The 230,686-nt window shown below is 66.1% G+C and carries 204 protein-coding genes, 5 tRNA genes and 1 riboswitch (2 of these 210 only partly in view); of the genes, 82 read left to right on the forward strand and 127 right to left on the reverse strand.

Translation table 11 applies throughout. The annotated features are described in order from the left end of the window. Nucleotides 1-640, reverse strand: partial view of an NAD(+) synthase gene (locus tag QQ25_RS20765; protein WP_039380743.1) — the beginning only. 1,403 nt of this gene lie to the left of the window's left edge; only the first 640 of its 2,043 coding nucleotides appear in the window; it begins with the start codon at nt 638-640; its stop codon lies off the left edge, out of view. Between the two features lie 57 nt (nt 641-697). On the opposite strand from QQ25_RS20765, the gene QQ25_RS20770 reads away from it, so the two are divergent. Next, entirely contained in the window at nt 698-1,246 is a 549-nt protein-coding gene (locus QQ25_RS20770; protein ID WP_039323111.1) for a cysteine hydrolase family protein, read from the forward strand. Here the strand turns inward: QQ25_RS20770 and QQ25_RS20775 are convergent. Then, on the reverse strand, nt 1,235-2,155 hold the full coding sequence (locus tag QQ25_RS20775; protein WP_039380744.1) for a phosphotransferase: 921 nt from the start codon (nt 2,153-2,155) through the stop codon (nt 1,235-1,237). The two genes, QQ25_RS20770 and QQ25_RS20775, sit on opposite strands and share 12 nt — an antisense overlap. An 81-nt stretch (nt 2,156-2,236) precedes the next feature. Here QQ25_RS20775 and QQ25_RS20780 point away from each other — a divergent pair, with 81 nt between their 5' ends. Continuing rightward, nucleotides 2,237-3,088, forward strand: coding sequence for an NAD-dependent protein deacetylase (locus QQ25_RS20780; protein WP_039380746.1), 852 nt, complete (start codon nt 2,237-2,239; stop codon nt 3,086-3,088). Between the two features lie 525 nt (nt 3,089-3,613). Further along, entirely contained in the window at nt 3,614-4,159 is a 546-nt protein-coding gene (locus QQ25_RS20785) for a DUF5994 family protein (RefSeq protein WP_039322200.1), read from the forward strand. Nucleotides 4,160-4,185: 26 nt separating this feature from the next. Here QQ25_RS20785 and QQ25_RS20790 read toward each other — a convergent pair whose 3' ends face one another. Then, the gene (locus QQ25_RS20790; protein WP_039380748.1) at nt 4,186-5,466 is read right to left on the reverse strand and encodes a cytochrome P450; all 1,281 of its coding nucleotides are present in this window, start codon (nt 5,464-5,466) and stop codon (nt 4,186-4,188) included. A gap of 66 nt (nt 5,467-5,532) precedes the next feature. Between QQ25_RS20790 and QQ25_RS20795 the strand changes: the two genes are divergently transcribed. Beyond that, the gene (locus tag QQ25_RS20795; RefSeq protein ID WP_039380750.1) at nt 5,533-6,168 is read left to right on the forward strand and encodes a TetR/AcrR family transcriptional regulator; all 636 of its coding nucleotides are present in this window, start codon (nt 5,533-5,535) and stop codon (nt 6,166-6,168) included. A gap of 48 nt (nt 6,169-6,216) precedes the next feature. Here the strand turns inward: QQ25_RS20795 and proB are convergent, their stop codons facing one another. From proB to QQ25_RS20860, 13 genes are all read right to left on the reverse strand, one after another. Then, the gene (proB, locus tag QQ25_RS20800) at nt 6,217-7,350 is read right to left on the reverse strand and encodes a glutamate 5-kinase (protein WP_039322208.1); all 1,134 of its coding nucleotides are present in this window, start codon (nt 7,348-7,350) and stop codon (nt 6,217-6,219) included. Next, entirely contained in the window at nt 7,347-8,795 is a 1,449-nt protein-coding gene (gene obgE / locus QQ25_RS20805; protein WP_039380754.1) for a GTPase ObgE, read from the reverse strand. The genes proB and obgE overlap by 4 nt, the downstream gene beginning before the upstream one ends. Before the next feature lie 171 nt (nt 8,796-8,966). After that, complete coding sequence (rpmA, locus tag QQ25_RS20810; protein WP_003879727.1) at nt 8,967-9,233, reverse strand: 50S ribosomal protein L27; 267 nt, start codon at nt 9,231-9,233, stop codon at nt 8,967-8,969. 15 nt (nt 9,234-9,248) lie between these two features. Next, nucleotides 9,249-9,560, reverse strand: a complete 312-nt coding sequence (rplU, locus tag QQ25_RS20815) for a 50S ribosomal protein L21 (RefSeq protein WP_039322231.1) — start codon at nt 9,558-9,560, stop codon at nt 9,249-9,251. Nucleotides 9,561-9,736: 176 nt separating this feature from the next. Continuing rightward, on the reverse strand, nt 9,737-12,805 hold the full coding sequence (rne, locus tag QQ25_RS20820) for a ribonuclease E (RefSeq protein ID WP_039380756.1): 3,069 nt from the start codon (nt 12,803-12,805) through the stop codon (nt 9,737-9,739). 288 nt (nt 12,806-13,093) lie between these two features. Continuing rightward, nucleotides 13,094-13,516: a nucleoside-diphosphate kinase gene (gene ndk / locus QQ25_RS20825; RefSeq protein ID WP_029109726.1), complete on the reverse strand. Its 423-nt coding sequence runs from the start codon at nt 13,514-13,516 to the stop codon at nt 13,094-13,096. Between the two features lie 84 nt (nt 13,517-13,600). Further along, entirely contained in the window at nt 13,601-13,939 is a 339-nt protein-coding gene (locus QQ25_RS20830) for a DUF4233 domain-containing protein (RefSeq protein ID WP_198530845.1), read from the reverse strand. A gap of 77 nt (nt 13,940-14,016) precedes the next feature. Continuing rightward, entirely contained in the window at nt 14,017-15,435 is a 1,419-nt protein-coding gene (gene folC, locus QQ25_RS20835) for a bifunctional tetrahydrofolate synthase/dihydrofolate synthase (protein WP_039322240.1), read from the reverse strand. A 7-nt stretch (nt 15,436-15,442) separates the two neighbouring features. Beyond that, nucleotides 15,443-18,097 carry a valine--tRNA ligase gene (locus QQ25_RS20840; RefSeq protein WP_039380760.1) on the reverse strand — a complete coding sequence of 885 codons (2,655 nt, stop codon included), beginning with the start codon at nt 18,095-18,097 and terminating at the stop codon, nt 15,443-15,445. Nucleotides 18,098-18,207: 110 nt separating this feature from the next. Next, the gene (locus QQ25_RS20845) at nt 18,208-18,828 is read right to left on the reverse strand and encodes a DUF937 domain-containing protein (protein ID WP_039322244.1); all 621 of its coding nucleotides are present in this window, start codon (nt 18,826-18,828) and stop codon (nt 18,208-18,210) included. Between the two features lie 115 nt (nt 18,829-18,943). Further along, nucleotides 18,944-20,194 (reverse strand): saccharopine dehydrogenase family protein, encoded by a 1,251-nt coding sequence (locus QQ25_RS20850; RefSeq protein ID WP_039322246.1) that lies wholly within the window; start codon nt 20,192-20,194, stop codon nt 18,944-18,946. A gap of 10 nt (nt 20,195-20,204) precedes the next feature. Next, the gene (locus tag QQ25_RS20855; RefSeq protein ID WP_039322248.1) at nt 20,205-22,172 is read right to left on the reverse strand and encodes a S9 family peptidase; all 1,968 of its coding nucleotides are present in this window, start codon (nt 22,170-22,172) and stop codon (nt 20,205-20,207) included. Between the two features lie 76 nt (nt 22,173-22,248). Further along, nucleotides 22,249-22,860 carry a hypothetical protein gene (locus QQ25_RS20860; RefSeq protein WP_039322251.1) on the reverse strand — a complete coding sequence of 204 codons (612 nt, stop codon included), beginning with the start codon at nt 22,858-22,860 and terminating at the stop codon, nt 22,249-22,251. Nucleotides 22,861-22,995: 135 nt separating this feature from the next. Between QQ25_RS20860 and QQ25_RS20865 the strand changes: the two genes are divergently transcribed. Further along, nucleotides 22,996-24,144: an FAD-dependent oxidoreductase gene (locus QQ25_RS20865; protein WP_039380761.1), complete on the forward strand. Its 1,149-nt coding sequence runs from the start codon at nt 22,996-22,998 to the stop codon at nt 24,142-24,144. 2 nt (nt 24,145-24,146) lie between these two features. Here the strand turns inward: QQ25_RS20865 and QQ25_RS20870 are convergent, their stop codons facing one another. The 6 genes from QQ25_RS20870 to QQ25_RS20895 all read right to left on the reverse strand — a co-directional run bounded on the left by QQ25_RS20870 (nt 24,147) and on the right by QQ25_RS20895 (nt 30,989). Then, the gene (locus tag QQ25_RS20870) at nt 24,147-24,620 is read right to left on the reverse strand and encodes a transglycosylase family protein (protein ID WP_101906115.1); all 474 of its coding nucleotides are present in this window, start codon (nt 24,618-24,620) and stop codon (nt 24,147-24,149) included. A gap of 228 nt (nt 24,621-24,848) precedes the next feature. Beyond that, nucleotides 24,849-25,172 (reverse strand): transglycosylase family protein, encoded by a 324-nt coding sequence (locus QQ25_RS20875; RefSeq protein ID WP_039322259.1) that lies wholly within the window; start codon nt 25,170-25,172, stop codon nt 24,849-24,851. Nucleotides 25,173-26,217: 1,045 nt separating this feature from the next. Next, nucleotides 26,218-26,781: a molybdenum cofactor guanylyltransferase gene (mobA, locus tag QQ25_RS20880; RefSeq protein WP_101906116.1), complete on the reverse strand. Its 564-nt coding sequence runs from the start codon at nt 26,779-26,781 to the stop codon at nt 26,218-26,220. A gap of 28 nt (nt 26,782-26,809) precedes the next feature. Further along, nucleotides 26,810-27,895: a 2-oxoacid:ferredoxin oxidoreductase subunit beta gene (locus QQ25_RS20885; RefSeq protein WP_039380763.1), complete on the reverse strand. Its 1,086-nt coding sequence runs from the start codon at nt 27,893-27,895 to the stop codon at nt 26,810-26,812. Then, the gene (locus QQ25_RS20890; protein WP_039322264.1) at nt 27,892-29,838 is read right to left on the reverse strand and encodes a 2-oxoacid:acceptor oxidoreductase subunit alpha; all 1,947 of its coding nucleotides are present in this window, start codon (nt 29,836-29,838) and stop codon (nt 27,892-27,894) included. Before QQ25_RS20890 ends, QQ25_RS20885 begins: the two co-directional genes overlap by 4 nt. A 341-nt stretch (nt 29,839-30,179) precedes the next feature. Further along, nucleotides 30,180-30,989 (reverse strand): PfkB family carbohydrate kinase, encoded by an 810-nt coding sequence (locus tag QQ25_RS20895; protein WP_039380764.1) that lies wholly within the window; start codon nt 30,987-30,989, stop codon nt 30,180-30,182. Nucleotides 30,990-31,487: 498 nt separating this feature from the next. Between QQ25_RS20895 and QQ25_RS20905 the strand changes: the two genes are divergently transcribed. Both QQ25_RS20905 and fdhD read left to right on the forward strand, forming a co-directional pair. Continuing rightward, nucleotides 31,488-33,779, forward strand: a complete 2,292-nt coding sequence (locus QQ25_RS20905; protein ID WP_039380767.1) for an FdhF/YdeP family oxidoreductase — start codon at nt 31,488-31,490, stop codon at nt 33,777-33,779. Further along, nucleotides 33,779-34,603 (forward strand): formate dehydrogenase accessory sulfurtransferase FdhD, encoded by an 825-nt coding sequence (gene fdhD / locus QQ25_RS20910; protein ID WP_039322270.1) that lies wholly within the window; start codon nt 33,779-33,781, stop codon nt 34,601-34,603. The genes QQ25_RS20905 and fdhD overlap by 1 nt, the downstream gene beginning before the upstream one ends. A gap of 102 nt (nt 34,604-34,705) precedes the next feature. Here fdhD and clpX read toward each other — a convergent pair whose 3' ends face one another. The 5 genes from clpX to QQ25_RS20935 form a co-directional block, all read right to left on the reverse strand. Then, a complete protein-coding gene (gene clpX, locus QQ25_RS20915; RefSeq protein WP_039322273.1) occupies nt 34,706-35,986 on the reverse strand; it encodes an ATP-dependent Clp protease ATP-binding subunit ClpX in 1,281 nt (426 codons plus the stop codon). 417 nt (nt 35,987-36,403) lie between these two features. Then, nucleotides 36,404-37,063 carry an ATP-dependent CLP protease proteolytic subunit ClpP2 gene (clpP2, locus tag QQ25_RS20920; protein WP_039322274.1) on the reverse strand — a complete coding sequence of 220 codons (660 nt, stop codon included), beginning with the start codon at nt 37,061-37,063 and terminating at the stop codon, nt 36,404-36,406. Continuing rightward, entirely contained in the window at nt 37,060-37,662 is a 603-nt protein-coding gene (locus QQ25_RS20925) for an ATP-dependent Clp protease proteolytic subunit (RefSeq protein ID WP_039322277.1), read from the reverse strand. Before QQ25_RS20925 ends, clpP2 begins: the two co-directional genes overlap by 4 nt. Nucleotides 37,663-37,783: 121 nt before the next feature. Next, a complete protein-coding gene (gene tig, locus QQ25_RS20930; protein ID WP_039380769.1) occupies nt 37,784-39,160 on the reverse strand; it encodes a trigger factor in 1,377 nt (458 codons plus the stop codon). A gap of 40 nt (nt 39,161-39,200) precedes the next feature. Continuing rightward, nucleotides 39,201-39,274 (reverse strand) — tRNA-Pro (locus tag QQ25_RS20935). 126 nt (nt 39,275-39,400) lie between these two features. On the opposite strand from QQ25_RS20935, the gene QQ25_RS20940 reads away from it, so the two are divergent. Next, a tRNA-Gly gene (locus tag QQ25_RS20940) sits at nt 39,401-39,474 on the forward strand. A gap of 81 nt (nt 39,475-39,555) precedes the next feature. On the opposite strand, the gene QQ25_RS20945 is transcribed toward QQ25_RS20940, so the two are convergent. Beyond that, complete coding sequence (locus QQ25_RS20945) at nt 39,556-40,089, reverse strand: MBOE_33420 family protein (protein ID WP_409370997.1); 534 nt, start codon at nt 40,087-40,089, stop codon at nt 39,556-39,558. After that, entirely contained in the window at nt 40,082-40,228 is a 147-nt protein-coding gene (locus QQ25_RS31125) for a hypothetical protein (protein ID WP_169748645.1), read from the reverse strand. Before QQ25_RS31125 ends, QQ25_RS20945 begins: the two co-directional genes overlap by 8 nt. 239 nt (nt 40,229-40,467) lie before the next feature. Here QQ25_RS31125 and QQ25_RS20955 point away from each other — a divergent pair, with 239 nt between their 5' ends. From QQ25_RS20955 to QQ25_RS20970, 4 genes are all read left to right on the forward strand, one after another. Further along, complete coding sequence (locus QQ25_RS20955) at nt 40,468-40,749, forward strand: GlsB/YeaQ/YmgE family stress response membrane protein (protein WP_039380771.1); 282 nt, start codon at nt 40,468-40,470, stop codon at nt 40,747-40,749. A 143-nt stretch (nt 40,750-40,892) separates the two neighbouring features. Continuing rightward, complete coding sequence (locus tag QQ25_RS20960) at nt 40,893-41,510, forward strand: maleylpyruvate isomerase family mycothiol-dependent enzyme (protein WP_039380773.1); 618 nt, start codon at nt 40,893-40,895, stop codon at nt 41,508-41,510. A 344-nt stretch (nt 41,511-41,854) separates the two neighbouring features. Continuing rightward, nucleotides 41,855-43,036 (forward strand): serine hydrolase domain-containing protein, encoded by a 1,182-nt coding sequence (locus QQ25_RS20965; RefSeq protein WP_039380775.1) that lies wholly within the window; start codon nt 41,855-41,857, stop codon nt 43,034-43,036. A 51-nt stretch (nt 43,037-43,087) separates the two neighbouring features. Continuing rightward, nucleotides 43,088-43,903: a DUF1542 domain-containing protein gene (locus QQ25_RS20970; protein WP_039380776.1), complete on the forward strand. Its 816-nt coding sequence runs from the start codon at nt 43,088-43,090 to the stop codon at nt 43,901-43,903. Nucleotides 43,904-43,934: 31 nt separating this feature from the next. Here the strand turns inward: QQ25_RS20970 and QQ25_RS20975 are convergent, their stop codons facing one another. Genes QQ25_RS20975 through QQ25_RS21000 form a run of 6 tightly spaced genes read right to left on the reverse strand, consistent with a single transcriptional unit; the run spans nt 43,935 to nt 48,772 of the window. After that, entirely contained in the window at nt 43,935-44,729 is a 795-nt protein-coding gene (locus QQ25_RS20975; protein WP_039322303.1) for an Fpg/Nei family DNA glycosylase, read from the reverse strand. Between the two features lie 3 nt (nt 44,730-44,732). Then, nucleotides 44,733-45,212: a ribose-5-phosphate isomerase gene (locus tag QQ25_RS20980; protein ID WP_039323127.1), complete on the reverse strand. Its 480-nt coding sequence runs from the start codon at nt 45,210-45,212 to the stop codon at nt 44,733-44,735. Between the two features lie 37 nt (nt 45,213-45,249). Next, nucleotides 45,250-46,209 carry an isopenicillin N synthase family dioxygenase gene (locus tag QQ25_RS20985; protein ID WP_039380778.1) on the reverse strand — a complete coding sequence of 320 codons (960 nt, stop codon included), beginning with the start codon at nt 46,207-46,209 and terminating at the stop codon, nt 45,250-45,252. Next, nucleotides 46,206-46,646: a nucleoside deaminase gene (locus tag QQ25_RS20990; RefSeq protein WP_101906079.1), complete on the reverse strand. Its 441-nt coding sequence runs from the start codon at nt 46,644-46,646 to the stop codon at nt 46,206-46,208. Before QQ25_RS20990 ends, QQ25_RS20985 begins: the two co-directional genes overlap by 4 nt. Further along, entirely contained in the window at nt 46,643-48,037 is a 1,395-nt protein-coding gene (locus QQ25_RS20995; RefSeq protein ID WP_039380779.1) for a purine-cytosine permease family protein, read from the reverse strand. The genes QQ25_RS20990 and QQ25_RS20995 overlap by 4 nt, the downstream gene beginning before the upstream one ends. Nucleotides 48,038-48,097: 60 nt before the next feature. Continuing rightward, a complete protein-coding gene (locus QQ25_RS21000; RefSeq protein WP_052235941.1) occupies nt 48,098-48,772 on the reverse strand; it encodes a GntR family transcriptional regulator in 675 nt (224 codons plus the stop codon). A gap of 202 nt (nt 48,773-48,974) precedes the next feature. Here QQ25_RS21000 and QQ25_RS21005 point away from each other — a divergent pair, with 202 nt between their 5' ends. Genes QQ25_RS21005 through QQ25_RS21040 form a run of 8 tightly spaced genes read left to right on the forward strand, consistent with a single transcriptional unit; the run spans nt 48,975 to nt 56,253 of the window. Further along, nucleotides 48,975-49,790 carry a transporter substrate-binding domain-containing protein gene (locus tag QQ25_RS21005; RefSeq protein ID WP_039322311.1) on the forward strand — a complete coding sequence of 272 codons (816 nt, stop codon included), beginning with the start codon at nt 48,975-48,977 and terminating at the stop codon, nt 49,788-49,790. Between the two features lie 33 nt (nt 49,791-49,823). After that, nucleotides 49,824-50,486 carry an amino acid ABC transporter permease gene (locus tag QQ25_RS21010; RefSeq protein WP_039380780.1) on the forward strand — a complete coding sequence of 221 codons (663 nt, stop codon included), beginning with the start codon at nt 49,824-49,826 and terminating at the stop codon, nt 50,484-50,486. After that, nucleotides 50,486-51,196, forward strand: a complete 711-nt coding sequence (locus QQ25_RS21015; protein WP_039381147.1) for an amino acid ABC transporter permease — start codon at nt 50,486-50,488, stop codon at nt 51,194-51,196. The genes QQ25_RS21010 and QQ25_RS21015 overlap by 1 nt, the downstream gene beginning before the upstream one ends. After that, nucleotides 51,193-51,921: an amino acid ABC transporter ATP-binding protein gene (locus QQ25_RS21020; RefSeq protein ID WP_039380781.1), complete on the forward strand. Its 729-nt coding sequence runs from the start codon at nt 51,193-51,195 to the stop codon at nt 51,919-51,921. The genes QQ25_RS21015 and QQ25_RS21020 overlap by 4 nt, the downstream gene beginning before the upstream one ends. A gap of 1 nt (nt 51,922) precedes the next feature. Next, a complete protein-coding gene (locus QQ25_RS21025) occupies nt 51,923-53,512 on the forward strand; it encodes an N-acyl-D-amino-acid deacylase family protein (protein ID WP_039380783.1) in 1,590 nt (529 codons plus the stop codon). Between the two features lie 37 nt (nt 53,513-53,549). After that, complete coding sequence (locus tag QQ25_RS21030; RefSeq protein WP_039380786.1) at nt 53,550-54,686, forward strand: mandelate racemase/muconate lactonizing enzyme family protein; 1,137 nt, start codon at nt 53,550-53,552, stop codon at nt 54,684-54,686. After that, nucleotides 54,683-55,297, forward strand: a complete 615-nt coding sequence (locus tag QQ25_RS21035; RefSeq protein WP_039380788.1) for a bifunctional 4-hydroxy-2-oxoglutarate aldolase/2-dehydro-3-deoxy-phosphogluconate aldolase — start codon at nt 54,683-54,685, stop codon at nt 55,295-55,297. The genes QQ25_RS21030 and QQ25_RS21035 overlap by 4 nt, the downstream gene beginning before the upstream one ends. After that, a complete protein-coding gene (locus tag QQ25_RS21040; RefSeq protein ID WP_039380789.1) occupies nt 55,294-56,253 on the forward strand; it encodes a sugar kinase in 960 nt (319 codons plus the stop codon). The genes QQ25_RS21035 and QQ25_RS21040 overlap by 4 nt, the downstream gene beginning before the upstream one ends. Here the strand turns inward: QQ25_RS21040 and QQ25_RS21045 are convergent. Further along, nucleotides 56,250-56,882 carry a mycothiol-dependent nitroreductase Rv2466c family protein gene (locus QQ25_RS21045; protein ID WP_039380791.1) on the reverse strand — a complete coding sequence of 211 codons (633 nt, stop codon included), beginning with the start codon at nt 56,880-56,882 and terminating at the stop codon, nt 56,250-56,252. The genes QQ25_RS21040 and QQ25_RS21045 overlap by 4 nt on opposite strands. Before the next feature lie 284 nt (nt 56,883-57,166). On the opposite strand from QQ25_RS21045, the gene QQ25_RS21050 reads away from it, so the two are divergent. From QQ25_RS21050 to QQ25_RS21060, 3 genes are all read left to right on the forward strand, one after another. Then, nucleotides 57,167-57,571: a DUF732 domain-containing protein gene (locus QQ25_RS21050; RefSeq protein ID WP_039322339.1), complete on the forward strand. Its 405-nt coding sequence runs from the start codon at nt 57,167-57,169 to the stop codon at nt 57,569-57,571. Nucleotides 57,572-57,609: 38 nt separating this feature from the next. After that, nucleotides 57,610-60,201: an aminopeptidase N gene (pepN, locus tag QQ25_RS21055; RefSeq protein WP_039380793.1), complete on the forward strand. Its 2,592-nt coding sequence runs from the start codon at nt 57,610-57,612 to the stop codon at nt 60,199-60,201. Nucleotides 60,202-60,290: 89 nt separating this feature from the next. Continuing rightward, nucleotides 60,291-60,632: an HNH endonuclease gene (locus QQ25_RS21060; RefSeq protein ID WP_039323136.1), complete on the forward strand. Its 342-nt coding sequence runs from the start codon at nt 60,291-60,293 to the stop codon at nt 60,630-60,632. A gap of 77 nt (nt 60,633-60,709) precedes the next feature. Here the strand turns inward: QQ25_RS21060 and QQ25_RS21065 are convergent, their stop codons facing one another. The 3 genes from QQ25_RS21065 to QQ25_RS21075 are packed head-to-tail and all read right to left on the reverse strand — an operon-like array spanning nt 60,710 to nt 62,112. Further along, on the reverse strand, nt 60,710-61,192 hold the full coding sequence (locus QQ25_RS21065) for a DUF5130 domain-containing protein (protein ID WP_039380795.1): 483 nt from the start codon (nt 61,190-61,192) through the stop codon (nt 60,710-60,712). Next, nucleotides 61,179-61,409, reverse strand: coding sequence for an aa3-type cytochrome oxidase subunit CtaJ (ctaJ, locus tag QQ25_RS21070; protein ID WP_039322348.1), 231 nt, complete (start codon nt 61,407-61,409; stop codon nt 61,179-61,181). The genes QQ25_RS21065 and ctaJ overlap by 14 nt, the downstream gene beginning before the upstream one ends. A gap of 58 nt (nt 61,410-61,467) precedes the next feature. Continuing rightward, nucleotides 61,468-62,112, reverse strand: a complete 645-nt coding sequence (locus QQ25_RS21075; protein ID WP_039322351.1) for an HNH endonuclease — start codon at nt 62,110-62,112, stop codon at nt 61,468-61,470. Nucleotides 62,113-62,256: 144 nt separating this feature from the next. On the opposite strand from QQ25_RS21075, the gene QQ25_RS21080 reads away from it, so the two are divergent. Both QQ25_RS21080 and QQ25_RS21085 read left to right on the forward strand, forming a co-directional pair. Beyond that, a complete protein-coding gene (locus QQ25_RS21080) occupies nt 62,257-62,661 on the forward strand; it encodes a globin (protein WP_039380796.1) in 405 nt (134 codons plus the stop codon). 1 nt (nt 62,662) lies between these two features. Beyond that, nucleotides 62,663-64,210, forward strand: a complete 1,548-nt coding sequence (locus tag QQ25_RS21085; RefSeq protein WP_039380798.1) for a glycoside hydrolase family 13 protein — start codon at nt 62,663-62,665, stop codon at nt 64,208-64,210. Here the strand turns inward: QQ25_RS21085 and QQ25_RS21090 are convergent. From QQ25_RS21090 to QQ25_RS21140, 11 genes are all read right to left on the reverse strand, one after another. Continuing rightward, the gene (locus QQ25_RS21090) at nt 64,207-64,749 is read right to left on the reverse strand and encodes a putative immunity protein (protein ID WP_039380799.1); all 543 of its coding nucleotides are present in this window, start codon (nt 64,747-64,749) and stop codon (nt 64,207-64,209) included. The two genes, QQ25_RS21085 and QQ25_RS21090, sit on opposite strands and share 4 nt — an antisense overlap. Nucleotides 64,750-64,765: 16 nt before the next feature. Then, a complete protein-coding gene (locus tag QQ25_RS21095) occupies nt 64,766-65,449 on the reverse strand; it encodes a DUF8185 domain-containing protein (protein WP_039322360.1) in 684 nt (227 codons plus the stop codon). Continuing rightward, nucleotides 65,446-65,853, reverse strand: a complete 408-nt coding sequence (locus tag QQ25_RS21100) for an acyl-CoA thioesterase (protein ID WP_039322363.1) — start codon at nt 65,851-65,853, stop codon at nt 65,446-65,448. The genes QQ25_RS21095 and QQ25_RS21100 overlap by 4 nt, the downstream gene beginning before the upstream one ends. Next, nucleotides 65,850-70,703, reverse strand: coding sequence for an NAD-glutamate dehydrogenase (locus QQ25_RS21105; RefSeq protein WP_052235943.1), 4,854 nt, complete (start codon nt 70,701-70,703; stop codon nt 65,850-65,852). Before QQ25_RS21105 ends, QQ25_RS21100 begins: the two co-directional genes overlap by 4 nt. Nucleotides 70,704-70,801: 98 nt before the next feature. Continuing rightward, complete coding sequence (gene ettA / locus QQ25_RS21110; RefSeq protein ID WP_039322368.1) at nt 70,802-72,475, reverse strand: energy-dependent translational throttle protein EttA; 1,674 nt, start codon at nt 72,473-72,475, stop codon at nt 70,802-70,804. 110 nt (nt 72,476-72,585) lie between these two features. Then, the gene (gene ssb / locus QQ25_RS21115; RefSeq protein WP_039380802.1) at nt 72,586-73,050 is read right to left on the reverse strand and encodes a single-stranded DNA-binding protein; all 465 of its coding nucleotides are present in this window, start codon (nt 73,048-73,050) and stop codon (nt 72,586-72,588) included. 155 nt (nt 73,051-73,205) lie between these two features. Beyond that, complete coding sequence (locus QQ25_RS21120; protein ID WP_039322374.1) at nt 73,206-75,242, reverse strand: bifunctional copper resistance protein CopD/cytochrome c oxidase assembly protein; 2,037 nt, start codon at nt 75,240-75,242, stop codon at nt 73,206-73,208. 62 nt (nt 75,243-75,304) lie between these two features. After that, on the reverse strand, nt 75,305-77,680 hold the full coding sequence (locus tag QQ25_RS21125) for a glycerol-3-phosphate 1-O-acyltransferase (protein WP_039380804.1): 2,376 nt from the start codon (nt 77,678-77,680) through the stop codon (nt 75,305-75,307). Then, complete coding sequence (locus QQ25_RS21130) at nt 77,677-79,314, reverse strand: HAD-IB family hydrolase/lysophospholipid acyltransferase family protein (RefSeq protein ID WP_052235988.1); 1,638 nt, start codon at nt 79,312-79,314, stop codon at nt 77,677-77,679. The genes QQ25_RS21125 and QQ25_RS21130 overlap by 4 nt, the downstream gene beginning before the upstream one ends. A 35-nt stretch (nt 79,315-79,349) precedes the next feature. Then, a complete protein-coding gene (locus QQ25_RS21135) occupies nt 79,350-80,822 on the reverse strand; it encodes a wax ester/triacylglycerol synthase family O-acyltransferase (RefSeq protein ID WP_039380807.1) in 1,473 nt (490 codons plus the stop codon). Between the two features lie 110 nt (nt 80,823-80,932). After that, a complete protein-coding gene (locus tag QQ25_RS21140; protein ID WP_039322386.1) occupies nt 80,933-81,388 on the reverse strand; it encodes a group I intron-associated PD-(D/E)XK endonuclease in 456 nt (151 codons plus the stop codon). Nucleotides 81,389-81,485: 97 nt separating this feature from the next. Between QQ25_RS21140 and QQ25_RS21145 the strand changes: the two genes are divergently transcribed. Both QQ25_RS21145 and QQ25_RS21150 read left to right on the forward strand, forming a co-directional pair. Continuing rightward, nucleotides 81,486-81,561 (forward strand) — tRNA-Arg (locus QQ25_RS21145). Between the two features lie 433 nt (nt 81,562-81,994). Next, entirely contained in the window at nt 81,995-82,483 is a 489-nt protein-coding gene (locus tag QQ25_RS21150) for a universal stress protein (protein WP_039380808.1), read from the forward strand. A 13-nt stretch (nt 82,484-82,496) separates the two neighbouring features. Here the strand turns inward: QQ25_RS21150 and QQ25_RS21155 are convergent, their stop codons facing one another. Next, complete coding sequence (locus QQ25_RS21155) at nt 82,497-83,330, reverse strand: MBL fold metallo-hydrolase (RefSeq protein WP_039380810.1); 834 nt, start codon at nt 83,328-83,330, stop codon at nt 82,497-82,499. 82 nt (nt 83,331-83,412) lie between these two features. Between QQ25_RS21155 and QQ25_RS21160 the strand changes: the two genes are divergently transcribed. The 8 genes from QQ25_RS21160 (at nt 83,413) to QQ25_RS21195 (ending at nt 93,128) form a co-directional block, all read left to right on the forward strand. After that, entirely contained in the window at nt 83,413-84,195 is a 783-nt protein-coding gene (locus QQ25_RS21160; protein ID WP_052235944.1) for a FadR/GntR family transcriptional regulator, read from the forward strand. Nucleotides 84,196-84,262: 67 nt separating this feature from the next. Next, nucleotides 84,263-85,888: a class I adenylate-forming enzyme family protein gene (locus QQ25_RS21165; RefSeq protein ID WP_039380812.1), complete on the forward strand. Its 1,626-nt coding sequence runs from the start codon at nt 84,263-84,265 to the stop codon at nt 85,886-85,888. After that, nucleotides 85,875-86,648 carry a class II aldolase/adducin family protein gene (locus QQ25_RS21170; protein ID WP_039322398.1) on the forward strand — a complete coding sequence of 258 codons (774 nt, stop codon included), beginning with the start codon at nt 85,875-85,877 and terminating at the stop codon, nt 86,646-86,648. Before QQ25_RS21165 ends, QQ25_RS21170 begins: the two co-directional genes overlap by 14 nt. A gap of 29 nt (nt 86,649-86,677) precedes the next feature. After that, a complete protein-coding gene (locus QQ25_RS21175) occupies nt 86,678-87,946 on the forward strand; it encodes an amidohydrolase family protein (protein WP_039380815.1) in 1,269 nt (422 codons plus the stop codon). A 3-nt stretch (nt 87,947-87,949) separates the two neighbouring features. Further along, complete coding sequence (locus QQ25_RS21180) at nt 87,950-88,909, forward strand: D-2-hydroxyacid dehydrogenase family protein (RefSeq protein WP_201774253.1); 960 nt, start codon at nt 87,950-87,952, stop codon at nt 88,907-88,909. Between the two features lie 301 nt (nt 88,910-89,210). Continuing rightward, entirely contained in the window at nt 89,211-89,651 is a 441-nt protein-coding gene (locus tag QQ25_RS21185; RefSeq protein ID WP_039380818.1) for an MmpS family transport accessory protein, read from the forward strand. Continuing rightward, nucleotides 89,651-92,539 (forward strand): MMPL/RND family transporter, encoded by a 2,889-nt coding sequence (locus tag QQ25_RS21190; RefSeq protein WP_052235945.1) that lies wholly within the window; start codon nt 89,651-89,653, stop codon nt 92,537-92,539. The genes QQ25_RS21185 and QQ25_RS21190 overlap by 1 nt, the downstream gene beginning before the upstream one ends. A 22-nt stretch (nt 92,540-92,561) precedes the next feature. Then, entirely contained in the window at nt 92,562-93,128 is a 567-nt protein-coding gene (locus QQ25_RS21195) for a TetR/AcrR family transcriptional regulator (protein WP_082017621.1), read from the forward strand. A 28-nt stretch (nt 93,129-93,156) separates the two neighbouring features. Here the strand turns inward: QQ25_RS21195 and QQ25_RS21200 are convergent, their stop codons facing one another. From QQ25_RS21200 to prpD, 7 genes are all read right to left on the reverse strand, one after another. Next, complete coding sequence (locus tag QQ25_RS21200) at nt 93,157-93,804, reverse strand: dihydrofolate reductase family protein (RefSeq protein WP_039380820.1); 648 nt, start codon at nt 93,802-93,804, stop codon at nt 93,157-93,159. Nucleotides 93,805-93,881: 77 nt separating this feature from the next. Then, nucleotides 93,882-95,447, reverse strand: a complete 1,566-nt coding sequence (gene mbtM, locus QQ25_RS21205) for a long-chain-fatty acid--ACP ligase MbtM (protein WP_039380823.1) — start codon at nt 95,445-95,447, stop codon at nt 93,882-93,884. Further along, the gene (locus tag QQ25_RS21210) at nt 95,444-95,779 is read right to left on the reverse strand and encodes an acyl carrier protein (RefSeq protein WP_264020143.1); all 336 of its coding nucleotides are present in this window, start codon (nt 95,777-95,779) and stop codon (nt 95,444-95,446) included. The genes mbtM and QQ25_RS21210 overlap by 4 nt, the downstream gene beginning before the upstream one ends. 39 nt (nt 95,780-95,818) lie before the next feature. Then, the gene (locus tag QQ25_RS21215) at nt 95,819-96,415 is read right to left on the reverse strand and encodes a GNAT family N-acetyltransferase (RefSeq protein WP_308205467.1); all 597 of its coding nucleotides are present in this window, start codon (nt 96,413-96,415) and stop codon (nt 95,819-95,821) included. A gap of 614 nt (nt 96,416-97,029) precedes the next feature. Continuing rightward, complete coding sequence (locus QQ25_RS21220) at nt 97,030-98,166, reverse strand: bifunctional 2-methylcitrate synthase/citrate synthase (protein WP_052235946.1); 1,137 nt, start codon at nt 98,164-98,166, stop codon at nt 97,030-97,032. Beyond that, on the reverse strand, nt 98,163-99,080 hold the full coding sequence (gene prpB / locus QQ25_RS21225; protein WP_039380827.1) for a methylisocitrate lyase: 918 nt from the start codon (nt 99,078-99,080) through the stop codon (nt 98,163-98,165). The genes QQ25_RS21220 and prpB overlap by 4 nt, the downstream gene beginning before the upstream one ends. Further along, nucleotides 99,077-100,582, reverse strand: coding sequence for a 2-methylcitrate dehydratase PrpD (gene prpD / locus QQ25_RS21230; protein ID WP_039380829.1), 1,506 nt, complete (start codon nt 100,580-100,582; stop codon nt 99,077-99,079). Before prpD ends, prpB begins: the two co-directional genes overlap by 4 nt. A gap of 120 nt (nt 100,583-100,702) precedes the next feature. On the opposite strand from prpD, the gene QQ25_RS21235 reads away from it, so the two are divergent. Both QQ25_RS21235 and QQ25_RS21240 read left to right on the forward strand, forming a co-directional pair. Then, entirely contained in the window at nt 100,703-102,109 is a 1,407-nt protein-coding gene (locus QQ25_RS21235; RefSeq protein ID WP_039380830.1) for a short-chain fatty acyl-CoA regulator family protein, read from the forward strand. 75 nt (nt 102,110-102,184) lie between these two features. Beyond that, nucleotides 102,185-102,889, forward strand: a complete 705-nt coding sequence (locus tag QQ25_RS21240; RefSeq protein ID WP_039380833.1) for a DUF2275 domain-containing protein — start codon at nt 102,185-102,187, stop codon at nt 102,887-102,889. 4 nt (nt 102,890-102,893) lie between these two features. Here the strand turns inward: QQ25_RS21240 and QQ25_RS21245 are convergent, their stop codons facing one another. Continuing rightward, a complete protein-coding gene (locus QQ25_RS21245; protein ID WP_039380835.1) occupies nt 102,894-103,535 on the reverse strand; it encodes a DUF5134 domain-containing protein in 642 nt (213 codons plus the stop codon). Nucleotides 103,536-103,702: 167 nt separating this feature from the next. Between QQ25_RS21245 and QQ25_RS21250 the strand changes: the two genes are divergently transcribed. Next, nucleotides 103,703-105,643 carry a cytochrome c oxidase assembly protein gene (locus QQ25_RS21250; RefSeq protein WP_101906082.1) on the forward strand — a complete coding sequence of 647 codons (1,941 nt, stop codon included), beginning with the start codon at nt 103,703-103,705 and terminating at the stop codon, nt 105,641-105,643. A 240-nt stretch (nt 105,644-105,883) separates the two neighbouring features. After that, entirely contained in the window at nt 105,884-106,222 is a 339-nt protein-coding gene (locus tag QQ25_RS21255) for an MmcQ/YjbR family DNA-binding protein (protein ID WP_039322438.1), read from the forward strand. 30 nt (nt 106,223-106,252) lie between these two features. Here QQ25_RS21255 and QQ25_RS21260 read toward each other — a convergent pair whose 3' ends face one another. Continuing rightward, nucleotides 106,253-108,544, reverse strand: a complete 2,292-nt coding sequence (locus QQ25_RS21260; protein ID WP_409370998.1) for a heavy metal translocating P-type ATPase — start codon at nt 108,542-108,544, stop codon at nt 106,253-106,255. Nucleotides 108,545-108,654: 110 nt separating this feature from the next. On the opposite strand from QQ25_RS21260, the gene sigC reads away from it, so the two are divergent. Beyond that, nucleotides 108,655-109,221 (forward strand): RNA polymerase sigma factor SigC, encoded by a 567-nt coding sequence (gene sigC / locus QQ25_RS21265; protein WP_039380842.1) that lies wholly within the window; start codon nt 108,655-108,657, stop codon nt 109,219-109,221. Here the strand turns inward: sigC and QQ25_RS21270 are convergent. From QQ25_RS21270 to QQ25_RS21305, 8 genes are all read right to left on the reverse strand, one after another. Further along, entirely contained in the window at nt 109,218-110,669 is a 1,452-nt protein-coding gene (locus QQ25_RS21270; RefSeq protein ID WP_039380844.1) for a PepSY-associated TM helix domain-containing protein, read from the reverse strand. The genes sigC and QQ25_RS21270 overlap by 4 nt on opposite strands. Before the next feature lie 72 nt (nt 110,670-110,741). Continuing rightward, nucleotides 110,742-111,032, reverse strand: a complete 291-nt coding sequence (locus tag QQ25_RS21275; RefSeq protein WP_264020154.1) for a heavy-metal-associated domain-containing protein — start codon at nt 111,030-111,032, stop codon at nt 110,742-110,744. Between the two features lie 56 nt (nt 111,033-111,088). After that, nucleotides 111,089-115,324 (reverse strand): AMP-binding protein, encoded by a 4,236-nt coding sequence (locus tag QQ25_RS21280; RefSeq protein ID WP_082017623.1) that lies wholly within the window; start codon nt 115,322-115,324, stop codon nt 111,089-111,091. Continuing rightward, entirely contained in the window at nt 115,311-115,544 is a 234-nt protein-coding gene (locus tag QQ25_RS21285; RefSeq protein ID WP_082017644.1) for an acyl carrier protein, read from the reverse strand. Before QQ25_RS21285 ends, QQ25_RS21280 begins: the two co-directional genes overlap by 14 nt. 4 nt (nt 115,545-115,548) lie before the next feature. Then, the gene (gene fadD10, locus QQ25_RS21290; RefSeq protein ID WP_039380848.1) at nt 115,549-117,135 is read right to left on the reverse strand and encodes a fatty acid--CoA ligase FadD10; all 1,587 of its coding nucleotides are present in this window, start codon (nt 117,133-117,135) and stop codon (nt 115,549-115,551) included. A gap of 29 nt (nt 117,136-117,164) precedes the next feature. Further along, nucleotides 117,165-117,719 carry an FcoT family thioesterase gene (locus tag QQ25_RS21295; protein ID WP_039380850.1) on the reverse strand — a complete coding sequence of 185 codons (555 nt, stop codon included), beginning with the start codon at nt 117,717-117,719 and terminating at the stop codon, nt 117,165-117,167. 2 nt (nt 117,720-117,721) lie between these two features. After that, on the reverse strand, nt 117,722-118,591 hold the full coding sequence (gene scoE / locus QQ25_RS21300) for a (3R)-3-[(carboxymethyl)amino]fatty acid oxygenase/decarboxylase (RefSeq protein WP_039380852.1): 870 nt from the start codon (nt 118,589-118,591) through the stop codon (nt 117,722-117,724). Nucleotides 118,592-118,671: 80 nt separating this feature from the next. Further along, a complete protein-coding gene (locus QQ25_RS21305) occupies nt 118,672-120,147 on the reverse strand; it encodes a PPE family protein (RefSeq protein WP_039380855.1) in 1,476 nt (491 codons plus the stop codon). A 190-nt stretch (nt 120,148-120,337) separates the two neighbouring features. Between QQ25_RS21305 and QQ25_RS21310 the strand changes: the two genes are divergently transcribed. Then, nucleotides 120,338-121,147 carry a class I SAM-dependent methyltransferase gene (locus tag QQ25_RS21310; protein ID WP_039380856.1) on the forward strand — a complete coding sequence of 270 codons (810 nt, stop codon included), beginning with the start codon at nt 120,338-120,340 and terminating at the stop codon, nt 121,145-121,147. A 72-nt stretch (nt 121,148-121,219) separates the two neighbouring features. Here the strand turns inward: QQ25_RS21310 and metE are convergent, their stop codons facing one another. From metE to QQ25_RS21325, 3 genes are all read right to left on the reverse strand, one after another. Then, entirely contained in the window at nt 121,220-123,505 is a 2,286-nt protein-coding gene (metE, locus tag QQ25_RS21315; RefSeq protein WP_162627791.1) for a 5-methyltetrahydropteroyltriglutamate--homocysteine S-methyltransferase, read from the reverse strand. Nucleotides 123,506-123,649: 144 nt separating this feature from the next. Continuing rightward, a riboswitch (cobalamin riboswitch) is annotated at nt 123,650-123,830 on the reverse strand. A gap of 83 nt (nt 123,831-123,913) precedes the next feature. Then, entirely contained in the window at nt 123,914-124,588 is a 675-nt protein-coding gene (locus QQ25_RS21320) for a sensor domain-containing protein (protein ID WP_039381165.1), read from the reverse strand. Nucleotides 124,589-124,703: 115 nt separating this feature from the next. After that, a complete protein-coding gene (locus QQ25_RS21325; RefSeq protein WP_052235991.1) occupies nt 124,704-125,225 on the reverse strand; it encodes an Rv2240c family protein in 522 nt (173 codons plus the stop codon). 491 nt (nt 125,226-125,716) lie between these two features. Between QQ25_RS21325 and QQ25_RS21335 the strand changes: the two genes are divergently transcribed. The 7 genes from QQ25_RS21335 to QQ25_RS21360 all read left to right on the forward strand — a co-directional run bounded on the left by QQ25_RS21335 (nt 125,717) and on the right by QQ25_RS21360 (nt 129,824). Beyond that, nucleotides 125,717-126,418: an MspA family porin gene (locus QQ25_RS21335; RefSeq protein WP_039322472.1), complete on the forward strand. Its 702-nt coding sequence runs from the start codon at nt 125,717-125,719 to the stop codon at nt 126,416-126,418. Between the two features lie 91 nt (nt 126,419-126,509). Then, nucleotides 126,510-127,202 (forward strand): MspA family porin, encoded by a 693-nt coding sequence (locus QQ25_RS21340; RefSeq protein WP_039322475.1) that lies wholly within the window; start codon nt 126,510-126,512, stop codon nt 127,200-127,202. Nucleotides 127,203-127,233: 31 nt separating this feature from the next. Beyond that, nucleotides 127,234-127,980: a hypothetical protein gene (locus tag QQ25_RS21345; RefSeq protein WP_052235948.1), complete on the forward strand. Its 747-nt coding sequence runs from the start codon at nt 127,234-127,236 to the stop codon at nt 127,978-127,980. A gap of 227 nt (nt 127,981-128,207) precedes the next feature. Further along, complete coding sequence (locus tag QQ25_RS21350) at nt 128,208-128,486, forward strand: hypothetical protein (RefSeq protein WP_052235949.1); 279 nt, start codon at nt 128,208-128,210, stop codon at nt 128,484-128,486. Between the two features lie 73 nt (nt 128,487-128,559). After that, nucleotides 128,560-128,748: a hypothetical protein gene (locus QQ25_RS21355; protein ID WP_039322477.1), complete on the forward strand. Its 189-nt coding sequence runs from the start codon at nt 128,560-128,562 to the stop codon at nt 128,746-128,748. Between the two features lie 54 nt (nt 128,749-128,802). Beyond that, on the forward strand, nt 128,803-129,033 hold the full coding sequence (locus tag QQ25_RS30855) for a hypothetical protein (RefSeq protein ID WP_131546198.1): 231 nt from the start codon (nt 128,803-128,805) through the stop codon (nt 129,031-129,033). 38 nt (nt 129,034-129,071) lie between these two features. Further along, nucleotides 129,072-129,824 (forward strand): enoyl-CoA hydratase, encoded by a 753-nt coding sequence (locus QQ25_RS21360; protein WP_039322480.1) that lies wholly within the window; start codon nt 129,072-129,074, stop codon nt 129,822-129,824. A 12-nt stretch (nt 129,825-129,836) separates the two neighbouring features. On the opposite strand, the gene QQ25_RS21365 is transcribed toward QQ25_RS21360, so the two are convergent. The 8 genes from QQ25_RS21365 to QQ25_RS21400 form a co-directional block, all read right to left on the reverse strand. Next, nucleotides 129,837-131,024 carry a dihydrolipoamide acetyltransferase family protein gene (locus QQ25_RS21365; RefSeq protein ID WP_039380862.1) on the reverse strand — a complete coding sequence of 396 codons (1,188 nt, stop codon included), beginning with the start codon at nt 131,022-131,024 and terminating at the stop codon, nt 129,837-129,839. Continuing rightward, entirely contained in the window at nt 131,021-132,121 is a 1,101-nt protein-coding gene (locus QQ25_RS21370; protein WP_039322484.1) for an alpha-ketoacid dehydrogenase subunit beta, read from the reverse strand. Before QQ25_RS21370 ends, QQ25_RS21365 begins: the two co-directional genes overlap by 4 nt. Then, nucleotides 132,121-133,224, reverse strand: coding sequence for a pyruvate dehydrogenase (acetyl-transferring) E1 component subunit alpha (pdhA, locus tag QQ25_RS21375; protein WP_039380864.1), 1,104 nt, complete (start codon nt 133,222-133,224; stop codon nt 132,121-132,123). Before pdhA ends, QQ25_RS21370 begins: the two co-directional genes overlap by 1 nt. A 251-nt stretch (nt 133,225-133,475) precedes the next feature. Beyond that, the gene (locus QQ25_RS21380) at nt 133,476-134,288 is read right to left on the reverse strand and encodes an HpcH/HpaI aldolase/citrate lyase family protein (protein ID WP_039380865.1); all 813 of its coding nucleotides are present in this window, start codon (nt 134,286-134,288) and stop codon (nt 133,476-133,478) included. Further along, complete coding sequence (locus QQ25_RS21385; RefSeq protein ID WP_039380867.1) at nt 134,288-134,779, reverse strand: MaoC family dehydratase; 492 nt, start codon at nt 134,777-134,779, stop codon at nt 134,288-134,290. Before QQ25_RS21385 ends, QQ25_RS21380 begins: the two co-directional genes overlap by 1 nt. Next, nucleotides 134,776-135,936, reverse strand: a complete 1,161-nt coding sequence (locus tag QQ25_RS21390; RefSeq protein ID WP_039380868.1) for an acyl-CoA dehydrogenase family protein — start codon at nt 135,934-135,936, stop codon at nt 134,776-134,778. The genes QQ25_RS21385 and QQ25_RS21390 overlap by 4 nt, the downstream gene beginning before the upstream one ends. Then, a complete protein-coding gene (locus tag QQ25_RS21395; RefSeq protein WP_082017645.1) occupies nt 135,933-137,930 on the reverse strand; it encodes an acetyl/propionyl/methylcrotonyl-CoA carboxylase subunit alpha in 1,998 nt (665 codons plus the stop codon). The genes QQ25_RS21390 and QQ25_RS21395 overlap by 4 nt, the downstream gene beginning before the upstream one ends. 14 nt (nt 137,931-137,944) lie before the next feature. Next, nucleotides 137,945-139,498, reverse strand: a complete 1,554-nt coding sequence (locus tag QQ25_RS21400; RefSeq protein ID WP_039380870.1) for a carboxyl transferase domain-containing protein — start codon at nt 139,496-139,498, stop codon at nt 137,945-137,947. A gap of 71 nt (nt 139,499-139,569) precedes the next feature. Here QQ25_RS21400 and QQ25_RS21405 point away from each other — a divergent pair, with 71 nt between their 5' ends. Then, nucleotides 139,570-140,163, forward strand: coding sequence for an SACE_7040 family transcriptional regulator (locus QQ25_RS21405; protein ID WP_039380871.1), 594 nt, complete (start codon nt 139,570-139,572; stop codon nt 140,161-140,163). On the opposite strand, the gene QQ25_RS21410 is transcribed toward QQ25_RS21405, so the two are convergent. Then, the gene (locus tag QQ25_RS21410; protein WP_234711949.1) at nt 140,160-142,022 is read right to left on the reverse strand and encodes an alpha/beta hydrolase family protein; all 1,863 of its coding nucleotides are present in this window, start codon (nt 142,020-142,022) and stop codon (nt 140,160-140,162) included. The genes QQ25_RS21405 and QQ25_RS21410 overlap by 4 nt on opposite strands. Before the next feature lie 119 nt (nt 142,023-142,141). Here QQ25_RS21410 and QQ25_RS21415 point away from each other — a divergent pair, with 119 nt between their 5' ends. Further along, nucleotides 142,142-142,912 (forward strand): MmpS family transport accessory protein, encoded by a 771-nt coding sequence (locus QQ25_RS21415; RefSeq protein ID WP_039380873.1) that lies wholly within the window; start codon nt 142,142-142,144, stop codon nt 142,910-142,912. 15 nt (nt 142,913-142,927) lie between these two features. Here the strand turns inward: QQ25_RS21415 and QQ25_RS21420 are convergent, their stop codons facing one another. Beyond that, nucleotides 142,928-144,235 carry an MFS transporter gene (locus QQ25_RS21420; RefSeq protein ID WP_039322506.1) on the reverse strand — a complete coding sequence of 436 codons (1,308 nt, stop codon included), beginning with the start codon at nt 144,233-144,235 and terminating at the stop codon, nt 142,928-142,930. Nucleotides 144,236-144,278: 43 nt separating this feature from the next. On the opposite strand from QQ25_RS21420, the gene cmrA reads away from it, so the two are divergent. Continuing rightward, nucleotides 144,279-145,085 carry a mycolate reductase gene (cmrA, locus tag QQ25_RS21425; protein ID WP_039380874.1) on the forward strand — a complete coding sequence of 269 codons (807 nt, stop codon included), beginning with the start codon at nt 144,279-144,281 and terminating at the stop codon, nt 145,083-145,085. A gap of 80 nt (nt 145,086-145,165) precedes the next feature. Here cmrA and QQ25_RS21430 read toward each other — a convergent pair whose 3' ends face one another. Then, nucleotides 145,166-146,755, reverse strand: coding sequence for a helicase HerA-like domain-containing protein (locus QQ25_RS21430; protein ID WP_039322511.1), 1,590 nt, complete (start codon nt 146,753-146,755; stop codon nt 145,166-145,168). Nucleotides 146,756-146,872: 117 nt separating this feature from the next. On the opposite strand from QQ25_RS21430, the gene orn reads away from it, so the two are divergent. Together orn and QQ25_RS21440 are read left to right on the forward strand one after the other, a co-directional pair. After that, entirely contained in the window at nt 146,873-147,520 is a 648-nt protein-coding gene (gene orn / locus QQ25_RS21435; RefSeq protein ID WP_039323177.1) for an oligoribonuclease, read from the forward strand. Nucleotides 147,521-147,559: 39 nt separating this feature from the next. Beyond that, nucleotides 147,560-147,632, forward strand: a tRNA-His gene (locus tag QQ25_RS21440). Between the two features lie 108 nt (nt 147,633-147,740). On the opposite strand, the gene QQ25_RS21445 is transcribed toward QQ25_RS21440, so the two are convergent. From QQ25_RS21445 to QQ25_RS21455, 3 genes are all read right to left on the reverse strand, one after another. Next, a complete protein-coding gene (locus tag QQ25_RS21445) occupies nt 147,741-148,367 on the reverse strand; it encodes an NADPH-dependent F420 reductase (protein WP_039380876.1) in 627 nt (208 codons plus the stop codon). Between the two features lie 69 nt (nt 148,368-148,436). Then, on the reverse strand, nt 148,437-148,922 hold the full coding sequence (locus QQ25_RS21450) for a nuclear transport factor 2 family protein (RefSeq protein WP_110812354.1): 486 nt from the start codon (nt 148,920-148,922) through the stop codon (nt 148,437-148,439). Between the two features lie 14 nt (nt 148,923-148,936). Beyond that, on the reverse strand, nt 148,937-149,671 hold the full coding sequence (locus tag QQ25_RS21455) for an SDR family NAD(P)-dependent oxidoreductase (RefSeq protein WP_039380877.1): 735 nt from the start codon (nt 149,669-149,671) through the stop codon (nt 148,937-148,939). 122 nt (nt 149,672-149,793) lie between these two features. On the opposite strand from QQ25_RS21455, the gene QQ25_RS21460 reads away from it, so the two are divergent. Beyond that, nucleotides 149,794-150,369: a TetR/AcrR family transcriptional regulator gene (locus tag QQ25_RS21460; protein ID WP_039380879.1), complete on the forward strand. Its 576-nt coding sequence runs from the start codon at nt 149,794-149,796 to the stop codon at nt 150,367-150,369. A gap of 44 nt (nt 150,370-150,413) precedes the next feature. Here QQ25_RS21460 and QQ25_RS21465 read toward each other — a convergent pair whose 3' ends face one another. Beyond that, the gene (locus QQ25_RS21465) at nt 150,414-151,916 is read right to left on the reverse strand and encodes a PPE family protein (RefSeq protein ID WP_039380880.1); all 1,503 of its coding nucleotides are present in this window, start codon (nt 151,914-151,916) and stop codon (nt 150,414-150,416) included. A 254-nt stretch (nt 151,917-152,170) separates the two neighbouring features. Next, nucleotides 152,171-152,941, reverse strand: coding sequence for an SDR family oxidoreductase (locus tag QQ25_RS21470; RefSeq protein ID WP_039380882.1), 771 nt, complete (start codon nt 152,939-152,941; stop codon nt 152,171-152,173). 141 nt (nt 152,942-153,082) lie between these two features. Here QQ25_RS21470 and QQ25_RS21475 point away from each other — a divergent pair, with 141 nt between their 5' ends. Further along, the gene (locus QQ25_RS21475) at nt 153,083-153,769 is read left to right on the forward strand and encodes a DUF899 domain-containing protein (protein WP_039322518.1); all 687 of its coding nucleotides are present in this window, start codon (nt 153,083-153,085) and stop codon (nt 153,767-153,769) included. Beyond that, complete coding sequence (locus QQ25_RS21480) at nt 153,766-154,245, forward strand: SRPBCC family protein (protein WP_039380884.1); 480 nt, start codon at nt 153,766-153,768, stop codon at nt 154,243-154,245. Before QQ25_RS21475 ends, QQ25_RS21480 begins: the two co-directional genes overlap by 4 nt. Nucleotides 154,246-154,251: 6 nt before the next feature. Here QQ25_RS21480 and QQ25_RS21485 read toward each other — a convergent pair whose 3' ends face one another. Beyond that, the gene (locus QQ25_RS21485) at nt 154,252-155,472 is read right to left on the reverse strand and encodes a L,D-transpeptidase (protein ID WP_039380885.1); all 1,221 of its coding nucleotides are present in this window, start codon (nt 155,470-155,472) and stop codon (nt 154,252-154,254) included. A 146-nt stretch (nt 155,473-155,618) separates the two neighbouring features. Between QQ25_RS21485 and QQ25_RS21490 the strand changes: the two genes are divergently transcribed. Next, nucleotides 155,619-155,694 (forward strand) — tRNA-Lys (locus QQ25_RS21490). A gap of 65 nt (nt 155,695-155,759) precedes the next feature. On the opposite strand, the gene QQ25_RS21495 is transcribed toward QQ25_RS21490, so the two are convergent. After that, complete coding sequence (locus QQ25_RS21495) at nt 155,760-155,942, reverse strand: hypothetical protein (protein WP_039322526.1); 183 nt, start codon at nt 155,940-155,942, stop codon at nt 155,760-155,762. A gap of 1,042 nt (nt 155,943-156,984) precedes the next feature. Continuing rightward, nucleotides 156,985-157,212 (reverse strand): DUF3618 domain-containing protein, encoded by a 228-nt coding sequence (locus QQ25_RS21500; RefSeq protein WP_039323179.1) that lies wholly within the window; start codon nt 157,210-157,212, stop codon nt 156,985-156,987. 105 nt (nt 157,213-157,317) lie between these two features. On the opposite strand from QQ25_RS21500, the gene bcp reads away from it, so the two are divergent. Further along, nucleotides 157,318-157,791: a thioredoxin-dependent thiol peroxidase gene (gene bcp / locus QQ25_RS21505; RefSeq protein WP_039380887.1), complete on the forward strand. Its 474-nt coding sequence runs from the start codon at nt 157,318-157,320 to the stop codon at nt 157,789-157,791. Here the strand turns inward: bcp and QQ25_RS21510 are convergent, their stop codons facing one another. Continuing rightward, nucleotides 157,792-159,129, reverse strand: a complete 1,338-nt coding sequence (locus tag QQ25_RS21510) for a dipeptidase (protein ID WP_039380888.1) — start codon at nt 159,127-159,129, stop codon at nt 157,792-157,794. Between the two features lie 146 nt (nt 159,130-159,275). Between QQ25_RS21510 and QQ25_RS21515 the strand changes: the two genes are divergently transcribed. Beyond that, nucleotides 159,276-160,727: an amidase gene (locus tag QQ25_RS21515; RefSeq protein ID WP_039380890.1), complete on the forward strand. Its 1,452-nt coding sequence runs from the start codon at nt 159,276-159,278 to the stop codon at nt 160,725-160,727. Between the two features lie 24 nt (nt 160,728-160,751). Here the strand turns inward: QQ25_RS21515 and acpS are convergent, their stop codons facing one another. From acpS to QQ25_RS21530, 3 genes are all read right to left on the reverse strand, one after another. After that, nucleotides 160,752-161,144: a holo-ACP synthase AcpS gene (gene acpS / locus QQ25_RS21520; protein WP_029110067.1), complete on the reverse strand. Its 393-nt coding sequence runs from the start codon at nt 161,142-161,144 to the stop codon at nt 160,752-160,754. A gap of 35 nt (nt 161,145-161,179) precedes the next feature. Next, nucleotides 161,180-170,434, reverse strand: a complete 9,255-nt coding sequence (locus QQ25_RS21525; RefSeq protein ID WP_039380891.1) for a type I polyketide synthase — start codon at nt 170,432-170,434, stop codon at nt 161,180-161,182. A gap of 608 nt (nt 170,435-171,042) precedes the next feature. After that, nucleotides 171,043-171,657, reverse strand: coding sequence for a MerR family transcriptional regulator (locus QQ25_RS21530; RefSeq protein ID WP_101906088.1), 615 nt, complete (start codon nt 171,655-171,657; stop codon nt 171,043-171,045). A 319-nt stretch (nt 171,658-171,976) separates the two neighbouring features. Between QQ25_RS21530 and QQ25_RS21535 the strand changes: the two genes are divergently transcribed. Then, complete coding sequence (locus QQ25_RS21535) at nt 171,977-173,257, forward strand: MFS transporter (protein ID WP_039380894.1); 1,281 nt, start codon at nt 171,977-171,979, stop codon at nt 173,255-173,257. Here the strand turns inward: QQ25_RS21535 and QQ25_RS21540 are convergent. After that, nucleotides 173,230-174,462 carry a low temperature requirement protein A gene (locus QQ25_RS21540; protein WP_082017626.1) on the reverse strand — a complete coding sequence of 411 codons (1,233 nt, stop codon included), beginning with the start codon at nt 174,460-174,462 and terminating at the stop codon, nt 173,230-173,232. The genes QQ25_RS21535 and QQ25_RS21540 overlap by 28 nt on opposite strands. A 203-nt stretch (nt 174,463-174,665) precedes the next feature. Between QQ25_RS21540 and QQ25_RS21545 the strand changes: the two genes are divergently transcribed. Then, complete coding sequence (locus QQ25_RS21545) at nt 174,666-175,253, forward strand: AfsR/SARP family transcriptional regulator (RefSeq protein WP_039380896.1); 588 nt, start codon at nt 174,666-174,668, stop codon at nt 175,251-175,253. Between the two features lie 138 nt (nt 175,254-175,391). Here QQ25_RS21545 and QQ25_RS21550 read toward each other — a convergent pair whose 3' ends face one another. The 5 genes from QQ25_RS21550 to QQ25_RS21570 all read right to left on the reverse strand — a co-directional run bounded on the left by QQ25_RS21550 (nt 175,392) and on the right by QQ25_RS21570 (nt 181,457). Then, on the reverse strand, nt 175,392-176,054 hold the full coding sequence (locus QQ25_RS21550; RefSeq protein WP_039380898.1) for a twin-arginine translocation pathway signal: 663 nt from the start codon (nt 176,052-176,054) through the stop codon (nt 175,392-175,394). Continuing rightward, complete coding sequence (locus QQ25_RS21555) at nt 176,051-176,983, reverse strand: Rv1363c family protein (RefSeq protein WP_039380900.1); 933 nt, start codon at nt 176,981-176,983, stop codon at nt 176,051-176,053. The genes QQ25_RS21550 and QQ25_RS21555 overlap by 4 nt, the downstream gene beginning before the upstream one ends. A 143-nt stretch (nt 176,984-177,126) precedes the next feature. Next, nucleotides 177,127-178,632: a FadD3 family acyl-CoA ligase gene (locus QQ25_RS21560; RefSeq protein WP_082017627.1), complete on the reverse strand. Its 1,506-nt coding sequence runs from the start codon at nt 178,630-178,632 to the stop codon at nt 177,127-177,129. A 13-nt stretch (nt 178,633-178,645) separates the two neighbouring features. Continuing rightward, nucleotides 178,646-179,836, reverse strand: coding sequence for an amidohydrolase family protein (locus QQ25_RS21565; RefSeq protein WP_039322567.1), 1,191 nt, complete (start codon nt 179,834-179,836; stop codon nt 178,646-178,648). Nucleotides 179,837-179,915: 79 nt separating this feature from the next. Beyond that, a complete protein-coding gene (locus QQ25_RS21570; protein ID WP_039381175.1) occupies nt 179,916-181,457 on the reverse strand; it encodes an AMP-binding protein in 1,542 nt (513 codons plus the stop codon). Between the two features lie 58 nt (nt 181,458-181,515). Here QQ25_RS21570 and QQ25_RS21575 point away from each other — a divergent pair, with 58 nt between their 5' ends. Further along, nucleotides 181,516-182,232, forward strand: coding sequence for an enoyl-CoA hydratase/isomerase family protein (locus tag QQ25_RS21575; RefSeq protein ID WP_039322569.1), 717 nt, complete (start codon nt 181,516-181,518; stop codon nt 182,230-182,232). A gap of 108 nt (nt 182,233-182,340) precedes the next feature. Here the strand turns inward: QQ25_RS21575 and QQ25_RS21580 are convergent, their stop codons facing one another. Next, nucleotides 182,341-182,871 carry a VOC family protein gene (locus tag QQ25_RS21580; protein ID WP_039381177.1) on the reverse strand — a complete coding sequence of 177 codons (531 nt, stop codon included), beginning with the start codon at nt 182,869-182,871 and terminating at the stop codon, nt 182,341-182,343. 87 nt (nt 182,872-182,958) lie between these two features. Here QQ25_RS21580 and QQ25_RS21585 point away from each other — a divergent pair, with 87 nt between their 5' ends. Beyond that, complete coding sequence (locus tag QQ25_RS21585) at nt 182,959-183,402, forward strand: Zn-ribbon domain-containing OB-fold protein (RefSeq protein WP_039380903.1); 444 nt, start codon at nt 182,959-182,961, stop codon at nt 183,400-183,402. A 14-nt stretch (nt 183,403-183,416) separates the two neighbouring features. Further along, nucleotides 183,417-184,571: a thiolase family protein gene (locus tag QQ25_RS21590; protein WP_039380905.1), complete on the forward strand. Its 1,155-nt coding sequence runs from the start codon at nt 183,417-183,419 to the stop codon at nt 184,569-184,571. A 176-nt stretch (nt 184,572-184,747) separates the two neighbouring features. Here QQ25_RS21590 and QQ25_RS21595 read toward each other — a convergent pair whose 3' ends face one another. Next, nucleotides 184,748-185,353: a TetR/AcrR family transcriptional regulator gene (locus tag QQ25_RS21595; RefSeq protein ID WP_039322577.1), complete on the reverse strand. Its 606-nt coding sequence runs from the start codon at nt 185,351-185,353 to the stop codon at nt 184,748-184,750. A gap of 191 nt (nt 185,354-185,544) precedes the next feature. Here QQ25_RS21595 and QQ25_RS21600 point away from each other — a divergent pair, with 191 nt between their 5' ends. The 3 genes from QQ25_RS21600 (at nt 185,545) to QQ25_RS21610 (ending at nt 187,932) form a co-directional block, all read left to right on the forward strand. Beyond that, nucleotides 185,545-186,837 (forward strand): cytochrome P450, encoded by a 1,293-nt coding sequence (locus QQ25_RS21600; protein ID WP_039380906.1) that lies wholly within the window; start codon nt 185,545-185,547, stop codon nt 186,835-186,837. Between the two features lie 171 nt (nt 186,838-187,008). Continuing rightward, nucleotides 187,009-187,482 carry a hypothetical protein gene (locus tag QQ25_RS21605; RefSeq protein WP_039380908.1) on the forward strand — a complete coding sequence of 158 codons (474 nt, stop codon included), beginning with the start codon at nt 187,009-187,011 and terminating at the stop codon, nt 187,480-187,482. A gap of 3 nt (nt 187,483-187,485) precedes the next feature. Then, nucleotides 187,486-187,932 (forward strand): Rv2576c family protein, encoded by a 447-nt coding sequence (locus tag QQ25_RS21610; protein WP_039380909.1) that lies wholly within the window; start codon nt 187,486-187,488, stop codon nt 187,930-187,932. A gap of 83 nt (nt 187,933-188,015) precedes the next feature. On the opposite strand, the gene QQ25_RS21615 is transcribed toward QQ25_RS21610, so the two are convergent. Beyond that, a complete protein-coding gene (locus tag QQ25_RS21615; protein WP_234706158.1) occupies nt 188,016-188,387 on the reverse strand; it encodes a hypothetical protein in 372 nt (123 codons plus the stop codon). A 212-nt stretch (nt 188,388-188,599) separates the two neighbouring features. Here QQ25_RS21615 and QQ25_RS21620 point away from each other — a divergent pair, with 212 nt between their 5' ends. Further along, the gene (locus QQ25_RS21620; protein WP_039380911.1) at nt 188,600-189,109 is read left to right on the forward strand and encodes an Rv2253/PknI dimerization domain-containing protein; all 510 of its coding nucleotides are present in this window, start codon (nt 188,600-188,602) and stop codon (nt 189,107-189,109) included. Nucleotides 189,110-189,199: 90 nt separating this feature from the next. Here QQ25_RS21620 and QQ25_RS21625 read toward each other — a convergent pair whose 3' ends face one another. The 10 genes from QQ25_RS21625 to QQ25_RS21670 form a co-directional block, all read right to left on the reverse strand. Continuing rightward, nucleotides 189,200-190,939 carry an MCE family protein gene (locus tag QQ25_RS21625; RefSeq protein WP_039380912.1) on the reverse strand — a complete coding sequence of 580 codons (1,740 nt, stop codon included), beginning with the start codon at nt 190,937-190,939 and terminating at the stop codon, nt 189,200-189,202. Continuing rightward, the gene (locus QQ25_RS21630; RefSeq protein WP_039380914.1) at nt 190,939-192,312 is read right to left on the reverse strand and encodes an MCE family protein; all 1,374 of its coding nucleotides are present in this window, start codon (nt 192,310-192,312) and stop codon (nt 190,939-190,941) included. The genes QQ25_RS21625 and QQ25_RS21630 overlap by 1 nt, the downstream gene beginning before the upstream one ends. After that, a complete protein-coding gene (locus QQ25_RS21635) occupies nt 192,309-193,772 on the reverse strand; it encodes an MCE family protein (protein WP_039380915.1) in 1,464 nt (487 codons plus the stop codon). Before QQ25_RS21635 ends, QQ25_RS21630 begins: the two co-directional genes overlap by 4 nt. Beyond that, a complete protein-coding gene (locus QQ25_RS21640; protein WP_039380917.1) occupies nt 193,772-194,854 on the reverse strand; it encodes an MCE family protein in 1,083 nt (360 codons plus the stop codon). Before QQ25_RS21640 ends, QQ25_RS21635 begins: the two co-directional genes overlap by 1 nt. Then, nucleotides 194,854-195,879, reverse strand: coding sequence for an MCE family protein (locus QQ25_RS21645; RefSeq protein WP_039380918.1), 1,026 nt, complete (start codon nt 195,877-195,879; stop codon nt 194,854-194,856). Before QQ25_RS21645 ends, QQ25_RS21640 begins: the two co-directional genes overlap by 1 nt. After that, nucleotides 195,876-197,153, reverse strand: a complete 1,278-nt coding sequence (locus tag QQ25_RS21650) for an MCE family protein (protein WP_039380920.1) — start codon at nt 197,151-197,153, stop codon at nt 195,876-195,878. The genes QQ25_RS21645 and QQ25_RS21650 overlap by 4 nt, the downstream gene beginning before the upstream one ends. Before the next feature lie 9 nt (nt 197,154-197,162). After that, a complete protein-coding gene (locus QQ25_RS21655) occupies nt 197,163-198,020 on the reverse strand; it encodes an MlaE family ABC transporter permease (RefSeq protein WP_039322597.1) in 858 nt (285 codons plus the stop codon). A gap of 13 nt (nt 198,021-198,033) precedes the next feature. Beyond that, nucleotides 198,034-198,828, reverse strand: coding sequence for an MlaE family ABC transporter permease (locus QQ25_RS21660; protein ID WP_039322601.1), 795 nt, complete (start codon nt 198,826-198,828; stop codon nt 198,034-198,036). Between the two features lie 563 nt (nt 198,829-199,391). Beyond that, entirely contained in the window at nt 199,392-200,606 is a 1,215-nt protein-coding gene (locus tag QQ25_RS21665; RefSeq protein ID WP_039380922.1) for a CaiB/BaiF CoA transferase family protein, read from the reverse strand. Next, entirely contained in the window at nt 200,603-202,075 is a 1,473-nt protein-coding gene (locus QQ25_RS21670; RefSeq protein WP_039381179.1) for an aldehyde dehydrogenase family protein, read from the reverse strand. Before QQ25_RS21670 ends, QQ25_RS21665 begins: the two co-directional genes overlap by 4 nt. A gap of 266 nt (nt 202,076-202,341) precedes the next feature. Here QQ25_RS21670 and QQ25_RS21675 point away from each other — a divergent pair, with 266 nt between their 5' ends. From QQ25_RS21675 to QQ25_RS21695, 5 genes are all read left to right on the forward strand, one after another. Next, entirely contained in the window at nt 202,342-203,043 is a 702-nt protein-coding gene (locus QQ25_RS21675) for an SDR family NAD(P)-dependent oxidoreductase (protein WP_039322606.1), read from the forward strand. A gap of 43 nt (nt 203,044-203,086) precedes the next feature. Next, nucleotides 203,087-203,959: a mycofactocin-coupled SDR family oxidoreductase gene (locus tag QQ25_RS21680; RefSeq protein WP_039322609.1), complete on the forward strand. Its 873-nt coding sequence runs from the start codon at nt 203,087-203,089 to the stop codon at nt 203,957-203,959. 34 nt (nt 203,960-203,993) lie between these two features. Beyond that, nucleotides 203,994-204,188, forward strand: a complete 195-nt coding sequence (locus QQ25_RS21685) for a ferredoxin (RefSeq protein WP_039322612.1) — start codon at nt 203,994-203,996, stop codon at nt 204,186-204,188. 108 nt (nt 204,189-204,296) lie between these two features. Beyond that, the gene (locus QQ25_RS21690) at nt 204,297-205,652 is read left to right on the forward strand and encodes a cytochrome P450 (RefSeq protein WP_039380923.1); all 1,356 of its coding nucleotides are present in this window, start codon (nt 204,297-204,299) and stop codon (nt 205,650-205,652) included. Between the two features lie 124 nt (nt 205,653-205,776). After that, nucleotides 205,777-206,115, forward strand: coding sequence for a hemophore-related protein (locus QQ25_RS21695; protein ID WP_039322618.1), 339 nt, complete (start codon nt 205,777-205,779; stop codon nt 206,113-206,115). A gap of 84 nt (nt 206,116-206,199) precedes the next feature. Here the strand turns inward: QQ25_RS21695 and QQ25_RS21700 are convergent, their stop codons facing one another. From QQ25_RS21700 to QQ25_RS21750, 11 genes are all read right to left on the reverse strand, one after another. Continuing rightward, nucleotides 206,200-207,396, reverse strand: a complete 1,197-nt coding sequence (locus QQ25_RS21700) for a cytochrome P450 (RefSeq protein WP_039380925.1) — start codon at nt 207,394-207,396, stop codon at nt 206,200-206,202. A 51-nt stretch (nt 207,397-207,447) separates the two neighbouring features. Then, the gene (locus QQ25_RS21705; RefSeq protein WP_039380927.1) at nt 207,448-208,227 is read right to left on the reverse strand and encodes a spirocyclase AveC family protein; all 780 of its coding nucleotides are present in this window, start codon (nt 208,225-208,227) and stop codon (nt 207,448-207,450) included. A gap of 143 nt (nt 208,228-208,370) precedes the next feature. Next, nucleotides 208,371-209,249 (reverse strand): mycofactocin-coupled SDR family oxidoreductase, encoded by an 879-nt coding sequence (locus tag QQ25_RS21710; protein ID WP_039380928.1) that lies wholly within the window; start codon nt 209,247-209,249, stop codon nt 208,371-208,373. 26 nt (nt 209,250-209,275) lie between these two features. Further along, nucleotides 209,276-210,544 (reverse strand): cytochrome P450, encoded by a 1,269-nt coding sequence (locus QQ25_RS21715; protein WP_039380930.1) that lies wholly within the window; start codon nt 210,542-210,544, stop codon nt 209,276-209,278. A gap of 88 nt (nt 210,545-210,632) precedes the next feature. After that, on the reverse strand, nt 210,633-211,841 hold the full coding sequence (locus tag QQ25_RS21720) for a cytochrome P450 (protein WP_039322628.1): 1,209 nt from the start codon (nt 211,839-211,841) through the stop codon (nt 210,633-210,635). Between the two features lie 25 nt (nt 211,842-211,866). Then, nucleotides 211,867-213,345, reverse strand: coding sequence for an aldehyde dehydrogenase family protein (locus QQ25_RS21725; RefSeq protein WP_039380931.1), 1,479 nt, complete (start codon nt 213,343-213,345; stop codon nt 211,867-211,869). Beyond that, a complete protein-coding gene (locus QQ25_RS21730; protein ID WP_039380933.1) occupies nt 213,338-214,243 on the reverse strand; it encodes an SDR family oxidoreductase in 906 nt (301 codons plus the stop codon). The genes QQ25_RS21725 and QQ25_RS21730 overlap by 8 nt, the downstream gene beginning before the upstream one ends. Continuing rightward, complete coding sequence (locus tag QQ25_RS21735; protein ID WP_039380934.1) at nt 214,236-215,363, reverse strand: spirocyclase AveC family protein; 1,128 nt, start codon at nt 215,361-215,363, stop codon at nt 214,236-214,238. The genes QQ25_RS21730 and QQ25_RS21735 overlap by 8 nt, the downstream gene beginning before the upstream one ends. A 1-nt stretch (nt 215,364) precedes the next feature. Next, the gene (locus tag QQ25_RS21740) at nt 215,365-216,480 is read right to left on the reverse strand and encodes an ABC transporter substrate-binding protein (RefSeq protein ID WP_039380936.1); all 1,116 of its coding nucleotides are present in this window, start codon (nt 216,478-216,480) and stop codon (nt 215,365-215,367) included. Between the two features lie 86 nt (nt 216,481-216,566). Continuing rightward, nucleotides 216,567-217,427, reverse strand: a complete 861-nt coding sequence (locus tag QQ25_RS21745; protein ID WP_039380937.1) for a CbbQ/NirQ/NorQ/GpvN family protein — start codon at nt 217,425-217,427, stop codon at nt 216,567-216,569. A gap of 107 nt (nt 217,428-217,534) precedes the next feature. Then, nucleotides 217,535-219,232 carry a nitric oxide reductase activation protein NorD gene (locus tag QQ25_RS21750; RefSeq protein WP_039380939.1) on the reverse strand — a complete coding sequence of 566 codons (1,698 nt, stop codon included), beginning with the start codon at nt 219,230-219,232 and terminating at the stop codon, nt 217,535-217,537. Nucleotides 219,233-219,343: 111 nt separating this feature from the next. Between QQ25_RS21750 and QQ25_RS21755 the strand changes: the two genes are divergently transcribed. Together QQ25_RS21755 and QQ25_RS21760 are read left to right on the forward strand one after the other, a co-directional pair. Next, nucleotides 219,344-220,330 (forward strand): SDR family NAD(P)-dependent oxidoreductase, encoded by a 987-nt coding sequence (locus QQ25_RS21755; RefSeq protein ID WP_039380940.1) that lies wholly within the window; start codon nt 219,344-219,346, stop codon nt 220,328-220,330. 110 nt (nt 220,331-220,440) lie between these two features. Continuing rightward, nucleotides 220,441-221,781 carry a TetR/AcrR family transcriptional regulator gene (locus tag QQ25_RS21760; protein WP_039381181.1) on the forward strand — a complete coding sequence of 447 codons (1,341 nt, stop codon included), beginning with the start codon at nt 220,441-220,443 and terminating at the stop codon, nt 221,779-221,781. Nucleotides 221,782-221,802: 21 nt separating this feature from the next. On the opposite strand, the gene QQ25_RS21765 is transcribed toward QQ25_RS21760, so the two are convergent. Together QQ25_RS21765 and QQ25_RS21770 are read right to left on the reverse strand one after the other, a co-directional pair. Continuing rightward, nucleotides 221,803-222,990: an acyl-CoA dehydrogenase family protein gene (locus QQ25_RS21765; protein WP_039380942.1), complete on the reverse strand. Its 1,188-nt coding sequence runs from the start codon at nt 222,988-222,990 to the stop codon at nt 221,803-221,805. A gap of 1 nt (nt 222,991) precedes the next feature. Next, complete coding sequence (locus QQ25_RS21770; RefSeq protein ID WP_039380944.1) at nt 222,992-223,996, reverse strand: acyl-CoA dehydrogenase family protein; 1,005 nt, start codon at nt 223,994-223,996, stop codon at nt 222,992-222,994. A 278-nt stretch (nt 223,997-224,274) separates the two neighbouring features. Between QQ25_RS21770 and QQ25_RS21775 the strand changes: the two genes are divergently transcribed. The 4 genes from QQ25_RS21775 to QQ25_RS21790 are packed head-to-tail and all read left to right on the forward strand — an operon-like array spanning nt 224,275 to nt 227,882. Continuing rightward, complete coding sequence (locus QQ25_RS21775) at nt 224,275-225,399, forward strand: amidohydrolase family protein (RefSeq protein WP_052235950.1); 1,125 nt, start codon at nt 224,275-224,277, stop codon at nt 225,397-225,399. 19 nt (nt 225,400-225,418) lie between these two features. After that, entirely contained in the window at nt 225,419-226,561 is a 1,143-nt protein-coding gene (locus tag QQ25_RS21780) for an amidohydrolase family protein (protein WP_039380946.1), read from the forward strand. Then, nucleotides 226,561-226,953 carry a Rieske (2Fe-2S) protein gene (locus QQ25_RS21785; RefSeq protein ID WP_039322657.1) on the forward strand — a complete coding sequence of 131 codons (393 nt, stop codon included), beginning with the start codon at nt 226,561-226,563 and terminating at the stop codon, nt 226,951-226,953. Before QQ25_RS21780 ends, QQ25_RS21785 begins: the two co-directional genes overlap by 1 nt. Beyond that, entirely contained in the window at nt 226,953-227,882 is a 930-nt protein-coding gene (locus QQ25_RS21790; RefSeq protein WP_039380947.1) for an alpha/beta fold hydrolase, read from the forward strand. The genes QQ25_RS21785 and QQ25_RS21790 overlap by 1 nt, the downstream gene beginning before the upstream one ends. Before the next feature lie 23 nt (nt 227,883-227,905). Here QQ25_RS21790 and QQ25_RS21795 read toward each other — a convergent pair whose 3' ends face one another. Beyond that, on the reverse strand, nt 227,906-228,391 hold the full coding sequence (locus QQ25_RS21795; protein WP_039322662.1) for a hypothetical protein: 486 nt from the start codon (nt 228,389-228,391) through the stop codon (nt 227,906-227,908). Between the two features lie 27 nt (nt 228,392-228,418). Here QQ25_RS21795 and QQ25_RS21800 point away from each other — a divergent pair, with 27 nt between their 5' ends. From QQ25_RS21800 to QQ25_RS21810, 3 genes are all read left to right on the forward strand, one after another. Continuing rightward, on the forward strand, nt 228,419-229,726 hold the full coding sequence (locus tag QQ25_RS21800; protein WP_082017628.1) for an NADH-ubiquinone oxidoreductase-F iron-sulfur binding region domain-containing protein: 1,308 nt from the start codon (nt 228,419-228,421) through the stop codon (nt 229,724-229,726). Continuing rightward, nucleotides 229,723-229,944 carry a ferredoxin gene (locus QQ25_RS21805; RefSeq protein ID WP_039322665.1) on the forward strand — a complete coding sequence of 74 codons (222 nt, stop codon included), beginning with the start codon at nt 229,723-229,725 and terminating at the stop codon, nt 229,942-229,944. Before QQ25_RS21800 ends, QQ25_RS21805 begins: the two co-directional genes overlap by 4 nt. 93 nt (nt 229,945-230,037) lie before the next feature. Further along, nucleotides 230,038-230,686 carry the 5' end (the start) of a thiolase C-terminal domain-containing protein gene (locus QQ25_RS21810; protein WP_039322667.1) on the forward strand. It continues 1,007 nt past the right edge of the window, so 649 of the gene's 1,656 nt are visible here — the first part of the coding sequence; it begins with the start codon at nt 230,038-230,040; its stop codon lies beyond the right edge, outside the window.

Here is a 230,686-nt window from a genome sequence, read left to right on the forward strand (position 1 = left end):
ACCGGTCCTCGGCACGGCCGACGGTGATCGGACTGCCCGACAGGTTGGCCAGCACCGTCGCACCGGCAAGCGCGGCCTGTGCGCTCGGCGGCACGGGCACGAACATGTCCTCGCAGATCTCGACATGTAGCACCAGCCCGGGCAGATCGGACGCAACGAACAGCAGGTCCGGACCGAACGGCACCTCGGCACCGGCGACCCGGATCGTGTCATGCATGTCGTCGCCGGGCGCCATCTGCCTGCGCTCGTAGAACTCCCGGTAGGTCGGCAGATAGGACTTCGGTGCGACGCCGAGCACCGCGCCGCGATGGATGACCACGGCGGTGTTGTAGATCCGGTGCCGATGGCGCAGCGGCGCACCGACCACCAGCACCGGGGTCAACACGGCCGAGGCCGCGACGATCTCGACGAGCGCCTCTTCGACCGACTCCAGCAGGGTGTCCTGCAGAAGAATGTCGTCGATCGAATAGCCCGACAGCGTCAGCTCGGGAAAGACCGCGACCGCGACCCCGTCGTCGTGGCAGGCGTGCGCGAGGCGCAGCACCGATTCGGCGTTGGCCGGCGGGTCCGCCAGCGCGGTGTGATGGGTGCAGGCGGCAACCCGGGCGAAACCATGGCGGTAAGCGCTGTAGAAGTCCATCGCTCCCTATTGTTGCCTGGAAAGCGTCAAGTTTGGGTGACGGGGTATCAACAGATCATGAGCAGAACCGCTGTCTTGGTCATCGACATGCTCAACGCCTACCGGCACGAGGATGCCGAGAAGCTGGCGCCGAACGTGGCCGAGATCATCGATCCGCTGGCCAACCTGGTCGGTTCCGCGCACCAGCGCGATGACGTCGATCTCATCTATGTCAACGACAACTACGGTGATTTCACTGCCGAGTTCAGCGACATCGTCCACGCCGCGCTCGACGGTGAGCGGCCGGATCTGGTCAGCCCGATCGTGCCGCGCGACGGCTGCCTACTCCTGACGAAAGTGCGCCACAGCGCGTTCTACGCCACCGCCCTGGACTATCTGCTCGGACGGCTGGGCACCGAGCGGCTGGTGCTGACCGGCCAGGTCACCGAGCAGTGCATCCTCTACACCGCGTTGGACGCCTACGTCCGGCACTTCGACGTGGTGGTCCCAGCCGACGCGGTCGCCCACATCGACGCCGAACTCGGCAAGGCGGCGTTGCAGATGATGGAGCGCAACATGAGCGCCGAAATTCTGCCCGCCGCCGAGTGTCTGGAGTCACGCCAATGACGGTGTGGCCCGCCAGGATTCGACCGTAGGACCCATTCCGTCGGCGAGCAGCGGCAGCTGCGGAACCAGGGCCAGGACGCTGACCATGTTCAGCATCGCCGCGGCGTTCACCAGGTGCTGGACGTCGGGATTCGTCGTCCGGAGCCCGTGCGTTCGCGCCGCCTCGTCATACTCGGCCACGGCTGCCGGGTCGGCCAGCGCGAGATCCCACTCGACCGGGCCACACGTGACTTCTTCGAAGTCGGAGAACCGCAAGCCGGCGGTGGTCCTGATGACGTTGTAGGACGGCCCATCTCCGTGAATCGTCTGCACGCCCACGTCGGGAAACCTGGCCTCGAACGCCGCACGGTCGGACAACACCGACCGCAGCACCGCGTACTCCGCGCGGGCCCGGGCAATATCGGCCGGGGACAACAGCGCGCAGCCATCGAGGTTGTCCAACATGGCCGCCAGGGACCGGTTGAACGGCGTGAGGAACGGCAATTCGGCTGGATACTCGGCGAGGGCCGCGTGCAGTTCGGCGCAATGGGTCATCGGGACCGGGGCATACGGCACGTGATCCTCAGCGACATCGGCCAATTCCCAGAACGTCATTCCGAACCCGTCGCGGCGCACCGGCGATCGGGGCACCAACGCCGATGGCGGCACCACTGCGACGCCGTGATCATCCAGCCAGTCCGCCGCGTCCAGTTCGCGCCGCTGCCGCTCTGCCTGGGCCTCCACCGACATTGCCGGCGGCAATACCACCTGGACGCGCGCCACGACCGACGCCGGTTCCAGGTGGACGACGACCGAGAACGCGTCGTGCAGCACCGTCGCCCGGTCGACTTCCAGCCCTAGCGCACGGCCCGCATCGAGCGCGGCGCGAGCAGCCGTGTGTGTACGGTCAGCCAGTTCATCGGGGGTCACCCACCCGATGATTCCTCACGTTCGATCACAGCCTCGACGTTCGGTGGTGTCCGAATTGACGGCACATCTACCCTCGAATGGGTGGATGCCCCCGAACTCGTCTCCCTGTTGCAGGGCCGCCGCGTGGCGGTGCTGACCGGTGCCGGGATGTCGACCGATTCTGGGATCCCCGACTACCGCGGTCCTGATTCCCCGCCCAGCAATCCGATGACGATCCGGCAGTTCACCTCCGACCCGGTGTTCCGACAGCGGTACTGGGCCCGCAATCACATCGGCTGGCGCCACATGGACGCGACTTTGCCCAATGCCGGGCACCGGGCGCTGGCCGCGCTGGAATCCGCGGGGGTGGTGAGCGGCCTGGTAACCCAGAACGTGGACCTGCTGCACAGCAAGGCCGGCAGCCGGTCGGTGGTCGATCTGCACGGCACCTACGCGCAGGTGATCTGCCTGGATTGCGGCGCGACCATGCGTCGCGACGAGCTGGCGGTGTTACTGGAAGCGGCCAATCCGGGGTTCGCCGAACGGGCAGGGTCGGCCGGCGGCATCGCGGTGGCCCCCGACGCTGACGCCGTGGTGCGCGAGACGGATTCTTTCGCCGTCGTGGACTGCCCGGTCTGTGGAGGCATGCTCAAACCCGACATCGTCTACTTCGGCGAGAGTGTTCCCAAAGCCCGTGTCGAACAAGCGTATTCGATGGTCGACGACGCCGAGGCGCTGTTGGTGGCGGGGTCCTCGCTCACGGTCTATTCGGGCTACCGATTCGTCCGGCATGCCGCCGCGCACAACATCCCGGTGGGAATCATCAATCGCGGCCCGACCCGCGGTGACGAACTGGCCACCGTCAAGGTCGAGGCGGGATGTTCGGAGATGTTGGCGCTGCTGGCCGGTGAACTCACGACAACCACAACGTCAACTGCCCCGGTATCGGCATAGCGACGCCCAAAACCCTTGCCGAGTAAAGGGGTTCCGCGCCGGCTACCCGTCCGGTCAGACCGGACCGGACGTTGACAGCGCCGGATGGGCGGCGTCTACTGGAGGCAGCGGTACAGATGAGGTCGGACCATGCATGTCCACAAAGCACGTGACGCGATATCCATCTCAGCTTCTGCATGCCTGAGGCCGTGGCACCCATGATCATGCTGGTTTCGGCACTGTTGCACAGTCTCACAGCCGGGGAGCCGGCGGCCAGCAGAGCCGCCGACAGCCGGCGAACCATCGACAGAATTCGCCGGAGAAAGCGATTCGCCGATTGCTGCCGGGACAACCGGCTGGCACACCAACAACGATGCGATGAGCCCGACACCCTGCGATAGCGCACGAGACTGCAAACCTGAGAAGGCACCGGGTCTGACGGCGTAAGCTCAGACCTGTCGGCGGTACTTCGAACACGCGGCCTATCGACGTGTCATCGCTGATTTGCAGGATAGGGCCGAATCCGGCCAAGACGGGAGCGTCGCCATGACGCCACAGCAGACACGCAAGAACGACCAGAACTCCACCGTGCCGGCGCACACACCACGGCTGCGGTTGAAACCCAAAGCCCCCCAAACCGGATATGTGGACGGGGCATGGTGGCCCCATTCCGACGACCTCACCGCAGAACTGCCGGATCTGCTGGCGGTGCTCTCAGTTCGCCTGGGCCGCATCGAGCGGGTCCTGTACCACGCCCAGGCGTGGCCCGGTACGCCACGCAAATTCGTCACCGGTGGGCGGACGGTACGCCTGGACGGGTACCGGCTTCAACCGATGAACACCGTCGAGATTCTCGGCCTCGACGGCGACCGGCTCGCCTTGCTGGTGATCCCACCACACACCGACGCCGACGACGCCCACGCCACCATGATGACCGCGGCCGAACCCGACAACGCAGTCAGCGTCGACGGATTGCTCATGACCACAGAGCGCGACCGGGCATGGCGCAACCAGGTATCCACCGCTCAAGAACGCTGGGAATCAGACAGCGAAGCCACCGCATCCCGGGAGCGGGTGCAGGCCCGGGCCTGACCGGCGCCGCCTCAGATGGCCTGGGCTCAGGAGAACGTGCACGGCATCGACCGGACGGCGTGCACGAAATTGCCCTGCAGGTAGGCCGGTTCGGCCGCGGCGATGTCTGGCAGTTGGTGCAACAGTTCACCGAAGATCGCCCGCAGCTGTGTCCGGGCGAGGTGCGCGCCCAGGCAGAAGTGGCGCCCACCGCCACCGAACCCCAAGTGTGGGTTGGGCTTTCGGTTCAGGTCGAAAACGTCGGGCCGGTTGAACACCTGGGTGTCCCAGTTGCCCGAGGCATAGAACATCACCACCTTGTCCCCCGCCTCGATCCGTCGCCCGCCGAGGTCGACGTCGACTGCGGCGGTGCGGCGAAAGGTCATCACCGGAGTCGCCCACCGGACGAACTCCTCCACGGCGCCGCCGATCCGGTCGTCGAAGTCCGCCATGAGCCAGGCACGTTGGTCGGGGTGGTCGGTCAGTGCCTTGAGTGCGTGGCTGGTCGTCTGTCGTGTGGTGTCGTTACCGGCCACCGCGAGAAGGACGAAGAATGCCGCTATCTCGGCGTCGGTCAGCCGGTCCCCGTCGACCTCGGCCAGCACCAGAGCGCTGATCAGGTCATTGCCGGGTCGCTCTCGGCGCTGCGCCGCCAGGCTGTTCGCCACCTGATGGAGATACATCTGATTCTCCAGCAGCACTTCCAGCGGGTTGCGCCCGGCCAGATACACCGGGTCGGACCACGACACCAGGGCGTCGGCGGCATGTGCCACCTGCTGACGTTCTGACTCGGGGATGCCGACCATGTCGGACAGCGTGCGGATGGGCAATTCCTTGGCGCATTGGTCGACGAAGTCCACCCCGGCGCCGGCGGCCTTGAGCTCGGCCACGATCTGCCGTGCGTTCGCCTTGATCGAGGTTTCGATGCGGGCTACCTGCCGGGGTGTGAACGCAGCGTGCACCAGCTTGCGGATCAACGTGTGCCGCGGCGCATCCATGGCGAGGAACGACTGCGACGCTTCCAGCAGTTCGGCCGGGATGTTCTCGAACAGCACGCCGCTGCCGGACAGGTACGTCTCACTGTCGCGGCTGACGGTGACGATGTCGGCGTGCCGGGTGACCGCCCAGAACCCACGATCGGCGGGATCGTGCATCAGCGAGTCCTCGACCGGTGGGTGCCAACTGACCGGGCGGGAGGCCCGCAACTGCGCGAAGGAGGCTTCGCGATCAGCGGCCGTGGCGGCCCAGAACGCCCGCGACGACAGGTCGATCGGGTCGTAGGCACGCGCGTCGAGATTCGAGGCCGGTGTGATGGGCAACACAGTCATGACGGTGACGATAGGTCTAGACACTATGTCTAGTCAAGGTGTGACGAATGCAGATAGGCTGCGTTCATGGCATCGGTAACGCGAAAGCCGCAGGCCAACCGGACGGAACGCCGCGAGCGGATCGAACGGCAACTGCTCGACGCCACTGACCGGTTGATGGCAGATGGCACCAGCTTCACCGAACTCAGCGTCGACAAGCTGGCCACCGAGGCCGGAATCTCCCGGGCCAGTTTCTACATATATTTCGAGGACAAGGGCCATCTGCTGCGCCGACTGGCCACGCAGGTATTCGGCGATCTCAGCGACGCCGCCCAGCAGTGGTGGGGCGTCGCATCCCGGCGCGACCCCGCCGACGTCCACACCGCCATGTCAGGCATCATCGCCAGCTACCGGCGACATCAGCCGGTGTTGATCGCGCTGAACGAGATGTCAGCCTACGACCCACTTGTCGGACAGACCTATCGCGAGCTGCTCGCCGGAATCTCCGACCGACTCACCCGGGTGATCGAGGACGGCCACGCCAATGGGTCGATCCGGTCACGATTGCCTGCGGCTGTCACCGCGAGCACTCTGACCTGGATGGTGGAGCGGACCTGTCACCAGAATCTGCCGTCCCAGCCGCCGTCCTATGACGCCGAGCTGGCCGAGACGCTCACTGAAATAATCTGGGGCGCACTCTATCTGGAGTCCTCACCCCGGTGATTTGTGGAGTTATGACCGTGCTCGGGACGGCTGAAACTCCTCAAATCGCTAGGTGGCGACCAGATCGTCGGCGTGCACCGCGGGGCGGCGCAGCTCTGCCGGCAGGTCGGGCGTCGAGCGGCCGATGATCGCAGCCAACTCCGACGCCTCGTAGGCCACCACGCCCCGCGCGACCGTCCGCCCGTCGAGCGCCCGCAGATCCACCACGTCCCCACCGTGGAATTGACCGGTGACTGCAGTGATCCCGGCGGGCAGCAGCGAGCGCCGTTGCTTGACGACCGCACGTACCGCGCCGTCGTCGAGCGTCAACGCCCCGTGCGACTCCGCGGCGTGGCGCACCCAGAACCGCCGCGCTGACATCCGCTCCGGCCGCGGCGCGAACACCGTGCCCACCGAGGCATCGCTGAGTGCGGCAGCCGCATCGGCCGCGGCCGCCAACAGCACGGGCACCCCGGCGTCGGCGGCCAGAAGCGCAGAGGACAGCTTCGAGGCCATGCCACCGGTGCCCAAGTTGCTACCTCCGCCGGCCACCACGCCGTCGAGATCCCCGCGCGCGGCGACCTCAGGGATGAAGCGGGCCGGGTTGTCCGAGGGCGCTTTCCGCGGGTCACCGTCGTAGAGGCCATCGATGTCGGACAGCAGGATCAGGGCGTCGGCGCCCACCAACTGGGCCACCAGCGCCGAGAGCCGGTCGTTGTCACCGAATCTGATCTCGTTGGTGGCCACGGTGTCGTTCTCGTTGACGATCGCGACCGCGTGCAGGGCACGCAACCGGTCCAGCGTGCGCTGGGCGTTGTTGTGCTGCACCCGCATCGCGATGTCCTGGGCCGTCAACAGCACCTGCCCGACGGTGCGGCTGTACACCGCGAACGCCGAACTCCAGGCGTTGACCAGGGCCACCTGTCCGACGCTGGCCGCCGCCTGCTTGGTGGCCAGATCCGTTGGGCGCTTGGTCAGTCCGAGGGGTTCGATACCGGCGGCGATGGCACCGGACGAGACGATCACCAGATCGGAGCCGGCTTTCATGCGACCTTCGATGGCCTCCACCAGCACGGCGAGCCGGCCGGCGTCGAACACACCGGACGGAGTGGTGAGCGCAGTGGTGCCGATCTTGACGACGACCCTGCGTGCCGTGCGAATCGCGTCGCGATGTGCCGAGTGCGCAGACTCCACGCTCGTCACTCGTCTTCACTCCCCGGGTGGCGGCGCTCCTTCCGCGCAGCCTTGCGTTCGGCGGCCCCGATACGGTCGATCTGCTCGAGCCGGATGTCAGTGCCTCGCCCGGTCAACGGCATGTCCACACCGGCGGGAGTCTGCGGCTCCCAATCGAAGGTCATGTCGCCGATGGTCACCGCACAGCCGGGCTTGGCGCCCTTCTTCCACAGCGCGTCCTCGACACCCAACCGCGCCAACCGGTCACCGAGATAACCGACGGCCTCGTCGTTGTCGAAGTTGGTCTGGGCGATCCAGCGCTCGGGACGGGTACCACGCACCAAAAATCCACCGTATCCGTCCGACTCCACGGTGAAGCCGCTCTCGTCGACGGCGATCGGCCGGATCACCGGACGCCTCGGCACCACCGCAGGCTGTGCGTCGCGGTAGGCCTTCACCATCTCCCACAACGCAAAGATCAAGGGGCGCAGGCCATCACGGCTCACCGTCGAGATCTCGTACACCGGCCAACCGAACTGCGAGGCCACCTCTTCCCGCACGAAGTCGGCCAACTCGCGGGCATCGGGAACGTCGATCTTGTTGAGCACCACCGCACGCGGCCGTGACGCCAGGTCGCCCAGCGTGGAATCGCCCTGCAGAGTCGGCGTGTAGGCGGCCAGCTCGGCCTCCAGCGCCTCGATATCGGAGATCGGGTCACGCCCCGGCTCCATGGTGGCGCAGTCCACGACATGCACCAGCACCGCGCAGCGCTCAAGGTGCCGCAGGAATTCCAGGCCGAGACCCCGGCCCTCGGACGCTCCGGGGATCAGACCGGGGACGTCGGCGACCGTGAAGGTGTTGTCTCCCGCCGACACCACGCCCAGGTTGGGCACCAGAGTGGTGAACGGATAGTCGGCGATCTTGGGCTTGGCCGCCGAGATGGTCGACACCAGGGAAGATTTGCCCGCCGAGGGGAAGCCGATCAGGCCCACATCGGCGACGGTCTTGAGTTCCAGCGTGAGGTCACGCGACTGGCCCTTCTCGCCCAGCAGGGCGAAGCCCGGGGCCTTACGGGCCCGCGAAGCCAGGGCCGCGTTACCGAGACCGCCGCGACCACCTTGTGCGGCTTCGAAGCGGGTGCCGGCACCGACCATGTCGGCCAGCATGCGGCCGTTCTCGTCGAGCACCACCGTGCCATCCGGCACGCGCACGATCAGGTCATCGCCTGCGGCGCCGTCACGGTTGCTGCCCGCGCCCTGCTTACCCGAGGGTGCGACGACATGGGGATGGAAGTGGAAGTCCAGCAGGGTGTGAACCTGCGGATCAACGACGAGCACGATGCTGCCGCCACGACCGCCGTTGCCGCCGTCAGGCCCGCCGAGGGGTTTGAATTTCTCGCGGTGCACCGACGCGCAGCCGTGGCCGCCGCTACCTGCACTCGCATGGATGACGACGCGGTCTACAAACCGGGGCATCGGACATCCTCTCCGTCGAATGTGAAGCTATCGCGAAAGTTCCTTCGAGACCTCGCAGCTGCTTCACATTCGCGGAGAATCCTCGCGCAAGCGCTCGGTTGAACTTCGGCTCCTCGCGCAAGCGCTCGGTTGAACTTCGGCTCCTCGCGCAAGCGCTCGTCAGCGAAAGTCTCAGGCCTCCGGGCGCGGCACGGGAACAATGTTCACGTGCTTGCGGCCACGCTTGGAACCGAACTCCACCGAGCCGGGGGCCAGCGCGAACAGCGTGTCGTCGCCGCCACGGCCGACGTTGACGCCGGGGTGGAAGTGCGTGCCGCGCTGACGGACGAGGATCTCGCCGGCCTTGACGACCTGACCACCGAAACGCTTGACGCCGAGCCGCTGTGCTGCGGACTCACGACCGTTGCGCGAGCTGGAAGCGCCCTTCTTGTGTGCCATTAGTTCGCTCCCTCGCTACTTGATGCCAGTGACCTTGAGCACGGTCAGCTGCTGACGGTGCCCCTGGCGCTTGTGGTAACCGGTCTTGTTCTTGAACTTGTGGATGCGGATCTTGGGACCCTTGGTGTGCTCCAGCACCTCGCCGGTCACGGCGACCTTGGCCAGGTCATCGGCCTTGCTGGTGACCTTGGCACCGTCGACCACCAGGGCGACGGGCAGCGACACCGACGCGCCCGGCTCGGATTCGAGCTTCTCAACCTTCACCACGTCACCGACGGCAACCTTGTACTGCTTGCCGCCGGTCTTGACGATTGCGTATGTCGCCATCGTGTCCTCTGCTCTGCTGCTCTCTGCGGGCGCGCGCTACCGGTCGGTGCGTGCGCGGGTCTTGGGTGGCGGGATGCCCCGCCGTCACCGGCCTGAACTACAGGCTCTGGAGACAACTGGTCAAGGGTACTTGACCAGCGGGTAGAGGGTCAAACCGCCCGGAAGCCGCCCATCTTCTACTCATGGACGGGCGGTCCCGCGGGCCTGGCTGCGGCCCGCCGACGGACCCGGCCACGGCTGGGCGGCGTCACCACGACGGTCACCGGAGGCTCGTAGCTGTCCTCGTCCGAATCGTCATCCGATTCGTCGTCGTCATCAGAGTCATCGTCGTCGGAGTCATCATCGGCATCGGAGTCATCGATGTCGTCCAGGTCGTCGTCTTCGTCGTCCGCATCGAGATCATCGTCGTCGAGGTCGATCTCATCCTCGTCGGATTCGTCTTCCGGCTCGGTGTCGTCTTCGGACTCCTCGACATCCTGCTCGTCGAACTCGCCTTCGGGTGCCTCATCGGACACCGCGGCACGCTCCGGCGCGCCCTGCTCGTCGTCTTCGGCTTCGTGCGCACGACCGACAGAATGCTCGTGTTCGTCGAAGTCCTCGTCGCCTTCGTGATCCTCGTGGTCGCGACCGTTCGCCGCGGCCATCGCCTTGAACATCGGATGCTCGGCGGCGGCATGTGCCGGCACCTTGGGAATCTGAACCTCTTCGGGCTCGGGACGGGCATTGCCCTTCTTGCCCCGCTTGCTGCGGCGACCGCTGCCGCTGCCGCCGTTCGAATCGGCCTTGCGTCCGCCCCCGCTCGACGACGCGGTGTCGACCGGGTCGCCGTGCAGCACGATGCCGCGGCCCGCGCAGTGGGTGCACGTCGTCGAGAACGCCTCGACCAGACCGGTTCCCAACTTCTTCCGGGTCAGCTGCACGAGGCCCAGCGACGTCACCTCGGAAACCTGGTGGCGGGTACGGTCACGGCCCAGCGCCTCGGTCAACCTGCGCAGCACCAGATCACGGTTCGATTCGAGCACCATGTCGATGAAGTCGATGACCACGATGCCGCCGATGTCGCGCAACCGGAGCTGCCGGACGATCTCCTCGGCGGCTTCCAGGTTGTTGCGGGTCACGGTCTGCTCGAGGTTGCCGCCGGCGCCGGTGAACTTGCCGGTGTTGACGTCGACGACGGTCATCGCCTCGGTGCGGTCGATGACCAGGGTTCCGCCCGAGGGCAGCCACACCTTGCGATCCATCGCCTTGGCCAGCTGCTCTTCGATGCGGTGCACGGCGAAAACGTCGGGAGCGTCGGCGCCACCGGCGGGTTCGTACTTGGTGAGCCGCCCCACCAGGTCCGGAGCAACGGTGTGGACGTAGGAGTTGATCGTCTCCCAGGCATCGTCGCCGGAGACGATCAGGCCCGAGAAGTCCTCGTTGAACAGGTCGCGGATGACCTTGACCAGCACATCGGGCTCTTCGTAGAGCGCGACGGCGGCGCCGGCCTTCTTGGCGGTGACCTCGGCGGACTTGGCCTCGATCTCGGTCCAGCGCTGCTGCAGCCGCTCGACGTCGGAGCGGATGTCCTCTTCTTTGACGCCCTCGGAGGCGGTGCGGATGATCACGCCCGCATCGGCAGGTACGACCTCTTTGAGAATCTCCTTGAGCCGCTGGCGTTCGGTGTCGGGCAGCTTGCGGCTGATCCCGGTCGACGACGCGCCGGGGACGTAGACCAGGTAGCGGCCGGCCAGCGACACCTGCGTGGTGAGTCGAGCACCCTTGTGCCCCACCGGATCCTTGCTGACCTGGACCAACACATAGTCGCCCGGCTTGAGGGCCTGCTCGATCTTGCGGTTGGACCCGCCGAGACCGGCGGCCTCCCAGTTCACCTCGCCTGCGTAGAGCACGCCGTTGCGGCCACGGCCGATGTCGACGAACGCGGCCTCCATGGAAGGCAGCACGTTCTGCACGATGCCCAGGTAGATGTTGCCGACCAAAGACGCCGAAGCGGCAGAGGTCACGAAGTGCTCCACGACCACGCCGTCTTCCAGCACCGCGATCTGGGTGTAGCGGGCGCCTTCGTGCGGGGGCTCGGTGCGTACCTTGTCGCGCACGATCATCGTGCGTTCGACGGCCTCGCGGCGGGCCAGGAACTCCGCCTCGCTCAGGATCGGGGGGCGGCGACGGCCGGCGTCGCGGCCGTCGCGGCGGCGCTGACGCTTGGCCTCCAGACGGGTCGATCCGCTGATCCCCTGGATCTCCGAATCATCGCTGCTCTTGCCCGATCGCTCGGCGCGCGGCGCGCGCTCGTGAACGACGGTGTTGGGCGGGTCGTCGGGAGAAGCCGCGTCGTCGTTGTCGCCGGAGCCGGACTTACGCCTGCGGCGACGACGCCGACGGCGGGTGCTGCCGTCGCTGCCTGTGGAGTCCTCGTCGTTGCCCTCGTCCGACTCGTCGGAGTCCTCATCGGAATCCTGGTCCGACTCGTTCTGGTCGTCGGGGGTGTCGGAATCCGGGCCCGAAGCCGCGCCGGATTCGAACCCGTTGTCGTCCGCCTGCTCACCGCGGCCACGACCACGGCCCCGACGGCCCCGGCGGCGCCGGCGCGCGGCGGGACGATCCGCCTGCTCGTCGTCCGTCTCGGAGTCGGCATCGCCGGTGTCGCCGTCTTCTTCGTCTTCGTCGTCGTCATCCTCGTCGACGTGCACTTGCACGAAGCTGACGGGCTGGGGCGCGACGAACAGCGGCAGGTAATCGGCGCGTTCGGCGTGGGGCTCACGGGCCGGGGGGATGTTCGCCGTCTCGAGGATCAACCGCGACTCGGGCTCATCGCCGACCAGGACGGCGTCGGCCTCCGCCTGCGCCTGCGCAGTGGGCTCGGCGGTGGGCTCGGCATCGGGCCGGACGGATTCGGTGACGGTCACGGCGACCGCCTCGACCTGTACCGGTTCTGCCTGCGCTGCCTCTGCCTGCTCGGCGGCCGCCGCGGTGGCCGCTTCGGTGGCCACTTCAACAGCTGCTTCAGTGGCCGCCGCTTCGGTCGAACCGACGGCGAGCGCCTCACGGACCCGCTCGGCGTCGACCTTGTCGATGGTGGAGTGCGCACTGCGCTGACGCCCGTCGAACTCGGCAAGGGCATCGAGCACGCGCCTGCTGGTGGTGCCGAGTACCCGCGCCAGGGAGTGGACTCTCAGCCGCTCGGGCAGTCCCTCCTGTTGCGGAGTCTGGGTTGATAGGTCGTCATTCTGGGCATCTTCGGCCACGAATTCTCCTCAAGCCCCCGGGCGCGTCTAAACGACGCGGCCACGCGAGGGCTTCCGCTATTGGCCCGGGCACTTTCCCCGGACTTGTTGTGGTCTCGCTCCGGGCGGTTCGCTACGGAACCCACCCGGTGCCTGGCTGAATGATGGCTGGACGGCCCGCGCCGCACCGGATTGCGGTGGTCGCGCTCGTCGAAGTCTTCATTCGGGTGTTCAGCCTCGGTTGAGGCCGGCTACCCGCACCCAGTATCCCACATCACTGACGCGGTACTGACCAGACTGCGAGAAGGTTTATCGAGAAGAGGCTTCGCCAGGGAACCACAGGGCGATCTCGCGAGCCGCCGACTCGGGCGAGTCGGATCCGTGCACGAGGTTGTCCTGTGTGACAAGCGCCAGGTCACCACGGATGGTGCCGGGCACAGCCTTCTCCACCGGGTCGGTGCCTCCGGCGATCTGCCGGAACGCCGCGATGGCGCGCGGGCCTTCCACGATGGCGGCGACCACGGGTCCGGAGGTGATGAACTCCAGCAGCGAATCGAAGAACGGCTTGCCGTCATGCTCGGCGTAGTGCTGCCGGGCCAGCTCTTCGCTGACGTTCTTGAGTTCGAGCGCCGCCAGGGTCAGGCCCTTGCGCTCGATCCGGCCGAGGATCTCCCCGACCAGGTGGCGCTGCACGCCGTCGGGCTTGATCAACACAAGGGTCTGCTCAGTCACGGCTGAGAGCGTACCGGTCGGTAACAGCACCGCGCGATGGCGGTCCCCCCACAGCGCCTGCGACGTGAGCGGGCTACCGCCCAGCTATTCGCCTGCCGCTTGCTGCCCCGGCAGCAGGCCACGATCCTGCCGGCGTTTGACCTCGCGGCGCAGGTACACGATCAGTAGCCAGACCACGGCGAAGATGACGCCGATGAAACCGATCGCCCCATGGATGACCGCACCGGCGATCACGACCAATTGGATGCCCAGGTTCGCCCAGATGGCCCAGGGCCGGCCCTGCAGCCCCGACATCAGGATCAACACGATGGCCAGTCCGACGACGAACCCGCCCGACGTCCAGGTCAGGCCGGCAGCGCTGGTGGCCACCACCGGAAGGGCCAGCAGCACGACGATCGCTTCCAGGATCAGTGTCCCGGCCATCACCCCGCGGAAGCTCTTCCACGGGTCCGGCGGTGCCGGCTTGTCGTTCGGCGTCTGGTCACCAGAGGTCTGATCGCTCACTGCGGGTCCCGTCCGAACAGGGTCCGGGCCGCGCCGGCGGTCACCACCGAACCGGTGATCACCATGCCTGCCCCGGACAGTCCTTCGTCTTCCCCGGATTCTTCGACCAGGGCGGTGGCGGTTTCGATGGCATCAGGCAGCGTCATGGCGGTGATCACCCGATCCTGTCCGAAGCGCTCCTCGGCGAGCGAGGCCAGCGTTTCGACCTCCATCGCACGGGGTGAACCGTTGTGGGTCACCACGATCTGGTCGAACACAGGCTCCAGCGCGTTGAGGATGCCTCCGACGTCCTTGTCCCCCATCACCGACACCACCCCGACCAAAAAGCGGAAGTCGAACTCCTGCTGCAGAGTCTGCGCCAATGCCGCGGCACCGGCGGGATTGTGCGCCGCGTCGATGAAAACCGTTGGTGCGCTACGCATCCGTTCCATACGGCCGGGGCTCTGCACCGACGCGAAGCCGGCCCGAACCGCATCTACGTCCAGCTGGCGGTCCGCACCCGCACCGAAGAACGCCTCGACCGCCGCCAACGCGAGCACTGCGTTGTGGGCCTGATGCTCGCCGTGCAGCGGCAGGAAGATGTCCGAATACACACCGCCAAGGCCCTGCAACTCCAGCAACTGCCCGCCGATCGCGACCTGCCTGCTGAGCACCGCGAACTCGGAATCCTCACGGGCCACGGCCGCATCGGCGCGCACCGCCTCTTCCAGCAGCACCTCCATGGCCTCGGGAACCTGCTTGCCGATGACGGCAACGGTGGAGGTGTCCACTTCCAGAGGCACCGGGTCTTCGGGTTGGCGGGTGATGATGCCGGCCTTCTCCCCCGCGATCGCGGAGATGGTGTCCCCCAGGTAGTCGGTGTGGTCGATGCCGATCGGGGTGATCACCGCGACCGGGGCGTTGACGACGTTGGTGGCATCCCAGCGCCCGCCCATCCCGACCTCGACGACCGCGACGTCGATGGGCGCGTCGGCGAAGGCCGCGAACGCCATCGCGGTGAGGACCTCGAACTTGCTCATCTTGGGGCCACCGGCAGCTTCGGACTGCTGGTCCACCAGTTGCACGAACGGTTCGACCTCGGTGTAGGTGTTCACGTATTGCGCTGGGGTGATGGGCTTTCCGTCGATCGATATGCGTTCGACCGCGGACTGCAGATGGGGGCTGGTGGTGCGCCCGGTGCGCCGGTGCAGCGCGATCAGCAGCGCGTCGATGATGCGCGCCACCGACGTCTTGCCATTGGTTCCGGCGACATGGATCGACGGGTAGGCCCGCTGCGGTGATCCCAGCAGCTCCAGCAGGGCGGCGATACGCGCCGTGCTGGGATCCAGCTTGGTCTCGGGCCATCGCTGATCGAGCAGATGCTCGACCTGCAGGAGGGCGGCGATCTCGTCCGGGGAAGGAATCGGGTCGGTCACCGGATCCTCATTCGGCCAGCCCTGCCAGGCGCGCGGTGATCCGCTCGACCTCTTCGCCGGCCAGCTGCTGACGGCCCCGGATCTTGTCGACGACGTTCTCCGGCGCCTTGGACAGGAACGCCTCGTTACCGAGCTTGGCCGTGGTGGTCGCCAGTTCCTTCTGCGCGGCGGCCAGATCTTTCTCCAGCCGCCGGCGCTCAGCCGCGACGTCGACGGTGCCCGAGGTGTCCACCTCGACGAGCACCGTGGCCTGCGTCAGGCGCACCTCGACCGAGGCCGACGGGGTGAACCCGTCAGCGGTATCGGTCAGCCAGGCCAGCGCGGTGACGGCGGGCAGTTGCTCGGTCAGGCCCGCTTCGGCAATGGCCGACAGCCGCGCCGGGACCCGCTGCCGGTCGGCCAGACCCTGGTCGCTGCGGAAGCGGCGCACCTCGGTGATCAGCTTCTGCATGTCGGCAACATGTTGTGCGGCAACGGGATCCAGCGCCAAACCCGTAGCCTGCGGCCACTGCGCGATGACGATCGACTCACCGTCGGTGAGCGTCTTCCACAACGTCTCGGTGACGAAGGGCATCACGGGATGCAGCAGCTTGAGCAGCGCGTCGAGTACGGCCGCCAGCACCGCAGTCGTATGGGCGACGCCGTCATTCAGCTGGACCTTGGCCAACTCGACGTACCAGTCGCAGAACTCGTCCCACGCGAAGTGGTACAGCGATTCGCAGGCCCGGCTGAACTCGTAGCTGTCGAGCGCGGCATCCACCTCTGCGCGGACCTCTTCGAGCCGACCCAGAATCCAGCGATCGGCGTCGGTCAGCTCGGCGACCTCGGGCAGCGGAGCCGGAGCCGCACCGTTCATCAGCGCGAAGCGGGTCGCGTTGAACAGCTTGGTCGCGAAGTTTCGCGAGGCCCTGGCGTGGTCCTCGCCGATGGACAGGTCACCGCCGGGGCTCGCTCCGCGGGCCAGGGTGAACCGCAGGGCGTCCGCCCCGAACTTCTCCACCCAGTCCAGCGGGTCGATGCCGTTGCCCCGCGACTTGCTCATCTTGCGGCCGAACTCGTCACGGATCAGACCGTGCAGGAAAACGTTTTTGAAAGGAACCTGCGGGCCCCGTGCGCCATCGAACGTGATGGCCGGGTCATCGCCCACGAAGGTGCCGAACATCATCATCCGCGCCACCCAGAAGAACAGGATGTCGTAGCCGGTGACGAGCACCGAGGTCGGATAGAACTTGGCCAGATCGGGCGTGTGGTCGGGCCAGCCCATGGTGGAGAACGGCCACAACGCCGAGGAGAACCAGGTATCGAGCACGTCGGGGTCCTGCTCCCAGCCCGCCGGCGGGGTCTCGTCGGGGCCGACGCACACCGTCTCGCCGTTGGGCCCGTGCCAGATCGGGATGCGGTGGCCCCACCACAGCTGCCGCGAAATGCACCAGTCGTGCATGTTGTCCACCCAGGCGAACCAGCGCGGCTCCAGGCTCGGCGGGTGAATCACGGTGTCGCCGTTGCGCACCGCATCACCGGCCGCCTTGGCCAGGCCGTCCACCTTGACCCACCACTGCAGCGACAGCCGCGGCTCGATGGGCTCGCCGCTGCGCTCGGAGTGTCCGACGCTGTGCAGGTAGGGACGCTTCTCCTCGACGATCCGGCCTTGTTCGGCCAGTGCTTCGCGCACCTTGACCCGGGCCTCGAACCGGTCCATGCCGTCGAATTGGGTTCCGGTGTCGGCGATCCTGCCCTTGGCATCCATGATCGTGGGCATCGGCAGCTGGTGACGCAGCCCGATCTCGAAGTCGTTCGGGTCGTGGGCGGGGGTGACTTTGACTGCGCCGGTACCGAATTCGGGGTCGACGTGCGTGTCGGCCACAATGATCATCCCGTGTTCGACGAACGGGTGCGGCAGGGTCGTCCCGACCAGGTGGCGGTAACGCTCGTCGTCGGGGTGGACCGCGATCGCGGTGTCACCGAGCATGGTCTCGACCCGGGTGGTGGCCACGATGATGTGGGGCTCGTCATCGTTCATCGAGCCGTAGCGGAACGAGACCAGCTCCCCCTCGACGTCTTCGTATTTGACCTCGAGATCGCTGATCGCGGTCTCCAGCACGGGCGACCAGTTGACCAGCCGCTCGGCCTGATAGATCAGCCCGGCGTCGAACAGGCGCTTGAAGATGGTGCGGACCGCGCGCGACAGGCCCTCGTCCATGGTGAAGCGGTCGCGGCTCCAGTCCACGCCGTCACCGAGGCGGCGCATCTGCCCGCCGATGGTGCCGCCGGATTCGCGCTTCCAGTCCCAGACCTTCTCGACGAACAGCTCGCGGCCGAAGTCTTCCTTGGTCTTGCCGTCGACGGCCAGCTGCTTTTCCACCACGGTCTGGGTGGCGATGCCGGCGTGGTCCATGCCGGGCAGCCACAGCACCTCGAAGCCCTGCATACGGTTGCGCCGGGTGAGGGCGTCCATGAGTGTGTGGTCGAGCGCGTGGCCCATGTGCAGGCTGCCGGTCACATTGGGCGGCGGCAGCACGATCGAATAGGGCGGCTTTTCGCTGGCCGGATCGGCGGTGAAGTAGCCGGCATCCACCCAGCCCTGGTACAGGTCGGCCTCTACCGCAGCGGGATCCCAGGATTTGGGGAGGGCATCGGCACGATTGTCTGGGCTGGGGGTCACCGAGCCATTCTAAGAAGGACGTGGACGAATACGCGAAAGCCCCCGATGCCCGGTGCGTTCGCTGGGCGTCGGAGGCTGCCGGAGGCCGTCGCGCACGGCCTGGGATACCGCTACTTCTTGCCGCCGAGCAAGCCGCCCAGGATCTCCCCGATGGCGTTGCCCTGGCCACCGCCGCCGCCGAGCACGCTGCCGAGGATGCTGCCCAGCGGGTTGTTGGCGGCCGCACCGCCACCGGATGCGCCGCCCAGGATGCTGCCGAGGATGTCCCCGAGCCCGCCGCCCCCGGAAGCCTGCGCCTGGGCCTCGCCCGCGGGCGCGGCGTTCTTCTGGGCAAACTGCTTGCCGATGTAGGCGAGCACGATCGGCGCCAGGATCGGCAGCAGCTGCTTGATCAGGTTGCTGCCACCGGCGCCGGTACCCGCCAACGCCGACGCGACCTGGTTGCTGTCGTTGCCGCCGAAGATCTTGGACACCATCTGGTTGCCCTCGTTGGCATCGACCTGATCGACGCTCACCCCACCGTCCAGCAGGCCGCTGGCGCCCTGCGCGGTGACGGTCGACTCAAGATCGCTCGAGTCGATGGTGTCAGCCTGTACGTTCTCCGCCACACCGCCGACCAGTGCAGGCACCAGGGTCTTGATGGCGGCGTTCACCTCGCCTTCGTCTGCGCCGAGCTTGCTGGCGATATCCGCCACCGGGATCTGCGCGAAAAGTTCGTCGAGACCGGCCATTGTTCATCCCACCTTCGTTGCTGGCGTACTGAAAGTCCTCGGCAACGACACTAGTCGAATGTGATCTTGTCCCACAGGTGTTCGACGCAGGCGGATCCATTCATGTTGCGCCGGCTCACCTCAGGGCGGTCGTCCCCAGCGACACCCCGGCAGCCGGTAGCCGGGTCAGGAGCACGTCGCCCATGGCGGCCACCGGTGTCAGCACTCCACGCCGTTCCGACAACGCATCACGGTCGGTTGCCAGGGCGAGCCCGCACTCGCCGAGCAACACCGCCGTCGACTTGTATCCCGGATCGCCTTGCTGGGCCATGCTTGTCACGTAGCGGGCACCCGATGTCGTGGTGGTATAGGTCTCCACGCGGTAGTGGCCCCGCTCGCGGGCCCGCTCGCTGGGGCCGGTCCCCGGTTTGGGCGCCAACTTGGCGACCAGGCCGCCCGGCAGCCGGTTGAAGTAGCGCCCACCGATACCGAGTGTGAACGCGTTGGCTCCGGTCACCGCTGCTGCGGCCAAAGGCGCGACAGGCGAGCGCCCCAGACTCATCTGCTCGGCGTACTCGAAGCGGCGCCCATAGGCATAGCCCAGTAATGCATTGCTGCGCCGCACGATTCGAGTGTTCGGTGCCGCCATCGCAAACGCACCTGTCCAGTAGCCGGCGAGCTCGGGTGCGATCTCACCGCCGCGGCGCCACCGCACGTCGGGCTGAGCACCCAGTTCGGGCTCGGCCCCGCGGTCGGGGCTCAGGGTGTACGGGTCGTTCATCAGAGCCCGCGCTTCCGGATCCGACGACAGCGTGTCGAGCAATTCCAGCATCGAGGCCACGGTGCCGCCCGACACGCCACCGGCGAAACTGCGTACCACCAGGTTGGTGTCGCCCAACTCGCCCGTACCGTCGGCGAGGGCCCGCTTGTACAGCGCGTAGACCGTGAGATCGGATGGCACGGAATCGAATCCACACGAATGCACGATGCGCGCGCCAGTGTCGACCGCCTGCTTGTGGTGCAGGTCGATGCTGTCGCGGATGAACGTCGTCTCACCGGTCAGGTCGGCGTAGTCGGTGCCGGCGGCGGCGCAGGCGGCCACCAGCGGCATGCCGTAGCGGGCGTAGGGACCCACCGTGGTGACCACCACCTGCGTGCGCGCGGCCATCGCATCGAGAGAGTCCTGGGCCGTGGCGTCAGCTGTCACCAGCGGCCACGACTGTGCGGCGGGCCCCAATCCGTCGCGGATCGCCCGCAATCGTTCCTCGGAGCGGCCGGCCAGAGCTATCCGGGCCTGTCCCCCGGCCCTGGCCAGGTACTCGGCGGTCAGCTTTCCGGCGAAACCCGTGGCGCCGTACAGCACCAGATCAAACTCACGCTGCGTCACGATCTCGACGCTACCCGAGCAGTTCGGGCAGCTGTACGGGTTCGCCGCGCAGGTGATCCCCCAGGAACGCCGTGACCACCTGATACCAGATCTTGGCGTGCTGGGGAGACAACACCCAGTGGTTCTCCGTCGGGTAATACAGGAACCGGTGCGGGCTTTCGCCGTGCTCGTCGGCCGGTAGCCCCGAGTCGCTGAGCAGCTCGTACCACAGCCGAAGCGCCTCGCCGATCGGCACGCGATAGTCCTTGTCGCCGTGGATCACCAGCATGGGGGTGGCGATGTCAGCGACGAACCGGTGCGGGGAATTGCGCTGGGCCATCTCAGGTGTCATCTCGCGAGCCCACCAGTACGCGCCGTCGGTGGTGGGTCCGAACTGGTCGAGCGCCCACAGACTGGCATGCGTGACGATCGCGTCGAACCGGTCGGTGTGTCCGGCGATCCAGTTGGCCATGTAACCGCCGAACGATCCGCCCATCGCAGCGGTTCGTGAGGCATCGATGCGCGGATGCGCACAGGCGGCGTCGGTCGCGGCCATCAGGTCGGTGTAGGGATCGCCGCCCCAGGAACCCCAACCGCGTGCGATGAAGTCCTGACCGTAACCGGTCGACAGTCCCGGATCCGGCATCAGCACGGCATAGCCCTGCGCGGTGAGCAGCCACGGGTTCCACCGCCAGTGCCAGCTGTTCCAGCTGCCCAACGGCCCGCCGTGAATCCACAACACCAAAGGGGCCTGCCCATCGCCGGCGGGCAGGGTGAGCCAGGAACGGATCGGCGTGCCGTCGGCTGCGGGCGCGGTCATCTCGGTCAGCGTTCCGGGCAGTTCGGGTTTCTCGACGCAGGGCAACTCCGTGACAGTGCCGTCCGGATCGATCCGGACGGGATGAGGCGGCACGGCGTACGAGCTGCGCAGCGCATAGATGATCCCGCCGGGCGCCGGCCGGACATCGCCATAGGTGAAGTCGTCCTCGGTCAACCGGGTTACCGCACCGGATACCGGATCGACGGAGAAGATCGGTCCACGACCTCCGTCATCGGCCGTGACGATCAGCGCCGTCGAATCCGTCGTCCAGGCCACCGACGACGGCCAACGATCCCAGTCCGCGGTCAACTCCACCGGATCGTCACCGAACCGCATGCAGCACAGCGTGATCCGCGGCGGGGCGGTCGGTGACGAGTGGGTTTCCCGGGTGAAGGCCACGGCGCTGCAGTCCGGCGCGATCGCGGGGTGATCGAGATCCACTCCAGGCTCTTGGGCGATGGTGATGCGCTCACCGTTGGCCAGATCGATGCGCACGAGGGCCAACCGGACCCCCGCGCCCGGGCCGGGCACCCGCCACGACGTCACAACGAACCTGCCGTCGGCGCTGAGATCGAATGTCGTCTCACGCAAGGCCGCACCCGGGTCGGCGGTCAGATCCCGTCGCCCATCGGCATCGAAGAGGTGCGGCTGGTCCGGGCCGACGTCGTGATCCCAGTAACGCACCGGGTAGCCGGTATGCAGGATCGCCGACACTTTGCCGTCCTTGCGGGCCTCACGTCGCGCTTTGTCGTCATCGACTCCGGCCGACGAGGGCAGTAGCGGCGCCGTCACCACGACGGCATCGGCGGCCCGGGCGCTTGCCGCACCGGCCACCCCGCCGGGCATCGCCATCACCTCAGATGCCTCGCCGCCGGTGGCGGGTAGCCGCCACAGCGCCGCGGGCGGTTTGTCCTCGTCGGCACTCGGGCGCACCGCGAGGAACAACACGTCACCGCCGGCGGTGAACACGGGTGCGGACTCCCCTTTCACACCACGGGTCAGCCTGCGCGCGGGCATAATTCCGGCGGGGTCCAATTCCCATATGGCGCTGAGGAATTCGGTGCGCTTGTCGTCCAGTGTGCTCAGCGTCGTCACCACCCGGGACCCGTCGGGCGACACCGCCAGACCTGACACCCGAGGCACCGCGAGATAGTCGTCGAGATCGTCGAACACCGTCATGCTCCCCACCGTAACGGCGCGGCCCCGCACCGAACTCCGGTGCGGGGCCGCGGGCGGGTGGCCTGAACCTGCCGGTTCAGACCACCTCGGTGACCTTTCCGGTGGCGTCGGCCCGCACCTGCTTGCTACTGCGCTCGCCCTGGACGTTGATGAACATGATGATGTTCTCGTCGAAGGGGATGTTGCGCTTGATGCTCACCGTCCCAACCTTGCCGTCAGGTATTTCGCTTGCCGCGACGGCACCCTCGATGGCCGCGGCGATCGCACTGGTGGGCACGTCGGAGGTGGCGAACAGGTTCTGCTGCAGCGCCTCGGTGTCCTCGCCGTAGTCGATCGGACGGGATGGCGCGACCGCCCCCGACGTGTAGCTCCATTCGTTGAGCTCGGTCGGGGCCTTCGGGTCGACGGCCTCGACCTTGAGCACGCCGGGCGCGATGACGACGTCGACCACCTGCATCGGGTTGGCCCCGACTTTGTCCGCGATTGCCGCATAGGCGTTGTCGAGGCCCTCCGCGGTGAACAGGTTGCCCGATACCGCTTCGGTGATCTTCTCCGTGCCCGAACTCACCACTTTCTCGGCCGCGCCGGCGGCGGCATCCCTGAGCTCGGTGGCCTTCGAGCAACCGCTCAGTGCGGATACGGCCAAGGCTGCTGCGCCGAGCGCAACACCCAAGCGGGTGAGTTTCATCGGGGTCCTCTCCATCGTTGCATCCCGGCGATTCGGCACGGGAACCTGTGCAGACACTGTGCAGGCGCTGGAAGGCTACCGATCCCAACTCCGATCATGTGAGTCACCTCGCTCGTGGCCGGTTAGATTCGAGCGATGGCACAGAACGTCCTGGTCGTCGGCGCGGGCATCACCGGCCTGGCCACCGCAGTCGCATTGCAGCGCCAGGGGTTTGACGTCGCCGTCGTCGAAACCCGTCCGGACTCCACCACGGGCGCCGGCATCAGCATCTGGCCCAATGCCCTGGCCGCGCTCGACGAGATCGGGCTCGGCGACGCGGTGCGCGGTTCCGGCGGGCGGGTCACCGCGGGAGCCATGCGCTGGCGCGACGGCACTTGGCTGCGTCGCCCGGCGCCCGACCGGATGGTTCGCGCGCTCGGCGAACCACTGGTGGTGATCCGCCGAGCCGCGTTGACCGACATTCTCACCGCAGGGCTACGACCGAACACAGTCGAGTACGGCGTCGCGGTCCAGGCGCTCGACGTCCACGACGGTGGGGTGCGTGTGCGGTTGTCGGACGGAACCGTGCGAGAGCCCTCGGCCGTCATCGGCGCCGACGGTGTCGACTCCGTGGTGGCCCGTCACCTGAATGGACCCCTGCCCCGCCGGTACGCCGGGTACACGGCCTGGCGCGGAGTGGCCGAATGCACCATCGACCCCGAACTCTCGGGCGAGACCATGGGCGCCGGGATGGAAGCCGGGCATGTGCCGCTCGGTGCCGATCACACCTACTGGTTCGCCACTCAGCGCGCACCGCAGGGCCACACCAACCGCGAGGGGGAGCTGAGTCACCTGCAGCGAACCTTCGGCACCTGGGCGGAACCGATCCCGACGCTGCTGGCCACGACCGAACCCGATCAGATACTGCGAAACGATCTTTACGACCGGGCACCGGCTCGCTGCTGGGCGCGGGGACCTGTGGTGATCGCCGGGGACGCCGCGCACCCGATGCGCCCGCATCTGGGCCAGGGCGGCTGTCAGGGGCTGGAGGACGCCGCCACCCTGGCCGGCCTCGCCGTCCGAGAGCCGGATCTGTCCGCCGCTTTCGCCCGATTCTCCGCCATGCGCCGCAAGCGAGTCATGACCATCGTTCGGGAATCACAGTTGATCGGCCGGGTCGTGAATCTGCGGCCGGCGGTGCTCAGCGCTGCCGCCGCGCGGGCGACCGTCGTCGTTCCCGAGTACGTGTTGACCCGCCACCTGGCCTCGATCGCTGCCCGCGGCGCATTCGCCCCCGTGCGCTGAGCTCAGCGCGGCACGCCGAGTGCGGTAAGCGGATCGAGGAACGTCGTGCAAATCCGGCGTAGGTCGAAGATTCCGAGCACCGCGCCGGCACGCACGGCCTGGCAGCCGGTCGGAGCGCTGGGCGCCGCCCAGCCCGCCGGCATCCCGCCTTGAACCCCGCACTTGGGCCAGGCTCCGATGCCCTGGGTGGCCAGGACGTTCTCGGCCACCCTGATCTGTTCCTCGCGGGATGCGGTCGCAGGTGATCCGACGCCACCATGCGAGGCCCAGGTGGCGGGTTTGAACTGCAGACCGCCGTAGTGGCCGTTGCCGGTGTCTATCGACCAGTTCCCGCCCGATTCGCAATCGGCGATCGCGTCCCAGTTCACCGTGTCCGCACCGGCTGTTGGCGGCGCGGCAAACAGCGGTGCCAGCACGACACCCGCCGATATGGCAGTGAGCCAGAAAGCCCTGTTCAACGCCCTTCGTATGGTCATCTCGCGGCCCTTCCCCGACCTGTGACACCAGGACCGCTGCAGATGCCGATCACGTTCGTGCAACTGTGCGGTCACTAATGAGTTCGTGTGACCAACGTCACCCGTTACAGAAGAGGCCGAAGTTCTTTCGGAGGTTGCCGAGGCTGGAGTAACCGGAGGGCCTGCTGATGAAACAGAAGCGGTGCCGGGCATCGCCCGGCACCGCTCCGTATCAAGTTGTCGGCAGTGCTAGCCGCGCTTGCCGCACACCGGCCAGGCGCCGATGCCCTGGGAGCGCAGCACGTTCTCCGCGACCCGGATCTGCTCGGCACGCGAGGCCTGGTGAGGCGAACCCGAGCCGCCGTTGGCGCGCCAGGTGCCCAGGTTGAACTGCAGGCCACCGTAGTACCCGTTACCGGTGTTGATCGCCCAGTTGCCACCCGACTCGCAGGCGGCGACGGCGTCCCAGTTCACGCTGTCCGCATTGGCGGTACCGGCACCGAGTGCCACGGGAGCCACAGCGAGCGCTCCAGCAATGATGCCCAGCCCAAACGTCTTGCGGATGTTCTTCACTTCGTTCCTCTCGCCAAGCGCGCGCCATCGGCACCCGCCCAGGCGGGTGCTGCAGCCTGAATCCAGGCCGGAAGGGTTGGTTCGTGCCGTCTCGGTCAGGCACGAAAGGGAGGGCCACAGTGCCCGGCCCGGGTTTCAGACCCGGGCCCCCGCGGGCGTAATCGCCAACCGCGGCCCCACTCACACGCAGGTTCTTGGTGTTGAAATTGTTTGCTCCTGTGGAGACGCTTTGGACCGTACAAAGGTCTCGCAGAGAAGTCATCTCGATGTAGAAGCGATAGCGGAAAGATCACGGACAGATAACGAGGCGTTGAACGAAACGTTTGTGCAGGTCAGCGCTGGACCGGCGCCGTTACCGTTTCGTGATCAGCACAAACAATTCGTGATCGAGATCACGCCTTTTTTGTGAGCTGGCCCACTTGATTCGGAGTCGGCGGACGCGGCAGCGGCCCTCGGCAGGGACAAAAACGCTGGTAGATGCCATCGGCGAGTGTCATCACGCGTGCCGGGGCGCGAATCGGTTCGCTACACCCTCCGGCGGCCAGGTTTCATGCCCGCGTATCAAACATGCTGTTACACAACAGTTGTCGTGGATCGAGCCATTCTCCGGCGAGCCGGCCGGCCGGAGGTTGCCGACACCGGCGACCGCCCACGCACACGCAAATACGTTGGGCGCCAATCTCTTCCAGGCGCATGAATCGAATCGTCAGACACCCTGGCCAACTCCGTCTCCACGCCGCCGAATGCGGCGAGCGGGCCAAAGCGCGCGGTCAAAGTACTTTTGCCGGAAATCGCACGAAGTCGACACGGCCCCCAGCGAATAGTGCCGACCCTTCGACCAATCCGTGGGTCACCCAATGATCTTGAGTAGCAGTGATTTTCATGAACAACTACGTCACGCCTACCGCTGACGGTTCCCGAATTAGCACGGTGAACCCCAGCCTGAAAATGGTGAAATAATCGGCCAATTATTTCGAAACGATAAATTGGGTCCCACTTCGGCACTAATTCACAATTTGCTGTCGTTTCCACGACATATATCCGCTCACAACAGATCGGCTGCGGTGTTGACGTTGGTCAGCGCGCGCTGCGGGGCCATCACGATCCGTTGCGTGTCGACGGACTCGGCGAGTGCACGCATGCTGCGCCGGCCGTCGCGCACCAGGGCGGCGATCTTCTCCGTGAGCGCGCTGCGATAGATCCCGGCCAGATAGTGGTCCCTGCCGTCCCACGGCAGCACGATATCGGCAGGCAGCCGCTGGGCGGGGGCCGCCAGCGCGTCGATCAGGTCGGACGACAGGTACGGCATGTCCACCGCGCAGACGAAAGCGCGGTCCACGCCCGCCTCCGCAACGGCACGCAGCCCGCGACCGGTTGCCACCAGCGGACCGACACCACGCACCTCGTCGCGCAGGATCTGGGCGTTCAGTGCGGGCAGCGGCTGGCCGGGTGCGGCGATGACGAAAACCGGTGAGCAGCGCTCGCTCACCGCCGCGACCACGCGCTCGACCATCGTCGTGCCGTCAATTGGCAGCGTCGCCTTGTCGCGCCCCATACGGCGCGAAGCCCCGCCCGCCAGAACTACGGCGGCGAGCGGGGCTGTGCTCAGATCCTGTTGAGCGGCAGGTTCAGCGCGATTACTCCACGGTCCAGGTGTCTTTGCCACGCAGCAAGGATTGCAGAGCTGCGGTGTCATGGGGCTTTGATTCGATGGCCGTGTTGACCTGCTGGCGCGCGGCGTCGTCGTAGGTGGGGCGGCTGACCTTGCGGAAGATGCCCATCACCATGTGATCGAGGTTCTGCTCGCTCAACCGCGACAGGGCGAAAGCGTATGCCGGATCATCGATTTCGGCGTTGTGCACCACGATGTCGGCAGCCGCGACGTCGGCGGTCTTGGCGACCTCGAGGCCGTACCCGGACTTGACCACGCAGTACTCGCCGTCCGTGCCGAACTTGATCGGCTCACCGTGGCTGACGTTGATCAGCCGCTCCTCGGCGCCCTCCTTGCGCAGCGCGTCGAACGATCCGTCGTTGAAGATCGGGCAGTCCTGCATGATCTCCACCAGTGCTGCGCCACGGTGCTCGGCGGCACCACGCAACACCTCGGACAGGCCCTTGCGGTCAGAGTCCAGTGCCCGGCCGACGAACGTGGCCTCGGCACCCAGCGCCAGTGACACCGGGTTGAACGGGTAATCGAGCGAGCCCATCGGAGTCGACTTCGTGACCTTGCCGACCTCGGAGGTCGGCGAGTACTGGCCCTTGGTCAGGCCGTAGATCCGGTTGTTGAACAGCAGGATCGTGATGTTGATGTTGCGGCGCAGCGCGTGGATCAGGTGGTTACCACCGATCGACAGCGCGTCACCGTCACCGGTGACGACCCACACCGACAGGTCCGGACGTGCCAGCGCCAAGCCGGTGGCGATGGTCGGGGCGCGACCGTGGATCGAGTGGAAACCGTAGGTCTCCAGGTAGTACGGGAACCGGCTGGAGCAGCCGATGCCGCTCACGAACGCGATGTTCTCGCGCTTGAGGCCCAATTCCGGCAGGAAGTTGCGGATGGTGTTGAGGATGACGTAATCACCGCAACCCGGGCACCAGCGGACCTCCTGGTCACTGGTGAAGTCCTTGCCCTTCTGCGGTTGATCGGTCGTGGGCACCAGGGCGTTCTTGTTCAGCGGAGTCAGGCCCAGGTCTTGATGCTCTGTTCCGATCAGGTCAGTCATGCGTTCGCTCCCACACCGCTCGCCTCAACCTCAATGGTGGCCGCCGCCAACCGGGCGAACTTGGCCTTGTCGTTTTCCTTCTCACCGAGCGTGCCGTCCAGGGCCGCGTCGATGATGCCCTCGACCTCGTCGGCGAGGAAGGCCATGCCTTCCACCTTGGTCACCGACTGGATGTCGACCAGGTACCTGCCGCGCAGCAGCAGTGCCAGCTGGCCGAGGTTCATCTCCGGCACCACCACCTTCGGGTAGCGGCGCAGCACCTCCCCGAGGTTGGCCGGGAAGGGGTTGAGGTGACGCAGATGAGCCTGGGCCACCTTGATGCCCTTGCGCCGCGCCCGTCGGCATGCCTCGCCGATCGGTCCGTAGCTGCTGCCCCAGCCCAGCATCAACAGTTCGGCATCGCCGGTGGGGTCGTCGACCTCCAGGTCCGGCACCGTGATGCCGGCGATCTTCTCCTGGCGCAGCCGCACCATGAGGTCGTGGTTCTTGGGCTCGTACGAGATGTTGCCCGAACCGTTGGCGGCTTCGAGGCCACCGATCCGGTGCTCCAGACCCGGGGTGCCCGGCACCGCGAACTGGCGGGCCAGGGTCTCGGGGTCGCGCGCGTAAGGAGCGAACGGCTCGCCGGACTTGGCGAACTTGTGCTCGATCGGCGGGTAGGTGCTGATGTCCGGAATCTGCCAGGGCTCAGAGCCGTTGGCGACCGCACCGTCGGACAGGATGATGACCGGGGTGTGGTAATGGACGGCGATGCGCGAGGCTTCCACCGCGATGTCGAAGCAGTCCGACGGCGACTTCGGAGCCAGGATCGCCACCGGTGACTCGCCGTTGCGCCCGAACAGCGCCTGCAACAGGTCGGCCTGCTCGGTCTTGGTCGGCAGACCCGTCGAGGGCCCACCACGCTGCACATCGATGACGACCAGCGGCAGCTCCGTCATCACGGCAAGGCCGATCGCCTCGGACTTCAGGGACACGCCCGGGCCCGAGGTGCTGGTGACGCCGAGCGCACCGCCGTAGGAAGCGCCGATGGCCGCGCCGATGCCGGCGATCTCGTCCTCGGCCTGGAAGGTGAGGATGTTGAAGTTCTTGTGCTTGGACAGTTCGTGGAGGATGTCCGACGCCGGGGTGATCGGGTAGGTGCCCAGCACCACCTGGATCTGGGCCAGGTGTCCGGCGGCCACGATGCCGTAGGCGAGCGCGGTGTTGCCCGAGATCTGGCGGTACTCACCCGATTTCAGCTTGGCCGGCGACACCTCGTAAGTGGTCGCGAATGCCTCGGTGGTTTCGCCGTAGTTCCAGCCGGCCTTGAGCGCCAGTACATTGGCCTCCGCCACGTCGGGCTTACGCGAGAACTTCTCCCGGATGAAGGCCTCGCTGTGCTCGAGCTCGCGGCCGTACATCCAGGACAGCAGGCCGAGCGCGAACATGTTCTTGGCGCGCTGGCCGTCCTTCTTGGTGGCGCCGATCGCCTCGACGGCGCCCAGGGTCAGCGTCGTCATCGCGACGGACGTCACCACGTAGTCGGACAACGTGTCATCCTCTAGCGGATTGTTGTCGTATCCGACCTTGGCGAGGTTGCGCTTGGTGAACTCATCGGAGTTGGCGATGATCAGACCGCCGCGGGGCAGGTCCGAGACGTTGGCCTTCAGCGCCGCCGGGTTCATCGCCACGAGCACGTCGGGACGGTCACCGGCGGTGAGGATGTCGTAGTCGGCGATCTGGATCTGGAACGACGACACACCGGGCAGGGTGCCCTGTGGCGCGCGGATCTCCGCCGGGTAATTCGGCTGGGTCGCCAAGTCGTTGCCGAACAGCGCGGCTTCAGAAGTGAAGCGGTCACCGGTCAGCTGCATACCGTCGCCGGAATCGCCGGCGAAGCGGATGACGACCTTTTCGAGCTTCTGCCGCGGCGCGGCGCCATTGCCGTTGCCGTTCTCACCCACGGCTACCGCCTTTCACACGTTCTTTGACCACGTCTTTCCTGGCCGCTGTCGCGTGACGCGGCGCCGGATCGAACGTCCACCGAATTTTTATGTCACTACCAGTACCGATTATTGCACTGCTCTTAGGCTGCACTTCACCGCGCCGCCCCCCGACACGCGGGTGGGAACCCGGCGAAGGTGCTGTTCGCGGGCGTGAAGGAGCCCGGTTTGAGACAGAACTGTGGTTTTCGTCACGTTTAGGAGAATGTCATTCTCTAAGGAAAAAGCTACTGGCCGGTAGCTGCCTGCTAGCACTGGCAAGCACAAACTTGACACCTGTCGAGTGTAGACCCGGCCGGCGATCAACCGACACGTACCCGCTTGTCCAGCTCACGAGCCACGAGCGCACTGGCCGACTCCGCGGCGCCACGCGGGTCGTGGCCTGCCGCGCGGTGCGCGACATAGCAAGCGGTGAACATGTCCCCCGCCCCCGTGGTCTGCACATCAAGAACCCGCCAGGCAGCCGGCACCCGTTCCACCGCGCCCTCGGTATAGATGTCGCAGCCCTCCGAGCCGTAGGTCACAAGAATCTCGGTGACGCCGAGTCGCTCCGCCGTCGATGCGTCGAACGCGCCGTCGGCGACGATCACCGCCTCGTCCTCGGCAAGTTTGAGTATGTCGACGTTGGCCAGCAGGGCCGGCGGAAAGTGGCGGTCCTCGACCAGAGGCCCCAATCGGTCGGCCCGCACCAGCCCCTGGCCGTCATAGGCGATGCGATGTCCACGGGCCTTGAGCGCCGCCAGCGTCTCGGGTGGGAAATCGGTGCGCAACAGCGGAGCCAGGTGCACCCATGTCGTCGTCGGATCGGCAACTTCTATGTCGGCGGCTGTCCATACCGGGCCGATCGCCTGGACGCCCATGTGGCGGTGATCGGTGTCGTCATAGTCGAGACTGAACGAACTGGTCGAGTCCGCCGCCAAGACGTGCACCAGCGATCCGAAGCGCGCGCGCAACTCGTCGAACAGGGCGTGATCACGTTCGGCACCCATCGCGATGATCCGGCCCGGTCCGCCTGCGGCCTGCAGTGCCACCCCCGCGAACGACGCGCATCCCCCCGGACTCGGTGGCGCCCCATTGATGATGTCGATCGCGAGGTTGCCGAGCACGGTCACGCCGGGAGCTAACTCTCGTGGCATGGAAGAAGTGTCCCGGCCAGGGCGGTCACCGCGCTTCCCGGCCCCGGATATTCCCCGATCCAGCATCGAATTGTGACCCATGCCACATCGGTCCTCGATCATGGAATGTCTGGCGTCCCTTCCGCATTCAAACCACATAGGTAGCCAATGTTGTGATGAAGGGTGTTGCGAAATGCGCATGGATCCGAGAGCCAAACTCCTCCTCTGTACCACCGGCCTGGCAGCTGCCGCCGTCATGGCGCTCCTGGGTGTCCAGGCGATTCAGCCAAACGACGCACCCTCGATCTCTGTCCCCGCGGCCCAAACGACCATGCAATTCGGCGAGACCGTGACCCAGTCGGCACCGCCCTCACAACCCGACACACCTGCTGCCACGCCGCCGGTCAAGGCTCAACCAGCGCCGACCGCCGAGCCTGGCTAGGCACGCCCGCCAAGCGGCGCGTCCCTCGGTTTCGCGGAGACTAGATTGGGTTCATGACCAGCGCCAAGGACATCGACGCCGATTACAACGAGCACGACGTCGTCACCACCGGCGCTGAGGACGAAGCGGCCGGGGTCAAGGCCGTGTTGGTCAGCATGCAGCGCGGCTTCGAACAGATGGGGCCGCTGCGTACGGCGGCGGCGCTCACCCGGCTGAACCAGCGGCACGGCTTCGACTGTCCGGGGTGCGCCTGGCCCGAGGAGCACGGCGGACGCAAGCTGGCCGAGTTCTGCGAGAACGGCGCGAAGGCGGTGGCCGAGGAAGCCACCAAGCGCGTGGTCACGCCGGAGTTCTTCGCCCGCCACACCATCAGCGAGCTCGAGGCAAAACCCGAGTACTGGTTGTCCCAGCAGGGCCGGCTGACCCATCCGATGGTGCTCGCACCCGGCGAGGCGCATTACCGGCCCATCGAGTGGGCCGACGCCTACCGCCTGATCGCCGAACACCTCAACGCGCTGGCCTCGCCCGACGAAGCGCTGTTCTACACGTCCGGGCGCACCAGCAACGAGGCCGCATTCCTCTATCAGCTGCTGGTCCGCAGCTTCGGCACCAACAATCTGCCGGACTGCTCGAACATGTGCCACGAATCCTCGGGCACCGCACTGACCGAGTCGATCGGCATCGGCAAGGGCTCGGTCACCGTCGAGGATGTCACCGAGGCCGATCTCATCGTGATCGCCGGACAGAATCCGGGCACCAACCATCCCCGCATGCTCTCGGTGCTGGAAAAGGCAAAAGCCAACGGCGCCAAGATCGTTGCGATCAACCCGCTGCCGGAGGCCGGACTCATCCGGTTCAAGGACCCGCAGAAGGTGCGCGGCGTGGTCGGACACGGCGTCGCGATCGCCGACGAGTTCGTGCAGATCCGCATCGGCGGCGACATGGCGTTGTTCGCCGGACTGGGTCGGCTGCTGCTGGAGGCCGAAGACCGTGCCCCCGGCACCGTCGTGGACCACGAGTTCATCGCCGCCCACTGCGCAGGCTACGACGAGTACGCCGCCCAGACCCGCGCGGTCGATCTCGACACCGTGACCGAGGCCAGCGGCGTCGACCGGGCTCAATTGCAGCGGGTGGCCGACCTGCTGGCCGCCTCCGAGCGCACCGTGGTGTGCTGGGCGATGGGCCTGACCCAGCATCACCACGCGGTGGCCACCATCGGCGAGGCCACCAACCTGCTGCTTCTGCGCGGCATGATCGGCAAGCCCGGTGCCGGCGTGTGTCCGGTGCGCGGCCACTCCAACGTCCAGGGCGACCGGACCATGGGCATCTGGGAGAAGATGCCCGAGAGGTTCCTCGATGCGCTCGACGCCAAGTTCGGCATCGTCAGCCCGCGCAAGCACGGCTACGACACCGTCGATGCCATCCGCGCCATGCGCGACGGCCGGGCCAGTGTGTTCATCGGCATGGGCGGCAATTTCGTCTCGGCCACCCCCGACACCGAGGTCACCGAGGCCGCGCTGCGCAGTTGCGCTCTGACGGTGCAGATTTCGACGAAGCTCAACCGCAGTCACTTGGTGCACGGCCGGATGGCGCTGATCCTGCCGACTCTGGGCCGCACCGACCGCGACATCGTGAACGGACACAAACAGCAAGTGTCGGTTGAGGATTCGATGTCGATGGTCCACCTGTCGCGCGGCAGCCTGCACCCGCCCAGCGATCAGCTGCGCAGCGAGGTCGCCATCGTCTGCGAGCTGGCCCGCACCCTGCTCGGCCCCGACCACCCGGTGCCGTGGGAGAGCTTCGCGGCCGATTACGACCGCATCCGAGACGGGATCGCCGCGGTGGTGCCCGGCTGCGAGAACTACAACACGCGGGTGCGCCAACCGGACGGTTTCCAGCTGCCTCATCCGCCGCGTGATTCTCGCGAATTCCCCACCATGACAGGGAAAGCCAACTTCGCCGTGAACGCTCTGGAGTGGGTGCCGGTGCCCGAGGGCCGGCTGGTTTTGCAGACACTGCGCAGCCACGACCAGTACAACACCACGATCTACGGGCTGGACGACCGTTACCGCGGCGTCAAGGGCGGGCGCCGCGTCGTGTTCGTCAACCCGGCCGACATCGCGGCATTGGGTTTCACCGAGGGCGAGCGCGTGGACCTGGTGTCCGAATTCGAAGGACAGGAACGGCGCGCCAAGGACTTCCTGATCGTTCCGTACTCCACGCCGGCCGGCAACGCCGCCGCGTACTACCCGGAGACCAATCCCCTCGTACCGCTTGATCACACCGCCAAGAGATCGAACACCCCGGTGTCCAAGGCCGTCGTCATCCGTCTGGAGAGGGCCTAGTGGGCCGGGTGACCGCCCGTCGGCGCGCCCACCACCTGACCGGCGCCACGGCTGAGGCCCGCCCGGAAACCCTGGTGGTCGAGGAGCCGCTGGAGATCCGCGTCGACGGGACACCGATCACCGTCACGATGCGCACCCCCGGTGCCGATATCGAGCTGGCCCAAGGGTTTCTCCTGACCGAGGGTTTGATCGGACAACGCGAGGATCTGGTATCCGTGCGCTACTGCCGGGGAGCCGACGAGCAGGGAGTCAACACCTACAACGTGCTCGACGCGACCCTGGCCCCTGATGTGCCGAAGCCCGACGTCGACGTGACCCGTAACTTCTACACGACCTCGTCGTGCGGGGTGTGCGGCAAGGCCTCACTGGAGGCAGTGCGGTTGAGCAGCAAGCACGGTCCCGGCGATGACCCGTCGACGGTTCCGGCCGCGGTGCTCTCGACGATGCCCGGCCAACTGCGGGATGCGCAGAAAGTCTTCGCCAGCACCGGCGGTCTACACGCCGCAGCGCTCTTCACCGTCGACGGCGACATGCTTGTCGTCCGCGAGGACATCGGCCGACACAACGCCGTCGACAAGGTGATCGGGTGGGCGCTGGAGCACAACCGGATTCCCTCGACCGCCACGGTGCTTCTGGTCAGCGGCAGGGCCTCGTTCGAGCTCACGCAGAAGGCCGTGATGGCAGGCATCCCGATCCTGGCCGCGGTGTCGGCGCCGTCCTCGCTGGCCGTGGACCTGGCCAGTCAGTCCGGCCTGACCCTGGTGGCGTTCCTGCGTGGCGATTCGATGAACGTCTACACCCGCCCCGACCGCATCACCCGTTGAGAACTCCATCGAAATAGCACTCAGGGTCGTGACCCGGTTGGGATCACGACCCTGAGTGCTATTTCGGCGTCTGGCGGCGCGTTCCTCGCCGCTTGATCGTCGTCAGGCGGTCTTGTCGCGGCGCTCCGAGCGCGGCGGCTTACGCGGCACGATGGTCGGCAGCACGTTGTCCTGCACGGTCTCCTTGGTGACGACCACCTTGGCGACGTCGTCGCGGCTGGGGATGTCGTACATCACCGGCAGCAGGACTTCCTCCATGATGGCGCGCAGGCCACGGGCGCCGGTACCGCGGTGGATGGCCTGATCGGCGATCGCCTCCAGTGCCTCCTCCGTGAACTCCAGCTCCACGCCGTCCATCTCGAACAGGCGGACGTACTGCTTCACCAGAGCGTTCTTGGGCTCGGAGAGGATCTTGACCAAGGACTCCTTGTCCAGGTTGGTCACCGAGGCCACGACCGGCAGACGGCCGATGAACTCGGGGATCAGACCGAACTTGATCAGGTCTTCGGGCATGACCTCGGCGAAGTGGTCCTGGGTGTCGATCTCGGCCTTGGACCGCACCTCGGCGCCGAAGCCCAGACCGCGCTTGCCGACCCGGTCGGAGACGATCTTCTCCAGGCCTGCGAACGCACCAGCCACAATGAACAGCACGTTGGTCGTGTCGATCTGGATGAATTCCTGGTGGGGATGCTTGCGGCCGCCCTGCGGGGGCACCGAGGCCTGGGTACCTTCCAGGATCTTCAGCAGCGCCTGCTGCACGCCCTCGCCGGAGACATCCCGGGTGATCGACGGGTTCTCGCTCTTGCGGGCGATCTTGTCGACCTCGTCGATGTAGATGATGCCGGTCTCGGCGCGCTTGACGTCGTAGTCGGCGGCCTGGATCAGCTTGAGCAGGATGTTCTCGACGTCCTCGCCCACGTAGCCGGCCTCGGTCAGGGCGGTGGCATCGGCAATGGCGAACGGCACGTTGAGCATCTTGGCCAGCGTCTGGGCCAGGTAGGTCTTACCGCAGCCGGTGGGGCCGAGCATCAGAATGTTGGACTTCGTGAGCTCGACCGGCTCGGTACGCGAATCGCGGGACTTCTCCCCCGCCTGAATCCGCTTGTAATGGTTGTAGACGGCCACGGCCAGCGTCCGCTTCGCGGTGTCCTGACCGATGACGTAGCCCTCGAGGAAGTCCCGGATCTCCGCAGGCTTGGGCAGCTCGTCGAGCTTGACGTCGTCAGCGTCGGCGAGTTCCTCCTCGATGATCTCGTTGCACAGATCTATGCACTCGTCGCAGATGTACACGCCCGGACCGGCAATGAGCTTTTTGACCTGCTTTTGACTCTTGCCGCAGAACGAGCACTTCAGCAGGTCACCGCCGTCTCCAATGCGCGCCATGTGGGGGGGTCCTACTTCCTGTTAGCAGTCTGTCGATTCGCCAGTTGCTGGGTAAACCTCGGGCGTAAACCCGACGCTACCCGTTCGTTCCGTTGCGGTGCGACCGATAAGGCCGAATCGCCCCGGTGGTATTTGTTCGTGTGCAGGAGAACATATCTCTCCTTGCGGCCCGCCACCCGTCGGCACGCTGACTGTGACCCTGGCGTGTCGTTACGGATCGAGTACGAATGGCCGAGCGACCTGCTCCGTACCTGGCATGGACCGCGACCGACGATACCGAGATCGCGCGACGGCCGATGCCCACGCAGGTCAGCGCAATTTCCGTACTCCACCTGACGACGCACGCCCCGCGCCGGAGGTGACCGGGCAGGGCGTGTGTCATCGGGCTGGGCTTGCCAATCGGAGTGCGGGCCGTGGCTAGCTGCTCTGTGCGGACAGCTTGCGGTACTCCAGGACCGTGTCGATGATCCCGTAGTCCTTGGCCTCGGCAGCGGTCAGGATCTTGTCGCGGTCGGTGTCCTTGCGGATGACCTCGGGGTCCTTGCCGGTGTGGCGGGCCAGCGTGGTTTCCATCAGGGTGCGCATCCGCTCGATCTCGGCGGCCTGGATCTCCAGGTCCGAGAACTGGCCCTGGATCACCCCGGACAGCGACGGCTGGTGGATCAGCACCCGGGCGTTCGGCAGGGCCAGGCGCTTACCGGGGGTGCCGGCGGCCAGCAGCACCGCGGCGGCCGAGGCGGCCTGCCCCAGGCACACCGTCTGGATGTCGGCGCGCACGTACTGCATGGTGTCGTAGATCGCCATCAGCGAGGTGAACGAGCCACCGGGCGAGTTGATGTACATGGTGATGTCACGGTCGGGATCCAGTGACTCCAGCACGAGCAGCTGGGCCATGATGTCGTTGGCCGACGCGTCGTCAACCTGCACGCCGAGGAAGATGATGCGTTCCTCGAACAGCTTATTGTACGGGTTGGATTCCTTGACGCCGAAGCTCGAATGCTCGATGAACGACGGCAGGATGTAGCGGGCCTGCGGCTGGAGGCGGGCGTCCAATGACGGATGAGTGTGGTCGGTCATTTGTCTAGTCCTGCTCCCGGTCCGGTGCCGTTGACGTTGGCGCTGGTGATGATGTGGTCGACAAACCCGTATTCCAAGGCTTCCGGCGCGGTGAACCAGCGGTCGCGATCGGAGTCGGCCTCGATGCGCTCGATCGTCTGCCCCGTGAATTCGGCGTTGAGCCGGAACATTTCCTTCTTGATGACCGCAAACTGCTCGGCCTGGATGGCGATGTCCGCGGCGCTACCGGTGACACCACCCAGTGGCTGGTGCATCAGGATCCGGGCGTGCGGCAGCGCGAAACGCTTGCCCTTGGTGCCCGCCGCCAAGAGGAACTCACCCATCGAGGCCGCCATGCCCATCGCGTAGGTGGCGATGTCGCACGGAGCCAGGACCATCGTGTCGTAGATGGCCATACCGGCGCTGATCGAGCCGCCCGGCGAGTTGATGTAGAGGTGGATGTCCTTGGTCGGATCCTCCGCCGACAGCAACAGGATCTGCGCGCACAGCTTGTTGGCGATGTCGTCGTCCACTTGGGAACCCAGGAAGATGATCCGCTCGGCAAGCAAGCGCTCATAGACGGAGTCGACGAGGCTGAACCCGCTCCCGTTCGAACGCATGTCAGTCACGACTGGATACCTGCTTTCTTCTACGTCTTCGGTAAACGCGTTGGCACTACGACGACACTAACGAAACTGGGGCGGCACGCACTCCCGTACGGGGGCGCGTTCGCTCAGAGCGTCATTCGGCGGCGTCGGCGTCCTTTTCGGCGGACTCGTCGGCAGCCGCCTCGTCGGCCTGCTCACCCTCGGCCGGACCGAAGAACTCCGTGGTGTCGATCACGGTGCCGTCGGTGTCGGTCACGGTGGCGGCGTGCACCACAGCGGCGATCGTCAGGCCGCGCCGCACATCGGCGAACATGGCCGGCAGCTGGTTGTTCTGCTGCAGGATCTGGATCAGCTGCTGGGGCTCGATGCCGTACTGCCGCGACATCAGCACGAGGCGCTCGGTGAGGTCGTTCTGGCCGACCTGGATGTCGAGCTTGTCGGCAACGGCATCCATCAAAAGCTGGGTCTTGACGGCCTTTTCGGCGTTCGACTTGTTGTCGGCGTCGAATTCCTCACGGCTGCTTCCCTGTTCGGCCAGCTGCTCGGCGAACTTGTCCTCGTCGTGGTCGAGGCCGTGGATCGCGTTGTGCAGGGTGTCGTCGATCTGAGCCTGAACGATCTTCTCCGGCAACGGAACCTCGGTCTGCTCCAGCAGCGCCTCGATGGCCTTGTCGCGGATCTGCTCGGCCTGCTGCACGCTCTTGACCCGGCGCACCTGGTCGGTGAGGCTCTCCTTGAGCTCATCGATGGTGTCGAATTCGCTTGCCAGCTGGGCGAAGTCGTCATCAGCCTCGGGCAGCTCGCGCTCCTTGACCGACTTCACGGTCACCGTCACCTCGGCGTGCTCGCCCGCGGCCAGCTTGGTGGTGAAAACCTTGGACTCGCCGGCCTTCAGACCGGTGATCGCCTCGTCGAGGCCTTCGATCAGCTGTCCGGAACCGACCTCGTGCGACAGGCCCTCGGTGGCGGCCTCGGGCACCTCGGTGCCGTCGACGGTGGCCGACAGGTCGATCGAGACGAAGTCGCCTTCCTGCGCGCCACGCTCGACGCCGGTCAGGGTGCCGAAACGGGCCCGCAGCGACTGCAGTTCGGCATCGACCTCGTCATCGTCCACCTGGATCGGGTCGACGGTGATCTTGAGTGCGTCGAACTCAGGCAGGGTGATCTCGGGGCGCACATCGACCTCGGCGGTGAACGCCAACTCCTGGCCGTCCTCCAGCTTGGTCACCTCGATCTCGGGCTGACCCAGCGGCTTGACGTCGGAGGCCGTGACAGCCTCGCTGTAGCGGGCCGGCAGCGCGTCGTTGACGACCTGCTCCAGCACGGCGCCGCGACCGACCCGGGCCTCCAGCAACTTGCGCGGGGCCTTGCCCGGGCGGAAACCGGGCAGACGGACCTGCTGAGCGAGCGCCTTGAAGGCACGATCGAAATCGGGCTCAAGCTCGGTGAAGGGCACCTCCACATTGATGCGCACCCGGGTGGGGCTCAACTGCTCGACTGTGCTCTTCACTCTTCCTGCTCCTAGATAGTTCTTCCATACTGGTGGTGAGTCGGGGTGACAGGATTTGAACCTGCGGCCTTCCGCTCCCAAAGCGGATGCGCTACCAAGCTGCGCTACACCCCGTGGTGGTGATTGATCCGCTGCGGCAAAACCCACGAACGGACCACGCGAGATACTACGTGCTCACGGCACGGAGCATTCAATTGGCTTTGATCGGGGGCACACCGGTACAGTGCTGATGCTGCACATGCGGGCGTAGCTCAATGGTAGAGCCCTAGTCTTCCAAACTAGCTACGCGGGTTCGATTCCCGTCGCCCGCTCCACAGAGACCGCCCTGATGGGGCTGTCTTCTTGTTTGTGCGGCCGTCATCGCAGGTCGTGGCCAAACAAGCGCGACGGGCCGATCACCGCGCCGGCCCAGGTGGCGGATCGACGGGCGTGATCGATATCGGCAGCCAATGTGTGCCCGGTCCCTCGTCCGGGCATCCGGCTCCCCCGGTGACCAGCGTGCGCTCTCCGAAGAAGCTGCCGTCAGGATTCGGGATCCAGTAGTCCGAACGCCGGGCCATCACCGCACTGCCGGGATCGTTGCGATCACAGAAGTAGGGATACTCGCCGCTGGTTTCCCAACGGTCGTTGGTCCATCTGTACTCATAGGCCGCAGGCGCGCCAGGGTTGCGGGCATGGTCGTCGGTGTTGTCCATCTGCGCGACACAGCCGTTCACGTCGCATTGAGTGCTGAATTCGACGGGCACCGTCATCGGATTCATCGGTGTCGGCATTCCGTTGAATGTCTGCTTCGAGAAGTCGATGAGCAAGTCGTAGTGCCCGTACAGCGGCGGGGGTTCGACACGATCCGCTTGAGCGACAGGAAACCCGATCGATACGGTCCCCGCAGCGAACGCACCGACGAGGGCGCTTCTCACGGCACTAGTCATCTTTGTCGTCATCACGGTGCGCAGCCTCGATCACTTCGGGTGGCACGGGCTTGGCGAGCCAGGCACGAATCCGCAACAACCCACCGGCAACGGCCCCGATGGCGAACACCGCGACAAGCACCCAGAGCGCAACGGACACGAGGCCGATTATCGCGCGGTCATAGCGGTCTACGTGCGGTTTCGAGCCCGACAGTCGGCCATCGGCGGACATGTCGGCGCTGCTCGCTCATGCGGCCGGGCCGGAGAGCGATTTACTGACGAGTAGGCGGCTGCTCGGTATCGACTGCATCTCGGCACGGGCGGACAGGCCAAATTCGGAGGAGAGTGGTGTACATCACACCGACGAAAAGGAAGTCGGCATGAACGAAAGGCAGCGAGATGATCGGAGCAATTATCAGCGCAATCGTCGTCGGCGCGATTATCGGCGTTCTTGCGCGACTCATCATGCCCGGTAGGCAGAACTTGAGCACACTCATGACTGTCTTGCTCGGGATCGCCGGTGCCCTGCTCGGCTCCTGGATCACTTCCGCATTCGGATACAGCAACGCGAACGGCGGGTTCCAGATCATCCCGTTCGTCGTTGGCGTCGTGGTGGCGATCGTGCTGATCGCGGTCTACACCGGCCTTTCGGGCCGACGCGGCACGCCCGTCGGTCACTAGGCAGGGAACCTGAGCTCCGCCGATCGTGTCCCTCGGTCGGCGGAGCCACCTTTGCGTCACGGTCACCTGGCGCGGGACAAGTCCACCCCGGCCCCTGTTTAGTCTCATTGACTGAGTCGGATGTACGAGCGACGGGGACGCGAATGAACTACCGCGCGCTGGCTCGCCGAGAACGCCAGGAATTCGCCGATCTGCTGGACACGCTGAGCCCGCAACAGTGGCAGGCACCGACCTTGTGCGCGGGCTGGACGGTCCGCGACGTCGTGGCCCACACGGTCTCCTATCTCGAGCAGACGCGGCTGGGGCTGACCGCCGCGATGCTCGCCGCCCATGGACAGGTGGACCGGATCAATGAGAACGTGCGCCGCAGCCACGCCGGGCTGGGACCTGACAAGCTGCGGGTTTTGATGCGGGCCGGCATCGATCCCTCGGGTGCGGGTGCGCTGTACGGCTGTCGGGTGGCGCTCATCGAATGCCTGATCCACCAGCAGGACATCCGGCGTCCGCTCGGTCTCCCGCGCACGATGGACCGTCACGCCCTGCTCACGTCGTTGACGTATGCGCGGGTCAGCCCGGTGATCGGTGGAGCCTGGCGCACCCGCGGATTGCGACTGATCGCCACCGACCTCGACTGGACAGCCGGCCGCGGCGCCGAGATCCACGGGCCGGGCGAGGCACTGTTGCTGGCAATGACCGGACGCGTCGACGCGGTCGCAGACGAGCTGCACGGCCCCGGCGTGGCCGACCTCCGCAGTCGATGACACCTGGATGAGGCCTGACCAAGCCCACTTGCCCGCCGATTTCCACCGAGAGGTCGTTGCCGGGCCGGCGGCACGACCCTGCGGTAGAAAGCGACGAGCGCCCCACCACATCCACGACCCTGGCGTAGAAATCGGCACCACACCGGCGAGCGGAGGCGCCTCTCCCATCATCACGGCGCCGTCTCGAATGGTTTTCGATCCGTACTTCGGGGGTGCTTCGTGGTTGCGGTCCACCTACCGTGAGTAACGGGTGGGTTCGACCGACCGATCTTGAAGATGACATGGCCGCCTTGAGACAGTGCTCTCGCGCCGCCGCCGTAAAGCCCCACCTACGCAGGAGTCGCATGCCCGTAATGACCGCCATCGCAGGCACATGCGCGCCGGAATTCGACAACGTGCGACGTGCCTTCGAAACCAACTTCGCCGAGCGCGGCGAGGTCGGGGCCGCTGTCGCGGTCTGGGTCGAGGGCGATCTGGTGGTCAACCTGTGGGGCGGGTCCGCCGACGCCGCTGGAACTACTCCGTGGCGGCAGGACACCCTGGCCAGCGTCTATTCGGGATCCAAAGGGCTTTTGAGCACCTGCATCCATCTGTTGGCCGATCGCGGCGAGATCGACCTGGATGCGCCGGTGGCCCGCTATTGGCCCGAGTTCGGCCAAGCCGGAAAGCAGGACATCACCATCGCGATGGTGTTGGGGCACCGCTCGGGTGTGATCGGCCCGCGCGAACCGATGGACTGGCGCGACGTCACGGACTGGGGCGAGGTGTGCACGCGGATCGCGGCCGCGACGCCGTGGTGGGCGCCGGGCACCGCGCAGGGCTATCACGTCGTGACGTTCGGGTTCATCCTCGGCGAGGTCGTTCGCCGTGTCACCGGCCGCACCATTGGTCAGTATTTGCGCACCGAGATCGCCGAGCCCCTGGGCGCCGACATTCACATCGGGCTTCCCGCCTGGCAGCATCACCGATGCGCCGAGATGGTGAACAAGCCGTCGGTGCGCAGCCTGCTGGTCGACCACGGGGTGAGCCAGGCGCCGGACTCACTCGGTGACCATCCGATGGCCGGCTGGGCGGTGTCGATGGACTTCGTGCCCGACGACGAATTGGGCGTGCAGGCGCTGGACACCTGGCGGTCCGCGGAGTTCCCGAGCACCAACGCGCACGTGTCTGCCCTCGGCATGGCGACGTTCTACAACGCGCTGGCCCAGGAGAAGCTGCTGACCCGCGAACACATGGAGCGGTGCCGAATCTCCCAGGGCGGATTCGACTCCGACGTGGTGCTGGGCCCCCGGGTCGCCGATCACGGCTGGGGTCTGGGCTACATGCTCAACCAGCGTGGTGTGGCCGGGCCGAACACCGGGATCTTCGGCCACGGCGGCTCGGGCGGCTCGTTCGCGTTCGTCGACCTGGAACACCGGATCGGCTACGCGTATGTGATGAACCGTTTCGATGCCACCAAGTGCAATGCCGACCCGCGTACGGTCGCGTTGTCCAACGAGGTGTACTCCGCTCTCGGCGTAATTTGAGTTCTCCACGAGGGCCGGGAAACATCGTTTCCCGTCGGTACGCTGGACGCCATGAACAGCGTTTTGCTGGTACTCATCATCCTGGTCATCGCCGCGATCGCCTTCGTCGTCTACAACTCGTCGAAGGCGAACGGTCGCCGCGCCGCAGAGTCGCTGGCCGACGCCAAGGCTGACGCCCGCCGCCTGATCGAGCGGCTCGGCGGGCAGGTCCTCAACCTCACCGGCTCCGACGATGCGTCCAAGCAGGCGCTGGCCGACGCCTCCGAGCGCTACACCGCGGCGTCCTCACAGATCGATCAGGCCACCACCGCCAAGCAGGCGGCGCTGGCCAAGGAGAGCGCCATCGAGGGGCTCTACTACGTGCGCGCGGCGCGTACCGCCATGGGGATGGATCCCGGCCCCGAGCTGGAGTCGCTGACCGGGCAGCGTGCGGCCGGCGCCGTGACCGAGGACCGCAGGATCAACTTCGAGGGCCGCGAGATCGAGGCCTCCCCATCCCCCTCGGAACGCACCCCCAACTACTACCCCGGTGGCCGGGTCGCCGGACGTCCGGTGCCCGCCGGCTGGTACTCCGAACCGTGGTGGAAGCCTGCCCTGGTCGCCGGGGCCTGGGGTCTGGGCTCGGTGCTGCTGTTCGACGCGATGTTCTCCGGTATGCACGGTGTCGACTACGGCGCACAGGGTTTCGAAAACGGTTACGGTGACGGCTATTCCGACGGTTTGGCCGCGGGCCAGGACGGCGGTGGCGATGGCGGCGGCTTCGACGGCGGCGACGCAGGCGGTGGCGACTGGGGCGGTACCGATGCCAGCGGCTGGGACGGCGGCGGCGACTTCGGTGGTGATTTCGGAGACTTCGGCGGCTTCTGACGCGCTCGTGTGTCGGGCGCGCCGAGCCCACTCACACCTGGCAGTCGGGACACCAGAACAGGTTGCGCGCCTCCAGTTGCGCGGTGCGCACCGTGGCTCCGCATACGCGGCACGCGTCCCCCGCGCGGCGGTAGACGTAGGTGCGGGGCCGACCGGGACCGTAGGACGGGGCACCGTGATCGTGCTCGGGGCGGACGACGACGATCTTGCCCCGCCGCACGCCGACCTTCATCAACTCGACGAGATCGGTCCACAGGTCACTGAATTCGGCCTGCCCCATGTGGGTGCCCGGCCGGTAGGGGTCGATGTGGTGGCGGAACAGCAATTCACTGCGGTACACATTGCCCACCCCGGCGATCACCGACTGGTCCATCAGTAACGCCCCGATTGACCTGCGGGACTTGCTGATTCGCTTCCACGCCAGGGCCGGATCGGCATCCTTGCGCAACGGGTCGGGGCCGAGGCGGGCCACCACGTCGGCGATCTCGGGCTCGGCGATCACCTCACAGACGGTGGGACCGCGGAGATCGGTGCCGTAATCGGTGCCCACGATCCGCATCCGCACCTGGCCGACCGGCAACGCCAGCGGCACAGGCGCTTCCGTGAATGTCCCGTACAGGCCCAGGTGGATGTGCACGACGTGGCCACCGTGGTAGTGGTGGAACAGGTGCTTGCCCCAGGCATCGGCCTGTTTGAACACCTGGCCGTTGACCGCGGCCGCACCGTCGGCGAATCGGCCCTGGGGGCTGGACACCACCACCGGTGCCCGGCCGAACCGCTTCTGGTGCAGCCGGGCCAGCCGGTGCAGGGTGTGCCCTTCGGGCATGGATCAGGCAGGCGCGCCGGGAACCGGCGGAGCCACGTGGTCCTTCTCGTATTCGGCCAGGATGTCGATGCGGCGCTGGTGGCGCTCGGCCTCCGACCACGGCGTGGCCAGGAACGCGTCGACGATGGCCAGCGCCTCCTCCTCGGTGTGCATGCGTCCGCCCAGGCCCATGAGCTGCGCGTTGTTGTGCTCGCGGGCCAGCTTGGCGGTCTCGACACTCCAAGCCAAAGCGCAGCGGGCGCCGGGCACTTTGTTCGCGGCGATCTGCTCACCGTTGCCGGAGCCGCCGAGCACGATGCCCAGGCTGCCCGGATCGGCGACGGTCTTGACCGCCGCGTCGATGCAGAACGCCGGGTAGTCGTCGTCGGCGTCGTAGGCGTACGCACCGCAGTCGATCGGCTCGTGGCCGGTCTTCTTGAGGTGCTCGATGATGGTCTGCTTGAACTCGAATCCGGCGTGGTCGGCACCGATGTAGACGCGCATGCCGGTCATTCTCGCAGACGACCCTGCAGGCCCCGAGCTACCCGATGGTGATGGCGTCCAGGCGTTCCTTGATGAAGGCCGATGACGTCACCGGCTCCAGGCCCGCGACCTTGCCGATGGGCGGCTCCAGCGGCGTGACCAGTGCATCGTGGTTGGCCTCGTAGAAGTAGATCAACGAGACCAGGTCTTCTTCCGGGGCGTGCGGCTGCGGCGGCAGCACACGGTGCCGGCCCGAGGGCCAGCGCCGGCCACTCCAGTACTCCAACAGGTCACCGATGTTGACGGTGAGCGATCCGGGCTCCCACGGCGCGTCTTCCCAGCCCTCCTGCTCGGAGTACACCTGTAGTCCCCCGGCGCCGGGCTCGCGGTCCAGGACCGTCACGGTGCCGAAGTCGGTGTGCGGGCCGATGCGGAACTGCCCCGGCTCCGGCTCCCCCACCACGCTCACCGGCGGATAGTGGTTGATGTTCATGGTCCACGTCGGCCGGTCCGCCAGGGCCACAAAGGGATTGACCGGCAGCCCGAGCGCGTGGGCGAACAGCGCCAGCAGGTCGTCGGAGACCTTCCGCATGGCAGCGGTGTACGCCTCGACCAGCGCTTGCAGTGCGGGCACCTCGGCCGGCCACACGTTGGGCGCGAACCAGATCCGATCCACGTCAGGGTCGCCGGTCGCGGTCTCGGCGCCCAGGCTGTAGCTCTCCTTGAGGTCCGGCGGGGTCTCGGTGCCCTCGGCGTAGCCGTTGGCTTCGGCGCCCGGCCCGATCCAGCCGTGCCCGCCGACCGGCACCGAGTAGCGCCGCTTGACCTCGTCGGGAAGCGCGAAGAACTCCCGGCTGGCCGCGCGAACCTTCGCCGCCAGCCCGACGTCGACACCGTGGCCGGTGACGACGACGAACCCGGCGCGCTGAAGCCCGGCGTCGACCTCGGCGGCAACCGCGTCGGCCTCGGCCCCGCCGGCGTACCACCGGGACATGTCAACCGTGGCTATGGCACTCATTCGCCGATGTCCTCCGCCCACAGATCGGGCCGCTCGGCGATGAATTCCTCCATCATCGCCACGCAGCGCTCATCGTCGAGCAGAGTAACCGCGACCCCGTGCTCGGCCAGCCAGTCATGGCCACCGGTGAAAGTCCGGCTCTCCCCGATCACCAGGGCGCCGATGTTGAACTGACGGACCAGGCCGCTGCAGTACCAACACGGCGAGAGCGTCGTCACCATGATCGTGGACCGGTAACCTCGCTGACGGCCGGCCGCCCGGAACGCGTCGGTCTCGGCGTGGATCGACGGGTCGTCGTTCTGCACGCGACGATTGCGCCCGGCTCCGAGCAGCGTCCCGTCCGAGCTGAACAATGCGGCACCGATGGGAATACCGCCCTCCGCCAATCCTTTTCGCGCCTCCTCGACGGCGACGTCGAGCATCTGTTCCGGGTTCACGCCGACACCCTTTCGGCCTGGATCCGAGTGCGGCACAACACGAGGTAGCACGCACCCGCGATGAGGAATCCGACGAAGAACGTGACGTCACCCAACTGCGGGAGCTCCCGCGCGATGTAGCCGACGAACTTCGCCTGATTGCAGAACAACGTCACCGACACGACCAGGCCGATCAGGAACGACACCAGGCCGGGCCAGTTGGTGTAGGAGCGGTCGTAGAGGAAGTGTGCGACGGGTTGATCCCCGCGCAGGTACTCGTCGGCGAACACGACGCCGAGCCACGGCCCGATCCAGTACGCGATGATCAGCAGGAAGGCCTCGTAGCTTGCCGCGGCATCGGCCAGTGCCCACCACGCGATGAGGAATCCGACGATCCCGAAGAAGGCGGTGGCCAGCGCCCGCGCGATGTGATGCGGCAGCTTGATGCCGATGGTCACGAAAGCCATTGCGCCCGAGTAGATGTTGATCGCATTGGCGGCGACGGCCCCGATCGCGATGGCCAACAGGGTCAGGCTTGCCAGCCACGGGGCCAGCTCTGAGGTGAACGCCGTGGTGGGATTGTCGGAGACCGCCGGGCCGATGGTCACCGAGGCCGCCCCGACCGTCTGTAGCAGCATGCATGACACGAACAGTCCTGCGGCAGCGAAGAACCCCGTGCGCGGTCCGGCCGCCGAGCGCGGAAGGTACCGCGTGTAATCGGCGGCATAAGGCGCCCACCCCGCGACATAGCCGAATGCGGTACCCACCGTCAGCAGGAACCCACCCGTGCCGCCGACACCGCCGGTCACAGCGGGGGCGCCGAGATCAGCTTTCGTCAGGATCACCACCGAGGTGATGGCGAAGATGACCGCGAGCACCGGGAACGCCCACCGCTCGAAGGCCTGAACCAGGTTGTGCCCGAACACCGCCAGCGCGGTCTGCACCACCACGACCAATACCAGTGCCAATACCGGCGCGATGCCGAACAGGGTGGACAGCGCGAAGGCACCGCTGACGCTGTTGGTGGCGAACCATCCGATGCCGGCGGTCACCGTCATCAACAGCGACGGCACGGCATTTCCCTTGAATCCGAACGCCAGCCGGCCCAGCACCATCTGCGGAACGCCGTGCAGCGGCCCGCGCTTGGACAGGAAGTAGTGTGCGAGCGCCCCGAGCCCGGTGCCCAACGCCAGGCCGGCCACCGCCTGCCAGAACGTCATGCCATAGACGGAGACCGCCAGCACGCCAAGGAAGATCGTGGCGAACTCGAGGTTCGGCGACGTCCAGGTCCAGAACAACTGGCTGGGCTTGCCGTGCCGGTCGGCCTCGGCGATGTGCTCGTTGCCGCCCGGCTCGACCGCTGCGATCCGGTCGCGATAGGAACCGTCGGTGCTGGGCTCAGCCGCTGTCATCCGTACACCGTGGCGTGAGCCGCGGTGTTGCGCAACCGGAACGCGGAGATTCGTTGGCGGTCAATCGCGCTCGGCGACGGAAAGCAACTCGCGGGCACTGGTGACGATGTGGTCATCGAGCGCGGAGCGGCGCGCCTCGGGCCCGCCCGTCTTGATGGCATGCAGCAGCGCCCGATGCTCTTCGGGAATCGCCAACGGGCTCTCGTGGCGCCTGGCGAGCCGGTGGATCTGCATCCGGATGCGCGGTTGCACACTGGCCCACAGCTGCATCGCGTGGTCAGACTGAGCGCTTTTGACGATCGTTTCGTGAAACAGCACGTCGAGTTCGTTGAGCAGATCCAGGTCGTCAGCCGCTGCCGCATCGTCCATGAGGGCCACGAACCGCTGCAGCTCGGCCAGCACGGCGGGATCGGCGCTTGCCTTCTCCACTGCGAACTGCTCGATCGACAACCGCACCGGAAGCAAGACCCCCAGCAGTTCGTCGGCGCTCACCGTCGCCACGAATGCCCCGCGGTTGGGGATGTGATGCACCAGGCCTTCACTTTCGAGCTGCCGCAGGGCTTCGCGCACGGGACCGGGGCTGGTGCTCAGGTGCGCGGCCAGCACATCCTGCTTGAGCTGCGCTCCGGGAGCCAGGCCGCCTTTGACTATCTGCTCACGCAGCCAGTCCGCGATCTGATGCCGTCGCGACGCGGGCAACGGGACGACCGCCAGTGGTTCCAGCGCCTCCGTCAACGGTCGTTCTCCTTTACAAGCGGTCGCCAGGGTTGCCCAGTGGCGTCAATCCTAGGCAGCCGTCTGCGCGCGTTCCGGCGCAGACACTGCCATCTTCGACTGTTGCGTAGATTACAGATTATAGATAATCTCTGATTTATCCAAGCGAGGCGCGGCGGTCATCCGGCCTCAACCTGAAAGATCTCCTGAACAAAGGACATTCATGCGTAGAGCCCTCCGCGTCGTGTTCGCCGCCCTTGCCGCAATCACCGCGCTGGTGCTGGCCGGGTGTACGTCGTCGGGTCAGACCGGCACCTCCCAGAGCAGCGTCCTGAACAAGGTGCTGACCTCCAAGAAGATCACTGTCGGGGTCTTCGCGGATGCCCCTCCGTATGGCGTGATGAACAGCTCGGGCGAGTACGAGGGCTTCGACATCGACAAGGCCAGAGCGCTCGCCGACTCACTCGGTGCCAGAGTGGAATTCGTCAGTGCCACCAATGCCAGCCGAATTCCGATGCTGGAGACGGGCAAGGCCGACGTCGTCATCGCCGCGCTGACAAACCTCGACGAACGCGCCCAGGTGGTGGCACTGACGAGGCCATACGCGTCCGAAGGGCAGCTCGTCGTGGTACCCGCCGACAGCCCGATCCGAAGCTACGACGACCTCACGGGCCGCACCGTTGCCTCGACCCGCGGCAGCGTGCCCGCCACCATCTTGGAAGCCGAGTTTCCGCAGGCCAAGCCCAGCCTGTTCGAAGCCGTTGCCGACTCCATCCAAGCCCTGCGCAGCGGAAAGGTCGACGCGCTGATGGAGAGCACGGCGGTGGTCGCCGGCGTCCGCGCGAGCCAGGGTGATGCCGTACGGGTGCTCGATGCTCCCCCACTGGCGCCGTCGTTCGTGTCCTTCGGCATCAAGATGGGCGACCAGCTCTGGCTCAACTACCTGAACAACTTCGTCATGAACTACAACATCAGCAAGGCCGCCTCGGAGTCCTACAACAAGTGGCTCGGCATGGACGTCCCCGCGCTCATCAAGTAAACCGCTGCATCCCAACATTTCTCAGGACGACACATGCAGCTCTATTACGGGGACCTGATCCCCTATCTCATTCCACTGCTCAAAGGCCTCGCGGTCAGCATCGGGGTGAGCCTGGTGGCAGCGATCGCCGGCGGCGCGTTCGGAATCCTGCTCTACACCGGGCGCACCTCCCGAGTGAGTATCTTCCGCGTCGCGTCGTCGGCCTACATCGAGGTCATCCGCAACACCCCGCTGCTCTTGCAGCTCTACCTCGTCTACTTCGCATTGCCGCAGGCCGGTGTGAACCTCGACCCGGTGGCCGCGGGCATCCTCGCGCTCAGCATCAACAATGCGGCGTACATGGCCGAGATCTATCGCGCGGGCTTTCAGTCCGTGCCGGCCGGCCTGCGCGAAGCAGGCGCGGCCCTCGGGCTCAGCCCGCGCGACACCTTCTGGCGAGTGCTGCTGCCACCGGCAATGCGAAATGTCCTGCCGGCCATCACCAATCAGGCCATCCTGCTGTTCCTGGCCTCGTCGATCACGTCGGTCGTATCGCTGCCCGATCTGATGCACGTGATGATGGGAATCACCTCGACCACGTTCCGCACCATCGAGGCGTTCACCGTCGGCGGCCTGCTCTACTTCGCGGTCGCGTTCCTCATCGCGAGCCTGTCGCGAATCGTCGAAACCCGGTTCATCAAATGGAAGGTGGCGTGATGTTCGAAAGACTCGGCACCCAACATCTCTCGCTGATCTGGGAGGGAGCCCTCGTCACTCTCCAGATATGCGCGCTGTCAGTGCTTTTCGGCGGCTTACTCGGAATTGTGATCGGCCTGATGTCCACTGGAACGATCCGCGCCCTGCGGTGGGTGGCCGCGCTCTACGTCGCGGTGATCCGCGGCATCCCGGTGTTGCTGATCATCTTCTTCGTCTACTTCGGCATACCGCTGATGGCCCCGGGCAGCAGCCTCTCGGAGTATTGGGCCGCGGTGATCGCGCTGTCGGTGTTCGCGTCGGCCTACATCGGCGAGCTCGTGCGTGGCAGCATCCAAGCGGTCCCCGGCGGACAGTTCGAGGCCGCCGACGCACTCGGGCTGTCCTACGCGCAACGCATGCGCTGGGTCATCCTTCCGCAGGCCGCCCGGGTGATCGTGCCGCCCGGTGTGGGGTTCCTGGTGGTCCTGATCAAAGACAGCTCGCTGGTCGCAGTCATCGGTCTCATCGACCTCACCCGCGCGGGCAACGTGGTCAGCTCGCTCACCGCCGATCCGATCACCACCTACCTCATCGTCGGCGCCGGCTATTTCGTCATCTGCTACACGCTCTCGTCGCTGGGCCGCCGCTACGAACAACGGCTCGACGTCCACATCAAGGCGCCCGAAGTCGGAGACACCCTCACCCTCACCACAGGAGCGAAGAAGAAATGATCGAGGTCGACGGACTGCGACTGAGCTTCGGCGACACCGAAGTGCTGCACGGCGTTTCGTGCCGGGTGGCCGCGCGCGAAGTGGTGTGCATCATCGGCGCCTCGGGCTCGGGCAAGAGCACGCTGCTGCGCTGCATGAACGGCTTGGAACGGCCGTCGCACGGCACGATCGTGATCAACGGACACACGCTGGGACCCCAGGAGAAGACCGCCGATCTGGCCGTGGTGCGCCGCGACGTCGGCATGGTGTTCCAGCATTTCAACCTGTTCCCGCACATGACCGTCACCGAGAACATCGCGCTGGCGCCGCGACGGGTACTGGGGCGCACCAAGAGCGAGGCCGAGGAACGGGCCCGCACCCTGCTGGGTCGAGTGGGGCTGGCAGACAAGGCCGGCGTCTATCCCGATTCGCTGTCGGGTGGCCAGAAACAACGCGTGGCCATCGCGCGTGCACTGGCGATGGATCCGACGATCATGCTGTTCGACGAGCCCACCTCGGCGCTGGACCCCGAGATCGTCGGCGAGGTGCTGGCCGTGATGAAAGACCTCGCCGCCGAGGGCATGACGATGGTAGTGGTAACCCACGAGATGGGCTTCGCCCGCGAGGTGTCCGACCGGGTGATCTACATGGACAAGGGCACCATCGTCGAAACGTCCAGCCCGACATCGATGTTCACCTCACCGCAGGAGACCCGCACGCGGGAGTTCCTGAGCAAGGTGCTCTGAGATGCCGGCGCTGGACTACTTGCTGACGGGCGCAGATATCGTCGACGGCACCGGGACACCTGCACGACGAGCCGATGTCGGTCTACGCGGGAACCGCATCGCATTCGTCGGGTTGTCGACCGACGTCCGAGCAGTCACCACGCTCGACTGCACCGGCATGATCATCACCCCCGGGCTGATCGATCCGCACAGCCACAGCGACTGGTCGGTGCTGGGCAATCCCGACGCCTTCAGCACGATCCACCAAGGCGTCACGACCGAGGTGGTCGGCAACTGTGGCCTCACCTATGCCCCGATCGGCGACGAGGATGCCGACACGACCGCGGGCGCGCTGCGCGCCATGGGCTACGACGGTCCGGTCGACTGGCGCAGCTTCGGCGATCTCGTGCAGCGGGTCCACTCCGGTCCGACAGCGCAGAACCTCATGTGGTTCGTCGGGCACACCGCGATTCGCAGCGCCGCGCGGGCAGCCCCCGACCAACCGCGCACGCAGATCCGTCTGCTCGAGGAGGCGATGGAGGCCGGCGCGATCGGTTTCTCGAGCGGACTGGAGTACGGCTCAGGGCGTTTCGCCGCCACCGAGGAACTCGTGGCACTCGCCAAGGCCGCAGGCCGGCGTGACGGCATGTACGCCAGCCACATCCGAAATCGCGACGCCGATCTCGACTCCGCCGTCGACGAGTTCTTCGCCGTCGTCGACGAAGGGGAGGTGCGGGCACAGCTGTCGCACCTGAACGTGCGTCATGGCACCGGCGCCGAGTCCGGCGCCTGGGAGCGCGCGGCCGAGCGCGTTGTCACCGAACGGCAGCGCGGAACCGATGTGCTGGCCGATATGACCCCCTACCCGCACGGTATCGGCATGGCCACCGGGTTGCTGCCCGCATGGTTGGCGGGGCGTCCCGGCGCCGAGGCCGCCGAACTGCTCAAGGATCGGGAAGTTCGACAGCAAGTGCGCCGGGACAGCGACAGGTACTGGCGGTTCGTCCACCGCGGCCAGTGGCACCGCGTGCGACTCGGTGTCAGCCCGACCCACCCCGACTGGGAAGGACTGTCCTTCACCGAGATCGCCGAGAGACACGGCGCCGACGAGTGGGAGTGCCTGTTCGACATCCTCACTGCGGCAGGCGCCGACATGGGCAGCGTGCAGCTGATCGGCGAATTGTTCACCGCGGGCCACCTCGCCGAGGCGATCGCGCACGACCATTTCCTGCTCGGGGTCGACGCCTTCAGCACGTGCCGGCACGGCGCTCTGGACGGCAGCACCCGCAATCCGTTGTTCTACCACGGGCATACGCACTACCTGGCTCACCACGTTCCGGCGGGCACCCTGTCGCTGGAGACCGCCATCCACAAGATGACCGGCATGGTCGCCGGACACTTCGGCATGCGCGACCGGGGTGAACTGCGCGCCGGCGCGTTCGCCGATGTCGTCGTGTTCGACCCCGCGATCATCGACCGCACCGACACCTGGACGCTGCCACGCCGGTACGCCGACGCGGCCCGCCATGTCTGGGTGAACGGCGTGCCCGTCGTCACCGACGCCGCCCACACGGGCCACAGGCCCGGACGCATGCTCACCCACCGGCCGTGACCACACGGCCACATCATCCCGAGGAGCTCCAAAACACATGAAAATCACCGGCATTCAGACGTGCGGGCTGCGCGGCGCCACCCCGGAAGGGGGCTGGTCCAACGAACTGCACCCCGACGACGTCGTGCACACCCTGGTCGCCGTCCACACCGACAGCGGCCAGGTCGGCATCGGCAGCGCCTTCACGACCGAAGGTTTGGTCGCCGCCGCCGTGGATCTGCTTGCGCCGCAACTTATCGGACAAAGTGCATTGGAGGCCGAACGGCTGACCGAGACGCTGCACCAGAGCGCGTTCTGGATGGGCCGCGGCGGCTCCCTCACCCATGCCACCAGTGCCATCGACATCGCGCTGTGGGACCTGGCCGGCCAGGCGCTCGGTCAACCGGTAGGTCGGCTGCTCGGGGGCCGTTACCGGGAGCGGGTGCGGCCCTATGCCTCGGTGCTCATGGACGAGGCACCGGTGATGACCGAAAACCTGGCGCAGCTGGCGAATCAGGGCTTCACGGCGTTCAAGATCGGCTGGTGGAAGTTCGGCCGCGTGGACAGCGAGACCGACGAGCGGACCGTCGCCGCGGCCCGCGAAGCCGTCGGCGACCACGTGCTGGCCGTCGACGCCGGTGGTTCTGAGGCGTTCTTCCCTGGCGGGCTGTCGTGGGCCAAGCGCACGGCCGACATGCTGGCCGATTACGGCGTTGCATGGTTCGAGGAGGCGTTGGCACCCGACGACGTCCACGGTTTCGTCGAGTTGAGGCGGCATTCCAAGGTGCCCATCAGTGGCGGTGAGGTCCTGACCCGTAGGCAGACATTCTTGCCTTTTCTCGATGCGGGGGCCTTCGACATCGTGCAGCCCGACACCACCAAGGGAGGCGGCCTGAGCGAGTCACGCCGCATCGGCTGGGTTGCGCAGGATCGTGGGGTGCGACTGATCCCGCACGGCTGGAACACCGCGATCGGGTTGGCCGCCGATCTGCATCTGGCATCGGCGTTAGCGGCAACCGATTTCGTCGAGTACAAGACCGGATCTGCCTACATCGACGAACTCGTCAGCGGCGGATGGGATCTCGACAGCGACGGCATGCTCGCGGTGCCGGACGGGCCGGGGCTCGGCGTCACCCTGGACCGAACGGCGCTGGAGCGCTACGGCACCCGCCCGACGTTCGCCGACGCCCGATGAGCGACGTGTTCGAGCACCGCGTGATCCCGCTGGCGACCGTGCGCGATCCGATTCACATCGATGCGATCGGCGACGGACTCGTCGACGGTGGCCTGCCTGTGGTCGAGGTGGCATTGCGCGGTGAGCACGGTCTGGCCGCGATTCGCCGGCTCGTCGCGCGGGGTGATCTCCTGGTTGGCGCCGGCACGGTCCGCTCGGTGGAGCAAGCGCGCGCCGCGATCGACGCGGGCGCACAGTTCGTGGTGTCACCCGGGCTGGATCCAGAGGTGGTGCGATGCGTCGGGCAGGCCGGGCTGGCGGTCATTCCAGGCGTCCTGACGCCGACCGAGGTAGACACCGCGGCCCGGCTCGGACTTCACCGGGTCAAGTTGTTTCCGGCCGCCGCAGTCGACACGTCTTGCCTGTTGTCGGCGTACACGGCGGTGTTTCCGGAGATGCTTTTCATGCCGTCGGCCGGCGTCACCGCCGCGAGCATGGCTGAGTTCCTCACTCAGCAGGCGGTTTTCGCCGTCAGCGGCAGCTGGATCACCGCCCGGGCCGACGCCGGCGCAGCCGCGGTGGCCGATGCGGCCCGCGAAGCCATCGCCGTCGCCGCGCAGGTGCCGCTATGAGCCCGACCTTTGACGTCGTCACCCTCGGGGAAAGCCTCGGCCTGCTCACGGCGCCGCAGGCGGGGCGCCTGCACCACAACCCGACGCTGCGGCTGGGATTCGGCGGTGCCGAGAGCAATGTGGCCATCGGGGTGGCCCGGCTCGGCGGCACGGCGGCCTGGATCGGCCGACTCGGCGCCGACAGTCTCGGCGAGTTGATCCTGCGTGAACTGCGGGCCGAAGGTGTGCACCCCTACCCGGCGCACGACCTCGACACCGCGACGGCGCTCATGATCAAAGAACGTCCGCACCCCGGCGCGGCCCGCGTGAGCTATTACCGCCGCGGACACGCCGGCAGCCGGCTGCGACCGGCCGATGTCCCGATCGCTGTCGTCACTGACACGAAAATCCTTCATGTCACCGGCATTTCGGCGGCATTGGGCGACTCCGCCCGATCCGCGGCCCACGCGGCGATCGACGCCGCTACATCGGCGGGCGCATCGGTGTCGTTCGACGTCAACCACCGCACCGCCCTGTGGAGTGACCAGAGGGCGGCAGCGGCGGCCTATCTCGAGCTCGCCCAGCGGGCTGACATCGTATTCGCCGGAGAAGCGGAGGCTCAGCTGCTCACCGGAGCCGAGACACCCGGACGGCAACTCGACGCTCTGCTGAGCCTTGGCATCGATTGTGCGGTGGTCAAACGCGGCGCCGAGGGGGCAATGGCTGCCACTGCGGAGGACCGGTGTGCGGGTCCGGCCGTCGCGGTCCCGGTGATCGACACCGTCGGCGCCGGGGACGCCTTCGTCGCGGGCTGGCTGGCCGATCTCGCCCGCGGCGCGACGTTGCGCCAGTGCCTGGACACTGCGCTGGCGTGCGGGGCGTTCGCGTGCACCGGCGACGGAGACTGGGAGTCGGCTCCGAGCCGCGACGACCTGCGGTGGCTACGTCACGGCGCGGCTGATCCGGTTTCGCGCTAGTCGAACTGCGGCGGCTCGCTGCGGGACCGCTTGAGCTCCCAGAAGTGCGGGTACGACGCGAACGTCACCGAGGCGTCCCAGAGCTTGCCGGCCTCTTCGCCGCGCGGGATCTTCGAGAGCACCGGACCGAAGAAGGCGACACCGTTGACGTGAATGGTCGGGGTGCCGACGTCGTCGCCGACGGCGTCCATACCGGCGTGGTGACTCTTGCGCAGTTCTTCGTCGTACTTGTCGGTGGTGGCCGCCTCGGCGAGCTCGGCGGGCAGCCCGACCTCGTCGAGCGACTGCGCGATGACCTGGTCGAGGTCCTTGTTGTCCTGGTTGTGGATCCGGAAGCCCATCGCGGTGTACAGCGGGCCGAGGATCTCCGGGCCCTTGAGCTGTTCGGCGGCGATCGCGACGCGGACCGGGCCCCACGCCTTCGTCATCAGTTCCTGGTAGTTCTCGGGCAGGTCGCGGCCTTCGTTGAGCACCGCGAGGCTCATGACGTGGAACTGCACGTCGATGTCGCGCACCTTCTCGACTTCGAGGATCCATCGGGAGGTGATCCAGCACCACGGGCACAGCGGGTCGAACCAGAATCCGGCCGTGTCTTTTCGATCTGTGGCCTTCTGATCTACGGGGGCCATCTACGCGTCCTCTCGATGTGGTTCAGGGCACAACTGCATCCAACACAACTCTGCACCCGCGTTGAGATGTTCCCGACTCGAGTAACTATCCCGGCGGCAATTGCGACAACCTTGATGGTGGCCGGCATGTCGACATGCATGCTGAAGTCACGACAGCAGCACAGGAAACGCATAGTGGGCGAATCTTTATCGAAACGTGTTGCCCCTGTGACCCTGGTAAACCACTGTTGCCAAAGTGAGCAGAGCGATCTAAAGGGTTCTGCGTGATAGCTGAGGAGCTCAATATGGCCGCTCGTGCCTTCCTGGCGACGGCTGGTGCCGTCGCCGCCGCCCTGATGTTCGCAGTCCCTGCCCAAGCCGACCCGGTGCCCAACCCGGCCGATCCGACCGACAGCTCGTTCCTGAACGCGCTGAACGATGCCGGTGTGGGCTACGGCGACCCCAACACCGCGGTCCAGATGGGCCAGGACGTCTGTCCGATGCTCGTCGAGCCCGGTAAGGACTTCGCGTCGGTGGCCTCCCAGATGCGCGGCGACGGGGGCATGTCCCCACAGATGGCGTCGTTCTTCACCGGCATCGCGATCCAGATGTACTGCCCGCAGATGATGTCGTCGATCAGCGACGGTTCGATCCTGAACAACCTGGGTGCGCTGAACGGACTCGCCGGGATCGCCGGCTTCCCCCAGTAGCCCGGGTCCTGCTGACGTCCAGCCACTAAGTTGGACGGGTGGCACTTCCCAACCTCACTCGCGACCAGGCCGTCGAGCGCGCTGCTCTGGTCACCGTCGACAACTACCGCGTCATCCTCGACCTCACCGACGGCAACGGCAAGCCGGGCGACCGCACGTTCCGGTCGACCACCACTGTGACGTTCGACGCACTCGCCGGAGCCGATACCTTCATCGATCTGGCGGCCGACACCGTCCACAGCGCGACGCTCAACGGCAACGCCCTGGATGTGTCCGGTTACGACGAATCCACCGGCATCGCCCTGAACGGCCTGGCCGAGCACAACGTCCTGGTGGTCGATGCGGACTGCCTGTACTCGAACACCGGTGAGGGCCTGCACCGCTTCGTCGACCCCGTCGACAACGAGGTCTACCTGTACTCACAGTTCGAGACCGCCGACGCCAAGCGCATGTTCGCCTGCTTCGACCAGCCCGACCTGAAGGCCACGTTCGACGTGCAGGTCACCGCGCCCTCGCATTGGCAGGTGATCTCCAACGGGGCCACCACCGCCACCGAACCCGGCGCCACCGCGACGGTGCACACCTTCGCCACCACCCCGAAGATGAGCACCTACCTGGCGGCGCTGATCGCCGGACCGTACGCGGTGTGGCGCGACACCTACTCCGACTCCCACGGCGAGATCCCCCTGGGAATCTTCTGCCGTGCCTCGCTGGCCGAGTTCATGGATGCCGAGCGGCTGTTCACCGAGACCAAGCAGGGTTTCGGCTTCTACCACAACAACTTCGGCGTGCCCTACGCCTTCGGCAAGTACGACCAGCTGTTCGTGCCCGAGTTCAACGCGGGCGCCATGGAGAACGCGGGCGCGGTCACGTTCCTGGAGGACTACGTGTTCCGGTCCAAGGTGACCCGCGCCTCCTACGAACGCCGCGCCGAGACCGTGCTGCACGAGATGGCGCACATGTGGTTCGGCGATCTGGTGACCATGGCCTGGTGGGACGACCTGTGGCTGAACGAGTCCTTCGCGACGTTCGCATCGGTGCTGTGCCAGGCCGAGGCCACCGAATACGACACGGCGTGGACCACTTTCGCCAACGTGGAGAAGTCCTGGGCCTACCGGCAGGATCAGCTGCCCTCGACGCATCCGGTCGCCGCCGACATCCCGGACCTGGCCGCTGTCGAGGTCAACTTCGACGGCATCACCTACGCCAAGGGCGCCTCGGTGCTCAAGCAACTGGTGGCCTACGTCGGACTCGAGGAGTTCCTGTCCGGCCTGCGCGACTACTTCCGCGACCACGCCTTCGCGAACGCTACATTCGGCGATCTGCTGGGCGCCCTGGAGAAGTCCTCGGGACGTGACCTGTCCGGTTGGGGCCAACAATGGCTCAAGACAACGGGTTTGAACACATTACGGGCCGACTTCGACGTCGACGGCTCAGGTGCGTTCGCCCGATTCGCCATCGCCCAGTCGGGTGCGGCACCCGGCGCCGGGGAAACCCGCGTGCACCGGCTTGCCGTGGGCATCTACGACGACGACCCTGCCGGCTCGGGCAAGCTGGTCAGGGTGCACCGCGAGGAGCTCGACGTCGAGGGACCGATCACGGAAGTCCCTGCGCTGGTGGGAATCCCGCGCGGCAAGCTGATCCTGGTCAACGACGACGACCTGACCTACTGCTCGCTGCGCCTTGACCCGGCCTCGCTGTCGACCGTGCTGTCCCGGATCGCCGATATCGCCGACCCGCTCCCCCGCACACTGGCCTGGTCGGCGGCCTGGGAGATGACCCGCGAGGCCGAGATGAAGGCTCGTGACTTCGTTGCCCTGGTGATGAGCGGAGTGCACGCCGAGACCGAGGTCGGTGTCGCACAGCGGCTGCTGATGCAGGCGCAGACCGCGCTGAGCTCCTACGCCGACCCCGCCTGGGCCTCCGAGATCGGCTGGCCGGCGTTCGGCGACGCACTGCTCGATCTGGCCGGGAAGTCCGCGCCCGGTTCCGATCACCAACTCGCCTTCGTCAACGCGCTGTGCAATTCGGTGCTGGCGCCGAATCACGTCGCCGTGCTGTCGACGCTGCTCGACAACGAACCCGCCGCGGCGAACCTGCCCGGCCTGGTGGTCGACACCGACCTGCGCTGGCGGATCGTCACGGCGCTGGCCCGCAACGGCGACATCGATGCCGATGGTCCCGAGACGCCGCTCATCGACGCCGAGGCCGAGAACGATCCGACCGCCGCGGGCAAGCGTCACGCCGCGGCGGCCTCGGCCGCCCGTCCGCAGGATGAGGTCAAGTCCGCGGCGTGGGAGCAGGTCATCGAGGACGACACGCTCGCCAACATCACCACCCGCGCGATCGTCGGCGGATTCGTGCAACCCGGCCAGTCTGAGTTGCTGGCACCGTTCACCACCCGCTACTTCGCGGCGATCTCGGGGGTGTGGCAGCGCCGGTCCAGCGAGGTCGCGCAGACCGTGGTGATCGGGCTGTATCCGTCGTGGGATGTCAGCCAGAACGGGCTCGACGCGGCGGACGCGTTCCTGTCCGATCCCGAGGTGCCGCCGGCGTTGCGCCGCCTGGTGGTCGAGGGCCGCGCCGGCGTGGAGCGCTCCCTGCGCGCCCGCGCCTTCGACGTGAGCTGATCGGTCAACGCGAGCGACCGCGGAGGTATGGCGACACGCCGTGATCGCCGTGTCTACGCGGTCGCTCGCCCGGCTCATACGCTGTGCCGATGGCGGTCAGTCGAACCCGCGCGGCACGGGCTGCCCGCAAACGCAAGCGCCGGATGGACCTCGTCGTCCACGACCTCACCGACGATCAGTGGGACGCCATCAAGTCCGCGTGGGGCGGGTGCGCGTACTGCGGCACCGCCGCAGGCCCGTTCCAGAAGGACTGCGTCATGGCGATCTCGCGCGGCGGTCGTTACACAGTCGACAACGTCGTGCCTGCCTGCGCGTCGTGCAACGCCAGCAAGTGCAACTTCGAGGTCAGCACCTGGATGCGGCGCAAACGGCTCGATGAGCGCGCGTTCTTGACGCGCTATGTGGAGATCCGCAACAGCCTGACCGGTTGAACCGGCGTCAAATGCAGCGAGCGTGTGTGATCGTCAGCTGACGATCACACACGCTCGCGGTGCGTAAGTAGAAACGATCAGGCGGGAGAAACGCCGGCCGACAGCACGCGCACGGCGCTGATCAGACCGTCGATCAAGTTGCCTTCCTTGAAGGAGGCGGCAGCCGCCGAGACACCCAGCGGGGCGGCCTCTTCGATGCCACGGCCCTTGACGTCGGCGCCGTAGACCACCTCGATGGCGTGCTGGTCGGGTGAGACCGCGAGCAGCACCGCATTGTCCGGAGTGGGCACCTTGGCCAGGATGTCCCGGGCCGTGGCGGCGGTGTCCGCGCCCAGATCGCCGATGTAGATCGCGAACCGGGCCTTGGCCGCCCGCGAGCCGTACTTCAGGGCGTCGTCGAGCACGACGAGGTCCATCGTCGGGAACGGGTAGTGCGCCGACAGCTCACCGGGCTCGGTGACCCCGGAGATCCGACCGCTGTAGGTCAGGGCATAGCCGTAGGGCAGGTCGAGTTCCCGGGTCGCGGTCGCGAGCTCGGATGTTTGGCTACCACTTGCCACTTGCGCCGCCTCCGATCGTCACACCGTGTGAATGCCCGCCGTGCCCGTGATCCTGCGGCTCCTCGGCAGCCCAGAGGATGGGCTCGTGGGTCCACGGATCGGACATCTTGTAGGTGGCCGGGTGCGGTCCCTTGCGGGTCAGGTAGATCAACGCCAGGACCACGAACAACAACAGCGGAACCCCTCCGAGGAGGGAATGGGTAAGTGCTGTGCTCACGCGCAAACCGTATCAGCCGCAACACGACGACGCGCCGAGAGTGCCCGGCAACGAGGCGTCACGCCGCACCCTCTCCGAGATAGCGCACCCAGGCCGGGTCGAGTTCCTTGATGGTCGACAACAGCCTCCAGTGCTGACCCTTCGGCGGCATCGGAACGCACCGCAGTGACCAGCCCAGTTCGGCGAGCAGACGGTCGGCCTTGCGGTGATTGCACGGCGCGCATGCCGCCACACAGTTCTCCCACGAATGCTCGCCGCCGCGACTCCGCGGGATGACGTGATCGACGGTGTCGGCCCGCCCGCCGCAGTACGCGCAGCGGAAGCGGTCCCGGTGCATGAGCGCGGCCCGGGTCATCGGGACGCGGGCCCGGTAGGGCACCCGCACGAAGGTGCGCAGCCGGATCACCGAGGGCACCACGATGGTGCGGGTGGCCGAGTGGATGACCGGTCCCGACGGGTCGTCGTGCACGACGTCGGCCTTGCCGCACATCACCATGATCACCGCGCGCCGCAGCGGTAGCGCCGTCAGCGGTTCGTAGGTGGAGTTGAGCAGCAGAACCCGGCGACGGCCCCACAGTGACGCGTCGGGGGCCGTCGTCGGCAGTGCCTCGACGCTGTGCAGGGGGCGATTTGGCACATGGGGTCCCGAGGGGCCGGGTATGTGGCCGGTCCGTCGCATATGGCTTTTTTTGCTGTGCGCCATGGAGCCTCCGAGGAGACAGTCCACCACGGATCCAGGAGATACGCACGAAAATTCTTTGTGTGTTCGCAGGTCAGTCCAATGAACACCAGGTGACCACGGTGCCGTGACCGGCTCGGACGCGCCCTCAGGCCACAATGGACCACAATGAACCACGTGACGCAGGTGCAGCGATCTTTCTACGACGAAGTCGGCGGGCACGAGACGTTCGCAGCGATCGTGTCTCGGTTCTACCAGCTGGTGCGCGAGGACGAGATCCTGCTGCCGTTGTATCCCGAGGACGACATCGACGGCGCCGAGGAGCGGCTGCGGATGTTCCTCGAGCAGTACTGGGGTGGACCGCGGACGTACTCCGACCAGCGTGGCCACCCCCGGTTGCGGATGCGGCATGCGCCGTTCCGCATCGGGTACCTCGAACGTGACGCCTGGTTGCGCTGCATGCACACCGCGGTGGCTTCGATCGACTCCGCGACGCTGGACGAGCCGCACCGGCAGGCGTTGCTGGATTATCTGAACATGGCCGCGGATTCGATGGTCAACTCGGCGTTCTGACATGCGCCGGTGGTGGGCAGACGCGGTTTTCTACCAGGTCTATCCCCGCTCATTCGCCGACAGCAACGGCGATGGGGTCGGCGATCTCGACGGCGTGAGCGCGAGGCTGGATTATCTGGCGGCGCTCGGCGTCGACGCCCTGTGGCTCAACCCGGTGATGGTGTCGCCGATGGCCGACCATGGCTACGACGTCGCCGACCCGCGCGATGTCGACCCGCTGTTCGGCGGCATCGCCGCCCTGGACCGTCTGCTCGACGCCGCGCACGCCCGCGGGATCCGGGTCACCATGGACCTGGTGCCCAACCACACGAGCTCGGCGCACCCGTGGTTCGTCGAGGCGCTGGCCGACCCCGGCCGGCGCGACCGCTACATCTTCCGTGACGGCCGCGGCGCAGCGGGCGACACACCGCCCAACAACTGGGTGTCGGTGTTCGGCGGCCCGGCATGGACCCGTGTCATCGAACGCGACGGCTCCCCGGGCCAGTGGTATCTGCACCTGTTCGACCCCGCGCAACCCGACCTGAACTGGACCCACCCCGCGGTGTTCGAGGATCTGGAGAAGACGCTGCGGTTCTGGCTCGACCGAGGGATCGACGGCTTCCGCATCGACGTGGCGCACGGCATGGCCAAGCCCTCCGAACTCCCCGACATGGCGGTCACCGATACCGCGCTGCTGCGCAACAGCGAAGACGACCCGCGGTTCGACAACGACAGCGTGCACGACATCCACCGCTTCATCCGCAGGGTGTTCGACGACTATCCCGACGCGGTGGCCGTCGGAGAGGTGTGGGTGCACGGCAATGAGCGCTTCGCGAAGTACCTCCGTCCCGACGAGCTGCACCTGGGCTTCAATTTCCGTTTGGTACAAGCCGATTTCGATGCCCGCGACATCCACGATGCGATCGACAACGCGATCGTCGCGGCCAATCTCGCCGGGGCGACTCCGACGTGGACGCTGTCCAACCACGACGTGGAGCGAGAGGTCACCCGCTACGGCGACGGTGTTCGGGGGCTGGCGCGAGCACGCGCGATGGCCCTGGTGATGCTGGCTCTGCCGGGCGCGGTATTCGTCTACAACGGCGAGGAGCTCGGCCTGCCCAACGTCGATCTGCCCGATGCGGTGCTCCAGGATCCGGTCTGGGAGCGTTCCGGTCACACCGAACGCGGGCGTGACGGTTGCCGCGTGCCGATGCCGTGGTCAGGCGATACGCCGCCGTTCGGGTTCTCGTCGAACTCCGATACGTGGCTGCCGATGCCCGCGCAGTGGGCATCGCTGACAGTGCAGCGCCAGCAGAGCGACCCGTCCTCGACCTTGGAGTTCTACCGGCGGGCCATCCAATTACGCTCTGGCCGTGCTGAATTCGCCGGCAGCCGGGTCGAGCTGACGACATCCGACGACATCCTGACGATGCGGTGCGACGGTGGCCTGACGTGTGTGCTCAACACTGGCACCGGTCCGGCGCCGTTACCGCCCGGCGAGATCCTGCTGACCAGCGGCGAGCTGATCGGGGGCCGACTGCCGGCCGACGGCGCTGCCTGGCTGGTCTAGTTCTGGGGCGTCCGCGCGGCCCGCAAAGCGTCGTCCAAGGTTGTCATCAGCCGGGCTACCCGGCTGGTACCGGTCGGTGCGGGCGGGTAGCGGCAGAGCACATCGATCAAGGCCGGTGTGGCACGTTGCCGGGCGCGATGCAGCGTCATGTTCCCGGCCTCGGGATCGCCGCTGTTGATCTCGGCAATACGGGCCGCGTTCGCCGCGGCCCGAAGGATGTGGCCGACCTGATGAGCTTTCGCGATCGGATGCAGATACGCCGCCGAGGCGGCGTCCCCGGCTGCCTGCGCAGCCAGACGCGCGGCTTCGGTATCGGCGTCTTTCGCTGCCCGGTGGGCGTCCAGCGAGGCGACCCGTTGTGCCTGGGTCCTGGGCCCGCCGTCGACGAACAGCCAAGCGGCGGTGATGGCTGCTCGCGGTCGAGGGTCATCGGGATGCACATCCTCGAATACGCCGAGCACCTCGTCAGCCGTCTGCGTCACATATCGAGCGACGGCTCGCAACTCGTCCGTGGTCAGCTCGAAGTCGCCCGATGTCACGCTGTGCGGCCGATTCTCAGGCGACGATCAGCGCGGCACTGTCGCGGCGGCGGTACACCGAGCCGAAGCGGGCGTCGATGCGCAACCACGACGGGTGGGCGCGGACCCGGACGATCTCCTGCTCGCTGACCTCGTTGCCGGTCGGCGGCAGAAATCCCATGGCTGTCAACGCGAAGACGCACCGCATCGGGACGCCGACGCTGTCATCACCTGCGCTGACCGCGATCACCTCCTGGTCCAGCAGCGAGGCCGGCGGCCCGTGCGCACTGCTGTGCTCGCGGGCCAGGGCACCGCCCTGCTGGGCCAGGTCGAGCATCACCCGCGCAGGGATGTCATCGAGGTGGACGAATCCGTCCTCCGGCGGCAGGCCACCGCGCCAGGCCGAGTCCATCGGAAAGCCAGGGTCGACGTATCCGTCTGTGGCAGTGGACAATCCGGTGACCAGTGCATCTGCTCCCGCACACAGGTCGGAGGGTCGGATCCGTCCGGTCACCACCCGGCCGGCCAGCACCTCCAACCCGGTCGCCACCCAGGCCACAAAGGCACCCATCCCCCGGTCGCTGCGCTCCTGCCCGCCGGTCCGGTCCCGCAGCCGCACCACCGCGGCATCGTCCAGCCGCAGTGCACGTTCGACGAACGTCGCGAGATCCGCACGGTCGCGTGGATCGTCGATCCACAGGCCGCGCTCCGGGGCGGTCATCGCAGATGGCTCTCCAGATAGCCGCGCTGCTCGGCCGTCAGACGTTCCAGTCGTTGCTCGGCGATGTGTACCGCGGCCAGTTGAGTCTCACCGATCACCGACGGCTTGGAATCGGCGGCGGCGTTGACCGAGCGCACCTCGTAACCGATGGTGAAGTCGACGGCGCGCACCCGCTTGGACCACATGGTCACCTGAAGCGGTGAGTCCACGAGCCGCAGCTGTCCCTTGTAGGCGATGTTGACATCGGCGATCAGCAGGCCGACGGTCTCGATCGTCGCGCCGAAAGGCTCACGCAGAAAAGGTATCCGGGCCTCTTCCAGAAGAGTCACCATGGTGGCGTGATTGATGTGCTGGTACATGTCGATGTCGGACCAGCGCACGTGCACCGGCGTTGTAAAACTCACGCAGTTGTTCCCGTTCCACTCGTTCGTGTCATGCTGCGGATCTGCCGCGCCGCCACAGACAGCGTTGCCAGGTCCTGTTCACCATCTTGGTGTATCTCGGTGAGCGTGCGCCGGGCGCGGGTCACCCGCGAGCTGTTGGTCAGCTCCCACTCGGCGATCTTCTCCTCACCGGTCTCATCGGGTTCGCCGACGGCGAGCACGTCGAAGCACAGGGCACGAAGCGAACCGTAGATATCGTCACGAATCGCCAACCGCGCCAAGGAATGCCAACGGTCGTCGCGACCCAGCCGCGACACCGCGGTGAGCAGCCCGTCCGCACCGAGGCGGTCCATCAACGCAAAGTAGGTGTCGGCCACCTCGGCGGGCTCGCGGTCGATGATGTCGGAAATGTCGATCACGTCGAGCAGGCTGTACTGGTACAGCCCGGTGGCCACGGCATACGCCAAGTCATCGGACACTCCGTGCGCGCGGAACTCCCCCGCTTCCTTCTCGACGATCGCCTTGTCGTCACCACGCAGCCACTGCGGCATGTGTGGGCGCAGGGCCGAAACCTTCGCGGCGAACCGGTTGATCTCGGCGCCGACGGCCAGCGGTTGCGGCCGGTAGTTCAGCAGCCAGCGCCCGGCCCGGTCGACCAGCCGGCGCAGATCCAGCGTCATCCGGTCGGTCACGAACACCGGCACCCCGTCATCGCCGGCGGCCCGAATCTCGCGCCATACCTTCCCGATCCCGAAGATGGCGTCGGTGGCGACGTAGCTGCGCACGGCATCGACGGGGCCGACCCCGACATCCTCGGTGATGCGGTAGGCGTAGCTGATCCCGCTGGTGTCGACGAGATCGTTGATCAGCATGGTGGTGACGATCTCCCGGCGCAGTTGGTGCGACCGGATCTCGCCGGTGAACTGCTCCCTCAGCTTCTCCGGGAAGTATCGCGGCAGCCGGGACGCGAACACTTCCTGATCGGGTAGGTCGCTGGCCAGGACGTCGTCTTTGAGGTTGAGCTTGACGTGGGCCATCAGAGTCGCCAATTCCGGTGAGGTCAAGCCGATTCCGGCATCGGCGCGGCGCCGGATCTCTTTCTCGGAGGGCAACGCTTCCAGCTGGCGGTTCAGCCCGCGGTTGGCCGCGAACTCCTTGATCATCCGGGCGTGCACCGAGAGCATGCTCGCGGCGTTGGCCCGGCTGGTCCCCATCAGGTCGTTCTGATCCTTGTTGTCGGTCAGCACCAGGGCGCCGACCTCGTCGGTCATCGACAACAACAAGTCGGTTCGTTCGGACGGACTGACCTTGCCCGCGGTGACCAGTGAGTCGATCAGGATCTTGATGTTCACTTCGTGGTCGGAACAGTCGACGCCCGCGGAATTGTCCAGCGCATCGGTGTTGATCCGGCCGCCGGCCAGGTCGAATTCGATGCGCCCCAGTGAGGTCACACCGAGATTGCCGCCTTCGCCGATGACCTTGGCCCGCACCTCGTTTCCGCACACCCGGATCTGGTCGTTGGCGCGATCGCCGACATCGGCCTCGGTCTCGGCCTTGACGTAGGTGCCGATGCCGCCGTTCCACAGCAGGTCGACCGGAGCCTTGAGGATGGCCTTCATCAGGGCAGGCGGGGTGAGTTCCTCGGTGTCGCCGTCGATCCCGAGAGCGGCCCGCGCCTGCGGGCTGATCGGAATGGACTTCTGCTGACGGCTGAAGACGCCGCCGCCCTCGCTGATCAGCGAGGTGTCGTAGTCCTCCCAGCTGGACCGGGGCAGCTCGAACAGTCGTTGCCGTTCCACCCACGACCGGGCGGCATCCGGATTGGGGTCGACGAAGATGTGCCGGTGGTCGAAGGCGGCGATCAGCCTGATGTGCTTCGACAGCAGCATGCCGTTGCCGAAGACGTCACCGCTCATGTCGCCTACGCCGACGACGGTGAAGTCCTGGCTCTGGGTGTCCACACCCATCTCGCGGAAGTGCCGTTTCACCGACTCCCACGCGCCCTTGGCGGTGATGCCCATGGCCTTGTGGTCGTAGCCGATCGAACCGCCCGAGGCGAACGCGTCGCCGAGCCAGAAGCCGTAGGACTTCGCGACTTCGTTGGCGATGTCGGAGAACGTGGCCGTGCCCTTGTCGGCCGCGACCACCAGATAGGCGTCCTCCCCGTCGCGACGCACCACGTCCGGCGGTGTGACGACGGTGCCGGTCGTCTTGTCGACGTTGTCGGTCACGTCGAGCAGTCCGGAGATGAAGAGTTGGTAGCACGCAACGCCTTCGGCGCGGGTCGCCTCACGGTCGACGGCTGCGTCACCGGTCGGCTCGGGCGGCCTTTTGACCACGAACCCGCCCTTGGCCCCGACCGGCACGATGACGGCGTTCTTGACCGCCTGGGCCTTGACCAGGCCCAGGATCTCGGTGCGGAAGTCCTCGCGGCGGTCCGACCAGCGCAGCCCGCCGCGGGCCACGAACCCGAACCGCAGGTGCACGCCTTCCACCCGGGGCGAGTACACGAAGATCTCGAACTTGGGCCGCGGCAACGGCAGCTCGTTGATCAGGCCGGGGTTCACCTTCATCGACACCACGCCGCGTTGGCGTGCCGAATTAGGCTGCTGCACAAAATAATTGGTACGGAGCGTGGCCTGGATCAGGGTGGCGAAGGCCCGCAGCACCCGGTCGGTGTCCAAGCTCACCAGGGCATCGATGTCGGCGGCGACAGCGGCGGCCGCCCCTTGTGCGTCGCGGGTGCCCGCGGTGTCCTCGGACGGGTCGAACAACGCCTCGAACAGTTGCACCAACGACCTCGTGGTGTGAGGGTTCTCGTTGACCACCGACTCGATGTGTGACTGGCTGTACGGAAAACCGGCCTGGCGCAGGTACTTCGCGTAGGCGCGCAGGATCACCACCTGCTGCCAGGTCAGATCCGCGCGCAGCACCAATTCGTTGAACCGGTCCACCTCGACCCAGCCGTGCCAGATCGCAGTCACCGCGTCGGCGAACCGCTGGGCGGTGGCTTCCCTCGAAGCGGCGTCGGCCGCGTCGGGGATGCTGCGTTGCCGGGCGACCTTGAACTGGTAGATCCAGACCGGCAGGCCGTCGGCCCGGCGCACGGTGTAGGGACGCTCCTCGAGCACCACGACGCCCATCGACTGCAGCATCGGCAGCAGTTCGCTCAGTGACGCCGACTGTCCGCCGAGGTACCAGGTGAGCTGGCCCAGCCCGTCATCGCCGCCCTCGGTGAACACCAATTTCACCGAATTATCCTGGAGCCCTTCGATGATCGCGATATCGGCGATGGCATCCGCCGGGGCGACGGCTTGTTTGTAGTCCTCCGGGAACGCCGACGCGTAGTGCTCTACAGCGGCTGGGCTGACCGCGCCGCGGCCGGCTGCGCTCGTCATGCGGTCCCCCCAGTTGCGGGTGGCCTCGGTCAGCAGATTCTGGATGCGGCTCTCGTTCTCGGACGAGGTGTCGACACTCTGCGAGGCGGTGGCATCGGGTAGACGGACCGTGAAATGAACTACTGCCCAGGGTGATTCGCTGACCCTGGCCGAGTAGTCGATGCTCTCGCCACCGAGCTCGCGCACCAGGATGTCCTGCATTTCCAGTCGCACCGCGGTGGTGTAGCGATCTCGCGGCAGATACACCAGGCAGGACACGAAGTGCGCCAGTTGATCCGCGCGCAGGAACAGCAGGGTACGACGACGCGATCCCAGGTCGACCACGGTCAACGCCAGGTCCAGCAACTGCTTGGAGCTCAGCGCGAACAGTTCGGGGCGCGGGATGGTCTGAACGATGTCACGCAGCAGCTGGCCGGGATGGCTGGGATCGCGGCGGGCCATGGCCAGCGCCTCCTCGACGCGCCGCGAGATCAGGGGAATCTCCAGCACGTTGGCGTTCATCGCGGCCACGGTGAACAGGCCGACGAAACGATGCTCCGTAGCGGTGCCGTCACGGCGATTACCGCTCTCGCGCACCACGACGATGTACGGGTTTGCGCCGTAACGCACGTAGCTCGGCATCGTGGCCTGCGCCAGCACCATCAAATCGTCGGCTCCGGTCAGCGGCGGGAGCACATCCTCGCGCAGCTTGAGCACACCGAGCCGGCTCGCCGGATCCACCGAGACCTGCCCGTCGCTGATCGCGCACTGCTGGTAACCGAGCAGCACGAAGTGGCCGTCGGACAGCCAGCGCAAGAGTGCTGCCACGTCCCTGCGGTCGGCGTTGGGAAACCGGCCCTCCACATCGGTGGCCACATCGTTGGCCAGGGCGTGCAGTGCGGCGCCCATGGCCGCGGAATCCAGCCCGATCTGGCGGGCCTCGGCGAGCACCCCGGGCAGTAGCCGGACCACCTCGGTCAGCGCCGGGCCGTCGGCCGCCCCGCTCACGGGGACCAGGATCCAGCACTCGTCGACACCGTCGCCGCCCGTGGCCTCGGCCGCAGGCTTGAAATCCAACAGATCGCCGTCGGCGTCGCGGCGCACGCGAAACACCGGGTTCATGATGGCCGGGTAGGCCACGCCGTGCCGGTGCAGCAGCACCGTGACCGAATCCACCAGCATCGCCGCCTGCTCGGTGACGATCTGCAGCGCCGGGCCGGAGTCGGTATCGCCGGGATACACCGCGACCTTGGTCTCCCCCGGTGCACGTCGACCGCCCAACGCGTAGTGGGCAGCCAACGTGGAGTCGGAGACCAGTCGCTCGGCCACCGCGCCTTGTGGGCCGGTGGCCGAGATTCCGGGCGCATCGGCCTGCGGAGCCCGGTAGGTGGACAGGAAAGCCACAGCGAGCCGGTGGACCACCTCAGGCGGCGCCTGAGCGCCATCCTGTTCGCTAATTCCCTGTCCCCGAAGGGCTCCCGGTTCGGCCGCCATACGGATCACTCCCTACTCACGCCCCCACACCGGCTTCGGTGCACAGTTGCGACATTAGTAGCGTCAACCAGCCCGCTGAGCCGTTTGGCCCCTCACGGTCAGTCGCGCGTCAGTCTCCGGTGGGTGACGCGGTGCGGACGCGCTGCCTCGGCTCCCATCCGGGAGATCTTGTTCTCCTCGTACGCGCCGAAGTTGCCCTCGAACCAGAACCACTTGGCCTCGTTGTCGTCGTCGCCCTCCCACGCCAGGATGTGTGTGCAGGTGCGATCCAGGAACCACCGGTCGTGGCTGATCACCACGGCGCAGCCGGGGAACTGCTCCAGCGCGTTCTCCAGTGACGACAGGGTCTCGACGTCAAGGTCGTTGGTCGGCTCGTCGAGCAGGATCAGGTTGCCGCCCTCTTTGAGGGTCAGCGCCAGGTTCAGCCGGTTGCGTTCACCGCCGGACAGCACCCCCGCGGGCTTTTGCTGATCCGGTCCCTTGAACCCGAACGCCGACACGTAGGCGCGTGACGGGATCTCGTTCTGGCCGACCTCGATGTAGTCGAGCTTGTCGGAGACGACTTCCCAGACCGTCTTCTTCGGGTCGATGCCGGCGCGGCTCTGGTCGACGTAGGACAGCTTGACCGTGTCGCCGACCCTGACCGTGCCGCTGTCGGGCTGTTCCAACCCGACGATGGTCTTGAACAGCGTGGTCTTGCCGACGCCGTTGGGGCCGATGACGCCGACGATGCCGTTGCGCGGCAGGGTGAAGGTCAGGTCCTTGATGAGCTGGCGGCCTTCGAAGCCCTTGTCCAGGTGTTCCACCTCGACCACCACATTGCCCAGCCGCGGCGGGGTGGGGATCTGGATCTCCTCGAAGTCGAGCTTCCGCGACTTCTCGGCCTCGGCGACCATCTCCTCGTACCGGCCGAGACGGGCCTTGTTCTTGGCCTGACGGGCCTTGGCGCCCGAACGAACCCAGGCCAGCTCGTCCTTGAGCCGCTTCTGCAGTTTCTGGTCCTTCTTGCCCTGGACCTCGAGACGCTCGGCCTTCTTCTCCAGGTAGGTCGAGTAGTTGCCCTCGTACGGGTAGGCCCGCCCGCGGTCGAGCTCGAGGATCCACTCGGCGACGTTGTCGAGGAAGTAGCGGTCGTGGGTGACCGCCAGGATGGCGCCCTTGTAATTGGCCAGGTGCTGCTCCAGCCACAGCACGCTCTCGGCGTCGAGGTGGTTGGTGGGTTCGTCGAGCAGCAGCAGGTCCGGCTTGCTCAGCAGCAGCTTGCACAGCGCGACGCGGCGGCGCTCACCACCGGAGAGGTGGGTGACCGGCTCGTCCGGCGGCGGGCAGCGCAGTGCGTCCATCGCCTGCTCCAGCTGAGAGTCGATGTCCCAGGCGTCGGCCGCGTCCAGTTCCTCCTGCAGATGGCCCATCTCTTCCATGAGCTCATCGGTGTAGTCGGTGGCCATCAGCTCGGCGACCTCGTTGTACCGGTTGAGCTTGCCCTTGATCGCCACGCCGGCCTCGACGTTCTCGCGCACCGTCTTGGTCTCGTCGAGCTGCGGCTCCTGCATCAGGATGCCGACGGAGGCGCCGGGCGCCAACAGCGCGTCGCCGTTGTTGGCATGGTCGATGCCGGCCATGATCTTCAGGACACTCGACTTGCCGGCGCCGTTCGGACCGACGACACCGATCTTCGCGCCGGGCAGGAAGTTCAAGCTGACGTCGTCAAGGATGACCTTGTCGCCGTGCGCCTTGCGGACCTTGCGCATCGTGTAGATGAATTCGGCCATGCCGTGATGTGCCTTTCTGAAGCTCTTCAGGTATGTCGGATGGGCGCTTGCGCGAAGGGACGCAGCAAGCCCAACTCACTCGCGCCCATCCTAGGCGTGGCCGAATGTGGCTAGGCCGACAGTGGTAGGTCGCCGTCGTCGAGCTCGGTTTCCATACCGTCGGCGTCGCCGTGGTCCACGGCGTCCGGCTCGGAATCCGGCGCCGGGACGGCCGTGGGCTTCGGCAACGGCGCGATCTTGGCCGTGCACCGCGACAGATCGGGGCCGACGGCGGTGGCCCGCACCTCGACCGATGACCGGCGCACGCCGTCCTTGTCGTCGTACTCGTCGGTGTGGACGTGCCCGACCACCACCACTGCGTCCCCCTTCGTCAGCGACGCACTGGCGCCCGTGGCCAGATTGCCCCAGCAGTTGACCGTGACGTAGAGCGAGTTGCCGTGCTCCCATGTGCCGTCTGAGGTGCGGCGGCGCGAGTTGCTGGCCACCCGGAACTTGTACAGCTCCTGATCGCCGAACCGTCGCCGGACCGGGTCAGTGACGATGTTTCCCACGATGCTGAACGGTGTCTCGAACATTTTCTGGTTCCTTTCGCTTCATCTGGCTCCGGCGATCGAATGCTTCTCGAACGCCATGCGGCCATTTACCGCGCAGGAACCGACACGCGCGGCAGCGCCGGCGCTGCCTGGAGCACCTGCTGTGGATGAAACCCGGACTGGGGATAACTCCGGTATCAGCCGGAAGGATGATCGCGCCGCGCCATCTCGGCGAGCATCGCGTTGTAGGCCGCGAGGTCTGCGTCGTCATCGCGGTCGGCCGCCCGGTCCAGCCGCTTCGCGGTGCGCTGATCGCTGCGTCGCCACTGGATGAGCAGCGCCAACATCACGATGACCAGCGGAACTTCTCCCGCCGCCCAGGCGATGGCCCCACCGAGGTGCTGATCTCCGAGCAGGTCGGTGTGCCACGGCAATTGCAGTGATCGGTAGAAGCTTTCGCCGAGCACGGTGTCCATGCCCATCATCACCACACCGAAGAACGCGTGCAGCGGCAACGAGGCGAACACCATCCCGATCTTGACCAGATGCGGGATGGGCCTCGGGGTGGGATCGATCCCGATGACGACCCAGTAGAACAGGTAGCCCGACAGCAGGAAGTGGACGTTCATCAGGATGTGGGCGGCGTGATTGCTCACCGCGGCGTCGAAGAGGCCTCCGAAATACAGGCCGTAGAACCCGGCGACGAACAGCACGGTCGCGACGATGGGATGGGTCAGGAACTGCGACACCCTCGAGTGCAACGCGGCCAGCAACCATTCTCTGGGGCCCGGTGGCGATCCGCGGCCCGCGGCGGGCAGGGCCCGCAGCGCCATGGTCACCGGAGCGCCCAGCACCAGGAACACCGGCACCAGCATGGACAGCAGCATGTGGGCGATCATGTGCATGCTGAACATCGCCGGCATGTAGCGACCGAGCCCCGATGAGGTGGTGAACAGCAGGACCGCACAACCGAGCAGCCAGGCGAACGTGCGGCCGATCGGCCACGTGTCGCCACGACGACGCAGCCGGTACATCCCGGCCAGATACACCGCCGCGCCGACGATCGCCACGGTCCCGAACAGCAGGTCGAATCGCCAGTCGAACAACACCCGGGCAACCGTCGGAGGCCCGCCGAAGTCGTATCCGATCGCGACCTCGGTGGCGGAGGGAACCCGCGGCTCGGGGGGCGGTGGGGTGCGCCCCAACCCGACCGCGATGCCGAACGTCACGCCGAACAGTGCGGCCTCGGTCAGCGCCAGCCGGATCAGCGGTCTGCGGGCACCGGGATCGGCGGACAGCGCGGTCAGGCTGATCCGGCGCTGGCGCCAGCCCAGCACGCCGAGCACGGTGAGCGCGACGACCTTGGCCACCAGCAACCAGCCGTAGCTGGTCCGCAACAGATCGGGCAGCTGAACCCGGACCAGTGCGTTGAGCACGCCGCTGATGGCCATCGCGACGAAACACCACAGTGCCAGCGCCGAGAAGCGGCGTGCCGCCAAGGCGGTGTTCGGGCCGTCAGCCCCGGCCGCGGTACCGGCCCGGAGCGCATGCGCCAGCAACGCGAGCAGCCCGCCGGCCCACAGCGCGGCGGCCACCAGGTGGATGAACAGGCTGTTGGTGGCCAGATCGTGGGCACCGCCGGACGAGGAATGCCCGGTCAGAACGAGCGGCATCAAGGTCAGCAGTGCCCCGGCCAGCAGCGCCGGCGTCCATCCCCATCGCAGCACCGGCAGGCTGGCGATGGTGACCGCCGCGGCGAGGATCGCCGTCCAGCGCCAGGCGGCCGAGACATCCACCAGGCCGGCCGCCGACCACACGTCGACGGGTCCGAGGTGATCGAGCAGCGGCTGCCCGGACACATCGGAGATCGTCAGCGGCACCAGCAGAGCCGCACACACGGTCCACACGCCAGAGGCGGCCGAGCCGAGGCGCAGCGCGCGGTAACCGGCGACGTCGAGTACGCCATTGGTCTGGGGGGCCACCAGGAACGCCGCGAACAGGAAGGCGCCCACCGCGATGACGGCGGCGATCTCGCCGGCGGCACGCACGAACGGCAGGCCGTAGGTGGTGACCGGGCCGGGATCGGGCAGGCCCGTGGCGGTCAACGCGTCGGCCAGTGACAGCGCGCCGATGCCCGCGGCCACGGCCCCGGCCAGCAGGCCCACGCCGACCAGCACCGGCCACACCACGCTGTTACGCACGGTCGATGCGGCGACCTGGCCGGCAGAAGTCATGGTCCAAGGGTATGGCGTGGGCCTCACCACACCCCGGCCACCGGACGAAATGCGCTTGCCGGCTAGCGGGAGAGGCCTCGCTGGGCGCGCCGCTGCTGTTCGCGGATGTAGAACTGTTCGCGGGCGATCTCGTCGACCTTGTCCATGTCGGCGACGATCCCCCGCAGTTCGTCGCGGAAGGCGTTGCGGCGCGCCTGCAGATCCGGGCCGTTGGCCAACAAGTTCTGATCGGCCGCCACCTGCCGCGCGGTGGCGAACAACAACGCCGACACCGATTCGTTGCTGGACACCCTGCCCTGGGCGACGTACTGACGTCCGACGCCCAAGGCCCGCTTGGTCAGGTCCCGTTCACCGATCTCGGGCGGAGCGTCACGCAACACGTCGGCGACGATCCCGTAGGCCTCGAAGAACGGGCGCAGCATGGCGCCCACCAACAGCGGTTGCTTGTCCCGCAGCATCTGATAGATGCCCTCGCCGCCGGCGGCGACCGTCGTTTCCCATCCTCCCGCCGCCTGTCCCTCCGGCGAGCGGTCGAACCACGACATCTCCTCGGCGACGTTGTCGCGGAAGGCCGCCGAATCGGCGAAATAGAAGTCGAACTTGAGCAGGTCACGCAGCCGCATCACCTGGTCCCAGAATGCCTGCAGCGGATCGTCGCCGACGCGGGCCGCATGTGCCAGGGCCAGCTCGACGATCGAGGTCTCCTGGAAGGCGTGGATCAGGGAGTTGCGGTAGAACGCCGCCTCCAGTTCGTCCTCCGGGGCGATCAGCCACACCGGCTCGCGTCCGCTGTCCACCATCGTCACCGGATGACCGCCGGAGAGGGCGTCGACGGCCGAGCGCACTCCCTCGGCGGTGCGCAACCGCAGCGCACTGTTGGTCATCGGGGTGTTCTTGCGCTCCAGGTAATCCAGTGAGTCCTGCAGCGTGTGGTGCAGCTGATCCAGGGTCAGGGCAACCCCGCGGGCGCCCAGCAGCAGGGCCGACACGAGGTTGGTGGCGTTGACCGGGGTGACCCGAAGTATCCGCCACGCCACCTCGAATGCCATCTTCTGCATCGCCAGGCGCTTGGCGGCCTCGTCGTGGGCCATCGCGCCGCCCGGCTCACCGAGATGCTCACGCATCGAAACCGCTTCGGGGAAGCGGACATAGATCTTGCCGTAGTTGCGTTCACCTTGGGCCTTGATGAAGTTGTACAGCCAGCTCAGGCCTTCGGGCGTCTTCTCGCCACCGCGGGCGTACGCGGCGTACTCGGCCGTCTCGTGCAGCTGATCGAAACTGATCGACACGGGCTGCAACAAGATGTCGTCACTGCGACCGTCGAGGTAGGCGTCGGCCACATAGGCGAGCAGTCCGAGCTTGGGCGGCAACATCTTTCCGGTCCGCGACCGGGTCCCCTCGATGGACCAGTTCAGGTTGAACCGCTTCTCCACGATGTACCCGACGTACTGCCGCAGCACGTACTTGTAGACCGGGTCGTCGAGTTTGCGACGCAGGAAGATGACACCGGAATGCCGGAACAGCGGGCCCATCAGGCCGAACGACAGGTTGATCCCGGCGAACGTGTACACCGGCGGAAGCCGGTTCTCCTGCATGGCGACGGGGACGATGACGCCGTCGAGATACGAGCGGTGGGAGAACAGCAGGACCGCCGGATGTTGTTCCAGGGCGTGGCGCATCGACTCGATCTCGGAGCGGTCGTAGTCGATGCGCGGATCGAATCCACGGCTGAAGATGGCCCGGCCCAAGGTCGGGATCAGATCCACCGAGAACCGGCTCCACCCCGTGGAGAGCTCGTCGAGCATCTCGCCGGCCTTCTCCAGCGTCGCTCCCGGAATCTGCTCCAGGCCTTGACGGAAGCGCGCCGAGTCGAGCATCTCGGGCTTGACCAACCGCGGCGACTTGTATTCGGGCCCGAGCAGGCGAAGCTCCACCCGTTCGATCGCCAAAGCGGCCCGGCGAAGGACGAATCGTGCGAATTCCCTGGGGTTTTCCGCGACTGTGGTCTCACTCCACTGCTTGCGGAGCTCCGACACCTTGGCCGGTTCACCGGCGACGATCCGTGCGCGCGTGGGGTCCTTGCGCAAGATGCGCCGCTGCAGGATGTCCGGCGGCCGGTAGGTGTCACGGCCTGAGATCAACCCGACCACTTTCAGTCTGGTGGGCAATCCGGCGGGCACCCAGAACACCCGCACCGGAACCACCAGCCGGTCGTCGTCGGATTCCAGTTCCTCGACCAACCGGGCCACGACGCCGGGCGCGGGTTCGTCGGTGGCGGGCAACTGAAGTACCTCGACCGACGAGTCAGGGTGTTCCCGGCGCTGCGTCTTGAGCCAGTCGTTGAGCAGTTCGAGCTCGGCAGCCGACGACACCGACGCGAGCACGAGAGCGTCGACGGTGGTGCTGAAGGTGGGGAAATCGTCGAGCCCCGCGGTCACGGTCGGCCCTTGCGAGTCGCCTGCGAGGGCGTGGTATCCGGTTTGGCCCCATCGGGTTTGGACCCAGCCTTTTTCGCCGGCACCTTCTTCGCGGGCGCCTTGTTGGCCGCTGCTTTCTTCGGCGCTGCTTTCTTCGCGGGCCGGCGCGGTGCGGCTTTCTTGGCGGTCGCGGCACGGTCATAGACGTCGAACGTCGGCAATTCGCCCTGCGGCCAGGATTTCAGGGTGTCGAGGTAGATCTGGCGAACCTCGGCGATCCGCTCGGTCAGGTTCTCGACCGTCCAGTCGTCGACCGGGATCGGCGGGTAGACCGCGATGTCGACCGTGCCGGGGTTGAATGTGCTGGAATCGCGGTGCGCGATGACCTCGGCATTGCGGATCACGATCGGCACGATCGGGATACCGGCCGCCATGGCGATGCGGAACGGCCCCTTCTTGAACGGGCCGACCTCGGTGGTGTCGAGCCGGGTGCCCTCGGGCGCGATCAGGATCGACAAGCCTTTGCGGGCAAGCTCTTCGACCTTGTGCAGGCCTTCCACGGCCTTCTCCGGGTCGTCTCGGTCGATGAACGCCGCATCCATGACCTTGCCCAGCGGCCCCATGAGGGGGTTGCGTTCCAGTTCTTTCTTCCCGACCCCGGTGAAGTCGACGCCGACCAGCCGGCCCGCGATCATCGGGTCGGCCTGGTTGCGGTGATTGAAGATGAATACCGCGGGGCGTTGCGCGGTCAGGTTTTCCTCACCGAGAACGTTGAGCTCGATGCCCGTGGTGAGCATGAGCAGCTTGCTCCAGTTCGACGTGAAGAAGTTGACCCCGGTGCGCTTGTTGCGGGTCAGCAGTCCGAGTCCGATCGCCCCGGCGGCGACGGTCGGGATGGTGGCGAGGCTGGCCAGCGTGCGTAGTTGCGCGATGGGGCTGCTGCCACTGCGGCTGCTGAACTTCAGCACGGGCCAACCGCGTTTGGCGGCGACGGCGGCCAGCTTGCCTGCCGGATTCGTCGGCCGCGGATTGCCCACCAGATACATCAGGGCGACGTCCTCGTCACCGTCGGCGTAGAAGTAACTCTTGGCCAGGTCCACCCCGTTGGCCACCGAGAAGTTCTGCACCGCACGGGCTTTGCCGGGACCCCAGATGACGGGCGTCTTGACTTCGCCGGTGATCAAACCGTCCTCGTCAGTCTCGAACTCGTTGCACAGCACGTTGTCGATGCCGAGAAAGCGTGCCACCGGCTCGACTTGGACCGTGAGCGCCGACGAGCTCAGCACCACGGTGTGCCCGCGGGCCATGTGGGCGCGCACCATGGCGCGCATTTCCGGATACATGCGGCCCTGCACGTGTTGGACGAACAGCCGCTCCCCCAACTCATCGAGGTCGCTCAGCGAGTTACCGCGCAGCATCCGGGCGCCTTTGCCGATGAGGTCCTCGAACTCGGAGCGTCCCAGCTGGTGGTTGAGCCCGGCCTGCACCATCCCGATGAACTCGCCGACGCCCATCTGGCCACGGCGCAGCCGGTCGCGGGTCATGATCACCCCGGTGAAACCGGCCACCAGTGTCCCGTCCAGGTCGAAGAAGGCGCCGATCTGCGGCCCCTCCGGGCTTCCCTCGATCTCGGCCAGCGTGCCGGGCAGCCGCATCTGCTTGGTTCCGCGGGGGACCGAATCTTTCGAAGTCACTGTGCAGCACTCCCGTTCGTCGCCGACGGTTCGTCGAGACTGAACGAGGCCGGCGCGGCACGGCCCTCGCCGCCGAGTGCCAGTACCTCGTCGAAGCCCTCCACCAGGCATCGGGCGAACAGCGGTCCGTCGGTGATGGCCGCCCGGTCATAGCGGGCGGTGATGCTGACGTAACCGCCGCGGGAGATGAGCACCACCATCATCGCCACCCCCGGAAGCGGGCCGATGCCGTAGTGCCGCAGGATCTTCGCCCCGGCGATGTAGGTGTCACCGGGGAAGACCGGCACATTGCTGGCCTGCACATCGGAGTTCACCACCGACCCCGCCATCGATTCGAGGAAGGAGTCGGGCAGCAGGCTGAGCACCGGTGCGATCAGGCCGACCACGTCGATGGCACGCTCTTCACGCTTGCTGGTCATCTGTGATCGGACTGCCTTGATCCGCGTCTCCGGGTCGACGATGCCGACCGGCGCAGCGAGATTGACCCCGGCGAAGCGATTGCCCCCGGCCGGGTCGTCCTCCGAGCGCAGGTTGACCGGCACTGCCATCGGCAGCGTCTCCAATGAGATGCCCAAGGCCTCGTGGTACCGCCGCAGCGCACCGCACAGGCCGGCCAGGTATGCGTCGTTGATCGAACCGCCGGCGGCCTTGGCCGCCCGGTGCAGATCGGCGAACGGTATGTCGATCGCTTCGGTGCGGGTGGACAGGCTGCGGCGGCGCAGCAACGGCGACGGATGGGCGGCCGGGCCCATCACCCGGGCGCCGGACATCGCGTAGTCGACCGCTCCGCTGACCGCCGAGACCGGATCCCGCACGACCTTCGTCGCCGCACGCGCCGCGGATCCGAGCGCACCGATGATGCCACCAGCGATCGATCCGGGCAGCCGGTTGATGCCCTGGCGCATCAGGTCGTTCGGGGACAGGTCCTGTGGGATCGGCACCGGAGGCGTCGCGGTGGGCTCCGGATCGCGTTCCAGGTCATAGAGGCTGGCGAACATCTCGACCAACCCGACACCGTCGGTCACCGCATGGCTGAGGTGCAGGATCGTCGCGGCTTTGCCGCCGGCCAGTCCCTCAACCAGGGTCGCGCTCCACAACGGGCGCGAGATGTCCATCGGTGATTGCAATGCCACCTCGGCCAGATCGAACACCTGGCGCAGGGTCCCCGGCTCGGGCACCCGCATCCGCCGTACGTGATAGTCCAGATTGAAGTCCGGGTCGACGACCCACCGTGGCGCCGCCGTGGGCAGCGTGGGCATGACCACCTTCTGACGCAGCCGCAGCACCCTGCGCGACGCGTACTCGAGCCGGGTCCGGAAACGGTCCCAATCCGGTGTGGTGTCGAGAATCTCGACGCCCATGATCCCGGACCGGGTGCGCGGGTTTGCCTCTCCCCGATGCAACAGCTGATCGACTGCGCTCAGCTCTTCAGGCAGTCCGGCCGCGTCCAACTCCGGCACGTCGCTCATAACGTGGTCCCTCTCCCCTCCCCATGGCCACCAAGTCCAGCGTCCACGCTAGTCCGCCACCGGCCCCGAGGGTCCGCTTTGCCGGGCGTCCCTCGCGCGTCACCACGCCTTCACGCCGAAGTACGGGTTTCGCCGATCGGCGGGAGGTGTTTGTCCGGTAGGTCGCGAAACGAGGCGGCCGTCAAAATCCGTTTCTGCTGACCGTTCTTGGTCGGCGTGATCCGGAGATTGACGGAGACACCGTGATCGGCGGGCCGGATGTAGTAGCACTCGTCGGTGTCCGGGCAGTAGATGCAGATGACGTCGATCGCGTCCTTGTCGATGGGCGTGCTGTGCGTGCCACGGCGATCAGCCCACGTGGACCGGAAGTTGAGTCTGACCGTTCCAGCTCGTGCCGACCGGTACTTCACCTGAATGCGATGGAAGGTGCCCGCCGCGTACGCCACAAGGTCGAACGGCGCATGCTCGGTCGCGGGGAACAGCACGTAAAAACCCTTGCCAACCAGGTCGGCATGCGCTTTGGCGACGCCGAGATCGCCTTTGTCTTTGGTGTGATGTCGACCCACTGACTCGCTCGCTTCATCGGGTGTGGTTCGAGCAGCCCACGTGCATATCCGTTTCGGTAACGTCACCCACGCGGTGTAAATTGTGGTGGTCCGACTTGCCCCCGTGGCGCAACGGATAGCGCATCCGGTTTCTACCCGGTCGGTTGCAGGTTCGAATCCTGTCGGGGGTGCCATGTCTCGTTCGTTTGACGTGTGCTTCTCATTCTTGAGCGCACGGTACCCCGCACATCCGACAACTCCACGTCGGTCAAGTGCTTGCTCACTACAACTCACTCAATACAAAAGGTGAGCCTGAATCTCACGCAGCTCGTCTGATCGGCGGACGCGCTCGGCAGCATGCTCGTTTGGGCGTTAGCCTCGCCGGCGTGCCCGTTCGGCGAGAGCATCAAGCGTATTTGGCCAACTTCTCAATTGCCAGGGGCCTTCAACGTTGCCGCCTACTCGGCGGATATGACCGAGAACCACTTTCCGTCTGTGTGACGTCGGCTGATGGTTGACACTTGTCTCGGTTGATCCTTGACGCGGCGCGAAGCCCAATCTCCACCAGCTGAAGATTGACGTGCATTAAGGTCTGTTTGTCCTGGTAGCCGAGAGTTCGGAGATGACATGAGTATCTATCGGACCATCGTGGTCGGGACCGACGGCTCGGACTCGTCGTTACGTGCGGTCGATCGTGCCGCCACGATCGCCGCGCAGGAGAGCGCGAAGCTGATTCTCGCGAGCGCGTTCCAGCCCCATGTCGAGAAGGGCAGCTGGTCGCGGCCACCGTCGCACGATCATGTGGTCGACACGCGCGCCGCCGACACCCTCAAGGGCGAGAGCTACAAGGTGCACGGGGCTGCCCCTGTCTACGAGATCCTTCAGGTGGCACGCGACCGCGCGAAGGCGGTCGGGGCAAAGGACATCGCTGAACACGCGGTCGAGGGCGCGCCGGTCGATGCACTCGTGAAGTTGGCCACCGAGGTCAAGGCGGATCTGATCGTCGTCGGCGACATCGGACTGGACTCCGTCGCCGGACGCCTGTTGGGCTCGGTGCCCGCCACGATCGCCCGCCGCGTCAAGATCGACATTCTCATCGTTCACACCGCGGACTGAGTCGTCCGCCGCTCTACATCGACACCCACATCAGCCTGCCGTCGTCGGATATGACCGTGCCCGCGGTCGGGGTGGCGAAGTGGGTGCCGAACAAGATGGCCTGCTCGTCGACAACTTGTTGCAGTAGGCGGTCACGCGTCGCGGCGGCCACGGCCGGATCCTCGTCGGGCAGGGCCTGTACCCCGGGGTGGGTGATCTGGATCGGGTGATGGATCACGTCCCCACTGATGACGGCGACTTCCCCGTCCGATTCGATGCGCACCGCCGCATGCCCGGGTGTATGACCGGGTGTGGCGATCAGCCGGATCTCGTCCGTGATCGCGTGATCCGTCTCGGTGAGGCGCAGGACGTCATGTGCCGCAAGCGGTTCGACGGTCTCGGCAGCGGCGCGATTGGGCGCCGACGATTGCCGCCATGATGTGTACTCGTCGGCCGTGAGCAGATACGTCGCGTTGGGATAGGTGGGGACCCAGGCGCCGTCACGCTGGGAGGTGTTGCGCCCGGCGTGGTCGAGGTGAAGGTGAGTGCAGACGACGGTGGTCACGTCATCGGGGCTGAATCCGGCGGCGGTCAACGACAGCCGGTACTGGTCCGGGTCCATGGGTATTTGATACGGCAGGTCGTGGCCTTCTCCGAAGCAGCAGTCCACCACTACGAGTTCGTCGTTGGCTTCGATGACGAACGACTGGATGGCGACCAGCAGATTGCCGGCGTCATCGACGTAGTGCGGGTACAGCCAGCGCGGCAGTTCAGACGGCAGTCCGCGAAACAGGCGGTCGGGGCGGGTGGGCACCACCGTCTCTACAACGGAGTGAATCGTCAGCGTGCCGATGGTCCACTTCTGCATGGCTCACCGTATGAGACAAATCATTTGGATACAAGGCTCCGAGCTCAGCCCTCAAAGGCAGCCCATCTGGCACACTCGATGCGTGGCGCAGCCGAATGTCGGGTTCCAGCGACTTGCCGAACAGGTCGCCGAGCAATTGCGCCGCCGGATCCTGACCGGGGAATTGACCGACGGCAGCATCCTGCCCAAAGAGGACGAGCTCCTCGTCGAATACCCGATCAGCAAACCGTCCCTGCGCGAGGCCATGCGCATCCTCGAGGCCGAGGGCCTGTTGACGGTCCGGCGCGGAAAGCTCGGCGGCGCGGTGGTCCACCGGCCCGACTCGGCAAACCTCGCGTACACGATGGGTTTGGTCCTGGGCGCCGGGCAGGTCGGTCTCGCCGATGTGGGTGTCGCACTGCTGCAAGTCGAGCCGTCATGTGCCGCGCTCTGCGCCCAGCGCCCCGACCGCAAGCGCACGGTCGTGCCCATTCTCCGCGAATTACATGAAGAATCGGTCAGATCTGTGTCGGACCTGCAGCAGGCGACGTCGGCGAGCCGCCGGTATCACGAAGCGCTGGTGCGCCACTGCGGGAACGAGACGATGATCATTCTGGCGGGCGCGCTGGAAGCACTGTGGTCCGCCCATGAGCAAAATTGGTCGGCGCAGGTGACCGATCACTCGACAGTGCCGGTCGAGGAGCGCCGGGCGGTCCTGGAGGACCATCGGCAGGTGATCGACGCGATCGACATGGGCGACGCGCAGCGTGCCCGCGATCTGGCCGCGGCTCATCTGGTCAACGCCCAGCAGTACCCGGGTGTCGATGGAGTGGTCGATCCGACGATGGTCCGGACGTGGGCGCGCTCCGTCCCGCGCCGGCCATGATCGCGGAGCGGACGCCGGCGGATAATGTGACCGTTGACACAGGTTCTGATTTTCATATGATTTGGTCATGAAGGTCGGCGAGGCCGCGATTGATGCCGCAGACGTGGCCCGCTATCGCTCGGCCGGGTGGTGGTCGGACCGCACCATCTCGCAGACGGTGCGTGAGCACGCCCTCGCCCACCCCGACAAACCCGCCTACACCGACCACCCCGACGCCACCTTGAGTTGGCGTGAATTCGACAGTGCCGCAACGTCACTCGCCGCCCAGCTGTCCGGCGACGGAGTCACCCCGGGTGATCGGGTCGCGGTGTGGCACGGCGACACCGCCGCCATCCATGCGCTGTTCGTGGCCATCGAACGCTGCGGAGCGGTCGTGGTCGGCGTCGGAGCCCGCGCCGGGACACGTGAAGCCGCCCAGATTCTGCGGACCACCGCACCCCGCCTGCTGATCAGCGACGCCGCCCGCCAGGCGTCGGCGCAAGCCACCGTCGCCGGGCTCGGTGCACAACTCGACATCGCGGCCGTCGTCCTGCACGCCGGACCGGGTGGCATGTCCCTCGACACCACCACAAGCCCTCGCCCACCCGACGGCGCCGCGGCCGTGGGCCCCGACGACGTGTTCCTGATCAACTCCACCTCGGGCACCACGGGGTTACCCAAATGTGTGGTGCACACCCAGAACCGGTGGCACTACTTCCATCAGCAGGCAGTCGCCAACGGCGCGTTGAGTTCCGACGACGTCTTCCTGCCCGTCATCCCAGCGCCGTTCGGGTTCGGCATCTGGACCGCGCACACCACGCCGATCTACCTCGGTGCCAGCACGATCCTGCTCGAGCGTTTCGACGCGGCGGCCGCGTGCGAGGCGATCGACCGCCACCGGGTCAGCGTGTTGTGCTGTGTCAGCACCCAATTGATGATGATCATGGCCGACCGCGCATCGCGTGAATATGACCTGAGCTCGCTCCGCGTGGTGTTCACCGGGGGTGAGGCGCTGCCGTATCGGCGGGCGGCCGACTTCGAGGATCTCACCGGCGCCACGATCCTGCAGTTCTACGGCTCCAACGAGACCGGCCTGTTGAGCGGGACGACGCTGCACGATTCCCGCGAGCGCAGGCTGCGCACGGCCGGCCGCCTGGTACCCGAGATGGCGGTCCGCCTGTTCGACGGGGATGACGACGTGACCTCGACGGGCCGTGGGCAACCGGCCTGCCGGGGGCCGGCCACCAGCCTGGGCTATCTGGGCGGGGTGGATCACGACAAGCTCTATACCCGCGACGGCTGGATGCGGATGGGCGATGTCTGCGAGATCGACGCCGAGGGTTACCTGTCCGTCACGGGCCGCACCTCGGACTTCATCGTGCGCGGCGGCAAGAACATCAGTGCGGGTGAGGTCGAGGATGCGGTGACGACGCATCCCGCCGTGGCCGTGGCGGCCGCGGTGGCCATGCCCGACCCGGTCTTCGGCGAGAAGGTGTGTGTCTACGTCGAGCTTGTAGCGCCCGCCCACAGCCAAACGGTCGACCTTCCCGGGCTCATCGAGCACCTTCTGGCCCAGGGCATGTCGAAAGAGCTGCTGCCCGAGCGGCTCATCGTGCTCGACGAGTTGCCCCGGTCCTCGGGCGGGAAGATCGCCAAGGGGCAACTCCGCGAAGACATCCGGACACGGTTGGGAGACGGCTATGAACGTCGGTGAGATGCGCCAGGGAGGGTTGAAAGTGTGGTCGCCGTCGGTCACCCCGCCGATCGGCGTCGACCTGTCCGAAGAACAGGCGCTGGCCGTGGCATTCCGGCACCTGGCCGCCATCGGATTCGCCGAGAACATGGCCGGCCACATCACCTGGCAACCCGAGGGGCGTGCCGAGATGCTGGTCAACCCCTGGGGTTTGTGGTGGCAGGAGCTCACGGCGTCCGACATCTGCGTGGTCGACGAGAACGCGCACGTGGTTCGCGGCCGCTGGGATGTCACCCCGGCCATCCACATCCACACCGAATTGCACCGTGTGCGTGACGATGCCCGCGTCGTGATCCACAACCATCCCTACTACGTGAGTCTGATCGCCGCGCTGGGGAAACTGCCGGACCTGGTGCACCAGACCGGGTCGCTGTTCCTCGATGACATGTGCTTCGTCGAAACCTATGACGGCGAAGTCGATTCAGCACCGCGCGCCCGCGAGCTCGCCGAGCAGATCGGCACCGCCAATCTGACCATCCTGGCCAACCACGGGGTCATCACCACCGGAGGCACGGTGGCCGAGGCCGTGTACCGGGCCGCGTCGATCGACCGGGTCTGCAAACTGGCCTATCAGGTCATGCTGACCGGTCGGGAGCCGACGGCGATGAGCCGTTCGGATATGTACGGCATGAAGGCCTCGCTCATCGAGCGGGCGGCCGACGTGTACTGGGCCGGGGCCGCCCGCACGACCATCAAGGCCGACCCAGAAGTCCTGACCTGATCCGCGGACCCCGCAAGGAGATTCAGCCCATGAAGTCCATCGACGAGCTTGCCGGCAATCTCGACTTCACCACCGCGAACAAGGGCGCCGACCGCACGGTGACGTTTCTGCCCGAACCGCAGCGGGCAGAACGTCTCTACACGGTGATCTCCGTCGACGACCACATCGTCGAACCACCGGATACGTTCACCGGCCGGGTGCCGCGCAAATTCGCCGACCGTGCCCCGAGGGTCGTCGACACCGACAACGGCGGGCAGACCTGGATGTACGACGGGGAGTCGCTGCCCAACGTGGGTTTCAATGCGGTGGTCGGCCGCCCGGTTTCCGAATACGGTTTCGAGCCGGCGCGGTTCGACGAGATGCGCCGTGGGGCCTGGGACATCCACGAACGCGTCAAGGACATGGACCTCAACGGCGTATACGCGTCACTCAACTTCCCGTCCTTCCTTCCGGGCTTCGCCGGCCAGCGGTTGCAGCAGGTGACCAGCGACCGGGAGCTCGCGATGGCGTCGGTGCGGGCGTGGAACGACTGGCACTTCGAAGCGTGGGCCGGTTCCTATCCCGACCGGATTATCCCCTGCCAGCTGCCGTGGCTCCTCGACCCCGAGGTCGGGGCTCAGATGATCTACGAGAACGCCGAACGCGGCTTCCACGCGGTGACGTTCAGCGAGAACCCCGCGATGCTGGGACTGCCCACCATCCACTCGGGGTATTGGGAACCGATGATGGCGGCGTGCGCGGAGACGGGCACCGTGGTCAACCTGCACATCGGCTCCAGCGGTTCGGCGCCGTCCACCACCGACGATGCCCCACCGGACGTTCAGGGCGTGCTGTTCTTCGCCTACGCCATCACCGCCGCGGTCGATTGGCTGTACTCCGGGCTGCCCAGCCGGTACCCGAACCTCAAGATATGTCTGTCCGAAGGCGGAATCGGTTGGGTGGCAGGACTACTCGATCGTCTGGACCACATGCTGAGCTACCACGAGATGTACGGAACATGGAAGGCGTTGGGCGAGAAGCTCTCCCCTGCCGAGGTGTTCACCAGGAACTTCTGGTTCTGCGCGGTCGAGGACCAGTCGTCGTTCATCCAGCACGAGCGGATCGGCACCGGCAACATCCTGCTCGAGGCCGACTATCCGCACTGCGACTCGACCTGGCCGCACACCCAGCGCGTCATCCACGAACAGATCCAGGGCCTGCCTGCCGAGGTGATCCGGAAGATCACCTGGGAGAACGCATCCCAGCTCTACCAGCATCCAGTGCCGCCGGCCGTGCAGAACGATCCGAATGCCTACTGATCCATGACCGAGCCGCTGCGTATCGCCGTCCTCGATGACTACCAGGGAATCGCCGACACCGTCGACTGGTCACCGATACCCCGCGCCACCGAGATCACCTCACTGCGAGAACACATCGCGCCCGGCCCGGCCCTGGTCGAGACCCTGGCCGGCTACGAGGTCGTCGTCGCGATGCGGGAACGCACCCCGATCGACGCCACGCTGCTCAGCCAGCTGCCTGCTCTCAAACTTCTCGTCACGACGGGGCCGTTCAACGCGGCCATCGACGTCGCCGCCGCGCAGGCCCTCGGCATCACCGTGTCGGGCACCGGCGGAGCCGTCACCCCGACGGTCGAACACACCTGGGCACTGATCCTCGGACTGCAGCGCCACCTGGTCGCCGAGGACCAACGCATCCGAAGCGGACTGTGGCAGAGCACAGTTGGCACCGATCTCTCCGGAGCCACCCTGGGTCTGATCGGGTTGGGCCGCATCGGCAGCCGGGTGGCGGCCATCGGCAAGGCGTTCGGCATGAACGTCATCGCGTGGAGTCCCAACCTGACCGACGAGCGGGCCGCCGGGGCCGGTGTCACGCGGGTGGATCGGGACGCGCTGTTCGCCCAATCCGACGTCGTATCGCTGCACATGGTGCTGGCCGAGACGACCCGCGGCCTGGTCGGTGACGCCGAGCTGGCCGCGATGAAGCCGTCGGCGATCCTGGTCAATACCTCACGCGGCGGCCTGATCAACGAGGACGCACTGGTGGAAGCGCTGCACAGCAAGACGATTCGCGGCGCGGCGCTCGATGTCTACCAACACGAACCACTGCCTCCGGGGCACCCCCTGGCAGCCCTGTCCAACACGTTGCTGACCCCGCACCTCGGCTACGTCACCGAAGGCGTGATGACCATCTTCTACCGCGACATCGTCGAGGACATTGCCGCCTACTGCGCGGGATCGCCGGTCCGCCTGCTCACCGCATAGGTTCGCAGCCGGTCCGAGGCAGGGCTCACGGGCGGCAGCAAACCGAGCGCAGCACCGAAGCGGTTTGGGACACCAGGCTTCGAGGTCCAATCTTGTTCGCTGGGGCCAGATCCCGGAGACCATGTGCGCTGCGTACTGCATCGCGGGGAGCTAAAAATTCCGTTTGGGAAGTAACTGTGAGGAAGATCAACATTCCTTAATGGAACGTTGAAGTTCCACTAAGGGGCTGTTACGTTCAGCCAACTAATGCGCGGTCGGAGGGTTTCGTCGCCGTGCGCAGATCCGGAAAGGTGGATGTGCCGTGGCGGCGGTTTCTCGGCTTGCGAAGCGCTTCTGGATACCACTGGTATTGGTGGCGGCCCTGGCGATCAGCGGATTCGCGATGAACCGGATGCACGGGATCTTCGGCACCCATATCAACACGGAACCGGGCCAGTCCGCCGGCGACGACATCGTCGAGTTCAACCCGAAGCGGGTGGTCTACGAGATCGAGGGCCCGAGCGGCACCAGCGGGCACGTCAGCTTCCTGGATGCCGACGCCCAACCCCACACCGAGAGTTTCAGCTCGCTACCGTGGCGGCACGAGGTGGTCACCACCTTGCCGACGGTGTTCGCGAACGTGGTTGCACAAGGAGACAGCGACGTGATCACCTGCCGGATCGTCGTCAACGGCGAGACCCGTGACGAACAAACCGTGAATCAGCAGGACGCCCAGGCCTTCTGCTTGGACAAGGCCGCCTGATGAGCAACCACAGTGCCAATAACCACAGTGCCGGTAACCACGGTGCCACGCCCCAACACAAGGGCATTGCCCGCGTCATCCGGGTCGCCGCGATCCCGATCGTCCTGGCGTGGGTCGTCCTCGTCGTCGTCCTGAACGCCCTCGTCCCCCAGCTCGAGGTCGTCGGCCACGAGCACGCCGTCTCGCTGTCACCGCAGGACGCGCCGGCGCTGGTGGCGATGAAGAAGATCGGTGAGCGCTTCGATCAATTCGACTCCGACACGATCGCGATGGTCGTGCTGGAGGGCGAACAGCCGCTCGGCACCGAAGCCCATCACTATTACGACGAGCTGGTCCGCACACTGCAGGCCGACACCGAACACGTTCAGCACGTGCAGAACTACTGGGGCGACCTGATCACCGCGGCGGGGTCCCAGAGCACCGACGGCAAGGCTGCCTACGTCCAGGTCAACCTCGCCGGCAACCAGGGCGAGACGCTGGCCAACGAATCGGTGGCCGCCGTCCGCAAGATCATCGACGAATCCCATCCGCCTGCCGGCGTGAAAGCCTTTGTGACGGGCCAAGGTCCGCTCACCACCGACATGAACGAAGCCGGCGACAAGAGCATGGTCAAGATCACTTTCGTCACGATCGCCGTGATCGCGGTGATGCTGATCGTCGTCTACCGGTCGTTGGCCACCATGTTGCTGATGCTCATCGTGGTGCTGCTGGAGATGTCGGCCGCGCGCGGTGTGGTCGCGGCCATCGGCCACGCCGGACTGCTCGGGTTGTCGACGTTCTCCGTGAGCCTGCTGACCTCGTTGGCCATCGCGGCCGGAACCGACTACGCGATTTTCCTCGTCGGCCGATACCAGGAGGCTCGGCAAAAGGGGCAGGAACGAGAAGACGCTTACTACACCGCATTTCACGGTGTCGGACACGTCATTCTCGGCTCGGGTCTCACGGTTGCCGGCGCCATGCTCTGCCTGCACTTCACCCGGTTGAACTACTTCAGCTCCATGGGCGTCCCGAGTGCCATCGGTATGTCCGTGGTGGTCCTGGCCTCGCTCACCCTTGCGCCGGCGATGTTGGTGGTCGGCAGCCGGTTCGGCCTACTCGACGCCAAACGCGAGATCCGCTCGCGGGGGTGGCGCAGGCTCGGCACCTCCGTGGTGCGCTGGCCGGTTCCGATCCTGGCGGCGGCCATCGCGGTGGCTCTCGTCGGCCTGCTCGCGCTTCCCGGCTACAAGACCTCCTACAACGAGCGCCTCTACATTCCCAAGGACCTGCCGTCCAACGTCGGATACGCCGCCGCCGAGCGGCATTTCACGGCCGCCCGGATGAATCCCGATCTGCTGCTCGTCGATGCGGGACGGGATCTGCGCAACCCGGCCGACATGATCGTGCTGGACAAGATCGCCAGGGAGCTGATCCGCGTGCCCGGAGTCGCGCGCGTGCAGAGCATCACCCGCCCGCTGGGTCGGCCCATCGCGCACAGCTCGGTGCCGTTCCAGGTGAGCATGCAATCGGTGTCGATGACCGAGAACCTGCAGTTCCTGCGGGAGCGCATGGGCGACATGAATACGCTCACCGACGATCTCGGCAGGATGATCGCGATCATGGAGAACATGCTGGGCCTGATGAATCGGATGACCGACATCACCCACGAACTCACGGCCAGCATGAACGACATGCAGGCCAGCACCAACGAAATGCGAGATCACATGGCTGATTTCGACGATTTCATGCGTCCGCTGCGCAACTACCTGTACTGGGAACCGCACTGCTACGACATCCCGATGTGTCATTCGATGCGCTCGATGTTCGACGGGCTCGACGGCATCGACACCCTCACCGAAACGCTTTCGGAATCGGTGAAGAACATGAACGACATGGACCAGCTGATGCCGCAGTTGGTGGCGCAACTGCCCCCGATGATCGCCATCTCGAAGTCCATGCAGGGCACGATGAAAACGATGTTCAGCACGTTCAACGGGCTGGTCGACCAGATCGGCAAGATGACCGACACGGCATCGGTGATGGGCCAGGCGTTCGATGACGCCCGCAACGATGATTCGTTCTACCTGCCGCCCGAGGCGTTCGACAATCCGGACTTCAAACGAGGGCTTGACCTGATGGTCTCGCCCGACGGCCAGGCCGCGCAGTTCATCATCACCCACGACGTGGATCCGGCTACCTCCGAAGGTATTTCGCACGTCGATCCGCTCCTCAAGACGGCCCGCGAGGCGATCAAGACAACCCCGCTGGCCGACGCCAAGATCTACCTCGGCGGTACCGCCGCCACCTACAAGGACATCCAGGTCGGGGCCCAGTGGGATCTGTTGATCTCGGCCTGCGGCGCGATCACGTTGATCTTCATCGTGATGCTGTTGATCACCCGTGCGCTGATCGCGTCATTCGTCATCGTCGGCACCGTGATCCTGTCACTGGCCGCATCGTTCGGCCTGTCGGTCCTGGTGTGGCAGTACATGCTCGGAATGGACCTGCACTGGATGACGCTGGCGTTCTCGGTCATCATCCTGCTGGCGGTCGGGTCGGACTACAACCTGCTGGTGGTCTCGCGGATGAAGGAAGAGGTCAGCGCGGGTATCAACACCGGCATCATCAGGGCCATGGGCGCCACCGGTGGTGTGGTCACCGCGGCCGGCTTGGTGTTCGCATTCACCATGGCGTCGATGGCCACCAGCGATCTGATCGCCATCGGCCAGGGCGGCACGACCATCGGCCTGGGTCTGTTGTTCGACACCCTCGTCGTGCGGTCGCTGATGACGCCGACGATCGCCGCGATCCTCGGCCGGTGGTTCTGGTGGCCACTGCCCGTCCGGCAACGTCCCGCCCGTTTCCTGTCGGACCGGACGACGCCGATACCGGTCGCAAGACCCTCCTGACATACGTCGATACCATCGACGGATGACCACAGGCGAGCTCTCGGGCACCCAGGCGCGAACCCGCGGGGCCATCATCGAGGCCGCCGCCGCCGTCCTGGCCGACGATCGGACCGCCACGTTGCCCGATATCGCCAAGGCGGCCGGCGTCGGGCGCACCACCGTGCACCGCTACTTCTCCGACCGGGAAAGCCTGATCAACGCGACGATTGTCGACTCAGTGCAGGTGTTGACCAACGCGGTGGCCGCTGCCGCGCCCGAGGACGGCTGCCCGATCGAGGCGATGCGGCGCGTGATCAACGCGATGATCTCGGTCGGTAACCGGCTCCTATTCCTCTTCGACGACCCCACCGTTCTTCGTGGCCTGCCACCCGAGTTGGTGCCCGACAGCACCTACCTCACGAGCCTGATCGAACGCGGCCAGGCCGAAGGGGTGTTCGACCCGGAGTCGAGCACACAATGGCTCGAACACGCGCTCTACGGTCTGGTCATGTGGGCCTGCCAGGACTCCAAGGACGGGCTCATGCCGCAGCATGCGGCCGCACCCGCCGTCATCCGCACCTTTGAGCGCGGGGTGCGCTGCCGCGATTGATTTGGGTGCCCGCCGAGCTGAGCCAGGCTCATCGCCGCCAGAACAGATGATGAGTGACCGCGCCGCCGGGGCTCGGGACGACGTCGTGGTGAAACCGGTCGTCCAACTCATCGGGTGACTCCCACAGCCGAGACCCGCTGCCCAATGCAACCGGGGACACCGCCACATGCAGGGTGTCGACCAGGTCGGCCTCCAGGAACTCCCGGATGGTGCTCGCTCCCCCGCCCAGACGCACATCCTTGCCCTGCGCCGCGGCGCGGGCCTGTTCGAGCACTGCGGCCGGATCGGCATCGATGAAGTGGAATGTGGTGTCGGACAGGGTGAACGACGGCCGCTCATGATGGGTCATGACGAACACCGGGGTGTGGAAGGGCGGCTCGTCGCCCCACCAGCCCTGCCATTCGTGGTCCTCCCAGGCGCCACGGTAGGGACTGAACTTGTTGCGGCCCATGATCTCGGCACCGATGTTGTGGTGGAAATCGCGGGTGAGATAGTCGTCGAGGCCACGGCTGCCACCGGGCTCCGTCCGGTTGGGCCAGCTTGCCGTGGCGCCGGCCCAGGCGAACATTTCGCCCGGGTCGGCGTGACCGAACGGACGCTCAAAGCTCTGGCCCTCCCCGGCGCCGTAGCCGTCGCTGGAGACGTTGAAGTTCTGGACCTTGAGCAGCTGAGCCACGCGTTCTCTCCCGTTCAGTCAACATTGGATGCTGATTAGACCAGGGCTGGACGCGAAACTCATCGCGCGGCATGTGGTTACCGTGCGGCCTCCAGCTGTCGCCGGACCTCGAGTCTCCTGAGCTTTCCCGACGACGTGCGTGGCAACGATCCGGGCGACATCAGTACGACGTCGGCAGGGGTGACACCGCAGACCGACACGATCCGCCGGATCACGGCGCTGCGGGTGGTGTCCTGCTCGGTGCCGACGAACTCCGCGGCCACCAGCAACCGCGATTGTGCGGCGCCGGATTCCGTGCCCACCGCCACCACCGCTCCTTCACGGACGCCTTCCACCTCGCCGACGACCTGCTCGATCTCGGTGGGGAAAATATTGCGTCCGGCGATCGTGATCATCTCTTTGGACCGCCCGCAGATCACCAGTGCACCGTCGATGAGGTAGCCGATGTCGCCGGTCGGGAACCACTGCCCGATGCTGCCCGCGTCGACGGGGGCATGTCCCAGGTAGGACGTCATCATCGACGAACCACGGATCTCGACTTCGCCGGTTTCGCCGGTCTCGTCGTGCGGGGACGGGACGATGCGAATCTCCATGCCCGGCACAGGACGACCGAGCAGCGCATAGCGCCGGCCCGTGTCCGCCGCGTCCGGAATGTCGATGCGGAGGCCTTCCCCGGGCGCGGGGATGGTCACCGCGCACGTCGACTCGGCCATCCCGTACGAGGGCGCCATCGCCGCTGCGTCGAAGCCGAACCTGCTCATGCCGGTGGCGAAGCGGTCGACACCGGCACAGTCGACGGGTTCACCTCCGTTGATCGCGATCCGCACCGCGCCGAGGTCGACATCGGAGACGCGGTTGGCGAATCGGCCGAGCACCGAGTAACCGAAATTGGGTCCGGCGGTGAAGGTCGCCGAAGATTCGGAGAGCCACTCGGCCCAGCGCAGCGGCGCTGCCGAGAAGGCACCCGTGGGCGCCAGCCACAGCGGCATACCGGACATTGTCGACGCCAACACCATCGCCAGACCCATGTCGTGATAGATCGGCAACCATGTGCAGCCGACATCGTTGCGGCTCAGGGACAATCGCTGGGTGACGGCCAGAAGGTTGTTCAGCACAGCCTCCGGCGCCAACATTGCCGTACGCGGCGAGCCGGTGGATCCGGCTGTGCCCTGCAGGATGGCCACGTCGGCGCTGTCGGGATAACGCAGCTGCGTGGACGTGGAAGTGCGTGCGGCATCAGCGATGTCGCACACCGCCAGCGAGGAGCCGGCGTCCCGAAGCAGCTGCAGGGTGGCGCCGTAGCTGAACACCGTGGTCACGCCGATGCTGCTGAACCGCGACAACGTCGCGTGCGCCCACTCCGACGGTTCGGCGCCGCGCTGGGGACGCGGAAGGATCGACACCCCGGCGCCGGCCAGCCACGAACCCTGGATGGCGGCAATCATTTCCAGTGTCGGCTCGCCCACCAGGCCGACAGCGCCAGGCTGGTCCCGGCTCAGCAGGTAGGCCGCGATGCTCTCGGCGATGCCGTGTACCTCGGGCCAGGGGCGATGCTGCCAAGTATCGGTGTCGCGATCCAACACCACCAGGTCGTGCGGTGAACCGACCATCGCCTCCCGCAGGGCGCCTGCGAGGGGATTCATGATGCGCTCCTGTGGTCGATCACCGACTGTAGGTCTCCCACGGTGCGGCAGCTGATCAGATCTTCCTCGCTGAGCTGGACACCGAACTTCTCCTCGATCGTCACCAGTCCCACGGCGAACGACACCGAATCCATCCCGAGGTCGTCGACGAGACGTGTACTGGTACTGAGTGACTGACATGGAAGTTCGAGATCGTCACGCAGGATGGAGACCAGCCCGTCGCTCACAGCGGGCGATGTGGATGAATCGGTAGCGGTCATATGTGAATACCCGGCTGGTCGATGAGACCCAGCCTCACCTTTCGTTTCCGGTACAGGATCGATTGATTGCATTGGAACCGGCTGCCGGACAGCCGGTTTGGCTGACTGAACTCAGTTCATCCATTTCCGGGCGGTATCCCGGTCGAGTTGGTAGAGCGCCATCCGGCGGTTGGACATCTCGTGCTCGCCGAGGAAGCGGCAGCCGGCGAACTCACACAACCCACGCACCGTGGTGTTGCGATGGTCGGGGTCGAACATGATCCGCTGACAGTCGGGATCGGCGGTCAGCACACTGGCGACGATCTTGGGCAGAAGCATCGGGCCGAGTCCGCGGTTGACCAACTCCTCGTCGGCGATCGCCCCGTGCAGGCCAAGATCGTGCGGCTCACTGTCGTACCGATCGGCGATGGAATCTTTGGCCGCTCGGTATATTTCGAGGTATCCGCGATCCACGCCGGCGATGCTGAGCACGAGCGGCAGTGAATAGTCACCTTCAACCTGGGCTTTCAGGTGCTTCCGCCAGCGCTCGACCGGCCAGTCGTATTCCCAGGTCTCAGCGAGGTGCGGTCGATTCATCCACTCGGCTATCAGCGGAGCGTCCTGGTCGGTGGCCACCCGAATCTTGCTCGGCCGCATCAGTTGTGGAACTGGAGGTCCCGGGGTACGCCGCACAGCCTCGGATACATTCTTGAGTTCCCGTGGGAGCACCGGGTACACCGTCGAATAGTTGTCCTGCCGCGACACAGTTTCGGCCATGGAGCCGTCCACCCCCGTTGGTGCGTTGGTCACGTCTCCTGCCGCAATCGAGCAAGCACGTCACCAGTTGTGCTGTGCCGCAGCAGTTCATCACACGTCAAATGCCCATCCCCCTGTCTCCGGCGCAGGTCGGGGGCGCCACCTACGTGTGTGCGCCACGCTCAGACCCGCCGCCTCCTTAGACCAGCGAGGGGAGCCTAACCAAAACTATTTCGATGATGGGGCCTTCCTTTCGGCACCCGCGGCCCGTCATCCGGAGCCCACAGCGCCCGTCAATATTCCGCGCGATCCTCGAAACTCCAGTACAACAGTACTTTTCACACCTCCGACAATATAACGGCGGGTTTCGGCCGGTCATCCTTTCTCGGCGTCGTCGGCTAATACCTCGATGATCTGCGCGGGATGATTGTGGTCGTCTTTCTCCACCGCTGTCCCATCACAGCGATGGTGGCCAATGTTTCACGCGGTCCGGTCACGTTGGCCGCGCGAAAGCCACGGATCTCGGTCTCTCCCCGTTGGCAACCCGAACCTTGTCGACGGCTGTGCCCTTCCAGAGCTTCCGCGTGCTAGGTGAGGGCCCTTTGCGGCTGTCCGCTGTAGTCACTGAGCGGCCGGATGAGCGCGTTGGACGCCGCCTGCTCCATGATGTGTGCGGTCCATCCGGTGATCCGGCTCATCACGAAGAGGGGTGTGAAATATGGAATGTCGAACCCCATCAGGTAGTAGGCCGGCCCGGTCGGGAAGTCCAGGTTCGGCTTGATCTTGGTGGCCGCGAACATCGCGCTCTCCAGCACGTCGTAGATGTCCAGCCACTGCTGTCCATCGCGCACTGCCGCAATCTGTTGCAGAGCGGCCTTCATGGTGGGCACGCGGGAGTCACCGTCCTTGTAGACCCGGTGGCCGAAACCCATCACCTTGTCCTTGCGGGACAGCTTGCCGTGCAGCCATTCCGCAGCTCGGTCGGCCGAGCCGATCTCGAGCATGTCGTGCATCACCGCCTCATTGGCACCGCCGTGCAGCGCCCCCTTCAACGCACCGATGGCGGCCGTGACCGCGCTGTAGATGTCGGACTGCGTCGAGGTGACCACCCGCGCGGCGAAAGTGGACGCGTTGAAGCTGTGCTCGGCGTAGAGCACCATCGACTGCTCGAAAGCGTTGACGATCACCGGGTCCGGCACCTCACCGAAGCACATGTTGAGGAAGTTCTCCGAGTAGCCCATGTGGCTGTGCGGGGCGATCGGTTCCAGTCCGCGCCGTCTGCGCATGTCGGCAGCGACAATGGTCGGGAGAACCGCGAACATCCGCAGTGACTTGGCGAAGTTGGCTGCGGGACTGCTGTCGTCCTCCTCCGGGTCCTCGGCGCCCAGATAGCTGATCGCTGTGCGGACCACATCCATCGGATGGCAGTTGTCCGGCAGCTTGGCCAGCAGCGACTGCATCGAGCGGTCGATCCGGCGGGAGGCCCGCTCGCGCTGGGTGAAAAGGGCCAGCTCCTGGTCGGTGGGTAATTCGCTGTGCCACAACAGGTACGCGACCTGCTCGAAACTGCAGTGCGCGGCCAGATCCTGGACCGGGTAGCCGCGGTAGGTCAGAGTGTTGGTCTCGGGCACCACCTTGGAGATGGCGGTGGTGTCGACCACCACGCCGGCCAGACCTTTGTGGATCTTGGGCGGATCAAAGGTGCCGTTCGAGGTAACGGTCATCGTGTCGCCCCCTGCAGCGAGAAATTGTAGATATCCGAGTCGAACTGGTTGTAGTCGTTGTAACGCAGGAGCTCGTAGAGTCGGCTCCGGTGTTGCATCTGATCGAGCAGTCCGGATTGTGTTCCTGCCGAGGACATCTCACGCAGACCGACCTCGACCGCGTGCATGGCCAACCGCAGCGTGGTGACCGGGTAGATGACGATGTTGTAGCCAATCGCGGACAGCTGTTCCGCAGTGAGCAGCTCGGACTTTCCGAACTCGGTCATGTTCGCCAACAGAGGCACATCGACCGCCTCGCGGAACTGCTCGAACTCCGCAGGGGTGTGCAGCGCCTCGGTGAAGATCACGTCGGCACCGGCGTCGGCGTAGGCCTTGGCCCGGTCGATCGCCGCGGAGATCCCTTCGATCCCCGCAGCATCGGTACGGGCGCAGATGATGAAGTTCGGATCTCGGCGCGCGGTGACGGCCGCCCGCAGCCGCTTGACCATCTCGGCGGTCTCCACGACCGCCTTGCCGTCGAGATGCCCACACCGCTTGGGATTCACCTGATCCTCCAGGTGCAATCCGGCCAGGCCGGCGTCTTCGAGGAGCGTCACGGTCCGGCCCGCGCTCATCGGCTCGCCGAACCCGGTGTCGGCATCGATCAACGTGGGAAGATCTGTGGCCGAGGCGATCTGCGCGCCACGCCCCGCCACCTCGGTCAGCGTGGTCAACCCGATATCCGGCAGACCCAGGTCCGCGGACAGGACCGCGCCAGAGACGTAGACGCCGTCGAAGCCGATCTCGGCAACGAGCTTGGCCACCAGCGGCGAGAACGCACCGGGGAGGCGCAGGAGCCGGCCGGACTCCAGACCGCGGCGGAACCTCCGGCGCTTCTCAGCTGCGGAAGTGGCGGAGCCGAGCAACCCGGTCACCTGAATATCCCCGAGGGAACCGTGGGCGCCTTCTCCAACACCCTCGGATCGACCCGTACGTTAAGTGCACCCAGCGCGCCCGATCTGGTAGCCGAAACGTTCTCGACCGCACTCAGGAACCGTTGCTGCTCTTCGGCTTCGACAACACCATCGGCCAATTCGGCGAACTTGGCGACGTACTGTTCACGTTCGAACGGCCGCGCCCCCAACGGGTGAGCGTCAGCGACGGCGAGTTCGTCGACGATCGTCTCACCGCTCTTGAGGGTGACGACGGCCCTGGCGCCGAACGCCTTCTCGGCCGGGTCGTTCGAGTGGTAACGCCGGGTCCACTCAGGATCCTCGACTGTGGAGATCTTGCGCCACAGCTCGATGGTGTCGGGCCGGTGCGCCCGCTCCGGCGCATAGGACCGCTCGTGATGCCAGGTGCCGTCCTGCAACGCGACGGCGAAGATGTACATCACCGAGTGATCGAGGGTTTCGCGGGACGCGTCGGCGTCGAACTTCTGCGGGTCATTGGATCCGGTACCGATCACGACGTGGGTGTGGTTGCTGGTGTGCAGCACGATCGTGGCGATCTGATCCAGATCACCGATACGCTCGCGCATCCGGCGAGCCAGGTCGATCGGCGCCTGACTCTGGTACTCCGCCGAATGCTCCTTGGTGTAGGTGTCCAGGATGGCGCGCTTGGGTTCGCCCGGCCCGGGCAGCGGCACCTGGTAGGTGTGGTCCGGCCCGGACAACAACCAGGCGATCACCCCGTCCTCGCCTTCCCAGATCGGGGCCGGCGATTCCTCACCGCGCATCGCGCGGTCGACGGCTTCTATGGCCACCTTTCCGGCCCACGCCGGCGCGTAAGCCTTCCAGCTGGAGATCAGGCCCTTGCGCGACTGGCGGGTGGCGGTGGTCAAGTGAAGGGCCTGACCGATTGCGGCGTAAATGGTTTCGGGATCGAGCCGCAGCATGGTGCCCAAACCGGCGGCGACCGACGGTCCCAGGTGGGCGACATGGTCGATCTTGTGCCGGTGCAGGCAGATTCCTTTGACCAGGTCCACCTGCACCTCGTAGGCGGTGGCGATGCCGCGGATCAGGTCGGCGCCGTTCACGCCGAGTTGCTGAGCAACGGCGACGAGTGCGGGGATGTTGTCGCCCGGGTGGGAGTATTCGGCAGCCAGGAAGGTGTCATGAAAGTCCAGTTCTCGAACCGCGACACCGTTGGCCCAGGCCGCCCATTCGGGCGACACCGTGCCGTCGACACCGAACACGGCCGCACCTCGGGGTGTCTTGTGCGCGAGCGCCTGGGCACGGGCCACCGTCACCGGCCGGCGGATCACCGACGCGGCCGACACCGCGGCGTTGTCGATGATGCGGTTGATCACCATCGCCTCGGTCTCGGGCGGCACGGCTACCGGGTCGGCGGCGATCTCGGCGATCTTCCATGCCAAGTGCTCGCTACGCGGGAAGTTCTCGGCGCTGCGCCGGGTTCTGACGTCATGTTCAAGCATGTTCCGCACGGTACGCAGCCTCGATCACCAGGGAAACCACCTGTAAATGCGTACTCTTGTGTCCTTTGCCGCCCCCTTTTGCGAATGTTGTGAAACCCGATCGGGGTAGCCTCGTCAGCGGTGACGAAGACATTCGCCGGCGCCCGTCTGCGACGGCTACGCGACGAGAGAGGCCTCACACAGGTCGCGCTGGCGCGTGCGCTGGGACTGTCGACGAGCTACGTCAACCAGCTCGAGAACGACCAGCGGCCGATCACGGTCCCGGTGTTGTTGGCCCTCTCCGATCGCTTCGACCTGCCGACCCAGTACTTCGCCCCCGATGCCGACGCGCGGCTGGTATCGGACCTGCGCGAAATACTGGCAGACGGTGCCACCACGGCCCAGATCGAAGAGCTTGTCGCCCGCATGCCAGAGGTCGGCCAGACCATGGTGAATATGCATCGCCGCCTGCACGATGCCACCGCCGAACTCGAGGCCGTGCACGGTCGGGCCAACCTGGACGCGCAGGCGGGTGCGCAGCAGCCCATGCCGTTCGAAGAGGTACGCGACTTCTTCTACGACCGCCGCAATTACGTCGACGCGCTCGACCGCGCCGCCGAGGACCTCTTCGCCCGTCACCGGTTACAAGTCGGCGGGCTCGACCGGCAACTGGCCGACCTGCTGTCTGCTGAGTTCGGCATCTCGGTGATCGTGGACAACGGAGACATGCTGGAGCCCAGCGTGAAACGCCGGTATCTGCCCGAGGCCGGGACACTCTATGTCGCGCGGTGGCTGTTGCCTGGGCAGCGCGCGTTTCAGCTCGCCACCCAGATCGCGTTGCTGATGCACTCCGAGTTGATCGGCACCATCGTCGCCACCGACGACCAATTGAGCGCAGAGGCAAGGGATGTGGCGCGCATCGGGCTGGCCAATTACTTCGCCGGCGCGCTGCTGCTGCCCTACCGGATGTTCTTGTCCGCTGCCGAAGAACTGCGGTACGACATCGATCAGCTGGCGCGCCGCTTCGAGGTGGGATTCGAGACCATCTGTCATCGGCTGTCCACGCTGCAACGGCCGGACGCCCGCGGAGTGCCGTTCATCTTCGTCCGGACCGACAGTGCGGGCAACATATCGAAGCGTCAGTCCGCCACGGCTTTTCACTTCTCCCGGATCGGCGGCAACTGCCCGCTGTGGGTGGTGCACCACGCATTCGCCCGGCCTGGCGAATTCCTGACTCAGGTGGCGCAGATGCCCGACGGCCGCAGCTACTTCTGGATCGCCAAGACGTCTGCGTCGACGCCCAGCCGGTACCTCGGGACCCCCAAGAGTTTCGCCATCGGACTCGGCTGCGATCTCAGCCACGCCGACAAGCTGGTGTATTCGGTCGGCATCGATCTGAGCGACCCGGAAGCCACCGTGCCCATCGGGGCGGGTTGCCGGATCTGCGACCGTCCGGTCTGCCCGCAACGCGCCTTCCCGTATGTGGGCAGACACGTCCACGTCGACCCGCGAACCAGCAGCAATCTTCCCTACTCCTCCACCGTTTGAGCAGCGTTGCTGATGGTGGGGCGGCAACGCCGAGCAGATGTGCAATCCCCGAGGCCGATGCGGGAGAATGGCCCGGTGGACTGCGTGGTGGCACGGGAGGCGCTTTCGGCGCGCCTCGATGGGGAGCGTGAGCCGGTCCCCTCTGCGCGTGTCGACGAGCATCTGCGTGGTTGCCCGGACTGTGCCAGCTGGTACGAGAGGGCCGAAGTTCAAGCCCTGTACCTGCGAGATCTGGCGAACACCGCATTGATCGGCTCGGTGAACGGACGCCCCACCCGCAGCGCCACCGCGCTGGCCGGACTCGGACATTGGCTGCGCCGGCACCTTTTGACCATCGCGATCGTCGCCATCGGGGCGGCCCAGGTCGGTTTGGCGGTCGCGCAGGCAGCCGGCATCAATTTCGGAATGGTTGCCGCGCATCACGGATCGGCCAATGGAGCCCACTTGCTCAACGAGTCCACGGCCTGGTCGGCAGCGCTGGGACTCGCGACGATTGCCATGGCGTTCCGCCGGCGAATCGCGAGCGGTCTTGCCTGCGTGTTGGTGATCTACTGCGGATTCCTCGGCTATTACGTGGTGGCGGATGCGCTTGCGGGCCAGGTGACCCCAGTCCGTGTCCTGAGCCACGTCCCGGTGGTGTTGGCTGCGGTCGTGTCGATGTGGGCATCACGCCACAAGCGCCCGCACGACCCGGCACCGAGGACCCGTGGCGAGGATGACGAATCAGGTGCTGCGCCGGGCCGTCGCCACCTGCGCGCAGCCGACGACCCCGCCGCGTGAGCCGCTACAGCATCACGCCGAACATGATCGCCATGCCGCCGGCCATCATTGCCCGGCACAGCGTGCCGAAGTGCGAGAACGGCGAAGCTTCTGACTTCTGTCGTGCGGCGAAGTAGCGGTACAGCCACGCCGCCGTGGCGATCACGAAACCGAGTGTCAGCAACCAGTTGATGGCGGGAATCCAGAGTGGCTGCACCGAGGCGTGTTCCATGGCCATCGCCGTCCCGCCGCCAGAATGTCCGGCCATGTGGATCGCATGCACGTCGCCGGAACCCGCTGTGGCGGCCGTTTCTGTATGCCGCACAAGCAGATTGCCGTTCATGACGGCATACATCCAGGCCATGGCCGACATCATCGCGGCGTGATAGCCGTCGACCACACGGCCATAGGTCGTGCGGGATCGCAGCGCGACGGCCAGGAACCATCCCGCGGCGGCGAGGAAGAAGAAGAGCGGCGGCAGTGTCGGCAACTCAGCGCCGCGCGGCCAGGCCATCACCATCATCGCGATGGCCATCACCAAGTGGAGCACCTGGCTCACAGCAGCGCCCGGACGACCCCGGGAGCCCACCAAGGCAAAAGCACACTCAGCGGCACTCAGGGCGAACAACACCGTCACTATCCAGCGGAGCGCAAGATCGGCGATCATTCCGGGTCCTGTCTGTCAGTGTCGGCCATCGTCCTTTGGTCGCAGGCGCCGGTGCGAAAGTTCCCGCACCCGATCAGTACTACGACACGTTGTCGTAGACTCGCATGGCCGCGATGTTCTGTTCGTTTCCGCGGCGGAAGGCCGGTTCGACTATGGCGCGTGCGCGCATGTCCACTGCCGCCGGCGGGTGGCGGGGACGCCTGACACTGCTCGGCGTCGTCGCAGGTTGCGCTGTGGTGCTGTTCGCGTGCGCCTTGCAGCTGGGCGCGCAGCGGCTCGCCTCGGCAGGGATCGCCGACCCGGGTACGGCCACCAGCGCAGCACGACTCCTCGGACACTGGGCCGCCACCTTGGCCGGTGCGGTGTGCGTCGGAGCGCTCGCCTGGATTGTGACGACCGCAACACCTCGCGATGACGGCCGGATCGACCCGACGTCCTTTTCGGCGCATCTGCTCGTCGAACGCGTCGCTGTCGCCTGGACTTGTTTTGCCACAGCGATGGTCGTCGTCTCGGCGTCCGCCGACGCCGGAATTCCCATCGGCCGGCTGATCGCCGGTCCCGGCCTCGGCAGCACCATCGCGGCATCAGAGGTCGCACGCGGGTGGTGTGCCACGGCGCTCTGCGCACTGGCGCTGGCGGTCGGCGTGCGTTTCACCCTCCGCTGGATCGGGCACTGCGTCGCACTGCTGCCTGCCCTCGTCGGGGTGGTCGCCGTGGCCGTGACGGGTAATGCCGGGCAGGGCCCAGACCATGACATCGCCACCAGCGCGGCGATCGTCTTCTCCGTGACGGTCGCGGTGTGGGCCGGGACGAAGATCGCCGCCGCCGGATTGCCAGACGCCGTGCTTCGACGCCGGATCCAGGTGCTGCACGTGCTGTGCGGATCGGTCACCATCGTTTACGGCGCCGTGCTGGCGACTCTGATGTTGGGCGGGCTGCCGATTCTGGGTTCGACCTATGGGCGGGCCGTGCTCGTCGCCGGGGTGCTGATGGTCCTGGTGTGGGTCGGCGACGGCGCATTTCTGCTGAAACGCCGCACCCCTTCACAACTGGTCAACACCGTGTCCGCAGCCGCGATGATCGTCGCCACCGCCGCCGTGGCACTTGCCGACAGCAGTGTGCCGCCCCGGTTCACGGTTCATGAGTTCTCCACGTGGGACATCTTTTTGGGCTACCAACTGGATGCACCTCCGAGTCCGCTCAGCCTGATCACCGAGTGGCGGTTCGACCCCCTGATCGGTACGGCGGCCATCGTTCTCGCACTCGGCTATCTCGTCGCCACGGCGCTGCTGCGGCGACGCGGCGACCATTGGCCGGTGGGCCGCACGATCGCTTGGACCCTGGGTTGCGCGGCCTTGCTCATCGCCACGAGTTCGGGCGTACGGGCCTACGGATCGGCGATGTTCAGCGTGCACATGGGTGAGCACATGGCGCTCAACATGTTCGTGCCCGTGCTTCTGGTCCTCGGCGCACCCGTCACACTCGCCCTACGGGTACTGCCGGCCGCGCCGAAAGGCGACGCGCCGGGCCCCCGCGAATGGCTGGTGTGGTTCGTGCACGCACCGGTGACGCGATTCCTGTCGCACCCGGTGACCGCATTCGTGCTGTTCGTCGGGTCGCTGTATCTCGTCTACTTCACTCCCCTGTTCGACACCCTGATCCGGTATCACTGGGGCCATGAGTTCATGAGTGTGCACTTCCTGCTGACCGGCTACCTGTATTACTGGGGAATCATCGGCATCGATCCGGGGCCGCGACGACTCCCCTTCCTGGGGCGGCTCGGGCTGCTGTTCGCCGTGATGCCGTTCCACGCCTTCTTCGGTATCGCCACCATGACGATGACCTCTTCTTTGGGTGAGACCTTCTACCGGTCCGTCAATCTGCCTTGGTTGCAGAGCATCTCAGACGACCAACATATGGGCGGCGCCATCGCGTGGGGTTCGAGCGAGTTGCCGGTGATCATCGTGGTGGTCGCCCTGGTGGCCCAGTGGGCACGTCAGGATCGCCGGGCCGGAGCGCGGGATGACCGACACAGCGATCGCGGATACGACGACGATCTCGACGCGTACAACGCGATGCTGCAAGAACTTTCCCGCACCCGGCGCTGAGCGGCCAGGGGGTTATCCGCCGTCAGATCCGCACGTGCAGTTGCTCCCGCAGGTGCAGTTTTCGCACGTACAGTTCGGGTTGTCGCACTTCGCCGATTCGACTGTTTCATTGCTGGTCATGCATGTGACGCTACGCCGCCCGAGCGGTGCTGACCGTGATTTTGCGGGCGACCGGCGACGTTCGAGGTGCTCCGGACTCTCAGATAGCATGCACGGCACGTTCAACGGAGGTCTGACACTGTGCTCGATAGCGACGACGTGCGGCGCATCGCGCTGTCGTTTCCCGAAACCGTGGAGAAGGAGCGCTGGAACCATCCGACGTTCGACGTGGCGGGCAAGATGTTCGTCACCGTGCCGGACGATCAGGCCTCTATCGCGGTGCGCTGCCCCAGGTTTGACCGCGACGAATTGGTCGCCGCCGAACCACACAAGTTCTGGGTGGCGCGACACGAGGCTTCGTCCGCGTGGGTACGGGTCCGGTTGAGCGCACTCGAAGACTCGCTGGAGTTGCGGGACATTCTCCTCGACTCCTGGAGACAGGCAGCCCCGGACAGACTCGCCGACGCGGATGAGTCCTGAACCGCAAGTCGTGCTCCGGCTCAGGCTCTCTCAGAGCTGTGCCGTTTGGCGCCGGGTCCCATTCGATTCGTCGTACGGGTTCGGTTGGACCGTGCCGTAATTGCGCAACCGCAGGCTGTTCGACACCACCAGGAAAGACGACACTGCCATGGCCGCGCCCGCGATCAACGGGTTGAGCAGCCCGGCCGCGGCGATCGGAATCGCCGCGATGTTGTATCCGAACGCCCAGAGCATGTTGACCCGGATGGTCCGCATCGTCGCCCGGGCCAGGCCCAGCGCCTGCGGGACCGAATCGAGGTTGTCCCGGACCAGGATGATGTCGGCGGCGCCGATGGCCACATCGGTGCCCCGGCCGATGGCAAGGCCGAGATCGGCACAGGCCAAGGCGGGACCGTCGTTGATTCCGTCGCCGACCATGGCCACCACCCGGCCCTGTTCGCGCAGTTTCTCGATCGCGCCGACCTTGTCCTCCGGAAGTACCTCGGCCACCACATCATCGATGCCCACGGCCGCGCCGATCGCAGCGGCCGTCGCGGCGTTGTCGCCGGTCAGCAGCATGGTTTTCATGCCCTCGGCATGGAGGAGCGCGATCGCACCGGCCGCCGACTCCTTGACCGCGTCGGCGATGCAGATGGCACCGCAGACGGTGTCGCCATACGCGACGAATACGACTGTCTGGCCCTGTGACTCGCCCACCTTGCGGGCGGCCGCCAGATTGGCAGGCACCACCCGGTCGCGCGTCACCCAACCGGGCCGTCCGACGACGACGGCCGCACCGCCCACCGCGCCGGCCACACCTTGGCCGGCGAATGCCTGGAAGTCCTCGACCGCGGCGACGTCCCGCCCGGCGCGAGCGGTGACGATCGCATGCGCCACGGGATGTTCGGACGCCGACTCGACCGCCGCCGCATGCCCCAGCACCTCGTCCTCGGTCCAGCCCTCGGCAACGGCGACCGTGATGACCTGAGGTTGTCCGGTGGTCAGGGTGCCGGTCTTGTCGAACACGACGGTGTCGACCGCACGGATCGCCTCCAGTGCGCGATGCCCCTTGAGGAAGATGCCCAGCTGAGCACCCCGCCCCGAGGCCACCATCATCGCGGTCGGGGTGGCCAGCCCCAAAGCGCACGGGCACGCGATCACCAGGACGGCCAGTGCCGCCGACACCGCTCGGTTGACATCGCCGTCGGCCAACAGCCAACCGATCGCGGTGGCTGCCGCGATCACGAGCACACACGGCACGAACACCGCGGCGATCCGGTCGGCCAGTCGCTGCGCATCCGCCTTCTGCGCCTGTGCCTGCTCCACCAGCCGGACCATCCCGGCGAACTTGGTATCCGGGCCCACCGCGGCGGCCTCGACGATCAGACGACCGTCGAGCACGACGGTGCCACCCACGACACTCGAACCTTCCTGTGTCTGTACCGGTTTGGACTCGCCGGTCATGGCACTGACGTCGACGGCGGCCGCGCCGGACACCACGAGACCGTCGGCCGCGATGGCCTCACCGGGACGGACGACGAACCGCTGGCCCTCCTTGAGCTCGTCGGCGGGCATCACCAGTTCGCCGCCGTCGGCGAGCAACACCGTCACCGACTTGGCCCCGAGCGCGGCCAGTGCTCGCAGCGCTCCCCCGGCACGTGAGCGCGCCCGGGCCTCGAAGTAGCGGCCCGCGAGCACGAAAACGGTTACCCCGGCGGCGACTTCGAGGTAGATGGCGTCGCTACCGAGCAACGCCTGCCAGATGCCCGCAGCGTGATAGGCCTGGTGATGAAAGAAGATCGTGTACATCGACCACACGGTGGCGGCGGTGACGCCGATGGAGATCAGGGTCTCCATGGTGGAGGTTCCGTGCCGGGCGTTGCGCAACGCACTGCGGTGGAAGGGCCACGCGGCCCAGGTGACGATCGGTGCCGCCAATGCGGTGAGCACCCATTGCCATCCGGCGAAGCGGGTGTCGGGCACCACGGCAAACATCACCGAAAGATCGGCGAGAGGGATGAACAACACGGCAGCGATGGCGAGTCGCCGGAGCAGGCTGCGCGCATGCTCGGCATCGGGGTCGACGTCGGTGGTGGAGCGCTCGGTGCGGGGGGCCGCCTGGTAACCGGCGCGCTCGATGACGGCGCACAGTTGCTCGACACCGACCTGTGGTGCGGCCTCCACAGTGGCGACACGTGTGGCGAAGTTCACTGACGCCCGCACGCCGTCGACCTTGTTGAGCTTGTTCTCCACGCGGGCAGCGCAGGCCCCGCACGACATTCCGGTGACATCCAGCGCGATGCGCTGGGTCACGTCCTGGTCGGGGACAGTTGCCGTCGTCACGATCACTCCCATTTACTCACCCACCAACTCAGTGGCCCACATCACCGGCATATGCCACCGAATATGTAGTCGCTCCGGGCCGCTGCCGAGTTCCCGGGCGGGATCGAATAATGTCGGGGGCTGTGACTACCGAACGCGGCCAGGACCACGTTACGCGGCTGGCCTTCGCCGCCGGCCGCGGTGATTCGGCAGCGCTCGAGCAATTCATCCGGGCCACCCAGACCGACGTCTGGCGAACGGTGGCGTATCTGGGCGATTCCGGGTCGGCCGACGACCTGACCCAGGAGACGTTCCTGCGCGCCATCAGTGCGCTCCCCCGGTTCAGTGGCCGGTCATCGGCACGCACCTGGCTGCTGTCGATCGCGCGGCGGGTGGTCGTCGACCAGATCCGGCACAAGCAGAGCCGGCCGCGCACGCAGCACGGCGTGGACGTCGAGCAGGTTCTCGAAAGCTACCGCCCCGCGGGCGGGTTCGAGAAGATGGTCGAGATCCGGCTGTTGTTGGACGACCTGGATCCGGACCGCCGGCACGCCCTGTTGCTCACACAGGTCCTCGGCTTGTCCTACGCGGAAGCAGCCGAGGTGTGTGGCTGCCCGGTCGGCACCATCCGGTCACGGGTGGCACGGGCCCGCGAGGATCTGATCGCGGCGTCCGAGCGCGACGATCTGACCGGTTAGGGCACTCGGCGTCGCCGGCGCCACGCCACCGCAACATCGACGGCGATGAAGGCGACCAGGCTCGCGCCGAGCAGCGGGACGAACCAGCCGATGACGGCCGCCGCGAACACCACCCCCACCGCGAGGCCCGGTGACAGCCCGGTGAGGACACCACGACGTGGCGCAGGGCCCACCGGGGCACGGCCGCCGGTGGGGCGACGGTGCCACCACAGCAGATAGCCGCGCACGATCACGGTCACCAAAGCCGTGGCGAGACCCAGCAGCAGTAGCTGATTGGCAATTCCGAACAGCAAGCCCATGTGCAGCTGAATGCCCCACGCGGAAAGCTTTGCCGCCAAAGGCCAGTCGGCGAACCACGAGGTATCCGTCACGGTGGCGGACTGCGGATCGACGGCCACCGCGTTGTTCGACATCACCCAGGGCTGACGAGTCTGCGCGACCGTGAAGGCGATACCGGCGTGGGCGGGAACGCCGACCTCGACATTGCCTCCGACACCGGCGTCGCGAGCAGCCATCAGCACCCGGTCGATATCGTCCACCAACGATGGGTCGTTCGGGCCGCCCGCATCCGCGGCCGGGGCACCGTGATGCCCTTCATGGCCGGTCATCTCGGCTTCCGGCCGGCCGTTGACCGCTGTGGACACCGACGGGGTGGCCCACGACAACGCCGCCCTCAGATCGGTGATGTTGTCACCGGCGAACCGTGACCATGTGAGTCCCGTCGCCGACAGGAACAGCAACCCGGCTGCGATCCAGATCCCCACCGCCCCATGCCAGTTCAGCGTGCGCGCCCGGCCGCGACGTGAGCGGTCGACCGTGAGCAATCTGGCATCCGCATCCCCACGCTGCGTTTTGCGCCGGTATCTTCCCCACCACAGGAACACCCCGGCCAACGCGACCAGCCACAGCCACGACGCGGCGAGTTCGCTGTACAGCCGGCCCGGTTCGCCGAGGTGCAAACTGCGGTGCAACTGGTCGATCCAGGTCCTCAGCGGCAGCGCGCCGCTGCTGCCGTAGACCGTCAGTTCCCCGTGCGAGGCCGCTGTCACCGGGTCGACGAATACGGCGTGCCGCTCGGATTCACCCAGCGCCGGATCGTCGAACATCACCCGGGTGGTCTCGCCCGGGCCGACCGCCGGACGGACCGCGGTAACCGGCAGATCGGGCCGCACGGCCTGTGCGGCCCGGACTTGTTCGGCCACCGGGAGCATGTCGCCGCTGCTGTGGGTTGAAAGTTGATCGCGATAGACGACCTGCTCGATGGTCGGCGAGATGGCGTAGAGCCCGCCGGTGACGGCCGCGACCAGCAGGAACGGACCGACGAAGATTCCCGCGTAGAAGTGCAGGCGCAGCAGGAACGCACGATGCTGCGCGGTCCTCGCCGGTGGGGCGGCCACCGATTCCGGCGTCGGGCTCGCATCGGTGGCTTTCGACGGGTTCTCGCCCATGGCTCCTCAGTGGTCGAACGGTCCTCGATAGAAGTGGTCGTTCGCGCCACGTCGGCAGTTCCCGGCAGAAATTCAGCCGCCCATGTGCCCGACGGTCACCCAGCGGATCGCCCTCGCTATCACCGAGGAGCTTTTCTTCGGCGGCCCGTCCACCTGGGATCCGTCATCGCTGACGGCGGCACGCTCTTCGGCGCGGTAACCGGCCTGCTCAACAGCCGCGCAGAGGTCGGCGACACTGATGTCGTGACGGGCGTCGACGGTGGCGATCTTGGTGGAGATGTCGACCGTGGCCTGCACTCCGTCGAGCTTGTTCAGTGTGGTCTCGACCCGGCGCGAACATGCGCCGCACGACATGCCGGTCACGTCGAGTCGGATCCGTCTGGCACGTGATGCCTCGTCACTTCGTGCGGCTACGTCTATCACTGCCATTCCTCACTGTGTCGCGGTGTCTGGTTGATTGGTCGTTGGACGACTGCGGTGAGTTCCCGCCCGTCTTGGGCGAGCAGTGTCTGCACCGGCGGCGGTTCCGCCGTGATTTCGCCGACGGACCGGATGTCCAACGGGATGGCCGGGTAGTCGCTCAGGTAGTCCGCGTAGGAACGTCCGCCGAGGGTGAGACCCAGGCCGATCCAGGCGTCGATCACGGACCAGCGCCGCGGATTGGACTTCGCCCACTCGCTGTCATCGAGCCGCCGCTTCCACTCGTGACTGTCGAGCAGATCTCGGGCCACCGTGCCGAGCAATTCCTGGTATGTCACCGCCTCGCCGCGCACCACATCGATCCCGCGGCCCAGCAGCCGGCCGGGTCCACCGAACTCCGGCATTCTGCGCAGAATGCCGGCCGCCGCCGCTCGGCCGGTCGTCACTTCTTCGGTCAATTCGATTGCCGGATAGGCCTGTAGCGCACGGCAGGCATCGACGACCGACACCAGGATGTCGGCCGATCCGCGCGTCTGGTCCGGTGTACCCAGGACCCGCGGCAAGCGCACGATCGTGAAGTCGAGCTCCCGGTCTGCCCGGCTGACCGCCAGTTCGGCGAGCGCCTTGGAGGCCGCATACGGGTACGGCGCCTGCCGAGGGTCGACCACCTGCGGCGTGGCGACGTTCCCGTTGACGACGTATGTCGACAGGTGCACGAGCCTGGTACCCGAAGCGGCGCATGTCTGCGCCATGGCTGCCACCAATTCCACATTGGCTGAACGGAGTTCCCGGTACGGGACCACCACGTTCGTGTTCCCGATGCAGTTGACGAGGGTCCGAGCCCCGGTGCGGTGGATCAGCGCCGCCAGTTCCGCGGGCCCGAAATCGGGGCCGAGGTGCTCGATGCGCACACCGGGTGCCGCCTGGAGCTTCGCCCATGTCGGATCATCGGGGGGGACCGACCTGGCGGCCAGCACCACGTCGGGGCCCGGTCCCCCTGACTGGCTCAAGTCCAGAATCGCCTCGGCGAACCCGGTACCCAGAATTCCTGACGCCCCGACCACCAGGATCGGCCCTGCGTCTGGGCGAGCCGTGGATCGCCGGGGTTTCGGCGCCGCGTCAACGTGCCGCGTCGCCACCGCATCGAAGTCACGCTCGATGTGGACGGCTGTCGCGCGGTCCATCCAACCGGCGCCCATCGACACGTCGGCCACCAGGTTCACCGCGGTATCCGCGCTTATCAGGTCGAGCATCGAAACCTGCCGGCCGAGATATCCACGGGTATCGGGCAGAATCCGCACGAGGTCCAGCGACCCGATGCCTTCGCCCAGCAGCGACGTCGCGGGCAAGATCAGCCTGCCGAGATGGGCACTCCAGATTTCGGCGAGACCAGCGGCCCGCGCGTCGGATTCGGTGTCGGCGTGCTCCCGTTGTCCGGAAACGCTCGATGTCGGCAGCCTTGCGGTGTCGGTCTTTCCATTGGGTTTTCTGGGTATGCGCGCGACACCCGAAACGATGAACGACGGGACCCGCGAGTCCACCAGAATGGTGCTGATTCGCACGGTCGCAGCGTGGTCTTGCTCACCGTCACGGGTCTGCTGAGTCTCGAACCAGACCCCCAGGCGACCGTTGTGAAGTTCCACGGCGACGTCGCTCACCGCTGGGTCGGCCACGATGCGCCTGGTGATCTCGGCGGTGTCGACCCGCTTTCCCGAAATCTTGACGAGCGCGTCTTTCCGTCCGGCGAACATCGGGTGGCCCTGGGCGTCGAGCGTTATCCGGTCGGCGGTCGCGTAGGCGCGCTGCCGTCGGCCGTCGGGCATGGTGACCCACCCGAAACCGGCGTCGTCCACGCCGAGGTAGCCGTCAGCCACCATCTCCCCCACCACCACGACTTCGCCGAAGGCGATCACGACCGTGCTGGGAACCACCGGTGATCCCAATCGCCGACGCGCTCCGTGCTCGAGCACCTGACCGCCGGCAATGATCGGCAAGTAGGTCACCACGACCGTGGTCTCTGTCGGGCCATAGCTCGATATCAGCGAGATGTCCTCGGTGCCGGCGACATTGATCCATTTGTCTATGGCCGCCGGGCGGACGGGCTCACCGCCGATCACAATCTGTCTCAGCTGAGATCGGGCCACGCGGGCAATCGCATCGACGTCGTCACACCACAGATGCCACAACGCGGTGGGCATATCCACGATGGTGGCCGCGCAGTCCATCACCTCTGCGGTGAACGCCTGCAGGTCACCGGCCTTCACCGCGGCGGAACGGATGAGTGTCGCCCCGCCGAGAGCGGCACCGAAGACTTCTTCGACACTGATGTCCGAGGTCAGCGGCGCGCATTGAAGGACGGTGTCGTCCGGTCCCCAGCCGTACGCCCGGCTCACCCCGACACAGAAGGTCGCGAGCGAACCATGGCTGACGTGGACGAGTTTGGGTTCCCCGGTCGACCCGGAGGTCGGCATCACATACGCGGTCCTGGCGGCAAGTCCTGAGTCTCTTGCGGTCTGCTCGACGCGGTCCTCCACCAGCCACCGTTGCTCCGCATCCGATCTCGGCGGGATATTCGCCGATGCGACATCGACGATGTGCGCCGAGATGCCATTGCCGTACTGGTTGATGCTCAGGGCCCGCGATGACACCTCGTCATCGCGGTCACAGACGCTGTAGCCGCAGCCCGCGAGGTGACACGCGATCAGGAGGTCAATTGTCTTGTCGGTGTTGTCGTCGGTGAACACCACCACATCCCCTGGCGTCACCTTGGTTTCGAGCAGCCAGGCGATCCAGGAATCGACACGGGGCCGATGTCGACGGCATTCGGCGACAGAGGCGGGTCGATTGAGAAACCACGCGGGCGCCACCCGCAGCGCCGGTTCGCCTTCTCGCGAACCCGTACTCAGCATCCCGTCACCGGCGAGCACGCGCCAATCGTCGACGGTCATCGCGATCGGGGAATCCCACAGTGTCGGCATCGTCTGCACGGCACCCGCGACTCGGCGTGCCACGTCCGACGCATGCAGCTGAGGCCGATCGGATCTGTCCCAGACGTTGAGGGCGAGCACGCGTCGCTGCTCGTCGAGCACGGCCGCCACGGTCATCCCCTCGACCGGACCGATGTCCGACGTCACGGGTGCGTCGGCCAGAAACGGCGCCAGTTCGGGCGCGCAGGGCTCCCGCAGAAAATTGAGCGCCAGCGTCTCGACGGAGGTTGTCCGGTTGATCGCGAGATACATTCGGCGGTAGCGCTCTTCACGCAACCATCGGCGACGGCCGGCCTTGACGTAGCCCCGATCCACCGCGCCGACCACCTCGGCCACCGAGGCATGCGGTGCGAACCGGACCGGCTGCGCCATCGAGTTGACCAGACACGTCGCGACATCGAGTTCGCGGTCACCGAAACGGTTGTCGACCGCGTGCACCAGAAGGCACTCGGTGGTGCGACGAATACTGGCGTCCACGGCCGCCGCCGCCGTCGCGACCAGCACGTTGAGCGGCACGTTCTCACGCCCGGCAAGGTCGAGGATCGCGTCGTAGTCGGATCCGCGAAGCACCGCGGACCCAACGAGCACTCCCTTCGCCGCGGTTGCGGGGACGTCAGCGGCGATTCCCTCGCCGCCCGTGATGGTGGACGCGGCGAGCTCCTGTCGCACAACACTGGTGAGACGCTCCAGCGATTCGTCGATCCGGATCGCCTCTCGGCGGTGCGCGGTGGCGACACCGGTCAGACCATCGTGGATACAGGCGGATTCGACCAAGCCCTCGTCCGCGAGGAAGCGCCCCAGATGAGCCTCGATGATGCCGATCGCACCACCGTCGAGCAGGATGTGGTGCGCTTGAGCATCGAGACCGCACACGCTTCCGTTGCCGTCGAGGCGCACGGTGTAGCGCGCCAACGGCTTTTCGCGAATGCCCGATCGCCACTCGTCGGCCAGCGCCGCACTGCCGTCGCTGCCGCACACCCGCACGAGGTCCTCGATGTTCAACCGAGGTACGAGGGCCGGATAGCCATCGCCGTCTGGAGCCACCAGAACGCACAACTGAACGGGGCTGGCACGGATGGTCTTACGCAGCGCGGTCAGGAACACTGCCTGCGGTATCGAGTGGAACCGGTAGCGCCTGGCGATCAGATACAGCTGAGGATCCGCGTCCTGCAGCACTCCGTTGTAGATGTTCTGCTGTGACCGGCTCAGCGGGACCCGTTGCACATGAGGAACTTCAGACCGGCTCATTCAGCTTCTCCAACTCCTGGAGCCAACCTGCCACCGAAAGGTTCTCGGCCAGCCGCCGCGGGACGTCGGATTGCCGATCGATGCCGAGATGCTTCATCAGCAGCACGAACCGGACCGAGTCCAGCCCCAGATCCCTCAGGTCGGTCGCATCCCCGTCGACGAAATCTGACTCATCGACATAGAGCACCTCCGAGAGCGCATCGAGCAGCCTGCCCCTCAGACACTCAGCCACCGGCCGTCACCGCACCGACCGCCACGCCCAGCGACGTCCGAATGATCTTGCCGGACTGGGTACGTGGAACCTCCTGAACGAACGTGATGGTCGACGGCCTGGCCATCGGCTCCGACTCCTCGCGGAAGCGCGCCGCTATGGCGTGTTTGAGCTTCTTGGCCGCTGATGCATCCAGCGTCGTGGACGCGACCACAGCCAGGCCCACCAGTGCACCGAACTCCTCGTCGGGGATCTCGTAGCAGGCCGCCTCGCTGACGCCGGCAACCGCCTCGGCGATCCGATCGACCTCGTCCGGAGCGATGTTCACGCCACCGGAGATGATCATCTCCGACGACCTGCCCCTGATGTAGAAGAAGCCGTCGGCACGGCGATCGAGGAGATCTCCGGTGTTCACCCATCCGTCAACGAGAATCTCAGCAGTCCGGTCGGGGTTGCCCCAATATTCCAGCATGTTCGCCGGCGACTTGACCCAGAGTGTGCCCGAGGACGCCGACGCGGAGCCGGACCGTGTGGGCGGCCCACTGCCGTCACCATCCAGGTGGACTTCCACGCCGGGATAGGGCCGCCCGACCGCGCCGGCTTCGATGCGCTCGATCGACTCCTCATCTGTTGGGAGACACAGTGCGGTGCAACCAGTTTCGCTGAGACCGTAGACTTGGGCGGTACGGGCACCCGCAGCTTCGACGAAGGCGACATCGGAGGCAACCGCGCGGGATCCGCCATAGCCCACCATGCGAAGCGACGGGGGTACCGGCGCACCGGTTGCCAGCAGTTCGGACACCAACCGGGCCAGCAGCGTGGGAACCAGACACGTTGTCGCAACCTCGTTCGCGGTGAGGATCTCGGCGATGGACGCCGTATCCTCGCCACCGGTGATGCACTGCCCACCCTGCATCAGGCAGTTGAGGATCCACCACAGTCCACCGATGTGTGTGGCGGGAAGCGGTGAGTACGTGGTTTCGCCGACGATCCAGTCGACCCACGTCAAACGCTCGCGCTGCAGGATGTCGGCAACGGAGTAGAACGTCCGGTTGGGCAGCAGCACCGCTTTCGGCGTGCCGGTGGTGCCACTGGTGAAGATCATCGCCAGCGGCTGCTCTGCTCCCCCGTCCGGCAGTCCAGCCGCTGGTTCGGCGACAGGCTCGTCGCCGTGGTCGGCCGCGCTGTGGGTGATCGTGACGGTGGCGGCAGGGATCGACCGGAGTGAGTCGGAGAGATCGGCGGGCTGCAGCCGGCAGCCCGGTGTCATCAACATCGCATCGGGCGTGGCAATCTCAGCGAACCGGTCGATGGCCGCCGCGGGCAGCGCACCGTCGACCATGACTGCGATGGCCCCGACTCTCGCGCACGCGAGCACCGACAGGTACGTCTCGGGGCCGTTGTCCGAGATGACGAACACACGACTGCCGCGGCAGACAGATCGCCCACCGAGATCGGCTGCCAGCCTGTCAACTTCGGCCATGAGTTCTCGATACCGAAGCACGCTGGTCCCGTCGCAGCGACGGAGGGCGATCGCGTCGGGGCGCTCGCGTGCCCTCGCACTGATACGTTCCAACACCGTGGTTGATGCGTAGGCCATGGCTGTAGCAGCTGCTCCGTAACTTTGTGTCAGGGGATGTTGAGAGCGGCCAGTTCGACTTGGCCGGAGGCGGACCCGCCGTCCTCGTCCCAGAACTCGACCGTGCAGGGAATTTTGAGATAGCGGATCGTGCGATCGACGACCTCGAAGTCCTTGCACAGCAGCCGCGCCGAGAACTTCTGGGATTTGATCGGACGCTTGAAGCGCGACACCGTCGTCTTGATCAACATGCTGGGGAGTTGGTAGTTGAAGTAGTCCTCGATCGACCAGCCCCGGAATTCAGGGATCTGCTCGCCGAGGATCGCGGGCGCGAACGCGCTGTATGCGAGTTGGTTGAAACACAGCACCCATTCGGCCGCGTTGAAGTGGCCGGTGTCGCGGATGTAGGCGGGCTCCTTGATGCTGAAGTTCCCGATCGCGAAGACCGAGGTCTCGGTGGCTTCGTACTCTGCGTCCAGGAGATAGCGGCATCCCTTGTAGGAGTAGGGTTCCAGGACTCTGACGAGCAGGTCTTCCGGGATCGGTGCCATGTGCGCGATGCCGTGCCCACTTGTCTCCGGCGACAACGTCTCAGCGATGCTCATACTCATACCCCATATCCCGGTGTCTGAAGGCCGTCCAGCATGGTCAGCCGATGTGTTGTCAAAGTGCCTGAAGCCGTGCCGTGTTTCGCCCTATGCATCAGAACCCGGTTGTCCCACAACACGACATCGCCGACCTCATAGTGCTGGGTATGGATGAACGGCGATGCGAAGTCCGGGTCGAGTTGCCCGGTGGCGGTCATGAGTTCCTGCAGCACTGTGGGATCCAAGACCCGCCCGTACCCGTCCTCGATTTTCGTGGTGCCCGACGCGCAGATGTAGAGGATCTCCTGGCCGGTCTTCGGATGCCTGATGACCGTCGGCCACTTGATCGGCGGTGTGGTCTCGGAGATCTCGTCCCAGACCTCACCGATCGGCTTGTACACATCGTGCGGGCGAATCTTGATGTGGCGCCGCGGATCATGGGTGGCGAACGTACCGCGGACGGGGTCGCGCGCGGTGTCGGGAAGCGACTCCCATACCTTGTTGAGGTCGATGAAGTAGGTTCCGCGGTCACTACCAGGCACTGCCAGCGGCACCACCATCGAGAAGGCGAACGGCTCGGGCATGAACATGTAGTCGATGTGCCAGAACGCGCCGGTCTTCGGGACGCCGTGCCCCTCCTCCGTCGAGGAGACGAAGATCTCCGAGTGGTCCTTGTGGTGATAGATCGGCTCGTAGTAGGTGACCACGTCGCCGATGATGCGACCCAGCCGAAGGAACTCATCCGGAGCCGGATAAACGTCTTTCAGAACGACCAGCTTGTTCTGATAGACGATCTCGCGGATCTCGTCCCGGGTGACGTCGTCGAGATTCTTCGGGTCGATTCCCGTGACTTGCGCCCCGAGACCCTCCCCTTTCACATTCAGCGTCATCTCTGCTCCTCGTGCGGCTCTGCACTGCGCCGGCGGTGCGGCTATCGGATAAGTCGCGTCAAACCGGTTGAAAGTTCCGGCTATTCGCGGGTGTGATCTGGATTGCCTCGCCACGACGCGGGCAGCATCGGGATCGACTCGCCCGCGCCGCCGCGTGCATGCTGGACCATCCCCGCCGCAGACGTAGCCGTGGCGGCCGAGGCGGCCCCGGAGAAACCGAGGGTGGTCACTCCCTGGCCGCCGGCTGCCTGCGGAGCGGATCGGCTCAGGTCCGGTTCATCGATCGTGGCGTCAGCGGTACCGGTGGCGGCCATGAACTCGTAGCGGTGGCTGCGGGCCCGATCCCGTGTCCGGCCGCTCTGCCTTCGCCGGCTGCGGGCCTGAGCAGCCGCTCGCGCCGCGGCAACCGCGGCGAGGATATCTGGCATGCCCTCAGGGGTTTTCGCGCCGGATCTCGGTCCCGACGGCACTGCGGGCGGATCCAATCCGGGAACGGCATAAGCGGTGAACGCCGATGGTGCAGAGCTCCCCACGCTGTTCGCGCCGGCCGCACTGGAGCCGGAGCCGCCGGCCTGCGTCGCCGGGGTCGACGAACCCGACGGGCTCAATGCCACGCCGATGTTCGCCGCCGGCGCGGTCCGGTGGCCGCCGTTGACCTCGGCGGGCGCCGCTGCCACACCGGTTGGGAGCGGGTTGTTCTGCAGGAGCGCCAGCACGCTCAGTGCGCTCAGCGCACTGAGCGCCGGCGCGAAGAACGGCAGCAGCAGTAGCGAATACGAGGCGTAGTACGGATACCAGAGCATGTCGTAGAGCACCAGGGCGATGATCGCGAGGATCGCCGCCTCGGCCGGATTGAACCCCAGTTGCTGAAAGAGCTGCTGAAACGTCTCCAGCAGCTTTTCGGGATTGCCCGCACCCGAGATGAGGTCGGAGATCAGCTTCCAGATGCCGCTCAGCGGCTGGTTGTCCGACGCTGAGGCTGACGCATTCTGCTGCTGACTGCGTGCTTCAGCTCCCGGCGCGAGGATCGGCGGGGCCGGCACAGGCGACGGGACCGCCGCGGATGCGCTCGCCGCCACTGCTTCGTACGTGGTCATCACCTCGGCGGCCTGCAACCACATGCGCACGTAATCGGCCTCGTTGACGGCGATCGGTATGGTGTTGATGCCGAACAGGTTGGTGGCCAGCAGTATCCCGTGCGTGACGTGGTTGGCAGCGAGTTCGGCCAGCGTGGGCATGGCCGCCAGGGCACTGCTGTATGCCGCTGCGACCGTCTGATGCTGCGCTGCGGTGAGCGCGCTGTCGACTGACGCCTGGTCCAGCCACGCCAGGTAGGGACCATGGGCAGCCACATACTGCGCAGCGCTGGGCCCTTCCCAGCTACCGCCTTGCACCTCGGCCAAGATCTGGGTGAGCTCTGCTGCCGCAGCGCCGTATTGAGCGCTGAGCGCCTCCCACTCGGCAGCTGCCGCAAGAAGCGATCCGGGGCCGGGCCCCATACTCAACAAGGCCGAATGCACCTCTGGAGGCACCGCCGGCCAGAACGGGACAGTCACGGATCACCTCCTTTGGCCAGTGTCGATCGGCACCGCACGGGTCAGCACGCGTCGACGTGTCTCACAGTTGGTCGCGCCCGGTCACCAGAAAGTTCCCGCCTGGTCGCCATTGATCTGTCAACCGGGGCAATGACTCTCGTCACCACGTCGCCGCTGTCCCAGGAATCGGCCGACGAGTACGGTCGTGCCCATGCCCGTCATCGACGCCCGACATCTGACCGCGATCTCGGAGACCGCGCTCCTGACTCTGCAGCAGAGAGCCACTGAGGCCGCCCGGCCCGACGGCATCATCGAGGACCCGCTGGCGATCACCCTGCGTGACAGTCTCGGCTACGACTACCACCATTTCGGCCGCACTCACCAAGCCACCGCCCTGCGGGCGCTGGTGTTCGACATCGCCACGCGCCGGTACCTGCAGACGCACCGCAGAGCGACTGTGGTTGCCCTGGCGGAAGGACTGCAGACCAGCTTCTGGCGGATCGACAACGGTGAAATAACTTGGCTGTCAGTTGATCTCGAACCGATCGTGGCGCTGCGTCAGCAGTTGCTCCCGTCCTCCGACAGGCTTCGACACCTGGCGCAATCCGCGCTCGACCACTCGTGGATGGACCGGGTGGACACCACCAACGGGGTGCTGATCACCGCGGAAGGATTGTTCCAGTACCTGGAGCGCGACGCGGTATTCGATCTCATCGCCGCCTGCGCTGCCAGATTCCCCGGCGGGCAGCTCGTCTTCGACAGCGTGCCGCGATTTCTCAGCTGGTACTCCCAGCGACGCGGCATCAGACTGAGCGATCAGTACACCGCACCGCCGATGCCGTTCTGGTTCACCGCCGATCAGTACGACACATTACGTTCCGTACCTGGTGTTCTCTCGGTTCGAGAGCTCGAGATGCCGACCGGGCGCGGCAAGGTTCTTTCGCGCGTCGCGGGCTTTGTCTACCGGTCCCGTTCGCTCGAGCGGTTCCGGGCACCGACCAACGTCGTCGGATTCGGCTGAGCACCAGAGTAGACAGGCCGCAGCGGGCGTGGATCCCACATCAGAGACCCACGCCCGACGATCCGAATGACCCTATCCGGCACGTACTTTCGCGGTCGCGCTGACCAGATGCTTGAGCGCCTCGGTCACCTCATCGGTGGTACGGGTCTTCAAACCGCAGTCAGGATTGACCCAGAGCCGGTCAGCGGGAACGGCTTTCAGTGCTTCACGCAGCGACGTAGCGATCTCCTCGACGCCGGGCACCCGCGGCGAGTGGATGTCGTACACACCCGGGCCGATGCTGTTGGAGAATCCGGCGGCATTGAGATCGCCGAGCACCTCCATGTGCGAACGGGCCGCCTCGATCGAGGTCACATCGGCATCCAGGTCGGCGATCGCCCCGATCACCTCACCGAACTCCGAGTAGCACAAGTGCGTGTGTATCTGAGTGGAATCATCGACGCCGGAGGTGGAGAGCCGGAACGCATCGACTGCCCAGCGCAGGTAGTCCTCCTTGTCCTTCGCACGCAACGGCAGCAGCTCGCGCAGCGCGGGTTCATCGACCTGGATGATGGCGATGCCGGCCGACTGCAGGTCCACCGTCTCATCACGGATGGCGAGGGCGACCTGAAACGCGGTGTCCGCCAACGGTTGGTCGTCACGGACGAACGACCACGCCAGGATGGTGACGGGTCCGGTGAGCATGCCCTTGACCGGCTTGTCGGTCAGCGACTGGGCGTAGGTGATCCACTCGACGGTCATCGGCTCGGGCCGGACCACGTCCCCGTAAAGGATCGGAGGGCGCACGCACCTGCTGCCGTAGGACTGCACCCAGCCGTTCTGTGTGGCGAAGAATCCGTCGAGTTGTTCGGCGAAGTACTGCACCATGTCATTGCGCTCGGGCTCACCGTGCACCAGCACATCCAGCCCCAATTGTTCTTGCAGTTTGATGACGTCGGCGATCTCGGCCTTCATCCGGCGCTGGTACTCCGCGGCGTCGATCTTGCCGGACCGGAGGTCGGCGCGGGCAATACGAATGGCCGAGGTCTGCGGGTAGGACCCGATGGTGGTGGTGGGCAAGGCGGGCAGCTTCAACCGCTCCTGCTGAGCGGTGCGGCGCTGGTCGGCCGGGCCACGCTTGGCACCGGAGGCTACGATCGCCGAGATCCGTTCCCGGACCTGGCCGTTGTTCAGCCGTGGATCGGATGTGCGGGCGGCGCTCGCGGCGTTGGATGCCCCGATCTCGGCCGAGATCGCGGCATGGCCAGCCCTGAGACCTCGCGCCAAGGCCGCCACCTCGCCGACCTTTTCAGACCCGAAGGCCAGCCAACTACGCAGTGCCGCATCGATATCCGGTTCGGCATCGAGCGTGTACGGCACGTGCAGCGTCGAGCACGACGTGGACACCGCCACCGCTGCTGAGGACTCCAGCAGCGTTTCCAGCGAGCCCAGCGCCCGTTCCAGATCTGTGCGCCAGATGTTGCGGCCGTCGACCACACCAGCCACCAGGAGTTTGTTTCTCAGCTCCGGAACCGACGCCAGAGACGCAGCGGTGCCGGCCACCAGATCGATACCGATGGCCTCGACCGGCGTCTTGGCCAGGCCAGGAAGCGCATCCGTCAGTTCTCCGAAGTAGGTCGCGACGAAGATCGCCGGCCGCTCGGCCAGGCGTCCCAGCCTGGTATAGGCCCGCGCGGCCAGGCCGGCGGCATCGTCGACCATGTCCGTGACCAACACCGGTTCGTCGAACTGAACCCACTCGACACCGCGGTCGGCCAGCACACCCAGCAGCTCGGCATAGATCTCGACGAGTTCGTCCAGCCGGGCGATCGGCGCGCCGGCGCCGTCGACGGCCTTCGACAATGCCAGGAACGTCACGGGCCCGATGATCACCGGCCGGGCCGGAATACCCTGTGCGCGTGCCTCTTCCAGCTCACCCAACAGCTTGGTCGGGTTGAGCGAGAACGAGGTGTCGGGACGAAACTCCGGCACGAGATAGTGGTAGTTGGTGTCGAACCACTTGGTCATCTCCAAGGGGACGATCTCTTCGCCGTCATAGATACCGCCGCGGGCCGCGGCGAAATAACGGTCGAGATCATCGGCGATCCCACTGACGCGCGTCGGCGGCGCTCCGACCAGAACGGCAGTGTCAAGCATCTGGTCGTAGTAGGAGAACGTGTTGACCGGGACCGAATCCAGGCCGGCCGCTACAAGCGACGCCCAGGTGTCGCGTCGCAAGGTGGCCGCCACGGATTCGAGTTCTGCTCGGTCGATACGGCCCGACCAGTACTTTTCGACGGCGCGTTTGAGTTCGCGGTTCGGCCCGATTCGCGGCGAACCGAGGATGGTGGCGGTGAAGGGTGCTGCGGTTGTGCTCATGAGGACGTCCTTCAACATGCGGGGATGGCCACCGCCAAGAGACATCGAACCAAACGCAGCCACCCGCCACGGGTCAACCACATTCGGCCACTGCCTATTCCGCGAGGCGATGAGCCACCGGACGCGGCGCGCCCGGTACGGCTGGCAGGTCTTCGGACTCACAGGCACGCACGGGAATCCGTGCACCTACTGGCCGTCGCTTCCCAGCCGCAGATCCCTGCGTGCCAGTGCTGATGACGGCGGTCGTTCCTGCATACCGCTGCGGGACAGTCCCGGATTCTCACCGGGTTCCCTCTCACGCCGCACCTCAACCAGCATGCGGCGCTCGATGTCGGCACCGCGAACATCCCGGTACCGGCAAACCAGCTGCGTGGCTCAGACTACCTTTTGCGTGGTGGCCGGCAGCGATCAGCGCGGCATCGCACCCTTGATCTTGTCCACCACGTCGGCCGCCTGGGTCACCGATGAACCCGCCGGCTTGCACGCCTGATTGTCCATGACGAGATTGGCGGCCACGGCCAGCGCACGCTGGCAATCCCGGGTCTGGTCCCCGTTGACGCGGGTGAACGGCAGCGTGAGCTCGTCGTCGGTCTTGGTGAGCTGACCGCTCTTCCATCTCGGTAAAGGTTCACCGTTGAGCGTGATGTTCACCTTGTGGTCGGTGCACTTCGACCAGCGTTCCGCCGACTGGCCGAGAAAATCCTTGGCGTCCTGCGGGGTCGGGAAGATCACCACCGACTGCACCACCAGGTTGTTCCAATCATCGTTGTCCGGAGCGCGCAGCAGCACCTGGCGCATGGCGGTCCAGCGGTCCCCGTAGATGGCGGACTCGTTCACCTGCCAGGCGCCGAGGCAATTGAGATTGGGCAGCAGGTTGCGGTGGTCGCTCATCTCGGTGACCGGCGGATGGGCCACCATGTCGTTCGTCCCCATCACGGCGTTGATCTCGTCAGGGCTGAGCAGCAGCCCCTCGAGCGCGGATTTGGGCACATCCTTCGGCGGGCCCTGCGCACGGTCTCCGTCGTCGGAACAACTGGTCGTCAACAGCACGAGCATGAGCAACGAAATCGCGAGGCGGATCACGGTAATCCCTTTACTGAAGGCACGATTGACGCGCACATGGTGGTTGAGTATCACCGGCAGCAATTTCAGCTCGCGTGGCTGTGGTGCTGATCGGCCCGAGCGATCGAGCTCGCCGTCAGGCGTGGGTTCCTGCTGCCGCGCATGCCATCTGCGCATTGGTGGCATCGGTGTTGAGCTGGGTGGCGGTGTCATTGAGCGATTGACCGCCGGTGCGCAGCCCCATCTTCAGAAGCAACTTGGTGGCGCCGAAAGACCATGACCGCATGGGATTTGCGATATCGGGTGAAAGCCCAGGTGTCCCTGCGGCATTCATCGCCGAGGCTGCCGCCTCGCGCAGCGCTGTCCGGCCACTCGTGTTCGTCGTGCTGATGGTCGGATCCCCGTAATCGGGCCGCTCCACCCCTTCGATGGAATCTGCGAAATCGCCGTAGTAGGTCGATGCCGAATCGAGCGCCGTGGCGAACGTCGAGCAGGCCGTGACCGCCGGCACCCCAGGATCATCCGTGCTGGCGACCGGCACGGGCACAGGACCCGCAGCCGGCGCGCCCGGCAGGACCGGGGGCAACTCCGGCACGGCCGGGGCCGCCGGACCGGGAGATCCGGCCTCATCGCCCGGTTCGGCGACCGCGGTCGGCATGGCGGCGAACCCGATGCTGAAGGCGATGAGTAGCGAAACGAGCCCTCGCCCATATACGTGAGACGACCTCAACGATTCCTCCGTCAGTCCGTAGCAGTGAGGCGCCAGGCGCCGCAGTTGACGTGCGCGCCTGATCGACACGTCCGCCATCCCCCCCGGATCACCACACGGTCGATGGTTCACATGTCCAAAAGGTGAACAGCCGGCCAACCCACCCCCTCCACAGGTCGTCCATTGCGCGCCGGCCGCCGCATCCGATACCTCATATATGTAATGCACTGCGCCGCACGCTATTTCCCAGCGAGCTCACAGGTTCGAAGACTTCAGCTGGACGGGAATGCGGCGGCAACTGTTGGGCGGTTGTTCACCGAATCGAAACGCGACCGGTTCATGATTCGTCGCGACAGATTCCTTGGATCCGTTGGCTTCTGGTGACCATGACGCGTCGCCGGCCATGCGGATCCAGAACCATGAGAGGCGCAAGTTCACGCATGTTGAGTCGTTTTGCCACCCTGGCTGCAGTCTGCATGTTGGCCCCTGTAGCGATTGCGCCCCTTGCATCGGCGGATCCACCGCCACCGCCGGACCCCGCAGTGCCCGCAGCGGCCGCCGCACCCGCCCCGCCGCCCCCGGACACCGGCGCAGTGCCGTCCTCACCCCCCGGAGTCCTGGACACTCCGGACGGCTGGCACGTCACCGTGGTCGGCTCCAATGAGACCCTACTGCCGGTCGCCCCATTGACCACCGCGATTTCGTCACGTGAGTACCTCGTCGGTGGCACATTCACCGGCAAGGTCTCGGGCGGCGGCAAGACCAAGCTCACCGGCGGCACGCTGGAGGCCGGCGCTCAGATCGGTTGCGGCATCATCAGCGACGAGGCCGAGATCAACCCCGGTCTCAGCTTCAGCCCGAGCCTCCGGATCCCGTTCACCGGGGCCGGGAGTGATGTCGGCGCCGGTACCGGTATCAGCTTGCAGGGCAAGGTGTATCTGAAGCCGGGCACGGTCACCATCGTCCCGATCGACAAGAAGTCGTTCAAGGGCTCGAGTGCCCGCGTGACCATCACGGGCGTGCGCATCAAGTTCGATCAGTGCGCCGGTCAGTCGTTCATTCGCACCTACTCGACTCTGACCAGCTCCACCGACAACACCGACGACGTCATCACCTACCTCGGCGTCACCAAGGCCGTCTGACCTCGGCCCGGACACGACACCGACCATGAACCGCCCCGATCACCACGCTGATCCCTCGGATTCGAACCCCACGAGAGGCACAAGTTCCCGCATGTTGAATCGTTTCGCCACCCTGGCTGCTGTTTGCCTGCTGGCCCCGGTAGCTTTGGCGCCCCTCGCGTCGGCCGACCCTCCGCCACCGCCGCCCGCCGACCCGGCCGCGCAACCCGCCGATGCCGGGCCCCCGCCGGACAACGGACTCGTCGCCTCGGCGGAGCCGGGCGTCGTCACCACCCCGGACGGCTGGAAACTCACGGTTTCGGCGTCCAATGAGAGTCAGCTGCCCGTGGCGCCGCTGACCACCGCCGCGTCGTCTCGCGAATACCTCGTCGCGGCCACGTTCACCGGCACCGTCACCGGTGGCGGCTCCACCTCGCTGAACGGTGGCACGATGGACACCGGCTACCAGATCGGCTGCGGTATCGAACTCGGCCAGGTCCGCCTCATCGGATCGATCGGTCTGAGCACATCGGGCTCGACGCTCGCCGGCATCATTCCGACCGGTGTGAGCATGCCGATGTCGGGCACCATCGAGATCCACGCCAAGCCCGGCACCGTCACCAATGTCTCGGTGAACAAGAAGTCGTTCAAGGCCGCCCCCGTGCGCGTCACATTGAAGGATGTCCACATCAAGATCGACGGCTGCGTCGGCCAATCCTTCCTGAGGTCGTACGCCACGCTGACCAGCTCCACCACGGACACCGACGACGTGGTGGCCTACTACGGCGTCACCAAGGCAGTCTGACGGGCTGGACGTGAGAGCGAAACACGAAGGCATGAGCGAGAACCCGGACGGCACATTCGCGATCAAGAACGCGATGGCCACTCTCGCCGCAGCCGGGCTGTTCGTGGTCGGCGCGGCGGTTGCCTGCTCGGCAACCGCCGCCGCCGATCCGGCACCTCCGGAGGTTCCGGGTGCGCCCGCGGTCGCCGCTCCGGCACCGGCACCGGAACCACCTCCGCCACCCGGACCGGAAGTGCCTCTGATGGGAGGAGCACCTCTGGGGCCGGGCGGGCTGTCGGTTCTGGGACAGACCGGAACCGACACGGCACCTGGCAGACTGGGCGTCCCGAACGGGGTCGATATGAGCCCGGGCGCTTTACTGGGCCAGTACACGGCTCCGTCGGCCCCAGGTGGGCCGCCACCGACCGAGGCACCCAACCTCAGAGCGTTCAACAACGGAAACTTCTTCCCGCAGAACGAGAAACCGGCGGCGCCTGGTCAAGGCACCATGGTCGGCGTCGCTCCGGGTCAGGAGAACGCGGATATCTCCGGCCTCGACTGGATGCGACAGATGCACACGCTGTACCGCAATGGGAACCTGCGTGGCGCGGCGCTGGGCCAGCTACCTAAAGAGCAACTCGGGGAACCACTTCCGGGCACCGCACCCCCGCCCGGGACGAATATTCCGCAGGGCCTCGCTGAGAACCTTCCGGACCCGGCAGCGCCGCCGCCGGCCCCGGGAGCTCCGCCGGCACCGGAAGTTCCGGCGCCTACCCCTCCCGCACCGCCGGCTCCATGACACATTCGGGCAGCGTCCGGTAACCCTGGACGCTGCCCGATTTTGTTCTCCACCCGGGCGGCCGTGCCCCATTCGGACGAATTCTGGCAACTTTCCGTTAACTTCCTGTGCATCTGGAATACACTGACGGCTGACGGCCGGGGCTACCGGTGAGAGCGACAGCATGAGATCCGACCGCCAGGAGGTCGGGGATGCTGGCGTGGAGACACATATCGAGATCGATCGGGATGGCCGTGATCGTGCCGGCCATCGCGATCGGGGGCACGCCGTTGGCCACGGCCGAGCCGACCCCCGGCAGTCAACGGGCCGACGAGACCATCTCAGCCCTGAGCGCCGAGGGTTACACCGTGGCGATCAACTGGATTGGCGGCACCAGCACCCTGCCGCTGGACAGATGCCGGGTCAACGCGATCCACAACCCCAACCGTGGGGTCCCGCCGCTGCCGAAGTCGTCGGTGACGGTGTATGTGGATGTCCAGTGCCCGGACGAGTCCGCGAATTCCTGACTGTGTGATCGGGTCAGCTCCGCTTCAGAACGCACCTGCGTTGGGGGCCGACGTCGTCGCGTAGGGATTCGACATGGTCGTGGTCGGTGGCGCGGTGGTCGTGTCCGCCTGCTCTGGCGGTGCCGACGGCGGTGGCGCCGTGGACATTCCGATGTCTTCGGTGGTGCTGACCGGCGTCCTCGGCGCCGTGCTGGAGGTGATGGGCGTCGTCGACCGCGACGGTGGCTTTGTCGAGGTCACCGGGGTGAGCCGCTCACGTTGAGCAGGTAGCACCGAGTGGTGCGACGTCGCGAGGATCGCGAACACCAAGGCACCGATGGCCACAACCGCACCGATGCCCGCCGCGAGCATCGCCGCCGGGGTCTCGTGCCATGGAGTAGCAGGCGGGCTGTCCTCCGAGCCGAGCCGCCGGTCCGAATCAACTACCGGCATGCGGCTCCGAGCCTCCGGCGAGGCCATCGGCGATATCGGCAATGTCGGCCGTCACCGGACCATTGTCCGCTCGGGCGGTCCGGACCGCCGGGCGGTGGGGCCGACGATTCGATGAACATTTGTGGTGGCCGCACCGGGCGTTAGGGTGGCCTCGTGCCGGATTCCGTGTTGGTCAGCGTCGACGATCACATCGCAGTCATCACCGTCAACGATCCCGATCGCCGCAACGCGGTGACGTTCGAGATGTCGGCGGCGCTACGCGCAGCCGTCGAGGCTGCCGAGGCCGACCCCGATGTGCACGCCGTGATCGTCACCGGTGCGGGCAAGGCGTTCTGCGCCGGTGCCGACCTGACCGCGCTGGGCGAAGCCACCGAGGACGGGCTGCGCAAGATCTACGACGGGTTCCTCGCAGTCGCGCATTGCACACTCCCGACCATCGCCGCGGTCAACGGCGCTGCCGTCGGCGCGGGCCTGAACCTGGCGTTGGCCGCCGACGTGCGTATCGCCGGCCCGGCCGCGCTGTTCGATCCGCGGTTCCAGAAGCTCGGCATCCATCCCGGCGGCGGCGCCACCTGGATGCTGCAGCGCGCCGTCGGCCCGCAGGTGGCCCGGGCCGCCCTGTTGTTCGGCATGCGATTCGACGCCGAATCCGCAGTGCACCACGGGTTGGCGCTGTCGGTCGCCGAGGATCCGGTGGGTGCCGCGCGCATGCTCGCCGCAGGCCCCGCCGCCGCTCCCCGTGACGTGGTCATCGCCACGAAGGCATCGATGCGGGCCACCGCCAACCCCGGCGCGATCGACAACGAACAGCACGCGGTCGCCGTCGACATCGAGCTCGGCCCACAGGCCCGCTCCATCGAATCCCCGGAATTCGCAGCACGTTTGGCCGCCGCGAAGCGCAAGTAGCCGCCGTCGGCTTTACAAGTCGACCAGGGCCGACTCGGGCGTCTCGATCAATGAACGCAGGTCACCCAGGAACGCTCCGGCCTGGGCACCGTCGACGACACGATGATCGAAGACACAGGTCAACGACATCGTGGGACGGGCCACCACCGCGCCGTCGACCACGACCGGTCGCTGCTTGATCGACCCCATCCCGAGAATGGCGGCCTCCGGATAGTTGATCACCGGGACGCCGTCGTCCAGACCCAGCGCACCGAAGTTCGACACCGTGAAGGTCGATCCACTCAGCTCGGCCGGGCTGAGCGTCCCGGCTCGCGCCTGCTCGATCAGCCGGGCCACCTCTGCGGCCAGGGCGCGGGTCGTCATCGATTGCGCGTCACGGACCACGGGGACCAGCAGTCCGCGCGGCGCGGCCACCCCGAAACCCAGGTGCACGGCCGGATGCCGGTGAATCTGTGGACCTTCGGCGGTTTCGATCCAGGTGGAATTCACCAGCTGATGCCGCCCGAGCGCCAGGACGAGTAGCCGCAGTGTCAGGACGAACGGCGTGGCGGGAAGCTCGGCATCCGTGGCCTTGATGTGGTCACGCAGCCGCAACAACGCAGAGCAGTCCACGTCTACCCGAGCATGCGCGTCCGGTATTTCCCTGCGTGACAATGACATTCGTCGTGCCATCGCGGCCTGCACGCCGCCGACATCAATGATGTCCGAAGTGCCGGCTGCCGCCATGACATCGGCGCGCGTGACGATGCCCTCGGGCCCGGATCCGGGCGCCAACTTCTGAAGGTCGACGTGCAGGTCGGCCGCCAGTTTGCGTACCGGCGGTTTGGCCCGCGCCCGTGACCCCTCCGAAGCCGGTGCCCGCCTGCTGACATCCATGGTGTCGTCGGCGCCGTACCCTACCAACACCGACTTGCGGGGCGTCGCACCATTTTTCGCGTTCCCGGTCGACGGCGCAGCCGGTTCGCTGATGTCGAATCTGACCAGCAGCGACCCGACGGACAAGGTGTCCCCCGCCTTGCCCCCGAGCTCGAGCACCTGGCCGGCGAACGGGCTGGGTATTTCCACCTCCGCCTTGTTGGTCTCGACCGTACACAGGGTCTGATTGAGCTCGACGGTGTCGCCCACGGCAACACTCCAGCTGGTGACCGTGGCGTCCTGCAGCCCCTCACCGAGATCGGGGACCAGGAACTCCCGGTTCATGGCTGCACCATCGCGCGCTCGACACAGTCGAGCAGGCGATCGACACCGGGCAGCCACACCTTCTCCAGCCGAGCCGGCGGGTAGGGAGTGTCAAAACCGGTGGCACGCAACACCGGCGCCTCAAGATCGTAGAAGCACTCCTCGGAGATCCGAGCGGCCAACTCGGCCCCGAAGCCCAGGGTCCGAGGCCCCTCGTGCATGACGACGGCTCGTCCGGTGCGCTGCACGGACGCGGCGACCGTATCGAAATCGAGCGGGTTGAGTGAGCGCAGATCGACAACCTCGAGGCTCCACCCCCGCTCGGCGGCCAGGTCGGCAGCGTTGAGCGCAGTGGGCACCAGCCCGCCGTAGGTGATGACGGTGACATCGGTCCCGTTGCGGCGCACCATCGCCCGTCCGATCGGCGGAGCCGGAGCGCTGGTGTCGACCAGTTCGCGCGCCCAGTAGCGCCGCTTGGGCTCCAGGAATATGACCGGGTCGGCGCTGCTGATCGCATACCGCAGCAGCCAGTAGGCGTCGGACGGCGTGGCCGGTACGACCACCTTGAGGCCCGCCGTGTGCAACCAGTACGACTCGGTGGACTCTGAATGGTGTTCAACCGCACCGATGCCACCGAACGACGGAATCCGCACCGTCACAGGCATGTTGATGTCGCCGTGGGTCCGCATACGGTACTTGGCCAGGTGACTGACGATCTGGTCGAAGGCCGGGTAGCTGAACCCGTCGAACTGGATCTCCGGCACCGGCGAGAACCCGCGAATCGCCAGACCGATCGCCACACCGATGATCGCCGATTCGGCCAGCGGCGTGTCGAAACACCTTTCGGCACCGAAGGTCTCGGCCAGGCCCTCGGTCACCCGGAAGACCCCGCCGAGAGTGGCGACATCTTCACCGAACACCAGCACGTGATCGTCGGCGGCCATCGCATCGTGCAGCGCCTGGTTGATTGCGGCCACCATGGTCAGCTCGGTGGCCGCCGGCGGTGCCGGCAATCCAGCCTGCGCCGGCGGTGCCGGCAATCCAACCGGAGTCAGTATCGGTTCCCACGGCTCCGGGGAATCACCTTGGGCTGCGGGCCGGTCGATGATCTGGGTCATCACGCCTCCTTGGCCAGTTCCGCCGACAACTCATCGCGCTGACGCGCCAGATCCGGGGTGATCTCGGCGTACACGGTGTCGAACAGCTCGACCGGATCGGGGTCTGTCGCCCCGACGAGCGAGTCACGTAGCTCGGTGCACAACCGCCGCGACCGCGTGGTGACGCGGTGCTCCAGTCGCTCATCGAGCACGCCGGCGTTCTGCAGGTACGTGCGGTACCGCTCGATCGGGTCGCGGGCCAGCCACTCGTCGACCTCATCGACCGACCGGTAGCGATTGGGATCGTCGGAGGTGGTGTGGGGGCCCATCCGGTAGGTGACGGCCTCGATCAACGTGGGGCCGGCGCCCGCGCGGGCCCGGTCGGCGGCCTCTGCCATCACGCCATAGCAGGCGAGGACATCGTTGCCGTCGACTCGGATACCCGGCATGCCGTAGCCGATCGCCCGGTGCGCGATCGACGGACCGGCGTGCTGCTTGCTCACCGGCACCGAGATCGCCCATTGGTTGTTCTGCACGAAGAACACGCAGGGCGCCCCGAACACCGATGCCAGGTTGAGCGCCTCGTGCGCATCACCCTCGCTGGTGGCGCCGTCACCCAGGAAGGCCACCGTCACGGAACCGTCGTCGAGACGTTGCGCGGCCATCGCCGCGCCGACGGCATGCAGTGCCTGGGTGGCGATCGGAATCGCGATCGGAGCGACGCAACGGCTGGTGAACTCACGGCCACCGTGCCATTGACCCCGCCACACCGCACCCATCTGGCCCGGGGTGATCCCGCGCAACAGGTACGCGCCGATCTCCCGGTACTGCGGGAACAGCCAGTCGGTCTTCCGGAGGCAGGCGGTCGCCCCGATCTGGGCCGCCTCCTGACCGCGGCAGGAGGCGTACAGCGCCAGCTCGCCCTGGCGTTGCAGGTTGATGAACTCGGTGTCCAGGTCGCGCGTGACGACCATGGACTCGTAGAGCCAGGCCAGAGTTTCGTGGGGAAGGTCGCGGCTGTAGCGAGTCTCTGTGGTGGGTGACCCGTCGGCGGCCACCAAACACACCGGATCGAGATCGACACTGGGATGTGCCGGGGCCGGCCCTGCAAACGACTCAGCCATACCGCCTCCTTCTCTGGTGGCGGCATGTTGCGCCGCCGCTCCATGAGGTGCTCAGGGCAGCGGCGGTACGTGCAAAACCCCTGGTGAGAGGCCTCCGGCTAGGTACCTGGGTATGGCGCTAGCCGGACGATCCGCTCGGCCCGTCGCAGCACTGGGGCATATCGCCATTATGCGCCAGAACCGGACGTAGCTACCGTCACTGCAGGTAACGGATTGGAGGCGTGTCGGATCCGACCGGACCGCGGACCAGGTCAGCTGCGCGGCGCCAGCGCGACGATTCGCTCGGCGCGCCGCAGAACCGGGGCGTCGACCATCAGGCCGTCGTGCTGAAAGACACCACGTTCATCTGCGACCCGGTCGAGCACGGCGCGCGCCCAGGCGATCTGCTCATCGGTCGGCGCGTAGGCAGACCGGATGACGGCGACCTGCGTGGGGTGGATCGCCACTTTGGCGTCGAAACCGACCGCGACCGCATCGTCGGACTCCGCCCGCAAGCCGTCGAGATCCTTGATGTCGAGATACACCGAATCCAGCGCCAGCTTCCCGTAGGCCTTGGCCGCCAGCAGGGTCTGCGACCGCACGTGCTGGGCAACGTCACGATAGGTGCCGTCAGGCCGGCGGTTGGCGGTACCACCGGTGACCGCGAACAGATCCTCGGCTCCCCACATCACCGCGAAGGCGTTGTCCGGCTGCACCAGCTCCACGACGTTCAGCGCAGCCAGCGGGGTCTCGATCAGCACCACGACATCCAGTGGCGCCAACGCCTGTACCTGCTCAGCATGTTCGGTCTTGGCCAGCATCACGGTGGTGTAATCGGTGGCCGTGACCGCCTTCAGGTCAAGATCGTGGTCGGCCGTACCGGTCGGATTGATCCTCACCACCGTGCGGGCCGGATCGAGCCGGGTCTCGATCAGGGCCTGGCGGGCGGCCGGACGGTCCTTGGCCGCGCACCCGTCCTCCAAATCGAGAATCACCACATCGGCTGCTGCCGCGGCCTTTTCGAAGCGCTCGGGCCGGTCGGCCGGGCAGAACAGCCAGCCTGGTCCGGTTGTCTGCAGGGCCATTACGCTTCCCCTTCCGGACGCATCCGCACCATCGTCTTGCGCGACGCGGTCGCCACGATGTCGCCGTGCTGGTTGCGGCCGGTGTGGGCGAAGGTCACGATGCCCTCGCCCGGCCGGCTCTTGGATGCCCGCTTCTCGGTGATCTCGGTTTCGGCATACAGCGTGTCGCCGTGGAAAAGCGGTTTCGGGAAGGCGATCTCGGAGAATCCGAGATTGCCGACGATGGTGCCCTGCGTCAGCTGTGCCACCGACAGGCCGACGAGTGTCGACAGCGTGAACATCGAATTGACCAACCGCGCGTTGAACGGTGGCAGAGCATCGGCGAACGCCGCATCCAGGTGCAGCGCCTGGGTGTTCATGGTCAACGTGGTGAACAGCACGTTGTCGGCCTCGGTGATGGTGCGCCCGGGACGGTGCAGGTAGCGCACGCCGATCTCGAACTCCTCGAACCAGAGGCCCCGCTGCTCGATTACCTTCTGCTCAGCGGTCACAGACCCGCCTCCCGCGCGATCAGCATCAGCTGCACTTCCGTTGTCCCCTCGCCGATTTCGAGAATCTTGCTGTCCCGGTAATGCCGCGCCACCGGGTATTCGTTCATGAATCCGTAGCCGCCGAAGATCTGGGTGGCATCGCGGGCGTTGTCCATCGCGGCCTCACTGGAGACCAGCTTGGCCACCGAGGCCGCCTTTTTGAAAGGCTTGCCGGAGAGCATCAGCGCGGCCGCGTCGTAGTAGGTGGCGCGGGCCGTGTGGGCACGGGCCTCCATTCGGGCGATCTTGAAGGCGATGGCCTGATAGGTGCCGATGGCCGCGCCGAAGGCCTGACGTTCCTTGGCGTACTTCACACATTCGTCCACACAGCCCTGCGCGACGCCGACCGACAATGCCGCGATGGCAATGCGGCCCTCGTCGAGGATGCGCAGGAAGTTGGCGTAGCCGCGGCCTCGTTCACCGAGCAGGTTCTCGGCGGGTACGCGCACATCGTCGAAGCTCAGCGGGTGGGTGTCCGAGGCGTTCCAGCCGACCTTGTTGTAGGCCGGTTCGGCGGTGAATCCGTCGGTGGGCACCGGCACCAGGATCGACGAGATCTCCTTCTTGCCGCCCGCCTCCCCGGTGACCGCCGTGACCGTCACCAGCTTGGTGATGTCAGTGCCGGAGTTGGTGATGAACTGCTTGGAGCCATTAATAATCCACGTTGATCCATCCATCTTCGCGGTGGTCTTGGTGGCGCCGGCGTCGCTGCCACCGCCCGCTTCTGTCAGCCCGAACGCACCGAGGGCCTTGCCACTGGCGAGCAGCGGCAGCCACTCCTGCTTCTGGGCGTCGTTTCCGAAGCGGTAGATCGGCATGGCGCCCAGCGACACCCCGGCCTCCAACGTGATGGCCACGCTCTGGTCGACCTTGCCGAGCTCTTCGAGGGCCAGGCACAGCGCGAAGTAGTCGCCACCCATGCCGCCGTACTCCTCGGGGAAGGGCAGACCGAACAGCCCCATGTCGGCCATGCCGTCCACGACCTCGTAGGGGAAGGAATGTTCCTCGTCGTGTTTGGCGGCCACCGGGGCGACGACGCTCTGGGCGAAGTCGCGGACGGTCTTGGCCAGCTGTGCATAGTGATCCGGCAGGTTGCCGGTCGACAGAAAGTCCGTCATTGCTCGTTCTCCTGTGTGTGAGCGGTGATTCGGGCCAGCGGCTGACCCACCTTGACCTGGTCGCCGACGGCGACGAGTAGTTCGGCCACACCGTCGGTCGGTGCGGTCAGGGCATGCTCCATCTTCATCGCCTCGACGGTGACCACCATGGCGCCGGTCGTCACCTCGGTGCCGGTCGCGACTCCCACGGCGACAACCGATCCCGGCATGGGGCTGACGAGTTCGGCATCACCGCTGTGCTCGTCGTCCGGTCGCACGGGCGCCTCGCGGACCTCCTCGACGGCATAGCTGCGTCCGCCACCCGAGAGCCAGAGTTGGCCGGTCCCCCCGCTCAACTGCGCGGCGACCAGATATTCGGTACGCATGCCGTCGAGCGTGACGGTGAACTGATCGCCGGTGAAAGCCGCACTCACAGTGTGGGTGTCGCCGTTCTCGACGATCGCGGTGGCCTGACTCGGGATGCCGGTGAGGTACACGTGATCGGTGCGGTCGGCGGCGCGCAGCCGGAATGCGGCCGCAGCACGCTCCCCTACCCGCCAGCCGGTTGGCCGGGCCCACAGGTTGTCGCCTGCTTCGGTCCAGTCGCTTGCCCACAGATAGGCTGCCGCGGCGATCAGCTCGGCGTCCCCGACCTCCTCGGGCGTGAAATCCGGGGCCCGACGGTCCAGCAGGCCGGTATCCAGCCGGCCCGCGGCCACATCCGGATCGGCCAGCAGGAAGCGCAGGAATTCGGTATTGGTGGTCAGGCCCAGTACCGCGGTATCGGCCAACGCACGATCCAGCTTGTGCAGGGCCGCAGTGCGATCGGCGCCGTAGGCGATGACCTTCGACAGCATCGGGTCGTAGTCGCTGCCGACAACGGTGCCCGCGGCGAGGCCGGAATCCACCCGCACGCCCGGCCCACTCGGCTCACGCAACCCGAGCACCGGTCCGCCCGTGGGCAGGAAGCCGTTGGCCGGGTCCTCGGCGTACACCCGTGCTTCGATGGCGTGTCCGGTCATGACGATGTCGTCCTGGCCGACCGCGAGTTTGTCGCCGGCAGCGATGCGGACCTGCTGCTCCACCAGGTCGACACCGGTCATCATCTCGGTGACCGGGTGCTCGACCTGCAGCCGGGTGTTCATCTCCATGAAGAAGAACTCGTCGGGCGCATCGGCGGACACGATGAACTCCACCGTGCCGGCACCCGTGTAGTCGACACTACGCGCGGTATCGCATGCGGCCGCACCGATGCGGGCCCGCGTGACCGGATCCAGCAGAGGCGACGGCGCCTCTTCGATGACCTTCTGATGCCTGCGCTGCAGGCTGCATTCCCGCTCGCCCAGATGGATGACGTTGCCGTGACCATCGGCCAGCACCTGCACCTCGATATGGCGGGGCCGCAACACAAATCGTTCCAAGAAAAGCGTGTCGTCGCCGAATGCGGCGGCCGCCTCGCGGCGCGCGCTGGTCAACGCGGCAGGAAGGTCACCAGCCTGCTCCACCACCCGCATGCCCTTGCCGCCGCCGCCTGCCGACGGTTTGACCAGAACCGGGAAGCCGACCTCGGGCGCACCCGCGATCAGGTCATCGTCGGTCAGTCCTGGACGCGATATTCCGGGGACCACGGGAACCCCGAACGCGGACACCGCGGCCTTGGCCGCGATCTTGTCGCCCATGGTGGCGATCGCCGTCGCAGGCGGTCCGATGAACACGATGCCCGCGGCCTGCAGTGCGGAGGCGAATTCGGCGTTCTCTGACAGGAATCCGTAACCCGGATGGACAGCCTGCGCCCCGGTACGCCGCGCGGCAGCCACCACAGCGTCGATGTCGAGGTAGCTCTGCCGGGCCGGGGCCGGCCCCAGCCGGACAGCCACATCCGCCTCTGAGACGTGCCGCGCGCCGGCGTCGGCGTCGCTGAACACGGCCACCGAACGGATCCCCATGGCACGCAGGGTGCGGATGACGCGGACCGCGATCTCGCCGCGGTTCGCGACGAGGACTGTATGGAACATCGTTGCGCTCATCATCACATCCGGAATACGCCGTAGGAGACCGGCTCCAGCGGAGCCTGGCCGACAACCGAAAGGGCCAGTCCGAGAACGGTCCTGGTGTCCGCCGGGTCGATCACCCCGTCGTCCCAGAGCCGTGCCGTCGAATAGTAGGGGTTGCCCTGGTGCTCGTACTGGGCGCGGATCGGCGCCTTGAACTGTTCTTCCTCCTCGGCGCTCATGTCGCCGCGCACGGTGGCCAGAACAGACGCGGCTTGTTCGCCACCCATCACCGAGATCCGCGCATTGGGCCACATCCACAGGAACCGGGGCGAATAGGCGCGTCCGCACATGGAGTAGTTGCCCGCGCCGTACGAGCCGCCGATCACCACCGTCAGCTTCGGCACCCGGGCGCAGGCCACCGCGGTGACCATCTTGGCGCCGTGCTTGGCGATGCCCGATGCCTCGTAGTCGCGGCCGACCATGAATCCGGCGATGTTCTGCAGGAACAGCAGCGGGGTTTTGCGCTTGTCGCACAGCTCGATGAAATGCGCTCCCTTGAGCGCTGATTCACCGAACAGCACACCGTTGTTGGCGACGATGCCGACCGGGTGGCCGTGGATGCGGGCGAAGCCGGTGACCAGGGTGGTGCCGTACTCGGCCTTGAATTCGCTGAACTCGCCGCCATCGACGATGCGGGTGATCACCTCGTGCACGTCGTACGGCACCCGGGCGTCCACCGGTACCACGTCGTAGAGCTCGATCTGGTCGGCGACGGCATCCACGGTGGGCGCCACGGCCCACGGCGGGGCCTCGGGCGGCCCCAGGGTGGCGACGATGTTGCGCACGATCCGCAGTGCATCGCGGTCGTCGTGGGCCAGGTGGTCGGTGACGCCGGAGGTCTTGGAATGCAGGTCGCCTCCGCCGAGGTCTTCGGCGGTGACGACCTCACCGGTGGCGGCCTTCACCAGCGGCGGCCCGCCGAGGAAGATCGTGCCCTGGTTGCGCACGATGACGGCCTCGTCGCTCATCGCGGGCACATAGGCGCCGCCCGCGGTGCACGAGCCGAGCACCGCGGCGATCTGCGCGATGCCCTGCGCACTCATGGTGGCCTGGTTGTAGAAGATGCGACCGAAGTGCTCGCGATCGGGGAACACCTCATCCTGACGCGGCAGGAAAGCACCGCCGGAGTCGACCAGGTAGATGCACGGCAGCTTGTTTTGCAGCGCGATTTCCTGTGCGCGCAGGTGCTTCTTGACCGTCACCGGGTAGTAGGTGCCGCCCTTGACGGTGGCGTCGTTGGCGACGATCAGGCACTCCCGGCCCGACACCCGACCGATGCCCGCGATCATTCCTGCCCCGGGACATTCGTCGTCGTACATCCCGTCGGCGGCCAGCGCGGCGATCTCGAGGAACGGGCTGCCCGGGTCCAGCAGGCCGTTGACGCGGTCGCGCGGCAGCAACTTGCCCCGGTCGACGTGACGTTGGCGGGCCCGTTCGGGGCCGCCGAGGGCGGCGGTGGCGAGCTTGGCGCGCAACTGCCCAACCAGCGCCAGATGTTCGTCGCGGTGCGATGACAAGGCGGCTCCCATTTGAGTTAATGACAACTAACTCGTGATAGGTTAGTTTTCATTAACTGAGTTGTCTACCCTCCGGAGACGCAATGTCCGACAGCGCCGTCACGCGCCGCAGTCAGGCCAAGTCCGATCGACGCGGCCAGCTGATCGCTGCCGCCGAACGGCTTGTGGCCGAGCGCGGTTACCTCGCGGTGCGGCTGGAGGACATCGGCTCGGCAGTCGGGATCAGTGGCCCTGCCATCTACCGGCACTTCCCCAACAAGGAAGCCCTTCTGGTCGAACTGCTCGTCGGCATCAGTACCCGCCTGCTCGCCGGGGCACAGGACGTCGTCTCCCGGACCGACGACGCCGCCGAATCTCTCAACGGTCTGGTGGACTTCCACCTCGACTTCGTCTTCGGCGAATCCGATCTGATCCGCATCCAGGACCGGGACCTGGCCCACCTGCCAGACGCCGCCAGGCGGCAGGTACGCCGTGCCCAGCGTCAGTACGTGGAGATCTGGGTGACGGTCCTGACCCGGCTCAATCCGGACCTGGCCGAGGACGATGCCCGCGTGATGGCCCATGCCGCGTTCGGCCTGCTGAACTCCACCCCGCACATCGTGAGACCCGCAGTGCCCAAGGCACATTCACGGACCGTGTTGCGCAAGATGACGCTCGCGGCGCTCACTGCCGGCTAGACGCCGAACGCCTTGGACAACCACCGGGCCGCAGCATCGACCAATACCGCACGGTTCTCCCGCTTGGCGATCTCGTGCCCGTCGTCGTCGAAGATCAACAGCTCCACGGTGCGCCCCAGCGCCTCCAGCGCTTCGAACATCTGACGCGACTCATCGGGCGGCACATTGGTGTCGTTGCCGCCGTGCACCAGAAGCAGCGGGGCGATCACCGCCTCCGCCCGCGGCAACGGCGAAAGACGTTCCAGCAGGTCATGATCCGCGACCGGATGGCCGTACTCGGGATACGATGCCGCCGCGATCCACGGCTCCGTGGTGCGGTAGAAGGTGTTCAGGTCACTCATCCCGCAGATGCTGATGCCCGCCACGAACAGCTCCGGATGAAAGGCCAACGCCGCCTGGGTCAGGTAACCGCCGTACGACCACCCGCTACACGCCAACCGGTCAGGAGCCGCGATACCGCGGTCCACCAGATACTGCGCGCAATCGGCGACGTCGTCGATGGCGGCGAACCGCAACTCCTTGTCATCGGCGTGCACGAAGGACCGGCCGAACCCGCCCGACCCGCGCACATTCGGCATCAACACCGCGAAACCCGCATCCACCAGAGCCGGGAAGATCTCGTTGTATTCGGGACGGGCCTGCCCCTCCGGACCACCGTGCAGGAACATCACCGCCCCCACCGTCTCGCGCTGCGGGCGGTACAACCAGGCGGTGAGCTCCAGGCCGTCACGCGCGGTGATCCGCTCCAGCGTCGGCGCGGCGGTGAGCGGCCCGCGGCTGGGTTCCCTGTCGACCCGCTCCCACTCCAGCGACCGCGGATCGACGAGTTCGACGGTGCGCGGCAGCGACGGGCCCTGCACGGTCAACGCGACCATGGATCCGCCCGCACTGATACTCAGTTCACTGGCCATCGGACCGGGCAGCGGGATTGGCACCGACAACGTCTCGTCGACGTGCTGCAGAATCTGCAATTCGCTGCAGCCGTCGATGTTCCACAACAGCGCGACCGTCGACAGGTCGTCGCTGACCACGAACTCGTCGAGGTCATACCCCGGCCGCTCGGCGACCACGTGATAGGAGACGCCGTCGGCGGTGACGGTCACCTCCAGCAGGCGGGCGTACGCGGCGCCGTTGTCGCTGCGGATCAACGCCCGCACATAGCCTTCGGTGCTGCCGGGCCCGTAATTACTGGCCGGGTGATACAGCGTGGTCTCCCCGGACAGGCCGCTACGCAACCGGCGTGGGGCGTGATCGTCGAGGATCACCCCGGCATCGGTGACCGAACCGGGATCGGCTGGTAACAGAGCGATTTCGGTGCGCCCCCACAGCATGATGAGGTCCTGGTACCCGCGCGGGCCGACCCGCACCAGTGCGGCACCTGCCCATGCGTCGACCAGCCGACCGCCCGAGCGACGGTCGAGCACCAGGGTGTCGCCGGTGGCGGGATCGATCAGACACGAGCTGCCGACACCGTCCTCTCCGGTGAGGATCGCCGCGACTTGAGTGCCGTCCCAACTGATCAGTTCCGCAGTGCCCTCAGCGGTGTCGGCCGGCCAACGGTCGATCCGGCGCGCATCACGGTCGTCGGGATCGGTGGTCACCACCCAGATCTGAGTGCGGGTACCGCCTTCCGGCGCCACCTGGCAGGCCAGCCAGTGCCCGTCTGCGGAATGGATGACCTTCGTCACGGGGCCGGCCACGGGCAGCTCGACGTCACGCGAAGAGCTGGCCCGCCACCCGCGCAGGAACCGCTGCACCGCGCGGGGGTAGCCGCCGTCGTCGACCAAGTGGGCAAATGCCGTCGCATCCGGCGAGAGGGATGCGCCGTAGTTCACCCGCACATGCCGATCTACGGCCACGTCACGCCCTCCGTCACTTCCGTCGTCCTCTCCAGGATGGTCGCGCTGCCCGGTCGCCGCGACCTCGGTCGCAGCGGACTGAGCATCCGCACAGGTACCCTCGCAGCCATGAGGTGGGAATGACCGATTCACCACGCCGCGACGGGTCCGAGCCGACCCAATCGTTCGGTAGCGGCTACCCCGTGGACTATCCGGATCCGGCGTACTCGAACCAGCCGCCGTATCAGGGTTCGTACCCGGCTGTCCCGGGTGCGGTGCCACAGGCGACCCCGAATCCCACCCAACAGCTGCCGCCCTACCCTCCCTACGCATACGACCCGAATGCAAGCGGGCCGCCGCCGGGCGCCGTACCCCCGGGTGCACCGACCCCGCCTGAGCCCGACAAAGGCGAACCGCGCCTGTGGCTGTGGGTGCTGGCCGCGGTCGCGATCCTGGTGGTCCTGGGCCTGGTCATCGCGCTGGTGATCGCCAACGGTTCGAGCCAGGAGACCGTGGTCGCACCGCCCCCGGTCACCCCGCAGCCTGGCTTCACCACGTCGCCGACGGCGCCCACCACGACCTCGCGCGCACCGCGCCCCATCCCGCCGCCCAACGCCACCTCGCCGACGGAGATCACGCCTGGGCCCACCGAGACCGTCACCTACGAGGTCACCGGTGAGGGCAGGGCCATCAACATCACCTACCTGGACACCGGCAACATGCTGCAGACCGAGTTCAACGTCCCGCTGCCGTGGAGCAAGCAGGTCGAACTCGCCGCGCCCGCGACCGAAACCGCCAGCGTGAGCGTCGTGAACTTCGGGCCCGACGTCGCCTGCACCGTGACGGTGAACGGTTTGCAGACCCAGCATCGCACCGGGTCGGGCATCACGATCTGCGTCGGCACCCCCTAGCCCGGCCCGGTCAGCTCACGGCGTCGTCACGGCCTTCCCGTGCTGCCGGGCGGGTACCCGCACTGCCACCATCCCGGCCAGCCCGAGGACGAGCACGAGCACCAGACCGCCCATTCCGGCCCGGTCGGTGCCGAACAGATCGATGAACATGAAGAACAGCCACGGCGCCAGGAACGACGCCGCACGTCCGACGGTGGTGTAGAGGCCGAACGCGACACCCTCCTTGCCGTCCGCGGTGATCTGCAGCATCAAGTTGCGTGCCGCGGACAGGGTCGGCCCGATGAACAGGCACAGCAGCAGGCCGCACACCCAGAACGCCACCGGCCCTGACAGCACCAGCAGGGACAACCCCACCGCGATCAGGCAGATCAGCGATCCGACGATCACGGGCTTGGAACCCACCCGGTCATCGAGCAGGCCACCGGACACGGCCCCGACCGCCGCCACCACACAGGCACTCATCCCGAACAACAACACGTCGGCCTGCGAGATCCCGTACACATTCACACCCAGCACCGCGCCGAATGCGAAGACCCCCGCCAACCCGTCCCGGAACACCGCGCTGGCCACCAGGTAGTAGACGACGTTGTGGTCACGTTGCCATTCCCCGCGGATCTCGGCCCACAATTTGCGGTAGGCCCCCAGGATCCCGATGCGCTCGGCGGGGACGGCGTCGGTCACCCGCGGCACCACGATGAACATCGGTAGTGCGAACAGCACGAACCACACTGCGGTGAGCAGCATCACCGCGCGCACGTTCTGCCCGTCGTCGGCCGGGATGCCCAGCAGCCCACGGGTCTCCCCATCGCCGGCGATGAAGCCGACGTAGGCCAGCAGCAACAGCACAACGCTGCCCGCATAGCCCAGCGCCAGGCCGAGGCCGGAGGTACGGCCGGACGTCTCGGGAGTGGACAACTGTCGCAACATGGCGTTGTAGGGCACGGTGGCCAGCTCGTTGCACGCGGCGGTGCACGCCAGCAGCACGAGGCCGGGCATCAGGTAGCGGTGATCGTCACGAATCAGGCTCATCGCCGCCGTGAACAGCACGGCCGCACCGGTCATCACGCCCAGCACCTTGCGGCGGCGCTGGGGCGCGTCGACCCAGATGCCGGTGACCGGCGCCAGCAGCGCCACCGCGAGACCGGCGACGGCCATGGCCCGGCCCAGCCAACTGGCCGGCGTGGTGTCGCCCGGGAGGTCCGCCCCGACGCTCCCGGTCAGGTAGACCGAGAACACGAAAGTGATGACGACTGCGTTCAAGCCTGTCGCGCCGCAGTCCCACAATGCCCACGCCAGCACCCTCGCTCGCCCGGGGTTAGTCATGACCGACACCTTATGGGTTCCGGCTCCTTCTAGGATTGGCGCCATGCCAGTACCCGCACCCAGTCCGGATGCCCGCGCCGTCGTCACCGGCGCCTCACAGAACATCGGTGAAGCGTTGGCCACCGAACTCGCTGCCCGCGGCCACAACCTCATCATCACCGCGCGACGGGAGGACGTGCTGACCTCGCTGGCGCAGCGCCTCACCGAGCGCTACGGGGTGATCGTCGAGGTGCGGGCCGTCGACCTCACCGACCCCACCGCCAGGGATACGCTGTGCGCCGAACTCGCCCAGCGCGAGATCTCGATCCTGTGCGCCAACGCGGGCACCGCCACCTTCGGCCCGGTCATCGACCTCGACCCGGCCGGCGAGAAGGCGCAGGTGCAGCTGAACGTGCTCGGCGTGCACGATCTGGTGTTGGCGGTGCTGCCCGGAATGGTCAAACGCGGTTCCGGCGGAATCCTGACCTCCGGATCGGCGGCGGGCAACTCACCGATCCCCAACAACTCCACCTATGCGGCGTCCAAGGCCTTCGCCAACACGTTCAGCGAGTCACTGCGCGGTGAGCTCAAAGGCGCGGGCGTACACGTCACCGTGCTGGCGCCGGGCCCCGTGCGCACCGAGCTGCCCGACGCGACGGAGCAGTCACTGGTCGAACGGCTGATTCCCGACTTCCTCTGGATCTCAACCGAATACACCGCCAAGCTGTCACTGGACGGCCTGGAGAAGAACAAGATGCGCGTGGTTCCCGGGGTCACGTCGAAGGCCATGTCCATGGCCAGCGGCTACGCGCCGCGCTCCATCGTCACCCCGATCGTCGGGGCGGTCTACAAGAAGCTCGGCGGCGGTTAGTTTTCTCGGCGCCGAGTGGCCACTTATCGCACGCCTCAGTGTGAAATCCGTGCAATAAGTGGCCAGTCGCGCCCAGATTCCTAGCGGCGGCGGCCCGTGCCGAAGATGCTGCGGGTGATCTCCCGGCCGATCACGGTGCCCGCCGAGCGCATGGCGCTCTTGAACGCTGAACTCTTGATCACCTGCTGCAGGAGGCCGGGCTCTTCGGGCTGCGCGGGCGCGGGCATCGGCTCGATGTCACCCGAGGCCTCGACGCCGCCGAAACCACCCGGATCATCGGGGGCCGCCGCAGGAGGCGGGGCCAGCTTGGCCGCCAACCGCTCATAGGCCGAATCACGGTCCACGGTCTGGCCATACGTGGCCTGCAGTGGGCTGGCCTTGGCAGCCGCGGTGATCGCGTCATTACCGATCGTGTCCATCAACGACCGCGGCGCGCGCATCCGGGTCCAGGCCACCGGCGTCGGCGCGCCCTTCTCCGAGAGCACGGTGACAACCGCCTCGCCGATACCCAGCGACGTCAACGCCTTCTCCAGGTCGTAGACATCGGTCTTCGGGTAGGTGCGCACCGTCTTCGACAGCGCCTTCTGGTCGTCAGGAGTGAAGGCGCGCAACGCATGCTGCACGCGCGCACCCAGCTGCGACAGCACCTCGTTGGGCACATCGGTGGGCAACTGCGTGCAGAAGAACACGCCGACGCCCTTGGAGCGGATGAGCTTGACGGTCTGCTCGACCTGTTCCAGGAAGGCCTTGGACGCGTCGGTGAACAGCAGGTGCGCCTCGTCGAAGATGAAGACCAATTTGGGCTTGTCGATGTCGCCGACCTCGGGCAGCGTCGTGAACAGGTCGGCCAGCACCCACATCAGGAACGTGGAGAACATCACCGGCCGCGCGGCCTGTGCCCCCAGCTCCAGCAGGCTGATGATGCCCCGTCCCTCGGGATCGGTGCGGAGCAGATCCTTGGGTTCGAGCTCGGGTTCGCCGAAGAACAAGTCGGCGCCCTCGGCCTCCAGGTTGACCAGGGCCCGCAGGATGACGCCTGCCGTCGTGGTCGACACCGCGCCCAGCGCCTTGAGCTCGGGCTTGCCCTCGTCACTGGTGAGGAACTGGATCACCGAACGCAGGTCCTTGATGTCCAGCAGAGGCAGGCCCTTCTGATCGGCCCAATGGAAGATCAGACCCAGGGTGGATTCCTGGGTGTTGTTGAGCCCCAACACCTTCGACAACAGGATAGGCCCGAAGCTGGTGATCGTGGCGCGCACCGGCACCCCGATGCCGTCGGTGCCCAGCGAGAGGAACTCCACCGGGAAGGCGGTCGGCGTCCAAGTGTCGCCGGTGTCCTTGGCCCGTTGATCGACCTTCTCGTTGGTCTCTCCGGGCTTGGACAACCCCGAAAGGTCCCCCTTCACGTCGGCCATCACGACCGGGACGCCCGCAGCCGACAGCTGCTCGGCGATCACCTGCAGCGTCTTGGTCTTGCCGGTGCCTGTGGCACCGGCGATCAACCCGTGCCGGTTGACTGTGGCCAACGGAATGCGGACCCGTGCTGTCGGGTCGACGGTGCCGCCGGTGTCGCCGGGGACGAAAACCGACCCCAGTTCCAGTGCCTGGCCTTCGACTGCGTAACCGGCAGCGATCTGCTGCGCGGGGGTGGCTGTCGATTCGGTGGTCATGCCGCGGTCCTCCCAGTTTTCGCGAACGAGCCAATCGGGGTCTGACACTACTTGCCGGACGGCGCGCACGGTGGGTGTGACAGCTCGTCGTCCGGCATGGGAATAATGTGGAGCTTCGTGCGAGACGAACTGGTATGGATCGACTGCGAGATGACCGGCCTGGACCTCAAGTCCGATCGCCTGATCGAGATTGCGGTTCTGGTTACCGACGCGGACCTGAACATCCTCGGTGACGGCCTGGACGTGGTCATACACACCGACGACGAGGCGCTGTCCTCCATGGTCGACGTGGTCAAACAGATGCACACCCGGTCCGGGCTGATCGAAGAAGTCCGAGCATCGACGGTCGATGTGGCCACCGCCGAAGAGATGGTGCTCGACTACATCCGCGGGCACGTCAAAACAGCCAAGGCCGCTCCCCTGGCAGGCAACTCGATCGCCACCGATCGCGGCTTCATCGCCCGCGACATGGCCAAACTCGACGATTACCTGCACTATCGGATGATCGACGTCAGCTCGATCAAGGAGCTGTGCCGGCGCTGGTACCCCCGCATCTACTTCGGCCAGCCCGAGAAGGGGCTCGCGCACCGCGCCCTGGCGGACATCCACGAGTCGATCCGTGAGTTGAAGTACTACCGCTCGACTGCGTTCGTCCCCCAGCCCGGGCCGTCTACCAGCGATATTGCCGCCATCGCGGCCGAGCTCGGCCCGCCGAACGGCGACGCGACCGAAACCGATTCGGCGGTACAGCACCCGAGCAGTTAGTATCTACGAGCCGCATATGCCGAAAGGCGCGCGGCGATGGTGGCTGTAGTTCAGTTGGTAGAGCACCAGGTTGTGATCCTGGCTGTCGCGGGTTCGAGTCCCGTCAGCCACCCCGATAGCGGGAACGCCGTCTGCGCAAGCAGACGGCGTTCCTCGTTTCAGGCCGTCATACGCGCGCGACGTCCTGTTTCATTCACTGTTCGGACCCGCTGGGTGCGGCTCAGCCGGGATACTCGGTGGCGCCGAGGGCGACGTCGAAGTTCCCCAACCCATGACGGGCGAGACCCATGAGAACCAGGCCCGTTCCCTCCAGCCAGTGCGCCACGTTCAACCCGCCGACGTCCAACGGGCGCAGATCGAGACTCGCGACGAACTCCGCTACGCGCGCCTTGGCCTGCGCATCGTCGCCGGCGAAGAACACATCTGGCGTCCGGCCCTTCTCCAAGACATGACCGAAGACGGTGTTGAATGCCTTCACCACGCGGGCGCCGGCCGGGGCTGCCTTGGCGACTTCCTGTGCGATCGAGGTGTCATCGGGGATGGCGAGCCCGTCGGCCGCGGCGTTGAAGGGGTTGCTGATATCGACGATGACTTTGTCCGCCAAGGCGTTTCCGTACCCAATGACGACCGGAACGACATCGGCGTATCTCAGTGCCACGATGACGATGTCCCCGGCCGGGACGGCGCCGAACTCTCCTGTCGTGACGCTGCTGCCGAGCGCTTTGGCCAGGTCGGCAGCCTTGGACGCGTCGCGGCCGATAATCTCAACGCTGTTGCCGCCCGCTACCGCCAGCGCGCCGATCGCGCGGGCCATGTTCCCGGTGCCGATGATGCTGATGTTGCCCATAAGGGTCCCTGTTCTCGTTTGAATAAAGGTTTGACGCTTCTACCATGCGCGGATTTTTCTGTGCGCCAATCAATCTGGTGGTGTGCTGATGAAACCGGGCCGTGCGCCCGGCGGGCACGACCTTGGCCGGTACTCCCCGTTCGTGAGGAGCTTCCAGGGCTGCATACCGAGGAGACCGGCAAGGTGGCCCTGCATCTGGACGCCGGACGGCAGCGGACGCCACCAGATGGTCACCTCGGCGATCTTTCCGTCAGCGTCGAGCAGGATGTAGTCCATCCCGTTGACCACGGCGTCTTCGATCTGCAGCCGGAAGTACGCGGCGTGGTGCGTGTCGCCGCTGAGGACTTCTTTGTAGGTGAGGTCGGCCGCCACCGTGCCGACCGTCCGGATGGCTTGGAGGACTGCCTCGCGGCCGGTGAGTGGCTCATCGCCGAGCGGGCCGTACAGCACCACGTCCTTGGCGAGGATTCCGGCAAGAGCGGCTTTGTCTGCGCCGCCGTGCATGCAGTCGACAAAGGACTCCACGGTGTTGCGGTGCGGGGCGAATGTAGTCACGTGGTCGTCGTTCATCAGATCGCTGCGGTGCCGCCGTCGACCACCAACTCCATGCCGTTGACATAGCTCGAGTCGTCCGAAGCGAGGAACAACGCGACCGACGCGATCTCCTCGGGGCGGCCCATCTTTCCCCGTGGGATCAGGGATTCGAACTGCGCCTTCGTCGCCTCGTCGAACAGCTCCTCCTGGATGGGAGTGGCAACCTGGCCGGGGGTCAGCACGTTGACCCGGATGTTCCGGTCCTTCAACTCGGATACCCACACCCGTGCGTAGGCGGGAAGGACGGCCTTGCTCGCCGCGTACACGCTCCACTCGGGGTAGCCCTTGAGCGACGCGTTCGACCCCGTCATGAAGATCGAGCCGCCGTCGTTGAACAACGGCAACGCCTTCTGCACCGTGAACAGCGTGCCGCGCGCGTTCAGCGAGAAGGTGGCATCGAAGTCGTCCTCGGTGATCTCGCCGAGCCTGCCCTGCTTGCCCATCCCGGAGCTGGCCCACAACACGTCGATCGCGCCTTTTTCCCGCTTGACGGTGTCGAACAAGCGATCCAGATCGTCGAGATCGGCGGAATCGCCCTGTACGCCCGTCACGTTCCGCCCGATCAGTTCGACGGCTTGGTCCAGCGCGTCCTTTCGTCGGCCCGAAATGAAAACGTGAGCTCCCTCCTCAACGAACAACTTGGCACCGGCCAGCGCCAGACCACTGGTCGCGCCGGTGATCACCGCGACCTTGCCATCGAGCTTTCCCATGGTCACTCCTCGTCGACTTGTCGATGTTATGTACACCGATCTGATTACTTAACGTATCGGACGGCTGGGCGCATCGCAAGCTATGTACACCGATCTGTACCAAACTGGGCTACTCTGGATGCATGACGGAGTTGGAGAAGGGGCCGCGCGGCTTGCGCCGCGGCAGGGGCGCGCGCGAGCGCATCCTCGGCGCTTCACGACGACTGTTCCGCGATCAGGGCATCAACAGCACCGGCCTGGATCAGCTCTGCGCCGAGGCGCAGGTGTCCAAACGCACGTTCTACCAACACTTCTCCAGCAAGGACGAGCTGATCGCCGAACACCTACGCCGATTCGATCCCGACGTCCTGCCCGAAGTCTTCGACCGCACCGACCTCACGCCCCGCGAGCGGCTCCTCACCGTCTTCGACATTCACGGGCCGCTGTGCCCGTTCATCGCGGCGGCCGTCGAACTGCACGACGCGGACCACCCGGCGCGCGTACACGCCCGCGACTACAAGCAAGCCTTTGCCGCGCGGCTCACCGAGACCGCGCGGGAGGCCGGCGCCACCGACCCCGAACAACTCGGCGAACAACTGGCGCTGCTCCTCGATGGCGCCTCGGCCCGCAACAGAGTCCTCAACACCGAAACTTTCGCCACTGCCGCCGCCATCGCAGCCGTCCTCATCGACAACGCCATCCCCATCCATCGGCCGTGAGGATTTCAGCTCCATCCAAGCCCTCAGGTGAGGATCTACTCCGCTCAGGTCTTCGAGTCCGGCTCCCAGGTTGACGGCAACATCGGCACCGTCGGGCCATCACCGAAACCGGCGCCGCGCAACGTCGTCAGTCCCCCCGTTGCCGCGTCCGCCTTGTCGCGCACACCGGAAAAGCCCAGCGGTCCCGCGCCCCGGTCCGACGCTGTCGGCACCGAATCCGGTGCGGAGCCTGATTGCGGATCAGCTTCGAGGTCCATGTACTCGTTGCCATGGCCTCTGTCTCGCATCCCGGCGCGGCGACGTCGGCGGGCCCGTGCCTCGCGGACTTGTTCTCCGGCTCCGGCTACCGCGAGATCGGGCGCCGAGGCATTCTTCTTGGCGGTGGCAGTCGCGTTGGTCCGTGCCGCGGCGGGAACAACGACGCCAGGAGCGCCGATCAGATACGGCGGGAAGAATCCCGGACCGCCACCGGGGGCGGCCGATGGCCCTGGACCCGAAGCGACGGTTGCGGTCGCTGACGCCCCGGTCGACGGGACCGTTGGGGCCGACGGGGCAGTCGGAGCCGGTGGGCCAGCGGACGCCGTCGATGTACCCCCGGCCGCCGGCCAGGACTCGGGTTCGGCGCCGGCCGGGATCTCGGCGATACCGGGTACGGCCGGTTGGATCGCGGCCAGGCCCGCGATCGCCCACCCCAGGTTGGCCGTCACGATGCCCAGGGCCGGCTGAATCAGGGCCGGGGATAACTGGACAACGACCTGCAGCAACTGCGCCGCGTGAAAAGCCATGTCTGCCAATACCATCGGCAGGTTGGTCAACAACGCAGCCGGGTCATTCAGCAGGTTGTCGATCAGGAGATGAATGTTCTCGATCTGCTCGTGGCCGACCTCCAACCACCACCGGGGGTCGAGTGGGCTCAGGTCTCCGTGTCCATGGTCGTCGTCATGGCCATGGTCGTGATCGCCATGGTCGTGATCGCCGTGGTCGTGATCCTCATGGTCGTGATCGTGCTCGCTGTGCAGAATCCTCGGTGCCGCCGGAGTGGACGGGGCGGACGCTACCGCAACGTCTGACACGCCTTGATAGCCCTCCATCGTGACGGCGGCCAGGATCCACATCCGCACATAATCAGCCTCGTTCAGCGCGATCGGAATGGTGTTGATGCCAAAGAAATTGGTAGACAACAAGATTGCGTTCCTGGCATGGTTGGCGGCCAGCTCTGCCAGGGTGGGCATCGCCGCCAGGGCCGTGGCGTACGCGGCCGCCGCGGTTTCATGCCGGGCAGCGATCTCCGCGCTGTCGGCGCTGGCCCGATACAGCCATGCCAGGTACGAAAGATGGGCGGCGACGTACCTTTCGGCACTCGGGCCCTGCCACGCGCCCGCCTGGACCCCACCGAGCACCATGGCGAGTTCTCCTGCCACCGCGGCATATTCGATGCTCAACGATGACCACGCTCCGGCAGCGGTCAGCAGCGGGCCCGGACCGGGGCCGCCGGTCAACAACGCGGAATGCACCTCAGGCGGCGAGGCCATCCATACCGCGACCATGCGAAACCCTCCCTGTAGACCGTCTACCTGAAGGGTCCAAGCTATTGAATATGATTGTCATTATCAATGAATCATTGGCAACTCATAGAAAGGCCGTCCGGAAGCAGCTCCAGGTTCCGCGGCATCGCCACAGCACCGTACCGAGAGCAGCGAGGTACGCCATGGGTCGCTAAATGTCTTGTGGCCGAACAGTCCTCACGGCCTGGGAGGTGTCGCGGCGGCGGGATTCACCGGCCGCGGAATTGACTCGCGGACTATTCCGCGGAGTTGGCCCGCCGCTTGATCCGCGGTGCCAGTTGCACGATCTCGGGCACCACGGTCGGATTCTCGTAAGCCGTGGTCACCAGCGACACCAGGGTGTTGGCGACGTCGCGCAAGGCCGACATCCGGGCCGGCAACGCCCCCTGGGCCACCCACGTCTTGAGCAGCTGGTCCAGCAGGTCGCGGTCGGCGCCGCGCAAGATCTCGGTGTCGTCGGTCGGGCCGATGCCCACCCGGATCAGCGACAGCTCCGGATGCTCGCTGCGCCAGGAATGCAGGATCTCATCGAGGGCGGCCTTGCTCGCGCTGTAGGCCGCCACCCCGGCCCGCGGACGGCCCACGTCATGGCTGGACGCGACCAGGATCACGCCGTTCTCGGACAGCCGCGGAACCGCCGCCCGCAGCACGTTGTTGGCACCGACCGTGTTGACGCTGAATGCGTGCAGCCAGGTGGCCACATCGGTGTCCTCGATATGGGCGAAGGGAATCACTGTGCTGGTGAACACGACCGCATCCAGACCGCCCAGCGCATCGGCCGCGTCGTTGACGACTTGGTTGATGACGGCGAAGTCCTCGACGTCGAGTTCAAAGGCGTATCCGCCGGTGGCCTCGGCCAGGGAATTCAGCAGATCGATGCGGCGGGCGGCCACGGCGACCTTGGCGCCGCGCTCAGTGGCACCGACCGCAACAGCGTGGCCGATACCCGACGAGGCACCGACGACGAGGAGACGCAGTCCGGCTGCATCGGCTCGCTGACCGCTCATTCTCGATCAACCTCCATGGCTCATCTCAAGGTGTTAGGTCACCCTTCGCTCGTCGGACATTACCGCGTGCGATGAGTTCCGGCCGCGCGGTGGGTCCACTTAAGAGAACGAGATTCTCCGCACAGCAGTCAGGAGCACTTCATGACAACAGGAAAACCTCCGATAGTCGACCAGCAGACCTGGCGCAGCAAGCTCGACGACCTACGGCGGCGCGAGAAGGCCGCCACCCGCGAGCTGGACGCGATCGCCGCAGAACGGCGGCGACTGCCGATGGTCGAGCTGCCGGAGTACACGCTCATGAGTGGCGATGGCCCGGTGCGCCTGGCCGACGTTTTCGGCGGAAAAACCCAGCTGATCACCTACCACCACATGTGGACCGACGGGGCCGAATGGCAGTGCGGTGGCTGCACGGGTTTCACGTCGCAGTTCACGCGGCTCGACTTCCTCGACAACTACGACGCCCGCTTCGTCATCGTCACCAACGGACCGATCGAGGAAGCGCTGGCCTACCGCGACAAGGTGGGCAACAAGATGGACTGGTACTCGTCGTCGGACAGCTCGTTCGGCACCGACGTCGGCGCCGCGCCCGGCGACGGCTTCGCGGTCAACGTGTTCTTCCGTGACGGCGATTCCGTCTACCGCACCTGGCATACCGACGGCCGTGGCACCGAACAACTCAGCCACTCCTTCGCGCTGATCGACCTGCTGCCGTACGGACGCCAGGAGGAATGGCTCGATTCGCCTGAAGGCTGGCCGTCGCACCCCACATACTCCGGCTGGCTGGACAGCCCGGACATTGCCCGCCTATACGGAAAGGACCCCCGATGACCACATCAACCGACCAGGAACGCTACGTCGTCACCCGCACCATCTCTGCGTCTCCGGCCGAGGTGTTCGCCGTCCTGGCCGACCCGGCCCGGCACTGCGACACCGAACCCAGCGACTGGGTGCGCGACGCGATCGATCCCACACCGATCACCGGTGCCGGCCAGATCTTCGCAATCAACATGTTCCTGCCGGCGGCCGGCGGCCACTATGTCATGCACAACCTGGTCACCGAGTTCGACAAAGACCGGACCATCGCCTGGGTGCCCGGTCAGCTCGATGAGGCCGGACACCATGCACCGGGCGGATGGAGCTGGCGCTACGACCTGACCCCCAACGGCGAGCAGACCGACGTGACGATCACCTATGACTGGACCGATACCCCGCAGAGCTTCCGCGACCAGGTCGGCGGGATGCCTCCGTTCGGCACTGATTACATCGCTGAATCGCTTGCGGCACTGGATCGCTCGGTGAAGTAACGGATATCAGGTGCTGGCGTTGCCGGTGCGCCACTGCTCCCAGGGGATGTTCCAGTCCCCCAGGCCTTCGGTGCCCGGCAGCACCGCCCCCACGGTGTTGACCACCTCGACGATGTCGCCGCGCTTGGTGTTCTCGTAGAACCAGCGGGCATTGGCCGTGCTGACGTTGAGGCAACCGTGGCTGACGTTGCTGTAGCCCTGGCTACCGACCGACCACGGGGCCCCGTGTACATAGATGCCGCTGTAGGACATCTGGGTCGCGAAGTCGACTTCGGTGCGATAACCGTTGGGCGAGTTGACAGGTACGCCGTAGGTCGACGAATCCATCACCAGATGGTCGAACCGTTCACCGATGATGTACACGCCGTTGTTGGTCGGAGAACTGTTCTTGCCCATCGAGATCGGCATCGCCTTGACGACCTCGCCATTGCGCCGGACGGTCAGCGTCTTGGTGGTGTCGTCGGCGGACGCGATCACCTCATCGCCGATTGTGAAGTGGGTTGTGACGTTGCCCTGGCCGAACAAGCCGTCACCCAACTCGACACCGTAGGTGTTGACGGTCACGTCCACCGAGGTGCCGGGCTTCCAGTATTTGGCTGGGCGCCAACGCACCTCGCGATTGTTGAGCCAGTAGAAGGCGCCTTCGACGGATGGAGTGGTCTTGACCGTGATGGCCCGTTGAGCCGCCACACGATCGGTGATGTTCTCGTCGAAGCGGACGGCGATGGGCTGACCGACCCCGACCACTTCCCCGTCGTTGGGCAGGACGTAGGGCATGGTCAGGTTTGCCGGCGAGTGCGTCTCGAACCGCAGGCGGCGGTTGGCCACACCACCGAGCCCCAGCGACTGCGCGTTGAGCGTGTACTGCTCGTTGTAGTCGAGTGGGTCGGTGCTCGACCAGGTCAGCCCGTCGGCACTGAACTTTCCTGCGACGCTGACGCCGTCTTCGTTGGTCATGGTGACACCGCCGAGCACACCGTTCTCTGAGCTCACCGTGACTGGTGCGTCGACGGTCACCCCCACCGCGCCGTCGGTCACCGATGCGTTGACCCTGGGCACCAGCAGGTCGCCGTAAGGGGTGCCCTTGTCGGTGATCACCGGCGGCGGCCCCTGCGTCTCCTGGCCTGTGCACGCCGTCAGGCCCAACATCATCGCGGGCACCATGGCAACCATGGCTCGCCGCATGACATCCCGATACGGACGGGTCACCGTATGGGCCTGCCCCATGTTCGTCCTACCCCTCGCAGGTCGACAGCAAATTTCTGGCAATAGTCTAAGGGTTCTGCGCGACTCCGGCTCGCCAGAATCACGCTCCGCGCCCGCCACCAGCGGATTTCACGGTTGAGCGAAACTCCTGTTATTGTCTCTCACGCGCGCCGTTAGCTCAGTTGGTAGAGCAGCTGACTCTTAATCAGCGGGTCCGGGGTTCGAAACCCTGACGGCGCACCAACCAAAAACCCTGCCTCGGCAGGGTTTTTGCGTTTCATCGTTTGAGTATTACTGCGGCGGTGCATCTATCTGGCTCGGTACCTTTCGGCGAGTCTGTCGCCCACACTGGGTTCAGCCTCTTCCAACAACATCTCCACCGCACCCGCCAGATGGGCGGCCGCATAGCCGTTGTCCCGGTACTGCTCAGTTTTGAAGCGGTCGAGTTCCCTGCGTAGATCCCCAAGGGTTTCATCGCTCACATGCGCCATATGGCTACCTCCAGTCGGTGTGACCACGGCCCACATCCCCGTCTAGAGGTTCGACATGAGCCGTCGGGTGTTGTCAGCGAACCTCGACGATGCGCCCGTCGAGGTCGGCTTTACCGGGGAAAGCGCATGCAGCGATCCTGGCAAACGGAAAATAAGTTAGCTGCAACGCAATACCCCCCTGTCACACGTTCGTCCCGTGTTGCGGCCGAGATCAAGCCCCGGGGCCGACTCCCCTGCCCTGACCCGAAGTCGACCTTAGCTGGACACCTATGCACTAGCAACCGCTTCGGCGAGAAAGAGCCGTTCCCGCCCTGCAATGCAGGGGATTTCAGCTACAGCCATACCGGGGCGCCGAGTTGCACGCGCCAGCTCGGGCTACCAGACGAACCCACGTTTGCCAATCGTTTTTCCCACCAAATCGCGGTGAAGGGCCCTACGCAGCGCCTCACGCCGCATCTGCACCAGCAAACATCAAGCAAACCGCGCCGCTTACCGAGGAGGCTTTCGCGACGGGCCTCGCCGCGCTTGCCGAAGCCGGCCATTGACTTTGCGGTGAACGACCTGGGCGTCGCTCAGATCAGCCCCGTCGATGCCGGTCGATAATGTGCTGATCACTTCGTCGTAACGTGAGCAACTCCGCCAAGAACCAGTCGTTGACGTGCTCGTAAGTTACTGTCTACAATCCAGTATCAGCGCTCTCGCTGGTCAGGCCCAAGAAACCATGTTATTGTCAAGTTAGCTGATTAGTTGAGATTCCATACCCCGTGGCGGTGACGCCGAGATGAGAGGTGTTAGCTGATGGCTGCCATAGGTGGCGTCGACCCCACAGCTGATTCGACCTCTGCATTTGTTGCTGCGAATCAGCCCGTCATGGTGTATAGCTGCAGCCGGCTCGGCCGCATCGCCAATCCCCCGAGTTTCTCGTTGGCGGACTGGCTCCTGTTCCGCCGCCGCTGAGCGGCGTATCGGCCTGCGCGCTGAGCGGCGTATCGGCCTGCGCGCTGAGCGGCGTATCCGACCGCGCTGGAGCGGCGGTCAGCCTTCAGCGCCGCTTGATCCGCCGAATGACCACGACCACCACCAGCACACCCGCGCCGGCCAATGACGCGGTCACGGCCGGCTTCTTGATGAAGCCGATCACCGCCGACCTGAAATCGTCGGCCAAACGCTGGGGGTTGGCCCGCTCGGCCAGGGAGTCGACCGTCACCGCCAGCTGGTCGCGAGCCTGATCGATGTCCCGCTTGATGCTCTCCGGGTCCCGGTTCGCCACTGTTTGCTCCTCCAAGCCGCTCCACGTCGTGCTGCCCTGCCGCACTACCCTAGATCAGCCGGCGCCACGACGACGGAACCGGTCGACAAGAAGGGATATCCACGCATGCCGCCAACCCCGCGCCTTGAGGTGGGAGACACCGCCCCGGCTTTCAACCTGTCTGATGCAGACGGCAACACCGTCAAGCTTTCCGACTACAAGGGCCGCAAGGTCATCGTCTACTTCTACCCGGCCGCGTCGACGCCCGGATGCACCAAGCAGGCGTGCGATTTCCGCGACAGCCTCACCGAACTCAACGGCGCCGGGCTCGATGTCGTCGGTATCTCCCCTGACAAGCCGGAGAAGCTGGCCAAGTTCCGTGACAAGGAAGAGCTGACCTTCCCGTTGCTGTCGGATCCCGATCGTGAAGTGCTGACGGCCTGGGGCGCGTTCGGTGAGAAGACCATGTACGGCAAGACCGTTCAGGGCGTGATCCGCTCGACGTTCGTGGTCGACGAAAAGGGCAAGATCGCCGTCGCGCAGTACAACGTGCGGGCCACCGGTCACGTCGCCAAATTGCGTCGCGACCTCTCGGTCTGACTACCGGGCCAACTGCCCCAGCTTCTCCAGCAGCAGCGCCTCCGACTTGGCCGCGCGCTCAAGCACTCCCAGGTGCAGACTCTCGTTCACGCTGTGTGCCTGAGTGCCGGGATCCTCGACTCCGGTCACCAGGATCGTGGCTGCCGGAAAGGCTTCGGCGAACTCGGCGATGAACGGGATCGATCCACCCATGCCCATGTCCACCGGATCGGTCCCCCAGGCGGTCCGGAATGCCGAACGCGCCGCGTCGTACACCGCGCCGGAGGCGTCGATGGCGTAGGGCTGGCCGACGTCGCCCGGCGTTACGGTGACCCGGGCACCCCAGGGAACATGGTCTTCGAGATGGCGGGTCAGTGCCGCCAGATGAGCGTGGGCGTCACCGCCGGGCGCCACGCGCATGCTGATCTTGGCGCGGGCCCGTGGGATCAGCGTGTTGGACGACTTGTCGATGGGCGTGGTGTCGATGCCGATGACGGTGATCGCGGGTTTGGCCCACATGCGTTGAACCACTGAGCCGGAACCGATTTCGGACACGCCATCCAACAGGCCGGACTCTTGCCGAACCCAGCCGGCACCGCGGTCCACATCGGCGGCGGTGGCCTCGTGCAGACCGGCGACTGCGACGTTGCCCTCGTCGTCGTGCAGGCTGGCCAGTAGCCGCACCAACACACTCAACGCATCCGGGACCACCCCTCCCCACAGCCCCGAGTGCAGCCCGTGATCCAGAGTGGCCACCTCGACTACGCAGTCGGCCAGGCCGCGCAGGGTCACGGTCAGGGCCGGGATGTCGGTGCTCCAGTTGTCGGAGTCGGCGATGACGATGACATCGGCGGCCAGCGCATCATGATGAGCACCCAGCAGTGCCGCTAATGATGGCGACCCGGATTCCTCCTCGCCTTCGACGAACACCGTCACGCCCACCGGGGGTTTACCGTCGAACGCCCGCACTGCGGCCAGATGCGTTGCGATACCAGCCTTGTCGTCGGCGGTACCGCGGCCGTACAGCCTGCCGTCCCGTTCGGTGGGTTCGAACGGCGCCGAGTCCCACTGGGAAGGATCGCCTTCGGGCTGCACGTCGTGATGGGCGTACAGCAGCACGGTTGGCGCGCCTGCCGGCGCCGGGTAGTGCGCGATGACGGCTGGGGCGCCGCCTTCGCTGACGATGCGGACTTCGGGAAAACCGGTTTCCGACAGCAGCTTTGCGACGGCTTCGGCGCTGCGGTGCACTTCATCGCGCCGGGACGGGTCGGCCCACACCGACTGGATGCGCACCAGATCCTCCAGATCGGACCGCACCGACGGCAACACCTGCTGCACCCGCGCCACTACGTCACTCATGGTGTCGAGACTAGCTGTTGCGGGATTGCGACGTTGGTGACCGCTTCGCTCCTGTGCCTTGCGCTTCCGCTCGTCGATCACAACGCGTGCCCGTTGCGGGAAGCGGAATTTTATGGCCGCCGTGGCGGGTGGTTAGCGTCGGATTCATGCAGTGGAATTTTCAATCGGCCGGCCAGTTGGCGGTCGCGTTGCGCGCCGGTGACGTGTCCTCGGTGGAACTGACCGAGGCGGCGATCGCCGGTATCGAGCGGGACGACGCGGCGATCAACGCGATCTGTGTGCCGGATTTCGATCGTGCGCGGGAGGCTGCGCGGCGCGCCGACCAGGCGCGGGCACGGGGTGAGGATCAGGCGCTGCTCGGTATTCCGGTGACGATCAAGGAGTCCTACAACATGGCCGGGTTGCCGACGACCTGGGGCATACCGCAGCACCGAGAGTTCATGCCGGCCGAAGACGCGGTGCAGGTGTCGCGGCTGAAAGCGGCTGGCGCTGTGGTGTTGGGGAAGACGAACGTGCCGTTCGGACTGCAAGACGTGCAGACCTTCAACGCGATCTACGGCACCACCAACAATCCGTGGGAACACGGTCGGACGTCGGGCGGATCCTCCGGTGGATCCGCGGCCGCCCTGGCGTCCGGGTTCGGTGCCCTCTCCATCGGCTCCGACCTCGCCGGCTCGCTACGCACCCCCGCGCATTTCTGCGGCATCTACGCGCACAAGCCAACTCTCGGGCTCGCCGCGATGCGCGGTATGGCCCCGCCGCCCGCGCCGGCCTTGCCGACCGAGGCCGACCTCGCTGTCGTCGGTCCGATGGCGCGCACCGCCGGCGACCTCGCACTCCTGCTCGACGTGATGGCCGGACCCGACCCGCTGACGCTGGGCGTTGCGCACACGGTGACGCTGCCGCCACCGCGCCACCAGGCACTCGGCGGCTTCCGGGTCCTGGTCCTCGAAGACCATCCCTTCATCGCCACCAGCGCCGCGGTCAGAGCGGGCGTGAACCGGGTGGCTGACGCCCTGGTGTCCCGTGGCAGCCACGTCGAACGACACAGTCCGCTGCTGCCCGATCTGGCCGAAGCCGCGACGCTCTACACCCAGTTGCTGTTTTCCGGCTCGGTGGCGCGATTCCCGGTCGACGCATACGAACAACTGCGGATCCGCGCCGCCGGTCTGAGCCCAGACGATCAGAGTCTCGACGCCGCGCGGCTGCGCGGGATGGCGCTGAGCCACCGCGACTGGATCGAGCTGAACAACCGTCGCGAGCTCCACCGCCACGGCTGGCGGCAACTGTTCGGCCAGTTCGATGCTGTGGTGTGTCCGATCACGCCGACTCCCGCGTTCGGCCACGACCACAACCCAGACCTGCTGGAACGCCGACTCGACATCGACGGCGTGGAGTACCCGTACTTCGACCAGCTCGTCTGGGCCGGTCTGGCGACGATGCCCGGCCTGCCCGCCACCGCCATACCTGCGGGGCAATCCGCCGAGGGATTGCCGGTAGGAGTGCAGCTCATCGGTCCGATGTTCGAGGACCGCACCCCGCTGCGGCTGGCCGAGCTGCTCGAACAACGGATCGGCGGCTTCCAACCCCCGACCTAACGGGTCAGCCGGCTGACCGAACGGTCAGAGCTCCTCGATGATCGCCACCGCAGCAGCGGTATCGGCCTCGTGAGTGAGCGAGACGTGAATGGTCACGGTCTCGAGGTGCTTGGCGATCTCGCCGGACAACCGCACCTTGGGCCGACCCCACATGTCGGTGACCACCTCGATGTCGCGGTGGATTCCCTCCGGCAGGGCCGGCCGCTTCGAAAACCGTGAACTCGACCAGGCTTTGATCACAGCTTCCTTGGCCGCCCACCGGGCCGCCAGGTGCCGGGCCGCCGACGAACTCTTGTCCGCGGCGTCCCGGCGCTCACCTGGCGTGAACGTCTCGGCGAATACCGTCCCTGGCCGGTCTACCTGTTCGGCGAATTCAGGTATGGAAACCAGATCGATGCCTACTCCCACAATCGCCATGGAAGCGAACCTAGCTCACCTCTGCCTGCACGCACTCACCGCACATACAGATCGTCCTCACCGAGTCGGGCGTCGGCGTTCAGCAACATCGCCGCCTCCTGACGCTTCTCCGGCGAATCGTGGTCGAACCGGCGATCGGCCGGCTTCTCGTACATCGGCCGCCCACCGGCGATGGCGCCGGCCAGACGACGCTGACCGGCCAGCGTTCGCTGCTCGGCCCGCTTGCGGTAGTCGTCGCGCTCGGCCGGATCCAAGGCCGCGATGAACGCCTCCGGATGCACCAGAGCGACCAGACCCGACACGTGCCCGAACCCGAGGCTGGTGACCAGACCTGCCTTGAGCGGGAACTTCCCGCGAAGGTCGAGAGCCTCACGCACCCAGACGAAGTGACCGGAGGTGGCCAGCTCGTCGTCGACGCAGTCCAGGCTGCGGTTCGGCGGGATGACGCCGTCGCGCAGGATCTGGCACAGACCCATCATCTGGAACACCGCCGCGCCGCCCTTGGCGTGCCCGGTCAGCGTCTTCTGGCTGACGATGAACATGGGTGCACCCGGCGAACGTCCCATCGAGTCGGCCAGCCGCTCGTGCAGCTCGGTCTCGTTCGGATCGTTGGCCAGCGTCGAGGTGTCGTGCTTGGAGATCACCGCGATGTCGTCGGCACCCACACCCAGCTTGGCCAGCGAACGGGCCAGCTGCGAGTCCTTGCCGCCACGCCCGGCACCCAGGGCGCCAAGGCCCGGAGCCGGAATCGAGGTGTGCACACCATCGGCGAAGCTCTGCGCGTAACCGACGACGGCCAGCACCGGCAGACCCATCTTGGCGGCCAGATCACCGCGGGCCAGCAGGATCGTGCCACCACCCTGGGCTTCCAGGAAACCGAGGCGACGACGGTCGTTGGCGCGGGAGAACTTCGAGTCACTGATGCCCTTGGCGCGCATCATCTCGGTGTCGGCGGTGGCCGCCATGTCACCGAAGCCGATGATCGCTTCCAGGGTCAGATCGTCGAAGCCACCGGCGATCACCAGGTCGGCCTTGCCGAGGCGGATCTTGTCGACACCCTCCTCGACCGAGACCGCCGCGGTGGCGCAGGCGCCCACCGGGTGGACCATGGCGCCGTAGCCACCGACGTAGCTCTGCATGACGTGTGCCGCAACAACGTTGGGCAGCACCTCCTGCAGGATGTCGTTCGGCTTGGCGCGGCCCAGCAGGTTGCCGTGGTACATGGTCTGCATCGACGTCATGCCACCCATGCCGGTGCCCTGCGTGGAGGCCACCAGGCTCGGGTGCACCCAGCGCATCAGCTCGGTCGGGGTGAAGCCCGAGGACAGGAACGCGTCGACGGTGGCGACGATGTTCCACAACGCCACCCGGTCGATCGAATTGGCCATGTCCGGGGTGATGCCCCACACCGTCGGGTCGAAGCCCGTCGGGATCTGGGCACCGACCGTGCGCGACAGCTTGGTCTTGCGCGGCACCCGAATCTCGGTGCCCGCCTTGCGGATCACCTGCCAGTCGGACGAGTCCGGCAGCGGCCGGGCCACGGTGTGCTCCGGATCGAAGGACACGAACGCCCGTGCGTCGGCCTCGCTGGAGACCACGAAGGAGAAGTCCTTGTCCAGGAACACGCTGACCAGCAGCGGCGAGGCGTGATCGGGATCGATCGCGCCGTCGTCGACGAATTCGCGGATGCCGCAACGCTCTACGACGGCGTCGTGGTAGCGCTCCACGATCTCCGATTCGGGCACCAGCTCACCGGTTTCGGTGTCGTACCAGCCGGCCTTCGGATCGTCTTCCCACTTGACCAGACCGGTGGTCCAGGCCAGCTCCAGCACGCCGGCCGCCGACAACTCGCCGGAGACCTCCATCTCGAAGCGGGTCCGCGACGAGCCGTAGGGCCCGAGCTCGGCACCGCCGACGATGACCACCAGATCCGCGGGGTCGACGTCGAGGTCGGCCCACTCCGGCGCGGGCGCCGGGTTGTGTCCGCGCGGCGGGGACGGCAGCGCGGCGATGCTGCCCTCGTCGACGTTTTCGTCAGTGGACTCGGCTGCCGCACTTGACATGTCCTCACGGGCCTTGGCAGCCAGCTCGGCCATGTCGATCTTGACGTCACCCAGACCGCCGGTCAGATCCACCTTGATCGGCGAGTTGGCTGCGGCCACCTTGGACTCCACCGTGCACAGGTTCAGCAGCATCGCTGCCATCTCCGCGGTGCTGTAGGTGGTCACACCAGCCTCTTCGACCGCGCTGACGATGGCATCGTTGTGCCCCATCAGCCCGGTGCCCTTGGTCCAACCGATGAGCGCGTGCGCCAGGCTGACCCGCTCGGCCCACGAGGACTCCGCACTCCAGCGGGTCACCAACGCGTCGAGCGCGGACTTGGCTTCGCCGTAGGCACCGTCGCCACCGAACATGCCGCGGTTGGGCGAGCCCGGCAGCACCACGTGCAGCCGCGACGCGATGTCACGCTCGGCGCCGATCGTCGACAGCCCGCCGATGAGCCGCTGCACGGCCCACAGCAGCACCTTCATCTCCATCTCGGAGCGTGAACCGGCCTCCGACAGATCCCCGGCCACGCGCGGCGCGGCGAACGGGAACAGCAGCGTCGGGGTCTGCGCATCCTTGAGGTGGATCGATTGCGGCCCAAGGCTTTCGATCTGCTCGCTACCCACCCACTCGACCAGTTTGTCGATGTCGGAGTAGGACGCCATGTTGGCCGGGACCACCCAGAGAGTGGCGCCGAAGCGAGCATTCTCGCGGTAGAGCTCCTTGTAGAACGCCAACCGATCGTCGTCCAGACGCGAGGTCGTGGCGATGACGGTCGCGCCGCCGTCGAGCAGCTGCCCGACGACCGACGAGGCGATCGAGCCCTTCGACGCGCCGGTCACCACGGCGACCTCGTTGGAATACCGACCGGTCCCCGGGTTTTCAGCGCCGGCCGCGATGCGACCGAACAGCGAAGCGTGGATGGTGCGGCCGGCGGCCAGCGCACGCCCCTGCCACCAATTCGCCTGCGTGGCAACGACATGGCCGGCGCCCTCGAACCGCTCCGACAGGCGCGGCCATTCGGCGTCGATCTCGTCCTCGTCGGCGAGCCACAGCTTGACCAGATCCTCACGGGCGCTGGCCCAGCGGTCGTCGAACACGACGGCCTTCTTGGCGTCGAACGCCGGAGACACCAATCGCGGCCAGTCCGAACCGAGTTCGGTGGTGACCAGATCGATCAGCTCGGCGTCGGTCGCAGCCTCGGGCGCACCGACCGGAGCATCCAGACCGAGCTGGCCCAGCACCAGGCGGGCGGCCGAAGCCAGCACGCCATCGGGCCCGGTGACCTTCTCGGCGAACTCGCCGAGGGCCGCCGAATCCACCACGCCCCCACCGGCACCGCCTGCCGACGGAAGCGACACTGCCACACCCTGGCGGGCCGCGACGGCCGCGACGGCGGCGTCGATGACCTTGTCCACGCCTGCGGCATCGGCCAATGCGCCGGGGTGCAGGGAGCCCAGGTCGCCGCCGCGAACGCTGCTGCCCTCACGGGTGCCCAGCGCCACCTCGACGGTGACGTGCTTGGCCCAGCCCGGACCCAGCTCCCAGGTCTTGGTGACGCGCTCGGTGATGTAGGCCGGACGCTTGCCCGACGGTCCGAACACCGTGCGCAGCTGATCGTTGATGGCATCCGACAGCACCGGGCCGAACGGCTTGTAGGTACGGGCCAGCTTGCTGACCTGTCCCTTGAGTGCGCCCAGATCCGCCTCGGCGGCGCCGTCGATGGCACCCAGATTCAGCTCCGAACCCAGGTCGACCAGCAGCTGGTTACGCCGCGAGGACGCACCATCAGTGATGGACTCGATCGAATCCAGCGCCTCGATCTGATCGAGGCGCATCTTGGCGCTCAGCGCGATGAGACCGACAGTGGCATCGGCCGCGTCGAACCCGAGATCGTCCGGGCGCGGTGCACCCGGCGCGGCGGCGGGTGCCGCGGGCGCGGGTGCCGCTTCGGCTGCCGGAGCGGCCTCGGCGGACGCCTCTGCCGGGCTTTCGTCGACGTCCGGCTCCGGCTCGGGATCGGTGTCGCTGGCGAACAGCACCGCGGCATCGCGCTCGGCGTTGAGCACCTCGACGGTGCTGTGCGCGTACTCCGGCAGCTTGAGCGTGTTGGTGGCCAGTCCGGCGACGGTCGGCGCGTTCTTCACGCCGATCTCGACGAACCGCTCGACGCCGAGGCCGCCCGCGGCTTCCTCGATGAACAGCAGATCCTGGGTCTCGATCCAGCGGACCGGGCTGGCGAACTGCCAGGCCAGCAACTCGATGACGACCTTGCGGCACAACTCGATCGGCCGCTCGTTACGCCAGGTGTCGTAGTCGGCGAGAATCTCGTCGAGCGGCTCGGCGGGCACCAGATCGCGGATCTCCTGGATGAAATCGCGGTCCAGGGTGAACGGCCGGGGCACCAGGTTCGGGATGTAGCGCCCGACCACCAGCTCGGGATCGCGGTCGCGCGGCAGGACGCGTTCCAGGCTGCGCCGGAAGTCGTCCACGCCCACCCGCAGCACGCTGGAGTGGAACGGCACGTCGATGCCCGGCACCAGGATGAACGACCGCTTGCCGCCGCTGATCTCGCGACGACGCTCGACCTCTTCCTCGAGCGCTTCCAGCCCGCGCACGGTACCGGCGATCGCGTACTGCGAGCCGCGCAGGTTGAAGTTCACGATCTGTAGAAATTCACCGGTATCCGCCGCGATTTGGGCGACGAAGCTCTCGACATCCTCGTCGGCCAGGTCGATCTGCGACGGCCGGATCGCGGCCAGCCGGTAGTTGGACCGGCCCCGCTCGTCGCGCGGCACGATGTCGTGCATCTTGGAGCCGCGGTGGAACACGGCCTCCAACAGACCTTCGAGCTCGATGACTCCGGACACACACGCCAGCGCGGTGTACTCACCGACGGAGTGACCACAGGCGATCGCACCTTCGACGAACGCGCCCTGCTCGCGCATCTCGGCAACCTGCGCGGCGGCCGTCGTGGCCATCGCGACCTGGGTGAACTGGGTCAGGTACAGCACACCCTCGGGGTGCTCGTAGTGCACACCGGAGGCGATCAGCGACGTGGGGTTGTCGCGGACCACGTGCAGCACCGAGAAGCCCAGCGTGTCGCGGGTGAACTTGTCGGCCTTGTCCCACACCTTGCGGGCCGCCTTGGACCGGGCCCGGACCTCCATGCCCATGCCCTTGGACTGGATGCCCTGGCCGGGGAACGCGTAGACGGTCTTGGGCGCCGCGAGCCGCGCGGTCGCGGCCATCACGAGGTCGGAGCCGATGCGGGCCTGAACCTCGACAACCTCTGCGCCGACGTCGATTCCGACCCGGTCGACCCGGAAGTCGACCTCATCGCCCGGCTTCACCATGCCCAGGAAACGGGCGGTCCAGCCGACCAGCTTCGCCGGCGGAATCGGCTTGCCATCGGTGGCGGTGACGACGTGCTGCGCCGCGGCCGACAACCACATGCCGTGCACGATCGGCGATTCCAGACCGGCCAGCAGGGCCGCTGCCCGATCGGTGTGGATCGGGTTGTGGTCGCCGGACACCACGGCGAACGGCCGCATGTCCACGGGCGCACCGACGGTGACGTCGCGCCGGCGGCGGCGCGGGGTGTCGGTGGCGTTGTCCGAGATCGCTCCGCCGGCCTTGATCGGGTCGGTCAGCTCGGCCTCTCCGGTGCGGCCGCGGATCGCGAACCGCTCCTCGAGCCTGGCCAGCTCGGTCCCATCCGCACTGCGTACGGTCACCTCGACGGGGACCACCCGGCCGACCTCGGTGTCGTGCGCTGCCGAAGCCGTTGCGGTGACGGTCAATTCGGCCGGATCGGTGGGCAGCGGGGCCAACAGGTGAGCGGCGTGATCCAAGTGGACCAGGCTCAGCAGACCTTCGACGACCGGGAATCCGGAATCCGTTGCGGCGCTGCCGATCGCGGCGAACACCGCCGGCCAGCAACGGCCGACCAGGGCGTCGGGAACGACGGTCAGCGTCGGCGCCAGCGGTGCCCCGAAGGTGGCGGTGACGCCGGTGTGATCGGCGACCTGCTCGGGGTTCCAGCCGACGGTGACGGTGGCCGTCCCGTCGACGACGGGAGGCAACGCGTCGGGTCCGTCGACGCCCGCGGCGATGGCGAGCACCGAACGCATCGCGGTGGCGGCGTCGGCCACCTCGACCACCGGAGCTCCACCGCTGCGGATGGCCTCGGTCAAGGTGAATCGGATGTCGATCCAGGTTCCCGACAGCGGCACCGAGAGCACCACATGGCGATCGTCGGCGACCTCAAGCCGGGCACCGGTGGACGGGTGTGTGGCAGAACGGTTTTGCGATCCCTCGCGGATCTGCCACTCGGAAGGAGCGGCGATCCGGTGCACCGGGTTGACCGAGGTCCGCCCGGCCCACAGCACGTCGGGGGCGTCGAGCAGGACGGCCAGCGGGCCGGTCACATCGCCGCGGCCCTGGCGGCGCGACAGCACGGCCTGCGGCTGGGCGCCGGCGGCCAACACCTCGTCGACGGCGGCCTGCTCGAAGCGGTCCAGCAGCTCACCGACAGGTTCGTCGACCCGGGTGATGCCGGCCACCGCGGCGGTGCCGGGGATGACACACACCTGATCGGCGTCGTAGCGCGCATCGTGAGCCTGCCACAGCGAGTCGCTGCGCCACCAACGGCGCACGTCCTTGTCGATCACCGGCACGAAGTTGACGGGCTTGCCCAGCGTCTTGCACAGCTCGACGAAGAACGGCACATCGGCCGGATGCAGCTGCACGGACGCAGCGTCCGGGTAGGCCGAGACCAGCGCGGCCAGCGCGGCCTTCGGGTCCTCCAGCAGTGCCTCGCCCTCGCCGGCCGCATCGAACAGTGTCTCGATCGGACCGAAATCCTGTGCGTGCAAACGTGCTTCGGCGCGCTTGAGCATCTGCTCGAAGCGGTCGCGCCAGGTGATGTCGAGCCACGGTGTATCGCCACGCTTGGTGTCGGCGGTGCTGTTGCCCTCGCCGATGGCCAGTTCGATGTAGCGGCGCAGCCACTGCAGGTAGGTCATGTCGGCGACATCACCGAAGTACGGCTTGGCGGTGTTGGCCATCGCGGCGATGATCTCGTCGCGACGCGACGCGACGGCGTCGGCGTCACCGGCCACCTCGTCGAGCAGACGCCCGCAGCGCGATGCGGTGTTGTCGATCTCGTGGATGTCGGCGCCCAGCTGGCTGCGTCCGGAGGCCATGCCGTTGGCGGCCTTGCCCGCACCAACCCATGATTCGGTGCCCTTGGTGTCCACCAGCAGCTGCTTGACCGCGGGCGAGGTGGTGGCCTCCAGGGCCGCCATGGCGGCGGTGCCGACCAGGATGCCGTCGATCGGCATCAGCGGGTAGCCGTGCGTGGCCGACCAGCGACCGGAAAGGTAGTCGGCGGACCGCTCGGGGGTACCGATGCCGCCACCGACGCAGATGGTGATGTTGGACCGGCTGCGCAGCTCCGAATAGGTGGCCAACAGCAGATCGTCGAGGTCCTCCCACGAGTGGTGACCACCGGCGCGGCCGCCCTCGATGTGCACGATCACCGGCTTGGTGGGCACCTCGGCCGCGATCCGGATGACCGAACGGATCTGCTCGACGGTGCCCGGCTTGAACACGACATGACTGATGCCGAGGTCGTTGAGTTCGCCGATCAGCTCGACGGCCTCTTCCAGATCCGGGATGCCGGCGCTGACGACGACGCCGTCGATAGGCGCACCGGACTGACGGGCACGCTGCACCAGCCGCTTGCCGCCGACCTGCAGCTTCCACAGGTACGGATCGAGGAACAACGTGTTGAACTGGATCGCCCGGCCAGGCTCCAGCAGCTCGCCCAATTCGGCGATGCGATCGTTGAAGATCGGCTCGGTGACCTGGCCGCCACCGGCCAGTTCGGCCCAGTGGCCGGCGTTTGCTGCGGCGGCGACGATCTTGGCGTCGACTGTGGTGGGCGTCATACCGGCCAGCAGGATCGGCGAACGCCCGGTGAGCCGGGTGAACTTGGTCGAGAGCTTGACCGATCCGTCGGGCAGGCTCACCACGGTCGGGGCATAGCTCGACCACGGTCGGGCCACCTCGGGCACCGCACCGATGGTGAACAGATTGCGCTGACCGCCGCGGGTCGCGGCCGGCACGATCCCGATACCCAGACCGCGCACCACCGGCGCGGTCAGGCGGGTCAGGATGTCGCCGGGGCCCAAGTCGAGGATCCACCGGGCGCCGGCATCGCTGATGTCGGTGATCTCGTCGACCCAGTCGACCTGCCTGACCAGGATGGCCTCGGTCATCTCACTCGCGAGCTCGACGTCGATGCCGACGGCCTCGGCCCAACGAGCGACGATCTCGACACCGTCGGCCAGGCGCGGCGTGTGGAAACCGACCTCGACCTGCACCGGGTCGAAGACCGGAGCGAAGACCGCGCCACCGCGGACTTTGCTCTTCCGCTCGGCTTCTTCCTTCTCAGCGATCTGGTTGCAGTACAGCTCGAAGCGCGACAACTGCTCGGGTGTGCCGGTGATCACAACGGAGCGCCGGCCATTGCGGATCGACAGCACCGGGGGCAGCACGGTGCGCACGTCCTGGCTGAACTCTTCGAGCAGCTCGTAGATGCGCTCGGGCTCGGCATTGGTGACCGACACCATCGGCGGCCGGTCGCCCAGCACGGTGATCCCGCGGCGACGGGCCACGAGGGTGCCTGCGGCCCCGATCAGCTGCGCCAGCGCCAGCAGGTGCACATCCTTGGCTCCGTTGGCGGCGAGCGCCTCGACGGCCAGCACACCCTGCGAATGTCCGGCGACGGCGACCGGAGGGGTCGCGGCCAGGTCCATGCCCTGACGGGCCAGTGCCCGCACAGCGGCGATCTGGGTGAGCAGCACGCCGGGCACCGAGACGGCGGCAGAGGTCAGCTGCTTGTCGGACGGCACCGGCTCTTCGGCAGCCAGTGCCCGAACCCACTGCAGCGGCTCGAACCCGATGGGCCGCACCACGAGGAGTTCGGCGGCAACCGGCTCGAGGAGCAACTCGGCCTCGCCGGCCAGCGTCGCGAGCTCTGCCTCGATACCGGCCGAGGACACCAACTCCTCAAGAGTCTCCAGCCAGGCGCTGCCCTGGCCACCGAACGCGACCGCATAGGGCTCACCGGCGCTCAGCCGGTCGACCAGGGCATGGGTGGAGTCAGCCTGCCGACCGTCGGATCCTGAGTCGTCGTTGCGACCGGCGGACACCCGGTCGTGTTCATAGATCGTCACTGGCGCTATCTCCTCGGTGCTGCTGTGGTTCTGCGGTGATGTTGTCGCGGGTGGCTGTCGCGTGCGGTGTCAGGTGTCTGTCTGCATGTCTGGGGCGGTGTGGCTGCCCGGGCGACAGGCCAACGGCGATTCAGCGTCGAATCAGGCTGGAACGCGGGCCGCCGGAACTCTCCGGACGGTGTCGCTCGCATTCCCGCCGTACTAAGAGTGTCATAAGAGGCAGTGGGCGTTTTCCGCTCAGATTGGTTACTGGCGAGTTCTACGCATGGGTAACCGCCGGTAACGTTACGCGGCGCCGACTGGCCGTCAAAGCCATTCGGGACAAACGTCCTGTTGGCAGGTGGTTACGGTCGAGTAGGGATAACTGCGCAGATCAAGGCAGTATTGTTATCGAATCGTTATCTAAATTTTCCGCCACATGCCGGCCTTCGAAGTGACCTCGAACCAGCAGACAATCCGGCCGATTCTGTCTAGCGAATCTCGCGCATCCGAGCAGAAAGTTTGCTGGATTATCTTACTCACCGGTAACTATTTCAGTTCCGCTGCCCCGATCGCGGCTTGAGGATGCGGCGGGGGAGGCCCCAGTCACGAAGACGCCCCGACGCGGATCACTCAGCGGTGGCGAAGGCGCTCTGCAGGGCCCGGTCCACCTCGGCCGACACCACGGCCCGGGCCAGCTCACGCAAGCGGGCATCGGACACGGCGCCTCGGCTTGCGGTGAGCGCCGCGACAACCGACTCGGTGACCGTGTCGATCGCCGCATCCGTCGACCGGGCCAGCTGGGCCACGATCCTGATACTGCGCCGCTGATCCTCGGCACCGGTGACCTGCGCGGCCAATGCGGGGTCGGGCACCTCCACCGAGCCATCGACGATGCGGACCAACCCGAATTCGACAAGAGCGCGGACATCGTCGTCGAGCGGATCCACGTCCGCTGCCAGCGTTTTCGGCCGGGACCAGCCCGAGCCTTCGATTCCCAGGGTTTCGGGCAGGTCCTTGCCGCTGCGCAAGCCCGCGAAGAACTCCGCGATGTGTGCCGAGTTGAAACCTTTGGCCAGTAGCTGGCTGATGGCCGTCAACTGGGCCAGATGCCGTTCGCCGTAATACGCCGAGCGTCCGACGCGCCGCGGTGAGTCCAACAATCCGCGCTCGCGGTATGCGCGGATATTGCGAGCGCTGACGCCGGAAATACGCGCCAGGTCTTCGAGACGATACTCAACCAAGCCGACGTCCTCCGCGCCGGTTTGAACAGCGATTCATGCCGACACCCTACTCCCCGATTAAAGCTACGAGCGAATTCGCGAGTCTACCCCTCCGATGGCGAACTACTCCACGCGCAGCCCGACTATCAGGACATATGCCGCACCATGCGTCTCATATCGCACACGAGCGTGCATTTTCAGCCAACTCGATGAACGACGATAAAGCCGGCCTCGAGACCAAATTCACAACCGCGGCAATGCACTCCGCTCGCTTCGCCGTGCGTCAGTGCGAGAGCATGTACGTCTGCCCCGGAGAAAACATTTGACGAAAGGTGCCCGCGTGCGTCCCTGGATCGTGTGGGCCACCGGGCTACTCGCGTATATCATCGCCGTCCTCGACCGCACCACCCTCGGTGTCTCGGGCCTGCAGGCCGCAGACAGATTTGCCGCGAGCCCGAGCGTGCTCTCCACATTCGTCGTGTTGCAGGTGATCGTCTACGCCGCCGCCCAGGTACCCGCCGGCTTGCTGTTGGACCGCTTCGGATCCCGGGTGCTCATCGTCTGCGGGGCCGCGCTGATGACGGCCGGCCAGCTCGTACTCGCGCTGAGCGAGTCGCTGCCCGCGGCGATCGGTGCCAGGGCCATCGTCGGCCTTGGCGACGCATTGACCTTCATCTCGGTTCTCCGGCTGGTGCCGTACTGGTTCGAGCCCGCGCGGGTCCCGCTGGTGGCCCAACTGACGGGCATCTGCGGGCAGCTCGGTCAGGTGCTTTCCGCCGTACCCTTCCTTGCCATCCTCACCGGCTCAGGGTGGACACCGGCGTACCTGTCGGTCGCCGCGTTCGGGCTGGTGGTGATCGTGTTGGCGCTCGCCCTGATCCGCAACACCCCGCACGGTTCGGCACTGACATCCGAGCCGATCTCCGTGCACACCACCCTCTCCCGGATCAAAACCGTCTGGTTGCGGCCCGGTACCAGGCTGGGATTCTTCACCCATATGGGCACCCAGTTCTCGGTCACGGTATTCGCACTGATGTGGGGCGTGCCGTATCTCACGGTGGCTCAGGGACTTTCGGAAACCGCGGCGGGCACGCTGCTGACCATCTCGGTGGTGGCCGCCATCTCGGCCGGCATCATGATCGGCGTATTCACAGGCCGCCATCCGCACCGCCGGTCACGTCTGGTGCTCTGGATCATCGCCAGCAACGCCCTGGTGTGGACCGTGGTGCTGGCCCTGCCGGGACCGGCGCCGGTCTGGTTGCTGGTGCTGCTCATCGTCGTCATCTCGGTGGGCGGCCCCGGTTCGATGGTCGGCTTCGACTTCGCCCGCACCTTCAATCCGAGCCATACGCTCGGCACCGCCCAGGGCATGGTGAACATGGGCGGTTTCCTGGCCGCGCTGCTGGTGATGCAGGCCATGGGCCTGATCCTGTCCGGCACCGACAGCTACTCCTTCGCCTCGTTCCGCCTGGCCTGGTCGGTGCAGTACGCGGTGTGGATCCTGGCCACGATCGGGATCCTGATCACCCGTACCAAGACCCGACGGCTGCTGGCGGCCGAGCAGGAACGAATGCTGTTGGAAGGCTTCGAGCCTCACCCCGAGGCTCGCCCCGGCAAGTGACGCTCCACGCGCCGGCCGACGATCTCGGCGGCGTGCCGATGCCCGACCGCCTCGAACCCGACGACCACCACCACCGGTGCCGCGGTGACGACCAACAGACACACCGCCATCGGCGTCCCGTGCGCGGCCAGCACCACCGCCACCACCAGGACCACCGCGGCGAGCACCAGCAGCACAGCGTGCACCAGATCGAACTCCCGCACCAGGACTGAATAGATGACGAACATCGCCACCAGGTAAATCCCCACCGGGATCGCCACGGCCAGCACCGTGCCGACGGAACCGAGCTTCGATTCACCGTCGACGTAGTAGGCGGCCACGTGTAATCCCGCGCCGGTGGCCACGATCGCCGCGAACACCGCAAGGTGCAGATATCCGTACCAGAACGACAACGTGCGCTGGGCATGCAGCAGGGCGCCGGCCGGAACCAGGAAATACACCCACCACATCCCGAAGGTCAGCCCGATTCCGGCGGCCACGAGCAGGATCGCATCGGTCGACCAGCCGTGCTCCCCCACCGCCGCGGTCAGCGATGCCACCGTGCCGACCACGCCTTCGCCCAACGCGATGATCGCGAGCAGCCCGTAGCGCTCGGCGACGTGATGGGCGTGCCACGGCGTGCCGCCCATCAGCCGCTCGGCCAGCATCGGCCCACTGATCTCGACGACCATCAGTACCAACGCGGTGACGAAGAAGACCGTCAGAGAGGTCTGCACGAATATCTGCACCACCCACCCGATCTGCGCGACGACGACCGCGCATGCGTAGGTCAGGCACGCCGAACGGCGGGGCGGGTCCTGCATCGCGGCCCGTAACCACTGCCCCACCAACGCAATTCGCATCACCACATACCCGGCCACCATCACCACGTTGTCGACGTGGCCGCCGTGTTCGATCGAGGCGAAGACCGGAGGTATGCCCATCGCGAGGATGATGACGCCGACCATCTGCAGCATGGTCATCACCCGGTAGATCCAGTCGTCGGTGTCATAGGCGGAGGCGAACCAGGTGAAGTTCATCCACGCCCACCAGATCGCGAATGCGGAGAACCCGAAACCCGCCAGCCCGGCCGACACGTGGCTCTCGGCCATCAGATGCGCGAACTGCGAGGCCGCCACCCCGAATGCGATCACAAAGGTCAGGTCGAACAACAATTCCAGCGGGGTCGCGACCCGGTGCTCTTCGTGCGGATCACGTCCGCTCATCCGGCTCAGCCGATGGGTTTGAACCGGGCCCGGTCTGATTTCGTTCACACTTGTATGTCCTTCTCTCGCCAGATTGCACCGCAATTCCACCGCATCGGCGCGCCGAGCCACGGATTGTCGACGGCGTGGTGGCGGAAACGTACTCCAAATACAGGTAGTGCACTACTGATGTCACCGCCGCTGCCAGATTCGAGGATGAGCGTGTGTCCAAGCAATTCACGCTGAACGTCCTCGGCGAATTCGCCGTATACCGCGACATGGAGCCGGTGGTATTGCCGCCGTCATGTCGCCGGTTGGTGGCGCTGGCCGCTGTGAAGCGCCGTGAGCTGCACCGCAGCTGGGTGTGTGACCTGCTGTGGCCGGGCAGCCCGCCGCACAAGGCCGTGTCCTCCCTGCGGTCGGCGCTGTGGCGATTGCGACCGCTGGGCGCCGACGCGTTGCTCGTCGTACAGCATCAGTACGTCAGCCTGGCGCCCGAGGTGAAGGTCGACTGGCACGAGGCGCTCGCGATGCACGAGTCGATAGAGCGGCTCGACGGACGGCCCATACCCGCGGTCGCCGCCCCCGTCCTGCATCGGCTGCTGCGAAGCAGTGACCTGCTCGAAGGCTGGCCCGACGCCTGGTGTGCCGCCGAGCGCGATCGCTACCGGTCCATCAAGCGCGCGGTTCTCGACACGGCCGGCGGCACCACACAGAGGCAGGTAACGCGCTACGCGTTGGCGGGCGCGCCTCGCCGAGCCGGTTCACACGGCGGCTCCTACTACAACGAGAACGCCGGGTGCCTGCCATGAGCGCGCTACTGCTCGTCCTCTTCGCAGCCAGTGCAGCGGTCACCGCGCTGGCGGTGCACGAAACACAGACGTGGCTGGCGCGCTGGGCCTACGAACGTCACGCTCAGGACTGACGCTCCCACGGGTTGGGTCAGCGAGTTACACCGGATCGAACGATGAGATCAACCAGTTGCCGTCGATCTTGCTCATCCCGACTTTGACGGCGCTGGCCGCGAAACTCCCGTTGGGGTTCTCCGCGCTCGTCGTGGCCTGATTGACGAACACCAGCACGGTCGCCGAATCGGGGTGAATCTCCGAGACGGCCGAACGCACGATTGCCGCGGTGGTCTTGACCGACTTCTGCTTGGCGGCGGGGGCGACGATCTCCTGCGTGAACTGGGTGTAGTACGACAGGAAGTCGCCGGTCAGGTGCGATTTGGCGGCGGAGAAATCCCGATCGAGACTGTCCGGTGCATAGCTCAGCAGGGCGACCGTGCCGTCGCCGGCGGCCTTGAGAACCGTCGCCGACGCTGCCGGCCCGGTCTGCTGGTCGGCGCGGAACTGCGCGAAGTACAGCCATCCGGCCAGCGCGGCCGACGCGATCAGCGCCACTACGAGTGCCAGCGGGAACCACAGCCTCTTGAGCTTCTGCGCCCAGCCTCCCGGCGGCTCAGAGGCAGCCGCGTCGCTGTCGCCGGCCGTGTCGAGCTCTGCCTGCTCCTCACCGGCTTCGACGGTTTCCTCCGTGTCTACGGCCGTCTCGGTGTCGGCCGTCTCGCTGTCGGCCTTCTCGGTCTCTTTGATGTCCTGATCCAGGGTCACGGCACGAACTCGACTTTCGACAGCTTGATCTGGTCACCTTCGCGGACCATATTGACTGCCACCCGCCACGGCCGCGCCTGTTTGTTGGCCCCGCTCGTGTTGGTGACCTGGGTGTTCACCGCCACCAGCACGACGGCGTTCTTGTCGTCCATGGTGTCCACCGCGGCGCCGGTCACGTTCGCCTCGGTCACCACTTTCGCGTCCTGAGCCAGCTTCACGAAGTCCTTGGACTGAGCCTCGAAATCTTCCCGGAACTCGCCCGTCGAGTTGTCGAGGATGTTCTTGACGGCATCTTGGGCGTGGTTGAAGTCCAGTGACATGAGCGTGACGACGGTTTGGCGAGCGGCAGCGGTGTACTCGGCCGCCAGCTGCTGGCGGTGCTCAGCCTGGCGGTGATGCCAGATCATCCAGCCGCTGAAGCTGAGCAGTCCTGCGATGACGATCAGTGTCAGGCAGCTCGCCAGCACCTTCCAGAACAGACGCGATACCCGTACGCGCGGCAGCCGCGACAACTTGCCCTTGACGGCCTCTGCGTCTGCTGCGGGCTCAGGTGTCTCGGTTTTCTCGATCGGCTCTGCCTCGACGGCGTCCGTCTCTGCGTCGGCGCCGGCGGTCTCGGTGATCTCAGGCGTGTCGGCGTCGTCGGTGTCTTCGGGGTCGGGGTCGGTCTCGGGGGCGACGGCAGGCTCCGACGTGGCCACCTCGTCAGCGGTGTCGTCGTCGGCCTCGGTCGCGTCAGCGGCGCCCTTGTCCGCGGCAACTTCGTTGCGCAACCGGATGGCGCGGGCCCGGGCGCGCGCGGCGGCCGCGACGGCTTCGGCCTCTGCGGCCTCGGCTTCGGCCTGTTCGGCCAATTTGAGTGCGTCGCTCGGCGACGCGTCATCTTCGCTAGTATCGAGTACCGGCGACGAAGGCTTGCGGGACGGCATGCCGACCTCCTGTCCGTTCAGCAGCCTGCTTAACGAGAATTACGTTATCAGTTTGCGGTAGTGACCCGAGAGTACATCATCGGCAGCAGGCACTTAAATGGCCATTTAGCTGCGGAAATGATGTTTACGGGCTGTGCGTTCAATTAGCGCGGAGTGGCCGTTACCCGCGCCTCAAGCTGATTCTTCATCACCTTGCCGGTGGCGTTGAGTGGAAGTTCGTCGAGAAACTCGACATAACGGGGCACCTTGTAGCCGGCCATCCGCTCGCGGCTCCAGGCGATCAGCTCCTCGGCCGCCACAGTCGCGGTGCCCGGCTCGTCCCGCAGCACCACGAACGCCTTGCCCACCTGCCCCATCCGCTCGTCGGGTGCGCCGATCACAGCAACCTGCGCGATCGCCGGGTGCTTGAGCAGGAATCCTTCGATCTCGGCCGGGTAGGCGTTGAAGCCACCGACGATGAACATGTCTTTCTTACGGCCCACGATCCGCAACCGCCCGGACTCGGTGAACTCGCCGAGATCTCCGGTGTGCAGCCAGCCGTCGTCGTCGATCGCCTCGGCGGTGGCCGTCGGGTCATCCAGGTAGCCCTGCATCACGTTGTACCCGCGCACCAGCACCTCGCCGTCGTCGGCGATGCGTACGTCGATGCCCTCGCACGGCAGCCCGGCGGTGGTGGCCACGTCCTCGGCCGAGTCACCTGGCCGCGACAGCGTGACGTTGCCCGCCTCGGTGAGACCGTATCCGGTCATCAAGGTCTGGAACGGCAGTTCCTCGCGGATGCGTCGCACCAGTTCCACCGGGATGTCGGCGGCACCCGTCACCCCGGCCCGCAGTGTCGCCAGCCGGTCGCGGTCCGCCACCGCCAACAGTGAGTGGTACAGCGTTGGGGGGCCCGGCAACATCGTGATGCGTTCGCGCTCAATCAGTTCCACGACATTGTCGATGTTGAACACTGCGACCGGCAGCATCGTGGCGCCGCGCAGGAAGGAGGCCACCAACCCGGCCTTCAACCCGAAGGTGTGAAAGTAGGGATTGATCATCAGGTAGCGATCGCGCTCGCGCAGATCCGCCAGAGTGGCCCACTCCTCGTACGCCCGCAGCGTCTGACTGTGGTTCATCATGGCGCCCTTGGGCCTACCGGTGGTGCCCGAGGTGAAGATGACGTCCGCGACGTCGGTGGGTTGCACGTCCCTGACGAACGGCGACCCACTACTCAAGAAGTCGGACTTCAGATCGATGACCGGGACCTCGAGACCGTTCCCGGCGAAATCGAATTCCTGTCCGAGGAAACCCTTTTGGACCATCACGGCCTTGGCGCCGCTGCACGCCACCACATCGGCGGCCTCCTCGGCCTTGAACCGGGTGTTGACGGGGACCAGGACGGCGCCGGCGGCCATGATCCCGAACGCCGCGATGATCCACTCGGCCGAATTAGGCGCCCAGACCGCAACCCGGTCCCCCTTGGCGACGCCGAACTCGGCGAACGCACCCGATGCTTTCCGGATACGCCCGACGAGTTCGGTGAAGGACAGGCGCAGCGGACCGTCGGCCCCAGCCGGATTGTCGCCATAGTCGACGAGAGCCTCGGCATCGCCGAATCGGTCCGCTGCACTCAAGACCATCCCGGGGATGGTCTGCCACTGTTCGATGCGTCCGGCCCCTTTAGACGGTGACCAGTCGGCTCAGGTTGCCGCCCATGATCTTCGCCTGGTCCTCGACGGCGAGGTGCTCAAGCGCGGTCACGTAGTGGGTCGGCTCGGCCAGGCCTTCCGGGTGCGGCCAGTCGGAACCGTAGAGCACCTGGTCCACGCCGATCAGGTTGATCAGCTCGTCGATGCCCTCTTCGTAGAACGGGCTGACGTAGATGCGGTTCTTGATCTCTTCCATCGGATTGCCCAGGAACGCCTCGGGGGCCTTCTTGTAGACCTCGGCCATCGAGTCGAGCAGCGGGAACATCCACTTCGACCCGGCCTCGACGATGCCGACCTTGAGAGTCGGGAAGCGGAACAGCGCACCGTGAATCACCCAGGAGGCCACGGCATCCTGGATCGGGCGCCACTCGTTGAGGATCGACATCGCGTTGGTCTGGAACGGCAGCATCTCCTGCGCCGCGCCGTCCCACTCCGAGGTGTAACGGGAGTAGCCGCTGTCCGAGGAGTGCATTCCGACGAAGACGTCGTACTCGACACACTTCTGCCAGAACGGATCGAACTCCGGCAGGGCGAACGAGCGCGGGCCGCGGAATCCGGGCACCGGTGCCGGACGGACCAGGATGGCCCGGGCACCGCGCTTGACTGCCCATTCCAGTTCCTCGATGGCCTTGTCGACGAGCGGCAGGGTGATCACCGGGGTGGTGAAGATGCGGTTCTTGTAGTTGAAGCCCCAGACCTCGTCCAGCCACTGGTTCAGCGAGTGGATGATGACGTGGATGGCGACCGGATCGTCGCGGAGCCGCTCCTCGATCAGGCTGGCCAGCGTCGGGAACATCAGGCTGCGGTCGAGGCCCAGCTCATCCATCAATTCCAGACGCGGAGCCGGCTCGAAGAACGCCGGGATGGACTTCATCGGCTCACCGAAGAGCTCACGCTTGCTCTTTCCGTCGGGGTTGCCGAACTTGAAGTACTCCTCCCACGCGCCCGGCTTGGCGACCACCGAGAACGTGGGGTTCGGGATGTAGTTGCTGATCTGGCCCTTGATCGCGATCTTGGTCCGGCCGTTGATCTCGACGTACTGGACGATGTCCTTGTACTCCCTGGGGAGGTACGTCGTCAGCGCCTCGGGTGGCTCGTAGAGGTGATTGTCCGCATCGAACAGCGGAAACGGAATGTCGACCCTATGCGACAGTTGTCCCATGGAAAACTCCTTTGCAATTCGAGAGAATCATATTCTCACTTGATGATGGCCGCAATGCCCCGCCTGCCCGAAGGGCTGCTCAGCGGGTGATCGCAGCAATCTCCTGACGGATGACGTACTTCTGCACCTTCCCGCTGGCCGTGCGGGGAAAGTCGTCGGCCTGATGAAGCTCTTCCGGCCACTTCTGCCGGGCCACGCCGGTGGACTCGAAATGGGCCCGCACCTGATCCAGGGTGGGCATCGTGCCGCCGTCGCGGACCCGGAGAACGGCGGCCACCCGCTCTCCCAGTCGTGCGTCCGGAGCGGCCACCACGATCGCCTCGATCACGTCCGGCAGTCCGAGCAGCACCTCCTCCACCTCCAGCGCGCTGATGTTCTCGCCGCCGCGGATGATGAGGTCGGTGGTGCGGTCGGTGATCGTCAGGTACCCGTCCTCGTCGAGTACGCCGATGTCACCGGTGCGATACCAGCCATCGTCGTCGAAATGCTTTGCGGTCAGCGCATCGTCGGTGTAGCCCAGACACAGATCGGGTCCGCGGCTGAAGATTTCGCCGTCCGGCCCGAGTCGGATCTCAACGCCGGGGCGCGCATTGCCATCGGTGTACAACCGCTTGGCCTCTGGAGCCGACGCACCGGATCCGGTGATCGACGGATGCTCGGTGCTGCCATAGGAGCGGAAGACGAACAGACCCAGATCGGCCAGGCGCCGGGTGACGGCCGCGGGCACCGTCGAGCCGCCCAGGCCGACGGTGGTGAACCGGGCCAGATGACGTTCGTTGAACTTCGGGTGATCCATCAGGCTGGTGACGAAGTACGGCGGACCGCCACCGATCGACAATTCGTCCCGCTCGATCAGCTCCAGGACCTTGCCCGGGTCCCATACGTCGCACAGGTCGATCGGGGCGCCCTCAAGCACCGGAATCAGGAAGGCACCGACCATGCCGATGAAATGCCCGACGGGCGTGGCGGTGAGTTGACGCCCCCGGTCCGGCGGATAGTTCTCGAGTAATTGGCGGGTTTCGAAGCCCAGTGTCTGGTGACTGTGGATGACGCCTTTGGGATCGCGGGTGGTGCCAGAAGTGAAGGCGATCAGGGCCGGCGCCGCCGGATCCGTGGTCAGGGTGCCAGTCATCGGTTCGTCGGCGAGGAGGTCGGTGTACGAGTCCTGCCCCACGAGGCCGACGATCGGCACATCGGCGCACAGGTCCGGCTGGAACTTCATCCGACCGAATTGCTCGGTGGTGATGAACACCTTCGGTTTCGCGGTGGCCATGATGTGGCCGAGTTCCTTGCGCCCGTAGAAGTGCACGATCGGCACCGTCACCGCGCCCAGGAACGCCGACGCCCAGAACGCGACGGCGGCTTCCATCCAGTTCGGCAGCTGCATGGCCACGACGTCGCCGGGTCCGACGCCGCGGTCCCGGAGGCCGGCGGCCAGGCGCCGTGCGGTGTGCTCGACGTCGCCGAACGTGCCCTGGTACGGACGCGTCGCGGAGTGCACATGGAAGCTGGCATCGGGACTGGCAGCCAGGCCGTCGGCCAGCATCTGGCCCAGGGTTTCGGGTCGCCACCAGCCTTCTTCGACGTACCGTTTGGTCAGCTCAACGGGGATGTCGCGCACATCGGTGATGTTATTCTCATCAGACGAGAATGCCAATCCCGGAACTGGAGAACGTTTGATGGTCGACCTCGAAATCGACGGCGAACTGGCGGTCATCACGATCGACCGGCCTCAGGCACGCAATGCCATCTCGCTGGACACGATGGATGCGCTGAACAAGGCGCTCGACGGCGCGGCCGGCGCGCGTGCCCTGGCGATCACCGGCGGCGGCGACCGTGCCTTCGTCTCCGGGGGCGACCTCAAGGAACTGGCGGCCCTGCGCACCGAACTCGAGGCGTCCGAGATGGCCTGGCGGATGCGCACGATCTGCGACCGCATCGCCGGTTTCGACGGACCGGTGATCGCAGCGTTGAACGGCCACGCCCTGGGTGGCGGAGCCGAGGTCGCGGTGGCCGCGGACATCCGAATTGCCGCTGACGACATCAGGATCGGCTTCAACCAGGTCGCGCTGGCGATCATGCCGGCCTGGGGCGGGGCCGAGCGGCTCGCCACCCTGGTCGGCCGCAGCCGGGCGCTGCTGCTGGCCGGAACCGGTCGGATTCTCGGCGCCCGTGAGGCCGAGCAGGTCGGCCTGATCGACCAGGTGGTCCCCCGCGCCGAGTTCGCCGAGACCTGGCGGTCGACGGCGCAGCTGCTGGCCCGGCGTCAGGCCGGTGAGGTCAAGCGGGTGATCAACGGGGTGTCGACCACCGAGGCGGTTTCCGCATTCGCCCGGCTCTGGTGCTCAGACGAGCACTGGGCCGCGGCCGAGAAGGTGATGAACAAGAGCAAGTAGGTCGGCCACGTCTGCCCACCACGGCGCCGAAACGGTATTCCGTCAGGAAAAGTTCGAGTACTGGCCTGCTGGAATGCTGTTTCGGCGCGGGGGGATCGCTCGGCCGAGTCAACCACCCAACTCTCGGATCGGATCGCTGCCGTCCCAGCCGGCCGCCTGGGAACGCACATAGGTGGCCATGCCCGCTGAGGCCTCGGTCAACTCCATGATCTCGACGATCGAGGCACCCGTCGGCGGCTCGAAGTAGGCGAACCGAACGCCGTCGCCTTCCCCTCCCGTCCACACCTGGGGCCAGCCGGCCTCGCCGAGATTCTCCATCGCGGCATCGAAATCGTCTGTCCAGTACGCAAGTTGGTGAAAGCCTCCTCCGTGGCCGGCGGTGTCGCCGAGAAACTCGGTGAAGATGCTGGGCGTGTCATCGAGTTGTTGGATGAGCTCGACCTGGAGATCGCCGCTGTTGGAGAGCGCGAGGGACAGTTTCACCTCACAAGGAGCACCGCGATAGGTCACCCGCTGCGACAGATTTCGGATCACGAACCAGGGCCCGACACCCATCTTGAGCCAGCCCGCCATCGCGTCGTCCAGATCGGTCACCACATACCCGATCTGGCGGACCTCTCCTGGTAAGAGCTCGCTCACGCCGCCTCCATCTGTCACACGGTCTCAACTGCCGCGATGAGCCTATCGCCAGTCGGTTCTCACTAGACGAGAATTGCATTTCCGGTTATCGTCAGCGACGTGTCAACACAGATTGCTCTGGCGCCCGAGATCTCGACGTGGCCCGACGCCGAACCCCAGCTGATCGGCAGCCGTTGCACTGACTGCACGGCCACCGCGTTTCCCGCCCAGGCCCGCTGCCCCAAGTGCTCCGGCGGCAACACCGAAGAGGTCCGCCTCCCCCGCCGCGGCACCGTCATCGCCTGGACCACCCAGGGCTTCCCGCCCGGAGCCCCCTACAAGGGACCCACCGGAAAAGACTTCGCACCCTTCGGCGTCGGTCTCGTCGAACTCGCCGACGACAACGGACCCGTGCTACGCGTCGAAGGCCGCCTCACCGAAAACGACCCAGCCAAACTGCAATTCGGCATGGACGTCGAACTCACCATGATCCCCTTCACCACCGACGAAGACGGCAACGAAGTTGTCACCTTCGCCTTCCAGCCCGTCTAGAAAGGCCGCGCAACATGAGCAATTCCGCGAATGATGTAGCCATCATCGGCGTCGGCCTGCACCCCTTCGGCCGGTTCGACAAGACCGCGATGCAGATGGGTGCCGAGGCAATCCAATTCGCGCTCGACGACGCCAGCCTGCAATGGAAAGACATCCAGTTCGGCTTCGGCGGCAGCTATGAGGTGTCGAATCCCGATGCGGTCACCCGTCTCGTCGGGCTCACCGGCATCACGTTCACCAACGTGTTCAACGCCTGCGCCACCGCCGCGAGCGCGATCCAGCAGACCGCCGACACCATCCGGTTGGGCAAGTACGACATCGGCATCGCGATCGGTCTGGACAAGCACCCGCGCGGCGCGTTCACCGACGATCCCGCCAAACTCGCACTGCCGCAGTGGTATGCCGAAAACGGCCAGTTCGTCACCACCAAATTCTTCGGGATGAAGGCCAATCACTACATCCACAAGCACAACATCTCCGAGGAGACGCTGGCGCGGGTGGCCAACAAGAACTTCCGCAATGGCGAGAAGAACCCGAATGCCTTCCGGCGCAAGGAGATCTCGGTCGAGGAGATCATGGCCTCGCCGGTCCTGAATTATCCGCTGCGCCAGTACATGTTCTGCGCTCCCGATGAAGGGGCGGCCGCAGTGATCATGTGCCGTGCCGACATCGCCCACAAGTACACCGACAAGCCGGTGTATGTGCGGGCCAGCGAGATCCGGACCCGCACGTTCGGCGCGTACGAGGTGCACGGCACGTCGGCGCCCCTCGACGAGGACCCGTCACCGACGGTCTTCGCCGCCAGGGCCGCCTATGAGGCCGCGGGCATCGGCCCCGAGGACGTGGACCTCGCCCAGTTGCAGGACACCGATGCCGGTGCGGAGGTGATCCACATGGCCGAGACCGGATTGTGTGCCGATGGCGAGCAGGAGAAGCTGCTGGCCGACGGGGCCACCGAGATCGGCGGATCGATTCCGGTCAACACCGACGGCGGCCTGATCGCCAACGGCGAACCGATCGGCGCCTCGGGTCTTCGCCAGATGCACGAGTTGGTGCGTCAGCTCCGTGGCGAGGCAGGCGACCGCCAGGTGCCGGGCAACCCCCGCGTCGGCCTGGCTCAGGTGTACGGCGCGCCGGGAACGGCCTCGGCCACCATCCTGTCGCTCTAGCTCCCCGGCGACCAGACGCAGATTCGCAGGATTTCAGCCCCTTTCTTGCGATTCTGTGTCTGGTCGCGCACCGGAACTCACCGCGCCCTCGCTCCAGCGAGAATTTGGTTCTACGATATGGAAATGCGGTTTCCATCCCGGTCTGACATTCCCGGGATGCCGGCCCGGCAATGACGTCAGGCCGGCAGTTCCAGCGGCTGCGGCTCGCCTTCCAGGCGGCGCAGCCAGCCCTCGCAGAACTCCATCACCTCGGCGTGGCCCGCGGTCATTCCGAGCGCCTGCTCCATCACCATCACCCGCGACACACTGGCCGCGATGAACGTCCAGACGATCGGCGGCACCTCGGACGCATCCACGCCGTAGCGCCGCAGTGCCCCATCGATCGCCTTGGTTTCCGCCTCACGGAACATCTCGGCATAGCGGCCGATCTCGGCCCGGAGCACCGGTCGGTGGTTGGCGAGCCCCGTCATCTCCATCGTCAGGCGCGTTGCGCTCTGGTCGGTGCCGAACCGCCACAACGCCCACAGCGGCTGCGGGGAGTTCAGGGCTTCGGCCTGCGCGGCCAACCCCTCCTCCGCACGCCGCGCGAACACCGCCAGGAACAGGTCGTCCATGGTGCGGAAGTAGTAGTGCACCAGCTGGGGCTTGAGACCGGCCCGCTCGGCCACCCGGCGGGATGTGACCGCGACGTATCCCTCCTCGATCATCAGCGACTCGGCAGCGTCGAGCAGCACGATCCGGTTCTTCGCGTCGGGCGCTCCGATCCTGCGCGCGGATGCCATACCCGGTCCTCCTCACGGCCTGTCCACCACAACGTCCGGCTGATCGTAACTTTCATCCAGTCAAGTGATCTTGACCACGACTCTACCGCCATGCTAAGCAGGTGCTCAGCAATTTTCGAAAATCCTTCGCACGGTGCAGCCCGTCGCGAAACCACCGCAGCGCATATCGATTTCGAGAGGCAGTGCACACGATGACCGATTCCAGCACGACCGACTACGACACTGTCGACTACTTCACCGACCCGTCGCTGGTGCCCGACCCGCACCCGTACTTCGATCACCTGCGCAGCAAGTGCCCCGTTGTGAAGGAACCGAACTACGGCGTCATGGCGATCACCGGGTTCGAGGAGGCCACCACGGTCCTCAAGGACACCGACCTCTTCTCGTCCTGCATCGCGGTTGCGGGCCCGTTCCCGCCGCTGCCGTTCACCCCCGAAGGTTCGGACATCACCGAGCAGATCGCCGCGCACCGCGCACAGATGCCGATGTTCGAGCACATGGTCACCATGGACCCACCGGACCACACCAACGCCCGTTCCCTGCTCAACCGGCTGCTGACGCCGCGGCGGTTGAAGGAGAACGAGGACTTCATGTGGCGGCTGGCCGACCAGTGCCTCGATGACTTCATCGCCGACGGCAAGTGCGAGTTCCTCAGCGCTTACGCCAAGCCCTTCTCCCTACTGGTGATCGCCGACATGCTGGGCGTACCGGAAGAGGACCACGAGGAGTTCCGCACGGTGCTGGGCGCGCCCCGGCCGGGGGCTCAGGTCGGCTCCCTCGATGGCGACCTCGTTGCGAGCAATCCGCTGGAATGGCTCGACGACAAGTTCAGCCGTTACCTCGAAGACCGTCGAAAGGAACCGCGCGACGATGTGCTGACGGCACTCGCCACGGCGAACTACCCGGACGGCTCCGTGCCGCCCATCATCGAGGTCGTCCGGTCAGCGACGTTCCTCTTCGCAGCCGGCCAGGAGACCACCACCAAACTGCTCTCCGCATCACTGCGCGTGCTCGGCGATCGTCCGGACATCCAGCAGGCCCTGCGCGACGACCGCAGCCGCATCCCGACCTTCGTCGAGGAAGCCCTGCGGATGGATGCCCCCGTCAAGAGTCAGTTCCGGCTGGCCAAGAAGGACACCAAGCTCGGCGACATCGACGTACCGGCCGGCACCACACTCATGGTGTGCCCCGGTGCGGTGAACCGCGACCCGGTCCGATTCGAGGATCCACACACCTTCAGCCTCGACCGCAAGAATGTTCGCGAACACATCGCGTTCGGTCGTGGTGTGCACAGCTGCCCCGGTGGCCCGCTGGCCCGTGTCGAGGGCCGGGTGTCGTTGGAGCGGATCCTCGACCGGATGGCCGATATCGGGATCGACGAGACGTTCCACGGCCCGGCCGACGACCGTCGCTACAACTACGAGCCGACCTTCATCCTGCGCGGCCTGACCGACTTGAACATCACGTTCAAGCCGGTGCGCTGACCCGATCGTTCGGACAGACGAATCCGCGGATCTCGTCTCCGCCGTATTTGTTATTCTCCGATTGCGAGAATAACAATCTCGCTGGCGAAGACGAGATTCCGGTTTCGGCACGGTGGGGCGCGATCTCGTTCTATAGTCAGCCGACCAGTGCCGATCCGTGGAGGTGTGCCTGTGAAGTCCAGCTTGATCCGCATGGCGATGAGCGCCGTGCTCGGGTTGGGGACGGCAATCGCCTTGGCACCCCCGTCGCAGGCCATGTTTTTCGGCAACTACAGCCTCAACATGCCCGACCGCAGGGATTTCCACACCTGGTTGTGGTCGGCGATTACGCCGTGTCGCGAGCCTGGGTCCGACGTCAGGCAGAAGGACTGCATCACCATCGTGACCATCCCGCAGCCAGTTGCCAAGGCGGTCTCCAACCGTGGCGACGCAAGGCTGGTCGACGGTCGCTACACCTTGACGATCGATGAATTCTACGGCCTGCGGTGCGGGGACATCTATTACGGGCCCACCATCCCGACCCACGACGTCTACACGTGGGACGCGAACACCCTTGCGGGCGAGATGGTCTCCACGTTCGATGCCGGCTGCGACGGCGCTCCCGGTGGCTCCTTCACCTACCCGTTCACCCTGACGAGGATGTGATCGATGCGCTACCCAACTACCCGAGCCCTGACCATCGCGACAAGCACTGCGCTGGCGGCCGGCGCAATCGCCACCGCCGCACCGGCATTCGCCGACGATCCGGCGCCGCCCGGTCCGCCGCTGCACCATGTGCAGTACACCGTGACCGCCGACGCTCCGTACTGGGCCCACATCTACTACCGCGACAGCGAGCCCGATATCTTCTCGGACTACAGCCACAATCCGTACCAGTTCAGTCCGAGAGCGGATGTGGACATCGCACCGGACAAGCCGTGGGTATTCGATGCCATGCTCGCCGATCCGGACCTGTGGGCCATGGTCCTGGTGCAGAGCGGCGAGTCACCGAACCTTCCGACCCCCGGGTTCAACTGCAAACTGGCGGTCGACGGCGTGGTGGTCAAGACCAATAGCGGCCCCAAGGGCGCGCTGTGCTCGATTCGGAACTGGTAGCCCTCGCGGTTCACCACTGGACGTCAAAATGCCTGAGGGCGACGCGGTCCGCGTCGCCCTCAGGCATTTCTCGAGTGTTCAGATCAGGCGTCGCCGCGGAGCCAACGCGTCTCACCGTTCATCGGCACGCAGCTCAGGAAGAGCCCGTCCGGCGCCTGCGCCACGGAGTTCTGTTCGTTGATGCACAGGCTGTTCTCGTCGCGAATGCCCACCATGGGCGGCGACCGGAACCACCGCGGCTCATAGCGCCGCGGCGACCCGCAGAACAACAGCCTTCCCCACCCGTTGCGGGCGTCGACACCGAACACGAAGTACGAGGTGTTGTCGCACGGAGCGCCGAGCACCGCGTTCGGGTTGATGCCCGGCGTACAAAACGCGTCATTACATGTCTGCGGTCCCGCGTTTGCCTGCGGAGCAGCCAGCATCCCGGCGACAATCATTGAAGCGGTCGCCATCACCGTCACACGCACGTTGCTACTTTCGCATAGCTGGAAATTAAACTCTCAGTTTTGGAGAATATTACTACGACCGATCCGCCGCAGGTCTCCAGGCCAGTGTCGCGATGGGTTGGCCTGGTGAAATCCATCGTGGCGCAGGCATTGATAGTGATATTCTCCGAAACTGAGAACTTGGCTACCGACTGTCAGGTCGGCCAGAAGGAGCGTTCATGTCAGTCTCCCGGGTAAGCGCTGGTGCGGTGGCAATCGCCGCTGCGGCAGTTGTCGGCCTGAGCGGCGCCGCCCCCGCCGCGGCCGGCGAGCAGTGGGGTATCAATGGCACCTTTGCCACGTCGTCCAACGGCGAATGGGCCAAGATCAACGACCGCTACGAGAACCAGCCCTCAACGCGGAGCAACTGGACCATCTCTACCCAGTGCATCTCGCCCACCGAATGCAGCGGCACGGTGAACAGCGACGCGGGCTGGACCGCACCGATCTACACCACGAACGGCCTCTGGTACATCAAGCGGGTCGTGCCCAACTGGCGCTTCTGTGCCGACGGCACACCCGTCGAGGGCATGCAGGTCTACAAGATCTACCCGGTGGGCTTCGACGGCCATGTGGACATGGCCTCAACCGAATACACCGGCGAGGACGTGACGACCGGGCCCAGCGGTTCGTGTGGGCGCAATCAGTGGCCCGCTGTCCGGATGCCGTTCTACATGCGCCCTGCATAGCTGCAGACAGCTCTCAGACCCAAAGCTGAAGGCAGAAAAAAGAACTGGCCCCGGGCTATTGCCCGGGGCCAGTTCTATTGGCACTATCCGCTACGTCGGCATCAGGTCCTGCCACGACTTGGGGGTAGACACCAGATCCGTCTGCTTGTAGAGGTTGCCGTCGCTGCCCATGTACTCCCCGGTGCGCGGGTTGTACTTGGCGATCGCCACCGAGGGCCCCTGGCCGCCGCCGTTGAACGCGCTGGGCGCCACACCAGGCTCTGCGGGCATGGGGAGTTCTGGCGCATCCGGAAATACCCCTTGTCCGTGCGGGACCGGCGGAACCTCGGTCGCCTGAGGCTGGTCCGCCGCGGGCACGGGCACCGCGTTGGGATCGCCTGGCGGCGGCGGTGGCACACCTGGCACCGGAGGCTCCACGTACATCGGCTGCCCCGGTAGCAGCGGGCCCGGACCCGTCCCGGCGAAGTTCGGCGCCGGTTGCGGTTCGGGTGCTGCCCCCGGTGGCGGAGCGGTCACGCCCGGCGGCAGCGGAGTACCCCCGAGCGGCCCGAAGATCTTCTCGTCCGGCAGCACCCTGGTGTCCGGGGGCACACCTTGAGCGATCAGGTTCGGATCGAGCGGGTAGGGACCGAGCGCGTGCTGACGCTGTGCAATCGGCTGGAAACCCTTGGGATCGTTGCACAATTCGACCGTGGGCGCCCGCTTGCCCGGATGCCCCATGCACGGGTAGTTGCGCGCACCCCGGACGCCGATCGGCGAATCCTGCGGCAGCTTGCAGTAGATGTCGTCCGGTGTGTCGATCACGGTCGTGTCCGCCGGAGAGCGCCACGCCGACGGCGGCAGGAAGCCCACCGTGCAGGTCGGCGGATCACCCAGGCCCAGAGAGAAGTCGGCCATCGGCAAACCGCTCGTGTTGTTGGTCGGTGCATACGTCTGCAACTGTGCGACGTACGGCGGCAACAACACCAGCAGCTGCTCGATAGACGGGTTGTAGGTGACCGCGATCTGGCCGAACGTGGTCAGATTCGCCAGGAGGATCGGCAACGTCGGCTTGATCTGGTTGAGCAGCTTGGTGGTCTCCTGGGCGAATCCGGGACCGTTGCGCAGCAGCGACCTGATCTCAGGGTCGTTCTCGGCGACCTGTCCGGTGATGCCGGCCATGGCCGCGGCCCAGGTCCTGATCGAATCCGTGGTCTGAGCCTGTGCATCGAGGAAGGGCTTGGAGTCGTCGATCAATGCCCGCGTCTGATCCACGACCGCGTTGGAATCCCGGGTGATCGTCGACGCCGAGTCCAGCAGCGAACCGAAGTCATAGCCAGTGCCGTTGAATGCGTTGTACGACTCATCCAGAAGCTGGCTCAGCTTGTCCTTCGGGATGGTGTCCACCAGTGCACTGAGCTGGTCCAGCATGGGACCGACCTGCTGCGGGACCTTGGTGTCCGACATCACGATCACCGAGCCGTTGTCCAGGTAGGGCCCAGAGTTGGTGCGCGGCAACAACTCGACGTACTGCTCGCCGACCGCCGACATGCTCCGGACCTCGGCGGCCAGGTCGGCAGGCACCTTCGGAGAGCGGTCGAGGGACAGCGTCGCCTCAGCGCCCTTCTCGGTCAGCTCCACCGAAGTGACCTTGCCGATCTGGGACCCGCGATAGGTCACGTTGCCGAACTGGTACAGACCGCCGGTCGCCGGCAGTTCCATCTTCACCGTGATGCGCCCGACACCGAGCAGCGTCGGCACCTGCATGTACGCGAACAGCATGACGGCCACACCGACGACAGAGGCGACAGTGAACAGAATCAGCTGAGTTCGGATGAAGCGTGTGAGCATTACCCGCCACCCCCTGTCGTCGGTGGAGTAGGTGGCGCCGGTGGGGCAGGCTGGTCAGCTGGAGCCGAACCGCCTTGCTGCGCATAAGGTCCCGCGAACACCGACGTCGACCCGCTGGATGGGGCCACCGGCTGAGGCATGCCACCGGGCATGGTCATCGGCGCCGGAGGCACCACCGGGAGCACCGGACCGGAATAGGTCGGCGCCGGGAGATCCGGTGGGGGCGGCGCTGCCGGCTCCTCCGGGAACGCATCCGGCGGGGGCGGGTTGACCCCGGTCTTGAGCGGGTCATAGGTGTAGTTCAGGTAATTCGGATCCCCAGGCACCGGAACGTTCTGCGCATCTCCCTGCTCCCAGCGAGTCCCCATCAGCAGGCTGCGCTTCAGGTGCGGGATGGTCATGTCGAAGTACGCGAAAAGGTTGTAGTAGTCGCCGCGTATGACCCGGTCCATGAAGCTCTGCGTGAACGGGAAGTGCGGGGCGTATTCGAGCACCTTGGTCAGGTCCGGCCCGACGTTGGCCAGCGCCTTCAGAGCGGGCTCCAGGTTCTTCAGATTCCTGACCAGATCAGCCTGCGACTCGTTGACGAACTGGTTGGCGGTAGCGCTGAAAGTACCGAGCTTCTGCAGTGCGGTGGTGAATCTCGGCCGTTCCTTGATCAACACGTCGAGTGCCGGCGGAATCTTCTCCAGCGCGCGGGTGATGACATCGCGCTGCCCAGCGAAGGTGGAGGCCAACTGGTTCAAGCCCTCGATGGAGGCAATGATGTTGTCGCGCTGGGCATCCAGCGCCCCGACGAACGTGTCCAGCCGGGTGAGCAGGTCACGGAAATCGGTTTCCCGGCCGTTGATCGCGGCGCTGAAATTGTGGATGATGTCGCCCATTTGCCCCAGACCGCCGCCGTTGACCACCGCGGCCAGCGAGGACAGTGTCTGCTCGGTCGTCGGATATGTCGACGAGTTGTTCAGGGCAATCGTCGCTCCCTGCGGGAGTTTTCCGTCGGGAGCCTGGCCGGCGGGCGGGTTGAGCGCCAGATGCATCGAACCCAGAAGGCTGGTCTGCCCGACGCTGGCCACCACGTTTGCCGGTACCACCACATCCGGCTTCACTGAGAATTCGACGTCAGCGTGCCAGTCCTTCACCGAAAGGCTGCGCACGCTACCGACCACGACGTCATTCATCATCACCGGCGAGTTCGGTTCCAGCGTCGCCACATTCGCGATCTCGACGTGATACACGCTGGAGTCGGCACCTCGGCCGACCGCCCCGGGCAGCGGCAACGAGTTGACGCCCTGGAAGGCGCACCCGCTGGCAGTCAGCGCGACGCAGGATCCGGCGGCGATAGTCAGCCGCAGCTGCTTACCCCTGATCATGCTGGTGGAGTCCCTTCTGCTGGTACCGGTGCCGCGGGCGCGGGCGCTTCGGCGGCCAGTGGACCTGGCGCAGGTCCCGGAGCGGGCCCCGGCTGTCCGCCAGTCGGATTGAGCATGTCCGACACCGTGTTCGGCATATTGGGCGGGTAGAACTCGCCACCCGGCAAGAGCTGCTGAGCCCCTGGCGGTGGCACGCCGGGTTCCCGGCCGGTGAACGGCGGAGGGGGCTCGGGGCCGGGGTTGTAGGCCGAGATCGACGGTGGGGTCTCGGGCGGAGTCGGCGACCCACCCTCCGCCCCTGGCATCAGGCTCGGTTCCGAGTACTCGAGCTGCTCGGGGCTGGCCGATGGCATCAGGTACGGCGAAATCGGGAACGGCAGGTAGTTGAAGTTCAGCAGCCGCAGCGCGGGCCCGAGGTACTGCGAGCAGAGTTTCGCAGTCTCCGGTGCGGTGGTGTTCTCGACCGCACCGATGGCCCCGCAGATGAACTCGACCGGGTTGGAGAAGTTGTTCATCACGAACTGGCCGACCGCGCTACCCGAATCGGGGTTGTAGATGTTGTAGCCGTTCATGAACGCGTTGGGCGCGACGTGAAGGAGGTTCTCGATGTTCATCTTGTTGTCGACCAGGTTCTGGGTGACGTTGGCCAGCCGCTGCACCTGCTCGGAGGTCTGATCGCGCGATCCCGCGACGAACCGCTGAACCTCCACGACCGCCACTGACAGGTTCGTCAGCGCCGCATCGAGGTCCGACCGGCTGCCGTCGACGACACTGGTCAGGGTCGCCAACCGGTTCTGGAACTGCACCACCTGCTCGTTGCTGTCCCGCAACGCGGTGACGAACGTCTGCAGGTTCTTGATGATGTCGACGATGTTGCCGCTGCCCTCGGCCAGCACGCGGGCGACGCCGGACAACTGCGAAATCGTCTGGCGCAGTTTGTCGCCGTTGCCGGCCATGGCGTCGGCCGTGCTGTTGATGAACCTGGACACCGACGTCCCGTCGACACCGCTCTGCGGTCCCAGGTCGGTGGAGAGCCGCATCAGCTGCTCCTTGACCTGATCCCACTCCACCGGGACGGCGGTGCGGTCCAGGCCGATCACCGAGTCGTCGGGCAGGGTAGGGCCACTGGACCGGTACGCCGGAGCGAGTTGAACATAGCGCGCGGCAATCAGGTTCTGTGCCACGATCACCGCTTTGGCGTCCGCCGGGATCGGTACATCGTGGTCGACCTTGAGGGTCACGCGGGTCTGGGTGCCCTCCGGCTTGATCGACTCGATCGTGCCGACCTTGACCCCGGACACCCGGACATCGTCGCCCGGGTACACGCCGGTGGCTGAGGTGAACAACGCGGAGATGGTCTTCTGCCCGAAGAAGGTCTGACGCAGCAGCACTGCCGCGCCGACCACCAGCAGCGCCACCAACGCCACCGCAAGCCACTTTCCGAGACGACTGCGGTTCATCAGCGTGAACCTCCGGGAATTCCGTTGTAGGGCAAGGGCAATTCGGCTCGCGGACCGGCGTTGTCCGGCGGCTGACCGGCATTCGTCCCGCGCCGGAACCCGAACGCGTAGTCGAAGAACGGCTGCAGCAACTGCGCGGGCTGCAAGTTGGGAACATAGGCGTTGTAGTACGCCCCGTTGGCCAGAGTTTCCGCCTGAGACAACTGGAACTTGTTCAAGTTCGGCAAGGCCTTGCTGATGTTGTCGCGGTTGCGTTCCAGCATCGCAGTCACGGAGTTGAGCCGCTTGAGCGTCGGCGCCAATTGCGCCTCGTTGTCGGCGACGAGTCCACTCAGCTGTTGCGAGACCGCCGCGGTGTTGGCCAGCAGGTCGACGATGGCCTGACGCCGGTCGTTGAGCACCCCGAGCAGGTCATTCGCGTTGAGGATCAACGTGTTCAGCTGATTGCTGCGCTGCGAGAGCACCACCGTCACATCGCTGGCGCTCTTGAGCAGGCTGGCCAGACTCTCGTTACGGCCATTGATGGATTTCGACAGCCGGCTCAGCCCGTCGAATGTCGGCCCGAGCTTCGGTGCGACCTGGTCGATGGTCGCCGACAGCGTGTCGAGGGACTGATTCAGCGACGCTGTGTCGGTGCCCGCCGAGTTGGTGGTCAAGTCGCTGACCGCGTCGGTCAGCGAATACGGGGACGACGTGCGGGAGGTCGGGATCACGTCGGTGGTGCGCAGTGTGCCTGCACCATCGGATTCCAGCGTCAGCACCCGCTCACCCAGAAGTGAGCCGGTGCGGATGTGCGCAGTGGTCAGCGACCCCAGTGGGTACTTGCCCTCGGTGGTGAAGGTGATCAACGCATCGCCGTTCTGCAGCGAGACATCGGTGACCGCACCGATCTTGATTCCCGACAAGGTCACGTCGTTGCCCGTGGCGATGCCGCCGGCCTCGGTGAACAGTGCCTGGTGACGGACCGAGGAGGCCCACTGCTGCAGCCGTTCGGGCTGTAGCCCGACGGCGATGATGAGCATCATCAGCACGACGCCGATGAAACCTGCCTTGATCAGATTTGATTCGCGGTACTTAAGCATCAGGGCTCCGCACACCTCCCGCCTTCTTGTTTGATCATCGGGAAGTGCGCAGTGCGCCCCTGCAGATCGGTGACACGGATGGAAAGTCCGCAGATGTAGTACATGATCCAGCTGCCGTATGAGCCCAGCCGGGCCAGCTTGCGGAAGTTGTCCGGGGCCTTCTGCAGACCCCGGTCCAGGACGATCTGATGATCGTCGAGCAACGGCGCCAACCGGTTCATCTGATCGACGGTGCCCTTGAGTGGCGGCCGCGCCTCGGTGAGCAGGCTTGCCAGCGAGGCAGTCCCGTTGTCCAACTGGGTGACGGCCGTGCCCAGTGGGTCACGATCCTGCGACAGGCCGCTGATCAACTGTTCGAGGCGGTCCACCGTTCCGTCGAACTTCTTGCCGTCCTTGGCCAGGGTTCCGACCACCGAGTTCAGGTTGTCGATCAGCTGCTGAATGACCTGGTCGTTGTTGGCCAACGTATTCGAGAACGATGAGGTCTTGCTCAACAGCGAATCCAGGGTGTCGCCCTGCCCTTGGAAGATCTGAATCAGCGAGGACGTCAACGCATTGACGTCCTGGGGGTTGAGCCCCTGGATCACCGGGCGCAGGCCACCGAGCAACAGATCGAGATCGAGGGCACTTGCGGTGCGGTCCTTGGGAATCTGTGATCCAGCGGGCAGGAGCTTGGTCGAGCCGGGGCTGTCGATCAGTTCCAGATAGCGGTCCCCGACCAGGTTCAGATAGCGCACCGCAACCTTGGTGCTGGTCGTCAATGCGACGCTGCGATCGGTGTCGAAGTCAACCTTCACCGACTTGTCCGGTTGCAGCGAAACACTTTTCACCGTTCCCACCCGGACCCCGGCGACGCGCACCGAGTCTCCGGCCTCCAGACGCGAGGCGTCACCGAAGACCGCCGAGTAACCCGAGTAGGAACCGCCGCGGTACTCCGAGAACGTCATGAAAAGGAAGGCCGTGAGGACGGCCATGACCACGGCGAAGGACGCGAACTTGATGAATGTGGTTCTGCCGCGTTTCATCCCGGTTGTCCGATCTGTGCGGTGTTACGTGGCGGTCCGTCCAGCGGGCCGAACAGAATCTGCTTGAGACCGTCGGAGTTCAACAGGATGCCCTGGTTGCCGTACTTGAAAGGATTGGCATTGGTGTCGGTGACGAGGTACTTGGCCTTGTTGCCGAATCCGATGTACGGCAGGCCCATGCAGTGTGGACCGCCCTTGGCCGCCACCTTCGGCAGGTTTTGCGGGTAACGGTAGCGCTCGATGCCCAGCGTGAATGCCACGTTGACCACGACACCGGGTTCCATCTGCGGCGGCTGGTTGTAGAGGTACAGCATGCCCTTCAGTCCGCATTCAATTCCGGGTGCGTACTCGTTGAGCAGATCGGTGGTGGGCGCCAACAGGTTCAGCGTGGTGCTGAGCGCCTGCCGGTTGCCACCGATGACCTCGTTGCCGGCGTCGGCCAGCCCGATCGAGCTGACGAGGAAGTTGTCGAGGTTCTGCTGCTCGGCCACGAGGCTGTCGCTGATCCGGTTGGTGTTGTCGACAGTCCTGAGCAGGTCCGGTGCCGCGTCGCCGTAGGCCTTCGACACCGCCGCCATGGCCTCGATGTCCCCGGTCAAATTGGGCAGGCTGGGCTCGATTTTCTCCAACACTGCCTCGAAGTCGGACAGCGACTGCCCCATCGCCTCGCCGCGACCCGAGAACGCCGACGACAATGCGCCGAGCGTCTCGTTGAGTTTTGCCGGGTCGATCTTGTTGAGCACGTTGGTGAGTTGTTGGAAGACCGTGTTCATCTCGACCGTGACATGGTCGCCCTGAAGAACCTGGCCGGGGCGGAGCCGCTCAGCCGATGGGTCGTCCGGCGCGACGAGTTGGACGTACTTGGCGCCGAACACGGTGGTCGAGGCGATGTCGGCCTGGACGTTGCCGGGAATCAGGCGCAGCTGCGACGGATTCATCGCCAGGTGCAGCACGGCCCTGCCGTCGGGGCGGGTCTCGATCGAGCTGACGGTGCCGACCTGCACGCCGCGCATCTTGACCTTGGCGTCCGGGTTCATCACCAGGCCGGCCCGGTCCGAGATCAGAGTGACCGGCTCGGTCTTGATGAAGCTGCCGCGGAACAGCAGGATCGCCAGGGCCACGATCAGGCCCACCGCGACCACGGTCGCCAGGCCGGCGAGCGGCCTCGCGGAGCCCCCCGCGCCGAAGCTGCGTCCGGGGCGTGCTGCCACCGGCGTGGCACTACTTGTGGTTTCGGACCGGTGCGCTGGGCCCGGACCAACATTGCGTGTCAAGTCTTCTCCCTAACCCGACAGGTTGAAGTTGCCGTTGGAGCCGTAGACGGACAGTGACACCAGGAGCGTCACCGAGACCACGACGATCAGCGAGGTTCGTACGGCGTTGCCGACCGCCACCCCGACTCCGGATGGTCCGCCGGAGGCGAAGTAGCCGAAGTAGGTGTGGATCAGCAGGATGGTGATGGCCATCAGGATCGCCTGCAGGAACGACCACAGCAGGTCGATCGGATTCAGGAAGGTGTTGAAGTAGTGGTCGTAGAGGCCGCCGGACTGTCCCAGCAGCACCACGGTCGTGAACTGTGAGGCCAGGAAGGACAGGATCACCGCGATCGCGTACAGCGGCGTGATGGCGATCATCCCGGCCACGATGCGCGTGGACACCAGGTATTCGACCGGCCGGATCGCCATGGCCTCCAACGCATCGATTTCCTCGTTGATGCGCATGGCTCCGAGCTGGGCGGTCACGCCGGCGCCGAAGGTGGCGGCCAGACCGATGCCCGCCACCACCGGCGCAGCGATGCGCACGTTGATGAACGCGGACAAGAAGCCGGTGAGGGCCTCGATACCGATGTTGCCCAGCGACGAGTAGCCCTGGATCGCGAGCACGCCACCGGTGGCCAGGGTCAGGAACCCGACGATCACCACCGTGCCGCCGATCATCGCCAATGTGCCTGCACCCATTGAGATCTCGGCGATCAGCCGGACAAGTTCCTTGCGGTAGTGCATGGCCGCGTGCGGGGTTCCGGCCAGCGCCTTGAGGTAGAACAGCGTGTGATCGCCGATCCGGCTCAAGGTCGATACCGGCTTGTTGAACTGCCGGGTGACCCGCGGATACGTCGACCGCAGGATCGTCATGGTTCCCATTGCGTCCCCTGCCTCAGTTCGCCGTCATGCGGATACCGATGGCCGTGACAACCACGTTGATCACGAACAACGCCATGAAGGCGTACACCACTGTCTCGTTCACCGCGTTGCCGACGGCCTTGGCGCCGCCGCCGCTGATCGTCAGCCCGCGGTAGCAGGCCACCAGGCCCGCGATCAGCCCGAACAGTGCGGCCTTGACGCAGGAGATGATCACCTCCGGCACACCCGTCAGCAGCGTGATCCCGGCCGCGAACGCACCGGGGTTCACGTCCTGGATGAAAACCGAGAACACGTAGCCGCCGAGGATGCCGATGATCACCACCAGGCTGTTGAGCAATAAGGCAACCAGCCCTGACGCCAGCATCCTGGGGGTCACCAGACGCTGGATCGGGTTGATCCCGAGCACCTCCATGGCGTCGATCTCCTCACGGATCGTGCGTGAGCCCAGATCCGCACACATCGCCGTCGCCCCGGCACCGGCCACGATGAGCACCGTGACCATCGGCCCCAGCTGGGTCACCGCGCCGAAGGCCGCGCCGGCCCCCGAAAGGTCCGCGGCGCCCAGCTCGCGCAAGAGGATGTTGAGGGTGAAGCTCACCAGCACGGTGAACGGGATCGCGACCAGCAACGTCGGCGCCATCGACACCCGCGCCACGAACCAGCACTGCTCCAGAAACTCCCGCCCCTGGAAGGGCCGCTTGAATACGAACCGGATCGCGTCCAGCGACATCGCGAACAATGCCCCGACCGCCTGCATCGGGCCCGACAGGCTGCGTAGCGATACTCCGGTTGACCATTTATCCGCCATGCGTCAGTGGTCCCTCCAGGCCGATGACTGCCGCCCCCGCAGTCGGTGCGCCGATGTTAAGTGCTTGCCGACGCAGTTGCACGGACCGGGCAGCGACGGACTGTGCGGGCTTCGGCCCGATCCGGGTCATGCCGCAACCTCCGTCCCAGAACATGCCAACCGGCCGGTCGGGTGCCCGGTGTTATCCGAGACCGACTGAGGTGCAATGCCTTTCATCTGTACATCCATTCGTGAACCAGCTGGCTCGACAATGACCGGCAAATGCGGGGTGCGCTCTGGCATCTGACGCACCTCCTACTTCCGTTGGGTTTCTTGACTTCACCGGCTCCACCGGCGAAGCCGAACAGACTCGTCCCCATGACCGCCCCCCGAGGGCCTGATGCTATCCGACTCGAGATCTGTCGCGAGGGCAAATAACTCAGAACTTGCTCGGCTGGTTGACAATTGGGGCGGCTACCTTCACCGGCCGACACCGCATTCCCGTGCTTGCCGTGAGCCGCCGGAGGGGCAGCGCACGACAGACGGGTTCCGGTGGAGGCGTCGAAGGGCATGGTGACGGTGGCCTAGGTGACTGCGCCGGCGGTCTTGAGCTCGATGATGCGATCCCAGTCCAGACCCAGTTCCTGCAGAATGTCGTCGGTTTGTTCGGCGAAACCCGGTGCTGGTCCGGTGCTCGGCGCCGCGACGTCGAATTGCACTGGGTTGGCCACCAACTCGAGTTCACCCGCCTGCACGATGTACTCGTTGGCCCGGATCTGGGAGTCCTTGGCGGCCTGCAGGGTGTCCTGGACGGGAGCCCACGGGCCTGCCAGCGTGGCGAATCGCTCGCTCCACTCTGGCAAAGTCCGCTTCTTCATCGCCTCGGTGAGGATCTCGACCGCGTCGGGCGTGTTCTCCGCGAACGATTCGGCGGTGGCGAACCTCGGATCGTCGATGTACTGCTCCAGGTCCATGTGCCGGCAGACGTCGGCCCAGAACTTGGTCGGCTGCATCATGACGAAGGAGATGTAGCGGTCGTCCGCTGTCTCGTACAGCCCGACCAGTGGGTTGATCGGCGAGCCGTGTACCCCGGGCGGTGGAGTCACCATCAGTTGGTTCAGATGCTGGGTCAGCGCCACGGTGTGGCCCATCGACCACAGCCCGCTGCCCAGCAGTGACACGTCGACGATCGACGGCTCACCGGTGCGCTCTCGCTTGAGCAGTGCCGCGGCGATCCCGCCTGCCAGGTTGGTACCCGAGATGGTGTCACCGTAGGCCGGCCCCGGCGGCGCGATCATTCCCGCCATCCCGGCCGGGGTGATCGTCGCGGCCGTACCGGCGCGGCACCAGAAGGCGGTCATGTCGTAACCACCTTTGACCGCTTCTTCGCCGCGCGGACCAAGAGCACTGCCGCGGGCATAGATGATGTCGGGGTTCACCGCGCGGATGTCGTCGACGTCGATGCCGAACTTCTGCCGGTGCCCCGGCAGGAAGCTCGTGAGGAACACATCGGCCTTCTTCGCCAGTTCGAGCAACACCTCTTTGCCCTCCGGGACCGACATGTCGAGCCCGATGCTGCGCTTGCCGCGGTTGGCGTGCTCGATGTTCGGGTTCGGGTCGCCCTCGACGCGCAGCGGCCCGGTCTGGCGCAGGCCGCGCTGCGGGTCGCCGGTGACGGCGTGCTCGACCTTGATGACGTCGGCACCCCACTCCCCCAGCACCGCGCCGGCCGACGGGACGAAGCCGTACATCGCGACCTCGAGGACGCGGATGCCCTCAAGGGGTCCAGCGGCGGTCACGACAGCACCCGGGCGAACGTCTTGGCTTCCATGAACTCCTCGAGTCCTGCCGTGCCCATCTCCCGGCCGATACCGGACTGCTTGTATCCGCCGAACGGACTGTCGGGACTGAAGTAGTTGCCGCCGTTGATGGAGAACGTGCCGGTACGGATCCGTCGAGCCACCGCCAACGCCCGGTCCTCGCTGCCGAACACGGCACCGGACAGCCCGTAGATCGAGTTGTTCGCGATCCGCACGGCCTCGTCGTCGTCTTCGTAGGCGATCACCGCGAGCACCGGTCCGAAGACCTCTTCCTGGGCGATCTCACTGTCCGGATCGACATCGGCCAGCAGCGTCGGGGTATAGAAGTAGCCGGGGTCGACCTTCTGGCCACCGGTGACGAGGGTCGCCCCGGCCTCGACCGCGCGCTTGACCATGCCGTCGACCTTGTCGCGCTGCTTCTCACTGATCAGTGGACCCATGTAGGTCTTGGGGTCGGTCGGATCGCCGTACCGAACCAGGCCGAAGTTGTTCTTGATCAACTCGACGATCTCGTCCTTGTGCTTGGCCGGCACCAGCAGCCGTGAGGTCAGCGCGCAGCCCTGACCGGCGTGGGTGACCATGCTGAAGGCCGAGAACATGGCGGCGGTGTTGAAGTCTGCATCGTCGAGGACGATCGCCGCCGACTTGCCACCGAGCTCCAGGAACACCTTCTTCAGGGTCTCGCTGGCCGCGGCCATGATGCGTCGGCCGGTCGGCGTGGAGCCGGTGAAGGTGACCATGTCGACGTCGGGACTCGTGGTGAGCACCGCACCAACCTCTGGGTCCGCACCCGAGAGCACGTTGACGACGCCGGCCGGGATGTCGGTGTGGTTGGCGATCAGCTCGCCGAGGGCCAGCGTGACCAACGGCGTGTCCGGAGCGGACTTCAACACCACGGTGCAGCCTGCGGCCAGGGCCGGAGCGAGCTTGGCCAGGGCCAGCTGATTCGGATAGTTGTAGGCGATGATCGCGGCGACGACACCGGCGGCTTCCTTCTCCACCCACCGGTGATGCTGCATGCCGCGGCTCTCGATGTTTCCGAGGTCCTCGGTCAGGGGGTAGGTCTTGAGCAACTCGGCGTAGTACCGCACGATGTCGATGGGCCCGTCCAGCTGGGCACCGGCGCACAGCGCGGCGGTCGCCCCGACCTCGGTGGTCGTGAGTGCGGCGAGTTCGTCCCGGTGCTCGGTCAATGCCTGGTGCAGCTGTTCGAGGCAACGGATCCGCAGTTCGGTGTTGGTGGACCAGTCGGTGTTGTCGAACGCCTGCCTGGCCGCGGTGACCGCAGCCTCGGCGTCGGCGACCGTGGCGTCCGGCGCGTATCCGAACACCTCTCCGGTCGCCGGGTTGACGGAAGGAAACGTCCGCGGCGTCTCGCGCAGCTCTCCGCCGATCAACAACTTCCGGTCAGCCCGCTGTTCTTCCGCGATGGTGGGCGCTTCCTGCATCATCCTCCTCAGGCGATTCCCTACTGTGATGGAAACTGCATTCTCATCACCGGCGAATCATACATTCGCTCGATGAGAACTCAAGTGAAAGATAGATCAGCTAGTCATGCCCTATTCGCTGCGTATCCGGTAGCTACGCGAGCGGCATGCAGGTTGCGCGCGGATCTTGCGGTGTGCGCCGGTCCGAGAGTACGGTTCTCATAATCGGAAGGATGATTCTTGACCGCTGACAAAGTCCGGCACCGGCCGGCGACCGGAGAACTGTCATGAAGAATGCCGTCGTCACCGGAGGAGGTTCAGGCATCGGAGCGGCCATCGCCGCACGTTTGCGTGCGGACGGCCTCAATGTCGCGGTACTCGACCTGCACCCGTCGGACGACGAGTTCGCCCATGTCGCTGACGTGACCGATCGCGCCGCCGTCGACACCGCGCTCAATGCCGTTCGCGCCCAACTCGGCCCGATCTCGGTGCTGGTGAACGCCGCCGGTGTGGACTGCTTCAAACGCTTCACCGATGTGTCCTTCGAGAAGTGGCAGCAGATCATCGACGTCAACCTCAACGGCGTATTCCACTGCATTCAGGCGGTACTGCCCGACATGCTCGAAGCCGGCTGGGGCCGCATCGTCAACATCTCGTCGTCGAGCACGCATTCGGGCCAACCGTTCATGTCCCCCTATGTCGCGGCGAAGTCCGCGGTGAACGGACTGACCAAGAGCCTGGCGCTCGAACTCGGTCCCAGCGGCATCACCGTCAATGCCGTGCCTCCGGGCTTCATCGACACCCCCATGCTGCGCAAGGCAGAAGGCAAGGGCTTCCTCGGCGACACCGAAAAGCAGATCGCCCAGACCCCAGTGCGCCGGATGGGCAAGCCCGAGGACATCGCCGCGGCCTGCGCCTTCTTCGCATCCGAGGAAGCCGGTTACATCACCGGCCAGATCCTCGGCGTCAACGGTGGCCGTAACACCTGACACGCACGGACTCGCACCAAACATCATCAGCGAAAGGACAATTGTGGGAAGCGTAGAAGGCCGGGTGGCCGGGAAAGTCGCATTCATCACCGGCGCGGCACGGGGTCAGGGCCGCAGCCACGCGATCCGGCTCGCCGAAGAGGGCGCCGACATCATCGCCGTCGACATCTGTAAGGACTACGACACCGTCGGCTATGCGATGGCCACGGCAGAAGACCTCGAAGAGACCAGGAACTACGTCGAGAAGACCGGCCGGCGCATCGTCACCGCCCAGGCCGACGTCCGCAACGAGGCCGAGTTGCGGGGAGCGCTGGAGGCAGGGCTCGCCGAGTTCGGCAAGCTCGACATCGTCGTGGCGCAGGCCGGCATCGCAGCCATGAAGGGCGAGCCCGCGATGCAAGCCTGGACCGACGGCATCAACACCAACTTCGTGGGCACCATCAACGCCATCCAGGTGGCGCTGCCGCATCTGAAGGAGGGCGCCTCGATCATTGCGACCGCGTCGGCCGCGGCGCTGATGGATGCGCACAACAAGCCCAACCCGGGCGCCGATCCGGGCGGCATGGGCTACATGGTCTCCAAGCGGCTGATCTCCGAGTACGTCCATTCGCTGGCCACCGAACTGGCGGTGCGCGGCATTCGCGCCAACGTCATCCACCCCACCAACTGCAACACGAACATGCTGCAGAGCGAGCCGATGTACCGCTCGTTCCGGCCGGATCTGGAGAACCCCACCCGCGCCGACGCCGAGCCGGTGTTCGGGGTGCAGCAGGCCATGAAGGTCAACTTCATCGAGCCGGTGGACATCAGCAATGCCGTGCTGTGGCTGGCTTCGGAAGAGTCGCGGTACGTCACCGGCATGCAACTGCGGGTCGACGCCGGCGGCTACCTCAAGTGGTACGACTACCACGTCTGATCCGGCCACCAGTGATTCGAAAGGAGTTGGCGTAGTGAAGGTTTCGGTTGACGGCAGTCGTTGCCAGGGGCACACCCTGTGCTCGATGATCGCGCCGGACTCGTTCGTCCTCGATGACGTCGACGGTCACGCGTCACCGGTTTGCGATGTGGTGCCCTCCGACCAGGAGGACGCGGTTCGCGAGGCTGCGCACTCCTGCCCCGAGCAGGCCATCGTCATCGAAGACTGATGCCGACCCGAATACCTAAGGGAGACAACGCCGTTGAGCACCGATGAGCCGCTTGCGCGAAGAGCGAAAAGCACCGATGAGCCGCTTGCGCGAAGAGAAAAAAGCACTGTGGATGTCACGACCGACGACGACGACCGGAAAAAGAACAAGTACCACTTCGACCGGCACACACCGGAATACCGGCTGCAGTTCGAGAAGATCACCGAAGAGATGCAGTCCCGGTGCCCGATGGCCTGGACCGAGACCTACAACGGTCACTGGGTGGCCGCCGACAGCAAGCACGTTTTCGAACTGGCCCGCTGCCCCGTCGTCTCGAACCATCACGACATCACCGGAGAGACGCCGTATCAGGGAATCACCATCCCGAAGGCCAGTCGTGCGACGGTGGTCCGCGGCGGCATCCTGGAGATGGATGAACCTGAGCACAGTGCCTACCGCGGCGCGCTGAACCCGTATCTGTCACCTGCCGCGATCAAGCGATGGGTGCCGTTCGTCGACGAGATCACCCGCGCGGCACTCGATGAGCACATCGAGTCCGGTGAGATCGACTTCGTCGAGCATCTGGCCAACGTGGTGCCCGCGGTGTTCACCCTGGCCATGATGGGGATCGAGCTCAAGAAGTGGAACGTCTACAGCGAGCCCACCCACGCATCGGTATACACCCCGGAGCACTCCCCCGATCGCGAGAAGATCAACGAGCAGCACCGCGAAATGGGCATCGACATCATCAACAACATGATGGAGATCCGGGAGACCCCGCGGCCCGGGCTGGTCAACGCGATGCTGCAGTTGCGCATCGACGGTGAGCCCGCACCCGACATGGAGATTCTCGGCAATCTCGGCCTGGTCATCGGCGGTGGATTCGACACCACTACCGCACTGACCGCTCATGCCCTGGAGTGGCTGGGGCAGCACCCCGAAGATCGCACCCGGCTGAGTAATGAGCGCGCGACGTTGCTCGACCCGGCCACCGAGGAGTTCCTGCGCTTCTTCACCCCGGCACCCGGCGACGGCCGGACGTTCTCCGAGGACGTCGAGGTGGAGGGTCAGCAGTTCAAGCAGTACGAACGCCTGTGGCTGTCGTGGGCGATGGCCAACCGCGACCCGTCGGTGTTCGAGCAGCCCAATGAGCTCATCATGGATCGGAAGGGCAATCGGCACTTCAGCTTCGGTATCGGTGTACACCGCTGCGTAGGTTCGAACGTGGCCCGCACCGTGTTCAAGTCGATGCTGACCGCCGTGCTGGACCGGATGCCGGATTACGTGTGCGATCCCGAGGGCACCGTGCACTACGACACCATCGGGGTCATCCAGGGCATGCGGAACCTTCCGGCGCGGTTCACCCCGGGCAAGAAACTGGGCCCCGGTCTGGATGAAACCCTGGACAAGCTGCAGCGCATCTGCAACGAGCAGGAGTTGGCCCGGCCGATCACCGAGCGCAAGGAAGCCGCCGTCATCGACTGACGCACTCGTCGCCGTTTTGCGAGAACGCCTTGCGCGTCTGTTGCCTGTTAACCTCGAATGAGGTCGGATCCGACAAACGTGCAAGGCGTCGCCCTTTGGGCGGACAACATGGGGGTTCCAACAGGTGATCAAGTCTTCTTTCAAGTACATCGCGGCCGCTATCGGCGGGCTGGCGCTCGCCGTGCCGCTGTCGGCCGGGCTGGCATCCGCCCAACCCGACTTCAGCGGGGTCGTCAACACGACATGTAGCTACGAGCAGGTGATGGCGGCGCTCAACGCGCAGCGTCCTGACCTGGCCCAGCAGTTCAACGCTTCCCCGTTCGCCCAGGGTGCGTTGCGCAATTTCCTGGCTTCGGGACCTGCCGAGCGTCAGCAGACGGTGGCACAGCTGCAGGCCAGCCCGGCCGCACAGGAGTACTTCGGGCCGATCAACGCGATCGCGGGCAGCTGCAACAACTACTGAGCTTTTCTCTGCGCGAGCAGACACGGAAGTCCCCCGAAACGCGTTTTCGGGGGACTTTCGCGTCTGCCCAGTCCCCTGGCATGTTCAGCCGGTCTTGACCGGCATCCGTGCCCAGCCACGCACGCTTGAGGTGTGGGCCCGGCTCGCCCGGTCGTAGTCGACCTCCCAGTCGGTCCAGCGTTTGAGGACCTCTTCGAAGGCCACCCGCGCCTCGAGCCTGGCCAGCGCCGACCCGAGGCAGAAGTGCAGTCCTTGGCCGAAACTCAAATGACTGCCCTTCCGATGGATGTCAAAGCGATCCGGATCGGTGTACCGGGTGCCGTCCCGGTTGGCCGAGCCGTTGAGCAGAAGCATGTAGGACCCCTCGGCCACGGTGCGGCCGTACAGTTCGACATCGCGCGCCACGTAACGCGCCTGCACCGGTGAGGGCGGCTCGAAGCGCAGTGTCTCTTCCACAGCTGAGGAGATCAATGACGGATCGGCGGCGAGTTCATGGCGCTGGTCGGCGTGCTCAGCGAGCAATTGCCCCATGAAGCCGATGAGCCGGGCAGTCGTTTCTCCGCCCGCTCCGGCGATCATCGCCGTATAGGCCAATACTTCGGTGCGCTCCAGCCGCCGGAGTGTTCCGTCGGGTTCCTCGACCTCGGCATTGAGTAGATCCGTCATGAGGTCATCGGATGGGTGATCGGCGCGCCATTCGATGTATTCGGCGAACAGTGCAAGCGACTCGGCGAAAACCGTCGCGCTGACGTCCCCGGCCACATCCCCAACCGAGATGTTCTTGTCGGTGCGGTCCCGGATCGCGGCCTGCCCCTCCTCGGGAATCCCGAGCAGGTACCCGATGGTCCGCATCGGCATGACCGCCCCGAGGTCGGCGACGAAGTCGAATCCGTCCCCGTCCATGAGCGGGTCCAATGCGCGAGCACAGAAATCACGGACCAGATCTTCAACGGCCATCATGCGGCGAGGCGTGAACACGCGCGACAACAGGCGGCGGTGTAGGTCATGCAATGGCGGGTCCTCGAACAGCAAGATTCCTGGCGGCACCTCGATACCGCTGAACAGAATGTCCGCGGTCGTGCCGCGCCCCGACCGATAGGTCTGCCAATCGGGCAGGGCCGCCGCGACATCGTCATAGCGGCTGAGCGCGTAGAAGTTGTACTTGTCATTGAAGTACAGCGGAGCTTCTTGGCGCATACGCCGCCAGATGGGGTACGGGTTGTCGTCAATCGCGAAGTCGAAGGGGTCGTAATACAACCCCACCACCGGGTCGACGGTCACTGTCTTGTCGCCTTCCAATCATGCTGCGTGCCCGGCGATTCACCACGGGCGCTACTTGGGCTGATTCGGCACCCCGGGGAAGTACTGCTCGGAGGGCCCTGAGGTCACCCAACCGCCGAGCTTGGTGACCAGGTGCGGCGCGAAAACCGAGGCGTAGACCACGTGTCCGATCACGATCACGGCGATCACCGACAACACACCCGACTGCAACCGGGTCTTCGAAATCTTGTCGGCCCATATCTCGATCACGTTGCGGCCCTCGGAATCGGTGCGGCCCAACAGATAGGTGAAGACCATCATCTGCACACCCATGGCGATGGCGTCGTAAATCGGGTACTGGTGTTTGGTCCCCTCCCACAGGCCCAGTCCCTCGATCACGTAGCCGTAGTAGAACAGGCCCAGCCGTGCGCCGATGATGGCATTGAAGAACAGGGCCCAGCAGAACCCGACGGCGAAACCCACCGCCAACAGCGTCTGCGGCCTCCGCCAATTCCACTTCCGCGCCGCCCAACGTCCCAGTGCCGCACCGATGATGGCCGGCAACACGAAGTACCCCATGTAGCCGACGGGTACCGCGGAAGGGAGCCCGCCCCAGGTCATGTTGAGCGGCCACCACGACGGCATCCGCGGTAGCGCGGGCGGAAACTGTGCGTACATCGCCCAGTCGTAGGGCGCCTCGATCCAGGAAAACGAGAGCGCCGAAACGCAGAGCAACAACAGCGGATGCAGACGCCCGCGCCGGTAACTCAGGTAGATACCGACGGCCAGGAAACCTGGACCGGTGATGTACGCGAAAGCCACCCCGGCGTTGATCAGGAAATCGACGCTCACTGATCTGCCTCCCGCTCCGGAGCGCCCCGCGCTTCAGGGTCGAAATACAGCACCAGTCCGACGATCAGGGCGATCAGGACGAACAGGCTGCCCAACATGATGATGCCGCCCACTACCACCTCCTAGTGATGTCGTGTCCGCCGCTAACGGCCAGGTCCGTTGGGCCACTTGAGCAGTGAGCCGGCATCTACGCGGATCTGTTGCCCGGTGATGTAGCGACTGTCATCGCTGGCGAGGAACACGCCGAGGTTGGCCATGTCCTCGGGCTCGATGTACGGGATCGGCATGGCTTGGAAGACGGCGAACAGCGGCTCGGCGTCCTCACGGGTGGCCTTCTTGCCCTGCTCGGTGAGATCGGGCCGGAACATGGAGTACATGCCGTCGTTCTGCAGCAGGTGGGTGTTGCAGTTGGTGGGGTGAATTGCGTTGACGCGGATCATCTTCGGAGCCAGGTGCAAGCTCATCTCCTCGACGTATTCGATGATCACGCGCTTGCTCCACCCGTAACCGGCGCCGCCCGGGCCCATGTTGGGGTTGTCGGTGGTGCCCCGGATCATGCCGGCAGTCGAGCCGGTGACGATGATCGACGACCCGTTGGGCAGGTGTGGGATGGTGACCGCGACCGTGTTCATCACGCCGACGAGGTCGACGTCGGAGGCATCGACGAACTGTATCGGGTCCGGCCTGCCCATCGCCATCGGCAAGATGCCGGCGTTGGCGACCACGATGTCGATCTTGCCCAGATCGGCGATTCCCGCCTCCACGGCGTCGCGCAATTCGTGCCGCTCACGCACGTCGGCGACGCGCGCGACGATGCGGCGTCCGAGTTCCTTGACGGCCCGTTCGGTTTCGGCCAGGTCGTCAGGCGTGGCCAACGGGTAAGGGTTGGTCGGGATGTCGCGGCAGATGTCGACCGCGATGATGTCTGCGCCTTCGGCGGCCATCGCGATCGCATGCGCCCGGCCCTGTCCGCGGGCGGCGCCGGTGATGAAAGCGACCTTGCCATCGAGCTTTCCGGTCATCTGTGCTCCTCGTCGTGCTGGGCCGCTCAGGCGGCTGGTTTGAATTCGAGGTGAAGCTCACTGAGCCCTCGCATGATGAACGTCGGCTCGTAGACGTAATGACGGTCCTCTGCGGGGCCGTGGTGCGCGGTGGAGATCGTGATATCGGACATCCGGTCCAGGATCCGGTTCAGTGAGATCCGGCCTTCCGCACGGGCCAGCGGGGCCCCGGGACAGGAATGCACGCCACGGATGAACGCGATCTGTTCGCGCACGTTGGCACGATCGGGATGGAACGTGTTGGGATCTGGGAACTTCCGTTCGTCACGGTTGCACGCGCCGGGCAGCACCATGACGGTCGTCCCGGCGGGCACCTCGACGTCGCCGATGCTGGTCGTCCTGCTGGCCATCCTGAAGTGTGATTTGACCGGGCTTTCCATCCTCAGCGTCTCTTCGAGGAAGGACGGGATGCGGCTCCGGTCGTCGCGCAGCATCGTCTCGAATCCCGGATTGTCCGCGATGAACCGGACCGCCGAACTGACCAGCTTCGTCGTGGTCTCGGTACCCGCCGCGAACAGAAACGTCGACAGGTTCATCACATCCTCGATGTCGGGAGTCGATCCATCCTCGTACTTGGCCTGGGCCAGTCCGGTCAGCACGTCCTCACGCGGTGTGCGTCTGCGATCCTCGATGTAGCCATAGAACTTGTCGTTGAGCCACTGCAGCGGGTTGTGTGTGGTCGGCGCCTCCTTGCCGAGCTCCCCCACCGTCTCCAGCGCGAACGCCGCCTTGAAGTCCTCGTGGTCCTCACCCGGTACGCCCAGCAGGTCGGCAATGACCAAGAGCGAGAACGGCTTGGCGTAATCCGCCAGGAACTCAGCCGAACCGCGCTCTACAAACGTGCCGACCTGCTGGTCGGCCAGTCGCCACATGAAGTCCTCGTTCTCCTTGAGGCGCTTGGGAGTGATCAGCTTGTTCATCAGACCGCGAGTCCGAGTGTGCAGCGGGGGATCCTGGGAGGTGATGTGTTCACCCATCGGTACCGCGAGCCGGTGCTCCTCGATCAGCTCCGAGACGTCGTCACTGTCTCCCGGCCCGAACGGCAGTCCGGAGAACGGCCCGGCCACCGACACACACGACGAGAAGGCGGGGTCCCTGTAGACGGCCAGCGCCTCGTCATAGCCGGTGACCGCCAGCACGTTGAACGGGGTAGCCTGGGCGACAGGACATTTCGACCGCAGATGGTCGAAGTAGGGATACGGGTCGGGCACCAGCGCCGGGTCGGTGAAGAAATCCACTGCCTCGAAGTCGGTCACATTAGGCTCCTTTTTCTTGCGCGAGCAGACGCGGAATCGCATGAATCCATGCAATTCAGAGCGACTCTGTGTCTGCTCGCCAGAGTTGTCATCCGAACAACACCGGTAGCGAGGTCGGTGACCGGAAGACCTGTCCGCGGATGTGGGGATCGTCGCCGTCCGGGTCGAGGCGCAGGTTCGGCAGCCGATCCAGCAGAAGGTTGATGGCGGTGCGCATTTCGAGGCGCGCAAGGTGCATGCCCAGGCACACGTGCACCCCGTGACCCCAGCCCAGGTTTCCCTTGGCGGTCCGGAAGATGTCGAATTCGTCCGGGTCCGCCCACCGATCTTCCTGCCGATTGGCCGAACCGAGCATCGGCATCACCGAACATCCCGCGGGAATGTGCACCCCGCCGAGCTCGGTGTCGCAGGTCGTGGTGCGGGTGATGGTCAGCAGTGGCGGGTTCCAGCGCACCGCCTCCTCGATGGCCTGCGGCAGCAGTGATCGGTCGGCCCTGATCGCGTCCAGCTGCGTTGTGTCCGAAAGCAACCCGAACAGCAGGTTGCCCAGTGACCGGTACGTGGTCTCCACACCCGCGGGCAACAGCAGCCGCAGGAACGAGAAGATCTCGTCGTCGGTGAGCTTCTCGCCTTCGATCTCGACCTCGGCGAGAAGGCTGATCATGTCTTCCTTCGGCTCCGCGCGACGGGCCTGCAGGATCGGTGCGAAGTACTCGCATAACGCGGCCGACGCCGCCAGTCCGCGCTCCGGGTTCATGATCCAGCTCAGCAGCGAGATGGACCAGCGCTGGAATTGCGGGTAGTCCTCCTCCGGCAGCCCCAACAAGCCGGCGATGATGCGACTCGGATAATCGAACGTGAATTCCTTGACCAAGTCGACCCTGCCTTTGGCGGCGAACTGGTCGATGAGCTCGTTGGCGATCCGCCCGACCAACTCATCTTCCCAACGCGCCAAGGCTTTCTGCGAAAACGCCTTCGACACGAGCGAACGCAGCCTGCCGTGCACCGGTTCGTCCATCCCCAGCATCACGCGCTCGCCGAGCACCGGGCCGAACGCCGCGATGACACCCGACGACGAGAACGTCACGTTGTCGCGGAGCATCTGCTGGGCGTCCTCGTAGCGGTACACGATGAAGACGGGCTTGCCCTGCTCCCCCGGCATCGCCGACGTGTCGATCCGCTGGATCGGCTCCTCGCGCCGAAGCCTGGCGAGCTCAGGGTACGGGTCGCGAACATCGCCGGACACGGCATCGTCGAAGGAGCCGAAGTCCTCGAGGTCTTCAAATAACTGGGGCATAGCTTCCTCCTTCTCTCGTTCTCCTCTACCGTGCCGGGTAGGCGACGGACTTGATCTCCGTGTACTGCTCGAATCCCGCGATACCGTTCTGGCGCCCGACGCCGCTGTTCTTGTAGCCGCCGAACGGGGTGTCGGCGCCATAACCCGCGGTGCCGTTGAGCCCGATGAACCCGGCGCGAAGCCGACGCGCGACGGCGAGCGACCGCTCCAGCGATCCCGACATGACGTTGCCGGCGAGCCCGTATGCGCTGTCGTTGGCGATGCGGACGGCGTCCTCTTCGTCCTCGTAGGGGATGACGACCAGAACCGGTCCGAAAATCTCCTCCTGGGCGATCCTCATGGAGTTGTCCACGTCGATGAAAAGTGTTGGGCTGACCCAGAATCCTTGCTCGAACTGAGTGGGAGCCTCGGTGCTGCCGACAATCATCGTGGCGCCCTCGTCGAGGCCTTTCCTGATGTAGCCGAGGATCCGGGACTGCTGTTTGGCCGAGATGACGGGACCACAAAGGGTCCCGGGATCCTGCGGGTCACCCGGCGCGATGTTCTCGTAGATGACCTTCAGAATCGCGACGCCCTCGTCGTAGCGGGACCGCGGCAACAGCATTCGCGTGGGAGCGGCGCAGCCCTGCCCGGCATGCAGCAACGGACCGATACCGATCAGGCAGGCGGTGTTGAAATCGGCATCCTCCAACACGATGGTCGCCGACTTCCCACCGAGTTCGAGGAAAAGGCGCTTCATCGTCGCCGCGCCCTTCTCCATGATCCGCTTGCCCACCGCAGTGGAGCCGGTGAACGAGATCATGTCGACCTTGGGTGACAGGGTCAGTTGTTCGCCGACGAGGTGGTTCGATGCAGTCACGACGTTCACCACACCCGCAGGGATGTCGGTGTTCTCGGCGATGAGCCGGCCGAGCCGGGTGGCGTTGAACGGCGTGTCGGGCGCCGGCTTGAGCACCACGGTGTTGCCGGTCGCCAACGCCTGTCCGAGCTTGTTGATGGCGACCTCGAACGGAAAGTTCCACGGCACGATGGCGCCGACCACACCGACCGGCTCGCGCCACACCTTGCGCGTGGTGTTCACCCCGGTGACGGAAACCACGCTGTCGCCGAGATCGGTTTCCCACTCGAATGTTTCGATGAGTCGGGCCGGGTATCTGAGGCCGTCGGCGAGGGGGGCGTCGAGTTGCGGGCCGTGTGTCACCGCACGCGGGGCGCCGACCTCGGAGATCAGTTCCTCGCGCAACTCCTCCAGTTCGCTCTCGATCGCCTCGTGCAGCTGTTCGAGGCACCGCTTGCGGAGTTGGTGGTTGGTCGACCAGTCGGTCTCGTCGAAAGACCGGCGCGCCGCGTCGATGGCCCGGTTCATGTCCGCTTTGGACGCGTCCGCGACCTGCCCCAGGGTTTCTTCGTTCGCCGGGTTGATGTTGACGAACGTGCCGGCCTCGCCGTCGACGAGCTTGCCGTCGATCAGCATTCTCGATTCGAATGTCGCCGCGTCAGCCATGATGTGCGTTCTCTTTTCGCAGTGCGCCGAACCGCGGAATGCCCATCAGCAGCCGGGTCATCTGGTGCAGACCCGACGTGGGAAGTAACCGGTTGGCGGTCAACAGCATTCGGGCATCAGGTCCGACAGCCGTCCTAACGAACGGTTTCGAGCTGGCGAGCGCTTTCGCCAGGCCTTCGGCGAACTTCTCGGGCGGTCTGGCCGCCCGCTTCATCATGGCCCGCCCGCGCTTGTCCATCGTGCGGTGGTGGGCAGCGTAGGGCCCGTCCAGATCACGGTCGTCAGTCGTGCCCGCGTCAGTGATGATCTCGGTGTCGTAGGTCCCGGTGACCAGGATCGTCACACCGATTCCGAAAGGTGCTACCTCACTGGCCATCGATTCACCCCACCGCTCCAGCGCACCCTTGACTGCCGAATACGGTGCGGTGGCGGGCATTCCGCGCACGCCGGCTGCGCTGGAGATCAGCACGATGCGGCCACGACCGGCCTGTCGCATGGACGGCAGAACAGCCTTGGTCAGCGCCACCGGGCCGAAGATGCTCGTGGCGAACATGCGCTCCCAGAGGTCGGGCGAGGTCTCCTCGACCATTCCCGCCGCCGAGATCCCGGCATTGTGCACCAACGCATGCGGTGCACCTACCGCTTCGGTGATGCTCTTGGCTGCGGCCGCGATCGACGCTCCGTCGGTGAGGTCGAGCTGGACACCGATCAGCCTGGTGTCGTTCTCGCCGGCTCCGACCGCCTCGCGCAGCACAGGCGTCCCCTTCTCCGGTGAGCGCATCGCAGCCACCACGCGCCACCCCTCGCGATAAAGGCGCGTGGCCGATGCGAACCCGAGCCCCCGAGACGCCCCGGTGATGACGACGCTGCGCTGTTCGGTGCTCCGGGGCTCAGCCATGGTTCTCCGCTGCGCACCGATCGCTCGTCGACCCCAACTCGACGTCGGTGTTGCGCGACGGGCCCTGCTGCCAGGTGGACCACTTGCCCACCGAGTAAGGCCCCTCGGCTCCGTTCGCCCGGTAAAACCCTTGCGGGTCATAGACCTTGGCCTCCGGATACGGCCACGGGCAGGCGACGGAGGTGGCCAACCCGCTGGCCTTGATCGCCCAGAACCAGCCGCCGTAGGCGAAGTACGACACATTGATGATCGCGAACATCACCAGGAACGTGCCGAGCACGGGTCTGGTCGGAAAAATCCTCGCCTTCGCGGCGAGCTTCTCCGCGACTGATCTCCCGGTGTCGTCCCGGTATACCAGAATTGCCGCCGGAATCATCACGAACGTCACCGCGAGCGACTCCCAGATGAGTGGGAATTGGAAAGTGCTGCCCGGGAACAAGGTTCCGAAGGGGATGGCCTGCGAGTAGATGTACAGCCCAGTGCGCACCAGGCTGACCTCCAGGACGGCATCGAAGACGAAACCGATCACCAACACCAGGCCACCCAGGCTGATGAGCGGGTGCCGCGTGACGAACGCCTCCGGACCGTGTTTGGCCTGTAACTTGCGCAGGATCCAGATGGCCGGGAAGTACGGGCCGAAGTAGAAGGTCACATAACCGAACACGATGAAAGGTTCGACCGTCGGCGACATCATGATCAATGGCCAGGATTCCGGCCAGTGCAACAAGATCGGGTTGTACACCGCGTATGGCGACCAGTTCATGATCGGGTCTTGCCAGACGATCAGTGTCGTCACCAGGACCATCAGCAGCACCGGGCTGCCCGGGTTCTTCCGCCAGCCACGGATGAAGACGATGGTCAGGGCCAGGACCATGATCCCGGCACCGACTTGTGGAATGACCTGCCAGTGGTCGAATCCTGTCAGGAAACCCACCGGGCGGGGCCGGCCCTCGATGTCCGGATTGGCCACCCGCGGGTCGACGTCCGTACGCCCGACTGCGGCGAACAACCCCAAGAAGCCCAGCCAGGCGACCAGGGAGATCACTCGGCCCCAGTTAGGACCCTTGCGTGCCGGCCGCTCGTCCCGGGTGTCGGGCGGTAGCGATTCCTGTGTCGTCATGTCACGCATCTCCGAAGCGGTCGACCAGGTGCGAATTGGCGCCATCCGCATCGAGAGTGCGTGCGACCAGATACCCCGACCCCATCCACGCTCGCCGGGTCCACTTCCCCAGGGAAACCCGGGTTCCGGGCGCGCCGGAGGCCGCAGGCATCATCTTCACGCGTTCGAGCGCTTCTTTGACGCCGCGTGGGCTCAGCGGATGGGCGTCGGTGAAGGCGCGGACCAGCGTGGCGGCGACGTCGTGGTTGACGACCGACACGCAGTATTCGGGGCGACTGCCGTTGTACCGCTTCGCATACCGGTCCAGCCAGGCCTGCCCGACGGGGTTGCCCTCGTCGTACTGATCGACCCCGATCCAGCCCAGAAACGCGTTCCACATGATCGGGTTGACCCAGGCGTTCTGGAATGCGGTGGTGGTGAAACGTGGAGGATCCCAGTTGACGGCCTCAAGCGCCGGGTTGATGAAGACTATGCCGAAACCGAACCCGAGATGGACGATGGCCTCGGCCTTCGCCTCGTGCAGCGTGCTGACCGCCGCATTGATATCCTGCGCGGTCTGCGCGATCGCGGCCTCGGCGACGATACGAATACCCTTGCGGGCACAGGCAGTTCGCAGGTTTTTCAGGTAGCTGTCACCGATGAGGTTCTGTTCGACCAGCACGCCGATCTCGGTCAGGCCCCGTTTCGCCACCAGATCCGCCAGAAAGATGGGTTCGTCCGTCATCGAGCCTTGAGGAAAGGCGAACGTCCACTCGCCGAGCCAGTCGTCGGTACCCGTGACACTGATGGCGGGCACTTTGAAGCGCTCCTCGATCGCTTCCCGTAGCGGCACACAGTTGTCGGTGATATTCGGCCCGAATACCACCAGGGCGCCCTCGTCCACGAGTTCGCCGTAGGCGTCGATCACCGCCTTCACCGACCCCTTCGGCAGCCCTTCCACCTCGCGGTAGATGATCTGCACCGGCCGATCCATCAGACCTTGCTCGACAGCCTCTTCGAACACCAGGTCAAAGGTCTGGGTGAACGAAGCACGCAGCTCCTCCGGAAAGCCTGCAGGCAAGGTGAAGTCCATCAGGTAACCGACCTTGATGGGCTCCGCAGTGCTCTCGTATGACATCTGACCTCCATGGCGCTGGCGTCCGTCGCTGGAATATCGGAGGAACCTAATATTTGTTCTGAACCTAACCGGGGTACTGCCGCGCGTCAATCACCGGATGCCGATCCACCCAGGTAGACGTCGATCAGCTCGTGCAAGCCGCGGCTCACCGCAACGTCATCGGTCAGCGGTCCCGCCACCGCCACCCTGGCTGCCAGCGTTACGGACAGGCCCTCGGTGACCAGGCGCCCAGCCGCGATCAGCACACGAGTCGAGGCGACTTCGCGCAGGCCTCCGGTCTCCAACCGCCGGATAGCCTGTCCGAAGCGCACCAAGTCGGCGGCGATGGACGGATCCACCCCCGCCTCGTGGGCGAGGATGCCCTCTTCGACCTCGGGCGCGGGAAAACCGAACTCGATGGCCACCATCCGCTGGCGCGTCGAGTCTTTGAGGTCCTTGAGTACGCTTTGGTAGCCCGGGTTGTAAGACATGACCAGACCGAATCCCGGTGCCGCGTCCAGCGTGATGCCGAGGCGCTCGATCGGGAGCTGGCGACGATGGTCGGCGAGGGGATGCAACACCACAGTGGTGTCCTGGCGGGCTTCGACCACCTCGTCGAGGTAACAGATCGCGCCCTCGCGCACCGCGCGGGTCAGCGGCCCGTCCACCCAGACCGTCTCGTCGCCCCGCAACAGGTACCGCCCGACAAGGTCGGCGGTGGTGAGGTCGTCGTGGCAAGCGACGGTGATCAGCGGACGGCCGAGGTCATGAGCCATCGCCTCGACGAAGCGCGTCTTGCCGCACCCGGTCGGGCCCTTCAGAAGCAGTGAAAGCCCTTGGCGATAGGCCGCCTTGAATACAGCCTCCTCCTTGCCGACCGCCACGTAGTACGGCCGGTCCGTATCGGCCTGGGACTGCGCGCCGTTCTGGTGTGGGAGCCCGATTCCAAACCCTGTTTCGCCGACCATCGCTTCCCTTCCTCACCCCGCTCCGCTGCGGATTTCGGGCAGCTTGATAGTTCGCTACCTACACAATTCATCAATTGACTTCTGGGACAACGCATCTTTAGCTACCGTCAGGCCACCCTCCGCCGCACCTCGGCTGCGCGCAGAGCCGAACGAAACAGCGGGCCGATCACACCCGCAAGTTGATCGGGGCGGCCGATCATCGCGTGTGCCGCGCTGCCGAACACTCTTCGCAGTGAGGTGGCATCGGTGCTGGCACCCACGGTCAGGCACACGCACCCGATTCCCCGCCGCCGCGCCTCGGTCAGTGCCCGGCGGGCGTCCGCGGCGCCGTAGGACCGCTCGTAACCGTGGTCGTAGGCCAGCCCGTCGGACACCACCACGAGGAGCCGGCGGGAGGTGCCGCCGTGGGATTCCAGCACTACCGAACCGTGACGAATCGCTGCGCCCAGCCGCGAGTACGCCCCGGGCTCCAGGCTGTTGAGCTTCATGATCACCCGGGCATCCAGGCGGTCGTCAAATCGCTTGACGGGCACCATGCTCACGTCTTTACGCCCCTGCGAGAAGTAGGCGTACAGCCCGACCCGGTCACCGAGGTCGTGTAACGCCACGGTCAGGTTGGCCACCGCATCCCGCTGCTGCTGATGCACGGTGCGACCGACGGTACCCGGCTCGGCGGCGGAACCAGAGACGTCGAGCAACACCAGCACCGACAGGTCGCGGCGGCGTCGCAGGCTGTCGAGGTAGACGGCCTCGTCCGGCGCCGACCGCGCCCTCGCTTCCACCCGAGCCTCGACGGCGGCATCGATGTCGATGTCGTCGCCTTGGGACTGGCGATGACGGCGCTGCAGGCCCATGCCGAGGCGCGCGAGCGGCCGTCGTACCCCGATGACGGTGTCGACGGCCTGCGAGGTCGACGCTTTCACGCGCGGCGCGACCTCCCGCACCGTGCACCAGTCCGGCCGGTAACTCTTGCGATCGACGTCCCACTCGGGATAGGTGACGCCATCGGATTCGACGTCGGCTCCGTACTTTCCGTCCTCGGTCTCAGCGGAAGCCAACGACGACACCGCGTTTGCGCCGCGCTTGGCCGAGTTGACGCGATGCGTCGGCGCGTCGGCGCCGGGTGGTCCACCACCGCTGGCGGCCTTTCGCACCGAGGACAACATCTTCTTCAGCCATTTTCCGATGGCGCCGCCCCCGCCGACAGGGCTGGTGAACAGGTCGGGTTCGTCGGTGTCGTCGACCTCGCCGTCGTCAAGCTCCTCGAGTGCCTGCTTGCTGTCGCGTCGTCGCGGGACATGGCCGGGCGTCTCGTGGTCTGCCTGGCGGACGGCACGACTGCTGGCAGCCAGCACTTTCTTCGGCCGGATCACGCCGAACACCGCGGGTGGAGCGTCGAGCGCTTCCTTGCCCGAGGCGGTCGCCAACGAGCTTGTGGCCGAATCACTTCGACCGCCGATGGCGTGGTCGGCCAGCGCGCCGAGGCTACCCGGCAGCAGCGCGTCGTTCGCCACGAGTGCCCGGTGCCCCTCGACGGCCAGATAGCGCTTCGCCAACCGGGGACGGCGAACCATGGCGCCGACCACCGCCGGGGCCAGGCTGCCCACAGCGATCAACGACGCCTGGACGGCCACTGATTCGAGTTGCCTGCGCGCCGGCACGGAAGTGTCGAGGAAGATGGTTTCGCCATCGGTCCACGGCGGGGCTCCCGTCTCGGCCGTAGCCACCGCAACTGGGCGGCCTGCGAGCGCGGACGCCAGCATGCCCAGACCGGAGAACAGGTCACCATTGCCGCTATCCGACACCCGACCACCTCCGGACCCGCCAGATGACCCTTTGACCAAATATCTGTTCCACCGTAGAGTTCGGCGCGACCGGAGTCAATCAACGCGATACGAATCAACGAGGAGTGCAACATGATCGACTTCACCGGCCGGGTTGCCGTGGTGACGGGAGCCGGACGCGGACTGGGCCGGCTCTACGCCATTGATCTGGCTCGCCGTGGCGCGTCGGTGGTCGTCAACGATATCGGCGGCACCATGCACGGCGTGGGGTCGGACACCGGCGTCGCCGACCGGGTGGTCGAGGAGATAACGAAAGCCGGCGGCCGGGCGGTCGCATCGTACGACTCGGTGGACAGCGCGGCAGGCGGCCAGGCAATCGTCGACTCGGCAATCGAGAACTTCGGCCGACTCGACGCCGTGGTCAGCAACGCAGGCATCTTCAACAGCATTCCGTTCGAGCAACTCAGCGCCGACGACTGGCGACACATGCTGCGAGTCCATCTCGACGGCGGCTACTATCTGAGCCAGCCCGCATACAAAGTGATGCAGGAACAGTCTTACGGGCGGTTCGTTTTCATCTCCTCGTCGGCGGGTAATTTCGGCCAGCCGATGGAAGCCCACTACGCCGCCGCGAAAACCGGGCTCGTCGGCCTCTCCAATGTCATCGCCATCGAAGGCGCCGCACATGGCATCAGCTCCAATACCGTATTGCCCACCGGCTTTTCGCGGATGGTTACCGAGACCGTCGGAGACGAGAATTTCCTGGCCGAGTCCGGCTTCATGCGCGCCATACGCCCCGAGCTGGTCGTACCGCTGGTGACGTTCCTGGCAAGCAGCAGTTGCACGTTCACTCACCGCAACTACTCGGCGTGCGCCGGGCGCTACGCCCGCGTCTTCGTCGGGCTGAGCGACGGCTGGTTGGCCGACGCGGACAGCGAACCCGCGGCCGAAGACATCGAGAGTCATCTGGATGAACTGTCCTCCACTGACAGGTTCATCGTGCCGGACTCCATCGTCGACGAGGTACTGCAGGTGTGTGATCGACGCGGGATCAGCGCCATGCCAGACAACGCCGACGTCACGTTCCCGCAGCCCCGCAGTTCGGTTGCCGATCGGTAGGATCGGTCTTCGGTCCCATACCGATGCAGACGGAGGAGGAGTACCGTGCACCGATCATCGCGCCTGCCCGGCTCGCCCCGTCTGCTCCCTCAGCGAAGCGTGCGTTAGAGATGGCCGCCGACACTGCAGAGAGAAACGGCAAACGCGACCGTCCGGCGGCCAAGAAGAGTCAGAGCGCGACCAAGCTCACCGGCGCACCTGACGCAACTCCGGTCGATGCCACGCGGCGCACCGAGATTCTCAGGACCGCAAACTCCGTCATCGCTACCACCGGGCTACGCAGCTCGCTGCAACAGATCGCCGACGCGGCAGGCATTCTCGCGGGCAGCCTCTATCACCACTTCGAATCGAAGGAAGCCATCCTTGTCGAGCTGATCCGGCTGTACCACGCTGACCTGGATCGCATCGGCGAGGTCGCTTTGGAACTCCTCGACGAGCCTGACGCCGGCCCCGCAGCCGAACAGATCACCGCTCTCGGATGTGCAATCGCTCGGTGCGCGGTCGAGCATCGCGCCGCCCTACAGATGTCGTTCTTCGAGGGCCCGAGCAGCGATCCCGAACTCATCGAATTGACTGCCCGCCAACCGTCGAAGATCCAGACCGCAATGTTGCAAGCGCTGCGTGCCGGGCGCTGGAGCGGTGACGTCCGGTCCGATCTCGACCTTCCCACACTGGCAGACCGGCTGTGCCAGAGCATGCTGCATGTCGGCCTCGACGTCATCCGGCACAACGCCTCGACCGACCAAGTGGCCACACTGAAGTGCCGGCTGGCTCTGCAAGGTCTCGCCGCCGCTCCCCCTTCGGACATGGATCTCGATCGGTCGGACGCCTTCGCCGCGGCGCAAGCCGTCATCAACAGTTGGGACGAACCCGGGGACGACACCGACCTCAAGGCCGCGCATCTGCGTGCGGTGGCCCGCACGGAATTCGGTCGCCGCGGCTATGAGATGACGACGATCCGGGACATCGCGTCCGCCGCGGGATTGGGTACCGGGACCGTGTACCGCATCATCGGCTCGAAAGACGAACTGCTGATGTCGATCATGCTTGAGTTTGGCCGCAAGGTCGGCGGCGCCTGGGGCGAAATCGTGCGCACGGACTCCACCACCGTGGAAAAGCTCGATGCGTTGAGCTGGTTGAACATCAACGCACTCGACCAGTTTCCCGACGAGTTTCGCATCCAGCTGGCGTGGCTGCGCCAATCCCCACCGGATTCGGCAAATCCCGCATGGTCTTTCACCACCCGTATTCGCCAGATGAAAGCGCTTCTGTCCGATGGGATTCGCGCAGGCGAGATACGTATCGACAGCCCTACCGCAGACATGTTGACCCGCTGCATCATCGGTGAGCAGTGGATACCCGAGAACATCCTCCAGCAGATCGGCACCCGCAACGCGCTGATCCTGGCTCGTGACACCGTGCTGCGGGGCATTGCCGTCCGGGGCTCCTGACGTCCCGCGAGCAGTCCCCCGCTAGCGGCGCGGCAGCCCCAGCACCTGGGTGGCGATGATGTTGCGCTGAATCTCGGAGGTTCCGCCGGCAATGGTGCCGCCGAAGCTTCTGGCGTAGCGCTCGAACCAACTCGCGAAGTAGTGGTCGAGGTTCATGTGCTCGTACGGTCCCGAAGTGGTCGGGTGGATCAACCCGTCGGGCCCGGCCGCGGTCAGCGCGTTCTCGAAGGCATTGCGCTCGGCCTCGGATCCGAACAGCTTGAGCACCGACACCGACGCGGTGTCGGCTTCGCCGCGTGAGGCCCTGGCAAGCGCCGCCGACCCCATGGCCCGCAGGGCCTGGTAATCCATGATCGTGGTGGCGTACTGGTCACGCTCCAGCTCGGTCTTCGGCTGAAAGTCGGCCAGCATGTTGTCGATTCGATCGGCGAAGCCCAGCCACATCATGGTCCGCTCGTGACCCAGCGAACCGTTGGCCACACCCCAGCCGCCGTTGAGCGGGCCGACCAGGTTCTCGGCCGGTACGCGCGCGTCGGTGAAGAACACCTCGTTGAAGTCGAGGTTCTCCTCACCGGTCATGTCGGCGAACGGTCGGCACACCACACCCGGGGTGTCGGTCGGGATGATCAGCACGCTGATTCCCTTGTGCTTGGGCGCATCCGAGTCGGTCCGCACGAACGTCAGCAGGAAGTCGGCGTCGTGGGCGCCCGACGTCCAGACCTTCTGGCCGTTGACGACGAAGTGAGGCTCGTCCGAGTCCGAAACAAACTCAGCGCGGGTCCGCAGCGAGGCCAGATCCGAACCCGCACTCGGCTCGCTCATGCCCAGCGAGGCCGTCTTTTCACCGCGTAACACGGGCACGGCCCAGCGGCGCTTCTGCTCCTCCGAACCGAAGGTGAGCAGCGATGCCGCAATGATGTTGACGCCCTGGGGATTGAAGCTGTGATAGATCCGGCGCCGGCACAGCTCATCGAGGTGCACGAAGGTTTGCACCACGGTGGCATTGCGGCCGCCGAACTCCGGGGGCTGGGCCGGCAGCAGCCAGCCGTTGTCGAAGAGCAACCGCTGCCAGTCGCGGGCCCACTGCGGCATGTGCGACACCGAACGGGGCCGCTCCAGCGTGTCGGCCTCAGAAGGCAGATTGGCGTCGAGGAATGCGGAGAACTCTGCGCGGAACTCCTCGACGTCGGCATCGTAGGTCAGCTGCATGTCACAGTCCCCTGTAGGTCGTGCGGTACTCGGCGGCAATCACGGCTCGGTGCTCGGCAGCGCCGCCCAGGAGCAGTTCGCCTGCCTTGGCCCGCTTCAGCGCGAACTGCACGTCGTTCTCCCACGTGAAGCCCATCCCACCGAACAACTGCACGCCGTGGCGGAACACCACGGTCTGGCACTCCCCCGCCGCCGCCTTGGCCATCCTCGCCGCCAGGCGGCGCCGCGGATCGTCGGCGGCGATGGTCAATGCGGCGAAGTACGCCAGCGCACGGGCGCGTTCGATCGCCACGTGCATGTCGACAGCCTTGTGCTGCACAGCCTGGAACGACCCGATCGCCACGCCGAACTGCTGCCGCTGCTTCACATGTTCGAGGACGAGGTCCAGCGCCCGCTGGCAGGCGCCGACCATCGTGACGGCCATACCGGTCAGGGCCAGGTGATGAGCCTTCTCGGTGTCCACATGCCGGCGGTCCGTGTCATCGACATGCACGTCGTCGAATGACACCTCGGCCACGTGCAGCACCGGATCGAAGACGGCGCTGCGCGTGACGGAAACCTTGGCCGCGTCGACCAGGAACACACCGCCGTCGGTCACGACGGCCAGATTCTGGGCCCGGTCCCCGTCGAGGACGTGATGCGCGGTGCCTGAAAGCACCCAACCTCCGGCATCCCTGTTGGCCGACACACCGCTGTAGACGGCGGTGCCTGCCTTGGCCGCATCGAAGCGGTCGCCGGCCAGCGGTGCGTACTGCGTCATGGTCGCCAGGTAGGGCGTCAGATCGGTCGCCCGGCCGAGTTCCTCGAGCACGATGGCCAGTTCCACTGCATTCTCGGAGTCGGTGAGCTCCGTCCAGCCCTGGTCGATATAGCTCTGCCACAGCGGTGTCGCATCGACACCCTGTTCGGCCACTTCACGGACCAGCGTGGCCGGGCACTGCTTGGTCACCGCGTCGCGCACGGTTTCCTGCCATAGCCGCTGATCGGCATCGAATTCGAGTAGCACCCGCCGCCTCCTGCTGCACTGTCGCGTCGTCAGGAGAATAGCATTCTCTTTCTATGGTTCGCCCTTCTCCTCCAGGAAGTACCTGTTCTCCGCTGCAGTGCGCTGTGCGACTGATCAGCACCGGCGCTTACCTGCGAGAAAGGGCTGCGGCGTTCTGAGAACTATGTTCTTGCCATAGAAGAATATGGATCTAGACTGACTGTAAGGTCCGGCGTAACAAGCACGCCGTCGTCAGCGCGTGCACAGCTCGTTTCCGGACGGACATCGGAGGACAAGTCTTGGCCATCAACGACCCCGCGCGACCCGGCAGTGCGAGAACGCCCCTCATCGATGCCAGCGTGCACGTCTTCGTCGGTTCGAACAAAGACCTGCGGCAGAATTTCCTGAAGGAGCCCTTCGCCAGCCGCGGCTTCCCCGATTACGAGATGAACTGGTACGGCGCACCCGGCGGCGAGTACGCCAAGGGCACCAAGGGGCCCGATCGCCAGTACCCCGGCTCCGATCCCGCTATCGCCGCGCGGCATCTGTTCACCGACCGCGGCGTCGACCTCGCGATCCTGCACCCGATGACCCGCGGCATCATGCCCGATCGTCACCTCGGCACCGCACTGGCCGCCGCACACAACGAAATGATGGTGACCCGCTGGCTCGAGCACGACGAATACGGTGAGCGGTTCCGCGGCACCATCCGGGTCAACCCGGACGACATCGTCGGCGCTCTCCGCGAAATCGACAAGTACAAGGACCACCCGCGCGTGGTCCAGATCGGCATTCCGATGCAGTCGCGCGAACTGTATGGCAAGCCGCAGTTCTGGCCGTTGTGGGAGGCAGCCGCCGCAGCAGGCCTGCCGGTGGCCGTACACATCGAGGGCGGGGCGGGCATCCAGTTCGCGCCGACCCCGTCAGGCAAGACCCGGACCTATGAGCAGTACCTGGGCTTCATGGCGCTCAACTACATCTATCACCTGATGAACATGATCGCCGAGGGCGTGTTCGAGCGAACGCCCACACTGAAATTCGTCTGGGCGGACGGCGCCGCGGACATGTTGACCCCGTTCATGTGGCGGATGGATTGCTTCGGCCGCCCCCACCTCGAGCAGACGCCGTGGGCGCCCAAGATGCCCAGCGACTACCTCCCCGGACACGTCTACTTCGTCCAGGGCGCCCTCGACGGCCCTGGCGACACCGAATTCGCCGGTGAGTGGCTGAGCTTCACCGGCAAGGAAGACATGGTGATGTTCGGCTCCAGCTACCCGCACTGGCAGCTCAACGAACCGGAGATCCCGAGCGCGTTCAGCGCAGAACAACGCGAGAAGTTGTTGTGGCGGAACGCTGCCAAGTTGTACGGCCTGGAAGACGAGTTCGCCAATGCCGGATCATCGTCCGCGGTTGCGGCACAGTAGGTATCGGAGGGAAACCGTCATGACCATCACGACCAACCCACGGGTGCCTGCGGCCGAGCGGATCGCGGTTCGGTGCGTCGACTCCGACGTCCACCCCATGCCGCGGCGCGGCGAACTGATCGAGTACATCCCTGAACCGTGGCGCAGCAAGTACTTTCTGAGCCACAAGGTCGGCGAGCAGATCTACTACGATGCACCGGATTACGCACATGCCTACGCCATGCGCGTGGACGCGTTCCCGCCGGATGGCGAATTCGCCTGCAGTGACCCCGACATGGCGCTGCGTCAGCTCGTCATGGAAGCCGGCTCCGATATCGCCATCCTGGAACCGACCCACACCGAGAGCCGCCTCGGCGAAGCCACTGCCGCCTACTGCACCGCGGTCAACCATTGGCTGGCCGACAACTGGTTGGACTCCCACAACAACTGGCATGAACGGTGGCGGGGATCCATCTGTGTGGCCATCGAGGAGCCGCAGACCGCGGTCGCCGAAATCGAGCAGTGGGCTGAACACCCTTACATGGCACAGGTTCTGATGAAGGCCGAGCCGCGCCCGGCATGGGGTGACCCGAAGTACGATCCGATCTGGGCCGCGGCCACCAAGCACGACATCACCGTCAGCTGCCACCTGTCCCGTGGCGAGTACGAGACGCTTCCCACTCCCCCGGTCGGGCTACCCAGCTACAACCACGACTTCATGGTCAGCTACTCGTTGCTGGCGGCCAACCAGGTGATGAGCCTGATCTTCGACGGGGTCTTCGACCGGTTTCCGACGCTGCGCGTCGTGTTCGTCGAGCATGCGTTCACCTGGATCCTGCCGTTGATGTGGCGGATGGATGCCATCTATGAGAAGCGCAAGAGCTGGATGGACATCAAGCGCAAGCCGAGCGAGTACGTCAAGGACCACATCAAGTTCACCACCCAGCCGCTGGACTACCCCGAGGACAAGACCGAACTGTCCCGGGCCTTCGAATGGATGGAATGCGACAAGATCCTGCTGTACTCCAGCGACTACCCGCACTGGACATTCGACGATCCGCGCTGGCTGGTCAAGCACCTGCCCGAGCACGCGCGTGAGGCGATCATGTTCCGCAACGGCATCGAGACCTACAAGCTGCCCGAGACCGTTCCGGTCCTCGAGGGACAGGCGCGGGTCTTCTGATGAGCGAGCCGGACAAGCGCCCCCGGCTCGCGCAGGGGCGCGAGCACGTCGTCGCCACCGTGGACGAAATCCCGCCCGGCACACACAAGCTGGTGCCGATCGGCCGGCACGGCGTTGGTGTGTACAACGTCAACGGCACGTTCTACGCGATCGCGAACTATTGCCCGCACGAGGGCGGTCCGCTGTGTTCAGGCCGCGCGCGCGGCCGCACCGTGGTCGACGAGAGCGTGCCCGGCGATGCGGTGATGGTTCGTGACATGGAGTACATCTACTGCCCCTGGCACCAATGGGGTTTCGAGTTGGCAACCGGCACCACCGCGGTGAAGCCGGAATGGAGTATCCGTACCTATCCGGTGCGGGTCGTGGACAACGAAGTGCTGGTGATGGCGTAATGGGCGAGCTTGCGAGCGAATCAACGGTTCTGGCGGCGGTTCCGCAGCTCAAGCCGGGCGAGGAGACCATCGAGATCAACGGTGGCAATGTCGTCTACGAAATCCTCGGCGACACGGGCGATTTCATCGCACTGACGCCCGGCGGCCGGTTCAGCAAGGACATCCCTGGGCTGCGGCCGTTGGCGGAGGCCCTCGTCGAGGGCGGCTACCGGGTGTTGTTGTGGGACAGGCCCAACTGCGGGAAGTCCGACGTGCAGTTCTACGGGCAGAGCGAATCGCACATGCGTGCCGAGACGCTCTACCGGCTGATCACCGACCTTGAGATCGGACCGTGTTACATCCTCGGTGGCTCGGGCGGCGCGCGGGACTCGATGCTGACCACCATGCTGTATCCGGAGATCGTGCGAAAACTGGTGGTGTGGAACATCGTCGGCGGCGTATACGGCTCGTTCGTGCTCGGCGGCCACTACGTGACGCCCAGCATCCTTGCGGTACGCGGGCTCGGTATCGAGGGACTGCTGAACGTGCCGGAGTGGCGTGAGCGGATCGCGGAGAACCCGGCGAACCGGCAGCGCCTGCTCGATCTCGATGCCGACCAGTTCCTCAAGGTCATGTTGCGCTGGCTCAATGCTTTCGTGTCGAAACCCGGTCAGACCATTCCCGGTGTCCCTGACGAGATGTTCGACAACATCACGGTGCCCACCCTGATCATCCGCGGTGGAGAGAACGACTGGGACCACCCCAAACGCACCTCGCTCGAGGTCAGTTGTCTGATCAAGGGCTCCAAGCTGATCGACCCGCCGTGGCCCGAGGATGCCTGGGAACGCGCCGGCGAGAAGTTCGCCCAAAGTGGTGGTAAGACATTCTGCCTGTTCGACACCTGGGTGCAGGCTGCCCCGGCGATCGTCGACTTCCTGAGGTCGACGTGACATCCGGGTCGGCCGGCGAGCCCTCACACCGTCCGGATGTGCACCTCGCAGTTCAGCGAAGCCTCCAAGGCGGTGTGGATGCGACTTTCCGGAATACGTGCCAGGTCGGCCTTGTCCAGGGTCACCGTCACAACGTCGTAACCCAACGCGTCGGTCTCGACGTCGACGGACCGCTCGATGTCGCCCGTCAGTCCGAACCCGGCCAGCACGCCGCGGGCGTCCTCGTCGGTCCCGCGGCTGACGAAGGTGACCACTCCGGGGGTGGGCGAGGTGCCGAACGCCTTGGCGCACAATTGCATTGCGATGGTCTGCAGCTCTGGTGCGTCGTTTCCGGCGATGAGCACCTCGACCTCGCGACGATGCGCGGGCAGTCCGGCGAGTTGGTTGTCCAGCACCTCGGCGCCACGTTCATCCAGCAACTCACGAAGCGTTGCCATGCCGTCGGATAGCTCCTGGGCTCCGAGCTCACCAGCCGGGTCCACTCCGATGCGCACCACCGCAGTTCTCATGCCGGTAAGCCTAACCGGGGACGGGATGTGACCATGACAGCCGAACTGACGGTCGCGGCATGGCCGGGGATCACCCCGCGCCTGCTGCTCGACGGGCCGGAAGACGTTTCCGACTATCAGCGGGCCGGGGGCTATGGCGCCCTTGCCGATCCGGACCAGCTGCTGTCAGAGGTCCAGGCCGCCGGCTTGCTGGGGCGCGGCGGGGCGGCCTTCCCGATGGCGGTGAAGCTGCGCACCGTGCGCGACAACGGACAGCAGGGCGGCGCAGCCAAGGTCGGCTCAGTGGTGATCGCCAACGGCGAAGAGGGCGAGCCGGCCTCCATCAAGGACCGGTGGTTGCTACGCAACCGCCCCCATGCGGTCCTGGACGGCCTACGGCTGGCGGCCGGGATCGTCGGCGCCGACCGTGCCGTGGTGTACGTATCCGACGCCCGGGCCGCCGAGAGCGTCGAGCGGGCAATTGCAGAACTCCCCGGGGGCTTCGACGCGGTGGCGGTCGAATTGCTCACCGTTGCACCGGGTTACGTCGCGGGTGAGGAGACCGCCGCCGTGCATGTGGTCAACGGCGGACCGGCCAAACCCACCGACAAGCCACCGCGTCCGTTCGAGGAGGGGGTGGACGGGAAGCCAACGCTGATCAGCAATGTCGAGACCCTCGCACACCTGGCGTACCTGCATCAGCACGGTGCCCAGGCGTTTCGCGAACTCGGCACCGCGGGCTCACCCGGCACCTTCCTGGCCACGATTACCGGAGCCGGGCGTCCACCGGCACTGTACGAGCTTCCGCACGGCATCGCGTTCGCCGATCTGCTGACCCTGCACGGGGTATCGGCCGACAACGTCCGCGGTGCGCTGATGGGCGGTTACTTCGCCGGACTGATCAACCGCGACATCCTCGGCACCACACTGGATCACGAGTCCGTGCGGGCCTTGGGCAGCGGGTTGGGCTGCGGCGCGATCGGCATCCTCACCGATGAGTGCCCGGTGGCGGTCGCCGCGTCAGTACTGGCGTACTTCGACCGGGAGAACGCCGGCCAGTGCGGTTCGTGCTTCAACGGCACCGCCGCGATGGCGGCGGCGACGACCGGGCTGCGCGACGGTCTGGCCACCCAGGAGGATCTGGACCGGCTCAAGCGGTGGTCGGTGGTGCTGCGCGGCCGCGGCGCCTGCGCCACGCTCGACGGCGCGGCCAATGTGGCGGCCAGCCTGTTGACCCAGTTCCCGGACCTGGTCCAGCGCCACCTCGAAAACGGTTGTCAGATCTGCCGTTCCGGCGCGTTCACAGCCGCCCGGCCGTACGAAGTCGAGTCTGGGGAGGCGGTGGTGGCGGTATGAAGGTCAAGCTGGACCGCACGTTGTGCGATGGCTTCGGGTTGTGCGCCAAGCACGCGCCCGAGTACTTCCCACTGGACGACTGGGGGTACGCCTCACTTCACGGTGACGGCAACATTCCCGAGGCCGACGAGGAGGCCGTGCGGCGTGCCCTACTGGACTGCCCGGTGCACGCCATCATCGAGTTGAAGCAGACCCGGACGCAACGCGAGGCCGGTTAGTCCGGATCGGACATGAAAGTGCTGGATCACTCATCCCGAAAACTGGTAACGTGATTCTCCGCATAGAATAATTCGCTTACCACCGGAGTCGAGTTGTCACAGATACCGGGACGTCCGCTCCCGACGGTCACCACGCTCAACGAGTACTTCTGGACCGCGGGCGCCGATGGGGTGCTGCGAATCCAGGAGTGTCAGGACTGCAGCGCACTCATCCATCCGCCCCAGCCGGTCTGCCGCTACTGCCGCAGCCACAACATGGGCGTGCGCGAGGTATCCGGGCGCGCATCACTGGCCGGGTTCACGGTCAACCACCGGTTCGGATTTCCCGATCTGCCGCCTCCATACGTGGTGGCCGAGGTGGCCATCGCCGAGGATCCCCGGGTCCGGCTGACGACCAACATCGTCGACTGCGAATCCGAGGACCTCAAACTCGGAATGCCGGTGGAGGTCCAGTTCCAGCACATCGAAGACGTCTGGCTGCCGGTGTTCAAGCCGTCGGCCGATACCACCGCTACCCCGCCGGTCGCCGAACCTGTGGCACCCCAGGATGTCGGCAAGTACGTCCGGCCGATGTTGACCAAGGAGAAGTTCGAGGACCACTCGGCCATCACCGGCATCGGGATGTCCACCATCGGCCGGCGGCTGATGGTGCCGCCGCTGTCGCTGACCATCGAGGCGGCCGAAAAGGCCGTTGCCGATGCCGGTTTGACGTTCGACGACATCGACGGTCTGTCCACCTATC

This window comes from Mycolicibacterium setense (assembly GCF_000805385.1).
Taxonomy (GTDB): domain Bacteria; phylum Actinomycetota; class Actinomycetes; order Mycobacteriales; family Mycobacteriaceae; genus Mycobacterium; species Mycobacterium setense.

Coding starts and splice junctions, on each gene's coding strand:
- QQ25_RS21155 (WP_039380810.1), bottom strand. CDS start 83,330: ATGCAGAAGTGGACCATCGGCACGCTGACGATTCACTCCGTTGTAGAG.
- QQ25_RS21655 (WP_039322597.1), bottom strand. CDS start 198,020: ATGGGAACCATGACGATCCTGCGGTCGACGTATCCGCGGGTCACCCGG.
- QQ25_RS21645 (WP_039380918.1), bottom strand. CDS start 195,879: ATGAAACGCGGCAGAACCACATTCATCAAGTTCGCGTCCTTCGCCGTG.
- QQ25_RS20960 (WP_039380773.1), top strand. CDS start 40,893: ATGAACTACCGCGCGCTGGCTCGCCGAGAACGCCAGGAATTCGCCGAT.
- QQ25_RS21355 (WP_039322477.1), top strand. CDS start 128,560: ATGGTCGTGGTCGGTGGCGCGGTGGTCGTGTCCGCCTGCTCTGGCGGT.
- QQ25_RS21390 (WP_039380868.1), bottom strand. CDS start 135,936: ATGACGGACTTTCTGTCGACCGGCAACCTGCCGGATCACTATGCACAG.
- QQ25_RS21175 (WP_039380815.1), top strand. CDS start 86,678: ATGAAGTCCATCGACGAGCTTGCCGGCAATCTCGACTTCACCACCGCG.
- QQ25_RS21105 (WP_052235943.1), bottom strand. CDS start 70,703: ATGGCGGCCGAACCGGGAGCCCTTCGGGGACAGGGAATTAGCGAACAG.
- QQ25_RS21380 (WP_039380865.1), bottom strand. CDS start 134,288: ATGGCCCTGCAGACAACCGGACCAGGCTGGCTGTTCTGCCCGGCCGAC.
- QQ25_RS21180 (WP_201774253.1), top strand. CDS start 87,950: ATGACCGAGCCGCTGCGTATCGCCGTCCTCGATGACTACCAGGGAATC.
- QQ25_RS21720 (WP_039322628.1), bottom strand. CDS start 211,841: ATGCCCCAGTTATTTGAAGACCTCGAGGACTTCGGCTCCTTCGACGAT.
- QQ25_RS21790 (WP_039380947.1), top strand. CDS start 226,953: ATGGGCGAGCTTGCGAGCGAATCAACGGTTCTGGCGGCGGTTCCGCAG.
- QQ25_RS21370 (WP_039322484.1), bottom strand. CDS start 132,121: ATGACCCAGATCATCGACCGGCCCGCAGCCCAAGGTGATTCCCCGGAG.
- QQ25_RS20795 (WP_039380750.1), top strand. CDS start 5,533: ATGGCATCGGTAACGCGAAAGCCGCAGGCCAACCGGACGGAACGCCGC.
- QQ25_RS21415 (WP_039380873.1), top strand. CDS start 142,142: ATGACCGATTCACCACGCCGCGACGGGTCCGAGCCGACCCAATCGTTC.
- QQ25_RS21400 (WP_039380870.1), bottom strand. CDS start 139,498: ATGGGAGCCGCCTTGTCATCGCACCGCGACGAACATCTGGCGCTGGTT.
- QQ25_RS21095 (WP_039322360.1), bottom strand. CDS start 65,449: ATGACCGCCCCGGAGCGCGGCCTGTGGATCGACGATCCACGCGACCGT.
- QQ25_RS21010 (WP_039380780.1), top strand. CDS start 49,824: ATGCAGCTCTATTACGGGGACCTGATCCCCTATCTCATTCCACTGCTC.
- QQ25_RS21210 (WP_264020143.1), bottom strand. CDS start 95,779: ATGCAATCAATCGATCCTGTACCGGAAACGAAAGGTGAGGCTGGGTCT.
- prpD (WP_039380829.1), bottom strand. CDS start 100,582: ATGCTTGAACATGACGTCAGAACCCGGCGCAGCGCCGAGAACTTCCCG.
- QQ25_RS20975 (WP_039322303.1), bottom strand. CDS start 44,729: ATGCCCGAAGGGCACACCCTGCACCGGCTGGCCCGGCTGCACCAGAAG.
- QQ25_RS21075 (WP_039322351.1), bottom strand. CDS start 62,112: ATGGCGCACAGCAAAAAAAGCCATATGCGACGGACCGGCCACATACCC.
- QQ25_RS21195 (WP_082017621.1), top strand. CDS start 92,562: ATGACCACAGGCGAGCTCTCGGGCACCCAGGCGCGAACCCGCGGGGCC.
- rplU (WP_039322231.1), bottom strand. CDS start 9,560: ATGGCGACATACGCAATCGTCAAGACCGGCGGCAAGCAGTACAAGGTT.
- QQ25_RS21565 (WP_039322567.1), bottom strand. CDS start 179,836: ATGGGACAACTGTCGCATAGGGTCGACATTCCGTTTCCGCTGTTCGAT.
- QQ25_RS20945 (WP_409370997.1), bottom strand. CDS start 40,089: ATGACTAGTGCCGTGAGAAGCGCCCTCGTCGGTGCGTTCGCTGCGGGG.
- QQ25_RS21430 (WP_039322511.1), bottom strand. CDS start 146,755: ATGACCACCGAATCGACAGCCACCCCCGCGCAGCAGATCGCTGCCGGT.
- QQ25_RS21085 (WP_039380798.1), top strand. CDS start 62,663: ATGCGCCGGTGGTGGGCAGACGCGGTTTTCTACCAGGTCTATCCCCGC.
- QQ25_RS21610 (WP_039380909.1), top strand. CDS start 187,486: ATGCGCTACCCAACTACCCGAGCCCTGACCATCGCGACAAGCACTGCG.
- QQ25_RS20870 (WP_101906115.1), bottom strand. CDS start 24,620: ATGACCATACGAAGGGCGTTGAACAGGGCTTTCTGGCTCACTGCCATA.
- QQ25_RS21020 (WP_039380781.1), top strand. CDS start 51,193: ATGATCGAGGTCGACGGACTGCGACTGAGCTTCGGCGACACCGAAGTG.
- QQ25_RS21395 (WP_082017645.1), bottom strand. CDS start 137,930: ATGTTCCATACAGTCCTCGTCGCGAACCGCGGCGAGATCGCGGTCCGC.
- QQ25_RS21250 (WP_101906082.1), top strand. CDS start 103,703: ATGTCCACTGCCGCCGGCGGGTGGCGGGGACGCCTGACACTGCTCGGC.
- QQ25_RS21120 (WP_039322374.1), bottom strand. CDS start 75,242: ATGACTTCTGCCGGCCAGGTCGCCGCATCGACCGTGCGTAACAGCGTG.
- QQ25_RS20905 (WP_039380767.1), top strand. CDS start 31,488: ATGACCAGCGCCAAGGACATCGACGCCGATTACAACGAGCACGACGTC.
- QQ25_RS21220 (WP_052235946.1), bottom strand. CDS start 98,166: ATGACCGTTACCTCGAACGGCACCTTTGATCCGCCCAAGATCCACAAA.
- QQ25_RS20830 (WP_198530845.1), bottom strand. CDS start 13,939: ATGGCCGGGACACTGATCCTGGAAGCGATCGTCGTGCTGCTGGCCCTT.
- QQ25_RS20965 (WP_039380775.1), top strand. CDS start 41,855: ATGCCCGTAATGACCGCCATCGCAGGCACATGCGCGCCGGAATTCGAC.
- QQ25_RS21340 (WP_039322475.1), top strand. CDS start 126,510: ATGTTGAATCGTTTCGCCACCCTGGCTGCTGTTTGCCTGCTGGCCCCG.
- QQ25_RS20845 (WP_039322244.1), bottom strand. CDS start 18,828: ATGGCCGGTCTCGACGAACTTTTCGCGCAGATCCCGGTGGCGGATATC.
- QQ25_RS21475 (WP_039322518.1), top strand. CDS start 153,083: ATGACAACAGGAAAACCTCCGATAGTCGACCAGCAGACCTGGCGCAGC.
- QQ25_RS21735 (WP_039380934.1), bottom strand. CDS start 215,363: ATGACGACACAGGAATCGCTACCGCCCGACACCCGGGACGAGCGGCCG.
- ssb (WP_039380802.1), bottom strand. CDS start 73,050: ATGTTCGAGACACCGTTCAGCATCGTGGGAAACATCGTCACTGACCCG.
- QQ25_RS20860 (WP_039322251.1), bottom strand. CDS start 22,860: ATGAAACTCACCCGCTTGGGTGTTGCGCTCGGCGCAGCAGCCTTGGCC.
- clpP2 (WP_039322274.1), bottom strand. CDS start 37,063: ATGACCGACCACACTCATCCGTCATTGGACGCCCGCCTCCAGCCGCAG.
- QQ25_RS21760 (WP_039381181.1), top strand. CDS start 220,441: ATGGCCGCCGACACTGCAGAGAGAAACGGCAAACGCGACCGTCCGGCG.
- QQ25_RS21040 (WP_039380789.1), top strand. CDS start 55,294: ATGAGCCCGACCTTTGACGTCGTCACCCTCGGGGAAAGCCTCGGCCTG.
- QQ25_RS21640 (WP_039380917.1), bottom strand. CDS start 194,854: ATGCTTAAGTACCGCGAATCAAATCTGATCAAGGCAGGTTTCATCGGC.
- ettA (WP_039322368.1), bottom strand. CDS start 72,475: ATGGCCGAATTCATCTACACGATGCGCAAGGTCCGCAAGGCGCACGGC.
- QQ25_RS21805 (WP_039322665.1), top strand. CDS start 229,723: ATGAAGGTCAAGCTGGACCGCACGTTGTGCGATGGCTTCGGGTTGTGC.
- QQ25_RS21135 (WP_039380807.1), bottom strand. CDS start 80,822: ATGAGCGACGTGCCGGAGTTGGACGCGGCCGGACTGCCTGAAGAGCTG.
- QQ25_RS21675 (WP_039322606.1), top strand. CDS start 202,342: ATGAAGAATGCCGTCGTCACCGGAGGAGGTTCAGGCATCGGAGCGGCC.
- QQ25_RS21730 (WP_039380933.1), bottom strand. CDS start 214,243: ATGGCTGAGCCCCGGAGCACCGAACAGCGCAGCGTCGTCATCACCGGG.
- QQ25_RS21060 (WP_039323136.1), top strand. CDS start 60,291: ATGGCGGTCAGTCGAACCCGCGCGGCACGGGCTGCCCGCAAACGCAAG.
- QQ25_RS21470 (WP_039380882.1), bottom strand. CDS start 152,941: ATGAGCGGTCAGCGAGCCGATGCAGCCGGACTGCGTCTCCTCGTCGTC.
- QQ25_RS21785 (WP_039322657.1), top strand. CDS start 226,561: ATGAGCGAGCCGGACAAGCGCCCCCGGCTCGCGCAGGGGCGCGAGCAC.
- QQ25_RS21045 (WP_039380791.1), bottom strand. CDS start 56,882: ATGGCCCCCGTAGATCAGAAGGCCACAGATCGAAAAGACACGGCCGGA.
- QQ25_RS21510 (WP_039380888.1), bottom strand. CDS start 159,129: ATGAGTGACGTAGTGGCGCGGGTGCAGCAGGTGTTGCCGTCGGTGCGG.
- QQ25_RS20970 (WP_039380776.1), top strand. CDS start 43,088: ATGAACAGCGTTTTGCTGGTACTCATCATCCTGGTCATCGCCGCGATC.
- QQ25_RS21625 (WP_039380912.1), bottom strand. CDS start 190,939: ATGCTCACACGCTTCATCCGAACTCAGCTGATTCTGTTCACTGTCGCC.
- QQ25_RS21725 (WP_039380931.1), bottom strand. CDS start 213,345: ATGGCTGACGCGGCGACATTCGAATCGAGAATGCTGATCGACGGCAAG.
- QQ25_RS21615 (WP_234706158.1), bottom strand. CDS start 188,387: ATGGCGACCGCTTCAATGATTGTCGCCGGGATGCTGGCTGCTCCGCAG.
- QQ25_RS21335 (WP_039322472.1), top strand. CDS start 125,717: ATGTTGAGTCGTTTTGCCACCCTGGCTGCAGTCTGCATGTTGGCCCCT.
- QQ25_RS20865 (WP_039380761.1), top strand. CDS start 22,996: ATGGCACAGAACGTCCTGGTCGTCGGCGCGGGCATCACCGGCCTGGCC.
- sigC (WP_039380842.1), top strand. CDS start 108,655: ATGTCGGGGGCTGTGACTACCGAACGCGGCCAGGACCACGTTACGCGG.
- QQ25_RS21030 (WP_039380786.1), top strand. CDS start 53,550: ATGAAAATCACCGGCATTCAGACGTGCGGGCTGCGCGGCGCCACCCCG.
- QQ25_RS21485 (WP_039380885.1), bottom strand. CDS start 155,472: ATGGGGCAGGCCCATACGGTGACCCGTCCGTATCGGGATGTCATGCGG.
- QQ25_RS21480 (WP_039380884.1), top strand. CDS start 153,766: ATGACCACATCAACCGACCAGGAACGCTACGTCGTCACCCGCACCATC.
- QQ25_RS20925 (WP_039322277.1), bottom strand. CDS start 37,662: ATGCGTTCGAACGGGAGCGGGTTCAGCCTCGTCGACTCCGTCTATGAG.
- QQ25_RS21515 (WP_039380890.1), top strand. CDS start 159,276: ATGCAGTGGAATTTTCAATCGGCCGGCCAGTTGGCGGTCGCGTTGCGC.
- QQ25_RS21130 (WP_052235988.1), bottom strand. CDS start 79,314: ATGCGGCTGCCCGGCACGCTGGCCGAGATCGAGGGAAGCCCGGAGGGG.
- QQ25_RS21280 (WP_082017623.1), bottom strand. CDS start 115,324: ATGAGCCGGTCTGAAGTTCCTCATGTGCAACGGGTCCCGCTGAGCCGG.
- QQ25_RS21660 (WP_039322601.1), bottom strand. CDS start 198,828: ATGGCGGATAAATGGTCAACCGGAGTATCGCTACGCAGCCTGTCGGGC.
- QQ25_RS20885 (WP_039380763.1), bottom strand. CDS start 27,895: ATGACTGACCTGATCGGAACAGAGCATCAAGACCTGGGCCTGACTCCG.
- QQ25_RS21005 (WP_039322311.1), top strand. CDS start 48,975: ATGCGTAGAGCCCTCCGCGTCGTGTTCGCCGCCCTTGCCGCAATCACC.
- QQ25_RS21595 (WP_039322577.1), bottom strand. CDS start 185,353: ATGGCATCCGCGCGCAGGATCGGAGCGCCCGACGCGAAGAACCGGATC.
- QQ25_RS21405 (WP_039380871.1), top strand. CDS start 139,570: ATGTCCGACAGCGCCGTCACGCGCCGCAGTCAGGCCAAGTCCGATCGA.
- QQ25_RS21795 (WP_039322662.1), bottom strand. CDS start 228,391: ATGAGAACTGCGGTGGTGCGCATCGGAGTGGACCCGGCTGGTGAGCTC.
- QQ25_RS20985 (WP_039380778.1), bottom strand. CDS start 46,209: ATGAGTGCCATAGCCACGGTTGACATGTCCCGGTGGTACGCCGGCGGG.
- QQ25_RS21245 (WP_039380835.1), bottom strand. CDS start 103,535: ATGATCGCCGATCTTGCGCTCCGCTGGATAGTGACGGTGTTGTTCGCC.
- QQ25_RS21755 (WP_039380940.1), top strand. CDS start 219,344: ATGATCGACTTCACCGGCCGGGTTGCCGTGGTGACGGGAGCCGGACGC.
- QQ25_RS20785 (WP_039322200.1), top strand. CDS start 3,614: ATGACGCCACAGCAGACACGCAAGAACGACCAGAACTCCACCGTGCCG.
- QQ25_RS21270 (WP_039380844.1), bottom strand. CDS start 110,669: ATGGGCGAGAACCCGTCGAAAGCCACCGATGCGAGCCCGACGCCGGAA.
- bcp (WP_039380887.1), top strand. CDS start 157,318: ATGCCGCCAACCCCGCGCCTTGAGGTGGGAGACACCGCCCCGGCTTTC.
- QQ25_RS20790 (WP_039380748.1), bottom strand. CDS start 5,466: ATGACTGTGTTGCCCATCACACCGGCCTCGAATCTCGACGCGCGTGCC.
- QQ25_RS21780 (WP_039380946.1), top strand. CDS start 225,419: ATGACCATCACGACCAACCCACGGGTGCCTGCGGCCGAGCGGATCGCG.
- QQ25_RS21710 (WP_039380928.1), bottom strand. CDS start 209,249: ATGACCGGAAAGCTCGATGGCAAGGTCGCTTTCATCACCGGCGCCGCC.
- QQ25_RS21465 (WP_039380880.1), bottom strand. CDS start 151,916: ATGGTCGCGGTATGGATGGCCTCGCCGCCTGAGGTGCATTCCGCGTTG.
- QQ25_RS21365 (WP_039380862.1), bottom strand. CDS start 131,024: ATGAACCGGGAGTTCCTGGTCCCCGATCTCGGTGAGGGGCTGCAGGAC.
- QQ25_RS21165 (WP_039380812.1), top strand. CDS start 84,263: ATGAAGGTCGGCGAGGCCGCGATTGATGCCGCAGACGTGGCCCGCTAT.
- QQ25_RS21600 (WP_039380906.1), top strand. CDS start 185,545: ATGACCGATTCCAGCACGACCGACTACGACACTGTCGACTACTTCACC.
- QQ25_RS20995 (WP_039380779.1), bottom strand. CDS start 48,037: ATGACAGCGGCTGAGCCCAGCACCGACGGTTCCTATCGCGACCGGATC.
- mbtM (WP_039380823.1), bottom strand. CDS start 95,447: ATGAATCCCCTCGCAGGCGCCCTGCGGGAGGCGATGGTCGGTTCACCG.
- QQ25_RS20855 (WP_039322248.1), bottom strand. CDS start 22,172: ATGACGGTGTTCGACGATCTCGACGACTATCTCGCGGTGCCTCGGGTG.
- QQ25_RS21015 (WP_039381147.1), top strand. CDS start 50,486: ATGTTCGAAAGACTCGGCACCCAACATCTCTCGCTGATCTGGGAGGGA.
- QQ25_RS21495 (WP_039322526.1), bottom strand. CDS start 155,942: ATGGCGCATGTGAGCGATGAAACCCTTGGGGATCTACGCAGGGAACTC.
- QQ25_RS21025 (WP_039380783.1), top strand. CDS start 51,923: ATGCCGGCGCTGGACTACTTGCTGACGGGCGCAGATATCGTCGACGGC.
- QQ25_RS21310 (WP_039380856.1), top strand. CDS start 120,338: ATGCCCGTCATCGACGCCCGACATCTGACCGCGATCTCGGAGACCGCG.
- QQ25_RS21035 (WP_039380788.1), top strand. CDS start 54,683: ATGAGCGACGTGTTCGAGCACCGCGTGATCCCGCTGGCGACCGTGCGC.
- QQ25_RS21190 (WP_052235945.1), top strand. CDS start 89,651: ATGAGCAACCACAGTGCCAATAACCACAGTGCCGGTAACCACGGTGCC.
- QQ25_RS21460 (WP_039380879.1), top strand. CDS start 149,794: ATGACGGAGTTGGAGAAGGGGCCGCGCGGCTTGCGCCGCGGCAGGGGC.
- QQ25_RS21445 (WP_039380876.1), bottom strand. CDS start 148,367: ATGGGCAACATCAGCATCATCGGCACCGGGAACATGGCCCGCGCGATC.
- QQ25_RS21670 (WP_039381179.1), bottom strand. CDS start 202,075: ATGCAGGAAGCGCCCACCATCGCGGAAGAACAGCGGGCTGACCGGAAG.
- QQ25_RS21420 (WP_039322506.1), bottom strand. CDS start 144,235: ATGACTAACCCCGGGCGAGCGAGGGTGCTGGCGTGGGCATTGTGGGAC.
- QQ25_RS20770 (WP_039323111.1), top strand. CDS start 698: ATGAGCAGAACCGCTGTCTTGGTCATCGACATGCTCAACGCCTACCGG.
- acpS (WP_029110067.1), bottom strand. CDS start 161,144: ATGGCGATTGTGGGAGTAGGCATCGATCTGGTTTCCATACCTGAATTC.
- QQ25_RS21630 (WP_039380914.1), bottom strand. CDS start 192,312: ATGATCAGGGGTAAGCAGCTGCGGCTGACTATCGCCGCCGGATCCTGC.
- QQ25_RS20980 (WP_039323127.1), bottom strand. CDS start 45,212: ATGCGCGTCTACATCGGTGCCGACCACGCCGGATTCGAGTTCAAGCAG.
- QQ25_RS20955 (WP_039380771.1), top strand. CDS start 40,468: ATGATCGGAGCAATTATCAGCGCAATCGTCGTCGGCGCGATTATCGGC.
- scoE (WP_039380852.1), bottom strand. CDS start 118,591: ATGACGCTGAATGTGAAAGGGGAGGGTCTCGGGGCGCAAGTCACGGGA.
- QQ25_RS21765 (WP_039380942.1), bottom strand. CDS start 222,990: ATGCAGCTGACCTACGATGCCGACGTCGAGGAGTTCCGCGCAGAGTTC.
- clpX (WP_039322273.1), bottom strand. CDS start 35,986: ATGGCGCGCATTGGAGACGGCGGTGACCTGCTGAAGTGCTCGTTCTGC.
- QQ25_RS21540 (WP_082017626.1), bottom strand. CDS start 174,462: ATGAGCGGACGTGATCCGCACGAAGAGCACCGGGTCGCGACCCCGCTG.
- cmrA (WP_039380874.1), top strand. CDS start 144,279: ATGCCAGTACCCGCACCCAGTCCGGATGCCCGCGCCGTCGTCACCGGC.
- QQ25_RS21050 (WP_039322339.1), top strand. CDS start 57,167: ATGGCCGCTCGTGCCTTCCTGGCGACGGCTGGTGCCGTCGCCGCCGCC.
- QQ25_RS21350 (WP_052235949.1), top strand. CDS start 128,208: ATGGCCGTGATCGTGCCGGCCATCGCGATCGGGGGCACGCCGTTGGCC.
- QQ25_RS21745 (WP_039380937.1), bottom strand. CDS start 217,427: ATGGTCGGCGAAACAGGGTTTGGAATCGGGCTCCCACACCAGAACGGC.
- QQ25_RS21150 (WP_039380808.1), top strand. CDS start 81,995: ATGAGTATCTATCGGACCATCGTGGTCGGGACCGACGGCTCGGACTCG.
- rpmA (WP_003879727.1), bottom strand. CDS start 9,233: ATGGCACACAAGAAGGGCGCTTCCAGCTCGCGCAACGGTCGTGAGTCC.
- QQ25_RS21575 (WP_039322569.1), top strand. CDS start 181,516: ATGGTCGACCTCGAAATCGACGGCGAACTGGCGGTCATCACGATCGAC.
- QQ25_RS30855 (WP_131546198.1), top strand. CDS start 128,803: ATGGCCACAACCGCACCGATGCCCGCCGCGAGCATCGCCGCCGGGGTC.
- QQ25_RS21345 (WP_052235948.1), top strand. CDS start 127,234: ATGAGCGAGAACCCGGACGGCACATTCGCGATCAAGAACGCGATGGCC.
- QQ25_RS21555 (WP_039380900.1), bottom strand. CDS start 176,983: ATGCCGTCCCGCAAGCCTTCGTCGCCGGTACTCGATACTAGCGAAGAT.
- QQ25_RS21170 (WP_039322398.1), top strand. CDS start 85,875: ATGAACGTCGGTGAGATGCGCCAGGGAGGGTTGAAAGTGTGGTCGCCG.
- pdhA (WP_039380864.1), bottom strand. CDS start 133,224: ATGGCTGAGTCGTTTGCAGGGCCGGCCCCGGCACATCCCAGTGTCGAT.
- QQ25_RS21635 (WP_039380915.1), bottom strand. CDS start 193,772: ATGAACCGCAGTCGTCTCGGAAAGTGGCTTGCGGTGGCGTTGGTGGCG.
- QQ25_RS21080 (WP_039380796.1), top strand. CDS start 62,257: ATGAACCACGTGACGCAGGTGCAGCGATCTTTCTACGACGAAGTCGGC.
- QQ25_RS21740 (WP_039380936.1), bottom strand. CDS start 216,480: ATGTCATACGAGAGCACTGCGGAGCCCATCAAGGTCGGTTACCTGATG.
- QQ25_RS21325 (WP_052235991.1), bottom strand. CDS start 125,225: ATGCCGACCGCGGTCGCCGAACCGGGCGATGAGGCCGGATCTCCCGGT.
- obgE (WP_039380754.1), bottom strand. CDS start 8,795: ATGCCCCGGTTTGTAGACCGCGTCGTCATCCATGCGAGTGCAGGTAGC.
- QQ25_RS21455 (WP_039380877.1), bottom strand. CDS start 149,671: ATGGGAAAGCTCGATGGCAAGGTCGCGGTGATCACCGGCGCGACCAGT.
- QQ25_RS21590 (WP_039380905.1), top strand. CDS start 183,417: ATGAGCAATTCCGCGAATGATGTAGCCATCATCGGCGTCGGCCTGCAC.
- fadD10 (WP_039380848.1), bottom strand. CDS start 117,135: ATGGCCTACGCATCAACCACGGTGTTGGAACGTATCAGTGCGAGGGCA.
- metE (WP_162627791.1), bottom strand. CDS start 123,505: ATGAGCACAACCGCAGCACCCTTCACCGCCACCATCCTCGGTTCGCCG.
- QQ25_RS21620 (WP_039380911.1), top strand. CDS start 188,600: ATGTCAGTCTCCCGGGTAAGCGCTGGTGCGGTGGCAATCGCCGCTGCG.
- QQ25_RS21295 (WP_039380850.1), bottom strand. CDS start 117,719: ATGAGCATCGCTGAGACGTTGTCGCCGGAGACAAGTGGGCACGGCATC.